The sequence below is a fragment of the Microcoleus sp. B9-D4 genome (assembly GCF_036705105.1).
Lineage (GTDB): Bacteria > Cyanobacteriota > Cyanobacteriia > Cyanobacteriales > Microcoleaceae > Microcoleus.
In genome coordinates this window covers 57,672-236,384 of the sequence record NZ_JAUBTS010000003.1, presented here as the reverse complement: position 1 = coordinate 236,384, position 178,713 = coordinate 57,672, and the positions used below count along the sequence as shown (strand labels likewise).

Genomic DNA, 178,713 nt, shown 5'->3' with positions numbered 1-178,713 from the left:
GCCGGATGTGCCCAAAGGTACAAGTCCGGTTTTGAGGGGAGGGGGTTACAGCGATGTAATCCCTTTACCCGACTAATTCTGAAACCTAAAGATGATGCGAAGGCAATACTTGATAAAGTCAGCGAATTTCTGGCAGAACGAGGCATGAAGGTTAGTGAAAAGAAAACTAAGCTAACAGCTACGACAGATGGATTTGACTTCCTCGGTTGGCATTTCAAAGTGCAAAACAACGGAAAGTTTAGATGCGTCCCATCAACGGACAATTTTAAAGCGTTTCGTCAAAAGGTAAAACACATCGTTAACAACTCGAATTATGGTGCTACGGTCAAAGCTGAGAAATTAGCCCCTGTAGTTAGAGGCTGGAGAAATTACCATCGCTACTGTAAGTTGGAAGGGTCACGGTTATCACTGTGGTTTACCCAAAATAGAGCCTTCAAGGTATTCAATAAGGAATCGAAACAATCTCGCTACACCAGCAAGAAACTGCTTGATAAAGCATTCCCGACGGTTCCTTACTCCGAAAACAAATTTGTCAATGTCAAAGGGGAGAAGTCACCCTACGACGGAGATATAGCCTACTGGAGTGAACGTAACAGCAAGCTCTATAACGGCGAAACCTCTAAAGCTTTAAAACGGCAAAACCATAAATGTGGGAAATGTGGTCTAAAAATGCTAGGCGATGAAAAGGTACATCTACACCATGTAGACGGAAACCATAGTAACTCGAAAATTAACAACCTTCTAGCGGTTCACGAAAGCTGCCACGATTATCTACACATGAGCAAAAGCGAAAGCTAAGAACATCGGGAGCTGGGTGCGGGGAAACTCGCACGCCCAGATCTAACTGAGAGGTGCGGGGAGTAGTATCCCCCATCGACTCAACCATTGTTTGCTGAGAATTAGAGTCATATTTGCGGAGTTTGCACTCAGAAGAAGAGAGAAGTAAAAAACTCAATATTTTTACTTCTGCCAAGCGAGCCTTTTTTGCAAAAGACATCAGTCTTTGAAAATCGGCATTAACAAGTATTTGGCATCCATTAGGATGTTGGGCTTGGAGCGGTTGCCAGCAGGAACTAAAATGGCGGGGCCGTCGCGCTGAGTGAGGTGCATTTGGAGTTGGGAACTAGCGATCGCTTTTGCACCTTCCAACAGGTATTTTATGTTGAATGAAATTGACAAATTGCTGTCTGAGTTAACGTGCGCTGCCATCTGTTCCAAACCGTTTCCAAATTCTCTGAAAAGCGACAGTGACACTTGCTGTGCTTCGCTATTAATGCGGATGCTGAGCGTTTTTTCTTTCTTGTCTGCCAGCACAGCAATTCTCTCTATAGCTTTGATGAAAGGTGCTTTTTCCAGCGTTACCTGATGTTGGAAATCCTGCTGCAATAAATCGGGATAAGCTGGGTATGTGCCTTCTAAACAGCGCGTTACTAAGCGCTGCGCTCCCCACCGGAATTCTACCAGAGCGCTCTCAGTGCTGTAAGAAAGCTCTACTGGGTCAGCGGATGTCCTGCTCGATAAAATTCGCTCCAGTTCGGCGAGCGATTTAGCTGGGACTGTAAGCTCTAGAGGCTGTGCAATTTCCGCTTGTTTCTTCTTAGAAAAACCTTGAATTGAAGTATTGAGGACAACCAAACGGTGGCCGTCTGTGGCAGCAAATTCGAGGCTATCTTGGCAGATTTTGAAGTAAACACCTGTCAGGATGTGCTTGCCTTCATCGGTAGCGGTGGCAAATAGTGACCCTTTCAGCCCTTCTTTCAACGTTTCAGCGGGGATGCAAATTGTTTGCGCTGTTTTTACTTCAGGAATGGCAGGGAATTCTTCACTCGAAATCCCTCGAACTTGATAGCGACCGCAAGCAGCAATTAAGGTAGCAACTGGACTGTTGCTAGCCTCTGGCAAGGTGATGTTATTCCCGCTATCTTCGCTATCTTCGCTATCTTCACCTTCGCGATTCAAGGCTTCGCGACTGACCAAAGTGATATCTCCGGGCGAGAATTTCCCGACAATATCACTGAGAAGTCCGACTGGAATAGTCATGTCGCCGGGAGATTGAACGTTGGCCTCAAAGGAGGTTTGAATAGCCAATCTCATGTCGAAGACGGTAAGTTGGACTCGCTGCGTTTTTTTGCAAGCAACTAAGAGGACATTTCCTAACACGGGGTGGGTGGGTTTTGCTGGGACAGCTTTGCTAACAAGTTCGAGATGGTTGGCTAAATTGTCTTGGGTGCAAACTAGCTTAATTTCTGGTGATAAAAGCTGGGGAGAATCGCTATCGGGGGATTGGTGTTGGGATTTTTCTTCAACTTTTTGCTCATCTTTGACCAAAGGTTTGGTTCGTTCTAAGGTAACACTTGCCTTGGGTTTTATTTTGGATGAACCGTTTTCTTTATTTCGTCTTTTAGCTGTATCGGTGGGGGTTTTGGTCTGCATCTTTGTGCGTTAAAATAGCTGCTAAGCGGGGGCAGCGTTAGCTGCCTAGAGAATAGCTTGTATTAGCAGCTTGTCACTCAACTTTAGATATAGAATTACTCAAAAAAAGCTAATTCAGATAAATCAGCATTCATAGTAGGAATTAACAAAGTGCGATCGAGATATTTATTGCCCCGTTCGCAGGATGTTTCAGGACTAAACAAACAAGCATGACAAGCCGCCCAATGCAAAGAAGTTGTATTTTGTAAAGGGCTATGTTCTGCACATAAAGGGTCAGAAGCACATAAACCAATTTGTTCTAAAGCTTGGTCAATATGACGACCAAAAGTACCTGGTTCACCTAAACTGACTAATCCCCCTAGCGTACCTTCGCTGTCTGGTGCGGCTGTATAAATCAATACACCCGCCATTGGGCCATTATCTTCATTAGGATCTTTTGAGTAAATGCGTTCCCGCAAACTAGCAGCATTGTAACCACATTCTATTACTAATTGTCGCATCAAAGCATGAGCGAAGGAATGAAGTAAAATATAACGAATACCGGGGAAATTAGTATCAGGATCTAAGGAACGCGCCCTGCGCCAACGACGATGCGCTTCTAAGCTTTGTTGTTCGTAAGTTTTTAATCCAGGTGTACTGGATAACCATTTTTGTAATTTTTCTTCTTGAAACTGCATAAAAATACCTTCGCCGCGCACTTCTGAAGCTGGAACCCATGTAGGTTCAGAACGACTCAAAGGAGCCCAGTATTCTTCGGGTAATTCTCCAGTTTCAGCATAGTCACCAGGAGATTCGATGCGGGAAAAACCAACTAAAGCACGAACTTCTCGCAAGCGTTCTACTAAGACAACTTTTTCAAAATAAGCTTCGTAACCATCAGGAGGGGCGACAGATGTTAACCGAAAATCAGCGCTATTTAAACTGGTGTCTACGTGAGAAAAAACTTGCCATTCTGGGGTTTTGATATCTTTCACATCCAGAAGGGGGGCTTCCCCAGCCCCTTGACGTTTTTGTGCGATTTCTTGCCAGATTTCACCATCTGAATATTTAGCAAATTCTTTGAGTTGACCGATTTGGCGGAAAGCAGCTAAAATATCAATTGTAGTAGCTTTTTCTAACACCGTCCAATGTTTATCAATTAGTTGCCCCAGTTGATTAATAGTAGTGGGAATCGAGAGTACAGAAAGGGTGATGGGAAACCAGCTATTTGATGCACCGAGTAAGATAGTTTTCATTTGCTTGGTACATCCGTCTTCTGCAAAGTTGCGTAAATGGGGATGGCGGCCGCGACACTGAGGCATATTCATTTTACCAAGTTCGCCAAAGGCATCGGACATTCGGCGAGATTTACCGCAACTATCGCATTTTACTTCAATATCGGTGGCAGACCCAGAGATGCCATATTCATAGAGACGCAGAGAACCTTTGCAATTACTGTTACCTCTATGAACGAAGTAGCGCCAGGGAAAATCATCTAAGTGTCCGTGTTGACAAGCTACTAAAAATCTGGCCGGGATGGCTGTTGGAGAAAAATTGCGACAATTACTATGAATGTAGCGATTTTGGTCGGGTCGATGGCGGTCGGTTTTTAACGCAAATAGCCCCGCTCTTAAAGGTGCGAGTAATCGACATTGGGGACAAACTACCCAGGTGGGGAAAGGTGAGACTGGAATTCCTACTTTGGCGCTTTCATCAAATAAGTTAGGGATAAGGTTGTTTGATTGAGATATAGGTGGCGTTAGCAGTTTTTTGACTTGATTACCGATTTCTTTTTGCACTGCTGCTAGTAATCGGGCTTCTCCTAATTCTGAGGCGTGAGTGAGTTCCCAATCATCTAATCCCATTACCATTGTTGATAAATTGGGTAAATCTACAATAGAACCAATGCCTGAAGAAAATAAAATTTGGCTGGGTCGGAGTTCGCCGACTTTGTTTTTAGAAGAGGATTGATTTGTTGTCATTGTATTAACTAATATATGGCGAACCTAAATGATTTGTGCAAATATCTAGCGGTGGTGCCGACGGCGCGCCCGTTGGCTGACAAGGGAATCGTGGGGAATTGCTTCTAAAAGTTTAAATCAATTGGGGTAGTTTCACTCCTTGATTGTATTGGACGATCGTCATCATCGGGGATACGATCGTCTAAAATTAATCCAATATTCGGTTCAACATTTCGCAAGGAATTTAAACAAGTAAATGATTGCCAATTGCTTTGTCCGGGTTGTTCTAATAATCCTATTGTGAGCCCGTCTTTTTTAGTCTGATATCCTAAGATTTTTCCTCCCGTTGTATCCGCTGCTTCTGCTAACCAATAGTCTAATTTAGCTTCTAATTCCTGTTTTACTAAATCGCGGGTCTTAGTATCTCCTACTGCCAAAGCCCGATCGCAAATCGCATTCATAGCAGCTTCTACATAAGGATGATGGCGAGAAATCCTACCAGCTTTATCATTCGCGTTTAATTCGCTACCTGCCAAACGCACTAAGGAAACGAATAAAGCAGCTAATCCTCGGTCAAGGGCGCGGGGGGCAAAAGGAGTAATTGAGAGGGCTTCAACGTGCTGATAGAAGGTAGCATGATAATGTTCAAATTGCTCGTAATGAGATAAATCTCTCGGTCGTGCCCAGTTATAAACAGTAAATACTAAACCGGGGAAACTTCGCCCTACCCGCGAGGTTGCTTGGATGTATTCAGCAGTATTTTTGGGTTGACCAGTGACTACCATTACGCCTAAACGTTTTACGTCTACGCCCACAGAAATCATGTTAGTAGCTAGTAAAACATCTAAGGGTTTGCGCTTGTTACTTTTGTTGGACTTCTCTGAGGAAAAAGGAGTTTCTAACCAATTTAATACAATGGGAATATCGGTAGAATTTTTGCGCGAGGTCAATTCTTCTACTTCCAGCCTCAGACGTTTTGCTAACCCTCGGCGGTCGGTTTTTCCTAAGCGAGATTGAATGTCATCATCCACTAAACGCCTGGTTCCTCCTAATTCCCGCATGGAGTTAAAATAACCCACTAAGGTCATCCAAGGGTCAACAGAATCGCCATATTTTTCAAACAAATATTGAGAGGCTGCCAATACTGCTGTATAAACGCGAATTAATGCTGCTTTTAATCGCCTTCCTGTGGCACAAATCCCCAAATATCGCCGACCTGGATAATCCTCAGAAGGCGGACGCTGACAGGAAAAAAAGTTATCTTCAATATCTAATCCTTGGGGAGGGAAAACTTGCACTTGGCGCAAAAATAGGTTATGTACTTGGTCACGCGCCTGTCTAATTGTCGCAGTGGAAGCGATTACTTTTGGGCGGACTATTTTACCGTTCACTTCCCACGATGCCAGTTTATCTACGGCGGTTTCATAGAGTCCGACTAGGGTTCCTAAAGGGCCACTAATTAAGTGTAATTCATCTTGAATAATTAAATCTGGCGGCCGCAAGGGATTGGTAGGAATTGTTTTAGCAGTGGGGAGTCCGTATTTACTGGGGTGAGAGTTTGTATCTTCGATTTCAGGAGAACGAAAACCGTGACGGGTGCAATATCCGTCTACTTGTCCGAATAGCATTTGTACAGCGCCATTCCAGGGCATTTGGGCAAATTTATCAACAGTTGCTATCACTAATGTTGGCAAACGACGATAGATTTCTTCATCTACAACTACGATGGGTAAACCTTCGGTGGGAGATTGTTTTTGGGTAAATAAACATTTGCCTAAAGCATCACCACAATAAATTAAAGTGCGTCCTTGTCCTTTGGCAAATGATTCTACTTTAATATGTTGTTTGCCGGGGTCAATTTGAGAACCACACCAAGGACAGTTAGTTAATTGATGCGGGGAACCGCTGCTAGTGGGTTGGTATTGTCCGAGTTTTTGTTTGAGAAATTCATTGCTTTGTTCGGTTCGGTTGGGTGTGGTTTTCATCCCTACCCATAACCCAATTCTAAACGGTTCTTTTCCCCATTTATTTTCATCTTGGCGGCGGATTTCTTCGCAGGCACAAATTAAGGTTGTGGCGCGTTGAAATTGTTGTAATGTTAAGAGGCGGAGGGTGTAGCGCATGAGGACAGCAACGCCTGCTGCGCCGGAACGTCCGGCAATATCTCCTTGCAATCTTCTCAGTCCAATGGTGTAAGCTGTTAATCCTAGATAGGCTTCGGTTTTACCGCCGCCGGTGGGGAACCAAAGTAAATCTGCGATCGCATCTGTGGGATGACATCGATCTGGGTGGTCTAATTCGGTGATACTGGGAAGATTTAGCAGGATAAAAGCTAACTGAAACGGTCGCCAGGTGCGATTCTTGGGAATATCAATATTATCCCATTCGCTGGCTTCGCCGCGCCGTTTATTTTCTGCATAAATTGAGTGAATCCGCTGCTTCCACATGGCGAGATTCATAAATTGGAACGCTTCAGCAGCCTGAGAATCTGTTTGTAATAATGTGATTCCTGCTTGAATTCTATCGCAAGTTATTTGACAATTTGCCAAGGCTGATTTTGCCGCCTCCTGATAATCCTCTAAATCGGCGGTGGAGTCGGCAATTTTCGCATTTTGTTGGGTAATCCATTCACTATAAGCAATAGTTAAAGAACTTAAAGCAGTTGATAAATCTGGAATTTCTGCAAGTTCTTTCATATCTAAAATTAATCCCGCCAGTCCCGGTATTTCCTCAATAGTTGGCGGCGTAGTTTGGGGTATTTCGTAAGCGGGGACGACTTTAGTCGCAAGGCGGATAGCCCGATGTTTTTGGCTGGCTTCCCCATCGCACTTTCCGGCTAAAATTTCCGCGTGTACGCCCGTCCCGTGTCCAACGGCAAATTCTATGCAGTCGCGGTACTGCATCGCCATTGCTTGTTCTTCGGCAAATAAGACGGGATTGAGTTTACCGAGTTGGCGTTTCAGTCGCCGTTTAATGAAAATATCGGGATAATTGGAGTCGGCAGACTCAACGCTTAATTCTGGTTGAAATAACCAAGCGCTATCGCGTCTAATTTCCGGTTCTTTTTGTCCATTAACTAAAAAGAGAGTCACAATCCAATCTTGATGCTGTTGGCGAATTTGACCTTGAACAAATACTGCTTTTTCTGGATCGATTTGCCAAGGATTAATCGTACCTACTTTTAAGACAATATCCGGTGATGTTCCTCGAATGGGGTAGCGTCGCCACAAGGTTTTTGCTTCGCCAGTGGAAGTTTGGACGCTTTCGCTTTTCTCTCTTTCGTATTGTCCCCACCCTGCTTTTACTTTTATTGCTTTGGCATTTCCATCAACACAAAAAGTCATGCCAATTGCGGAGGGAAACATTTTCTCGGCGGGGAGAATGTTACTTTCGGTTGTGCCTTCTTCTAAAGTACCGCTACCGGAAATGGCTAATTCATCCATTTGTTCGGGCGTTTCTTCGAGTTCTTCGGGTACAATATGCCGATCGCTAGGTGCGATTAATCCGACGAGATAGCGATCGCTAACTCGCATTTCGTCTATCTCTTCATAGTCTCCTCCCGCTGGGCCGAGTAAATCATCTAATATTGCTTGTTCTAATTCTGCCCGAATTTGATAATAACTTGGGGTTTCTAAAATAGAAGGATGCTTGTTTTCACTATTTTGATGGTTATTGTTTTCACTATTTTGATGGGTATTGAAATAATGTACAACTTTTTGAGCAATGTTATCGGACATTGTAGGATTTTCTAAGTCGATGACATCGCTATCATCTAAACTAAGACCATTTAATAAGACTGCTAAATGTTGTTCGTTGGCAGAAATGACGCTACTCCAATCTAGTTGGGCGGCGCGATTTTTTAACTGTTCGTTAATCGCTGCGAGGTCTAAGTTGCCCGGTAGTATAGCAGGGAGTTGGATAATATTCATAACATTGCAATATTTCGTAATATTCATAAATTAGCAATTTAGCATTTTAGCATAATACCACATTTAAATACATAGGGTGCGTCACGGCTACGCTTAACGCACCATCTTTCACTAAATGTGATAGTTTTAAATTGCACCTTTATATCAAATCGTCTATTGTGGCTAAGGATCGTTTTCATCAAGTTGTTAAAACTGCTCTTACTAAGGATGGGTGGAATGTTACTCACGATCCACTTAAAATTAAAGTGGGCGGTGTAGATATGGAAATTGACTTGGGGGCAGAACGATTACTGGCAGCAGAGCGAGGAAATGAGAAAATTGCGGTAGAAGTCAAAAGTTTTTTAGCTAGTGCATCGGCAATTTCTGAGTTTCATACAGCACTGGGGCAGTTTATTAACTATCGGGCTGCATTGCGTCGTGAAGAACCAGATCGCATTCTCTATTTAGCCATACCCGATTTAATCTATAACAGCTTCTTTCAACGTGATTTTCCAGCATCAATGCTGCAAGAAAATTCCGTAAAATTGATTATTTACGACATTGAACTGGAGCAAATTTCACAATGGAAAAACTAACGGATCAATTAACCAACTATCAGCAAATTGTACAGCAATTATTGATGGATTACGCAGAAATTAAGCCAGCTTATGGTGATATTGAAGTTGAAACTATCTTTGATACACAGCGAAATCACTATCAAATTGTGCATCTGGGTTGGCAGCATAAACGCTGGGTACATGATTGTATAATACATCTTGATATTCGCAATGAGAAAATCTGGATTTTTTACAATTCAACAGAACATGATATTGCAGCAGATTTAGTCAATTTGGGTGTACCAAAACAAAATATTGTGTTAGGTTTTTATCCTCCTTTCATGCGGGAAATGAGTGATTATGCAGTGGGCTAAAAGTAGAATAAATTTTGTAGTAAGCACTTTAGTGCGAGAAGGACTGAAGTCCCTACTACGAACGTTGGTTTCATCTGCTAATCAAAATAAGCTTAACTGTCCCTCAGATGATACCTGTTTTTTAGCAGTTTTTCCCCCACTTTTCCCCTTTTTCTTCCCTTTATCGTGCAACCCTTGGGCGACTTCTTCGGCGTAGCGTTGGTGATTCAGCAGCAAGAGTCTATCTAGCACTTCCCGCCGTGCGGTTTCGCTGATGGTGTAGCGCAATCCTTGTTTGGTTTCGTGGAAATCATGTCCTAAGTCTATGTCTTGCCAACCGTAGGCGGCGGCGACGGCGTTATCCATTTCTATGTGCAATTCTCGCAGTTGTTGAATATCGGCGGCGGTTTCGTCGGGGTTGTGGAAGCGGTTGTAGGTTTTGGTTAATCCTTCTTGGCGAGTTTGCATGATGCTTTGGCGGTGGGTGTAATATTTTTCGCCAGTATCTTCTAGGTTTGTAGGAAACACTTTAGTGCTTGAAGGACTGAAGTTTTTACTACAAATGTGTGAGGGGAAGGGGAAGGTTTCAAAACAGTCTGAGGGAGTGTATCGAGTTCCTGCACCAAGAGTTGAAGAATGGTAAATAAACCATTCAGTATGTGCCATTGATTGCAAAATCGCTAATGAAGTATAATCTTCAAAATCAAATACTACTATCATCTCTGACATAACTAAATTTGTTGTCACAAATGTGATAGAGTTAGTATTGCTAACACGGGCACGGACTAAAACTCGCTTCTTATTTGCGATCGCATCATAGAGTGCTGGACGTTTGTCTGCATAAATCCACCACTTTTGCGGTAGCGGTGTCCTAAGCACAAATTCCCCGTTTTCTTTCTGCCGTGTTCTCTCAGGCTTAACCTTCTCTTCTACAATTGCCAAACAATCAGGATAATCAACTGCATAAGGTCTACCCTTCGGCTTCTTCGGATCGTCATGTTCAGCATCCAACGCCCAATCGTGGAAATTAATCACCCAGCGACTCGGTGATTGGTCGGCGTTAGTATTCAAATCCTGACCGTTTAGATAAGGAAATAAAACATCTTTGTTGCAAGGGTCTTTTTCAATTAATGCTTGGGCTTCTTCTGGAGTCAGGACAAAACCCATACCTAACACATATGAACCTATGAAAGATTTATCCTGGTTCGTTGCTAAACGATAAGGGTTTCCTACCACTTTTGCTGATGTTGTCAGAAATGGTGTAATTCCATAAACAGGCTTTTCATCTAAGATAAATTCACCTTGCCAGCGCCCCTGATGAAGCCAAACATGAGCGACTTCTAAACTAGCAGTTCCATCCCATTTGCGACTGGGTACAGCACGAGGAATCACACAGCCATTGGCAATTAGTTGGTCTAAGCCTACCTCGCGCGTATCTCCTTGGGCAATCGTGTTTGTCGCAACTAAACCAAATCCACCATTAGAACTAAGTAGCTGTTGCGCCTTTAAGAAAAAGTAAGCACATAAATCAGCATTTCCTCTTTTTCCACTTGCAATTCTTTCTACCAGAAAATCCCGATAATCCGTACCGAGTACACCAGTAATCTTTTTGCCTCCCTGAAATGGTGGATTTCCAACTAAAGCAGCAAACCCCTTGGGTGCTGAATCATGCAAAAACACTTCTGGAAACTCCAACTCCCAGTGAAACGGGCGCAACTTCTCTAAATCAGGCAACATCTGACGCACCTCGTCAGAAACACTCGCCCCATCCCGAAACGCCGTTAACAGCGTTTGCCTTAACCCTTCTCGTTCCACCTCAGACAAATCGTTAAAATAACTAGCAACCAGCAAATCGCAGCCATCGCGCAAATCATTAGCAACAGCATTTGCCTTCGCCAACAAATAAGCCTTCTCCGTTTGGTCTTGCGCCGTCATCCCAGGTTTCGCTGCAATTTGCCGCCGCAACTCAATTACCTGTTCAACCTCCCGGCGAATCTTATCCGCAAACAAAGCAGGCGTACCCGTCGTGTCCAAATTCCAGTAGCGCAACTGTTCCAAATTCACCCCAACCAGCGAATCCCCCCACTTGAAGGCATGATCTAAAAACGTAAACGGACGCGCTTTTGCTAAGGTAATCAACCACAGCGATAACTTCGCCATCTCCACCGCCAGAGGATTTTTATCTACTCCATAAAGACAGCGTTCCGCCACAATCCGCCGCGCCACCGTCAACCGTTCGTCGCTATCTTTCGGAATCGGACATTCATCAGGACGAAACTTAGATAAAGTCCCCTCCGGCGCAATCACCACCTTCCCCGGATTTTCCCGTTCCAACCCTTCCCACGCCTCCACCAAACGTTCCGCCAAATAGCGACAAGTCTGCACCAAAAACGCCCCACTCCCCATCGCCATATCGCAGACTTTGAGTTGCAGTAACTCCTTCGCTGACTTGAGCCGCCACTCTTCCTTCGGCTTCCCCTCAGCCACCCCTTCATAAACCAACGGTTCCAGGGTATATTGCACGATCGGCTCAGTTAAACTGCGCGGTGTATAATGCGTCCCCGTTTCCCGACGATTTGAACCTTGGGTGACATAGACACTGCCCTCTGGAATCACCATTGGGTACTCCAGCGTGTCCAGGCGAATCAATCCAGCAAACGGCAAAACGCGCTGATACAAATCCCCATCATTATTGCAAGCCGCCCGCAACCGCTCCTGCACCCTTGGCAAAATCACCACTGAGAGAGCCTTACGCAGCGCAGCAGGGGACTTATTCGACTGCTCTTTGACAAATTTGACCAAATCCTCCTCGCCCTTGGCTTGCAGCCGCTCCAAATCCAAAAGCGCCACCTCTGGTTCCCGTTCCCGCGTCCCAATCAATCCTAAAACCGGAGACGTTGCCCGAACTGCCGTATGGTCGAGCAAGCCTTCATAGACATGACCGATTTGCTCAATATCCAGCGCCCGAAACGAAAGTCGGCGCGGTTCCAGCGTCCCACCCACTCTGATTTGCAAAATTTGCAACGCTTCCAACAAATGCAACACAATCCGATTGTTCACAGGGATAGGTTCAGCAGAAATCTCCTGCCAGCGAGTTCCCCGCACTCGCCCCTCCAAAAACGGGAATCTGTCCGGGTCGAACAAACTGCCGCCATAGGCCGGAATATCCAGCAAATCGTGGCGAATTCCCCCATGCACAGCGCGAAACGTCGCCAACAACCGACACCACGCATCGCTGCGGCGTTCCAACACCTCCTCACCAAACTTATCCGCATCGCTGCGTAACTTAGCGGAAATGGTAGAAACCGCATAATATTCGTGATAAAGCGCTTCTCCCCCCGCCGAAGGAATCAACTTCCGTTCCTCCGCTGAAAACAGAAACACCAGACGCATCATCACCGTCAGCGCCGCTTCGTAAAGCTGAGGTTCCGAAATATCTTGCAAAAGAGTGCGATTTCTATCTTGGTCAATGCGGTCTAATGCCTGTACCAGCACCTCCACGGCCCGCCGTACCTGATAACCCAATTGGTCTGTAACTTCTTGCTGGTCGCTAATACTTTGAGTTAGCAAAGTTTCCAGTATTTCCGAGTCATCCACCCCAAAAAACCGCCTCACCCCCAACAAACTGCGAAACGCCCGCAACGTCAAATGTTCTTCCAACCACAGCGTCCCATACCAAGAAATAAAACCCGTGGTTTCACCTCTAGGCGCATTAACTAACATCCAATGTTCGCCATTAGTTACTAACCCCAACCGCACATTAGCAGCGTGCAATAATTCCATCATCCGAGTTGCGGGACTTGCTTTCCAGCGTTGTCCTGCCAAAGGTTTCTCCAAATCCTGTTGGGCAGGTACAATCTGAACTAATAGCCGGGGCGTCCCTGCATTAGATGTTTCTTGAGGATTAACAATTACCCAATCTGGCCGGAGAGTTTCGCCCTGTTGTGCAACACTGGTTTGCAACCCAGGCGGAATGCGCTGCCCTTCTAACAATACCTCCTCCGGCAATTCCAAAGTCTGCCGCAAAACAAATTCCACCCAAGCGCGATGAATCGCTTTTTCAGGACGCGCCCCCAGTTGATTATCCTGCCATTCTTCATAGGCTAACCGTAACAGCTTAAAATGTTCCGAGTCATGGGCATCTAACCCGCTGGGAAACACTTTCAGCAATACCGGTAAACTTAAAAAAGGCCCGGAAGCTTCAACCAGAGATAACCATTCAGCGTGGTGACGTGCGGTAGACATGATGGGTAATGGGGAGTGGGTTTTTATGGCTGTTGAATGGCGCTGACTAAGATATAGCCTTTCTCAGTAACATGAGGTGCTCATAGGGCATAGGGCATAGGGCATAGGGCATAGGGCATAGGACTCGCCCCCATACCTCACCACGCTTGAGAACCGCTATACCTAAAATTTTCTTGATATCCTTAATATAATATTCGCTTAGAGCGATCGAAATTACTTTATCCTGTAACTTTAAAAATTGCCAAATCGTGCCGATAGTGATTACTCCATAAATACTTTTAATTTCATTTTTTTGTTTTTCATTAAATAACTGTGCTGCTACCATTTCCGCAATACACTGCGCCAACCCCGATTTTAACTTTTCATTCTTCGTCTCCATAAATTTATTGGACGGGCAAGATGCCCATCCCACAAGAAAAAATAACTCTTGTGGGATGGGCATCTTGCCCGTCCTAGTTATTTTTGCAAGATGTCTAATAATAAAATCACAAATGCCATTTAAACCTTGGTGGACATCAACCGTAAAGTCCACCGCCGAAAATAAGCTAATTTGACCCTTAAATTTGCGCCTAATCTCTAACAAAACTGGACTAATAATCATTTCCGAGCGGGCTTTTTCCGTATTAATCGCCACCGCCAAATCAACATTTTCACCTAGAATAGTCACCAGTAAATCGCTACATTCTGCTTCCGGTACATCCGCAAACATTCCCGACGCTTCATTCACCGTCAAACCAAACCGTTGACTTACTTCATTTAACTTAAAATCGCTGTACGCCATTTGTTTTATCTCCATTTGCACTAAAGTGCTTACTACGAACTTGTTTGTAGTAGGCACTTCAGTGCCTTTATTGATATTAATTTACCTCACAAGTTTCTGCGGAACTAAATATGTCACCGCCAAAGGAAACAATCGCGGCGTTGGATTAGCAAATCTCGCCCTAATCAGATCCGTTTCCTGTTCAATCTCGCGAGGAATTTGCTCAATCCTCAACTTTAAACTATTGACATTTCGCTCAAATTGTGCCTTTTCCTCCGTATTAAATAACTCCAATTGCTTAAACTCCGGTTCAACAAACTCTTTTTCAATACTAAGCTTTAACTCAGTTAAAATAGCCGTAATATCCGCCACCTCTTTATCAGCCCGGTTCTGCAAATCCCGTTGCAAACTAGCAGTGCGATCGCTCATCCGCGCCTGCAAAGTTTTCAGCAATTCATCGGCATAATTCGGCCAAAAATTTGCTAATTTTTGTTGAACGCTATCTGGCGCTGCGTCTGGTAAAACTGCATTTAACGCCCCTTGCAATTGCATCACTTTCAACCGGGTAAATTTCCCATCCTTCAACATTCCCCCCGCCGTAATCACCTCTTCATGTAACCGTTGTTGGTCGGTTCCTAAAATCACCAATCTACCATAAGCAACCACCGCCGGAGTTTCCAACCCCGAACTAGCAGAAACTAACCTCGCCGTCACGCGATGCAAGCATTTTCTTTCCTCCCCAGACCACACCTCAGCCCGCAACAAGCGCAAACACATTTGTACTAACCGATGATTCAAATGTGCTAACACCACATTATCTTTACCCTGGGCTAATTCCGGGTCAAAAACAATCGGACGAATCTCTTTTGTATGGGGATGGGCTAACCCTTCGCTACACATCGCCCAACTGCTTTTTAGGGCTGGTAAATAAAAAGCTTTTCCCTTTACACCTGCTACCTGAGTTTCTATCAGTGGCGGTTGTTCTGCTAACTCTAGCCCAATTTTTACTACTGATTCTATATTATCAGGAGTCAACCGTAAATTTTGGCGAGTTTCGTTTAATTGTTCCCGCAATTTATCAATCTGTTCTCTCACTTTGCGCTCAAACTTTAACATCCGTCGCACAGGTTCCGATTCCCGTTCAGATTTGCTAGTATCTAAAGTAGTCCGATATCCTAACATTGCTTCTTCTACTTGCTGGGCAATCACCATACCCACTTTACCCAAATCTTCTCGGATATTATTAACTTTTAATGCCGCCCGCATTAAAAATTCTAAATCCCCTTCTAAATCACCCGGTTTAGTTCCCGTTACCGAATTTTGTTTATAATCTTTGCCGACAAAATGATAAACTAAAACCTCCTGAGCTTTTTGTCCGTGACGGTCAATTCTGCCATTCCGCTGTTCCATCCGATTCGGATTCCAAGGAATTTCATAATGAATCAACTTAGAACAATAATTCTGTAAATCTAACCCTTCCGAAGCTGCATCAGTTGCCAGTAAAATCCGCACAGGGGAAATATCAGGGTCGGTTTGAAAAGCTGCTTTGACTTTTTCCCTATCTTCCGAAACCATGCCGCCATAAAGAGTCATCAATCTGTCTCCTTCGATTAATCTTTCGGCTGCTAATAAATTATACAACCATTTTTGAGTAGCGCGATATTCGGTGAAAATAATAACCCGTTGTTTCGACCATTTCCCATTAGGTTTAATCTGAGTATGAATCCAATTCAATAACTCTTGAGCTTTGGCATCCGGTCGTTTGGCGGCATCTTCAGCCCATTCTCGCATTTCTTGTAATAATTGTTGTTCTGCTGCCGAAAGTGGGCGAAACAATCTGCTAGTATTAGTAATTGCTTCATCGGTTGCTTCTTCGTAAACCGCATCATCGGCAAATTCTTCTTCAACTTGCTCTAATTGACGGCGTAAAATTCCCTCTGTTGGTCGTGATAAAGTGGTAGCAGTCCGGCGACGGGCTGAAGTTAGAGATTTTTCGTGCTGGGCTAAGGTAATCGCAAAAGCTTCGGGTGAAGAAAACAAGCGTTTCTTTAACAGTTTTAAAACAAATTCAGTAGCATACTTTTCTGTATTATCGGCCACACCTTTACCGCGTAATTCGGTGTAATGTTTTAAAGCTGCGTGCGCCCTCCGTTCTGCGGCGGGATAATCTACTAAAATAGGGGCTAAATTCCTTACTGGAAATAAAGGCGAACCATCCCAGTTTTTCATCTCCTGTTTCAGTCGCCGCACCATGACAACTTGCAGTTGGTTTTTGTCAGGAGAAACACCCCTAGCAAATCTTTGGGAGTCTAACAATTCTAATAAAGCGGTGAAACTTTCGGGATAACCGTTATGGGGAGTTGCGGTTAAAAATAATTTGTGTTCAAAATGAGGAACTAATAATCTAATGGTCGTCGTTCGGAGGGAGTCAACTGCATATTTTCCGCCGCCGGATGGTGCGACGTTGTGGGCTTCATCGACAATCAGCAAGTCAAAACGGCGGGGATAGAGGGGTTCGCCTTCGGCGGGGAGGAGTTCGCGAAAAAGACGCAGGGGGCGATCGCGCTTGATAAAATCGATCGAGGTAATCAATCTGGGAAAATGCTGCCAAGGATTAACATGAATCCCGCGAGAACGCCGTAACTCCTTCATTAAGTTACTATCCACAATCCGAAAATCTAAACCAAATTTATCCCGCATTTGGTCACGCCATTGAATTTGTAGTGCTGAAGGGCAGATAATCAAAATGCGACGGCAACGATGGCGAATTGTCAACTCCTGCGCGACTAATCCCGCCTCAATGGTTTTCCCTAATCCTACATCATCAGCAATTAGTAAGTTAACACGGGGCATTTGAATGGCACGCACAACGGGGTCAAGTTGATAATCTTCAATATCAATACCGCTGCGAAACGGAGATTGTATAGTACGAATATCAGCAGTTGAAGCGCCCCCCCAGCGTACCGCATCCAAAAAAGCGTCTAATTTAGCGGGTTCATCAAAACCTGTAGGTGGCGGTAGTTCCATCCGTTCGCGAATAAAAGCCCCCGGTTCTAATTCCCAGATTACCTGTAATTCTTCTCCCAAAGCATCATCTTCCACAGAGGAAAGCATCACTAGGTTTTGCAACTGCTGTAACCCTGGTAGCATGGGATTAACAGGTATGGCAGTTGGACGTATTTCGGTGACGACGTATTGGCGCGATCGCACTTTGACTAACTGACCCAGTTCTGGAATTGCTCTAGTTAAACTCATTACCATCCTCTGGAAAACTTTGACACTACTTCCGTCTGTGTGGCACTGTTTTAAGTTGGTGCAACTTTTTTGGTGAGATAAAGAGTGCGATCGCAACCTAACAATTTTCTCAGCTTTTAGTCCCGTATTGTTATTGTACCCGATGCTATCTTTATATAAACATTACTGTAATCGCCCTTGAGTACGATTAAAAAAGTAGCACATTTCAAGGGCGATCGTCTGGTCAGACTGCAAGCAAGTAGGAGTAGCTAGCGTTCGACGGTTTGCGCTCAGCCGGAACCGTCGAAGTCCGCAGGCATCGCCCTTAAACTCTAAAAGTGCCATTCAGCCAATATAAACTAGGCTTACTTAGTAACAAAAACCCGCTGCTTCGCACGACTACAACTCACGTACATAAGCTGATTGTGCGCTCGAATACTGTCGCGGTATTCTTTAACAAATTGATGTTTTTTACAAGGGAAAACTTGAGCAAGATACAGCAATTTAGTAGCAACTTTCCTGCCGATATCACTGCTGTCAATTCCCACCTCCGTGAAGGTAGATCCTTGAGAATTATGCACAGTAATTGCCCAACAATTTCTCATGTCTGCAAAGATTTCACAATGGTTATACCATGCTTTCCATAAGCTTGGATTGCTTTTAGCATTTTGCAGTAACCTAGCATTGTCCTGTTGGAATCGGCAAGCGTCACTTTCGTGGAGGATGTAAATTTGGCGTTGGTCGCCTGCATCGGTTTTAACCTGGAGATTCCAGGCTTTATAGCCAGAGTACCTATCCTCTTGAAATTCGGCAATTTCCACTTCTGCTGATGTGGGCAGGATGACGGTTTTGCCGTCGGGAGCAATAACGGGAGCTTTAGCAATCAACCTCTCTCCAATAATAAATCTGGGAGCATTTTTTCCGTAGATTTTGGCTCTGATTTTGCTATTCCAGTAGGCGACGCGCTCGTTAGTGTAGCAGAGGATGCGAAAGCAATCAGGGTCTTGAGGGAAAGTAGAAGAGAACTTTTTTAAGGCGTATTTCAGCAGCGTTTTTTCTCGGACTAAGAAGGCTCCGTTTTTTTTATCAAGGCTGAATTTGGAGAAGGGTTTGAACGCCTCTTTGCTCTTGACAGCCGTGCGGCAAGCTGTTACGAATTCTAGCAGGGGGCTGCCCGCACCTTGCCTGACGACCTCTGTTAAAACGGCTTTTTCAGGCACGCTGAAGGATTGAGATTTTTTCTCTTCTATTTCGCCCTTATTAACAGGAGGCAATTGTGCGGGGTCGCCCATAACAATAAGCTGCCGATTGCTGCCGATGAGTAAAGCGCTAGCAATTCTTTCTTGAATAATATTCCACAGTTCTGCTGTAACCATACTGCACTCATCGAGAAAAATGGTGTCGTACAGGTGAAGGAAAGAAGGAGAAACTTGTTTGAGGATTTTATTTTGCCCCTGTTTGACTGGAGCTAATCCCAGTAGCTGGTGGATGGTCATAAAGTCTACTCCTCTCAGTCCTTTTTCAGCAGCCATCCGTCGCAATACGCCTACAGCTTTATTGGTGGGAGCGGTGAAAGCGACTCTCTTTCCGGCGCTGACTAATTGTTCTGCTACCAGGTTGACAAGGGTTGATTTTCCCGTACCTGCATATCCAAATAGCCCGAATACCCGTTTAGAACTTGCTACAAATTGTTCGAGGAGTTGGAGGGCGTTGTTTTGTTGAGAAGTTAATTGAAAATTCGGTTTTACCAGTGTTTGAATCATAGGGTTGGTTTCTTCTACTATCTTTCAAACACTAATCAGCGGTAGCTGAAATTTACACAATAATTAATTCAGGACTTACGCAAGAACAACGTATTTCTGTCATTACGAGGGTCGCGAAGTAATCGCAAAGCCTTGTTACACCGTTACAATGCGTAAGTCCTATAATTGATGGAGACGATAATAATAACTCTAACAGGACTTACGCATAACCTCTATATGTAGGGTGAGCCATAAGCACCTTACCGCTACCAATAGTGTATTTAAACACTTGGGGCGTAAGTCTTGTATAATTTGTTTTGTTGATTTGACTGCTACTCAAATTTTACATAGTTAGGACTTATGCACCCATCAAAAACTCTCCCAGTTATCAGTTGGATTGATAACTAGGAGAAATTGTGGAGAAGCGGAGTTATTAATCTAATGCAGGTACTTTGACTAATTCGACTTCAAAATAAGCTTGACCCATCAATCTTGAGGCAAAACTGGCTGTTCTTGACTATCAAAAATAATCACAAATGTGCGATGTTTAACCAACCGTTGCAAAACCCGCAGATGCTCATCTGCATCGTTTCTCTTGCGAAATCGCGCCACAACAATACGCTGGCAATTAGGAAGTAAGCGAATTAAGCACCACGGGTGCAACTTCTCAAAATAGGTCATTTTAACCTCCTGATAACAGTAACAAATTGTGTTTGTGTTTGATTACCTGCCATTACCTTAATTGAAACAATATTGTCAAAGACAGGTCACGGTGATATTGACAATTGACTATATTTGTGCTGAAACCAGCTCAAATTATTTTTTGATGCTGAAAAGGCTTGATGTATATAAAATCAAAAACAATAGTGGCGCGTCTATTTGGAAATGAGGCATTAGAAATCTCCTCAGAAACTCGCAGGGGAGAAGGGAGAAGGGGAGAGGGGGAGAGGGGGAGAAGGGGAGAAGGGGAGAAAGAGTTTCTTTGATCCATAACGGGTGCTGGGCCTCCGTGAAACGCTTTGAAGTTTATCAATTTGAGAAAACACGGGCAATTGTTCAATGCACTAATTTCAAGCAGACGCGCCACTACTAATGCACGCTATTATCTTCAGAAAGCCGACATAGCAAGGTTGCCAGTGCCTCTGGAATTTCCTCAAAATGTTCCAGCAGAAAGTCCATTACTGCCAGATGACGCAAATCGACAGGAGTAGGAAATCTTCGATTTTTTCCTTTTTTAAACCAACCCCGCACTGTAGAATTAGAACGGGAACAAATAAAAGCGATTTCCTCGTAACTCACCGCCCACTTGCCATAAAACTGCTTCGGCGTCATTCCCAATTGGCATTGGCTGTAAGCTGCAATTAAATTGCGCTCTCTATCTGTCAAAGTCTGCGGCTTTTTCATCCTCAAACCCCTCCAAATCTTCCTCCCACGCCGTATCAAATTGACACCAAGCTGCACTCTTGGAATCAGGAGCCAACCAAATTATGTAGCACCACATCCAACAGCAACGGCGCTGTTCGTAGTTGTAAAATTTGCCAATAACTATCCCCCAGTCACCTTCATCGCCAACACCCACCCAGCGCACTATCTCGCCGTAATCAAAGCGCGGGGGATGAATTTCGGCAAAATTAGCAGGCAATTCGATTGAAGGTGGCATCCCCTTCAAATCTCTTAGCGGCAGCGCCGAAATCAAATCTCGACTTCCTTTTAAGATTGACATAAGTTCATAGCTGTGAATCGATTGCACCTGACTTTTTTTGACAGGTTTTCAGGCAAATTTCTTGATAAAGAAATTGCAGCGCGATATTCCCCTAAATCAATCAACTGAAATCAAGCTGTGTAAATTCCTTTCTCCGGCATAATTGCCCTGTTTTGAAGTTAAATGCTAAGCCGTGACCCGGGCAGGTTCCTAAATTAGGGTGCTTGGTATTTGGCAAAAGTTTATAACCTTTGTGGGGGCAAATATTACCAGGCAGCAAGGAGCAATTCGAGTAAGCTTCCTCCAAGCGTGGCAAGAAGTTGTAGTCGGCTGAAAGGATTGGTATATTGCGGTAGCACAAGCGCACCACTTGTTTTATTTCGATAACTTCACAAGCTAATTGAACTCGTGCTTGCCAATCTTCAGCAGTTTCCCCATCTGTGAAGAATAAGTTGATAAGTCGGTCATGCCAAAAGCGAAAGTCAAAGTGATAGTGGAGCGGTTCAAACTTGAGAATTTCTGCATCAGAGTGCGGTCGCTCAGGAAGTATAGGAATCCAGAAAGGGATGATTCCCCCTGGAAATCTTGATTCAAAACTGGGAGGACACCAGCTTTTAACGCATTGTACAAGCGCTCTTTCTCCAATGGCTACTACTTGATTCTGTGTTTTATTTGTGTTACGGAAATAGGCAGAGTTTTTGGCCATTAATTAGTGTTGCTAGGAATTGGCACTAATACCAATCTCTCTCATAGTTACAAGGAAAGATTGCGTTCGCTTAATGGTAATGATTCTGTTGTCAAAAATTTTTAGGGATGCGTTGCAAAAATCTTGGCAGTACAGAAATCGCTGTCCAATTACCTTTATTAGCAGCTTCGAGATATCGCCGGATCGAATCTTCAGTTAGTTGTTGGTCAAGCCAATGCGTTAATTCCACTAGCTCCTGCTAAAATGGGTTAGAAACCCCGTGCTTCTAGCACGGCTTTACATTAGAACTTACGCATCTCACAGGATAATTGCTATAATGTGAGACATGACGCAAAAAGCCTTTAAGTACCGCTTCTATCCCACGCCTGAACAAGAAACCTTGTTGAGACGCACGATGGGCTGTACTCGTTTGGTCTACAATCGCGCCCTTGCTGTGAGAACACAGGCTTGGTACGAGCAGAAGAAGCGAGTCGGTTACAGCGATACTTCGGCAATGTTGACCGAATGGAAAAAGCAGGAATATCTGCAATTCCTCAACGAGGTTAGCTGTGTCCCATTGCAGCAAGGATTGAGACACCTTCAGAAAGCATTCTCGAACTTCTTCGACGGGCGGGCGAAATACCCCACCTTCAAGAAGAAACGCAACGGCGGCAGCGCAGAGTTTACCAAGTCTGCCTTCAAGTTCAGAGACGGGCAAGTCTTTCTTGCCAAGTGTTCTGAACCCCTGTCGATTCGCTGGAGTCGAGAATTGCCACCAGGTGCAACTCCATCGACCATTACGGTGAAGCTCTCGCCTGCTGGACGCTGGACAGTTTCCTTGCTGGTGGATGTCGAGATTGAGCCATTGCCAAAATGCTCCAGTGAAATTGGGGTAGATTTGGGTGTGACCAGCCTGGTTGCCTTGAGCGATGGCGAGAAGATTGCCAACCCCAAAGGCTTCAATGCGAAACGCCGCAAGCTCAGGAAAGCTCAGAAGGCGTTGAGTCGCAAGCTTCATGGATCGAACAATCGCCACAAGGCACGACTCAAAGTGGCAAAGGTGCATCAGTCCATCGCTGACGCGAGAAAGGATTTTCTTCACAAGCTGACCACTCGATTGGTGCGCGAAAACCAAACGATCGCCGTCGAGGATTTGGCCGTGAAGAATATGGTGAAGAACCCCAAACTTGCCCTCTCCATCAGTGATGCGAGTTGGGGCGAGTTGGTAAGACAGCTTGAATACAAGTGTGACTGGTACGGTCGTACTTTAATCAAGATTGACCGATGGTTTCCGAGTTCTAAGCGGTGTGGCAATTGCGGTCACATCATGGAAAAAATGCCATTGAATGTTCGGGAATGGGATTGCCCAATCTGCGGGGCGCACCACGACCGAGATATCAACGCCGCACAAAACATTCTTGCCGCAGGGCTTGCGGTGAAAGTCTGTGGAGCTAACGTAAGACCGGATAGGCATAAGTCTGATGGCAGTTGCGATGAAGCAGAAAGGTCTAAGAAGTGATTCTTGGAATCACCGTGGCTCAATTCCCGGTGAGGATGTCAAGGCGAGATAGCATCCCTCTTTGAATTTTGTGTGGTTAATTGAAAGGGAGCCAGTTAACTGAAATAGAAGTCAATCATAATTCTTAACAGCTAACTGGCTTTTTTGAGGGCGATCGCCCGTGATGAAGGCTTTCCTATGAATGTGAGAGTCCCTGCAAGTTGCTTCTGCAAGATAGGTTCTTTTAAAGTGCGGGCGATCGCATAAGCTAATTGCAGTAAAGCTGAATATTGCTTTCGCGGTTCCGCTGCAAGCTGCTGCCTGGTTGGACAATTAGCCGTTGTAGAAGTTTCGTTAGCCCTTTCAAACGTTTGCTGGCGAAAGAGTGAGAATTGTTTGTGCTGCTGAGAAATGCAGCGAAGGTTGCCATCTGTTCTTGTGCCTCATCCATGAAGGCAATAGCTGGATTTTGGGCAGAAGTGTCCATCATCAACCGCTTTTAAGAAAATGAATGCGTTCGTTATTGTTAAGAATGGACTCAACTTAAATGAGCAGGTCACTCCCAATAGCGGCGATAGCCGCTCTTTGACAAGGCCAAACCTGTCTTGTACTGACAAATTTGTCAGTTCAATCTTCTGACTATCAATGAATATCCCTAAATTTTCACAAGGGCTTTTCGCCCGAAAATAGCTTAATTATTTGAGCTTTTTTTTAGTGATATAGTAGTCGCTACCAACCAAAATTACCCCAAATATCTAACTTTTAAGGGGTAAATATTGGCGGTTTGTGGGTGTAATGACAATCAGGATTCCGGTGTATTTACTGCTGGTGTCGCACTGATAAGTACCTTCGGGTTGTTGATTGGTGGAGTCATTTTTAATGATTTGGGCATTTCCTAGCATTTGCAGCAGTAAGTATATATCTGCCCTTTGACTGGTTCCGTAAGATAGTTTTTATGGAGTTATGGGGATTACGTCAATTACAACTCAAGAGTCAGGAAAGCTTATTCACACTTCACTCTTGAGCAGGCGGCTCAAACCACTCAGGATTGTCGCGGATAGCAGTTGCCTTTGTTTTAGCTCAAATACATCCGGGAAGAAATGGGTAGCCATCGCGAGCCTTGCGTCCAAATATCGCCTGAATTCAAAGAAGACTTACGGGAGAGGCCTTCAACTGTTGAAACAATCTGGCGAACCAAAGTCGCGATAGCTTCACTTCAGAATCCCGAGTGCCTTGACAAGCTGTTCCGGCTGCACTTCTAAATAGCGCTGGAGGCTCGACAAATTTTTGTGACCTGATATCTCCATAATTACCCGCAGTGGCACCCCAGCATTGCTCAAGTTCGTGAGTGCTGTCCGCCTCATCGAATGTGTGGAAGCTCCCTTAATTCTTACCCGCTTGCAAGCTTCTTTAAAAATCAAGTCTGCCTGAGAGCGTGTCAAAGGCTTCGTACCCTCTCGCCCCGGAAACAAAAAACCCGCATCTGGATTGTAAGCCAATAAAAACTTAGCCAACATGGGATGTAGCGGCAGCGTTCGCGTTGCTGACTTGCCCTTAGTTGTCGCTTTCCGCAGCGTCACCACACCGCCAACAATGTCCTGAGTTGTTAAAGCTAACGCCTCTGAAATACGACAGGCACAATAAAAAGTCACAGCAAACAAAAGCCTATCCCTTGCTGTAACAAAACCCCGGTCGAACAGCCTAGATATTTCGGCGGGCGTCAAAATCTTAGCACGCCCGTTGCCTTGAACCTTCACGGCGCAGCCCTCCCAAATGAAAGCTCCCTTATTATTGGACGAAAGGGTACTTTCGTCAAGTCTGCCGAAAAGCTTTTATCGCTTGATGGGCCACTTGCGGGGCGCTGCGCCGAGGATGCCTCCGCCCGCGTCCTTTATTGCAGTTAGATTGGCTTTTATTGCTACTCAACTGACTTAAATTCTCAGGCAAATTGATAATTGGCAAGGTGGCGATCGCGTCTATGAGGTCTAGGAAGGTAACAGGTTTAATTGCCGCCATAACAGTACGCTCAAATAGAAGTGGCGCTTGTAATAATTTGATTATACTATTTTTTGATTCACTTTGCAAGTTGTTTTGCTAGTTTTGTTCCCCTTTAATAAAAAATTAGGATTTTATTGGAAAATCGCTTATTCTGGTCAAAAGAACTGCCCAAGCCTTCGTAAGGCTTGGGCATTGTTATAAGTTTCGGAGGGTAAACGAGTACGCTGGTTGGTTGAGAAACTTTTCGTTCGCTGTTAGGACACTGAACGCGCACTTTCACCTAGTTCGGAAGTAGCAGATGCTAGAGTATTTGCAATCACCGCTTTGGGAGCAAGCTTGAGGATGATAGGCATCACAATTAGGGGAGAATTTTCCAGCCGATTTTTGATTTGAGCCTGCAACCATTCAATAGAGGAATCAGAGCCGTTAACTTTTTGCTTGAACCCCAGTTCTGGCGCAGCAGCTTTGATGGCGCTAGCAATTTTGCGAGCTTGCCTAAGTGAAATTATTGAAGTATTAACGGCAGGAACTGAGGTTGTGCTTGCGCCTGAATGTGCGGCAAAATCAATTGGTTTTGCTGGTTTGTTTGGTGTTTTTTTGCCTGTGGTCTGATGGCGAGTGTGATGGGATCTGGCTGGTTTCTCAATTTCAATTGTTGCTCCATTTACGGCACTGCCAATACCATCGGATGGTGTTGCGACTGTTGACACATTTACTTGGGTTCGATTGTCTGTGAGTTCTTCTTGGGCTGCTTCAGGTTTGTGCAGGAATACTGAGGCTAAGCAAAAGAGAGTGGTAAAAAGGAAAGGGGGAAATAGTACATCGTTGATAGTTTGGATAGTCATATTAACAGAAAACTCCAAATCAAAATTTTCGCGGTAAGCATTGCTAACCTTTTTTAGATTGCAACAGTTGACAACATGGTGCAGCATGGCTACACGGGCTGAAAAAACGGATAATTAACTTCAGCCTTTTGGATGATTAACTGAGGAGAAATACACCTCCTATGATAATTAATTCAAAGGCTCCGACCTGCTGTACGAGGATCTAAGCGGTTTCAGGAAAGCGAAAAGTTGTGTTTTTTTTCTTTGCGATCGCCTGGCGCGTGACGGGCGCCAATGCGAGGGGACAGTGGCGAGTGAGCGTTCAGTCGCCACAATTAGCACTCTCTGCGGAAAGTGGTTTCAGTAGCTCGCTTTGTTTGTAGGCCGGGTGCGGGAATTGTTAGTTCAGCTGTCTTCCACTCCGCGACGGTAGGCGCGGAGATAAAAGTTAATCAAAAATTAATCGGACATTACTGTCATTTCACCCCTAACTTGGCACGCTAGATGGAACCATAAAATTGCACTAATAATGCCTGCAATGCTTAGAACTTCGTACCGCTGCTATAGAGGGAGCAAGCGCATAACTTACGTATACAAAAGCAGTAGCTTGCTGGAAGGATAAAGTGGCTACTGCTTTCGTTATGGGTGAAGTGACAATTACCGAATGAGCAACTTAAAAAGTATGTTGAGCAGCAGGCAACTCCTGAATAAATACTGAGCATCAATCGCGATCGCCATAAATAACTCATCCTGTCCCCCCTTCTGCAAGCTCTAAGCGGTGTGCGTAAGTGTTGACGAATTGCCCCGAAAACAGGGATTTCACCATTACCTGAGCCCCAGAAACAGCTCTAACGACATATTTCTGAACCTCACCGCAGAACCTCACCACCGAGCCAACTTTCAGCTCAGACGGTGCTATTTGGGGTACTTTTACCTCATAAGTGGGAATAGCATGAGTTTCGGGCTCTATCGCCTGATATGAAGCTGCAACTCCCATCTCTTCAGTTGTTAATGTCTCCCCAGGTGCAGCTTCCACTCCGAACACTTGAGTAGTGTGAGCCCATTCCTCATCCAGAGGCGACACACCCTCAGATATCTCTATATTATTATCCGACCCTGTGCCAGCAGTTCCCACCTCATTATTTTGTTGAGGCAAATCCTGAGAAAACACACCCTCTGACATCCCTATATTATTATCCGACCCTGTGCCGACAGTTCCCACCTCATTATTTTGTTGAGGAAAACCAAGAGGCGGCACAACCTCAGATATCTCTATATTATTATCCGACCCTGTGCCAGCAGTTCCCACCTCATTAATCTGTTGAGATAAACCAAGGGGAGGCACACCCCCTGACATCTCTATACTATTATCCGACCCTGTGCCACTAGAAACCCCTTCTAAACACTCTCGTGCACCTTCCGCCGACACTGCCTCTTTATCCCGCTGCTGCCAAACCTCAAAAATCGCCTCCCTGCCATCCTGGGGAAACTCAAACTGGTAAACCCTAATGCGTTTGGGCCGACCTTTAGCATCTCGTTCCTCCGACCTTTCTTGGCGAACCCGCCGCAAAGTAAAGCCTAGCTTACCCCTTAAAATATACTGCACCACCTCCATTGGTGTCATCTGAGGACTGACACTAATACCCAGAAAATCCTTAATATCAACACTGCACTGCTTCACTTGTTCCGCAAAAGCTATCACATCCGCGTCAGTCCCCCGGTACTCCCGGTTAACATTAAACAACGACTTTATTCCCAACGCCTTCAAAGCTTCCACACTTGCCGTCAGCAAACGCAAATCTTGAGGACACACCTTTCCTTGCCCCCTTTCCAGATGCCCCGCCAAGTGATTTTTATCTCGAAATCTGACCAACTCCGGGTCATAAATTAAATAGTAATGTAAGCGAATTTGAGGCAGCCAGCCAGCATCATCCTTCAACTTAAGTTCAGGCGTGATGGGCACTCCATAAGTCTCTTGTAATTGATACTTGCGCTGCTGGTTTAGTTCATCACGAGTCTTAGCCCGTTTGTCCTTCAATTCTAAGTATTTAGAAAAAGTAATGTCAGAAGCACTATTAACAGCCTGCGCTTCTAACAATTTATTCTCTTCCTTAATAGATGTCGCTTCTGCACGGATGCAAGCTGCTACCGTTTCCCGGCTATCTAACTCCGACTTTAATTTGCGGTCTTGCGACTCTAGTTCTTCCAACAAATCCCAATTTTGAGCATTGTTTGCTGCAAGCTGTCGTAACAGCAAAACTTTGAGTTCTTGTTGTAATTGATTCTCTCGACATAGCGAAACTGAATGCCCTTCAGCTTTTAAAGCTTCCCAAATTGCCTCCCTGTAGTTCCACATCCCAGCATTAATTCTCGCCCCCATTTTAGCCCAAGTCCGCAAGTGAATTGGGTCGTAAGCTTCATTAATGTCAAAATCCACGCCTTGCAACAATTTGAGATTGGTTGTGATGACTTTTTTCTGAGATTTGAGAATTGCTTGGTAACTCGAACTGCCATTACCAATTTTGCCCACACCAAAGGGCGCAGTCCAGACAAACCAAGGCACAGTTTCATCTCGAACTCGCGCTAGTGCTTGCAAAGCGTCATTGACAGCAATTGCTCCTTTAAAAATGCCGAAAACCGCTGTAAAATGATGGCGAAGGTCAATGCTAACTCCTGTGCCAATTGTGGGACTAGCGATGATGATGTCATAGTTTTGTATGAGTGTATTTAGTTGGTCAATGCAACCGTAAGCGGGATGATTTGGATCTGATACTGATTCGCTATCAATTCTGAGAATTCGCTGATGAGGAAAGCGTTTTTGCAGTTGGGTTTCAAGGTTGCGGCAAGACCAATTCCCTGTAACTTTTTGTGAGTCTTCTACAACCATAATGCGCGGTCGATATCGCTCTATAGGGTGAGATTCAGTAGGTTTTTTAAAGTTACATTCAGTAAAGTTTATTGGGCTACATTGTGCGGTTGTTTCACAATCACACTTAGCAGGGTTTTTACAGTCATATTCACTAGGGTTTTCCGAAACATATTTAGCAAAGCATTGAGAGTCACATTCAGTGAATTTTACAATAGGACATTCACCAGAGGTTTTCTGATAATATTCAGGATGGCTTTTACAGTCACATTCAGGATGGCTTTTACAGTCACATTCAGCGCCTTTTACAATAGGACATTCACCAGAGGTTATCTGATCATATTCAGGATGGCTTTTACAGTCACATTTAGCAGGTTTTACAGGACATTCCCCAGAGGTTTTTTGACCATATTTAGCACAGATTTCACTGTCATATTTAGCGCATTTTACAGGATATTGCTCAGAGGTTTTTTGACAATATTTAGCACAGATTTCACTGTCATATTTAGCGCATTTTACAGGATATTGCTCAGAGGTTTTCTGACAATATTCAGTAGGGCTTTTAGAGCCATATTTAGTACAGGTTATAGGAGAGCATTTGGCACGAGTGTTAAAGCCATATTCAGCACAGGTTATAGGACAAAATTTGGCACGGCTTTTTAACCCATATTCACCCCGGATTACAGGACAACATTTGACAGGGCTTTCAGAACTACATTCAGCAGGATTTTTACCACCAAATTCGGCACAGTTTAAGCTTATAGGACAGCATTCGGCACGGCTTTCAATGTCACAACAAGTGACTTGTTGAGACAGAATTTGCTCCATCTGCACATACAGCGAAGCTGGGTTAGAAGTGGCAAAGAACGTCACATCTCGCCCTCGTTTTGGCTGCCACTCATTGATAACAACCCAAGGAGAAATAGGAATACCTGCTATGGCTATTAGGTAGTCAATGCTGTAATCCGATAAATCTGCATCTTGGGCAACAACTAAGCCACCACTTGTCAAGACGTTGTGGATGAGTTCTTGCAGAGTTTGCAAGATGGCGACTCGGTTTTCGCGGCAAGTTGAACTGTTTAAGGCGTGCCAGATGACTTGTTCGCACTCATCAATGATGACGATCGCACCGAACCAGTCTTCTGGATTGAATTTAGCTTGAGATAGGGGGTGGAGGCTGTCTATGCACAAGCCATATCCGAACAGTTTACCCTCGGCTGAGTCTCTGGTTTCGTCGATGTAGTTGATTCCTAAGCTGGCACAGATAGCCCTGCCCAGTTGAATCCTATGGGTAATTATCAGCACGCGGCGATCGCCTGTGGAAAGGGATTGTGAGACTAAGTTGGTGAGGGCTTGGGTTTTGCCGGTGCCTTTGGGGGCTTTGATGCAGGCTAAACCGGACTCTGGATAGGGGAGTTTTCCCAGATAGCGAGAATTTAGCTTTAAAGAGGCGGGATAGGTTAAAAGCCATGATTCCCTATCAAGCCAGAATTGGAAGCCTTGCGCTTCATTTTTGAGGGCGCTGAAGGCATCGGAGCCCTTCGATACCACGAAATCGTCAACGCCTTTTTCTGGCCCTGGCAGGTTGATGACTTTGACGGGGCATTTGGCGGCAGTGAAAAGGCGGCCGAGTTTGCCAATTTCCCGGTTGACGTTCTGGACGGTTTGGCGTTTGCTGTCGCGGTCAAAGCAGATGTAGATGGAGCGTTCCTCTGTGGCAAAGTGTTGCAGTTCGGGGATGAGGTAGGGGTCGCATTTTTCCCCTTGAGGGGTTTTGGTTCTGACACCGCCGGTGACACCGGGGAGGGCGATGGCGGCGTAGCCCAGTGTGAGTAAGCATCCGGCTTTTTTTGCGCCTTCGACGATGATGACGGGGATGTTGTTGTCCCACACCCATTGCCAGAACTGAGGCTGGTTTGGGGATGAGGTAGGGGTCGCAGAGGGGCTGCACGGGCTAGAGGCAGAGGAGAGATTTTCGTCTTTCCTCTCCCCGTCTCCCCGTCTCCCCCGCTCCCTTGCTCCCCGTCTCCCCTGCTCCCCCTCTCCCTTGCTCCCCCGCTCCCCATCTCCCAAATCCTCTGGGTCGATGGGGACACCGTAGCGGGCTGCGACTTTTGCCCAGATGTGGTCTGGGACTTGCAGGAAGAAGGCTCTGGTGGGGGTTTTGGGGGGGTGTTCGTATTTGACGGGTTTGATTTTGCCTTTGGGGTCAAAGGTATTTCGGGGCTGGTGAGGTTTGAAGCAGCCCCAATACATGGGTTGCCAGTTGTTGAGGGGGTCAAGACCATTGCACCACCAGCCACCGTGTTCGATGTGGCTGTAGTGCTTTCTGGCCCACCGCCATTGTGCGTCGGGGTGGACTCTGCCGGAGGCGGCGTTGATTTCGTACAGGAGGTATTGGTACGGGGTGTCGCCTGAGAGGGTTTGGATGTTGAGGGCGATGAGGTCGGGGTCTACGCCTGAAGCCAGCCATTCGGACAGTGGGGAGATGAACGATGTCATTGGACACCCCCGGTGTTGGTGGAAGGTCGGGGCAGCCGGAAGCGGTTAGGCGGGGTTGAGGGGGCTTTTCGTAGGGGTAGGGGTGTTTCTCTGGTGTCAGCAAGGCTGCGGGCAATTCCCGTGCGTTTGGTTTGACGGCAATGCTTCCAGCACCTCAGATAAATTTCTCTCGTCACGTTTTATATTGGGCAGAATTTGAAATCAATCCTTAGCCTGTCTGACTCGGCTGCTGTGGTTAGTGACACTCCGTTAAACTACTCAAACTACTCAGGAGATTTTTAGGCGCTGAAAGCTATACAGGACAAAGGTTTCAAATTTACAACTTTTCCGAATACCCCCAAAACTTTTCCGAATACCCCCAAAACTTTTCCGAATACCCCCAAAGTGTTTAGGCGCTGAAACCATTGTCAGATAAGAGATTCAAGCAAATTTGCCAATTTTTTAGGTGTTTAGCGGTTTAAACACTCTGCTGCTCAAAAAGCTAAAAAGACCCCCTGAATTGGGAGTCTTTCCGCTGGATGCAAGATGCCTTTTGGTTGGCTAGTTACTCATTTAAGCCAAGGTGACGAATTATCTTGGTTTTCAGGCTGGGCTTGATGGTATGTGGATAGCAGCCGTTTTCAATCTGAGATAGCTGGGATGCTGAAATCCCCAGCTCTTTTGCCATTGTTCTCAGGCTTTCTCCCAGAGCTTTCCGAGCTTCTCTCACCCACTGACCAAAAGCTATGGGTTCGGTTAGGTTGGCTGCTGGCTGAGGTGACTTCCGCTTGCGGGCGGGTCTTTTTGGCGGTTGCGGTTGCTCTGGTTTTGGCTCTGGTTGTGGTGGGTGTTTGGGTAGCGCTTCTGGCTGGCGTAAAGTCCCGTTAAGCTGTAGCCAGGTTTCAAACCAGTGATTAGGCTTTTTGACTTTGCTGTTTGGATGCGCCCAGTCAGGGACATCGGGTTCGTAGTCAAAGAGGTAGGGGTATTCAAAATTTCCCAGTGTTTTCAGCCCTCGATCGAAGCTGCGCTTTAAATTCGAGGCAGTAACTCCGTTTCTCTTGGCTGTCTCTATGTCGTTCTTATACCCGATTCGCGTCAGCAGTGTTTCTATTTGATACCGACCGCTTTTGTGCTGTTGCAGGGCAAATAGGGCAAAATAAGCCAGTCTGAGAGCCATTTTTTCCTGGTAATAATCTAGTTTTAGCGCCTCGCTGGTAAGGTAGCCAAATTCCCGCAAGTATTCGTGACCTGCAAATTTGTCAAACCATTTGCCAGGGCGATAAGTGATTTCAATATCGATCAAGGTGTTTTTTTCTTGATGAAACACCTCGGTAATTTGAAAAATCTCCCAGAGATTGGAGTGTTCAATAGTAAATATTTTATTGCGTATCCGCCAAGCTTTAACGGAAACTTCTAATCGTTTTAGCAGATATCCATGATAGGCTAAGGCTCTTAGTTTTTCTTCTTTAGAAAGGTATCGGGCTGGCTGGCTATTGGCGTCTCGTTCGGCTTTTGGGATGTAGTGTTTCTTTTTGTTATTCTCACCAAAGTCAGCTAGGAGTTTAGATGCTGATACTGTAATTTGCTCTCTCCCGACTTCGGGCTTGCGGAAGGCAATCATTGCCAGTGCATAGTGCAGTTTGAGGGTTTCTTCTCCGAAGTTCTGGGCGATAATTTCCTTGGCTTGATAGGCAATTTCAGCAAAGTCTGTTAGGTCGAAACGATCGCGGATTTGCAATTCAACTCGACCTTTGGAAAAATCTTTGCGACCATTCAAACTGGTTTCGCTTATTTCCCAGAAATCCATACCAGTGACTCCAGCCGTATAGATTGTATCTGTGATTGCACTACTGGGGCATTCTTCGTAGAATTTTCTTTGGCAGAGGCGGGGTTCTGTAGATGACTTATGTGACCGTTGCGATTGCTTTGGCTCCGCGTAGGAGCTGTTGCTAAGGTTATTAGAGTCTATATTAACCTCAAGGTTTTGATTATCGCAGATTTTCTTGCCAGACATGGGGGTGATCTGTCTCCACCTGTTATGGTCGGTCCATCGTGCTTGTCAGGTTGATGGGTTTGCTAATTACAAAGTTTTCTCGCATTACGAAGTAAATCGCTCTTCTGTGGGGCCGTTGCGATCACTCACCCAGTAGCGGCGGTGGCAGGGCTGGGGGTAAATGTCAGCGATCGCTATCAACTCTCCTCCGTCTTCGCGGTTTCTGAGTTCTTTTGCTTTTGCCAGTCTTTGATTGCCCTAATGACTACGTAAGCAGCGCCGTTGGCGGCAATTGGCGTACCGGTGATCAGTCCGTAGCCTTTGGGGTAGCAGCGGTATTGAGTGCCATCGGCTTTGTCTACCGTCCAGCCGTTGGTTACGGCTTCTTTCATTTGGGCGGGAGTCAGTGGCTTTTGCTGCCAGCCCGTGCCTTGAGGGACTTTCTTGCCGTCGAGCAAGCAGAGTTGCCAGTCTTGAGGAATCCGCGACAAGCCCTGGTACAGGCGGGTGCTTAGGTCGTTGTAGTGCATTTTGGCTCCTATTCCAAAGGGTAGAGGAAGCCGAATGTTGGAGCAGCAAATGTCTTAAATACTAGAAATTCTAAGACATACCTATTGATTCAGTGCTTCTAATGGTTTAATATGGAAAAACCATCAAGGCAGCTTTAACAAGTCGGCCAGAGATGTACCATCATCAAAAGCTGGCTCTAACAAGTCGGCCAGAGATGTACCATCATCAAGAGTCGGCTCCAACAATTCGGCCGATAGATGTGATGTACCGCCATCAAGAGTCGGTTAAGTCCGGTCGATGGAAGTACAGTCAAGAGTCTGCCCGATCTGGCAGTTAACTCTCTCGTCAGATGACAACTTCAGTAGGTCCGGTGGCTATCGCTGTCAAACAGCCGTCGGTGTTTAATGTCTGGGAAGAGTCTAGTTCAGAAAAAAATCAGAATGGGGATTCTAAGGTTGTTTTTCTGTACAACTGTATCTCTTCCACTGGTAGAATAGCCTCACTTGCGATTCCGACTAGGATTAGGGTGAGGCAAAATTTTTTGAGGGTCTGATAAAAGTATTTATCATTTAACTAGCATATAGCCGAGTATAACTTTGATCAAGTAAAGAATTGTTACGTTTTGGGTCAAAGTATTAGTGGCTATCATTATCCCGTCTAAGGCTAGCGATTGGAGCTTAGATTAAGTTAGGCGAATCATACTATTGACTGTAAAACGAGTTATTCTGGTATAATACAGGCGATACAATTATGCCTGCGGCAACTCCTTAGCTATTAGAAAACAGGAATGTCAACGAAAGTAGAGGAAAATTTAGCGCTCGATAGTGGAATCCAGAAACGTCTCGGTCAGTTAATAGAGGCGTTGGTGGAGGATGAGCGCGTTGGTAGTTCTAGGGAACTAGGAAGGATTACAGGAGTTTCATTCAACACCCTGGTGAACTGGAGCGAGGGCAAAGCCGATCCCAGATTGCAAAAGTTAGTCCAGTTTGCCTATGCGATCGGTTGGTCTATGACAGAGTTGATGCAATATGCGGAAGGGGATGAAGATCCCTATGAGGCGATCACTCGTAAAAAAAAAGCACGACAGCAGAAATATCGGAAAGCATCTTAACAAGAGAAAAAGATCCATTTATTCAATATTTCAATGGCACGCTAACTGCCGAACAAATTCAGAAGCGCAACTTATTTTTACAGCGTATTAAAGCTGATTTATTACCGGATATAACATCCCGCAAAAGGCTTTATGTCTTGTTAATAGACAGTATGGCAGTTAAGGGTATTTCAGAATTAGATATCTTTGAAAAAATTTCCATTTCAGAGAAATTACTGTCGAAGATTCGGAATCTCGACATGGAATTTCAGTTCAGTCGTTCGTACTTAGAACAGTTAGCGCCCTATCTTTTTCAAGTGGAGGATTGGGAAGAGTTAAGACCTGTTTTTAAGGTGCCATACATCTCTTATCAAGGGTGGGTTGATAATCTGATTGAAGACTTACAAGTGGCTGAACCCCTATCTATAGCTATAGCTTCAATGAAATAGTTCCTAAAAAATGACCGATAAATTTGAGATGGGAAAGTAAGAACTGAGGTCAAACTTAGAGTAAAATAACCAAGTTTCTACTCTAGCAAGGCAGAAATAACCTACCAGTTCTTCAAAATCATGCAACAGTAGCAACAGTAGGTTGATTGTAGGAGCTCAACCCAACGATGTAGATTATTGGAAATATTTAGGTCAAGTCCTACAACTCCTGAAGTGACAAAATTAGCAGGTTTTTGATAAGGAAACCCTTTATTGATGAGTTGAGCATACCAGCAAGGATTTCAGGCTGTGAGCTAAAAACTGTCCGGACTGTTGCTTGATACGAAGTTGAAATTTCTGGTTGAGCAAACGGATTTAATTTCCTGGAGTTCGAGTTAAAGGAGGGAGCGAAGGAGATGGCGTTTTTGGAATTTCATACAAAGGTTCGCGACTCAACCCTAGCTGCCCTAGTGAAATAACAACAGACATTGATAGATTACTTTTCTCAGCAGCTTTAGCAATAGCTGTGCCATTTCGAGCTAGAGCGATGAACTCTCGAACTTTAAAGACAACGGAGTCATTGGGAGGCGTGTAACCTCTTCGGATGGCAATGTCTAATCCCCGTTCGATGTCGCTGAGCGCCGCCGTTCGATTGTCTGCTAAAGTTACGCTTGGCTCTTGCCCAGGCACTACCGTAGAGATGGCAATGCCATTATTAGTAGGTTGCCCGTCCCGGTGAACGACATTAAAGGTATAAAGGCGTTCAATTCCTTCAGGAGAGCGAGTTTTAACGAACAGGTTAGTAATGTTTGCTGTTGTAGCGCCAGGAAATTGTAAGGGTTGAATCGGTTGGACAAATATGGTTCTAGCTTGGTTAGTTTTTAATTCAGCATCAGTGTTAAAGACAGCCCTGGACGGATCTGCCAACCGGATGTACATAATGACTTCACCAGTCTGGCTAAAGTCAATAACGCTGGAACGGCCAGACCATACTTGAAGGTTGGTAGTTGTATTTGTTGCTGCATCTCTTCCTACAATTTTTAGCGCCGATGTTTGAGCTTGCCCAATATTGACATTGCTGAATGCAGTGGCAATTATTAAGGCAGGAGAAAGTAAAGCCAGACGAATTTTTCGAGTTAGTTTTTTCACGGTTATATTACCTCCAAGATTTTTGTATAAAGCCCCATCTGAGTAAGCCGAGTCGTGGAAAGAGGAAGCCCAAGAAGTGATTTTTGGAATCTCCGTTCCTTTAGGGCGGGGAGGATGTCAACTCCGTTATCTCTGCACTGTGACAAACGCATTGACAAATACCGAAACTTGAGTTCCTTCTGGTACGATCGCCACATTGCCTCGCTTCAAAAGTTCTTGCGCGTCGCGATCCGATCTTTCTCGCAGCCGTTGGGCAGTAGGTGTAAAGAATCCCTCTAAAGCGGCGGCTAGGATGTTAGGTTTAGGTGAGGTTGTGGTTTTAACAGCCGTACTGCCAAAAAAGCCGCTTTGCTGGCTGAAAGTTTCTTGGGCTGGCCGATTGATTATTTCTCCTACCCGCCCCAAGCTGCCGAGAATTCCCACTAAAATATCAGCCTTGGCTATTTCAGAACCTCTGTCAAATAAACTGTCGGCAATGAGAGGTTGGTTATCGATTCCGCGAACGATTAAGTATCCGGGAGGAATGGGTACTTGTTGGATGCGGCCAGCAGAATCGGGGTAAACAAGCGCCACCACGCTTTGAGAAACCAGTCGATTTCCGCGCGTGACATTTTCTACTTGAGTGATTAAGACGGTGCCAGATGGTAAGGCGATCGCCCCGTCAGTTCCTATCACGTCCTCGGTCAATTGGACGGCAAACCTTCCGGCTGTCGGGCTTTGACCTGCTTCGTCCCAAATCATCGGCACAATTACCTTGGCTTGAGCAGATGAGCCGATGGCTATCTCTTTCATTGTTGTGCTGTTTTCGGCCGTCGTGCGGTTGAGGATTCCAGCTTCTCCAGGGGTCATTCTATTGGCGTTTGCAGCAGAGTCAGTAACTCCAATGGCGATCGCTGGTATCTCTTGCATTGGTGCAGCCGATTGTGGGCTTTTTGGCGAACTGACTAGCATTGGCTGCGGGTTTTGAGAAATCGGCGGCACTGATTGCTGTTGGGGCAATGGGACTGGTGCAATTGCCACTGTGCTGGGAATTGTTGCCTGTGCTGCTGTTGGTGCAATTGCTACTGTGCTGGGAAGCGTTGCCTGTGCTGCTGTTGGCGCAATTGCTACTGTGCTAGGGGGCGGTGTCGTTACTGGCATTACTGACCGCACGGCAGGGTAACTTGTCGCTGTTATCCCCGGTGCGATCGGAAAAGTTGCCGAACTGGCAGCAATACCTTGACCATTTAGCTCTTTAATTTCTTGACCTCTGCTTTGCCCCAGAGAAGCTAATTGGGCCCAGCGCTCGTAAGGGTCTACTTTTTCTGGTGGTGGCACAGGTCGAAGTGCCAACGGTGCGGGCGGCGGGACAGGGCGCGGTAATGGCGTAGGATAAGGGCGCGGTGCAGGCGGTTGTGGCTGAGGAATGGTCTGTACTATCCTTGGCGGTGGCGGATTAAAGTTTTGAACCGGCCTCGGGGTTTGAGACCTTCTAGGGGCTGGTGCTGGTTTTGGTGCAGGTGTCGGTTTGGGAGCAGGGGTCGGTCGATTTTTAGGTTCAGGTGGCTGAACTTCTAACGTCCGCTGCTGATCTTGAAATGCCAGTCGGCTTTTTAGTTCTCCTGACTCGTCTTCAAAAACTTGCGCCGGTTTAGGGTTCGTCGTTTTTGCCTGTTGGCGGACGGGTTTAGGAGCAAAGAAGACAAACCAAAAGAATCCCAAGATGCCGAGAACTGCGCCAGTACCCATTAATACTGAAAACGTCCGAACTTCGGGCTTCTCAGAAACAGGATGAGTTTCTGCTCCTTCGTTGTCCTGTTTAATTCTGTATTCAGAGGTCAATAATTCATCGTTTTCTCCGTCATGCCCGGCTAATTCTCTTTCCTCCTCACGGCTCAACTTTTTGCCATTGCAGCTAGCGCCATTAGGAGCGTTAGCTGCCTGAAAACCGTTAGAACTGTTGGAAAAGTTATTGGCTCCATTAGAGGAGTTGTTGCCATTAAAACTGTTGGAAAAGTTATTGGCTCCATTAGAGGAGTTGTTGCCATTAAAAGGGTGGCTAGTTGTGCTGCTAGGCGGCGTACTGTAGGAACTTTCTTCAATTTCATCGGGTTCGCCATCAAATTCGCGCCCATTATGAAGTTCTTTTTCGTTCATGTTTTTACCTGCTATTACTTGGGTTTAAATTCGGTAATTTTGGTGATTTCTAAGCCCGCCGAGCGAAGCTCATAAACTTTCTGTTCAAAAGCTGAGGCTTGGCTACCTAGCGGCGGGGTTTGGATTTCTACTGCTTTGATTCGGAAAGTGCGATTGAAAGGAATTCTTTGATCGATTCCTGACGTGCGATCGACAAGCAACCGAGTGGCAATCATGTCAATCTCCCATTCGCCGGGACGGACTTCTCTGGGTTCGGATAAAAAAGAAATGATGACAGTTGCTCGCAATTGACCCGTAAAAACTTTATTGGGGACGAGTTCAGCGATGTCAGGGAGAGAAGCTTTGCCAAAATTGGGTTCTAGGAGTAACGAAGCAAAATAAGTGCTGGTAGGAACTCGTTTGGAATTGACTTTAATCCCTGAATCTGTATCGTTAGTTCCTGGTATTTTATTGTCCCAGTTGAAGGTTAACTCGGCCCAATTTTTGACAAAATTTTGGATGACTGAGGGATACCGAAAAAACCGATCTCGTTCTGCTACGTAGTAAGTTTGACCGTTGATTAGCTGGACTTGCGTTGTCTTCATAGCAGCTACCGAGTTGATTCGGTACGCGACGAAGAGGTGCAGAATTAGGGCGAGGATATTTACTCCAGTTAGGATGAGGAAGCACAATGCCAGCAGATTTTTAGCTTCTGGCAACAATGCAGACTGTGAAAATCTTTGTAGCTTCATAAAATCTTTCGGCAAGTGTGACATTACTTAAATCCTTTGTTCATCGCCAAATTAGCGGCTGCTCCTATGGCGTTGCTCAAAACATCGACGAGTTGTTTAGCATTGCTAGCAATGCCGTTGTATAGGGCAATTCCGCCGCCGCCGGCGATTAATAGGGCTAAGCCGGGTGCGAAAATGCTGATGAAAAAGAGGAAGGCGACATCGCTGGCTAATTCGGCTCCAGAATTGACTAGCACGGTGGCTGCTAGCCCGACAACGATGTTGTATCCAAGTTGGACACCAAATAAGCTCAGAAATCCAGTTGCCCAAGCCCAAATAGGTCTACCCTGCAAGGGAAGTAGCGACAGTCCCATGGCGATTGGGGAAAAGAGTGCTGTTAGTAAAAGGGCTGCTTCAAGGATGTTGACAAACGCCCACTGGATGCTATAAAGAATGAATCGGACGAGCGGTATTGCTTTTTCTCGAAACACTGAACCGGGGTCAGTTATGAAAGTCGTGGCATCTTGAGCAGCACCGAGCAAGCTATTATTCCACAGTGTTTCACCAAAAGCCCGCAGCGCTTGGAGAGGGGCAGAACCGGCGGCTTGCCTTTCAGCTTCGCTAACGATTTTCTGAGCAGCTTCTTGCTTGGAATTCCAGCAGGTTACCAGTTCTTGTCCGACTTTATTTCGGCATTCACCGTAGAGATTTTCTAGTTGTTGGCGGCCGATATTGCTGATAGTGACATTGGCGATCGCGTCCCTAAATGTCATTTCTCCTAGTTGCGCTTCGAGGACACTCTGGACTTGTCTGTAGGCAAAACTTCTAGTAAAAATGACGGTATTGGCTAGCAATTTGCCGTTAGCGCCGAGGAACAGCATGATGACGAGCGGCCAGACGAACAGTGCTGCCAGTTCTGACCATGACTGCTTTTCGATAATGTCTTTCCCGCTGCTTAGAGTTAAGAACAGGATGCTGATGGCTGCTAGGGTGATGCCGAGGGATACTAGACCGACCCATAGCCCAGAAGCGATCGGGTCAATCGTGCTAATCCAAACTTTGTCCCAAGATTCTGAGGTAGTCTTAGCCAGGTTAATTGACTCGCTAACGATGTCCAAGGATGATCCTTCTGCACCACTCGTCGGTGGTGTAATTTGTGCTAAAAACTCTTTCATTTTCACCTCGGAAAAAACTTCAATTTTGTATTTGATAAGGCGGTTATTCAGTACACAAACTAGGCAGATTATCGCGGATTTAAGTTAACTGCTTGAAGCATTAATTGGGAGCGACAAATCTGTTAGTTGAAATCGGGGTTGTGCTGCTGTCATTCGGTTTTCCCAAATAGCCACCGCCGGGGAGCATCAGCATTCCCGCCTGATAGCTGGCTTGGTTTCCAGACGCAGTGCTGCCTCGGCGCTCTCCCGTATTGAGCGCGGATATTTCCTTAGCAGCTTGCGATAGCAGCACGTTATTAATGGCTCGATCTGTGCGAGCTTGCTGAGCTTCCTGTAAATTTCGCATCTGGACTTGTGCGCTCAATGCGGTCTGTTGGGATAGGTTTTGGAGAATTTGTTGAGTAACGTCGAGGCTCTGGGATTCTTCGCCCAATTGGACGTTTTGTTCGGTATCTTGGCGAGTGGCTTCTAATACTTGGAAGCTGTTGTTTTGAGCTTCTTTGCTGAGGGTTGCTCCATCAGCTATGCCGATAGCGGCACTGCGCTGAGCTTGAGCGTCTAAGTCAGACATGATGTTATATGAACCTTTGCCGTCTAATTTGCTCGATTTAGTTTCGAGTAAATCTGATAGTTTTGTTCCTTCTGTCTGGGATGTTGGAGCTTTAATAATTTGGCTGCTGACTTGGCTCAGATCGGGAATTTGGATGGCTCCGAGAGAGGAGGAAAGGAGTTCGTTTAAGGAGCCAAATAGCTCGTTTTGCACGAAACCTTGGATGTCGCCGATAAAATCGTTGACTTGTTTGAAAACATCTTGAATGGGTGCTAAGAAACTTCCCGCAGTTGGGGTTGGAGGTTTCACGGTCATTTCTTGTGTACTTGGCAGGAAAATGTTTTGGGCTGGAGATTTCACAGTCGCTTCTTGTGTACCGGGTACGAAAACGCTTGGGGCTGGAGTTTTTACAGTCGCTTCTTGTGTACCGGGTACGAAAGGAGGAGTTGTTTGAGCTAAACTTGGCCTGACTTGAACGATTAATTCCCAACTGGCTAACAGGGAAACTGCTGCTAGTTTTGTAGCAGGTTGCTGCATTAATTGAAGTTGATATTTCATGGCAGTTATTTGGGGATTTTTGCAAAAACTTGAGACTTGTTACTGCGAACGTCGGATGCTACTTTTGGCTGAGCATTGCCAGCTATGGTGGCAATTTCTAAATTTTGACCAATGCGGTCGAAGCCTTTTCCTTCTTTCACCGCTGCAATGTATTCTTGGGTGAAATGCTTTAGCCCTTGAAGCTGCCCTTTGAGAGTAGGAGGATATTGAGCCATGATGCGATCGCGGGCTTCTTTTTCATTTTGGTTGTTAGCAATTGATGCCAACATCATCTCTCCGGGGTAGAATCGCGATCGCCAAAATCTTCCTCCTTTCTCAATTAGCCAGCAGGAGTAAAGGTCAGCAGCTCTGGGCAGAAAAGATTCTGTGGCATTGGAACTGATAATTTGCGGGTCGTACCCTAAATATTTGTGAGCGGCTGCTACCCCAGAATTGGTGATTCTGCCGGTAATTCGGTAGACCATATTTTGTAGAATTTGTGCTCCTGCGGAACATTCGCAGATAGCATCAAAATCTTGGCTTAATAGCAAGACAGCTATGCCATCTTTTCTGCCAGTGGCGCAAAGTTCGCCGACAACTGATGCAAAACCATCTTTTTTAAGCAGCACGCTCAATTCATCTCCAATAAATAAGCTTTTGGGGTGAGAAAGAGCGTTGCGGATGCAAGCAGCATGGGCGTTAATTGCCATTAAATAGGCATCTTGTTCGTTAGACAGTCCCGATAGGGCAAAGAACTTAACAGCAGGTTCCGGCGAAAACGTGCTGGGCTGACCGATGGCTTTTCCCAAGCGGGATGTTAGCAAAGCATTTCCTTGGCTGAGGATTTGATTGATGGCTAGTCTATCCAGTTCTTCAAAGGACTTAAGATTGAGCCTTTCTTTGCTGCAAAACCTCAGTAAGTCTTGGAGAGTTGGTATTTGCTGCCATTCGGGCGATCGCCAACCTTTTTCAAATGCTTTGTTGTACCGAGCGATGATTTCTGGATCTCTGAGGTACATATCGAGCATTCGTAGGATAATTGAATCTACTCGCTGGGCTAGGTGGGGGTTGTGAATTTTGCCCATGGCGATCGCCACCACAGCTTTGCGGATAAATTCTTTCCAAGATTCCATCCGCCGTTCTCTTTCAGCTTTGTCGAACTTGCGAAGGTCTGGCGGTTCTACTAAATTGCTAGACCCTTGGCTGATGTCGTAATATGCGCCTTGGTCGCCCAAAAGTTCGATCGCGGTTTTGAAGGTACTGTTACCCCCGCTGCTGATGTCCATCCCGACAACAGGGATGTTATTCGCCAGAGCTTCAATGGCAAAACGCCACCCCAAAACGCTCTTGCCTGAACCAGATTCGCCAGTAATTAAAGCGCGACTAATTTGGCTGTAAAACAAGTCGATAAAAATTGGCTTTCCGCCTCGATGGGTGATAAATTCAACTCCTTTTTTATCCAAGTCGCGGGGAACTGTTAGTGGCAGAATTCCAGCGGCAGTTTCAGTGTCGAGGGTGAGGCGGCGTTCGCTCAAAAATGAACCGCTATGTAGCAACCATTTCCAAGTAATCGGTAGGCATTGCAACCAAATATCCCAGGCAACGTTCCGCTCGCGGATGACTTTCGCAGTTCCAAAACTATTAGAGAGTACGTTGCAGGCTTGGCTCAATTCTTCGGCAGTATTTCTGTACACTAAAAAGGCAACGGCTGCATTTAGGGGTACGGCTCCTTGGTAAAGCCTTCGCTGGGCATCGAAAGATTCCTCCTGTTTAATTTCAGCGCCAATATCGCGCCCTTGCCCTTTAGTTATAGCTCTGCTACTAGCGGCTTTTGCTCCTTTAGCTTGTCGGGCTAAGTTATCATTAATTACAAGGGAATTTCCGGCGCTAATTTCTATCCAAGCTTCTGTATCGCGGACGTAGCTTGAGGACATCACCTCCCAAATCCATTTCAATTGCTGGCGGGTATTAATCCAGCCTGCGGGCGCGTCATACATTGTCAGGACAGCGCATTCTTTTCCCTTTCCGGTGAGATAGACGCGATTGTTGGTCTTGCGGTGTTCGGGGCAGGAGGATATGCCATTCGTTCCTTCAATTAAAACTGTACAAATGTGTTTTTCAGTTGTCTTAATTTCGATGAGTTGATAGCCAGAATGGGTTTCTTCAAGTTTAACAATTTGTGGAATTTGCGGTGGTTTACTGCTGTTAAATCGTAGCCACAGCCACTCCCAGAGTTCTGATGAATTCATGGGACTAATTTCTAGCCCCATTTTGGTATTCAGGAGAATTTCCCAGCGGAGGAATCCTTGTTCAAAAGAGTTGAGAAGCAGCTTGGTGTAAAATTGCTCTCTGTAAATTCTGGTGTTGCCTGCAATGGTTTCCACAATGGAATCGCACAATTTTTTGACTCCATCAATGGCTTTGCCAATGAAATCCCGGGAGATGGTTTCGCCTTCGTTATCGGCTGTCCAAGTACAGAAAGCAATTTGCTCCCATACTTGTCTAGTACCTTGATTAGTTTGTTGTTGGAGGCGGCGCTGTTCATTTCTGAGCAGTACAGATACGGGTTGGAGTTCAGCGGTGTCAGCTAGTTGCTCTAATTCTTTTTGCCGATCAGCATCGCTACTGTAACAACCGGTGCAGAAAGTGATTTTTTCACTGGGTGGGATGTCTTTCATTCCTTCTTCAAGAGAAGCTGCAAATGCCGATACTTCGCTCCTAAACAGTAGGTTGTGAAGTCCTCGGAGGCGGAATCCAAATACCAGTTGGTAGCTAGTCCCGTTATTGAGAAGCATCCCAGACACTTGTCTGCCATCTTTTTCAATTTCCACCAAACAACAGAGGTTAATTTCATTTTGGAAAGGCATAAATTTGCTCCTTCCCCCATATTGATTGGGTACAATTTTGGGTTTCAATTTGATGCGGATTTGTGAATCGTAAGGTTTGCCTTGGATGCTAGGAGGGCGCAGGGAAGAGATGGGAGAAATATAGAAGCTGTCGCCGCTGCACCACTCATCTCCGGGGGGCTTGCGGAATTTGTCAGTAAAGAGGTGGGGTTGATTTCCTGTGAGGAGCCACCAGCTTACAATCAGCCAAAGCGAGACAGTGAAGAACCAACCCAATCCCAGGCTAAATAGACCCATTGTTAAGGTGTAGGCAATGGCGGTTAAGAAGCACCAAGGTAGAATTTGATTGGCAGGGATGAACCCGATACTTGCTTGTTTGCCCAGGATTTTATTGACTCTGATAAAGTCTTTTTCTGGATCTCGTAAAGCCATTGGTGACTCCTTTTTTTTAGTTCTAAAAGGTCAAAGTTGTAATTACTCCCAGCGGTGGCAGGTTGGGAACCAAGCCGGCTGTAGTACCGCTGCCGTCGCCGACGAATAAGAACGTTACTACGTCTATGGCAATCACAATGCCGAAGGCGAGGGCAATTTGGGTGACAATTGGACGCCAATCATTGCCTTGCTGCGCTTGGTTGTAAGCGAATAAAGCTGCGGCGGCTACTAGCAAGAGAAATACGCCTCGAATGGCATTGAAAATTAAAACGATCGTTGATTCGTCAATGGCTGTTCCTCCTCCTGCTGCTCCAGCTTCGGTTGCTAGATTGGTCATAAACGCTTGGAGACCGCTTAGAAAAACGGCTTGGGCTGGGGTCTGAAAGTTATTCAGGAACATTGTTACTGTGATGACAGCAACGGCTAAGTGCCAGAAGCGAATTTTGCTACCCAGCAGTTTTTCGAGGATGGGAATGCTGCGGGTAATTTGCCATAGTCCGAAGAACACCAGAGATGCACAGCTAAATACGCTGACAAATAAGGGCTGGACAAGAGTTAGATAAATGGCTGCAATTAGGCAAATTGCAATGAAGGCTAAATCGGCGTTATTGAGTTTGAATTTACGCATGAATTTGCTAAAATGGCTGCGGCGTTTGTGGATAATGCTTTGGTTAGCAACGCTGGTGCGATCGCCATGAGAGCGGTAGTTGTTGTGTAAGTAATCGTTTTGCATGGGATTTGTCCTCAAAGTGGTTTAAGCTTGCAATTCGTTGCTGTCTTCTCGCGATCGTTCTTTGCGTTCTGGCGAGGTATAGTTGTAGTCTTTAGATGCTTGAGAATCTCTAGATTGGGTTTTTTGCGGCTCTGGGGAGCCGACTACAGCCTCCATTTCTTCAACAGCAATGTGGCACTGCCGAACGTCTGGCGGCTTTCCTTTGACCAGAACGGCATCGAACACTTGTGCGTCACCTTGGCGGGGGTTAGTTCCGATCAGTTGTTTTGACCCGTCAGGCAGATCCAGGATTTCAAATTCGTATTTGACTGCCCCGGTCGTGCCGTCTTCGCGACGCGATTCTTTCCAAGGAAACACTGGATCTTTTTCCCCGCTAAAGCGTTTGGGGAAGGTGTCCTGAAACTTTTCAACTAAAGCCTGGGCAGTTGCTAGTTTGTTGTACTCTTCTTCCGACTGAGGCAATTTGAAAATGGCTTCTCTTTCTTCTGGAGTTAGCTTGTCCCGATCCGGCTCAAATTTCCAGCGTTCGCCATTCTTGGTTCCGGCAAAAATTTCGGTATTATCGCTGCCTTTGACGGCAACTTTAACTTCGTTATTTTCACCAGTTACATACAAGCTGCCGCCACCATCAAAAGCAATTCCCGATTGGGGAGACTGCCCCGTAGCGAAAGCATAATTGACCAAGCAATCTGCTACAGCTTCTCGCTGCTGCTGTACTTTTGTTTGAGTTACCATTTTGCTAAGAAGATCCTCTGGTTCGCCTTCCTCCTTGTCGATACTGTTAGGTGCAGTAACTGCGGGCTGAACTTTTTGACGGGTTTCTGGCCCTTGTGAATTAGGATTAAATTCTGATTCAACCGGCATTTGAACGGTCATTTTATGTTCCAGTTTGTCAACGATGCTTTCAAGGCGATCCAATCTCTTTGAGAGGTTGCCTAAATAGTCTTGGATTTGGTCTAACTGTTCGCTGATGCTGGTATTTTTATCGAGCTGTAGAGGTCTAGATTTCTGGTAGTTTGGGTTGAGCTTGCTCTCTAGCTCGCCAATCTTTTCGCCAATTTGAGCAGCCTTGGTTTCGGGATTGTTGGTTTTAACTTTCTCAGTGAGCTTGGCTTCAATGTCGCGATCGCTTCTCTGAGGCTGGCTCGTTTCCAATTCCTCTGGTTCAGTTGCAGCAGGCGGTTCTAATACCTGCTTAGCCCGTTCAGCAAGTTTTTCAGTGCGTGTATCTATCGCCTCTATGCCGGAAATGACATCAGCGTGTTTAGCACGAGTCGCAACTCGGTCGGCGCGATCGTTTAATGAGTCAATTTGTTCGAGAATTTTTTCGAGTTTTTCTGCCTGTTCCTTTTCCCTCGCTCGTTCAATGTAATCAATTAGCTCCCCAATACTCTTTGCTCCAAGTAGACCCATTAAAGAGGCAGTTTGGACGGTTAAGCCACTTACGGTTAATCCGTTAATTTCGCTTCCCATAGAAGCGACACTTGCTCCTTGGCGATCGGTTTCTTTTAGAACAGTTTCAAGGGTGTCGAGTAAAGGATATTTTGCTTCGGGCTGTTCAGCCACTTTTTGCTTGATTTGTCCGTTATCATTCTGATTTTGAACGCTGCGATTTTTAGCTATTTTGCCCAATACACCATTGGGGATAGGAGCATTATCATCATCAGAAAGTAGTTCTTCAATATTATCTTCTTCCTCCTTTCTTTGCGTTCTGCTGGTAGCATTTTTAGAAGCTACTGACTTTCCTAGCTGCCGTTTAGACTGCGATGATTTGCGAGTTTGCGTATTTTGGCTGGGAATGTCTGCATCTTCTTCTAGATCGCTTAAATCATCCTCCAATTCATCATCTAGTTCTTCATCAAATTCTTCGGAAATGCTGTCCTCCTCTAATTCATCACTGGCATCCAGCCCGATTAAGTCCATAATTTGGGAGGGAGTATAGTAATTGTTATTGTCTTTGGTTTCAACGTCAGCTTGTTTCAAATTTTTAACTAAATAGACACCGCTGGTTCTCTGGCTGGGGTCTTTAGTTAAATAGAAAACAAAGCCAGACACCTCACCTCCTTTTCCTTCAGTAACTAAATCCATGCTGACACTAGCTTTGTGATTGCCAGATTCATTGATTCTGTCGGGTCGTTTGTTGAAGGATTCAACGAAGTTTTTGAAATCTTCCCAGTCCTCAATGCCACCTTCTTCTTGGATTGTTTCTATGGCAGCATCAAGGGTTTCCTGAATGTGTTCCAGTTTTTTGACGTGTTTTGGATCTGTGGCTGTTAGGACAGACCAAGTACGCTTTGGGGCAGAAAATTGTCTTTTGGAGTTGGGCTTAGTTGAGAGTTTGGCAGCCATTTTTTCTCACCTCCTACGAGGAAATTAGATGCGACCGTTAGGTTCGATATTGAACTTTCAGCAGTGCTTTAGATTGTCAAACAGGACTATTGGCTAGTTGCGCGATTGTTTGATTGGGTATTTGTTCGCGGGTTTCGCTCAAAAGTTCTGTTCTGATTTTCCCTCTTAGTTCTTGGTGATACTCGCCTAGCATTCTGCTGAATTCTTGCAGAACTTCTAGGTTTTGTTTGGGTAACTGTCCTGCTTTTACTGCTGTCTCTACACCCTTGGTCATTTGGCAAATGTGCGTGCTCATTATTCGCAGTTGGGCACAAGTTCCTTCATTGATAGCGGGGACTGTGCGGTCAAGGCTAAAAGCGCGTTTACGCAAGTAGTCAGACAGGCTTTTTTCACCTGCTTCTGCGGCACGTTTCACTAAATCTGCCTTTTCAAAGGTGGTTAGACGCACTCGGACGACTTCAGTTTTTCCAGTCGGTTTGGAAAGTTGGTTTTTGGGGAGAGTTGCAGTTGTAAGCACATCAATTCTCTAGGGCTAACTAATGGTTTATTAAGGCTAAGTTGAACAGCAAGGGATTAGGTCAGAGCAGTTGTTGGCATTAAGTTAATTTAATGCTCAGCAACCGAGGTTCCCTAGAATTTCCTGAACCTTGATGGCAAGGTTTGAGCGGTGATTTATCCATTGCTTTCATTGATTCAATTGTCAGCAATTCTGTTGGAGATGAGCCTGTTTCTTTCGGTTTATGTTTTGTTCGGTCACAGGTCGCATTAGTGAGAAGCTACTAGAGCAGTTTTTATCATCCAGATGGCTGATTCGAGGTGGATAATGCTGTCTGGATTGCTTGTAGCTTTTGACTGTGATGTTTTAAGCCTGTAAATTGCATCATTGTTGAGCATGGTTTACAGCCAAGCGTGCTTTGTTGTTGAGGACGGTTTTTAGTTTGCGATCGCCGTCGCTCAACAAAGTCTTAATATTTCGTGCTGGGAGTTTAAGCAAGTCTGAGTTGATATTCCCAGAAGAATCGCTCTGTATTGTTCGGGGTGCGACACAAGTATTTCCAAATGTCCAAGTGTGTGTCCATTGCCAAACCTATGACGATATAAGATTCTTCATTGTCTGTCACTGCATCCCCAAAGTTAAAATCCGGTTGCACCCAATTGTCAGGCAGGGCGATCGCATTCGGTTCAGGGGCAGTAGTATTGGTTGGATGCGCCATTTCAGGGGGCGCGTAGTGTTTTTGTGGCATTTAGTCGATTTTAAGGGTAAGCGATCGCTCTGCTGACTGGCGGTAGCCAGAGAAGAGGTATTCGTCAGCTACTTATGCTGAAGCGAAGATAGGTCGTTGCCTTTTGCACAAATTCTGACAAGTGGGCGATTTGGGCGATTTACTCATTTTTACCCCCCTCTTACGTCTATTTGACATGGCTTGCTATGCGACTAGCGCACTAATTAGGAGGATTTAAGAGGTGTCGGAGTACAAAAAATCGATTAAAAAGCAGCGACAGTTTATTTAACTTAATTAAATTTTGTAAAAATTGGAGGAAAATTTAGGATTTTTGAGGGACAAACAGGAGATATTAGGAAATAAGAGAAAATAAGAGGAAATAGAAGGGTAAAAATATAAAGCTTTTTGTGGCTTTCACTAACTATCGTGGTGCGTTCCTTCTCACAAAAAGTTGCACCCTGTGTGAAGGATGCAATTTACGCTTATTGCTGGCAGATATTACTTCTTAGAAGAACCTGGCCTTTGTCGTAACATCAGTGGGGTTAGTACCTGAATCAGCAACGCGACGGTAAAAACCCTCCGACTGTCTGGGCAGGCAGAGGGTCGCAACTATCTAGTCTTAAAAGAGGTCGTGTTTGCCTGTATCCGCACCTAGCTCAATTCGTGCTGCACAATAGGCTGCTGGAACGTTGCAATAGCGACATTCCCAGTGGCTTGGTGCTTGAGGTGGGGGAGTTGATCCACTAATTATGGCAACAGTTTGGAGGAAGAAATCCTTGAATTTCCTGTCAACATCTAATGGAGGAATTTCTACTATTTCATCGGGATACACGAGCCGCCCTGCGGGAGTCTGACCTTGGCAGAGAAGTTTGCCTTTAGGTGAGAGAGGAAACAGCAGCATATAAATTAGCACTTGATACTTGTGTGCAATTTTCTGCTTGCCGGATTTACAATCTTCTATGATGATCTGACCAAAATCATTCACTACAATGTCCGGCTTGCCACCGATGTCGCAAGTCTTCCCGTGAATTGTGAAGGAATTGTCATCCTCAACATAGACAGCAGACTTTTGGGCTTGATGTTGCATTTTCTGCTGGATTACCATCTTGTCATGGGCAGAGGAGTCAAAATTACTGGGTATTTTGGGGAACTGGTAGTTAGCCAACGACCATGCTGTGAACTGGCACTGCTTTTCTTGAGCCATTAAGCCAGAAAGCCAAGTCACCCAGATATAAGGTTTTGAACGTTTTTTAGCAGCGGGTTGAGTCGTTTTGGTTTCCTTGGGGAATTTGGTAGACGTTGATTTGCGAGTCGTCTTAGGTTTTTGATTGGAAGAAATTGAGAAAGCTTGTCCTGATTCTTCGGGAAAAAGGGAAAGTTGTACGTTCATATTTTTTTAAGTGAAATCTACTTTTTTGGTAGATGATTGACTGCTGAATCTAGATTAATCAATAAAGCCTGTCAATAAAATGAGTTTAAAATAGAGAACAAATAGAATTTAATAGAGTTTTTTATCAAAACCGAATTCCCGTCGAAATTAGAAGAATGAATTGCTATGCTAAAATGGCTGGCACGAACTTAATATACTCTCTCTATTGCCGGTGTGATATGGACTCCCAGGATGACTCACAACAATTAAAGCTTATGTTTCTAGGGGAACTGGCTAACCGCTACGGTTTTTTTGGGAAGCACCGAGATGTTTTCTTAAGTCGTTTTGATGAAAACAATGCGAATAAGAAGCGTAAGCCACTTGCAGAATATCTGTGGAAAAACGAGGAGATTGCCAATCAGGAACAGACTTTCCAAGATCACTTGACTGATGTATGCGATGTGCTGTCTATAAATGGCTGTCCTATTGTAAAACCAACTGGTCGAGGTAAACCCCGCAAAGGTGAAAGCCCTTGGGAGCAAGCATTCAAGTGGTTGTGGGAAAAACAGTTTCCTGAGTGGCTTCAAAAAAAAAGGTCTAATGATTCAAGCGTTGGTACAATCGCTCTTATCGCGGCAGCAATGGACTGGCACAGACAGTTTCGATCGCTGATTGACATTAAGACAGAAGGTTTCGTAGGTCGTAAATACGTTTTCGATAAGATTGAAGATTTCCTGAGCAACAAGCCCAATGGTTATTTCACCATCGAAGGCGACCCCGGCTTGGGTAAAAGTACAATACTCGCCGAGTACGTCCGGCGACATGAATGCGTAGCCCATTTCAACGATCGCCTGGGAAGTATCAATCGCAGTAGCCAATTCCTAGAGAGTGTTTGCACGCAACTGATTGCCAAATACCGCTTGCCCTATTCGGAGTTGCCGCCCGATGCCAATCAAAACAAGGCTTTCTTGGAAAAATTACTGTCTGAAGTCAGCGAACAACTCAAGCCTGGAGAACGACTGGTAATTGTTGTCGATGCGCTGGATGAGGTTGACTTGGAGAGCCAGGACAAAAGTGCCAACATCCTATACCTACCCCGCTACTTACCCCAGAATGTTTACTTCGTGATTTCACGGCGGCGGGGGGTCGATCTTCTCTTTTTGGTGGACACGCCGAAGCACCTGTTTGACCTGATGGCAAAGGAATATGCTGACCGTAGCTTACAAGATGTTACAACCTATATTCGGCAGCACATTAATGAGCATGAGCGACTGCGCCAGTGGATTGAGGCTAACAGCTTGACAGTCGAAGATTTCATTACCCAACTAGCCGACAAGAGCGAAAACAACTTTATGTATTTGCGCTGCGTGCTGGTGGACATCGAGGATGGAATTTACCAAGACTCAACTATCGAAAGCTTGCCCCAAGGTCTAGAAAATTATTACAAAGATCATTGGCGACTCATGGGCATGACCACCGACCCGCCACCGCTCACCAAGTTCAGAATTGTCTACGTCTTATCAGAAAATCCCGAACCTATCCCTTATAGGGACATTGTTCAAATGATCAAGTATACGGGAGAACAAGAGGCCGAATTTAAGGTGCAATACGTACTTAAGGGATGGAAACAGTTTTTACACAACCCAATCATGTACGGGCAAACCTTCTACAGGTTTTATCATGATAGCTACCGTCGGTTTCTCGAAAACCGCGAGGATGTAAAGGCAGCAGGAATAACAATTGAAGACATAAAAACCCTAATGCCAGATAGTGAATGGCAGGAGTTGTACGGCGATGGGTAGGTTAGCAGAACGCTTAAAGCAACTACCGCAAGGCAGCAGAATTTATAAATTGAAGGCTCTACCAAAGCTGCTGGCACAGGCTTCCCAAGTAGATCGGCTGTACATCCTGCTAACAGATTTTGATTTCATTGAAGCTAAGATTTCTGAATTAGGGCCACAACCACTGATTGAGGATTATGACTTGGCTTTCACTCCTGACATCTTAAATTCTGGAGAGTGGGTTAAGAGCAAGGGTGACAATCTGAGAATAATTCAAAGTGCGCTGCGGTTGTCGGCTCACATCCTGGAGCAAGATAAAACGCAACTAGCAGAACAACTGCTAGGTCGCTTGCTTTCATACAAAGCACCAGAGATCCAGGTGATACTGGAGCAAGCTAAACAGTGGAAAGCTGCCCCCTGGTTCCGTCCGCTAACGCCCAGCCTAGCGCAACCGAGTGAGCCATTGCTGCGTACCCTGGTAGGACATACTGGCGGGGTCAACGCAGTGGCAGTGTTTCCAGACGGGCTGCAAGCAGTTTCAGCGTCAGATGATGGCACTCTGAAAGTCTGGGATTTACAGCGTGGTATAGAATTGCACACGCTTCAAGGTCACACTGACGGAGTTAGTGGAGTAGTGATAACACCAGATGGACAATGCGCTGTTTCAAGCTCATGGGATGGCACTCTGAAAGTCTGGGACTTAAAGCGTGGAAAAGAACTATCTACCTTGCACGGTCACACTCAGGGAGTTAGTGGAGTGACGGTGACACCTGACGGGCGACTGGCTATTTCTACCTCACAAGACTATACTCGCAAAGTATGGAATCTTGAAACTGGAAAAGTTCTTAAAACCTTTTGCATTCCAGATAGTCCACCCAGTGAATTCCCAGCAATAATGCCTGACGGAAAAAAAGTTATCTTTCCTATTCGTAAGTACCCGGTCACTGAAAAAATAACAGTAACGCTGGACGGGAAACAGCTTTTCACTGCATCGAATCACTCGGCTCCAAATGCTACCAGCCTTCAAGTTTGGAATCTAGAGGATGGGGAAGAGGTACTCACTCTTTGCGAACACACAAGCGTGGTAAGTGAAGTGGCGGTGCTGTCTGACGGGCAACGTGCTATCTCAGCTTCAAATGACCTAAAAGTCTGGGATTTGAAGAGGGGGGTACAGCTATTTACCTTACCTAACTCTGGGGGTTGTATTGAATCAGTTGCAGTAGTGCCTAAAGGGCAAGGTGTTCTCTTCACTTCAGGCGACCAGCTCAAAATCTGGGATCTCCAAAGCAGGACGGAAGCACTGACTCTAGGCAACCATACTCAAGCCCGGGCAATTGCGATAACGCCGGATGGACAAGGTGCTATCTCCGGTTCATCGGATGGTACTCTTAGGGTGTGGAACCTCAAGAGCAGTTTCGAGCAACTTCCTCAACAAAGCTACACCGCAAGTGTAAACGCAGTGGTGGTGATACCGAAGAAGCAACAGGCTATCTCCGGATCGCAAGATGGCACGCTTAAAGTCTGGGATTTAGAAACTGGGACAGAGTTACTTACATTGAAGCATCGCAGCCGTGTCCAAGCCGTCGCAGCAATGGCCAGTGGAAGCAGGTTTATCTCTGGTTTCTACGATGGTACTCTCAAAATCTGCGATTTAGAAACTGGGGCAGAGTTGCTCACCATAGCAGGCAGTTTTGCGCCTCCTATCCAACTTACTACCCCAACGGGGGATACGGTATTACTACCAGCATTAGCAGCCGTGCCAGTTGAGGCGGTAGCAGTGACACCAGATGGACAGCGGGCTGTTTGTGGCTTGGGCGATGGTGCGCTTGAAGTGTGGCATCTCCACAACACAACCAAACTGCTCACCCTGATCGGCCATACTCAACAAGTGAGTGGAGTAACTGTGACTCAAGATGGCTTGCGAGCTATCTCCAGTTCTTTTGACGGCACCTTGAGATTATGGGATTTGCAACAAGGAACGCAACTGCTCTCGCTGCACAGCCATGATAGTGCTATCAATGCAGTTGCATTGATGGCAAAGGAGCAGTATGCGATCTGTGCTTCCCACGATAGCACCCTCAAAGTTTGGGATCTTCAAAGCCGAACACAACTGCTCACTCTACACGGTCATACTGATATTGTTTGGGCTGTGGCAGTAACACCAGACGGAAAACGTGCCATCTCAGCGTCGAACGACTGCACTGTGAAAGTTTGGGATCTGGTTCAGGGAAAGAACATAGCCAGTTTCCGTGGGGAGAGTCCATTAAAGTCTTGTGCTGTGGCATCAGATGGAGTGACGATTGTTGCGGGTGAAGAATCAGGAAGAGTGCATTTTCTATGTTTGGACGGGATGTAATGCAGTCAACCCGATGCGATCCTCAGTTATCACATCCACTCTGGCGATTGCCTTATCCTTCTTTTTCAACCCGTTTTTTCAGTCTCGTGTCGGTACAAGCAGCCAGGGGGGACTAAATGTAGGCTAATGTGTAGCAAGGGAGTGACAAAAGGCAATGAAAAATTTTCCATTGGACTTTGTGCGATCGCGCCCAGTTCCCCAACCCCCTGCACTCGACTAAACCATTTCCAACTCCCTCGGTTTCGATTCAGTCGCGGGCGTGAGAGTAGTTCGGGACTGAGACAAAGCTTTTTCCCGTTCTACAATCATCTCTTGGAAACGCGCCGCTGCTTGCTCTGTCAGAGGAATTTGAACCTCCCCGGTGTTAACGTTAGCTTTAAACACGGTGCGCTTGGACTCGTTTCTGACAAAGCAATCCCCGTTAGGCTGTACGTAAGCTGTCCATTGGTTGTCGCCAAACTTAAAGTGCTGAGTGCTATCGGAAGGAAGGTGCGATCGCGTAGCCGCCGTCTGTGGGCACCGCCGTTGCTTGTAGGTTTCCGAAACGACGCTAAAGAGGGTGTCTTGCAGAGAAAGCCGCCAGTTGTCAGCTTTAGCGTTGGTGGTGTCACGCTTTCCGTTCAGTGCTGTTTCTGGTTTTGAAGCCGGTTCTTGTGGGAGTTTTGGGGGTTGGGGCGTGCTATCATTTTGTGCGATCGCGCTACGCCCAGTTTTCGCCAACTCAGAACGTTGAGATACTTCAGGTGAATCGATCGGTGGCAATTGAATTTCAGGCAACCGAATCGATTCCCGGTTAACTTTCAGCATAACCGACCTACCGCCTTTGTCCGGGGAAAGCGTCGCCTCAAAAGTAGTTCCAGGGGGAAACTTAGGACTTTCGGGGGAAAATGTACCCAAGTTTTTATCGTCAAGCTGGATAATGGGAGTGCCTTGAAATCGGTAATACTTCTCGTGAGTGGGAGGTAAATCGATCATTCCCACTTGCAGAGTTACTTTCCGATCCTTCCATTTTGACTTGGAGAAATCTTCCTCTGAGTAATCGTTATCGGGATGTTTGACATTGACTACTTCTATTTGATTTACCCGATAATTTGACAAAGCATTGGAGATTTCATCCATGAACAGTTTGTAGACCAGTGCGCCTCTACCTGCTTTATCTTGAGACTCGATCCACCGACAATCGACGGGAGGTACGATGAGGAGTCTGGTTTCATTACCGGAGTAGTTTGTTACCTTCAAAGAGTCGGTGTCGATGCGATCGTTAGAATTGTCTCCGTATTTGGTATCCAGTTTCGCCACCATGCTTTGGGGTAAGTTTTTGAAGGCGAATTCAACTAGCGGCAATTCGGGATGAGCAGTGGCTTCGTATGCAATTCCTTTGCTATCGAGTGCGTCTTTCCATTGGTTAGGAAGGTCAATGGTTCTGCCATCTTTAGTTTTAACTTTTTGGAAAGGAACTTGCAGCACGTAGACATCTCGCGGTAAGGCTTCGTGCAGCAATTCGTAGTCTTCTTGGAGGGAAAAGGTAATTTCCAAATCCTCTGCCACCTTCTGGCAAATTGTCCGGTGTTTGCTCAGATTATCGGAAGTGTGGGTAGCTTGGAATAAGGCATGAGCCGCCCTAGTTTTTCTGTCTGGAGTATCCCAAATTTCGTCAATCTCCGCTCGATAACTGTCATAAAGTTTGCCCATTTCCTCTTTTCGAGTTTTGATATCGCTGCCAGTGCGATCGTAGATAATACTTTTGTCCTCTTGAAAGCGCTGCACCAGGTCTTTCGCCCATTGCAATTCGTTTTCTTCCCAAGGCAGGTCATTTTCTTTGCTGTGTCGGTACTCGATTCCTCTCTCTACTAAGGCATTTTTGTACTCATAGAAAACGTGCAATTCCTTCCCTTCTTTTTCGTACTCAATGCCCGCTGCATCTAGTTCCTTACGATTGTCTTTTGACACGATTAAATGAGCCGGAATCGGGGGTAGAATGTGCTGAAATTCATCTCGGTTACGGTGGATGAGTCGCGTTTGTTCCCAATAAGGGTTAACGGCTTCTTTGGCTAGGACGTAAACAGCATTGGGAAAATCGGCGGGCATGGGAAATTGTTTGTACAGTCGATCGTCTCCTTTGTACTGGAAAAAGTAAGTGCAGCTTTTATGTTTCTCGCACCATTCATCTACTTTTTCTAGTAAAGTGTCGGGATTTAGACCTGTTTTCTCTTTCACTTCTTTGGCATCTTTACCCCGCAGCGAGTTTTTCTGGTAGTCAACTTCGTACTGTTCCATGATGCTGAGAGCGGCGATGAATCGCTTTTGCTGCTTGAGAAATAGCTTTTCATCTTCGCCGGAGTTGGGGATAGCGGCTGCTACTTTGCCAATGGCTAAAGCGACGATTCCGACTTCATTTTGAGAACTGGCAACTCCGATTTTTTCTAGGGTGGTAAACTTGCGATCGCCTGCTTTAACTTTACCTTGTCTGACTTCAGAATCGTCTTCTCGATACCGAACTTTCGTATAGGGAACTTTCTCAGCTTGTACCACTTCCCCGAAGTCAAATAACCCGTCTTGTGCTGGTAAGATTTGTTGGGCAATGTGAGGAAGTTTTCTAGATTCAATGCCAAATGGTTCGTCACCGTCAAAGTCTCCTTGATGGAACTTTTCTAAGTCTTTGGGATTGAACCAAATTACCCCTTTGATTTTCGCCATGACAGCGCGGGTTTCCTCTGGAATATTTTCCAGGTTTTTTGCGTGTACATTTTGATATATCCTCAGACCATCTTTGTTAAGAATTGGGAATCGACCTTGAACGCATTCTCCTTCTTCTAAATGGTTAGCGCAAACCGTGCCTTTGGGTAAATCTTCGCAGGGTAGAGCCATTGCCGAAGTCATTGATAAAGCTCCCCTGGTTGCCAGATTTCGCCATTTGGATGCCAGCCACCTTTCTGCCATATTGGTGAATTCGGGACTGCCTATCATCAGTCCGAATTTATCGGCTTTGAGCATCTGGATGTCCTGTCTTTCCCGCTTTTTATCCTCGGTATTTTCCTCGCTGTCACCGTTAATTTCGTCGTCACTTGTAGTTGATAGTTTTTCCTGCTGTTCTTTAAGTTTTCTTTCGTTCAAACGCGCTAAAAATGCTTCGCGCTTGTCATAATCTTCAATCATCGCTTGGCGCAATTTCATGGGGTCGCGTTGCAGTGCTGCCAGTCTTTGGGCTTCGGCTTTAGTTGTTGGTACTAAATCTTGCCTTTGGGCTTCTTCGTCGAACCAAACTCCAGTAGACTGCCAGCTTGTTTGGGTGATGCCGATTTGACTGTTTTTGCGGTTTCCAAGGATGGCTTTGGGTAATTCGTAATCCCCACAAGGAATGAGTTCTTTGAGTTGTTTTTTATTGATGCCTTTGATGCTGGAACGGTCTAAAATAAGTTGAGGTTTGTTGCCTTCAGAGTTGGCTAATGAGTCGAGTAAATTGTCATCGGGACGGAGGGTTCCTTTAGCCAAAAAGCTGACTTGGGGTGAGGATTCTGTATTTTCTGAATTCCAACTGCGTAGCCAAGCGAAACGGAATTGGCTGGCTCGATCTTTCTCGCCGCCGATGCTTTTGAGTAATTCGGAACTGATTGCACCGTGACAGTCTCCGGTTCGATATTTAGCATATTGCGGGTCGGTGAAATCAACAATTTTTACTCGCAGGTTGTCGCATTCTGATACGCCGGACATACAAGTGCTGACGAGAAGGGAACCGTAGCGACAAGCAGTGTCTTTTTCGGTTACGAATAAGTCTCCTATCTTTTTGGCTAGGGTTTCGTCACCAAAGTAATAGCTATTTCCAGATTGAAATATCATGCGTCGCTTGATGCCATCTTCTGGGTCGTGGATGCTGGCGCGTAATTGGCGAGAATCTGGATTGGATTTGTCAAGTTTGACAATCATTAATGACTTCAGTTCCTCTGGTTGAAACATTGCTTGCAGAATAGAGTGGCGCAGGATTTCTGGATTGTTGAAAAATTTGCCTGCATTTCGACCTTTGGTATCAGTGTAAGCGGCATCGAAAACGGGAATCTTGAGTCCTTGTTCGGTAACAACTGTGGCGACCATGAGTTGATTTCTCCCTAGAAACGAGGTGTTAGAATAAGAATTGTTGAAACAGTTGGTAAGGCAGGTAAGAAAAGTCTATCTAAGCCTTAACAGGTTGAAACTTGGTCAAGTGTTGACCGTTGGAAGTGTTTTTGAGGTGATTGAAATGGAACTAAAGGTTGATACAATTGTTAATCCGGCTCTGTTTGAAGATGAAGATACTGAGCTGGTGGAATTGGCGATCGCTCCTGAAGATGAGGATAAATACCCATTCGTGCGTCCCAGCAGTGCTCCTGCGGATTTGATGGACAGACCGGGGAGAGTTATTACAGAATGGGAGAATATGGACTTTGATGAGCGAGTTCAGGCTGACCCTACATATATAGATAGGGTTTAGGCGTAGGGGGACACATAGCAGAGGCATGGGGTGTTTGGTTCGATGGGGCGGCGGTAGCCGCCCTTTAAACGTTTAATATCTTTTAGTTTTGACCTATCCTTAATGGAAAACCCTTTATAATACAAAATATAATACAAGTACCATACAGTAAAGAATGAGCCCCTATCCCCTTAACAATCAACAGCAAGAGCAAATATACCACTGGCTAAACTCCCTTGTAGGGCCTGGTTCTGCTGCCTTCTACCGCGATGCCTGTCGCCTCATGGAAATGGAGTCGCCGTTAGAGTCCACAACACATTATGTAGCTCACTCATTGCGAGAAATTGAGAGTGCGTTACGCGATGTGTTAGAGCCATTAGCAAAACCTGTGGTAAGCAACCCCAATTTGTCTAAGTGTCCAAGCTGCGGGGATAAATTTTCACAATCTAATCAGGCTCCTTCTCATAAAGATGAAATTAGTGCTATTTTGCAAGCACTGGGCATTCCTGAAACAGAGACAGTAGCTCAAACTTGGCTGAAGTTAGCAGGTAGACAAAATGAATATGGTTTGCATGGTCGCGCACATCGTAACGATCTTGGCCCGCCACGTCCACTTGATGAAAGATTCAAACAATTTTGGAGGGAAATTCAGAAAGTATTGTATATTATCCTTGACAAATTTGAAACTCGCTATTCGAGAGTCTATATTCTTCTAAATGAGCTTTTATCCAAGCCTGAACCTACAAAAGATGATTTAAAAAACCTTCGCCTTAATGTTCCTAATAGCTTTGTAGCTATCAGCTACTTTTTTGAACGGTTGTCTTTCCCAGGATGGATCGACAAACTTCGGGACAAAGATTTTTTCAAAAGTCCACCTGAGCCAGAAGTTGATACAGATACAGGAAGGATTCTTTTTAGGCAATGGCCTCAGTCCCGCTACTTAGCACGGATGGCTTCTCAAGAACCAGCAAAAGTTCTAGATATTGCACTAGAGATTTTAGAAACAGGAACAAAAAATGCTTTCGTACACGAAGATTTGGCTGAAGCAGCCCTTGCAATGCCACCTGCTCTGGCAGCTCGTTGGGTAGAGCAAGAAATAGAATGGCTCAAAGAGCAGGATTATCTGTACTTTCGATTACCAGAAAAATTTGGTAAATTGATTGTTTATCTTGGAAACAATCACCAGCTTGATGCGGCAATCCGATTGGTTCGCGAACTTCTAAATGTACAGCCAAATCCTCAAAGCAATGGTCTGCTTCTAGGAATACGCAAGCGCTGCGATGACTACCCTTATAAAAAAATTCTTACAGAATACATACCAAAGTTAGTAACAGTAGCCGCCAATGAAACATTCCAACTTCTCTGCAATTTACTAAATGATACTATTGTCTTCTCGCAGATACCTCGCCAGGCTGGAACTTTTGAAGATTACTCATATAATTGGTATCCCAGTTTTGAAAGTAATCAGCCAAATGTTCCCTATGACGTAAGGAACTTTTTAGCAACTGCGGTATGGGAGACTATAGAACAAACTGCTAGAAATCCTCCCGAGCAATTGTCGCCACTGCTGCAAGTTATTGATGGCTATCATTGGCGAATTTTTCATCGTATCAGACTTAACCTACTTCGCCGCTTTCCTAACCAGTTTCCCGACATGATAGCACAAGCTTTAGCTGACAAACCGCGCTTGAATGAGTCGATACTTTACTGCCATGAATATGCACTTTTGCTCAGAGAGCGTTTTGCTGACATTGGTTCTGAAGTACAGGAGACAATTCTAAGTTGGATTGCAGAAGGGCCAACCAATCAATTAGAGGTTTGTGAAGAGGACAGAACTGGTTACGTAAAACAATGGCAGCGAGACAGGCTAGGAATTTTAAGTGGTAGTCTTTCAAGCGAGTGGCGATTGCAATATGAGCAGTTGGTTACAGAACTTGGTTCTCCTGCGCCTTTAGAGGCTGTTAGAGGTACTGGGGTATGGCAAGGGCCTACCAGCCCAAAGTCTGCTGAAGAACTATCTTTCATGACTATTTCAGAGCTATTCGATTTTTTGAGGGAATGGGAACCTTCTGGAAGATTATTCACACCATCCCGTGCGGGTCTGTCGATGGAGCTTTCTAAAACTATTGCTCAAAATCCAGAATTTTTTGTAAGCGAAATCGAACAGTTCAAAGAAGTGGACTTGCAATATAGGGGCGGATTCTTAAATGGTCTGACTCATTCGTTGTCAACTCACGGACAACGGCAGGCATTCTCTTGGTTACAACCGCTTGAATTTTGCGCTTGGATACTAACACAAAAGTCAGAAATACTTGGAAGTCGAGACCAGGTTACAGATTGGCATCAGGGCTGGAATTACATCTGCGACGAAGTAGTGACGCTTATCAAAAGTGGTCTGCAACCAATAGGGGTAAATGAAATTCCTATTGAATTCTGCAATCTGGTTTGGACAATACTAGAGCAGCTGACTGACGATCATTCCGTTACACCTGGTTTTGAGGCACACTATCGTTACTCAAATGCCACAAATGCTGAGGCTGCTGTTAATACTGTTAGGGGCAAAGCAATGCACGCAGTTTTCCAATATGCTCTATGGATAAATCGGCATACAAAGGCAGATAAAAACCTAGAGGAGCAGGCAGAATTAAGCTTTGACAAAATTCCTGAAGTACGGGAAGTTTTTGAGCGCCATCTGAATCCAGCACACGATCCTTCCGTCACAATCCGCTCTGTTTACGGCGCATGGTTTCCGCAGCTAATAAATCTCGATTCAAACTGGACTACTCGCAACTTGAATAGGATTTTTCCTAGAGACGAGGTTTTCCAAGATTTGTGGGATGCGGCTTGGGAAGGTTACATTACTTTCTGGTATGATCCTAACTCTATAATCTTTGTAATTCTCAGAAAAGAGTACAACCATGCCATTGAGCAAATTGGTGCTGCTACTCCCGAATCGCAAAATCCCTCAAGAATGGATGAAGCTTTAGCTGCACACCTACCATATCTCTACTGGAATGGGGATTTAGAGCTTGGTGATTCTGATATGTTGCTAGAAAAATTCTTTGCAAAAGCTTCAGGCCAACATCATGAACAGTTCATGAGGCAGATTGGAGAGCAGCTACGTTATGGAAATTCTGAGGTAGAAGTTGATTTGCTCCAACGATTGAAAAGACTTTGGGAATGGCGTGTTAGCCAAGTCAAAAATGCAACAGCAAGTAACTTACAAGCATTAGATTTGAGATATTTTAGCTGGTGGTTCGCTTCAGGAAAGTTTGATAGCAATTGGGCTATCGCTCAACTAAAAGACGTTATCAGATTGGTTAAAGATATAGACTACGATGACCAGCTGCTACCTCATTTGGTTGCACTTGCTCCCTTAATGCCGCTCTCTGTAGTTGAGTGCTTGAGTTTGATGGCTGATGAACTCCGAAGCGAGGACTGGTCTTTTTCCTATTATCAGGAGGACAGCGGCACTATTCTATTGACCGCTCTTCAAAGCGGAGATGAGGCCAGTCATAGGTTAGCAGAGGATTTGATCAACCGTTTATTAGCTCGGGGAATAGCAGACTTTAGAGATTTGCTGACAAACATGGACAACTGAAATTATTTGATCGACAGACGATAAAGTTTTGAATCGTGATAGGGCTCATAGTAGATTCAATTGCTAAAGCTACATTTTTTTAAAGCTTAATATCAGGTTAGCATGGTGTTATTGGTTCACTTGCGATCGCTTTTACCACCGCGCACACAGACTGCTGGGTAATGTAAACCGATCGCGCCGTCCCACTCTCCAAATCAAAATAGGTCGCAAACCGCTTGAGATTGCCCGCAGCCATCCGATACAGGTAATCCGCCGCCTCAGCCGCCACCCGGACATTCACGCTCTCGCTCTGCAAATTCAGCACTGCCATCTCAGCACAAGATAAGTTATTTGTCAACTCTTCAGGTTTCGGTTTCAAAAGGTCAGGAGCTTGCAACATCGGAGATGGCAACCTAGCACATCCCAGCCCCCCAAAATTATAGAACTGCGGGTCAGTTTCCAAAGAACTGCCCAGCAAGATTTGTCCGGCTGCTGCATGATTTCCGCAATCCAGATACCACACGCGGGGAATTTCAGAACGGCTGTAAAATTGGTTTAACTCCAGAGCCTGATTAATTGCCGCTCTCCCGGCTGCCCTGTCCAGGCACCCCACCAGGATGGTCAGCTTGTCGTAGGCGTAGCGGATTAGCTTGGGGTCAAATTCCTGCACGAAAGCCGTCGTGTCAACTCCCCAAGCTATAGAGTATCTCAACGCTAGAGCCAGCGCCTTGGGCAGTCCGATTTCCTTATCGCAGAAAGCCTGCCTGCTGATGTTGGCCTCTTCAACTATATCGGGATCTGCGATCGCAAATTGCACCTTTTTCCCCGACTTACCCAAACTCCGTGCCAACCGTGCAATATGGTAAGACAGCCAAGAACCCGTTCCTCCCGCCCCAATTAGCCAAAAATCAATCGAATCAGCTTGTCTGACAATCAAAGGCGAAGCTTCCAAATAATCATAATTAAACATGGGTAAATCTCCAAATCTTGTTTACAATTCGATGGGGTCATCTAACAAAGATGGCGCAATAGAACTAGAGTAGACTTTAGAAATCAAATCGTTTTTTTGTCCGCCAACTGTGACATCTACAATGAAACTAGGCAATTCAAATATCCAGTCAGCAGGAATGTGCCAGAATTGCCGATAAACTCCCACGCGGCAAATAATTTCAGCACTCGATTCAGTTACTTTCCCCAAAACTGCAAAAATGCGGAAACCCCCTTCATCTGCATCATCAGCACCAGAGAATAAAGCCGCCATCCGATTGTGCGAATGTACCTCTACAGTGGCGTTAATGTACGAAGAATCTAAACCGTATTCAATCGCTTTGCATTTAGCAGAACTTTGCGTTTGCTCTGGAATTACCATCCGCCATTGTCCTTGTTCCTGATGAATATGAAAAGTGATTTCTAACGGCGGTTCTGCAAGCGCGGCGATACAACTTTCCTTCCACATCTGGATGAGTATCTGCTGAGGGATTCGTCCGGGAGTTAATCGGACTAAAGGCTCAATCGGTTCTAATCCTCTGAGTGACGCGGTAAAAAGTTGAACCGGAATTATCACTTCTAAACCCGGTCTAACTGCTCTAGCAAAAATACCATTGCTGCCAATCAGGTACTCGAACATACTGCTAGAGTGAGGCGGCAGATTTTCTCCGAGTTTGACAATCTTATAATCAACCAGTTCGAGCTGGTAGGGATTAGGGTTTGGTGGTTCAATCATCAGTTATTGCTGCAACTAATTTGACAATTGTTTGCTTGGTAGCAATTAAATCTTTAACAGGGTAAGATGAACGTTTAACCGCTTTTTCGAGTTGTCCGCGTACATCACTGGGTTGTGCCCTAGATTTGCCATCGCTCAAATGTCCGTTGAAAGGACTAGAGATAAACAATTCCCAAGCTTTTGTAATATTATTGGGCGAAGCAACAGGCGGTTTATTATCTCCCCAGCAGATTCGTCCGCAAGATTGATAGGAATGCAAATAAACATTGGGCAGCGGAACGTGAAAAGCTTCTGCTTCTGGGTCAAATTTCGAGCCTTTAATTGCCCAAACCCAGTAATCAGATTTCAACCCCAAAAACACCATTGCTGGTAAAGGAATCAAGTGCTTTGATTCCAACAGATTTATTTCGTGTTTCTGAGGTGGTACAAATTTAATTGTCCATTCCCCGGCGCTGCCAGTTCCCCAACGTACTATCCCCGATTCAGGGTTTATCCAACCCGAATCAATGGGTGTATTTGCAAAAGCTGCTCGCAGAGTTGCTGGAGACAGACATTTGTACTTGGAAATATCCCCCGATTGATAGTGAAAAATGTAAGTACCGCCCTCAATAAAGAGAAGTTCGGCTTGAATAGCGGACAACTTTCGCGGGGCAACATCTAGTACCTCTCGAATTATTTCAGATGCAATGTCAGATTCCATAATGCTAAGATGTGCGAAAAATTGGTGTTAGGGTCAGATTCAATCCAGTCAATCAATTCACAGGCTTTATCTAATAGCTGAGGGGCTTTTTTCCATTCACTAGCTAGGAATTTAATGTCTTCAATTGTCCAGGGTCTTGATTCAAAATTGCGATTCCAGTAACTTTCACAGCAAACACTTTGGTCTAGCCAAATATTTCCTGTTTCCAAGTCAAGGAGTGCTAATGCTGTCGGCAAATCGCTGATAGGAGGTGCAACACGACGGGCTAATCTTTTAAGAAGTTTGAAGTTAGTTTTTTCGGGATGTGCAATGTCTTTCAAGCTGTATCCAAACGTGCATTCGTACCACGATTCCCCTTCCTCACCTGCTACCGATTCCAACCACCATCGACCTGACTGCGAAAGCGGGAGTAATCTCTGCCATCCGCTTCGCAATGCGTCAATTCCTTCTTCATGGTCTTGCCAATCTATTCCTTTAGGCGAGACAGGAATTTGATAGAGGCGCTCTTCATAAGCACCCTCTATAATTATGTCGTCAATGGGAAACAGATGTTCGCTAACTAGCGAAATAAACTCCAACTCCTTCGGACTGTGACTTTCATCTTCAGAGTAGAGTTCGGATTGGCTTTTTTCCCATTCCAAAGGAAACAATTCCTGGTAAAGAGTGAGTAGCTGATAAGTGTTCAGCTTAGTCCACAAATAATCGGTTGCTGATTTAAAGTCGGTGATTGGTTGGCACCGCTGTAATATTTGCAAAGCGGATTTAGCATTCCAAATTGCAGCCATATCAAAACCCCATTGGAACTGCACCAGCTACAGAGCGACTATTTAACAGTCGTTCCTTGGTTTGCTCAACTGCTCTCACGTCGTCTGTCCCTTTTGAAATAGCTAACTCAATAGCTTTTACCATTTCTTTCATAGTCGCGCTATCGAGTTCGCCAGAAAGCTCTAACCGTTGTAGTTTCCGGCACATAGATAGTGCTGGATTGACTTCCTCTGGTGCATTGATGAGGAATTCTAAAGGAGTCATTTTCATGGTTATTTTACTCCTTTAGAGCCGTTGCGTTTGGCTACTGTAATCAATTCTCCAGGTTTTCTAATGATGTCGGCGTTAGCGCAATCGGGGTAATAAGTTGTGAGCAATTTGCGGAGTTCGTTATCATCATTTGCTATTTCCTCATCAACAGGATGCTGTTGTCCCTCGAAGGAAATTAGCACTTTCTTTTTTGAAGTCATTTTTTTCTCCCAAAAGTAGGTATGTTGTTCAAATCCCAAATAAGGTCAGTTGCGTTCCAGTAGTTTTAGACTCTGTAGAAGTTGTAGACGTAGTGGTGCTACTTGCTTCGCCTCTGGGTTTATTTGGGCTAGTGGTTCTTTTCTTTTGGTTGTGACCATTAGCAATCTGTCGCCGCACTTGGCGATTGGGAAAATCTGCTACAAGTTCCTTCAGCAGTTCTTTTAGAGGAGGCGGTAATTCTCCCAAGGATGACTCCCTTATCGTTTGGCTAACAGGAAAATCGCCGTGACTGCTTGCTGAAATGATTACAATCCGTCCCTCTGAATGACCATCATCTGGTTTAAATGTTAGGTGCAGTTCGACGATACATTTATCGAAGATATAAGGTTCTTCTTGAGGTTCGGATTGTAAATTGCTGGATTCTTCGGTTTCAGAGAGAGCATTTTCTTCCTCTTCCTCTACCCAATTTTCATCATCTATGGAGTCTAAATCGTTCGTAAAGGTTGATGATTCAGTAGCAACTGTTTTTTTAACTTTAGCTGGCGAGAGTAGAGCTAGATAAGGTTTTTGAGCTTGCCAGCGAGTTCGGTCAAATAGCAGCCCAATTTTTTGGAATCTCTCCTCTATGGTTTCTTCATCCTCTGACTGAAGAGTATACTCAATTAGCTCCTCGCTCGTTACCGATAAACTCGCCGTAGCGACTGCATTTTTTGGTGTTAACCATTTCATTTGAGCGGTGTTATTTAATAGCTTATCATAGTGTATCTGGGCGATAGCCCCCCTAACTGGTGTTAATTAAAATCATTCTTATTCAAAGCTCCACTTATTAGTAGAAGCGGCTCATCGGCGTAGGCTTCTATTTCCAAGTAATCGGTCATTGCTTCAGCGACAGCGGCTCTCATCGAACCAAGGATTACGAATAATCGCCCATCTTTAATCGGAAAAGATATATCTAGGTGATTGTCTCCCTCCTCAATCAAGATGACAAGTTTCCCTCGATAAATTCTGTAAGTAATTCTGTCAAATGTTGAAATATCAAACGAGTGGTTATTGTGTCTTTTCATGGAAAGAGTTATACTAGATTAATTCAAAAAAGGTTAGCAGATAGCATATAATAGCTATCTGCGGTTAGTGAAATCTCCCCAATCTTTTGTCTGAAAACCTTCTGCTAGCCGACTCTTGCTTTCACCTTCTTATTAGAAGTATCAGTGTTTTTAGGAAGCGCTTTTTCTTTACGCCCAGTCTTCTGTGTGGTAGAATGAGTTTCCTGAGAGTTTAATGCACGATTAGAAATTACTTCAGTGGCAGCGGTCAGATTTGATGGCACGATTCCGTATTCAACTCTGAGTTTACGCTCAATTCGAGTGCCATCAACGGGAATGCCTTGTTTCCAGTCAGCTAGGATTTTGCGTTTGTTGGGTGTAACAACTAGCTTTTCTGTGCGGTACTCTGTTGGCAAATCACAAGGATTTATTAACACTTCGCAACTCGGCGGATTTTCCTTGAGTCGGATGTGACGCGAGCGCCCCACAATCTCTGTAGGAATTACTCCCATTGAGTGAAATTGTAGCAGGGTTTTATCTAGACTGTTGCGCCACCGTTCCAGTCGTTCAATTGCCTTATTATGCAGTTCTACTAAGTGTTTTAAGCGTGCTTTTACGGCACAAATTTCAGCATCTAGTTGGTCTGCTAGTTCGGCTTGCGTGTCAGCAGCAATTTCGTGGTCTGTCTGAATTTCCCAAATTTCTTTGAGGATAGCCTCTTCTTCTTCGGGAGTTTCAGCAGTTTCCAATTGATTCCAGAGTTCTACTGCTTGTATTGAATATCTGGCTAACGAATCTTTAGCTAAATACATTAGTTACCACCTTCCACAACAATGAAAATATTCATCAAAAGTTTCAATTCGAGCGAGTATGGCTAGGGTTCCTGGCGTGAGTTCATTTGGTTCAATTTCTTCATCGCCTACTTCCTTATTTGGTAGTGCTTTTATGTAAAGGATGGAGAAATTTGAGGCGGTTGAACTTTCAGCATTCCTAATCGGATTTGGTGATTGTAGTCATGAATGAAGTTCCAAATAGCACCCTTGTGATTCTCCAACTTTTTAGAAAACGATAACGTCTTCCTGACTAATCGCGAAATTCGTTGCCTGAGAGTATTGTTCAATCGTTCAATGTAACTGGTTAATCCACTTTCCTTGCCGACAGACTTATGCCTTTTACTTGGTAAAACTACGGCATAGGCTTCCCAGTGATCGGTATAAATCTTGGCACATTGGCGATAGACACTCGGTAGTGAATCCCATAATGCTTGAGCCGACTTCGAGGAGCGGTCTCCAATATGACATCCGATCACTTCCCGAGTCTTGGTATCCATTGCTAACCAGACCCATTGTTTATTCCCTTTGTCATCTACAAAAGACCAGAGTTCATCCATTTGGACTGTGTGTTTTCCAACTTCTTTCGGGATGACCGTGGCTTTGAGTTCTATTGCACCGTACAAGTGGTTCACATAATTTTGGAGCCAGCTCTCAGAAACGCCCATGACTCGGGCAATACCAGCGAGGGAAATCCGCTCCAGCAGAAGTAACTCAATTTTTGCCAAAGTGTCGGTGTCTTTGGCTGTCCACTGAGGATTTTCGACAAATTGCCGACCACAGTCGCGACATTTGTGGTTTTGTTTGCCCCGACGAGTCATCCCATTTTTCATTACATCGTCAGAACCACAAGTGGGACAAATCAGATAGGGTTTCATGATGAGACTCCTCAAAAGACTGGACATAGAGGTATTATCCTCCATCCTTTACATAAAAGCACTACCCCTTATTTTGCATCTCTGGTATTACTTCTAGGGAGTCAGGTTTGAAATCCACTACTCCAACTAAATGAGCATTAGTGTAGGAAATGAGGATATCAGCTTCACATTTTGGCAGGGACATATTTGTGTAAAACCTAGTCTCAAGTTTAGGGGTTTAAGAATGCCTGCCATTTCGGTTAGAACCCCTTAAAGTTTCAACCTTTTTCAAGGCAGGAACTCGCTGCTTGCGAGAGGGAATTTTTTCTTCAAATATGTCGGGTAATTCTTCTGAAAGGTCATCTTCATCGTCTTCAATATCGTCATTAGTGAAATTAGCATCGTTATCCTCATCCGCGTCATCCACTTCGCTTTCATCTGTCTGGACTTCTGGTTCTGGCGATGCAGCAGGTAAGGTAGTGGAGGTAGCGATGATGTCATAGCCTAGTTCTAGGATTAGCGACTTTACTACGCTTTCCATCTGTTGTTCCGATAACCCAGGAGTCGTTCTCTTGAGTTCCTGCTGTTTCATTAGCATCCACACTTCCAGAGTTTCTTCTGGTGTTGCAGTCTTCAATGCCAATTTGATTTTTCTAGTCAGTTTTTCCCGCGTGGATTTGAGACGGTCTGTGGCAATTCTTTGTGTATTATTGGGCTGATTTGTAGGCATAAGTAGTGGCGTACCAAATTATTATTTTCACCCAAAAAGGTGGGCGTTAGCCCATTTATAAGTCGATGACATCGGAAATTAGGTAGAGGTGTGTGTAATTCCTTGGCATGATGTGATAGGACGCGCATATTTAGTAATCTAAAGGTTGAAAATATACATAATTTGAGCTTGTACATCGCCTACAAAAAGCATAACCATGAGCCAAATAAGAGGCTTTTACCCAGTTATTCTTATCCCCGATTCAATTCGTCAGTTCTGCGCGGATAACCCGATACCTATTTTGGAAGAAAGTGCTTCTTCTACAAAAAAAATGCCTTTTCCGCCGCGACCGCCAGTTTCCAATAATTCTCGTTATTCTCTGGTAATTCAACTTTGGATAGCCAGTGTTGTGGTGGTAATGTTGGTTAACTGGCTGTTTGGCATGAGTGTTATGGCTTTCTGGTCATCGCTGACGTGTTCGTCAGTGAGTGTAGTGGCGACTTTTTCCTATCTGCGGTTTGTTGATTTTCAAGTGCGCGATCGCTACAAACAACGACTGGCTGAGTATCAACAACAGTTATCTGAATACGAGAGTTATCAATTGCGTCGCTTGCAGTCAAAAGACAAGGAAATGGAGCAATATAATTCTATGCTACAGGAGCGATATAAGTGGCTTTTGAGGTTATTGAAAAAGATTGTTCAACCGCCAGCAGGTCAGGGTAAGGGAGGAGTACAGCAAGGGGTCAGTGAAAAGCAGTTTTTTGTTTACTTATGCCGTTATTTTTCTGGGTTTTATGATTTCTGTATGGGGGGTGAGTTTCCTATACCTGGTACATCTTTGCGTTACACTGCTGACTTTATTATGGTTCATCAACTGACGGGTTTAGCGATAGATATTGAGATTGATGAACCTTATGAGGGGCGAACGGGAAAGCCTCATCATTGTGTGGATAGGGGTAAAGATAGTCAGCGCAATCAGTTTTTCTTAGAAAGAAATTGGGTAGTGATTCGGTTTTCTGAGTTGCAAGTTGTCAAATATCCTGATGCTTGTTGTAAAGTTATTGCTAGAGTCATTTTTCAAATCACAGGTGATTATAGAGGATTAGTTCAGTTGGGAAATGTTGTTGATTTGCTTTCGCATAAGCAATGGACAGTTAAGGAAGCTACTTATATGGCTAAAAATAAATTTCGTAACTCTTACTTAAGAAGAAGCTTACCAAATTGAATATCTTGTCCGTGAGTTGGAGTCGCCCAGAAAAGAGCATTAGTAATTACCTGGAGGACTTCTTAATGCGATCGCCCGTTCGTTCTTGTAGGTCGTTGTTTAGAAATTGATGTTCGGTTAATTTGAGTACGTCAACCTATATGACCTATTTTGCGATCGTGCCGATCCTCAATGCAGATTTCGCATTAAGCTTTGCCCGCAGTTGGATCGACGGCTGGAATCAACATGACATCGATGCTGTCCTGAGTCACTACGCGGATGACTTCGAGTTGGCTTCTCCTTTGATCCCATCGATTGCTGGAGAACCTAGCTGCACCGGAATGTTCCGCGATCGCATTGTATCCTTCAACGATCAGGCGATCGCCCAATTGAATCATGTTTGGTTTCACGTTACCTACTGATTCACAAGCAAAGACTTGACAGACTCAACCCAACTTACAGCGAGAGGCGCTCGCACTCATAAAAAATACCAGAAGCAAGAAACTCAGTGGCTTTAGCCCTGAGAGGAAAGCGAGACGCGGTTTTAACCGTCGGGAATCTTTCTTAATTCTTAACAATTTACGGGCGGGTAAATAGGGTGACAGTGTTAAGATTACTGTTTTGAGTCCATAATGGGGGGTAATAAGTGCTTTCAAGTGATGTTTGAGGTACTGTTGTCAATGTCGGAAACTTCAGAGGTTTGAACTCTACCGCTATGGAAATCAAACGAGTCATCTTAAATAACATTGGGCTATTTGAAAACCTGACAATTCCCTTAGCGCCCACGGAGCAAAACCCCAGCAACATTACCGTCTTTGTGGGTAATAACGGGGCTGGTAAAACCTCTGTGTTGAAAGCCTTAGCTATTTCCATTAGTTGGTTTATTGCCCGTTTACGTACAGAAAAAGGGAGTGGAAACCCTATCCCCGAAGATCACATACTCAATGCCGCCAACGCTGCCAGTATTGAAATAGAAATTTGTGATTCTTTTGGGGTATCAGACAATTCTAACCAAAACGAGAGCGAGCATCACTTCAAGTGGACTTTAGCAAAAAGCAGACAAGGACGTAAATCCCAATACACCAGCAACCTCTACGACTGCACTCGCTTAGCCGACCGTTATCGTGATGCCCTCACCCATGATTACAAAACTAGCCTTCCCCTAGTAGCGTTTTACCCTGTCGAGCGTGTCGTACTCGATATTCCACTAAAAATTAGGACTAAGCACGTCTTTTTGCAATTAGACGGTTACGATAATTCCTTAAGTCAGGGTGTTGACTTTCGCCGCTTTTTTGAGTGGTTTCGGGAACGGGAAGATACCGAAAATGAATCAGGAATTCCTAGAGATGTTCTGAACCAACTAAGCTCACTAGCTGAAACTAATCAAGACGTATGGCGATGGTTAAACGAACGCAATGCCGCGGCTAAAGATCGGCAATTAACCACAGTTCGTACCGCCATTGGCCAATTTATGCCTCATATAGATAACCTTAGAGTCCATCGTCAACCTCGACTTTACATGGCAATTGACAAAAACGGTGAAACCCTAAACGTAGCTCAGCTTTCGCAAGGCGAAAAATCTCTTATGACTCTTGTTGGTGATATTGCCCGCCGTCTAGCTATGCTGAACCCTGCTCTAGAAAATCCTCTAGCAGGTCACGGTATCGTCTTGATTGATGAAGTTGATTTGCACCTGCATCCCTCTTGGCAACGCAGCCTGTGCGATCGCCTAATCGAAACTTTCCCAAATTGTCAGTTTGTGCTGACTACTCATTCACCTCTAGTGATCAGCGACTGTAAAAATGTTTTGGTTTACGCTTTAACCAATGGTGAATTGCGACAATTGCCGTCTCAGTATGGGCAAGATGCTAATACTGTCTTATTAGATGTCATGGATACCAGCATCCGTAATGAGAAAATTAATGCTGAATTGAACGATCTGCTGGATGCTATACAAGATTCAAAGCTAAGCAAGGCTCAAGAACTACTTGCAGAATTAACTGAGGAATTACCTGCCAATCATCTAGAATTGGTCAAAGCTAAACTACTTCTCCGTAAACAAGAATTGCGTCATGCGAACCATTAGTAAAGGGGCAGAACCGCCTAGTTTGGCAGCCTGGAAACGAACAAACCCTCATGGACGCTACAACCAGTTAACTGAAGATATTCGACGAATTATTCGACAACATATCCTAGAAGAACAATTTTATCTTTGTGCTTATTGCTGTCAGCAAATCCAAAACATTGATGCTTGCCATAATGAGCATATAGAAGCTCAAAATCTGAATCCTGGACGCACGCTCGACTTTTCAAATATTGTCGCTAGTTGTAATACCCCCAATCAATGCGGGAAGGCTCATAAATCTCAGCACCTACCCCTAACTCCTCTGATGACAGAATGTGAAACAGAACTTCGATTCAAAATTAGTGGTCGGGTTGAAGGGATGAGCGAGCCAGCAAGAGTAACCATTCAAGTCTTAAACCTGGGCGACGATGAGAAAAATAACCGTTCCTTGATCGAAAAACGTAAGCAATTATCTAATGCCTTGTTATGGACAAACGATATAAATCCCAATGAAGGCTTAGAGGATGAAGAACTGTTAGAGATGTTAATCAGCGACCTATCACAACCCCAACAGGGTAAGATGGAACCTTTTACCCCAGTGGTAATTAATATCTTGAAAAGTTGGCTTCAATCTTGAAAGCAACTCTTTAAATGGTTATGAATTCAGTGCTGAATCGCAAACAAAAGCCGACACATAACAAGATCGTCCATGAGTCTGATCCCCAAAAGGTTCTCTGTTGTGACTTTGAGGTTGTCTGCGGCGGGTGATCGGCATCGTTAGACCGCTATGGATGCGACATAAGCTACAGGTTGTAATCAATAAACCTTATTTATCAGAGTTTCTAATTGAAACTGCTAGAGATTGCAGGTACGACCAATATTTGGAGAGTAAAGTGCAATCACTATATTCACAGTTTGAAATCTAATTGTGCGATCACATTCCATAGTATCGCTGCACTCAGCCAAAACTTTGCGGTAGCTTTTGACAATGTTTTGATAGACATTAATTAAGAGCACAATTCCAACTCGTCAGCCCCAGTCTTTTGAGTTCTGCAACCATCAACGGATACGCTTCTAAATTCGGGTCACTCTTAACAATTGCTACTGCCATCTCACTAGCTAAGTTCAGCAAATCCTCATCATCTAGTATATTCGCCAAAGCAAATTCTGAGATTCCCGACTGGCGATAGCCCATCACAACTCCCGGCCCTCGCAACCGCAAATCCATCTCGGAGATAAAGAACCCATCGGTGGATTTTTCTAACACCTCAAGACGTGCCTTGGCTTCTGCTGTTTTACTGGTATTTAGCAGCAGACAATAGGAACGGTGCGAACCCCGACCGACGCGACCTCTTAACTGGTGCAGTTGAGCCAAGCCAAAGCGATCGGCATGGTCAATCAGCATGACAGTAGCGTTTGGAACATCCACGCCCACTTCCACAACAGTCGTGGAAACCAGTATTTGGGTTTTGTTATCACGGAATGAGTTGAGGGCTTCATTTTTTTCTGCTGATGTCATCCGACCATGCAGCAAAGCAACTCTAAATTCGGGAAAGATTTCAGTTGATAGTCGATCGTATTCTGCTACCGCTGCTCTCAAATCTAGCTTTTCCGATTCTTCCACCAAGGGAAGGATGATGTACGCCTGACGACCTCGAAGTACCTCAAGGCGGATTAAATCGTATGCTGAAGCGCTTTTATTAAGCACTTTCGTGTGAATCTTCTGACGACCGGGCGGTAACTCGTCAATCTGACTGACATCCAAATCCCCGTGCAAGGTCAGTGCTAAAGTACGCGGAATAGGAGTCGCAGTCATCGTCAGTACATGAGGTCTATTTCCCTTGTTCAGTAAATCCTGCCGCTGTTGCACCCCGAATCTGTGCTGTTCGTCGATGACTACCAGACCGAGTTTGTTGAAGTTGACCTTCTCTTGCAGAAGCGCGTGAGTTCCTACCAATAGTGAAAGTTCACCCGTCTCTAATTGGGCGTGGATTTCTCTGCGCTTGGCGGTTTTGGTAGAACCCGTTAGCAATTGAACAGAAACGCCAAGGCGTTCAAACCACGTAGCAATCTTTCTGTGATGCTGTTGGGCCAACACTTCTGTAGGTGCCATAAGTGCCGCTTGATAGCCGGACTGGATGGCAGCGAGGATAGCAACGACAGCAACAACTGTTTTACCAGAACCGACATCCCCCTGTACCAGTCGGTTCATCGGCGTTTTGGAAGTCATGTCGTTGAGAATGTCGTTAATGACCCTACGTTGAGCTGAGGTAAGCGAGAAGGGAAGTTGAGAGTAAAACTCTTGGATTAGAGGGCCAGCAGGAGTTATTTTTGTAAGAGCCGATCGCGCCAAAAGCCGATGGCGACGCACGAGAAACGATAGCTGGAGATAGAAAAACTCATCAAATACAAGGCGACGGCGGGCAGCTTCTAGTTGGGTTTCGTCTGGGGGCTGGTGGATGTTTGCGATCGCTACCTGCAATTCCATCAAACCATGTTGTAGTCTGAGCTCCTGCGGCAGGGGGTCATTTAGCAGCTTGGCAGATTCCAAAACAGAGGTTACTGCATCTTGGACAATTTCGTTGCTAACTCCCTTTGTCAAAGGATAAATTGGGATAATTGAATTTTTCGTATCCTTGGCTTCGTCTAGACCGATTAATCGGATTTCAGGGGAAGTTAATGTCATTCCGCAATAGCGATCGGCTTTGACTATCCCAGATATAGCAACAATGCCTCCAGCAACATAGGTGGCGGCTTGCTCGTTCCTCCACTTTTTTGATTGGTAGTACGGGTGGTTGAAGAAACGCTTGCAGGCTATCTTACCGGTTCTGTCCTTGACAATAATAGTCTGAATTGTTAGCCTAGAATTTTTAGGCGGGCTGACTACTTCCTGATGTTGAATTTTACCTACAACCGTGACTGAATCGCCTACTTTCAACTGAGAAATTTTTACTCGCCGATACTTAATGTAATCACGGGGAAAGTAGAGCAGTAAGTCTCGTACATTTGTAAGGCCCAGCCTTTCTAGCATTTTGTAATTGCTTCGGCTTAACCCTGGCAGATCGCAAATGGGTGAATGCAGTTTCATGATGATAGTTGGGAATTTCTCAGATTCAAACTTTTGTTAGCAAGCCATTCATAATGCTGCGCTAGCAGCCACTTCACCAATGGCAAATCGCTGAATTTAATTTGGAGATACACTGCTTTTAGTCCTTCCATTACTTCTAACAAAGCAGAGTTCCCTTCTCGCTGGTTGCACGAAGATTTAGGGCGCAGTCGAGACAAGTAAGTGACGTAGATTCATAATTTTAAGGTGGCGCTTCCACTCTTTCACACTACTGATAATTGTTTGGTTTTTAGGTGGGTTGCAGCGACGGGTTTACTGCTCAAACAAGTCGAAAAGGGCTGGAAATAAGCAATTTGTTTATCGCTTAACTTCAGTCATCGTTTCCTGGCCCCATGAAAGCTGCGTAAAATAGTAATATTGAGCTTTTATTAATCCAAAATTATGCTAAAATTGCGATCGATTGCTTCATCACGATCGTTAAAACCATTTTCGTTTTCTTGCTCTTGAGATGCTAAGATTGCGTTCCAGCCGGCAAAGCCTGGATTGATTCGCTTTGATTGAGGGAATGTTTCAATAATTTCTTTTGACAGTCGATCGCCGTCTCGATCTCCTTTGAAGCCGGCTACTATAGTTTTTACTCCCTTAAGAAAGTCGGTTGGCAGCGAAGAAACCGCATCAATGCTTAAGTATAAAGTCGGCCTCTTATTGAAATCTGGATCTAAGGCAATTACAGACAGGAGTTCTACCGGGTTGCTGGCAATAATGGCTCTTTCAATATTGTTTTGAACCGCTATCCAGAAAACTCCCTTTTCACTGTTGTCGCCTGCTTGATGTGAGCCTTCCCCATGACTGTCAATGGAAAATTTTCCATTGGCGTCTAAGGTGCAGGTTCCTCTGTGCTCTCCTGCAAGGGTGCGGAGTTGGAAGACAGGGCGGTTCAGGCTGTCTGCGTCTATCCATCCCCTGTCGTGTAGCAGGTCAATTAATTCAACTGGCAGACAAGCATTTTCTATCAAATTGCTTCGTACATACTCCCAGTTAAGTGAGTCGAACCCCGATGTTTCGCGATCGTTGGGCGAGCCGGGTTTGCCTACATTTTCTGACTCAGAGATTAGAGAATCTTTGTCGGTTTCTGAGGAAGTCCCTGTGCTGCTTCCTTCTCGCTCTGGCCTGTCAATGTTAGAGTTGCTCTGCCAGTATATTGGTGAAAAATTGCTCTCGATGCTGCTGTTCCTCATTTCGCCGCAGTCATCAGCATCACTATCAGTGTTCGCGTCGCTATTTGGTTTAGAGTTTTCTGTTTCCAAATTTTCGTTCAATTCTCGCTCTTGCAATGGGGGAATGGCTTCCACATTTCTGTCAGTATTAGCAGAGTAAGTGACTCCTCTGTATTTTTGCAGCCCCTTGAAGGTGTAAGCTTTGCCTAAATGAGTGCCGCTAAAAGCAATATTGCCTAATTTGTAGCTAATGCCTAATTCGCCTGCGGGGGTGGGTTCTATTTTTACACTAATGCCTTGTTCGACGAGTCGGTCAATCAAAAGAGCGATCGCAGGACTGTCAGTGGTCGATCGATCTAGTGCTGTTTGCAGTTGTTCCCGTACACTAATCTCTCCGGTTCGCGCTAACCGTCGGCGTTCGCCAGTTGTGGGAGAACGGCGTTCTTTATCAAAACTGCGTGCAGCGGGTGTCAAATTGTACTTGTTTTCTAATTCTTGAATTAACTTTTCGCTGCGTAGGTAGTTCCAGCTATCGGATACGCAAGTTCCTTTTTCATCTAATTTGATACGGCTGGCTGCAATGTGAATGTGGTCGTGGTCGCGGTCGGTATGGCGGATGATAGCAAATAGGTTTTTATCCAGTCCCATTCCTTCTAGGTAATCTAGAGCGATCGCCCGCCATTTGGCATCAGGGATATACTCGCCAGAAGGCACGCTTAAGGTCGCATGGTAAACTGGTTTTTGAACTCTAGGGTTGAGTTGTTTGGAAAAGAGAAACTCCGCAGCTAATTCCTGGGCATTTTCTCCTACCATATTTCCTCCAATTAGTGAAGATCCTTCTTTGGAGAAGAGGTAATTGAGCAATGAAGTAAAAGTTTTACCGATTTTCTGCTTGCCAATCATTATTTACTAAACTTAAAAGTTGTGTAGTAAAAAAGTGATGATTTGTGGATGTTTTTTTTAAAACTTTTCGCTAGGAGCTTCTAAAGTTTCCTCAATATCGCTTAAATTCATTAGTACTTGGACGTTCATTTGCTGTTGCTGTACTTGCTTGAGCAGTGCCAAAGTTTGCTCAATCAGATCCTCAAAGTTGGCTGGTTGTGTAATCTTTTCCCCCATCCATAATGCTTGTTCTGTAGCAAGGGCAATGGGTTTGAGGCGGAGGTTAAGTTCGGCTAATTTTTGGCACAAAGCTGGTTGATGTTGTTGTTTAAAAGTGTGGTATCGGAACAGACTGCTGACGCTCACCTGGAGATTTTTAGCCATTGTCTCAGCAAGTTGAAGTTCTTCTGGCGTTAGGTGTATGGCTATTCTTTTGATTCGTTTGGATCTCGACATGGCTAGTTTGCTCGCGATTCGATGTTGGGGTAACGAACTTTATCCTTCGACTGCGATCGGGTAGAGTGCGCTTCCGGGCGATCGCGCCTCAGCCACCTGCCGATCGCTTGTTGCCAGGAGTGGCTTTAACGCATGGAAACTTGATGTCAGCCTTTCCAATGGAAAATTTTCCATTGCCACAGGGGCTCAGACTCTGGTTTGGTTGGGTTCGACTCGCGTAGGAATTTCTAATGGAAAATTTTCCATTGTCACGCAGGCCGAGATCCAGGTTTGGCTGGGTTCGACTCGCGTGGGAATTTCCCATTGACATCTCCGAAAATCATCGATCCGTCCTCTTCCACTTTTGCTTGCATACGCGATCGCCCTTGTCTCTACATCTTTTTTCGAGATGTCTGTCTAATGGAAAATTTTCCATTGAACAGCGACAGGCTGGCAGCAGCGCTCTCCTCATAGGGGTGCTACCCCGTTATAGAAAGCAGTTTGCACGCACCTCTGACACAGCTTGCTACCAAAAGCTGTGTCAAAGCCTAAGCCGTGAGTCCGATTTTTGCGGGTGCTGGGATTCAGACAACTGGCTGAGGGAGGCGAGGTTTTAGGAGGGTTAATAAGTAGTAAGTGCGTTTTAATCCTTGAATAGCTGTTGTTTTACAGCCTTCTTTTGAGGTGCACTTGGCTGAAGCGTAAGGGTTATTTCTGCACGCCCAAGCGTACAGGGCTGTTTTTTTACCACTCTTAAAACTTCAATTAGGAAGACCTGCGATATGAGCGAAACTACTATCGAAACCATCTGGCCTCAAGCGATCGCGGCCTGCGATTACGGGGGGTCAGCTACCAAAATTCTCTACGCAGGGGCAAAGAATCAAATTCGATTGCTCTGCATGGAACCGGAGGTCGTATCTGTACCGCAGGAATCTATTTTGGCTTACGGCAGAGACCAATTGGGGTCAGCCGAGCCTGAGAATACGGCTTGGGTTGCCTTTAGAAACGATTACAGGGCAGTGGGGTATTTGGCAAAAGAGAGGTTTCACGCCAATGCCGGCCTTTCGGAGCTCAAATACGAGAGGGCGCTGCACAAAACTCTGGCTGGGATGTGGGCGATTAAGGAAAAGCTGAATTTGCCTGCGAAATTTACGGCGGCGATCGCCGTGTTGTTGCCACCGGGGGAATATGAAGACCGGGGGAGGTTCGAGCGGGTGCTGCGGGAAGCTTTAGCAGATTACCAAACTCCCACAGGTCAGATGAGCGTGGAATTGTTGGCGTTTAACTGCAAGCCAGAGGGGGGTGGCATTTACCTGATGCACAACAAGAAAGTCGGCTCTGTTTTGAAAGAGCGGGTGTGCGCGATCGCCATGATTGGCTACCGCAATGCTAGCCTGCTGGTGGCTCAGCGGGGAGATGTTAGGCCGGGAAAAACAAGCGATTTGGGCTTCATCCGCATGGTGGAGAGGGTGGTAGCTAGGACTTCAGGGCAGACTGCTGAGCGATTGACTCCGGCGATCGCAGCAGCGGGATCTGAGTTCAAGGCAGCTCCTTTAATGCGGTTGGCTCGCAGCACGACTAAGCAAGGGCGGGCGGAAGAAGTGCAGCAGATGATAGCAGCAATCAAAGAGGCGCGGCCTGAATATGTGCGGAGTCTTACCAGTTGGTTGGATGAGAATTTGCCACCGGATTGCGATGAGTTGGTATTCTGCGGTGGGACGGCTGATTATCTCCGTAAGGAGTTAAATGAACATTACGATCGCTTCCCGGTTATTTGGAATGCCGAAATTGCTATGCCACCTATTTTGTCAAAGAAAGGGTTTGAAAATCGGCTCAATGATGTCTATGGGATGTTTTCGTATTTCAAGGGTACTTTGAAAAAGCAGTTCAATTCTCAGGTAACGGAAGACGCTGTTTGTGGGTCAAAATATTCCGCTTTAAAGGAGATAGTGACTCATGGCTAAGGAAAAAGAAAGGGTTGATTTTCTTTGGCGCTATCAGCCTTTAAAATCTACCCCTGATGGAGTTTTGATGTCCTATATTAAAGGCAATTTATTGCTGCCTTCGAGAGAAATGATTCTCCAAGCTTTGCGACCTTACTGGCTGCCGCTAGCGTATCTGGAAAAAGGGAATATCGATCCAGTTATTTTAGAGCGGCTATTTAGAAATGCCGTCTATGCTCTGGAAAAGCACGCTCTCTATTTGCGCGATCGAGGCGGGATTGAATATCCTCCTACTAATATAGGGGGAATGCCTATTTCCTCAATACCATCGTCGCCAGAAGTACCTGCTGGCATTGAGGAGGCAGACCGCTCTATGCTTTACGGTGTGGACAGCTTGACGCCTCCTAACCATTCCACCCGCAGCGGATTGACTGCGGATGACTTGTTTGATTTAGAGGGTGGCGAGGATTTCGATGATTCAGGATTCGCGTGAATGAGATTCAATTAGTGATAGGAATTTGACCACAATAAGCTGTGCAACTACAGGCAGGCTAGTCAATAGTATGAGATGTGCGAATTTAGATGTCAGGCAAATTCCTTTTGCTAGTTGTGCAGCTATAAAAAGAAAGCAAAAGTAACTGGATTTGTGTTAAAAATAAACCTGAAATAGGAAAGTGGGACATGGCAAGTAGAAGTAGAAACTCGAAGTATCAAGTGCAACTAACAGATTCTCTGGTTAAACAGGTTGATGAAGGAGGAGATTCAGGTATGGATACAGCGATAGAAAACTCGAATGGTTTCAAAGAGTGCGGGTTAGAGAAGGTTGAGAAGTCGGCCACTAAAATTCATCTGATTGATGGAGAGAAAGGCGGAGTTGGTAAGAGCTTATTTGCTAGGGTATTGATTCAGTATTTCTTGGACAAGAATTTTCCTTTTTTTGCCGTAGATACCGATCGCTCTAATCCTGATGTATCTCGAATCTATGAGAGCGTATGCCGTGAAGCTCTGTTTAGCGAGGACGAGAAGAAGTTTTACGAAGCGGATCGGATTTTTGAATTGGCGTTTGAGAAGAGCGTAATTGTCAATTTACCGGCTCAGGTTTATCCTTTGGTGACTAAGTGGATGGGTAGGAATAATTTAATTGAGTTGGGGAAGCAATCTCGTATTAGTTTTTGCAAATGGTTTATTTGCACGGGGGGTTATGATAGCGTGCAGCTATTTTTGAAGTCAGTTAAGCATTTTGACAATAAAATTGCTCACGTCCTCGTCCGCAATTTAGGATTGGAGGATGATTGGAGTTCTGTGGAAGAGATGGAGGAGGTGCAGAATGCGATTAAAAAGTATGAGGTGAAGGTGATTGATTTTCCTAAGTTTTATTCGCGGGAAAGGAATGCGATCGATGCTCAGGGAATAACTTTTGATTTGGCAAGAAATAGCCAGGAACTCGGCGTGCTGGGCCGGCAGCGGATTAAGTCGTTTATGTTGTCGGCTTATGAGGCGTTTGAAACTACGGGGATGTTGCCGTGAGTTATGGTGCTGTTGATACTAAATCGTTGCTAGATATTGCTTTAGAGGGGCAATCTGAAGAGTATCGGCGCAAGGTTTTGGAGTTGGCTTTTAAGGGGAAAATTGAGCCAACTGACCCGATTTTTCTGATTTTGTTGGCTACAGGCCGATTGGAAGTGCTGATTCAAGAGAGTCCGAAACCGGAGGATTTTGAGTTAGCGTTCGATCGGTGGGTGGGGCGGATTAACAAGACTTTGGCGAGTTACGAACGGGTGGCGGTTGAGAAGCAAGAGGGGCAAATCGCTGAGGCTGTGAATTCTCTGCTGCGTCAGACGGAATTGAGGAGGGTGGCGACTTCTGCGCGTTCTTTGGTAGTGGCGGCGGGTATACTGTTGACGACTTTGGGTATTGGTGCTTTGATGGGATGGATGGGTGTGCTTTGGTCGCAAGGAGGGTTTGCGCCGGGGGAAGCGGTTCATCTGACTCAGGAGCAGGCGGAGGCTTTGCGGTGGGCGAATAGCGCTGAAGGGAAGTTTGCTCGGAATTTGATGAGGTGGAATTCGGATAGTCTTGCTAATTTAGAGTGTAAGAAGGATGTCAAACGTTTGGGTGTGACTCTAGAAGTTGCGGGGCGTGCATCTACGTCCGGATTTTGCACTATTTGGGTGGAACCTGTAGAAAAGCGTAGGTTTAGAAATTAAATGCTTGCATTTTATTGGCTGCAATAGCTTGTTAGAGCGCAATTGTGATGTAATCATGAGCTATGCTATGCCGCTTCAATTTTGAGTTGGGGAAGCACTTGTGGTTCACCTGCTAGGGTTCGGAACTAAGCTCTATAAGGCTACTGTTATGTAGTGGTTTGAGCTTCGTGTGAAGGTTTGAATTGTCAAAATCCAACAATGAAAGGAGTTCATGATGACTATTTTTTCTGACAATAGTGAAACTGCATGGTCTATCTATCACAAAATCATCAAGGATGTTACTGGGGGAGATGAGTCTCCTGTGGTTGTTCTTCCAACAGCAATTGCAACACGGGCTGAATGGGACTCCACATCTGCTGAATATAATGCTTTCCTTCAGCAGGATTTTGCAAATGCGATGCCTGAGTGGAGATCTCTATACACAAGATCCCCAGGGCGTAATATAGGTGATGAGTATGAGGCGTTTCTCGACAGACTTTCTAAAAAAAATATAGAGGAAACTGAGAGACCAAATCAAGAAAGATTGAAGGAATTAGATGAAGTCCGAAGAGATGCTCGCATAAATTTGAGGAAGTTGGATAAAGAAATTATAGAAGAGTGGAGAGTATATGTTAAAGAAACACCCGAAGGTGAGCAGCTGCCAAGAAATCGATGGGAACAAGAACTCGGATATTCAGCAGATCGAGCTGGATATCAGCAAGAACTCCAAATAGCAGAGGGAGCATATTTTTTAGAGGTCACGAGTGCAGGTGGTAGGCTTGCTGAGATTGGTCGTGCAATTGCTGCAAAGGGCGCGACAGAAGCCAAAATCGCATTGCCATCCTCAAAAGAACCATTTATCCTCAACAAAACTAATACATGGGAGTCTTATTACACAACTCAGATTCTCGGCGACATCAATCAGTTTAAGTCCGAACGAGTTGAACAGACTTTCACAGTCAACGAAAGTCAGGAAACCTCAACAACTTATACAAGTAGATGGAGTGGAGGAGCGAGTTTCCAGTGGTTTTCTTTCTTTGGCGCAGGTGGCAGCGTTGACAACGTGAGTAAGCAAGAATCTTGGGAAAAAGATACTCTTGAGGTGCAAATCACTTTTGGAAACCTAGCCAAAATTCCAATCAGGCGAGGTCAATGGTTTAAGGGAGGATTGGTTCGAGAGTTCCTCACAGACATTGATAAAGAGTTTTGGGGTTCACGTGGTCGCCTTAATCTGATCCCAACTGAGCTTCTGTTGGCTCACTCTATCAGTCTCGATATTAAGACTAGTGAAGAAGCACGTGACTATGCATATGAACATCACAGAAGAAGTGGAAATGCTGGTTTCCGAGTTGGACCCTTTAGATTTGGGGGAAGTGGTGGTTCAACTTCAACATCTGAAACAACCACCGTTGAAAAAACAACTACTGGACTTCAGGTGAAGGACACATCAGGAAGAGCCGCAGTGCTTGCAGTCATTTGTGAAAGACCTGCTGATTTACTACCTGGGGGCGTACCTCCTGCACCATTCTTCATGACTCGGAATCGACTGACTACTGAAGCTGCTGCATTCGCCTTAGAGGCTGGAGAAGAAGAGAAATATATTGAGTTTTGGCATCAAATGATGAAAGAAGCTAGCCAAGAACTAGCACTTGATGCAGTGGAGCTATAAGAAATGGTTGCTCGGCACTGGCGTTAACCAAACAGTGCCGATTGCTCTCAAATACATTCTCTTGATTAGATTAGGATGTCAAAAAATGGCGCGTCGGTTAGCAGGAACAATTATTATTGATGGGACAGATGATGAGTTTTGGCCTCAACGGGATGAACATACTCATCGTGTATTTAATGTAGAAACAATTCTCAATACAGAGCAACCTGCGTCAACAATTAATGTTCCAGATGTCCGTTGGGGAGATGAATGCCGAGTAGAGCTAAAGCTTCTTGCCAAGCTGCTTGATAGCAACGCTGTACAGATTGAAGGTAATGCAAAACTATTTGAAGGTACATCTGAAAACAATGATGATCTTCAGGATGAACAGGATTTTACTTTTATTGTTCCCACGGCTGGTACGCCTGCTTTTTACCGCCTCCAACTCAAGAACACTGAGGCTTTTGGAGGAGATCATGCAGAAATTGGATTAAGTCTCACAAATTCTCGACTTGAAGAATGAATATACTTTCGGTAAAACTTCACATATTTTGTCAGCTAGAGCATTACCCAATTCCCTCGGTTCCAGCTTATGCAACCCACCCCCATACACGCGCCCCTCACCCATCAACGCTTCATCAGAAATGCGATCAAGCGCCTGCCACACCTCTTTGAGCAATTCTGGCTTATCCAAAAGCACTTTGGCAAGAGCGGGTTTAGGATACAGCATTAAATAAACATTGGTAGCCGTCGCCCTTGAATGATTCAAGATAAATCGAAAAGGTCTACCTCTACCAGTATCCTTACGACCCATATAGGTGCAGAGGAACGGCGAAGGAGGACGCTTTTCCTGTGAGTACCAGGGAGTACGATGGTTACACAGGTAGCGATCGCAAATTCCCTCCCTCACCCCCACCTGCAAATATTCCCAAAGCGACGGATACTTAGCTTTCACCTCCAAAGGGGGCAAATCGCACGATAGCAGAAAAAGCTGGCGATCGAGAATCGGATTTCCCAAGCAATCGCCCTCAATCTCATCAACTGATAACAACCGGGGACTAGGCAAAACTGGCTTGAGAAATTCAAAGGGCAATTGGTAAGCAGAAACTTGCTCTGGTGTCAACACAAAAAAATTGTTCGCTCCCGTCGCCAGCCCCCGTTTGATAGTGAATAAGTCCTTAAGTTTCAACGGCTGCTCTTGAGAATTCACACTACCAGACATCAGCCCAAACTTAGTCCACTTAGTGGCACTGCGTAGGGACTCCACCGACACGATCAGGGACATTTTAGATGCTGTCAAACTCCCTCCATAGGTAAACTCAACAGCATGATTAGCAGGTGGCAAAGCTTTCTTAAACCAAACCACTGCTGACGTACAGAGTGCATCTTCAAACTGCGCGTCAGCAGCATCGAAACAGTGAATTCGCAGCAGAGTAACGTGATTTAGCAAGTAATCCTTAATTTGCTTTCCGTAATTCACATCCATAAATCCACTGGGAATCAGCCACCCCGCCAAGCCGCCAACAGCCATACTCGCATCCGCAATGCACAAGAAATGGCAGTAAAGACTAGCCAACTGACTGAGTTTGACTCCCGCTATTTGCTGTGCTAGCTGTTGCAGCCGCAGCTTTTCAACTCGGTTCAAATGATGGTGCCGGACATAGGGGGGATTGCAAATTACTAAGTTAGCTTTTGCGTCGTCAGAGTCAGGGGGTGTTGCCTGGGTAAAGTCAGCGATATTTAAATGTAGCGAAGTCTCACTCCAAAGCTTAATCGCTTCGTTCCCGTAATGGGGGTCAATTTCATAGCCGACTGCTTTAACAATTTGCGATCGCCCAAATTGCTGCAATAATGCCGAATAAAAAGAACCTGTGCCAAAAGCTGGGTCGAGAAAACGAATTTTAATGTCTGACGGCAACAGCATTGAAGCATATTTGAGAATATCTGCTGCCAGTGTTGGAGGTGTAGCAAACTGACCTAGCTTATTTCGCTGAGCTTGAGTTCTAGCTCCATCCAGTTGCGATTGCCGCAACATTCGTGTCAATTCAATTGTTGCAGTTACATTCATATTTCAAATAGCGCTAAATCATCAATCCGATGTTCCCAAACCCAGTCAATTCCTTCGGCCGCTTCGTAACCCAAATAGCCACTGTCAAAGTAACCGCAAAGAAACAAAATAAAACGCACGTTATTGCCGTAGTTACTCTTCAATTGAGTCATTTTAATAGCTTCTTCCTTGCGTCGCTTATTGGGATTGGTATAGTCGCCGGCAGATTTCGCTTCAATCAGTAACGGGAATTCACCAGGGCTAGAATTAATTGGCGCGAGCGCAACGTCAATAGGGATATTAATTTGTTTGCTGCCGGACTGTAAAAGTACCGGGATATTGAGCCGAAACGAGAAAGTCCCCGGTTGCATTGTCTCAAAACTTAATCCGGCTCCTCCTCTAACATAGGAATAACCACGCTGTTCCAGCCATTGCCTGATCATAGCAAGCTGCCTTCGTTCTTGAGCGTTGCGAACGATCGGGTCAGAAATAGCACCGCAAAGGCGATCGGCTACAATTGTTGCTGCTTTTTGAACTTCACTATCAGTTGGCTGCTGTCGGCTTTCTAGCCAAGGAAAAATATCTTTGTCGAGCAGCCGTGCAATAATTTGACTGATTTTTGTTAGTTCAGCATCCAGAGTTGCAATGTCTGCCCGGGGCGGAATTCGCTGTTTTTCTTCCATATTTTTGACCAGGTTGGGCGATACTCCTGCTAAACCGATCAGGCGATCTCGCGCAATTGGCGGCGCTGCCGCCATGCGTAAAATAGGCAAAACCTCTGGATGCTGTCGCAGCAGGGCGGACGTGATGTTGGTCAGATTGGCTGTCTCTGCTAAGGCGGATTCAACTTGTTGAGTTGTAGCAATGCGAGTGTCGCGGTAGGCTTTTGGAGCGAACTGCATGAACCAATTGTTATAGAAGTCTACCGACAGGGCAATATCGGGTTTCCACAAGTGTGGTTTGTCGGCATTAACTGGCACTGCATCTCCTCTAATCGCGACCCTCGCCTAAATAGCTTAGATTGCTGGAACGTCTCTGTTGTATTATCCACCAAGCGGTTGCTCTTGAAGCGGATTTAGTCAACTAAACCCGCGCGAAGGGCTCTGACAGCCGCTTGAGTGCGATCGTCGCAAGACAGCTTATTGAGGATGTTACGCACATGAGTTTTCACAGTACCGAGGGAAATGTATAGCTGCTTGCAAATTTCCTCATTGCTACACCCTTCGACAATCAACTCTATAACCTCTTTTTCTCGTTCTGTTAAAGGGTTCGCCATTAACAACTGACTGTACTCTGGCTCGACTCCATTGATTGACACAGTGGAAATGGTTGCTGAGTTAACAGCTTCCTTGAAAGGGTTATTCATGCGAGCCAAAACGATTCTGGCAATTGAAGAATCGATCCAGTTTTCGCCAGCGTTTGTCTCAACAACGGCTTCCACTAACTTTTCAAAACTGACATCTTTCATGCAGTAAGAGTCGGCTCCCGCTGCAAAAGCTGCCAGCACCGATTCTTCGTTATCCTGCATAGTCAAAATCAACACTTTCGGTTGGTTATCCACGCTGGGGGTTTTTGGAGTTTGTATGTATTCTTTGAACCTTTTGGTCAGTTCAATTCCGTCTACCAACCCCGGTAGTCCGATATCAACGATCGCTACATCAGGCCGGGTTTTCTCCAGTAAAGTTATCCCTTGCAGGCCGTTAGCTGCCTCTCCGATAAATTCAAGTTCTTCGCAGTCTTCTAAAGCTGCTTTGATTCCAGCCCTTGTCAGGTGGTGGTCTTCAATTAAGGCAACAGTAATTTTATTCATGGTTGATTTGTTTAAAAAAAGGACAATTGTACTTAATCTGTATCCAAACAAGACTTTTAGAGCGATATGGGAAGCCGTACAGTAAATGTGCTTCCTTGACCCACCGTTGATGCCACGTCAATACTGCCAGAGTGGGCTTCTACAATCCGGCGAGACAGGTGCAGCCCCAGGCCACTACCTGCTCTGGCATGGTTTCCGGTGCGAAATCGTTCAAACAGCGAAGCTTGTTCTGAGGCTCTGATACCGGGGCCGGTGTCTTCTACGCTAATGCTTACCGACTTGACATCTGGACGGACAAAGATTTTCACGCAACCAAAATCGGTGAATTTAATGGCATTTCCGACTAAGTTGGTGATGACTCGGCGGAGTTCGAGGCGATCGCCTTCAATCCTTAGTGGTTGCGGGTCAGAGTCGTCGAAAGTTAGGACAAGTCCTTTATCAATAGCCACAGCCTCCTGTTCCTTAACGACTTCTTTGACCAGTTTTTTGAGGTCAAAGGGGGCGATCGCCAGAGTTTTGCAACCAGATTCAAATCGGTGAACCTCTAGTAAAGTATTGACTAAGGAAAGCAAATTTTGGTTGCTGCAGCCGATGGTGGCGATCGCTTCTACCGCTTGAACGGGCAGTTCACCAAATTTCCCTCGTTTGAGTAGGGTCAGCATTCTATCAGCGGCAACTAGGGGAATCCGCAAGTCGTGGGTAAGACGAGCCACAAAATCCTCTCGTGCCTTTGTCATTTCCAGCATCGCATCTATGCTGTGTTTGAGCCGGAGGAGGCTGCGGACACGAGCCAGCAAATCATTTACCTGGATGGGCTTGCAAACAAAATCGTCAGCGCCCAAGTCGAGTCCATCTGCTATGGTCATTGAGTTGTCAGTCGCAATTAACAGGATGGGGATAAAGGGAAGTTGAGGATTGGAGCGAATTCTGTAAGTCACTTCGTAACCGTCTACTTCTGGCATCATTACATCCAACAGGAGTAAATCTGGTGGCGACTCCTCAACCTTAGCTAAAGCATCAAGTCCGCTGGAGCTCGTGCTGACGCAGTAGCCTTCTTCTGAGAGAATAGCCTGCATAATAAATAAGTTGTCAGTTGTATCGTCAACCGCCAAGATTTTACTGGGTTTATCTCTCATTACCCTAACTTCCTTTCACCTCTCCATCCAAAACTGACAAATGAGTCCATATCTTCTGAGTCAGCCTTTTGGCGAAGAAAAGTTAAAAATTGTCGATAATCTTGAACCTGCTTGGATTCTTCCAATTTTCGCTGCTTTCTGATTCGCACCAAGTAGTCTTTGAGGCGAACGTACCGCCATCCTACTTGAATCCCCAACTCGTAGATTTGAGTGGCTTTGGGATTCGCGCTCGCTTTGAGTAAGGTTTGTGCGACTCTTGGCGAGTCGGAGTCAGAAAGGGTTCTTCTGCTTTCTTTTCCATCCATGCAACCTTTCCAAAACTCTTGGCTGCTGGTTGAAGGGTGGATGGAAATCTTGTACTCTTGCAGTGTTGATTCCAGCCAATATAAGTCTTGTTTTCTGTCGTTTGAGAGCGAATCATTTGGCTGATACTTGTTCCAGGCACGGGCAAAAGCGTTGAGCGACTTTTGAAAATTGGTCAAAAAATAGCCGGACAGGGTTTGAGAGTTTGCCGGCAGTGAAAGTTGGCTGCGGTTTGAGAGAGTGTTAGTTTGTACCATATTTATCAACCTTCGCAAAACTTGGTTTGAGTTGGTATTTTTCTGGTTCTGTTCTAAGTGTTAATCTATCAACAGGTAAGCTTGAGCTAGCTCTACCTAAAAGCTGATTTTTCCTTCACTGCTGCCAAGCTAATTTCTGATTTAAGGCAGAAGCTAGAATGCGGAGCTTTAATTCAGAATAAGTGTCAAGCGCTTCTGCCTTTGAATGGAATTATCAGTTTTTTGGGCTGAACTTTTGCTCTCAACTCGGGTTGTAGCGATTAGCTAGAATGCGGCATCGGTAAATTTTTCCTAATCTACTAAGAGAGATTCTAGCTCTGTGAGAATTTTTTGGAGGCGCTTCTGCTTCTTTGGATCGCTCCAAACTTTTGACTTGTTCGCTTTTGTTAAAGCTCCCTTAATTTGGCTTTTCAGATTTTCTTCGGGTTTTTCTGCTGAAGTCTCTGTCTTTAAATCTGCGATCCGTTCTTTAATCTGAGTTAAAGATAGACCTTCCGCGATCGCAGATTCCAGAAGCAACTTTCTGGCTGGCTCGTCTTTAACTTTGGCGATCGCTCGTGCCTTGGTGTATTCGATCTGACCCCGCCGCAGAGCTTCTTGAATGTCTGCCGGCAGCTTCAGCAATCCCAGTCTGTTACTGACAAAAGACTCCCATGACATCCGCCCCAATTCGCTAAAAACCTTGGCAACTATTTGCATTTCAGGATGAATGATAACGTTATCATTCATCCTCTGCACGTCATTTTGCATCCGGTAGAGCAGGTGTATCACCTCTTCTCGATCGTATTCAAGGTGATGGGAGAGCAGTTGCAAAATCCCCTCTGTTTCTTCGACTGGGTTGAGGTCTTCCCGCTGCAGGTTCTCAACTAATGCGACGCGCAGAGCTTGCTGTTGGGTCAAGTCCCGAACGATCGCAGGGACTTCTGTCAATCCTAATTCTCTAGCAGCTCTATACCGCCTTTCGCCAGCTACTAGCTCGTATTTATCCTCTCCCAAAGGACGAACTAATAAAGGTTGGAGAATTCCATCAGTTTTTACTGACTCAACCAAAGCCTGCATTGCTTGGGAGTCGAAGTATCGGCGAGGTTGAGAGGATGGAAGCTTTATAGACTCAATCGGGAGCAGTTTTTCTGCCGTTGGTTCTGCTACTTCATCATCTCCAAACAAAACGCTCAAATTTGCCTTACCTTTATAGGGCTGGTCATTCTTACTTGACATTGAGTTTCTCCATCTTGGCTGCTAGCTGGTCTAATATTTTGACAACGGGATTTTTAGGTTCGTAAACAGCAAGCGGGACTTGTTTCTCGGAAGCATCCGCAAAAGCAGTTATGCGCGGGATGGGAGTGTAAACGGGGCCGAAGGTCGTAAACTGTTCGCTCATAGCCTTGAGAGTCCGCTTGTCCTGAGAGTTGGCAGCAGCATAGCGGGAGGGAACAAAACCAGCTATCTGCAAAGAGCGGTTTCCTTTCTTTCTGATTCTCGCTACTGTTTGCAACAGGAGGTTGGTGCCCTCAAAGGCTTTGTAGTGAGTCTCAACGGGGACTAAGACGTGAGTAGCGGCTACCAGGCTGATGTAGCTGAGCAACCCTAAACTGGGAGGGCAATCTATGAGGATGAAGTCGTAGTTGTTTTGAATTGGGGCGATCGCATCTTTGAGGCGAACTTCCCGAAAATCCATGTTAACCAGTTGAATTTCCGCCGCGCTGAGGTTGATGTTGGTAGGAGCCAAATCCATACCGTGAATGCCAGTGTGGATGGACATAGGCTCCTCATTGACAATGGCATCAAACACAGTTTTATCCAAATTCTGAGAGTCAACCCCCATGAAGAGCGTCAGAGAACCTTGAGGATCGATATCGATGAGAAGAACCTTGCGGCCTCGCTTAGAGAGGTGATAGCCGAGATTGAGCGCGATCGTGGTTTTCCCCACACCACCGGCTTGGTTGAACAGCGAGATTATCTTTGTCATGACTTGCCCTCCGGTAGCGTGCCACCATAGTTCCAATCCTGCGTGCAAAAGGAGGCGGCGGTTAAAACTGTAAGCATATTTGCACTCTTGTTGAAGTTTGGGAATGTCTGCGCTTTAGGCATGAACCGTCACTATCCCCAGACCGTTTTGTAGAAAAACTATAGTTATACTCTCATATAAAAGTGATATCTCTGAAGGCGCATTAGGAATTTTTTTATTTTTCCCCACTCGGAAAGGCAATTGGCAACAGTGACCATGCCGTTGCTGTAAAAGACAACGGCAATGCGGTCGGGTATAAATGTTGGCAGGTGACGCTAAATACTTCTAAGCTCGCTCTTTCATTGACTTGTAGGGATAAGGATAGTTGATTGTTAGTTTGAGCGAGCCAGGAAGTACCTCTGGTTGATTAACAATGCAGTAAATGAGATATCCAGCCCGTTCTACTTCTGTCCAAGCCAAAGGCGAGAACTGGGCTGACTCACAAATGGCGCGTTTAACCAGTCCCGGTCTGCTGCGGTTCTCAAACAGAGCTTGCACGAACTGGGTGGGATTGGCTATGGCAGGAGATAAAAGCTGGCAGAATTTTCTAGGATGAACAGTCCGAAGATAATTGATAGCAGCTTGTCCATTGAGTGCTTCAATTAAAGATGGGGAAATTTGCAAGTGCTGGAGCAGCAAGTTAATATCTTCCTCAGTATTGCTTACTGCCCATAAATTATCCTCGAGCCACCCCCAAACTATCTGCTCAGCCTCTTTGTGAGTTGCTACCAAAAAGCGATTTCCTTTGTAGGTAAACCCTGATACGTGGGGCAGTTGGGGGAGAGACCAGTCGGCAAGAGCGCGATCGCTGTCCAGTAGCAATAGGACAGATGCTAGTATGTGCCTCCTGTGGTGCCGAAGTGGATCGGCGACGGGTGCAGGCTGTCGAGAGCTGTGTTGATGGTAAAACTGCATGGGAACGCCGTTCTCCTATTAACAGTAAAAGTTACTGCTTTAAGCTAAAAGCTAAAGGCTGTAAACTCAATCCGCCTTCCTTCCTAATTTTCCACCTCAAAAGTCATCGGCAAAATTCATCTTGCGGACTATTAAAACGCGATCCAGAGGCAAAAACTATCGTCTGAATGGCTGTTGTTTCTTGTAATTCCAGTTAGTAATAGCAATAGGGAAAAGGCATTTGTTCAATGGCTTATTTCCGAACAATACTTTTTGATAAAACAATTACTGGTTCAATGTTCTCTGCCTTGAGAACTAAAGTGAATTACGACTAAAAGCGTACCAAGAGCGACAAAAGCGCATGATAGGTTGATTGCTAAAAGATCGATGCGCTTTTAGATGGCGGAATACTTATGTTTTTAGACACCATACAGAGATTTTCCCCTGAGTATATTTTGAGGCTAAAACAAATAGGGCTGGCTTTTTTTGAGAAGATAGCAACTGATCGAGCAATAGCTGGAGAAACCCAAGATTTTTACCAGGGATTACTTGCAGGATTGGATCTGGGAGTTAAATTAATAGACGAAGAAAGCGGAGTACAAACGCTTAGCCTTTTAGAAGCTAAAATAGCAACTTTTATCAATGATGGAGAAGATAACTTACCCCATCAACCTCTAAGTTCGAGTTCAGTAGAAGGCGATTGTAAGCTATCCATTTGTAGGTTGCCGGCTAGCTCCATTTCTCAACTCAGACAAATTGGAAGAGAAAGCGATTGCGAACTTGTTATAAAAGATTGCATCTGCATCGGCGAGACTCAAGATTTCTATCACGGCTGCCTCGCTGCTATTGATTTTGCCCTCTCCTTGGCAGGTGAGAAATATGCCTATGCTCAAATCAGTCTGGTAAAAACTAATGCCGCCAATTTCATCGAATTAAACAAAGATTGGGAACGCCGAGTTCTTGAGCTTAAAGGATTATCCTCTTCAAAGAGGCAAGATGGGCAACCAAAACAAAATTTGCAGGTTGGGCTGTCGCAAGTGGATGGTGACAATCAAGTTGGGATGTTGGTTAGTGAAGGAGAGGGCGATGAAGCGGATTCGCTTTCGACAGAAGCGGGGACTTTAGCGGAAATACAGGAGCAAGATTTAAAGAGCGATCGCTCTGATTCTAGCGAACTAATCGTACCTCTGGGTTTAAGCAATTTGGCTATTTTGAAAGACCAGAATGAAAGTGAAAAGGGAGCCCGAGAACAGTTTACAGAAGAGGTAGTAAAGCTGGAAGAAGAAGAGCGCTTAGAGCTAGAGAATTTGCTATCTAGGGCTTTATTAGATGGCTATCAACAGTTGAAGCTGGGGAAATGCAAGGTTATAGAAGATTGGACAGCATTTTTAGAGTCAGGTGAAGCAATTAGGGTGATTTCAGATCGAGACAGCCACATTGTGATGCGGATTACTTTAGAGGGTGAAGTGCAAAGCGCTTTATCTTATGGCGATGCAGAGGTGTTGAGTGCAACTGTTAAAGAAAACTCAGAGGATTTGGCTATATTCTCTAACTGGTTAGAGCCGATAATTCCGAACCCGTCAGGCGGCGAGTTGAATGCTGATTCAGTACCGCCAGCAGCCACAATGGATATTCAGCAGGTAAAAATGGCTGAGTCTATTCTGCCAACGGCTCAAAGAGCTTTTGAGTATTTCCTCAATTATGCACGCGATCGCGTGGAAGAGACTGATGAGTACACTCGCGTTCGGGTAGGAGATTTGTACGATCTGATCGTGGAAGAGTCGGAGGGGGTTTCGGTGTCTTCTCTGACTGTTGTTGCGCGAGGGGAGTTAATCAAGGTTCGTGGAGAAGATTTGGTTTTAGCTCAGGGTATTTCCTCTGAAGATATTGATTTTTGGGCAGTTGTGGCAGAGCAGCTAGATCGGATAGAGGCGAGGAATAGGGATTGGGAGCGATCGGAACCAGATAGTCAAAGTGGTTTAGGGGGCTGAATCCCTGGAAATACCCCTTATTTGAATTAGCTCCTCTCTGCAAGATGTTAATTTATCCCAAAAAGTATCAAAGACTTTTTTTACATTTTCTCTCATTTCTTGGACAACTTCGGGAGGAAAACATTGGGAGTTGAAATTCTGGGAAAGAGTTTCTGTGGTTTGGTCTAATAACTTCTTAGCCGTAGTAAAATTGGACTCTGCTTGTTTTATCCTGTTAATTCTATTTTCATGATATTCAAGTGCAATTTGATGAGGAATCCACAAACGATCTTTTATAGCGTCTAAAACTTTAAAATTTATAGCGTCTAAAACTTTAAAAAAATCTTCGTGTGTTTCATTACGATGTTCATAAAAATCTAAAATAACATTAGTATCAAAAATAAAGATGCACTTTTGCCAAAGCTCCAAAAAATCTTCGTCAGATGGGGAATAATAGCCGGGGAATAAGTCTTTCATTTTTGTCAATTACTTGGTAAATATCTTGCGCGCTCCACTCATATTGAGGCGCATGGTGATGACTTGCTCGCTAACCAGATAAACCCTACTTGCTTCCACCACGCTCATCTTAGTTTTAGCGATGTGAAAGGCTGCTTCTTTTGAAATAAGCAGCGCTGGCCCTAACCAATTCGCTTCATCCTCCTGTTCCACGTCGAAGTGGCGGCAGCCGTGCTTATCGAGTACAGGACGCGCGATATGACCGAGAATGCTGTGACCGAGTTCGTGAGCGATATTTGAAGCCTGTCGGAGGAGATCGTGCGAATCGTTGTGGATGATACGCCGTCGGTCGCCGTCAATGATGGTGACAGCCGAAAAGCTTTACCGAGCCTGTTCCATAAAATGGGCAACCGCTTCTTGTATTTTGGTGTAAGCCGATAGGGGATCTACGGGGATTTCTAAGTGTTGGGCCAATCTCCAGGGACAAAGGGGGTCATGAGGTCTGAGACTCAGTTCCTTTCTATATTTCCGAGCATAAGCATCCGCTTCAGATTTGAACCCGCGGCGTAACTGCTGTTTCATCAATCTATTCGATCCTTGCGTAGACGCTCGTAACCTGCTTTGAGAATAGCTTCGAGAGCTGCTGCTCCTTCTGGCGTGAGATTGCGATCGGCCCGCAAGTACGCAGTAATTTGAGTAAGCGGGTCTGATTCAGTCCGAACATCCCGAGCTCCTTTGACAAAGGACTCAGCCTGCAATCCCGACCATTTTAACAGTGCTGCGAGACTATCCACATCAGGCCTCCTTCCTTGAGCCATGCGGGTCAAAGTGGACGCGCTTACCTCAGACTGTGCCGCTACCTGCTTCCACGTTAGGCGCTGCGACTGTCGCTGACTGTCTAACGCTGCGTAAAAGGACTCTACATCGAACTCTACCTTAGCCATCCTCCCTCTCCGATTGCTACCTTGCAATTTTAAGTCAGTTGTGTAACATGAAGGTAATTGCATTTACGCAATCAGTGGTCACTATCGCAATTGAGGAGTTTAGCGTGATTATGTCAAAAAGTTATCGGATTCAAATTGATGAGACTTCTTATGAAGTGGACGATCCAGTTATTGCCGGTGTTCAGCTTCTTGACACGGCAGGGAAGAGGCCATCTGATGAATACCTCATCTTTCAGCGGTTGCAGAACGGGCAGCTTGAGGAAATCAGGCCTGATGAAACGGTCGATCTGCGGAAACCGGGTATAGAGGCGTTTATCACTTGGCGAAGCGATCGCTCTTTCCGTTTTGTAATTGACGGCCGGAAATTTGAATGGGGGATACCGCTAATTACCGGACTGAAGCTCAAACAACTTGCGGGAGTTGACCCCAAATCTTATGGAGTTTGGCTGGAGGTACGGGACGGAGAAGACCGCCCGGTGGGAAATGAGGAGTCGGTGGATCTCCAAGCTCCCGGAGTCGAGCGCTTCTTCACCGGTAAGAAGACTACGACGGAGGGTTAATCCGTGAGTTTCTTACCGTCGCGAGAGCGGGAATATCTTGAAAGCAAAGGTATTGTTTTTCAGGAAGTTATAGACGGGAGCCAGAAAGGGGTCATTCTCCCTGGCTTTAGGTTGCCGTCTAACAAGTACGATGTCCACCAGGCAGAGGTATTGATCGTGCTTCCGCCAGGCTACCCAGATGTCCCGCCAGATATGTTTTACTTGCAACCCTGGGTGAAGCTTGCCACTCACAACCGTTACCCCACAGCAGCAAACCAGGCTTTTATGTTCAATGGAGTCTCCTGGCAACGGTGGTCGCGCCACAACAACGAGTGGCGTCCCGGTACTGACGGTATTTGGACGATGCTCAAGCGCGTGGAACACGCTCTGGAGGTAGCTGTATGAGCTTTACTGCCAGTATGGTGTTGCAGGAGGAACACCTTAAATACCTCCAAGAAACCCTGAGCCGCGCCGATGGACGAGAACGAGCGGCTTACGTGATCTGCGGTGAGGTAGTCATTGAATCGGACCCTTGGGATGTTCAGCAGCGGAGGAAATATCTTTCCTATGAAATCCTCGCGGTACCTGAAGATGAAATAGTTTCGAGTTCAGATCGGCATATTACCTGGAAAACTGATTCTTTTGTTCGAGCATTGAAGCTCGCTCACACGAGGGGGATGACAGTGGCTCTCGTTCACAGCCATCCGAGAGGTAGCACTGCGTTTTCCGAACAGGATGATAGAAACGAGCCTGACCTTGTAGAGCTTGCCCAGCACAGAAATGGGCCCCAGACAAAACTCCTGAGCCTAATTCTCACAGACTCAGGAGAGCTTGTCGGTCGCCTGTGGACGAGCCAGCAGGAATCGATTCCTCTGCAACTGATTTGTGTTGTAGGAAAAGCAATCCAGCTCCACTACACGGGACGGAGGCAGGGCATACCTTCGTCAGTCTTTCACCGACAATCGCTCGCATTTGGGGAAGCACTTACTCAGGATTTATCAACGCTCAGGGTTGGAGTGGTAGGCTGCGGCGGTACGGGCAGCGCAGTCGCCATGCTGCTTCCAAAAATGGGAGTGCGGCTGATTGCGCTCTTCGATCCAGATGTAGTTGAAGAGAGTAACTTAAACCGACTTCACGGCGCGACTCGGGAAGACGCTGAAGCAAAGCACCCGAAGGTTCTTGCTGTAGCGCGATCGCTCTCGGAGCTAGGGCTTGGAGTGCAAGTAAAGTCCTATCAATCGTGGATAGGTGATCGGGATTGCCGAGATGCCCTGAAATCCTGCGATATAGTCTTCGGTTGCACGGATGACCATGCCGGACGGTTGTTGCTTAACCGCTTTGCCTACTATTACCTGACTCCTGTTTTCGATGGAGGACTTGCCATTGAGGTATCTCCAACTGAACCGCCAGAAATCAAAGCGCTAGATGGTCGAGTAACGGTACTTGCGCCCAGTCACACTTGCCTGTTGTGCCGAGAGGTTATTAATCCTGTTGTGGCGCGGGATGAGGCTTTGAAGCGGAATGCTCCGGTAGAGTACGAGCGGCGGAAAGCAGAGGCTTACGTTTTAGGCGAAGGAAATCCCAGTCCTGCAGTGGTACTCTTCACCACAGATGTTGCGATTATGGCGATTGAAGAGTTGGTACACCGCCTTCAAGGATTTCGAGGTGAGAACGGTGCGACAGCCCAAAGAGTAAGAAAATTTCACCTAATGACCGATCGAAAGCAAGCTGCTGATTCCAAGTCGCATTGCCCTATTTGCGGTACTGCTGATTGTTGGGGCAAAGGCGATATTGTTCCATTTCTCGATTTGGTGGAGTGAGCTATGTTTCTTCGCAATATAATTCGATGGATTCTAATCAAGCTGAAAGTAATTGAAAGACCCGACTTGTCAGCACGGATAGTTAAACTTCATCCCGCACCTGAAGAAATTATACCGAAACAGGTATTGGTCGTTGGTGATGCTCGCTATCGAAAGTGGGCTTGTTTTCGATGTCCCGGTGAATGCGGAGAGGCGATTTTGTTGTCGTTAAAGCAGACGCAGCATCCTTCGTGGAAGGTTACTATAGACTGGTTGGGACGACCGACGATTCATCCCTCGGTCAGGCAGCTTAATGAGTGTAGATGCCATTTCTGGGTTCGTCATGGCTGTGTTGAATGGTGTTCCGATACAGTCGCTATAGCCCAAAGGAAATCCTAGTTGTTCGGAACAGCAATTTGGATTGTTTTGAAATTGCATTACTGTACCGAGCGAAATTCCACCAAGTATAGCGCCTCAGTTTTTGGGTACGGAAATTGAATTCATTGTAGCCATACCCTTCCTAATCCGTTCTATTGTCTTACTAATTCAGGTACTAACCCTACCAATGTTACGACAAAGGTCAGGTTCTTCTAAGAAGTAGTATCCGCCAGGCTGCAAAAAGCTACACGCTTAGTCCAAAGGGTGCAGCTTTTTTTTGAACCCACATTCCGCAACTCAGCAGGCACAGAAAGCTAGACACTCTCATGATATATGACGACAATTGGGGGCGCCACCAACAAGATGTTACCGAAATGCTTGATTATGTTTTGAATTTTCTTACTGGCTTGGATCAGTAATTCGTTGATTAGAGCTTGTTTTTGCCTGCCATCAAGTCGAGGAGTTGGCGGCGTTTGACCTTTGTCTGTCTGTAGGGTTGAGTTTTGAGGTAGCGACGATGACGTGATAACGGCTGAAGGGGAAGGAACCGGAATTTACAAATTTGGTTGCGCTAAGACGGTTTATGTTGTGCTGGGATTCAAAAAAGTGATCGCTTAAACTGGTAGAGTTTGATTAGGAGAGTGCGATCGCATCCTTGAAATCTGGTGAGCCTGTAATTCCTGTCTGGTTAGATCAGATTCATCAAGGGGTAGCTAGTAAGCTGGTGAGTTAGGTGCGATCGCATTTATCAGGAATATTTTTTTCTTAATATTAAGTATTTTTTCATGGGTAAGCTAACTCTGCCACAACTGGAACGACATCTGTTTGCCGCCGCCGATATCCTGCGGGGCAATATGGATGCTTCGGAGTTCAAAGAGTATATTTTTGGGATGCTATTCCTCAAACGCGCTTCGGATGTGTTTGAGCAACGTTATGACCAAATTCTACAAGACAATCTGGTACGGGGACGCACGCCAGAAGATGCGAAAATGAGGGCGGAAAATCCCATCAGTTATCAAGAGGCTTTTTTTGTACCGGAAAAAACGCGATGGGCTTATATTCGCGATGAAGTACATGAAAAAGTAGCAGATGGATTGAATAAAGCTTTAGCAGATTTGGAAGATAAGAACCAAGCTTTAGCAGGAGTATTAGGTCACATTAATTTTAATCGTCAGGTGGGAAAGAGTCGGATTTCTGATTCTAAATTACGCGAATTAATTCAACATTTTAGTAAGTATCGATTGCGAAATGAAGATTTAGTGTTTCCCGATTTATTGGGTGCTGCTTATGAGTATTTGATAAAAGATTTTGCTGATTCTGCGGGGAAGAAAGGGGGCGAATTTTATACGCCGCGTGAAGTGGTGCAGTTGATGGTGAGGCTGATGAAACCACAAGCAGGGATGTCTGTTTATGACCCTTGTTGTGGTTCTGGAGGTATATTAATACTGGCAAAGCAATATGTTGAAGAGTGTGGTGGCGATGCCAGAAATTTAGCGCTTTACGGGCAGGATAATAACGGCGGTGTGTGGGCAATTTGTAAGATTAATATGCTGCTGCATGGGATTCGGGATGCGGATATTCACAATGATGATACGCTATTTAATCCCTTACATATTGAAGGCGGGGAACTCATGCGGTTTGACCGAGTAATTAGCAATCCGCCTTTTTCCCAAAACTACAGCCGTGAAGGGATGGCATTTCAGGGAAGGTTTACGCATGGGTTTTGTCCAGCAGACGGGAAAAAAGCAGATTTAATGTTTGCTCAACACATGATGGCGGTGCTAAAAGATAATGGGATGATGGCGACGGTAATGCCTCATGGGGTGCTGTTTCGGGGGGGTGAAGAAAAGAAAATTCGCGAGAGTTTGATTGACCAAGATCATTTAGAAGCGGTGATTGGTTTGCCGCCAAATTTATTTTATGGAACGGGGATTCCTGCTTGTATTTTAGTGATGCGTGGCAGTAAAGATGCGAAACCTGCGGCACGTAAAAATCAGGTATTATTTATTAATGCCGATGCGGAATATTATGCAGGTCGCGCTCAGAATTATTTGCGCCCCGAACATATTGAAAAGATTACCTGGGTGTTTGAAAATTTTAAGGCTTTACCGGGTTATTCGGCTGTGGTGACAAAGCAGGAATTAGCAGACAATGATTATAACTGCAATATTCGCCGCTATGCGGACAATGCGCCACCGCCAGAACCGCAGGATGTGAAAGCACATTTATTGGGAGGAATTCCTAAAGTTGAGGTAGAGGCAAAGCGTCCATTGTTAGAGGCGCATGGATTCGATCCAACTAGAATTTTAGTGGAGCATTGTTAATGGATTATTTAGATTTTATTGCCTCAATTACGGAAAGAGGGCAGATTAAAAATTTTATTGAATCTGATGCTGGCGTTGAACAACAAGAAGGTAAGCTTTATAGAACCCATTTGACATCTTTTCGCGATCGCCTCACAGCACTCGATCGCCCCAAAAGCTCTTTTTTGAGGTCGTTCGGTTTAAACGAGCGCCTGGGAAGGTTTTCAAGTTGGCTGTCCCCCCTAACCTAATGGTAGTAATGTAAAATTACCAGAAAAATACACGCTTTGCCGTCATGCCCTATTCTAGTAACCTCACGGATTGTGAATGGGAAATTCTTGAACCCCTACTGCATCAAATATTGCCCATTAAAAAGCAAACTCGGCCGCCAAACTGGACTAAAAGACAAATCTTGGATGGCATCTTCTATCAACTTAAAAATGGTTGCAATTGGGAAGATTTACCTAAAGACTTACCCCCTTACTCAACCGTATATTGGTATTATAAACAGTGGCGAGCGCAAGGAGTGCTTGAAGAACTGATGAGAGTCTTACATTCTCAAGTCCGCGAGCAGGTCAAAAAAAACCGAAATGGACTACGTTGATGATTATTGACTCACAAGCGGTAAAAAACACCTGTAATGCCAGTATTACATCAAAAGGATATTGTTTTTACAAATCTACAAATGGTATTAAAAGACATCTAGCCGTTGATACGCTTGGGTTTCCCTTCTTTACTCACTGTACAAAAGCCAATTTATCAGATGATGCGGGTTTGATTGAAATGTTGAGTAAAAACCTGGATTATTTCAAGTCTAAACCCGTTAATATCCCAAAAATAACGATTTTGCTCTGGGGGGGTGACAACCAGCCTGAAACCCAGAGGTGGTGAGGATTGAGCCAATGTGTGCTAAAAAAAGATAGGCAGCATAATTGTTACACGCTTGCCTATCCAAAAAATAATGATACCAACATTTTACCAGACTCATTTAAAAAAACAACTGACATCAGCTCAGTTTCTTGTAATGACAACTTTGCTATCTGTGATGCAATCAGAAAAACAAGTGAGATTAGAACGACTGGCACGGGTATTTCCTTACCCAATTACAACGGAAAGTCGGCGTAGAAAACTACAAAGATTTCTGGATTTACCAAACTTAACTATCTCATTAATTTGGTTCCCCTTAATTACTTATTGGTTGACCACTTATTGCCCTGTTGGTACTCGCTTATCAATCGCAATCGACCGCAGTCAATGGGGGTGTATTAATCTGTTTATGGTCAGCTTAATCTGGGAGCGAAGAGCAATTCCATTATACTGGTCATTGTTGCCAAAATTGGGAAGCAGCAACTTCGACGAACAAACTACAAATATACAGCAAGTTTTACCATTGTTTTCCCAATATAAAGTCATCGTTTTAGGAGACCGTGAATTTTGTTCGATCGACTTGGGAAACTGGCTGAAAGAAAAGGGTGTGTCTTTTTGTTTGAGACTGAAGAGGAATCTTTGTATCGAAACAGAACATTTAGTTTGGCAACGATTAGATGAATTAGGAATAGTCCCAGGAACCTCTTTATATTTTCAAGGTAAAAGAGTGAGGAAAACTCAGCCTACCACTGGATTTGATGTGGCTTGTAAGTGGAAAAGAAACTATGGGGCATGGAAGGTTGAGGAAGCGTGGTTTATTCTCACGGACTTAGGCTCATTGCGAGCAGCGCTCAATGCTTATAAGCAGCGGATGGGCATTGAAGAAATGTTCCGAGACTGTAAAACAGGAGGCTACGATATTGAAGGAACAAGCCTCAAAGGGAACCGACTTATTAACATGATTCTGCTCATGACACTGGCGTACACTTGGGCAATATTTCAAGGTAATGAACTGAAGAAAAAGCAGGTACAAGAATATGTATCTCGTCGCACAGAACCCAAGAAAAAATATCGCAGACGGAGTACATTTGGTGTTGGATTAGATGGAGAAAAGTGGGTTAATTATCTAGAAGAATATTCTTTGGAGGTGGAACAGTTAATGAAGTTAACTCCTTCTAAACGCCGCTTTTATCAACAAGGTATGCGGGCTGCAACCCTTATTCGGTCTATCTCCTAGGCCTCTTTGTCACCCCCCCAGCGATTTTGCTAGACCACGGATATCATCCCGAACATCTGACTATTGAATTGAAGAAAATTTATCCACAAATTATGACTAAAATCAAGTTTGAACTCTCAAAAAAACCCTCAAAACAAGAAAAGAAAACCCAGGGCAAATCGGGATTTGTTCCGGTTGTGGCAAGGTGGTGCGAATCGTTGGCTAGAAACTAAAGCCTGAAAGGGTTTGGAGGATTAGCCGCAAGGATTAGAACCTTGACAACTGAATGACCATGTAGGTGAGAAATAGTATCCTAGAACCCTCAAATCCTACCCCGCAGGTGCAGCGGTGAAAGCATCACCCCTACGGTAGCGAATAGTCATCAATCCGTAAAGCGGGGTGAAAAGGTGTGATTACTGACAGCCTAAGTTGGTAAAGCATTGAGCAAAGTACCCATGAGTAAAGCCCTGGCTTGAAGATGCAACTGAATCGTCGTCACACAAAACCAGCGAAATAAGGCTTAATGCGCTGGAGCCAAAAGGCAAAGGATAAGGAGTTGGCAAGTTGTCTATTGACCAACAAGCACTTCCAATAAACCCGGCGAACAGTATCACTCTAACGGTACACAGTATGGTCATTCGGAACGAGATAACCTCTCGTCTGCTCTCAGGTGGTCGAATACCTGAGTAGGTGCTAACCGTATGCAGCGAGCAGGAGAGATTAAGTCAGAAGCGAACGTCTAGGGTAATGCCCAGAATATGCAAACAGACTTACGATGATTTGGATGATAAAGTCCCAAGTAGTGAGTATATATGTCTAATACACAGTCTCAACAACTGATGGTGGAATGGCATTCTATTAACTGGCGTAAGCTAGAGCGTAGCGTGTATAAGCTCCAAAAGAGAATTTATCAAGCCTCTGCCCGTGGTGATGTGAAAGCATATCGCAGACTCCAAAAGACGCTGATGAAGTCATGGTCAGCAAGAGCTTTAGCGGTTCGTAGAGTTACCCAGGATAACCAAGGGAGTGCGGCTCGTTGACGCGCCTTGCGAGAAATCCGAAAGCGTCACACCTGCTGAAAGCAGGTCAATAGGGAAGGGTGGCAACACTCGAAACCGAGATAACTTAGTTTCCGTGGAGGTGAAAGTCCTCCTTCTGTAAGTGTCCAGATAACAGCATCACCCCCAGCTATGGAGAGGGTAGCACCGCCAGAACTGAAGCGGGGTGAAAACCGGATAAGCTACCAGCCTGAAATGTAGTGAAACCGGGAGCATCTGGGGCAGAACAGCGAAAGCGAACTCTCGTACAAACCGTCGTCATTGTCAACTTGCGGAATAAGGCTAATACGCAGGGAGCGAAATAGGCTCACGGGAACGGTAGATCCCACATTCCGCAGGTGGGATCGCGGGAGCGAGTATTTTTAAAAGATGAGCAAAATTGAAGCGTCTGATATTAGAGTACAGGATCTTGACCACTGCGGTCTAATTGCTGGCATCTGTGATTCCATGGGATTAGTTGAACAACTCGATCGACTGCTGGGTACTCACCCACAAGAAATCGTCACTCCCGGTCAAGCCATCAAAGCAATGATTTTGAATGGGTTGGGATTTGTCAGCGCCCCCCTGTACCTGTTGGAAAATTTTTTTGTCGGTAAGGCCACAGAACACTTGTTGGGAGAGGGTATCAGACCAGAACACTTAAATGATGACAGACTCGGGCGTGTTCTGGACAAAATGTACGCTTTTGGTCTGACAGAACTCTTCGTGACAGTGGCACTGTCAGCAGCACGTCATTTTGGCGTAGATATGCACAGCCTGCATCTAGATTCGAGTTCCCTCCACGTTGATGGCGATTACCTCAGCAATGAAGATGACACCGCAGAACCAGGTACAATTCACATCACCCACGGCTATTCCAGAGATCACCGCCCAGATTTAAAGCAATTCATGGTAGACCTCATGTGCAGTGGGGACGGAGATATCCCTTTGTACTTGAGAGTGGGAGACGGAAATGAAACCGACTCCGCCATATTTGCCCGACTGATTCTGGAATTCAAGCAGCAATGGGATGTCGATGCACTGTTTGTCGCTGACGCCGCCCTCTACACTGCGGATAACCTGCAACAAATGGCACAGTTGAGATGGGTATCCAGAGTACCAGCAACCTTAAAGTGTGCCAAGGACTTGTTGCAAAACATCCATCCCGATGCCTTCGTCCCCAGTTCCCTGGCAGGGTATCAGATAGCAGCTTGCTGCAATTGTTATGCCTCCATTCCACAACGATGGCTGGTGGTGAAGAGTCAGGCGCGGTTAGAATCAGACCTCAAACAATTGGAGAAACGCCTTGCAAAACATGAAGCAAAAGCCCGTGCCGCCCTCCAGCAATTGCAGAGTCAAAAGTTTGCTTGCCAGCCAGATGCCCTAACTGCTGCTGCTTTATTTTCGCAACAATTACCCTACCATCAATTGCAAGACTTACAAACGATCGAAATCATAGAACACAAAAAACGCGGCAGACCCAGCAAAAATGCCGTCGGCGAGAAATCTTATCAAATTAGAGCGGTACTTGCCCCGAAAGATAGCGTCATTGACACCGAAAGGCAACGTGCTGGATTGTTTCTGTTGGCGACCAATGTGTTAGACGAGCAAGTATTGAGTAACGACCAAATTCTCCAAGAATACAAAGCACAACAATCAACGGAGAGAGGTTTTCGATTTCTTAAAGACCCCTTATTTTTTACTTCGAGCGTTTTTCTGAAAACTCCCGAGCGAGTAGCTGCGCTAGCTGCGGTTATGGGTTTGTGCTTGTTAGTATATAGTTTAGGTCAACGCGCGCTACGTTTGGCTCTCGAACGCGCCAAACAAACCATTGATAACCAAGTCGGCAAACCGACAGCCAAACCCACGCTGCGATGGGTGTTTCAATGTTTCATGTCAATTCATTTGTTGACGGTTAATGGCGTCAGACAAATTACCAACCTGACTCAAGAACGCTTGTGGATTCTCCAATTCTTTGGCGCTCCTTGTCGCAAATATTACCTGCTTTCTTGAGATCGCTCGCGCGCTGGAATTGGGACGAACTCCCCAACGGTTGGCGCTAAGCGTATCGCGAGGAAAAATCTAGTAAAATGAGATAGTTTGCGACGCATCCTAGCTAAGGCAAGAGCCAACGATTGTGTTGCCCATCAGGTGCGATAGTTAGACTTTTATCTAATACGATCTCTCCCAATATCTGGTCAGTCACAAGTGCTGTAAATGTCAGAATTTTCCACCATTTTCCTATACCTCAACCGGACACTAGAAATGCTCAATATTGCCTCTTATTTTTGCGGGTTCGGTGGCCCAATCTTTGAAAAATACTCGCTCGCGCGATCGCACCTGCGGAATGTGGGTCTTATTTTTGCGGGTTCGGTGGCCCAATCTTTGAAAAATACTCGCTCGCGCGATCGCACCTGCGGAATGTGGGGTCAAAGTTGGAAGGTGGGGTTGGGGTTGGGTCAACTTTTCGGTACATGAACGAAAGTGCTGCTGTGCATGGCTTTTGACTAATTTTAGCTCATAGTCTTACACGTTGTCTACGCCGAACGCGAGTCAAAGTCTTTTGAGGTAAGGGTTTTAGGCTTATTCAGCAAGCCCTACTTACCGAGGATGTGACCGGACTAGTATTAGTCTTTTACGCAGGGGTAGAGGGTATGAATCCTCTAGGGAAGTAGGCTTCCCATACTAAACGACCATTCCAGGTCGCCCTCACTCACAACGAATCGCACAGGTGGATTTAGTGGATGCAATTATTGAGGGACTTGAGAACAGAGGGAAGAAAGGAGGTTACGCTGTAGAGCATTTTAGGTTTAATCAGGTTAAGCTACTTAGAGGCGTAATGGCGTAATAAGCAGCAGCAAATTGAACAATTTGTTCAATGTATGAGGTCATATCGGGTAGATACTTTCGGATCGCCTCTTCTATGGCATCACGAAAAGTAGCGAAGTCACTGCGAATATAGGGGTAAATGTAAGGCTCCAGTCGTTGGATTAAATCGTAGTTACTCGCGATTTCTAGACTAGTCAAGTCATTCTCTAACTCGGCGATCGGGAGCAGGTCGTTCACTGCCTCAGAAGATAAAACTCGGCTAACGAAGGTGACGCGGTGCATGACTCGCCAACAGGGAGGCTTTTTACTGTTTCCCACAGCCTGTTTCAAGGCTACAGCATTGGGATCTTTGCTATTAAGCCATGTGTGGTCTACTACTTTGCCAAAGAGATCTTCATAGTGGTCGTTACTGGGTTGGAGGTAGAAGGTCATGAAGCGGTAAGCATCAACCTTACCAACTTGCTGTATCGGTTTTCCAGCGTCGTTATACAGCGGAATTGGCTTGCTACCATCGCTGCCCGCTTCATAGGCCTCCAGATCGAGCGGGATAGATAAACCCAGCCTTAACTCGAAGCTCTGTTTCGCTTCTGAAGTTTTACTTTTAGTCAGACTTAACCCACTACCAGTTAGTCCGCCTACCGCTCCTTTCATAAGGATGGGAAGAAAATTCATTTCTATATCAAATGCGCCACCTTGCATAGTATTAGAACTGAATGAGCCACCATAGGTTTCAGAGATCGTCCCACTGACCTGATTGGTTTCCTGGTACAAACCACCACTAGCCGTCCAGACGTAGGTGTTAACAATATCCCTACGAGAGTATTTATCAACTAGATCGGTGTCTTTGAACGACTCCTGCGCTTCTTTTTCAGCTTTTTTGATGTTGGACAAAGGCATAAATGAACCCGCCATTCCACCCGCCGCCGCTATAAGAGGAATTGCTGGGAGAACTATAGTAGAGGCTAGAGTAGAGGCACTCAAGCTAGGTGCCGATCCTACACCTCCTAAAATCTGGGCAAGCTTGGTGATAGCAATAGCAGCTAAGCTAGGCCCTCCACCTACTATACCCGCTATACCCCCTACTCCAGCAGCAGCCCCCATTGATCCTCCCAAAGCAGCCGCTACATGTTGTTCTGTTTTCGTTGTAAACGTGTACCGGAACTGTTGATAGTAGGTTTTAAGCTCTGCCTCCTGCCGCTCAATGCGTTTTTTCAGCGCATAAGCTTCTTTGGGTTTGTAATAGCTATACTCACCGTTACTAAGGGTTTGAGGGTAACATGCATCAGTCACTATATTGCCATTCTCATCCGCGCCCACTTTGCCATCAAGGGTTCCCTGCTTCGTGTAAAGAGGATTGATCTGAAACGTAATCAAATTCACATCTTCAGGAATGTTGGGATTAGGGATCATTTGATAGCTAACTAGAGCGTGGTTATGGGCCAAACGTAGGGCATACAGATCAGCAACCTTGGATTTGACAACCGCTAAACCATTGTTTTCGGGAATAAACCGAAGATTCGGGTCAGCAGGATCATGGTTCTCCCATGCACCTTTCAAACCGAGACGAGTTGACTTGTTAGTAATTAGAGCACTACTGAGTCCAGCCTTTAATGAGAAGGCATCACTGCTATCTAATTTGGTCTTGTAGGCACCCCCCATCTTTACTTTAATCTTAGAGGCTATACCTATGCCAAAAAGTGCCAAAACCGCCTGCATTTCGCCATCTACTCCAGCCTTAGCTTCGGATTCAAAGGAATTTTTAGTTGCTTTGTCGGCGGATGTTGAGTAGGAATAGGTTTGAGAATCAGCTTCAATCAGATTGATCGAAGCGGAGTTGAAATAACTGAAGGTGATTGCTTTGGCTCCCAAAGTCAGATTTTCGGATGGTACCGGGGGTGCTCCCTCAATGTAGCCCACCACGGTTGGTTCGTACTGAACTTGAGAGACCCATTCCTGAATCAAGTTACCCACCTTGTAACCCGCCAAAAAGTTCCACTGTCCCCGTGCGTCAATGAAGCTATAGAAGCGTTTCATCACGCCTTGCAGGTTGCCATCATTATCGACTTCCAGTTCGCCGTATTCCTCGACTGCTGGAGTGCTGCTGATCTTTTCGCGATAATTCTTTTCGCGATAATCTGCTGCAGCGGGGTCGGGAATTGGGGTCACTAGTGGAAGATCGTCGCCGATAGGGGCAGTTGATAATCTGAAGATGGGATGGGATGGATTGCTCGAACTGTAAGGGAGATGGTTGCCGTTAAATGAGGCATCCGAAATTCTCTGGTTGGTCTCATCCTGTAACTGAACTTGGTAATAGGCAATCAGGTGTTCTTTCTCGCCTTTTAAGCGATCAAACAAATTATCTAGAATTTGCTCGTGAGTCCGAACCGTTTGCCAAACTCGGACTTCATCCATTTTCCCTGAGAAATAATTCTGAGGCAAACCTCCCGTTATGACAGCCCCCAAAGTTGCTTGTGGATCAGCAGTTGAGGAGATAGGCTCTAGATCTCTCCATGCTGGAAAAGAAGTACCATTGATGTAGAAAGAACAGACCGGCGTATCAGGATTAGGGTCTTTCACCCAACTAACTTGACCATCAAACCGGGCATGGTTATCTCCCCTCGCATCCAGAGCAACCCGTCCTTCACGCTCATTCATTGCCCACCAAGCCATGATTCCGCTAGAAGGGGCTACTTGACCCAAGTGTTCGGGTTTTAGACATTCCTCATAGAGACGGATTTCGCTCAACACCCCCTTGAAGTCCTGACCAATGATTACGGGTTTGTTATTCGTTAAGAGCCTTTTGCTTAACGGCAAGTCTTTTGCTTGTCCTACCTGTTCTCCATTGAGGTAGAGAGTGATAGTACATAGCTGGTTTGAGTCCTCGCCTTTCAGTCCTGATAATTGATTCTGTAACTGATTGAGTTGTTCTCGTAATGCGTGCCAATCTGGTTGATCTCCTTGATCAGGTTGATCAGGTTTTGCGCTTGCGAGACTATCAACGGTGCTTTCTTGACTGGGTTTTAGTTCGCGCACCACTGCCAGCTTAGAAAAGGCTGTAGCGGTAATCGCTTTGTTCGAGGTGCAAGAGAATTTGTTGCCATCCACATCGAAAAATGTAAAAGTGAACCCACCATCCTTGTCTAGGGAAAGTTTGTAGGGGCTGTGTATACCCTGAGCGTTAAGCAATCCTTCTTCCTTATGCTTCACGATTAAGGTTGAGTCTTGCAAACTATCTAGCTGCAAAAATACCTCAATGGTTAACTTATCAATTAGATCAAGAGCACTGGTTTCATTGGTTCGTAGCTTGCCACCACTAAATCTCAAGCCGTAGGTCTGACGGTAAGAAGCAGCTAAATGAGTCCAATCATCTATTGGTATGCTAGAAGATCCGGTGTAGCGATTCTCGCCAAAGATTGCTGCTATGTAGACATGTTCAGTGTCTTTGCATACGACTGATTCTGGGTTTGTAATACTCCCATCATTTTTCCTAGGCGACAGATCTTTTATAGTGCCAGTTGTCAAATCACTAGGGCTAAAAATCCATGATCCTCTCAAGTTTGCCAAGGACGGGTCAGTGTTTTTATCTTCTAAGAAGCAGTACATATTGTCACGGATCTGCTTTGGAGTCAGGATACAATTCCAAATACGAACATTTTGTAGACCTCCTCGGAACTCATACCCTCCTTGTGCTTTCGCACCGAGCACATGAACGAAAAATGGGCCAGTGATGAGCACCGGATTAACGGAAATTATGGCAAATGGGGCTGTCGGTACCAAATTAATACTAGAAACCTTCTGTCCGTCTATGTAGACATCCGCACGATAGCGTTTCAAACTATTACCGATTGTGGGATCAGGTCCAACAAAACTAATAGCGATGTGATGCCATTTAGAAGTTAATTGCTTCTCTGCAGGAATAGCAGCAGTATATTTTATTTCTGGAGCGCCAACGGATTCAGCAGCTACGAGTACAGATATCGTCCATCTTTGAGGATTAGTATCAGGAATAGGCTCTAGAGCAATCCCCAAGTTTGCGTAATTTCCTATAGAGGGAACAGGGTCAGACAATAAATAATTGTCAATTGATGAGTTTGGTAAATCATGTATGTGCTTCCTCGCTCCTCCCAATACATGCTCGACTGAACCGCTTTGAGAGATTGGGTAAACCCAAGCTTCAACTCCGAAGGGTCTAAAATCCCCACCACCCAGAATAACTGGCTTATCTAGCTGGACATACGCCTTGGCTTTTTTTTCGTCTTTGTTGAATTGCAGATAGAAGTCATTCAACCTGTCTTTCAATCCTAGTTGGTACTGAGTTAAGTCTAAGGAGTTCTTTGTTGACTCATTTGTTAGCTCAGTATTTGCACAAATAATGGATGCATCTTTACGTTTGTCGAGGGATACCCAAGCCTCCAGAGTGATACAACCTGTTGGACTAGCAAACCGAGGGATTTTGAATTTAGTTTCCTCACTGGGCTGTAGGGAGACGTATTGCTTTACTCCATCAAATGTCAACATAGAATCAGGCGAGGGTATTGCCCACTTCGCAGGTACACCTAACTGAGCCGACTCAGGACGGAAAGTACCGTTTTGCACCTTCTTGTCGCCAATGGCGTTTCCTAGCATCATTACTTCGACGAGTAATGATGCGGTTGAGGTAACTGGTATAACCACTCCGTTTTGGTAAATCTTTCGTAAGTCTACAAAATGATCGGGATTCATCCCGTTTAGTGTTTTACAGAAATCGTCTATCTGGCGCGGGACAGATGACCATACTTCCATGATCCAAGGCGACGAAACCGTCACCTTACACACATCTTGGCGATCATCCTCAATCTTGATTTGGATTTCATTCAATCCTTTGCTACTAGAGCGGGATAATGCTTGAGCGTTACTACCGCTACTAAGGGGGAGAGAGATTTGAGCACGGCTTGTCTCCAAAGAGTAGCGGAGAGAGTAGAAGTTACCATCTTTGCCACGGTAGTAAAGTACAACATGACCAGAAGCACTCTCCATGAGGCAAGGACGACTGCAGGAGTCGATCTGTTGATTAGCTAATACCGCCCCTTGCAAGCTCAGTCCGTTAGAATCCACATGTACTATAGAAAGCGGTATACCAGAGTATGTGGAGAGATTTCGATAATCTCTCTCTAATTGTTCAAGTAAGTGCTTAGCTAGGTCAATATCCTGATCTTGCTGACTTTCAATCTCATTAATCTTTTTAGCAAGGTCACGTAACTTTTGGATCTGTTCACCGCCGCTCCAGATGTCAAATCCTATCCCAGAGAAATTAGTTCCTAAATGGAAATTTAGATTGGATAGCACTTGATTGAGTTGGTCAGTTATCTGTTGGTCATTACCCGAAAAGCCAAGGGTGAGGAGTTCTTGCTGAATTTCGATCGGTAGATGATGTTCATATAGGAAGTCGGGATTGTGAGTGAGTTCACCCAAAATATTGATCAAACTTTCAAAATCAGTTGAACTGACTTTTGAAGAGGTGCCATCTGACGATCCTCTTCTCCCTGACGATAATGCACTCTGTAAGCGTTGAATCTCCTCCTCCATTTTGCCGATGAAGTCTTTAACAGCTTGAAGGTAGGAACTTGACGATTGCACAGAGTTGTTCAACCGCATCAAAAAACTCTGCAATGTTTCATCTTGAATATTGTCTACACTCGGTAACTTAGCGATACCCTCTTTGATTTGAGCGTCTAATTTCGCCAAATCTTGAGCAACTTGAGCAATATTAATATTCCCCAAGCTAATGTCTGGGATATTTACATAGGTAGGAAACTGAACCAGCTTACCATCACGGCCAATCCCGAAATCGAGTATTGCAATTTCTTTGATTTCTTCGTTGATATTAGACTGTATTCCCAATGCCAACATGACCCGAGCATCTTGCTTGAAGCTTTGATTTCGGCTATTGGCACCTGAACTAGTCGTCACCTGCTCGTGGTAGAGAGTTGCGGTATAAAATGGACTGATAATACCTCTATGAGAATCAGGGTGTTCTTGGATCTTAGCTCCATCCTCAACCCACTTAATAATCTTATCAAGTAAATTATCAAGTAAATCTTTGCCAAACCTACTACCATAGTATGCAGCAAAATCAATAGGTGGCTCTTTACCAGTAAAGTCGTTAAGTCTTGTACCTTTGCCTTCGTTGAATTTCCAGTAGCCAACCAACCCTTCCTCGTTACCCACCAGTTGGTAACGAAAATCATTTTGAATGGACTGAGAGGGGCGAGGATAATTCCAAAATCTGAGTTCGTTTACAACAATTCTGCGAGATAATTTATTATTGTAAACTTCAGTGTCGACAAAGTTACTAGGATCACTTGTAAAATGCGAAGTTTCCCCGATTCCTGTATATCCAAACAATACACTTTTAACAATTAAGTCTTGAAGCGTCGTTCCACCGAGATCAATCTCGCAATCCGGCAGAAGCGAATAGCCATCCAGATAAACTTGGATCTTCAGTTTTTGCCTATCGCTAGCAGAGGTTGGATGTGGCTCACAGGAAAAAGCAAGATGATGGAATTTTTGAGCAACGCAGGGTAAACCTACCACTACCACTGAATCGCTTAGTCTCTCGATATATGCTTCATCTGAGGACACAAACACGAGAGACAGCCCAATCCTTTCTTCATCCTGGGTGTATCCGACTACCACGTTTAACCAAGCAGCAGGCCATAGTTGTTGGTCGTTAACGAAGGGAGGTTTTACCCAAACTTCGAGAGTAAATCCTGGAAGGAGCTTGAGATCGTTGGGAGCGACAACTGGAAGACTCAACTTTTCATATTTGTTAAAGAGAAGTGATAGCGCCGATTCCCTGCGCCCTGTAGAAAGCCGCGGATCAATAGCAAACCTACTGCGGTCAACTCCAGAGTGTTTACGAATCTCAACGCCGTTCCTAACCCACCTAGCTTTACTGCCAAGGGAGTCTATATCAGTAAACAGCTTATTATGCGTAAAGTCGTTAAGTCTTGTACCTTCTCCTTCATTGAATCTCCAATACCCGACCAACCTTTCTTCGTTACCCACCAGTTGGTAACGAAAATCATTTTCAATGGCATGGGAGGGGCGAGGATAATCCCAAAGTCTGAGTTCGTTTACGAAAATTCCTCTAATAGAATTTTCATCTTCTTCCACAGTGTTAAAAGGATTAAAACTTACCTCCTTAATGCTTGTTATTTGATAAGAAATATCAAGGATTTTCTCTAATTCTAAAATGCCATTTAGATAGACTAGGCAGCGTAGACTATGAGAGGATGCTATTGATTCTACAGAAAGAGTGACATGGTGGAATCTAGGATCAACAGATAAGTAAATATTAAAGCTAAGGCTATCGCCATCATTCGCTCCTTCCAAGCGCGTAGAGTCAGCGTAGACGAAGGAAAACCGCAAATCACCTCTTGCATTTCCTGGTTCGCCGACTAAAACGTTTAACCAACGGAAAATATCTGATTTGAGATCAGCGTTGGGAAATTTTACCCATAGTTCGAGAGTAAACCCTTGAGACAAATTAAGAGCTTGGGGAATGGGGAGAGCCAAATGAGTTTGATCATCAAGCATTAGTAATAGTGCCGATTGTATCTGCCCCCGCTCGTCTAGAGGGATCAACGGTTGCTTTGTAAAGGGGCAAAGACCGGGTTTTCTCTCTACTACCGATTCCCGATACTTTGGGTCGGGACTGGTGTATAGAATCGTCCCCTCAGTGTTGAACAGTCCTTCATCCGATCGTTCCACGCTGTAGCTGTTCAAGAAGCTCATGATTTGAGGTTGCTCTTTCTCTCGGATGAAGAACTGCCAACGTTTGAGATCAGCAATTTCCGTCGGTAGCAACATGGCAAAGAAGGAGCCTTCCTCAACCTTACCTAGAAACTTGAGCACTTGGGTTGGCTCGTAGAAAAGACTGTTGTTCATATCCTTACTAGCAAGCACATCATGACCATTAAGAGGGATGAACTTGTTCCGGCTGCGTTGATAGCGCACTTCAGGCTTGGCAACGAGAAGTTTAGTTTTCGTGTTTCCGTTTTCTCCTTCCGCGCCTGTGAGGATGAAGCGATCGACCAAGAGATTGCTATCTACGATCGGAACCTTGTTTTGGTTTCGATCCAGTTCGAGGTCGGCACTATTTGGATTGGCGGTAGCTTGTTTCCCCTTCCGGGTCACGAAAATTGCCCCCTTGTCATTTTGAGCGATCGATTGACGGAATAAATAAATGTAGCTCCCGTCTGAGAAGACTTGGAAAGGTATATCATCCGCAGTTAATGAAGCAGTACTTGAACGGTAGGTGTCGATCCGCTCTTCCTCAATCCATTCATCAGTAGATTCTTGGTCTTCATTCGTCTTGAACCGAGGCATCGAGATGGCACCACTAATGCCGTACCCTACCCAAGTGACTTCTGAACCGAAACTCAATTCCGCTGGGGATGACGATAAGCAGTTAATATCGAATACCGGAGCCTCATTAGTCGAGGAGGTGTCGTGTCGGTCGGTGTCTAAAATAGCATAATAAATCCGCCCTGACTGCAATGTCCCGCCTTCGCCTTTGGTGTACCCCATAGCAAACGCGATAACTGTACCATCGTGTTTGATGGTGGTGGGATACTTGTAGGTTCGATTGACATCATCGGTATGTTTTCGCAGGTTGAAATAGTAGTTAACTGCCATATTGGTTCCTTAAGCGTACATTCACCAAACAATTTCACTATTTATTATTCAATTGTTTAGCTCAACGAGAAATAGATAAAGTTGGTATGTTTGTGTAAAGTTATATTGCTGCTATCCTCTCAATGCACAATTAGTTACTTTTGTCAATATACTAAATTGGCTAATTAATGTGCCAACTAGAGCAGGACTTACGCAACTGTCACAAGTGCTCAAGGCATCATGCACCAAAAAATTAGACGAGCAACATTTCAGGACTTACGCAACTGGCACACGGTGATGAGTACGATCGCCCGCTCAAACAGGCCGCTAGTTGAGTGCGATCGGCACGGGCGTGAGTCCTCCCAGGCTTTTGGCAATCGATCGTGCAACAAGATTTATCCCACATTTCGCACCCCCAAGGGGCAGCGTACGCGGATTGAGGGGGTAAAAGTGAATTATCCGAGATAATAGTGAGTAAAAACACCCAAAATATCTGTGCCACGATCGCATCACCCAGTTAGGAATCCCTAAAAATTGATGTGAGGCGTGAATTAAATCTTCTTAACCCATAAAAAGTCAAAAATCAGACTATTACTAACTATTAATTCCCAGCATATATTTTCAGCAATGTGACTATTAGACATCACTGATGAATCAACAATTAATTAAATTTAAGTCAGCTTTACGCATCAAGTGATTGACTTCATTTCACAGCAAGAAATAATAAGACAGACAGGTGACTGTCATTTGTGACAAGTTAAGAAAAAGTGCAAATTGTCAAGGGGGTCAACCAAACAAGGTAAAATAGGATGAAACCTTTACCGGGCAAGCAGTTGAGCCATAGTTGAACCAGTTATGATTCGCAAAAAAAGAATTAACCGAGATCATGCAAAGAAAAAAAATAGTCCCCAAATAGAAAATGAAGCGATTGCGAATCACCTGGAAGATTTATTAATTCCAGCAATGGCTGCCCAAAAAAGTTTTTATCGCCAACTAAATTTAAGAGATAGGATTCTGACACTACCATTAATGATGGCAGCAATATTAAGTCTTTTATGGCGAGACGTAGCAGGAGTAACAGAATTAACCAGATTATTAAATAGAGAGGGATTTTTATGGTGTGAGCCGCAAGAGATTAGTCAACAAGCATTATCGCTGAGATTTTTAACTTTTCCCGCAATTTTATTTGAAAAAGTATTTAAAGAGTTATTACCTCATTTTCGCCGAAAATGGTTAACAAGAAAATCAAGACCACTACCAGATAGCGTACAATTTGCCTTAAAAAACTTTGAAAATATCTGGATAGCTGATGGCTCAACATTAGAAGCATTATTTAAGAAACTACAAAGTTTATCAGATGTGCCAACTGGTCAATTAGCCGGAAAAATGGGAGTAATTATCGACCTAGTAACTCATCTTCCCGAAGAAATTTGGTTTTGGACAAATCCCAAACAAGCAGATACTCATTGGGAAGAAGATTTACTAAAAATAGTAAAGCCAAAAACCTTGCTGTTATTGGATCGAGGCTTCTATCACTTCGCTTTTTGGCAACAACTCATCGACCAAGAAATTGGATTTATCACTCGAATAAAGAAAGGTGCATCCTATCAAGTGGAGCGGGTATTAACCAATACTTATGATGTCAAAGACCAGATAATTAAAATAGGTGCAGGCACAAAAAAGACACCAGCTTTGACTATAAGATTAGTACAGATTCGCTCCAAAAATTCCTGGCGTTCTTATCTGACAAGTGTCCGAGAACCCGAAATATTGCCCCCCTATGTAGTAGCAGATTTATATCAAAGACGCTGGCGAATTGAAGACGCATTTTGTACAGTAAAAAGATTATTAAATCTCAGCTATTTATGGACAGGTTCATTAAACGGAATCAAGCTCCAAATCTGGGCTACTTGGCTATTTTATGCGGTTTTAGTAGATTTAGGAGATGCGGTTGCAGATGAATTAGGAGTACCACTTGAACGTATTTCTTTAGAAATGATTTATCGGGGGATGTATCATTTTTCCGTAGCATATCAAAAAGGATTAGCTTCGGATCTGGTTAAGTATTTTGCCGCCGAGAGAAATCAAGATTTAGGGATTGTTAAGCGACGACGAAAACCTCATGTCAGGCTAATTATTTCTCCTTTCCCTGGAACTCAAAGAAGTCCAGAACAATTTTTTTTCAATAATAAAGGAACAAATGGAGTCATATTTTAATTGGGTCAACAGGTAAAAACTGAGTAAAATTACTCATTGACAATAGTGCTTTTAGCTTAACTTGTGAGTAATGGGTGACTGTCAACAAATTTAATATGGACAACCGTTCGGATGTCAAATTAGAAACTTGCTGAATTCCTTGAATACAAACGGCATGAATCGATTGAAAACTTTGTCAGATCCAGCGTAAAGTAGGTCGATTTGTTCCTTGGCCCAACTGATTTTTTACGGTCGAATTTGTGAGTTGCAAGTTGTGACGGAGTAACCTTTGACCTAAAGTATAAACCAACAAACACAAACCCATTACCAAAGTTAAAGCCTCTATTCTTTCTGGGGACTTCAGAAACACGCTATCCGTAAAAAATAGCGGGTCTTTCAGGAACCCAAACCCTCTCTCTGCCGCCTGCTGTTCCTTGTATTTCACAATCATTTCATCAGGATTTAATTGCTCTGCATCCAGCACATTTGTAGCTAAGATAAATCTGCCACTAGCTTTGGTTATGCAGGCGATCGCACGCTTCATCTAATTCCTGTTTTGCTTCAACTTTAAATATCAAGCTAGAGCTAGATTTGTCGTGATAAATTGTCGAATTAGTAGCTGGTTTGGCTGTCGCTTCTCTGCTGCTAATTTGGGTTAAATTATGATATTTTAGTTGTTTGGATAAACGATTAGCTGCTGAATAGGCATCCGCTGAACAAGCGAATTCAATATTTGATAACTCTCGCAATTTCTTCTGGGATTCAACTTCAGCTTTTTTGAGGTTTTTTGCTAATTTACGTTGGTCAGCATCACGACGCAAACTGCTCTCTACTACTAACCATCTTTGTGTAATTCCACCATAATTACTTTTGTGTTCCGACCAACTATATCCCGTCACTAAACTTTCATGAAATTCTGATTCATCTAATTGAGATACCAGTTGCTGCGATTGTTTTAGGCTGAGGGGGACACGAGTTAACCATCTTAAATTGGTTAACATTTCGCTCATTTGGAGCGGTATATAATGCACCCGAAGCTACCATTAAACTGTCGAGATTTAATTGTTTTTTAAACTCTTGACAAATTGAGGCGAATACTGCATGATCTGATTCGTTTCCCGAAGCTACTCGTAAAAATAGTGGCACATCTCCATCTCCACTACAAATCAGATGCTTTCTGCATGGGCTGCTGAATCCTGATTTGAGCGTTCATCGCGATCGCCAGTTTACACTATTTTTGGTGATGATTGGTTACACAAGAGCGAGCGCAATTAACGCATTTTGGTCAGGCGATCGGGTTACGGATACGTAATAAACTTGGTTTTTTACCGTTAGCGCAGCCCTCGCAGAGGATCGCAATTTTAACTGGTATCAGATTTAACTCACGCCCTCACTTCTGTTGTCAGGAATTTTTAATTAGGTGATGCGAGCGCGACCAAAATTATTGAGTATTTTTACTCACGCTTGGTCTCGGATAATTCACTTTTACCCCCTCAATCCGCGTACGCTGCCCCTTGAGGGTGCGAAATGTGGGTTAAATCTGATGCTCTCACGTCAATTTTTAGCAATGGACAACTCAATGCTCTTACAGAGATATTAGAGTATGTATACTCACTATTTTCTTTCCTGATTCACTTTTATCCGCTCAATTCCTGTGTGTGCCAGTTCAAACTATTTTCCTTGGATTCAACGGCGGCAGGTGCTGCTGCGGGTGTTTCTGGCTCGGGGGCTGATGGCACGGGCACTGCAACTGTTGGTGTTGGCGCTGCTGGTGGAGCTGCGGTTTCCGGTGTTGGCAGTGGCGGTGGCGGTGCGGTTTCGGGTACGGGCGGTGTTGGTGCAGCGGACAGTGTTGTTGCTGTTACTGCGGTAATGAGTAATGAGTAATGGGTAATGGGTAATGAGTAATGAGCAATGAGCAAGTCCAAACATTCAAATATTTAACCATCTAGACATTCAGATGTTTAAACTGTAAAATCTAATTGATCAACTCAGGACTAAACCCATAACTGCACCGCCAACTCAAATCCGCAGCAGCGCAGTCAGGTCAGGAAATGAGCTCCCTGGTGGAAAAGTCCGTAGCTCAATACCTCCAGCAGTTCGATCCCGATGGAGACATCTAAATGTTTGGATGTTTGAATGTTTAAGCATTTGACTTGACTCCCCCCTGTAAAAAACTCAAAACTTTCTTGTTGTGCGATTCCCAATCCTTTTTGAGCTGCCCCCGCACGAATGGTCTACCTGTTAGGGATTATTGCCCGTTGAGCGTGACAACCGGAGCGAGTCAGACCCCATCTCTGTTTTCAATCGAGCTCGCGAGGGAAAAGAAAACTCGACCCCCTAACTGGACTAAAAGAGAAATCTTGAACGGCATCTTCGCTTCAACTCAAAAATGGTGGCAATTGGGCTTCCTTACCTAAAGATTTACCCCCCTACTCAACCGTATATTGGCATTACAAGCATTGGCGAGAACTCCGAGTGCGCCGAAGTTATGATGAGAGTCTTACATTCTCAAGTACGATCGCCTGCGTCAAAAAAACCCCAAATGGACTACGTTGATGATGATCGACTCACTATTGGGTAAAAAACACCTGTAATGCTAGTATTGCATCGCTCATGATATTGTTTCTACAAGTCAACAAATGGTATTAAAAGGCATTTAGCTGTTGTTCCGCTTGGGTTTCCCGAATTTACCCACTGCACTCCTAGCAAATTTATCTTCTGGATGCTGGTTTGCCAATCGATGTTGAGTAAAAACATCGATTACTTCAAGTCTAAACCCGTAAATATTCCCTATCAAAGCCGATCGCCACATCAAAGCCGATCGCCACATCAAAGCCGATCGCCACATCAAAGCCGATCGTGTCCTTGGCATCCTGACTCATTTTACCTACGAAAATTCATGCTAAAATCAATAATTAACCATTGAAACCCCTGAGTAAATATGTCCTGCAAACTATGTGGATTATTGCCAGTATTTACGCTCGCACTCAAACCAACTACACCTTAACAAATTTAGCGGAGCATCTGCCCAAAAACTAATGGCAATGATTGATAATTTGGGGAAAATTTATTATTTCCCTTTAAAAAAGAATCGGTTGGTGGATGATACACAGTGATACGCTTGACACTTGTTTAACAGAAAAGTCAATATTTTTTGAGCAATAAAGTTTTTAATTGCACGGACGATCGCTCTTCATGAGAGCCAACGCGAGATCCCTTTTTCGGCACACTATATGTATTGGAGTTTAGACTAAGCACAAATTGACTCAGCATGAGCTGAGTGGAAAAAATGGTTAATCACCGAGAGGTTCTCAAGGTTAACTTACGAATTTTGTGGATTTTTGGAACCGACCTTTACCCTTTTTGACCACAGGATAGCGGCATCTTCGGGTGCGAGGTTTTCCCGTTTGCCATCCATCCGAGTTTCCTCGACGTTTGGGAGCAACAGTGGGAGTCCCAATCTTGATTAAAAGTGGAAGCATTGATTGTGCAACCCTTCCAGGGGTTAATTCAGGCAGAGACTTTTGCCAGGGCAAACGAATTTCTCTGACGACATCTTTAGCTAACCATAATTGCCAGGTTAGTAAAGGCATCAAATCACTCCATCGTTCGCACTGTTCTGGGGTACTCAACTTCGGCACAGTCCAATGTAAGGTTTGTTTAACTAACCGATACCAATGCTCGATGGAAAAACGACGCAGATATAGTTGCCAAATTTCAGCCAGAGATGGCATTTGGATACCAACCCACACTAACCATAAAGGTTGACTATTTAATCGACCCGTTACAGTTTCTAAACGTTCGACTAAAATTAGAGTCATTGGATGTTTGGGACTGCCTCGAAAGTGCAAGTCATCCCATTTTCTTAACCGAATTTTTCCGAGTTTTGGCTCAACAGATTCCAGAGTTTGTTCGGGTTCCCACCAGCTTTGAGTGTCGTTAAGCTTAAACTGGTTCCCATGAATTCTTGGTCTTCCTTTACCACTATAAGATAGAGGTGCTGACCACAAACAACGATTAGAACGAATACGCATCACTTTATCGGCGGCGATGGCTGCGGTTGCTTTAACCAGAGGCGCACACCCATACTCACTGTCAAATAAAACAATCGGTCTATTCTGAAGATATTGGCACACTTGCGCCAATTGTTGAGCGCCTTTACCGATTGGGTTGTCCCAACTGGTAATACGTTCGTGTCTCAAGGGCAGCGCCCAACTGCCACTACTTTCAGGTATCCAGGCAATCGTACTATATCCTTGACCGATGCCGACAGGTATGCCGTGAGGTAAGGCCGTGGGTTGATGTTCATAGGTGCGTTCTTTGAGGGTACGTGCATGGGTCTTAACCACGCTGTATGATCGATCGCCAATACTGGACGTTCTACTTGTGACATCTGTTGGATGTACAGTTGCATCAACTTTTCTCGGTCTGGGCTACAATCTTGCAGGGCTTCGTATACGCTTGACTATTCACGTCGAAATAAAGGACTGAGGGCAAAATCTCCTAAACAGGAGACGTGGCGGGTCGTCATCGCTGCATCTACCAGCTCAAAGGTGGCATCTTTTGCCTGGCCGAGGCATTCATAAGCTAGTTGACGAAATTCCTGTAATTGTTCTAACTTCATGGCAGGTAGATTTGAGATTTTTAGCTGAATACTCAATCTTCTACCCGCTCTGCTGTCTGTTGAAACTATCGCAGGCAGTTTTTTTTTCAAATTGCCAGTCTCCGAAAACGTCAACGGTCGCTGGCATCTATCTTATTGTTGAACCTGATAGCTGCTCGCCAGCAACCGTTGTCGTTCTTGAGAACTGTTCGCTAGTCTCAGTGCGATCGTACTTTTTGACCTGCTTAGTCTAAACTCCAATTCTTGACATTCGCAGATATAACTCATAACATTAGTGGTACCTCCTACTTTTTTATAGTAAGAGGTACTAAAAAGAATACTTGGCTAAGGAAAACGCTATGCACATTACCTATCATGCCGGTCAAAGAATGAATCACCGTGGTATCACAAAAGAGATGATCGAACTCACGATTCAATATGGAGAAGTTCAGGACGAGGTGACAACTTTGAGCCGAGATGCCGCAACGCGCTTAGTGGCTGAACTTCAGCGCCAGGTGAAGATCGCCAAGAAACTTGAGGAAACAAGGTTGGGCCGAGATGCAGCAACACGCTTAGTGGCCGAACTTCAGCGCCAGATGAAAATCGCCAAGAAAGTTCTCGACAAAGGCGGTCTTACCGTTGTGACCGCTTTTTCCGCTCAGAGTGTAATTCTTGAGGAAACCATCATTCTTGATGAAACTATCCTCATTACTACATACAACTGCGCCCATCCGAAGAAGAGTAGAAAGTGGCAAGGAAAGAAAAATAAATTCCGCCTATGTAACCAGACCGAACGGGTGTTTAGATTTCATAACTTAGATATTTTAAAGCCCCTTTAGGGGCTGCAAACCTCTTGTTCGCAAGGGAAAGAACCTAATGATCTAATAAAAAGGTTTGAAATTCTTGAAATACTAGATTTAGGCTCCTTCAAGCTAAAACTCTTTGTCTATCTACATTTTAAGCCAGTTAAACGTTAATTTTTGTCTACATCCCAATATAAGGAAATACCATGAAAAGTGAATATATACTTGGGCAAATGCTCGACATCTTTCGAGGCAACCATCATTTTACGACAGACGAGAACACTCAAGTGGTTCTGCAGATATTGGCGTGGGCAAAACTTTCGCTAAACGAAAGTCTTCCCTCCGATCTACAACTGACTAAAAATTCAAGACTCACCACTTCTACAGAACTCTTCAATAGCTTTAAGAGGCTCAGTGAATGCCCAGAGCTTGGTGAGAACAAAGCAGCGTTCGAGAATATCGCTTATTTGCATAGGGATATTTCTCCGGGCGTATTTGTAGAGGCGCTCGATTTCGCGCTCGATTCCGCACACAAAAATCTGTTAAACTCTTTCGACTTTCCTGAAGACTTTTACCTTTCGTTTCTATCTCATGGATCGCCCATCCCGATAGAAGTAATCAAAGTTATGTCCGCTCTGGCGGGAGACCTGAAAGGAAAGAGGGTTTACTGCCCCTACGACTCCCTTTGCCTTATTGCTCGTCAGGTTAGTAAACAAGATGGAATTCCATCAATAGAAACACCCTGGGTGTCTCCTATCCCTTGGCTCATAAGCATCCTTACGGATGCAAATATCCGCACTATAGTCACTAGCGATCCCCTTCAAAGACCAGCCTTTCTGAAGGAAGGCAATCTTCAAAAGTTTGATTTCACTATTGCATTTCCACTTTTTGGACAAAAAATTGATATCGAAGTCTATAAAAGAGACTTATTCAATAGGTTTAAAGAACCAACCTCATCAGGTTCTGTTCTTACCCTGTACCACATAATCGCTCAAACAGAAGGAAAAGCCATTGTCGCAATACCAGGTAGCATCCTCTTTAGTCGTGGAGCTGAACACTTGTTGCGAAAAGATCTACTTCAGCAAGAAATGATTGAGGCGGTTCTCAGTATGCCAGCAGCCCTACTGCCTTTCACCCCAATTCCATTTTCAATTCTCATACTCAATACTCGGGGTAAAGCCTCCACAGTGCGCTTTGTTGATGGAGCAGCAGAGCAATTTTCAACTAGAGATGGGAGAAACCGCTCTAAGCTTGTGAACTGGGAATTATTGCTCGAGATTTTCCATAATAGCAACGATGAGGCTATCGTAGCTAACATTCCAACTATAGATATCATTCTTAAAAACGATGCAAACCTTGAAGTTTCTCGCTATCTCTTACCTCCAGCGCAAAAGGTAATTCGGCATCTTTTGAGCAAAAACGAGACTCGGAAACTCTCTGATCTGGTTACGTTTCTTCGTCCATCAAAACCTCTACCAAAAAATGAAACAGAAGGAATTCCAGCGCTTGAGGTGGGTGTTTCGGATTTTCCCAACTATGGCTACCTCACAACTCCTGAGAGGCGGGTATTGCTGTCACCAAAAGTCTTTAATTCACAAGAGGGAAAAAGCTTTTTGTGTCCCCGTGACATTATTATTTCGATAAAAGGAAGCGCAGGGAAACTCGCTATTATTCCCGATAATGTACCTCCAGTTGGCCCTAATGCTTGGGTAGTAAATCAGTCTTCGTTAATTATGCGTCCACAGGGTAGCATAGATCCACGGGTTTTATTTATGTACCTCTGCTCTGATGTTGGAGAAACACTGCTTAAGGCGATTATTTCAGGGGCAACTGTCCCTCTCATACAGCTACAGCACTTAAAAGATGTAGAGATTATCGTTCCCGATGCGGCAAAAGCGGAAAGCATTATTAACACATTTAAGGAACAGGTTCAGATACAGGATCAAATCAACAAACTTCAGGAAGAGCTACAACATTTGAGTAAATCCCACTGGAATATCTCCTCATCTACTAGAGGTTAGTAGTAGCCAAAATTTTAAGCTGATAAAGCTTTTGATGTTTGCATCACAATCTACTTTATATTCTTTTCCTCCCCATTTTTAGCTAAATCATTTGAATGAATCAGAACGGGTTTCCAGCATTGGTTAGATCGCAGTGGTGCGATCGGATTGATAGGGTCAATGAGGAGCTTGCCTCAAAAAGGCTTGCACGCTTATTCGGGTATTCGAGAGCCTGTAAGGGTTTGGGGGCGTTTTTTGCCCTCTAAAATTGAGGAGTGTCACTTCAACAACTGTGGTAACGAAAGTATTAATGGTAAGATCGATCGACTACATATAAAAACTGTAGCTGATCTGTGGCTCATCATCAGCAGCACCTAAATATTTCATAACCTGACCGACTTTTCGAGCACAAGCCAGCGTAATTGGATACTTTCCATCAAATTGAGTGTTGTTCCAATTCATTTTGGTTAAACCTAAAATTTCCTGGCAAATTACGCCAGGTGATTCATCCGACTTGACAACTCGAATCTCCAAAGGTTGTGGAATATACTTTCCTGTATAGGTTCTGTAATGTTCAACCGAACCCCGGGTGTACAGCAAATGATTTTCCTCATTCAATTCAATATGAATACCTCGGTATGACGGATATTCATTTCCACGTAAGAGGCGTAAATCACTATCAAGAATAGTGACAAAATCAACCTTGCGAACTCGCATTTCTTTTGCTGCTGACTCAAAGCCATCAAGTTCTTCATCACTGTATTTTGAGGATTTATGCAACACAAGGCGCGCTGGAGAGGTATCTAATGCAGTTTCATATTCAGCTAGAGCACGCTTTAAGAGTTGATAGGCTTGTGCTGCTTTCAAATGAGGTATTCGATCACTTTTATCGATATTAACCGGGGTTCCTCGCAAAATTACATTATTGCCTAATTCATCAAAAATTTGGGCTAAACTCGTGTTCAACACCTTGCGGTCGCGACTTCGATAGAAGCCAATCCCAACAAAACATACTGAGGGGCGATTGATATTGGTAACCAGCTTCCAAGGAACCGTTCGGTTAGTTTTATAATAAATAGCAGTACAAAAGTTCCAGGCTTTTGTAGCATCATCCTGCTGACTTTTTACATTCGACTCTAACGAAGCTTCTCTAATAATTTGTAATGGTTTTCCAAGAGACATTGCTTTAGCTTTTAGCGCCCGCCTAAAGTTGACTTCTAAAACATCGTCTTCTCCATCTTCTTCCTTTCCTAAATTTTCTACGACGGGGATTATTTCTGGCTTATAAATTTTGTCATATAGTCGAGTGGGAATAACACAGGTTATAACATCAATCACGCGATTTTGAGCCAAAAATTTAGCTTGGCGATAGTATAATTCAACTGCTGCATAAACTCGTTCATTCCAATCTTTAATCTGAATGATTGCATTAATATCTGAGTTATTCAGTACCCTAGTAATTTCTTCATCAATTACTAGGAGTGCTTTAAATCCAAAGTCTGATTTGAAGCCACAAAAGGGAACAAACAGGTTAGGTTGACGACTGTCTGGTTTAGCAGGAATAAATTGAGAACACTTCTCTAACCAAGTATATAATTTGGATAGCGTATCACTGGTTCCCACAGCGCCAACTATAACTCGTTCACGTCTGATTTTAAGTTTCGTATCATAAACGTCATAGTTAGTAATACCTGTTCTTGGACAAAGGTGAGAGCCTTGACCAAATTCTAATAAAGGTTCTTTAATGTAGTGTAATTTCATAAGTCTAAGGATAATGCTGTTTGCTCCCAATCATTAGTCTTAACGTAAGGATTCAGGTCTGAAGAATGGGAATGAGCTCAGGCATAGCCAAGTCACAAGAATGGGCAGAAATAGCCTCACGGAAAAAAGTCATTACTGAACGAGCTTGAAAACGACAGGTTTGAATCACACTAAGTAGATCAGCCGTTTCCTCAAATCGTTTCATCGAACGAGAGCCGCCAGAAACTTTCCGCTTAGTTACAGCTAACCGTAGAGAACGTTCTGCTAAATTATTATCTGGAGGAACCGAGGGGTCAGAGAGAAAATACCACCATTGTTCTGCCTTATCCCGTAAGGATTTGAGTAACAAACCTGCGGTATAACCAACTTTGTTCAACCAAGTCTCCAAAGCAAGATTCAATCGTATTTTGAAATCAGTTGCCCATGAGTAGTATGTGAGTTGCTCCTTCGTCTTGCGCCACGACTCATGGGCGATAAAAGCTTCATCTATTAATGACAGAAATATTTGAGCGACTGCTGCATTATCATTGCCAGGAAGTACCAGCACTTTCTTAAAATGCCGTCGTAAATGGGCCAGACACTTCTGTTGAGCTGCGACTTTAACACCATTATAAACACTGAAATCATCTGAGCTTAAGACTCCCGCAAATTCTTTGCCCAGCATGGTTTCTAGTTCCACGCGCCCCCTGGTATCTGCGGCATGAAATAAACAAAATCCTTCTCCACTAGCCGTCCATAGCCATTCTTTAACCCCCATCACACACCACGGCGTTTCATCTACATGAACGTTTGATTGTAGAGGGGCCCATTCCCACAGTGCTTTGATAGCTGGCTCTACTGCTGCTGCTACTCGTTGATTGGTTTTTTGGAGTGTTCCTACGGACACTTCTATCCTGCCGAGTTCCCACAACAATTCAGTCAGCTTGTCGTAGGAAAGATGTCCATAATTCCCCAGCCAGACTAAGAGTGCTTGAAGATTAACGCTCAAGTCTTGTCCTGGAATTATTCCGCTTGGTGGTTCTCCTCTGACTACTGCACCACATTCGAGGCATTTACACGATTGTGTTTGATATTCAACAACTTCGATTGGTTTTGCTACTAGACTTGCTACTTGCTGTCTATGAATGTTAATTACTTCACTTAATTCTTTACTGCCACAATTGAGACAGATGTCGGGTGAGCTAATTTCGGTTCTGTCTACTCGTCCAAACCCTTTTCGGGTTTTCCCGGGATGACCTGGTTGTCCACCTGGTTTCTTTTTTTGGTCTGCTTCTGGTTGGACTGTTGGTTTCTCTGATTTTTGGATCAGATCCGTTGATGGGGGCTTTGATGAAGTCTGACTGGTGGTTCGACTTTTCCCCGTAGCAATGGCTAGTTTTTCTTGTAATTCTTCAATAATTTTTTGCAGCCCCAGTACCATTTCCACCAGTTCAGCTTGGCTCAACTGCTGGATTTCGGTTTTTTTCTGCTCTCTGGTGGCTGCGGGCTTTTTCATTCGTTTATTTTACCAGCTTTTGACACTGAAGTTTTTTTGACCTGAATCCTTACGTCTTAACGCTGCCGTTCCTTGGTGATTTTGGATTCCACTCATCATCATTAAGTAGCGGAGCATTTTCAAAGGTGATGAGTTCACCAAACCCTAAAAAAGGGTAAGGATATCTCGTAACAAAGAGATCGGAAGATTTCTCTGTTTTTAAGAAAGCTACAATAAACCGCAAATGATTATAAACGTTTTTATTATTCTCCTCTCGCTTCAACCAATCGAGCTTATCTTTAGCATAGAAGGAACGTCGATATCCGTCGAAACTGAAAAACCAGTCTGGAATAATAGTAAGATACCAACTTTGACCAAATCTCCGATATTGTGTATGAAATGCTTGGTGCTTACAGTAGGAAATTTCATCGGGCTTATTATTCTTCATTACCCGTTCGTAAACAGTTCGACTACTCTTTCTTTCGCCATACCATTCCTCTTTCCGTATTGGGTTCCCGTCAAATTCTACAAAAATGAATTGTTGCTCTTGATGCTGCCAAATAACATTTTGACGATATAACTTTTGTTGTAAGCATCGTCTTAACAAGGATTTGAAGACATTTTCAAAGTTTCGATCGATTTCGTAAAACTCCTGGGAATCAAGCGAGATTGTTGTTCCACGATCGACGATTGCCGAAATCGGTATGTTATCATCCTTTAAATCATGGAAAGTTACGATTTTTCCTTCATGACAGATCCAATCTACCCCAAAAGCTAACCCTGCTTGCTCAAGAGCAGCACGCGCAACATCTCGTGTTGAGGCATCTTTCTTGAGTTTGTTTTTATAATCTTTGGACTTTTCAATAACTTTTTCCCGCTCAACAACTAAATCTGAAATGTATAGCTCTTTAGGGAAGAATAGTTCTAACAGATTGAGGTAAACCGTCTCTGTACCTTGAGCATAGTGTGAGCTAGAAGTTGTAACTGGAACTTGACTTTTATTCGATCCAGTAAATTCGCTATTCCATTGTTGAGAATCTAGACTGCCTATTTCTGCAACGATAACGCTGAGTTTTTGTTTAGTCTCCAAACCGCTAAACTCACTATCAGCCATGTTATTAAGAAATCTTAAAAGTTGTGTTTTTCCTTCATCTAATATAAGTTCTATTAATTCTGAAACGAAAACAAAGCTGCTTTTCTCCAGAGAACTCATGCGGGGAATCAGATAATCAAACCCTGTGAAATTCAAGAGAGCTTTGCGCTCTCCAAAGCTTTGAGTAGCTGGCATTTTTACTAGAATCTGTAGCAATTTATCTGAGAAATTTATAGTCATTGAAATCTAAATAATTGTAGAATCTCTCCGAAACTAGGTAGTCGATGCTGCGACCTTAAGCATATCTGCAAACTCTGAAGGTAAGTCAGCTAAGATACTTGTTACCAGAATACCCTCATTTCTAAAGTAACGCTGCTGGGTGGCCGGTTCAGGAATATTACCTCCAGCGTGGTGGAGGGCAAGAACCTCCCAGCCATCACTAAAAACTGGTGAACCAGAAGAGCCATTCAAGGTAGAGGTTATATATTGTATTATATTGCCACCTACATATTGAACAAAATTGTTTTGCAGTGAAATTTGCTTGGGTTGTCCCAATGGGTGTTGAATAATATTGACTCTGATACCCCTACTAATCGCCCTAGGTAGTAGTGGTAACCACCCCCATTTTCTTCCAGGTTCTCCTTCGATTTGAACTAAAGTGTAATCCAAGGAGCCATTAGTATGAAATACCCCATTTGGTTTGGCGCGATACTCATCTATCTGTTGAGCTTCTCCTTGGAAGGTCTCTTCATAATTAAAACGAAAAATTGAATTTGTAAGTAAATTTGAGATGGGCAATACATGATTGTTGGTTAACAACAAATCTGGAGCCACGAGAAACCCTGTACCTGACCAACGTTTTTGGCTCGTCTGTACCCCAACATAGGCAATTGACCGAGATACCTGAAGCCCTTGGCGCAAGAATGAGATTGGACGTAGCGTATTTTCACCAATTATTTTCTCTAATACATCTGTAGTGGTTTCTGTCCCTCGCCAATCGTGGATGTTAGGTAATGTTGCGATTGGAGTCATCATGTCATACTTGATCAGCAACCTATCTAAAGAAGCTTGCTGCTGCACTCCTACCACACTCTTCAGGGTATTCAAGAAAAGCCCCAGGACCTCGTGCTCGAAATTTAAACGCCCGTACTTTGACAGATAGCTAACGATCTCACTAACTGCAACAAATGAAGCACCTGAAAAATCGATCATTGGTGTCAACTGTTTCAAACCAGCTAGCTCCAAAAGTCGCTGGCGCGCTCTCTCCGTGGCTAGTTCTGGTATATCTTTTAGTAGAGTTATTAATTGTTTACAGTCTTCAGCTTCTAAATTGACCATATTTTTATTAGTCTTTCAACAAAGAAGCCTCTTTGCTGAGAGGGGTAAAGGATAACGGTGCAAGCCCTCACCCTTAACTAAACCCAACAAAATACAGAAGGCTTCCTCTTCCAGAATAGCAAAGCAAATGCCAATAGTATGGTCGCAACTAACTATTAATCCTCTTCAGCCATCTTCAGCAATGTTCCTGTCATACATAACTGCTGAATCAACTATCTTAATTCGTAAACACGTTAGTCAGTTTACGCTCATAGTATCAAGCTGTCTTACAAGCGGGGTTAGCCAGCACACCCCATTAACACATCCAGGACTAAACCCCCAGTCACATAGCAGCGATGAGTGCAATCGCCCGAACAATATCTCCCGCTCCGTAACCCCAGCCGAGGGAGCAAATTTTTGGAGCCACATCTCGCTCATTCGCTATTCGCGAATGTAGAATAAAGCAAACCGCAAGCGATCATCGCCAGTTATGCTCAAACCCCAGGATATTGTTGCCGTACTCAAAGTCCACAGTTGGTCTGGATCGAACTAGACTTACAGCTCCCTCGCTCAAAGCTTGGGTGTGAGCGCATCCGAAGTTCACGGCACTCTCTTGAGATGCGAAGCTGCAGGTCTGTATGATCACTCGGATCGGAGGATAGGGAAGCAAGCACTCCTAACAAAACCTTATTTACTATTTTTAAATAAAAATAATGCACCTCATGAATGCGGTAATCCTAAGTGCAAGGCGCTCGCGCTCTTGCTGGCTATCGGACGAACGATTCCCTCGCGATCATCGACATCAGCCGGCTGCTTCGCTTGCAAACAGGAGGGCAAGGCGCGATCGCGTCAGGCATCCGCCGCCGATACTCAACTGCACCAACTCGAATGTGTCGTGCGATGCTCGGCTCCATCGTAAAGGCGGCTGCCCTGTACACCAATTGGCTCGCTCTTGGCTTCAATATCGACTCACGCGAGCGAGTGTACAGCGAGCGTCAAAGTCCAAACTGCCCCCGCCCGACTTTCGAGCCTTGGCTGTCGAAAGTGAACGATCACTAACTTCAACTCCCAAGAATTCCTATGGCACTCTTGCAAAAACCATAAAAACCATAAATTGATCATTTTTACCCCCCTATAACGTCTATTTGACATGGCTTGCTATGCGACTACCGTACTTATTACGAGGATTTAGGAGGATTCAAGAGGTGTCGGAGTACAGAAAATCACGGCAAAAAAAACAATTCTTTACAAAAAGTAATAAGCATTTATACTTAAAATGAGGCTAAAAGTAGGAAATAGGAGGTGTAATGAGTAAAAAATGTGCTGTTTTTTCCTCTTTTTTCCTCCTTTTTTAGCCCTCTAAAATCCGCATCCAGGTCAAATACGGTTTTTACAAAGTAAAATAGCTCTCAATCAAAGGGTGGGTGGGTGGCATTGACACTCTCAGGGCTGAAGCCGCTGAGATTCTTAAGAAATTGCGTTCTTAATATCCCTATTGCTAGGGTTCCCAAACTCAGCACGTTTGCTCGATTTGAGCGTACTGATATCTTTTGGGCGTTTAGGCGACGATGCGCCAAGTTTCGCGGAGTCCCCGCGTACTATTGACAAAGCTCTATCCCTGATGGTTTTTGCCGCACCGATATCGGCGTGTTCGTGATAGCCGCACTGATTACAAATGAATTTTTCATTTTCTCTGTTGGCTTTTTCAGTGTGTCCACAGTTCCGGCATTCTTGGCTGGAATATTTAGGATTAACTTTAACTACTGTCTTGCCCTGCTTCGCAGCTAGATACACGACTTTCAACCCCAAATTACCCCAACTCGCATCAGAGATGGCTCTATTTAAACCTTTCTTTCTGGATTGACCATTTTTCAGAAATCTTCCATTTTTCTCATCGCTTTTCGCTTTACAGCGACGCATTATCCCAGAAATATTCAAGTCTTCAATAGCTATGATATCCACTTTGCGAGATGCAATTTTGTGGGCAACCTTCCATTGATAGGCTTCGCGCTTGTCGCTAATCTTTTGGTGGAACTTACCGACTCTAATGGCTGCTTTCTTGCGGTTCTTACCGCCTTTAACTTTACGGATAACCCGTCTCTGTCTAATCTTCAGAGTACGTTTAGCTTTCTTATTGGTTGAAAACTTAGGGTTGTCTATTTGGTAGCCATCGGAGAGATGAACCAGTTTAGTAAGCCCTAAATCAATACCTAAAACTTTGGGTTTGTCCCCGATAGTTTTGGGTGTGTGCTCAGGAATAGTTGAGTCTTCGATTCTGACAGAAATATACCAACCATTCTGACGCTTTTTTACCGTACAAGCTTTGATGGTAAAACCGTTGGGAATGGAACGCGAATTATGAAAGCGCATCCATCCCAGCTTAGGTAAGTAAATTTTATTGCCTTGGATTTTCACACCCATTGTGTAAGTAAAGGACTTAAAATTACTGCGGTTTTTGAAACTGGGAAAGCCTCGACCGTCAAAGAAATTCTTATAGGCTGTGTCGAGGCGTTTAACGTTCTGTTGCAGAACCGTCGAATCTATACCCGCGTACCAAGGGCGAGAAACCTTCAATTCAGGTAACGCAGTTATCTGAATATCTCCGGCACTTTTACGCGGGTTTCTTATCTTACCTTCCTTATCTACTTTTGAGTCTTTCCATGGGTTGCCTGTTGCACCATTTTTGCTCACAAAGCAGGTTAAGGGACAAGCTTTGGAGTGAGTTCTAAGATCGCAGTAATCCCCTTGAATAAACTGCTGATTGTACTGATTTATTCGGTCATTTAAGCTCCAGTTGTACTGACTTCGCAGCATATCAAGCCAAGCGGACATTTTTATGTCTTGGGTTTGATTTGAGCGTAGTTTATAGACGTAGTTTGTTAGCACTCGGTTTCCTTACCTCCTGGCTAATACTATAGCATCCATCTCAGGGAATATACATTAAGAACTAAGAAAGATTCACGGCGGTTAAAACCGCGTCCCGCTTTCATCTCAGTTCTAAAGACTCTGAGTTTTCCGCTTGGGCTGTGTTATAAGCTTCCCCACTCCTCATTCTAGGAGTGGGGAAGCGGCCCTTAACAGGCTATTTTTGACATTCTTAGTTGCTCAAGTGGCTCAATCCAAATCATCAATGTCGTCGTCAGCAACATCCACTTCTTCATGCACGCTTTGCGAGCTTGAAGCGACTCCGCTGCTCTGACGGGCGAGCCGTTGATTGCGAATGCCCCGATGCTTGGCGCGGCGATCGCGGATTGCATCCATGTCGGTCAATCCGTATAGGATGCGACCAGCACGCATCAATTCCTTTAAAGGTGTTTCACTGTAGTCAGCGCGAAATTGGGCATTATGTGTTTCCCAATCAAATTCGCCACCGTTAAAGCGAGCAACACTTGCCAGTTCCCGACCTGATTCTTCTCTCAAAACTTCTAGTACCATTAGGCGAAGTTTATCGTTGTAACTAATGCACTTGTCGAGGGCTTTTATCTGAGTCTTATGAGCTTTAGCGGTATGGGTTGCATTAGTCTTTTGAACTTTTTCAGTGACTCTCATTTCTCAATCTTCCTGAATTCAAATTTGTTCATATACACAGCAGCAATCGCTGCCTCTTTAAGTTTAATTATTGGGCTTAACTTTCAAATAAAATATTAATAACTGTATTCAAAACTAATTAAGTTGAAAGTAATTAATACTTTAAATATTTCCCTGAAAGCTGAAATTTGATTAAAATACTCATAATATGAATAAAATAAAAAACTCTACTCTACCGTTTTTAGGTAGAGCAGAGTTTTACATATTCAACAAGAGCGACGGTGAAGGAAGCTGTAAAATTTGAGCGAGGGTGAAAGATTATTCTAAATCTTCGTCCTCATCTTCATCAGCATCATCTTCCTCATCTTCTTCCTCGGTATCGAAATCATCTTCGCTGTCTTCGTCCAAGTCTTCTTCGGATTCATCTGTTTCCTCATCTTCATCAGCATCAAGTTCATCTTCTAAGTCATCCACATCATCGGATTCATCCTGCTTGTTATAGCTGTTGCGCTTAGCAAGCGATTCTTGATTGAATTTGACGAGACCTTTAATTGCTTCTTGCGGGTCAATCTCGAAAACGTCGTACAGTTTGGCCATTACAAGAGCAATGACTTCAATATCGTGGCGCAGTGCATCAGGTTGACCGAATAAAGCTGGAAACACTTCGTTATTCCAACGCTGCCAGTTCATCGTTTTGCCGCGTTTTTTCAACTGTGCAGCAATATCCAAACCTAGTTTTTCCTTGGTAGCGTGACCTACCTTAGTTTGGAGGCGTTTTTCGCGCAGTTGAATTTTGACTCCAAATTTTTTCAGGATCGTAGTTCGCACGCGGTCTAGAAGTGCGTCTGCTTGCTCTTCTACAGTGAGTGTCGAACGGCGACTGACCTGCGATTGGGTAGCTGTCGCTGGGCTCTTTGACTTAGCAGCACCATTGCTTTTGCCATTCAAAGTCACCGCTCCATTGGATGGGCGAGGAGAGTTATGGTTTTTAGCTGTTGTTGTAGCCATAAAGTTTGATTTAATTAAACTACTTCACGGCTAACAGCGCCGTTAGGCGCTCTCAAATTTCATCAAATTTATAATTAGTTTTTTTTATTATCATTAATAATAATAAATAGTTTTTCCTGTGAAATAAATTTCTGTAATATTTCGGTGTATCTTTTTTTGAGTAGCAGAAATACATAATTATGTATATTGAGGAAATTAGGTAAATAATTCCTAAGAATTAAGAGGAGGTTTGGCTGCTGTAGAACTATTGGCTGATGGCAACGCTCGACCGTAGCCTATCAATGAGAAAAGTACCTTTGAATATTTCTTACCGTGGAATTTATGCGTACCATTAATGACTGGCTCGCTTTGGCCCAAAGAGGCATTAAGATTGTCGGGCTGGAGTATTACACGCCTGACCGAATCAGAGTGTTAGCACAGTTCCACAATTGGGGGCAGGAGCTGCATTTGCCTGTTTTCTTTTGGAACTCAGGGTACAGTTGCTTGCAGGAAATTGTGAGTGGAGAGGGTGAGTGTATATTACAAAATAGTGACTTGCGCCCAGATTCTGACGTGCTTGAGTTTCTATTAGAGAATAAGAGAGAGGGAATTTACATTCTTGAGGGAGTGTTAGATTTTGACGAATCCGGTCAGGTGAGTTCGCGTCTGGGGTTTCAATTGGCAAATGCTTACTATCACTCATCTTGGTCTGCGGCTCCTCAGTTTTGGGTGATGCTGGAAAACTACATACAACTGCCGGTGAACTTGCAGCCTTTGATTCCCGTACTGACGACTCCATTACCGTCCCGAGTTGCAGCGCAAAAGGTGGTGGAGTTGTTTTGCGATCGCCATCCTGGGCTTGATGACAAAAGTGACGAGGTATTGCAAGCTGGTTTGGTTCGAGCTTGCCAGGGGTTGCCCCAAGGTGAGATCGAGTTAATTTTAGAGCGATCACTAGCTTTTGCTTATAGCTACGAGGAAATGGCGCAGTTGGTGCTCGACCACAAGGTTAACAAGTTGCGGGGGCGAGGTCTAGAGTTTATTGCTGAGGCAGATGTGCCGGATGCAGGTGGTTTAGACTTGCTAGATGAGTCGCTGTCAAAGGTGGCTTCGTTGTTGAGTCCAGAAGCTGAGAAATACGGACTCAAATTTCCGAAGGGAATGATTCTCTGGGGGCCGCCGGGGACTGGCAAAAGTCTCAGTGCTAAACTTGCGGCTAAGAAGATGGGAGTGCCACTGTTGGCTGCTGACTGGGGTTCGATTGTCGGTTCTTCCAGACCTGACTTAGCTTTACGCGAACTGTTGGAACTGACTCAGGCTTTAAGCCCTACAATTCTGTATTGGGATGATTTTGATAAAGGCTTTGCAGGGTGGGATTCCAATGCAGATGGCGGAGTTTCTAGGCGCTTATCGGGGAAGCTTTTAACGTGGATGCAAGAGCATCAATACCCAATTTATATCGTGGCGACAGTTAACCGTTTGGGGATGTTACCACCGGAATTAATTCGTCGCTTTGATGATATTTTCTTTGTGGATTTGCCTCACGAAGGGGCGATGTATGAGATTTTCAATCTTCATCTGAAAAAATATTTTCCTGAGTTTCGTAATGCTTCTAAGTCGCCTTGGACAGATGATGAGTGGCGAATTCTGTTGAGGGATTACAGGCTTTGTACGCCAGCAGAAGTCGGCAATGCTGTGAGAAAATGTGCTGAGGAAATTTACTATCGCGATCGGGTACAAGGGAAACAGCCCGATGAATTGAAGGTGACTTTGCAGGACTTGCGACATCAGCGCTATCAGTTTACGCCATCGATGCTTCGCGATGAGGAGCAGATTCTAGCGATTCGCAATCAAGCGAGTTATGCTAGATCGGCTAGTGGGCCGGATCGATCGCGATTTTCTATTCCGTTACAGGAATTGTTTGGTTAGCCAACTTGTAAGGGTTATTCTGGAGAAGGCTGGCTGCTTCTGATATCCACATAGAGGGAGAGCATTTACCCATCTAAGTACAGCATATTCTAGGTATATAGAGTACACTAAAGCCAGTATATGAACAGGGAAATGAAACCTTACTGTACTTCATAAACCTGGAATCCGCTGTATATTTAACTATGTCTGCTTTCACTCCACAGCCTAACAGAGACGCATCGGACACCATTCGAGGATATGTCTATCAGGTTGATCTGACCATTGAGCGTTGGCTTTCTTTGCAACCCGGAGAATTCCTAGAACTAGAGTGTGGGGAGGATATAGATTTAATTTCCCGTTCACTTTCTGGAGAAGAGGAAAGACGACTCGAACAGGTCAAAAACTACAACTCTTCTGTTACGCTTTGGAGTGCTGTCACAGCCATTGCTAATTTTGTTGAGCATCGTAAGAATAATTTGCAGCAGAAATTAAAATTTCTTTACACAACTACTGCCTTAGTTAGTAAAGAGAGACCTTCTCCAGAAATGCTTAAGAAAAAAGAAGGCATTTTTGTATGGGAACATATCCGCCAAGGGACTCTAACAGGAATCTCTCAAAATGAAGCTTTAGAGGGCATCCGTATAATTCTAAATAAGGACTCTAAACCAGAAAAGTTTTCTGCTACAACTTGGGCAGTATTTCGGAATTTTATCACAACCGTTAGCAATGAAAAACTACTCGAGCTAATTTGTAGCTTTGAGTGGAGTACAAATACATCAGCTCCTCAATCATTAAGAACTTGTATTCTAGAAACGCTCATTCAACAAGAGTATCCTACAAATGAAATTCAAGCAAACGATCAGTATCAAAGGCTTTTCCTCTATGTCTTTAAGCTACTTTCTCAGCCTGATATCAAACAACTCACAGTAGAAGAGCGAACGCATCAGCTTTCACTGCCCACACTAAGTGAGAAAGACCATAACCTGTTGCAAAATCTTATATTTAGTGTCTTGAATCTTGAATCGCGTGTGGGGATTCTGGAGCAAAGTTTTACACAGTTTCCCCATGCAATCGCTTCACAAGTTAATGACCAAGTGCAGCGCTTGATTAAACAGCAGGGTGTTGATGTAGCAATTAATTACTCTCCAACTCCACCAAATATTAGTATTCCCCTGCTTGCAGAGAATGCAAGTCATAGGGAGCAAACTGTCCAATCAATAATAAGCATTTTCAACGATTATAGTTGGATAGCCATTGACGGTATGGCTGGAGCGGGTAAAACCCACCTCGCTATAAGTACATGGACAGAAATATTTACACAGATATAATTTTGCAAGGCTCACAGGAAGAGAATTTCAGATTCTATTTTGTGTAATTAATTCTGTCCAACTACTTATTAGTGGCTCAAGCTATTGGCACTTGTCGTGCTTGGGTGCGGTTGCGGGACTTAACCCGTAGAGCAGCCTGTCAGCAATTAGATGCGGTCTGTAGAGAACTAACGGGCACAACATCGCAAAGCAATCAATACGAGTGGTACTGCCAGCTATGTAAAAGACTTGGTGAAGGTGCAATGCTAGTGCTGGACGATCTGCCAGAACTTTCAGGTAGTGATGAACTTTCAGAAAAACTGATTCAGCTAACGATAGCGTGCAGATTACATGATGTTCGGATCTTGTCAACCAGCCCCTATCAGCTTCCATTCAGTCTTGAGGAATTTATAGGAAATACAATTCTTCATTCAATGAAAGTTCCACTTTTTACTGATGATGAAGCTGCTGAAATCCTTCAATCTTACGGTGCACCAAGTTCTTTGATTAGTGCAAATTTGCTCAGAGGCATAAACGCAATCGCACAGAAACACCCAGTATTACTCACTACTATTGCACGAGATTTAAGCAAGCACAGTTGGCAACTTAATGAAGAAGTATATGAGAGGCTACTCAAAGGTGAGTATCAAGCTGCACTCAACAGCCAGATAACTAGGCGTGTATTGGATTCTGTTGAGGATGAGAATACCAGAGAGTTGTTATACCGTCTCTGTTTGCCCGTTGGTAGCTTTTCGCTGATTGAGGTGCAAGCTGTCGCATCTGTTAACCGAGTTTTGGAAAGACCTAGCGAGCGCCTACATACTCTAGTTGGACTTTGGGTGCAACGCGATGTTGATGAAGGTTTGCTCATTTCTCCCCTGGTTAAGCAACTAGGGGAAAATAATTTGTTGGTTGAGACGAAAAAATCATGCCATTTAGCGTTAGGAAACCTGATTGTATCTAGACACCAACTTGGCCCGCAAGATGTTATCAATGCAATTATTCACTTCCTTGGTGCAGAAGTTTTTGACCGAGCTGGCTTGATGCTGATTCCGGCTCTTGGAGAACTAAATTCTATGGAGATTTTAGTGGATGACAGAGGATTGCTATCTTTATGGGGTAGTCTGCCACTTCCTGAGCAAATGGATCTGGGCATTCGTATTTTTCTGCGTGGCTTGCAAATTGCTGCGCGACACAAATATGGTAAATCTATATCTTATTTAGTTGAAGACTTAGATACACTCCTTGAGCAGGCAAGCGATAAAAATGCTATAGGCGTTCTTGCAGCCATGATGGCTACTAACTCTGTCTTTGACAATGACCCTATACGTGCCAATAGATATTTAAGAACTGCACTCCACTTTCTACCATATGCACAAATACCGGGTAGCAATGAGCCAGCATTTTCTGATGAAGGATTACTTGGATTCATGATTTGGACAAATAGCCAAGGAATCACTTCTCCGGAGCACCTTCGCGATTGGATTACCACAATAGAGCAGCTTACTCTTGAACAGAGGCAGTTTGCCTTTACTCATGAGGTAGCTGAACAAGGTTGCTTGGTAGTTTCAGAAAAGCTATGGCTTAAAGAGGCTGAAAAGCCTCAAGAAAAACAGGATTGGTCTGCAATACTTGCTGCCTATGAAGACTTGGCAGAACGTGCTAACAAACTTGCTTTGGAACTGCTGTGGGCGTGGGCTGTACGTTCTAAAATTATTGTTTTAGGGGATTATTTGCGAGATGCAAATGCCGCAGTAGCTGTTGCACAAGCAGCAATTCGACAAGCATCTGACGAACCGCGAGTTCGGTTTTTGCTCCAAGAGATCGTAGGCCGAAAATATGTACTCATTAACCAAAATAATCAGGCTATTATCTGGCTTAGCAAAGCATTAGGTGAGGAAACCAATGCTTATCCCTATCTACGCCTAAAAGTTCTCATATATATGAGTATTGCAACTGGAAAGCAAGATGCTCAGTTAGCAATTGAATTTGCTAGACAGGCCGTGAGTTTAGCAGAAACTAATAGTCTTATTGATAAGAGCGAACTGGTAAAAGCACTTGGTGAACTTGCTATTGCCCAATGGCTAGGTAGCAATTTATTACCAGATGTGTTTGAATCTTTAGATCGGGCTGGTAAGCAGCTTTTGGCTTGTAGATCGGATGCAGAAGACTGGAAAAAGCTCTTTCTTGTGTATCGTCATATATCGGGTTATTTCTCTTATCTTGCCCGCACTGGTAGTCCTCCCAATGAAACACTGGGTGGCGAAGCTTACGCCGCACCGCAGCGAGGTATTCTTTTTTCTCAAAATTCAATATTAGTAGATGATTATGACAGAAATCGAGAAAGTATAGTTTTGACAAATTTAGCATTTTTTGCAGCTTCCGTTGGCAATGATGAGCGAGCAGCCTTTTGGGCTTTGAAAGGAATGGATGATGCAAGAAATACAAACCAGTGTACTGTTTTCGCTTGTCTCAGTCTGGAGGCTCTTCCGTATCTACTGTTAAATGCTCGTTATGCTGAAGTCCTCGATTTTGCGATGGATGCAGGAGCTTCTTTTGTCGCTAGTATGCAACTGCTTCAGCTTGGTCAAGTTCCACAAGGATTGGATCTTGATGTCGAAACCATTTTAGGTAATAAGCCTAGTGAACTATGGCGGAATGCTGAACATCATGCAGCCTTAGTTGGACTACTCCCCGTAGTTTTCCAGATTGGTACAGTGGCTCTACGCTCTTTTGAACTCGCAGGCTCACAGGCGACAGAAGTAGCAGCAATATGTCACCAAATTAGTGCAACAGCAGTGAAGCCGCAACTTTGGTTACAAGCAGCAGAGCTACTCGAACAAATTTACTTACCAGAAGTTTCATATAGCGAAATACTAGATCTTAGTAACAGGTTCGATCCTCAAACCGAAGAAGTGTTTCTAGCAATTGGGTACTTAGTTGCCACGCTACAAAATGATACTCCGCTTGAAACAGATATTCTCCTGCATATGGCGATCGCACCTTTCATATACCAACATCGTGAACCCTTATCTGCGACATATCGCCGACTGATTTTACCTTTTTTTATAGATTATTGGAAGATTAAATTTGAAAGGGTGTCACTTCGGTTTCGTTCAACATCATTGGTTGGTCGAATCTTGAATACAGCAGAAAATTTCCCTGAAGCTGAAAGACTGCAATTTGTCTTAGTCACAATGGCATTTGCTCTTAATGTCAGGTTGCCACGGGATTTTGCCAATTTTACTAGGGCTTCTGCTCCTGAAGTTGTTAGTTTTTTATCTGCGTTGTAGAACTTCTATTTACTATGCTACTCCTGTTGGCGATCGCAGCAATGTACTATTTTTCATTGCTGCAATCTTGAATAATTGACAACTAGGCACAGAAGCCAATACAGGAGGTGTCTGATAAATAATACTTCCTGTTAGAAAAATAGAGAAATTAATCGGACTATTTATGGTTAAAATAGCAACTTTTTTTCAAGCCCAAGACGAAGTAATTCTTACTTCTAGTTCAATCGGAACTTGCTGTAGATATAGCTCTCCAGCTTCCACCATCACTTTTTTTAGAAGGCGGGTGGTTCTTTTTAGAGTTGTTTGCGGACACTCTAACAGAATCTCGTCATGTACCACACCAATCAACTTCGCTCCAGTCTTGGGTAGGAGTTTGAACAGACGAGCGATCGCCACTTTCAACATATCAGCCGAAGTTCCTTGAACCGGGTGATTAAGCAACTCAGAAAGCCGGGGTTTCTTTGCCCACCGTCTTCTACGTCCGCCAATTGTACGAATTTGCTTGATATCTTTGACGTACACCCTTCTCCTGATGCTGTCATGCCATCTTTTGATTCCAGCATAAGCTTGAAAGAATCGTCTTCTGAACTCTTTAGCTTCCTCCAAGGTTAAAAAAACATCGTACTTTTCTTCAGCATAAGCTTGGAGTTTGGCAGCACCCATGCCGTAAATTAATCCGAAATTAACTGATTTAGCTATCCGTCTATCCTCTGCCGTTACCTCCTCTAACGGCTTTCCCGTAATCAAAGAAGCCGTTAAAGTATGCAAATCTTCACCTTTAGCGTAGGCATCTAACATTCGGCGATCGCCAGATATTTCAGCGACAATCCTTAGCTCGATTTGGCTGTAATCCGCTTTAATAATTTGATATCCTGGAGCGGCAATGAAGCACGCACGCATCCCCTTGGCAGTACAATTTCTGGGAACGTTTTGCAAATTTGGCTTATTGCAACTAAAACGTCCAGAACGCGCACCGCATTGCCGATAGCTGGGGTGAATTCTCCCCGTTATCGGGTGAATGTGTTTGGGCAATGCCTCAGCAAAATTTGAACACAAAGATGCTAATTTCCGATAATTAAGTAGCAACTGGATAATCGGGTATTGACCAGCTAGAGGAATAAGTTCGCTCTTGGTTGTTGACTTGATTGGAATGTTGAGAACCTGAAGAGCACTTAAAACTTGTACAGACGAGCGGGGATTTATAATTTCTACCATCTCTGGAAACAGGGAAAGTTGTGCGCTACGGGGTGGTTTGAGACCGGCTTTCACTAATTCCACCAGCGTAGTCTGCTTTTGAGCTTTCAGTTCCTCCCCCACCAAATGCCAGTGTTTTACATCCAGTAACATTCCATTTAGTTCCATTTGGGCTACAGCAGGCATCGCTTCAAATTCAATTTGGGCGGTTTCTAGTAACCCAGCACTCCGAAGTTTTGAGATGAGTCGCGCTCTAAGTTTCAGCAGGACAGCAGCATCTAAAGCGGCGTATTCTAACTGAGAAGCTGATAGCTTACCTCCGAAATTGCTCGACTGTAGGCTCTTGTCAAGTTTGATTCCTAAAAATTCAAGAGCGAGGGATTGTAGATCGTGATCTTTCTTGAGTCCAGAGCGCAACACCTGACTCGCTAGCATGACATCAAAAAATGGGCCAGACGGTCTAAGTCCAGCTATTTCTAGTACCTGCCAGTCGAACTTACCATTTTGAAATACTTTGAGCGCACTGCTGTTTAGAAGTGCTTTTAAAGGCGATAATTCGCGATCGGCAAGAGCAGCTAGATCGACAATTATCACTGGGCGGTGGGGGACAGCTATTTGGATAAGTCGGATGCGTTCTGTAAGTGGATCTAGCCCGGTGGTTTCTGTGTCTATGGCTATAACACGAGCTTTTATTAAAGGCGAGAGAACATCATTTAGTCTGGAAAAGTTTGTAATCAGCTCGTATTCCACAATAGGATTTGGGGCAAAGTGTGGGGAATTATTCATGGGAGTAGAGGGGTTTTAAGGTAATAGTTTTAGTCGTAAAATTGATAGAACTAGCAGAGATATTGGGGCAGATATTCGGTATTAAAGTGTAAATTACATTCTTAAATATAATTAAAAAAACTAATAGTAATTATTTGTTGAAAGGTAAGTTGTGCTGTCCCCACTAATAAAACGGTATAGTGGGGAAGCAATCGTCTACTTTTTGTCTATTACGACTAGGTAGCTCTCAACAGTCACCGGGCGATCGCTCCCCCAAAAGATTTCTAAGGGAAGTTCGATTAACTTGGCTGACGTGCGCTTAAGAAAGGCTCGAAATGCTTGTGATCGTGGCTCGCCTCCGACATTCATGGAATTGCTAACAACACTTACCAGGCGTCCCGAATTGGCTAGAAAAAGGTTATAGGCACGTTGTATGATATCTAAATCAACTCCTTTGATCTGGGGCGTTGAAAATGGCGGATTTGCCAAAATTTTGCTATATTGCCTCTCTGGTTCAGTTGTTAAAAAGTCACTTCCGACTAGATTGAACCCTTTTTGGAACAGGAGTTGTTGTAGCAGGGGGTCGATCTCAATTACATCAACGATTGCACCCGCTCTAACCATAGCCTGCGCCAATAAGCCGTCTCCTGCTGTTGGTTCTAAGGCGTAGATTCCTGAAACTAATTGAGCTTCTTCAATCATAAGCTCAATTAACTCTGGGGGAGACGGAAACCAGGAATAAGGTGGAGCTTCTCGGATTCGCTCATATAGTATTTCTGCAAGCGATGAAGTTTCTTTCATTGTAATTTTGCTGCGATTATGGCTATAATTGGCGAAGATTGCGAGTTTTTTTATTGCTCAAATAAAGTCAATTGCCATTCAAATTTTGACTTATCTTTTGGTGACTTAGCTGTTACCATTTCTGTCGGTAAATCTGCATCAGCGCTTTTATCTTGGGACAATTTACGTTTGCCCCAGCCTTGGGATGCTGCATGGCGGACAACGCTTTTCCTAATTGCTCTAGCTAGATGGTAATAATCATTTTGGATGCTGTCAAAGTTCACGGCTGAAAATTCAGCTAATTCGGACAAGTTGTAACCATTTGGTAGCCGATTATGTCTTGTCAAGGTGTCTTGTGCTGCCCACATATAGACGTTGTAATAACTGTGGTGCAGAGGAGCTTCAAATGTGGCTCCCATCATATAAGCCACGACTTCTGTGGAAGTGCAGTAATTCCCTACACTTCTGTTGCTGTACTCCTCTACAATCAAATCGAGCCTATCGGATAAGCAAGCCGTTTTCAACCAGTCAGGTATGCTTTCTGACCAGGGGGTTTTGTGTAAAACTAATGGGCCTGCATAGTAACGTAAAAGGGGAAGGGGAATTCCGGTCAATTCCAGTAGCACGGCTATTAAGTCGCGGTGCATACCCATCTGGGCGAATAGCTTCAGCTTTTCCAAAATGCCGGACTGAGGTTTTACAGGGTGAGTGGTAATTTGTTCAAGTAATTCGGGCGTTAACAGATTTAGCTGAGTCATCTCTTTTTGAAGAATAATTGTGTGACGAATGAAGATCAGAAAAATCGCGTAGCGAATTCAGTTACAGGGATTTGCGCCGTCTGTTGGGCAAACAATTCGGCCGAGATACGCGCCTCTATATTTCTGAGTAATTTTTACCCACCTTGCTGGATGGAAGGCAGGCGAAATTAAGAGCGATGCCAGCGCTATATTTTATTTCGTGCAATAGCAGTAGGTCTTGGTTGTTTGCGGATAGGCTACGTCGATCGCCGTAGCCTATCCGCCGATAGGCGGTAGTTTAATTACGACTATCGGATGAAACGGCTGCTCGTTCTCCCTAGCTACGCTGAATTGTTGATTCTTACTACTTTGTAGCTACAGGATTTATGAACGAGCCAAACAATATCTATGGCAATGAACCCGGTTACAGCGCTGATGGCTATGCTGTTAGCGGCTATGAAAGTAACCCGTGCGAGTCCTCCCTTAACGGATATCGAAGCAACGGTTATAGCAGTCAGCAAACTGAGGGTTACGGGGTTCCAGACTACTTTGCTGATGGCTATCGAGAAAACGTTTTTGAAGGCGATTTGAATTTAGCAGATACTCCGTGGACGGAGACGGCTGCTAACCCTAACCCCTATTTTGAGGGAGGGGCAAATGACGCTAATTCCTATCAAAATCAAACAGCTACTTCTCATTTCGACGGCGGTGACTTAGAGCTGTAGTGCTTCAGATTGCAGGCTACAAATCGCCTGTATGAAACTTCTCTTTTCGGCGACGATGACTTACAGATGCAGTGCTTTACGCCGAGGCTGCTCCATGTAAAGCCTCGGTTGACTGCTTTATTTATTTTAAGAAGCGCAATTGCAGCCTCATCAAGTTCGGTGGGTTCCTTTCTCCCACTTAATTGCTTAACTTTTGTACAGTATCCTCAACCAATAACCAAAGTTTTTTGCACAAACATGAGAAGAATATTATCAACAAGATTCTGGCAATTATCAGTATCGTTATTCTCTCTAGTCTTAATAGTTTCCATTTTGTTTGAGCAACCAATATTTGCTATGGCACGAACCCCTGCTGATACAACTGAAATGCCAACCAAAATTTTAGAAATACCAGGGATAGACAGGCAAGGAAATCCTACTTCAGTTAACGCCCTCTTGCCAGATTGGACACAAATTTCTTTTTCTCAAATGCCACCCATCAGTCAATCTGGAAGCCTTTCAGCGGGAGAGTACAAGCAGGCAGTTGGCTATGATTTGAGCCGAAGTTGGACAGCAGGGCAAACTCCTGACCAGTACATCATGTTGGGCGATATCAGCCAAGCTTTGCAACCAGAACTGCTATCGTTTGGTTTTGTCGCGCAGCAAGCTGGTCTGAATTTAGATAGCGTAGCTTTAAGCGCATTTACTTTAGTTGCCAAGCAGTCGTTAAATCAGTTAGTTCAGGCTATCCCTCTTCTCGGTCAATTTAAAGTCGCAGAGATTGCGCCGGTGGCGGGACTTCTAGCAACAAAAGCTGCTGGCATTAATGTAGCCGATCGCACTCTAGAGCTGGTTCTCAGTTCCAATCCACAATTAGGTCAGTTGAAACTGGGAGAAATTGACCTGTCTCAGTACTCAATATCTTCGATTCCGAACTTAAGCAGCGCTCAACTTGGCGCGTTTTCAGATTGGCAAACAACCTTAATTAAAGACGTACCTGGGCTGAATGCTTTACCTCTGTCTAGTTTTCCCAATCCAATAGCAGAATTAGGCAATTTAGTAATGAGAATTGATGCGGTTTATGGTCCCGCCGAGCGACGGCGAACTAAGACGATATCAGGCTCAGACGTTCAGGGATTCTCAGTTAACTGCCAAGAAAATGATTGCGCTTACATCGAACTAGACGATCTGGAGAATTCGGGTCGGAACGCTCGCGGTTCGCTCGAAGGCAAGCAATGGATTAGCGGTAAGTACCAGGAAGTGGAGGGCGGATCGGGCTGTTTTAAAGGTGTCAACGGCGGCAAGGAACCGACGGGAAGATTGCCTTTTGGCAGCGCTTTTAAGGTAGTGGTCATGGAACCGGACGAGCAAACCGATACCGTTGATACGGCTCTATTCTTCCGATTTTGTTCGCCTTGCGGCTGCTCTCCTTATTTCATTGGCCCAGTACCTTTCTTCACCTATCGGGTTAATTCTCCCATTTTCGTTGGGGCGCTGGGATCGTCCTCTGGCGGCTCTTCCTCTGTACGAACTGCGGCAGTTCGCGACGGAGTATCTTCTCCTGTTACAAAAGGCGTAACTACAGCAGCTAATATTAATGTTCCTTGCCCTCCGGGTAGCACCGCACCAGCGCCCGTGTCAGTTGGCAATGTTCAAGGAGTCAATGTTCCCGCTTTGTCGGAAGCGATCGCCAGTATTGAAAGTAGCGGTTCTTACGAGAATGCCGGCGCTAATGCTTGCGCTGATGGTGGCAATAATTGTGTGGTTCCGTTGGGCAAGTACCAGTTTATAAACTACGACGAGTACGCTGCTAGTTCAATTTCATCTAAACCAGGGGGCACGCAATTTTTAGCCAAACTGCGAGGCGGTTATCAACCCACTCAAGCAGAACTTTTTCAATTTTTTCCGCCTGCCGATCGAGAAGCTGTTTTTGCTCAAAGTCTCGCTTCTAAGCTGAATGCCACCTCTCAAGAAAAAGACCCTACTACTGGGAGTCTTTTTAGTGGCGATCGCCTGATTGAGCGAGTAGCTCAAAAGCATTTCGGGGGAGACTACTCCAAAGTTGACGGCTCTTCAACCGATACATTCGGTCGTTTAACTCTCTCAAGTTACGGACAGGATGTTTTGAGGCGCTATCGAGAGGGAGGTAGGGCGATCGCGGAGTCGAATGCTGCTGCTTGCGTTCCGACTTCCAGTGCGGCGCAATCCTCTAATTCTGCGAGTGCTGCCCCCGGCGGCGGTTCATCCACGAGTCAGTATATCAAGCCTGCGAATGGGCCAGTAACCAGCCGCTTTGGGATGCGAACTCGTCCGGTTTCCGGGGTGCGGAAAATCTATAACGGCATTGGAATTGCCGGCCCAATGGGAAGTCCGGTAAAAGCTGTTGGCGGCGGCGTTGTCAAGACAGCGGTGTCTAACTGCCAGGAAGGGTTACAGAACTGTGGCGGTGGCTACGGCAACTGGATCGAAATTGAACACGGCAACGGTCGCACAACTCGGTACGCTTACCTGCGCGAGGGTTCAGTGAAACTCAAAGTGGGCGATCGCGTTTCTCAAGGTCAGGTCATAGGCGGACTAGGCAGCACTGGAACAACGGCAGACCCTAGCTTGCACTTTGAAACCCGCATTAATGGAACGGCTGTTAACCCATCTCAAGAAGGAATTTGAATTAAACGGAGATGTTCTGCACCATGATTTTCTTGAAAAAACGGACAATTATGTTGAAATTTACCTGGGGCTTGCTAACAGCTTTTTTGGTTTATTTGTCGAGCAGTTTATTCACCCATCCCCCAGCTTTTAGCCAGCCGACTCGGAACGCTGATTTCCCTTCAGCTTGCCTTCCTGTTGGTCTAGGGACTCTCAGGACAGAGTTTGTAACTGAAGTAACAGATGGCCGCACTCAATATCGCTTGTTCGATGCCTATTTGCAGGGAGATGCCGTGCCATTTTCTGTATTGGTTTCTCTCCAAGAGACGCAGTGTAGCTTGCTTTATTCCAACCCGACGAACGATTTTTATCCTTACAGCCGCACTGTCAAGCTGCCGATAGCAAGGCAAATCGCTCTGGGGGAATTGCGTTACTCCATCAACAAGGCAGGGAGTATTGATAAGTTCCGCTCTACCTTGCAGCCGAATTTTGGAGAACCCACTTGGCGATTTTCGGAAGAAGAGCTTTGGGCATTTAAGCAGGTTGGCATTACTGTTCCTCCACTTAGTAAAACCAGCCCAAAGAACTGATACCGATACCAAATCAGATGAAGGTAAGAGTCCTACAAGCAACAATAAAACGTTTGCTCAAAGCAGATTTAGTAAATCTGCAAGGTGTCTGTCATAACCGGATTTAGTAAATCTGCAAGGTGTCTGTCATAACCGGATTTGGTATGACATCTACATAGAAAATAGTTCGCGGAGGTCAAATCAATGTTTAGCAAAAATCAACAACTAACTTCTGGTTCAGAACACATAGGGAAGCCACCAATCATAGCTGGAAAGAAAAATTTATTACTGTTTTCTCAACCTTCTCAGAAGAAACTCCCAAACCCCGCTCCTAATTCCCTAAATAATTCGGGGTCCAGAGTATCATCGTTTTTATTTATTGGGCGGTGGTTCCGCTTTGGAGTGGTCTTGTTCTTGCTGCTATCAGTGTTGTTAGGAACTACTGGTTGTACCGCGAGTGCTACAACGATTTCATGGACACCTGCTACTAGACTCATCCCTGTTGAAAATGTTCAAGGCATAGTTGCCGAAAATTCTGAGCTTAACCCCCAGGATTCAGCATCAAATGTGTTGGCTTGGGCTGTAAACAAACCAGCAGGCAGGTTAGTTATTTTTAATTTTAACAGCCCTGGAGTTTGTGGAGCAGGAGGTTGCTTATATGCTGGATATTTATTCAGAAAAAACGTTTCTACTACTCGTGTATTTGCTAGTTATTTAAACGACAACTTGCCACCGAAGAGACCGCTAATTCAAGTAGTAAGTGACCCCTCAAAAACCTCTGATTTGCCTTGCTTGCAAGTACAGCAGCACTCACAAAATGGTATTCGGCAGTTGTTTTTTTGCTTCAACGGTCGCCAGTACCAGTTAGCTAACAGTTCCTTGATTGAGCTTCCCCATAAAATGCAATAGGCGAGTTTAAAGTATAGCAGTTCTCAATAAAGTGAGGTAGGCGGGAATGGAGGCAAGCCCGTCAGCCCGTCAGCCCTATCTGCGAGCGTAACTCATGTTACTGAGAAAAGTTATATTTGAGCTTGACTATCTGTTAGCGAGATCCTGTTTTGCATAAGAAAAAAATGCCTCGCTCCCTAACTGGATATGAGGCACTTCTTCAAAAGTAACTAACCGAGACTGTTAGTCATCTGCTTCCGCATCAAAATCATCGTCGAATTCCTCTTCTTCATCTAAATCGTCGAAATCATCCTCTTCTTCTATTACTTCAGCGGCAATTTTCCGAGGGTATTTATGATTGGCGGTCTGCTTTTTTCCATTTTCTCTTTTACGAGCAGCGGGTGGCAGCACTTGAATTTGCGGTTCGGCTGTACCTGGTAATGCAGGAGTTTCAGTGAATCCGGCAATGATATCGTGCAGCCCCCAAATCGCATTTTTATGCTGCGGGCGTCCCAGATATAGAAAGGGGAAATTATCAGCAGTTGGCTTGGTATAGCTGACAGTTTTGCAGCAGTAGCTCTTATTAGAGCCTTCACCTTCTTTAACTCCTTTGAACTCCACCTCTAGGATGCCGAGGCTCCGCCATTTATCGGTTTTCCCGCTGAAAGGAATTTGGAAATAGTCGGCGAATGCTTTTTCCAACAAACGGTAGAATTCGTCTCTGGCTGCTTTAAAGCTCCAAAGCGCAACATTCTTAAATCTGACGACAATAGGCGTGCTGTGTCTGGGACGATTGTTTTCATCCAAGAAGACAATGGCGTGTTCGCTAACAACATCCATTATCTTTTTATCGAGTTGAGCTTTATACTCTTCGTACAGCCCGACAACACTACCGCCTAGATCGGGAACGTCATTTTTGTAACGAATGTATTCAGGGATGAATCCCAACACGCATAAGTGGCATTTAGAGAACAGCAGACCTGTAACATCTTCTGTTAGTCCAATTGTAGTCATTTCCTCTTCTGTTGGCATGACAAACCAATTGGCTTTTTCTAGCTGATCCTCTGGAATTAATATTCCCGCCACTTGTTCGTTGATGACGATGCCATAGGGCAGAATTGGTCGCCTTACTTGATTGTGACCGGGTTCTAGGAGTTCGGGGTCAATTTCAAAATCAAAGTCTTCTGAGTCAAATTGAGTTGTGTCTTCTGTTATTTCTGGTTTGACTGGGGTTTTAGTTTTAGCTTTGCTATTAGTTTTAACCATTATAAAAGTTGCTGAAAAGAGCAACTCAGAAAGGCGGTAGCCTTAACTCCAAGTTAAGCCAGTAAATAATCATTGCTGCGTTACCTTGATAAAGCACATCAACTACGTTGCGATTGTTAGTATGAGATATTGAGGATTAAACAGTTGACGCTTAGAGGCATTGAGAAATTCGATGCTAACGGGTTCGTCAGTTTCGTTATAACTAACAATCACGCCCCCAGGTTCAGAGATAGCATTGGCTGGAAACGCATCACGGAAGATAAAAATCAGAATGTCTGCTTCTGCATCGTATTTAACTTTCATTTGTATTCTCCTGCCAATATCGCTTGACTTGATTTGTCCAGTACAAAGTATGGCAGCGTATGCCAACTTTTGCCAAAACTTAGACAAGGGTGTGGCTTTTGGGGTTTACCGCTCTCGCTCGCAATAATGGCAGTCCTTCTACCAAGTTGATAGCTGCTTTCAAACCCGCGATCGCGTACAAAGAAGCTGCATCTGCTTGTTCAGATGTGCTAGCATTGGCTTCGTCTAATAACTTTATCAGATATTCAGGAACCTGTACGAGAGTGCCATCAGTACAGGCTAGAGGGACAAATTTAGTATCTGGAGCTAGGACTTTTGGCTTCATAAATGGCAGTTCGCGCTGGAAAGGTTTTGGAGTGCGGCGACTGTTTGTTACAGGCAATTGTTCTGATTTACGCTTATACCACCGCTTGGCTCGGTAAAAACTTCCTTTTAGTAATGGGGGCTGGTTTACCACAAGTACAGCTTCGTGAAAAGGAAAATTCATCTGTTCTCCTTCCTGAATTTTTGTCCTTTCTAAGTTAGATTTTGTCAACGAGTCAGGCGTAAGCGGACAGTGAGGATAAGACATGACTTTACAGTTATAAGTTAAGTCAGAAAGTAATTTCCCATTGCGTGACAGTTTCCCTTTAAGATAATGCCACTTTAATCCTGGGATATATGCTCCTGAATATTTTATTTCAACTGCTCCCATGTAGATCCATTCTGTACGTTCTAATGTCAGCAAAATGTCACCTTTTCCTAGTTGAATCGTGTTGCGTTTTAAAAAGTTATAATCTGGATGTCTCTTCAAAAGCTCTGACAGCCACTCTTTTTGTTTCTTATTCACGGTAAAAATATCTCTCAAGAATTTTGCTTTTTATCCAGTTGGCTGCGTTAGCAGAGATAATATAGCAACTGCTAAGGCTGTTAGGATTAGGGGCTAGGGACTAGGGAAAGAGAAGCTGCGCTAGTAATCAGGACTTACGTAGTGCTTTCTACCAAAAGTTAGAACTGTTGGCTGTAATTATTCGTTCTTAAGACTGAGCTAATACTGATTAGTTTTGATTTAAGCTAACTTGTTTGCTAATAATAATTTGTAACTACAAGTCAGATGAATTTTGAGATTAAATTTTTGATAGCACAGGCTAACTCTACTCCAGTTATCGCTCAAACTCAAAGGAGAACACAGCAACCCTCACCTCTATCGTCAATCGACTTAGGCGGGCTTTTCCAACAATATAATAACCCGGATGGGTATCTAACAATAGGGGCGCTGATTTTCCTCCTCTTACTGTCTCGGTTTCTAGGGAACGGCAAGGGCAAAATTACCACTGGCAAAGTATGCGGAACTTCCGAAAAAATGGCAGCCACTCAGCTTGCCTTGAAACAAATTAAAGAACGAAAACATAATAAAGTCACGCTATGGTGTGGCAGTCCTCGCTATTGGTGGAAGGGGAAAAAACTTAGAGGTTTTGTTACCACTATTCAGACAGCTTTGGGTTCTTCTCCCACTGTTTGGCTCCCTCATGCAGAACGGTCAACTTTAGTAATTGGAGCACCTGGATCGGGGAAAACTTTTTCGACAATTGATCGGGCGCTAGAAAGTGCAATGGTGCAAGGATTTCCGATTATTCTCTACGATAAGAAAGGAGATCAGCTCAAACTCCACGCACCTCTGGCAGCGCGGTATGGCTACCAAGTGTCGGTATTTGCACCGGGAGAACCCTATTCAGGTATTATTAATCCTCTCGACTTTATGAAATCGCCTCAAGATTCGGTCATGGCGGGGGAAATTGGTCAGGTTATTAATAGAAATGCGAGTGCAGGCAATGGAAAAGGTGATGAATTTTTCTCAAAAGCTGGAGACTTATTGGCTAAAGCACTCCTTCAATTAGTCAAGGGTTCTAAATATCCAGATATGGCAATGCTCTATGCAATTTTGAGGTTGCCAAATTTGGTAAAGCGGATTGACTATGCGGTTCAATCCCGTCGAATCGATGAGTGGGTCGCTACCAGCTTCAACCAATTTTTGAGCGCTAAGGAAGCAGAAAAAACTATTTCAGGAATTCTGACGACAGCGGCCGGAACGTTCAGCAGTTTTATCCAAGCTGACCTATTGCGAGCATTTTTGGGAAAGTCGGACATCCCAACGAAAATAGAAGGCCGACAGATGATTATTTTCAAATTAGATGACGAGCGGCGCTCCGTCGTGGGGCCTCTGCTAGCAGCCGCGATTCACCTCCTCGTCGTGTCCAACTTAAGTCGCCCTCGGAAAGATCCACTGGTTATTTCACTCGATGAATTTCCCTCCATTCGATTGGATCGGATGCCGCAGTGGATTAACGAATATCGCTCGAATGGAGCTTGTTTCATTCTAGGAATTCAGAGTTTGGAACAACTGTACGAAGGGTACGGAGAGAAAATGGGGGCGGCGATCGCCTCTGCTTGCAGCACTCATATTTTATTCAATCCGGGTAACACTGATACTGCAAAAAAATACTCCGATCGCTACGGAGAAAAAGAAGTTTTGCTGAAAAGCAAGTCCACCAGCCGTTCAATGGGCGGCCAATCTCAAAGCAATCAATCTATTAGTTGGAACGAGTCGCTTCAAAAAATGCCGTTGTTTTCGGTGGACGAAATTTTGCGGTTCCCCCAGGGACGGTGTGTAATTACGAACCCCGGCTACAGTTCCGGCGGCGAGGGGTCAATTCCTTACGCGCTGACCATACCCATTCCCAAAGCCGATTTGCAGCGGCAAAGCGAGAGTGAGGCTCTCTGGGATACAGAGGTCAGGTTCCGGCTGGAGAGTCGGGTGCAACTTGCAAGTCTTGACCAGCTTACAGCCGCTTTGTACGATCGCATTGAGGAAGCAGAACGGATGTTACCGCTGCCAGATGCCGGGGGTAACGTTCCATCCCCATCACCGATTCCACCAGGTTCAGGCAATAAATTTGCCTCTGACCCGCTAGACTCAGTTGTCAGTAAAACTGGGCGTTCCAGGCGGGTTTTTGCCACTGGCGGTATTGGCAAGCGCTAGCGGGAGTGTGCGAGCCAATGGAAAATTTTCCATCTTAAATGTGGCAAGGGGACTCCCGTTATACCCGCTCTTGGTTAACGGGAGGGGAATTGCCACCAGCAAACAAATTGCCCGATAGGGCATCCTTATTTTCAGGATTGATATTCATAGCCGTCAGCCTTGTGAATGGTTTTTAGATATTTGGGATGCACGTCAATTTTTTGCGTTGATAGTTGCAAGACAAAACTAGGGCGATACCTGATGGCAATTCGACCAACATATTGACCTGCAAACTTCCCTGAAGGGATATCAGCTTTAACGATGTCTCCCGTTTGAAAATGTTGAAAGTACTTAGATGACGGAGCATGAGCTTTTGGAAATCCGTACTTATCAGGACGGCATCGCTGTCGAGTCCCGTATCCTCTTGCTTTCACTAGGAGAGGTTTTACGTCTTTGAGAAGTAGACGTTCTGGAGTAGATGCTCCTACACAAGCTGCATCAGTCCAGTGATGTTTTTCAATTCCTCTGGTCTTACGGTTGAACTTTGTTCTACCGCCTGTTCCCACTTCGAGGGGTAAGCCAGTTGATTGTAGTCTTCTGTACAGTTCCCATCGGGTAGCATTAACAGCAGTTGCATCCTTCAAGGGGGATTTGGCTTGACTCAAAATCTTTTTGAGCAAGTCAGGCTTACGAGAGAGGAACTGTTCAATCGGCTTATTTCCTTTAGCTTCGTTACACTTCCTACAAGCTAACGTTAAGTTACTAACACGGTTGCTTCCTCCTTTTGATTTTGCCAGAATATGCTCAATCTCTAACGGAACATTTTCAGTGTGGCAGTAGACACATTTTCTTCCCCATTTGGTGAGCAAATACTCCTTAACTTCAAAGCCGAAAAGCTCTCCTCTTTGATACTCGACACCGCTAACTTCCGGGTTTTGTATCTGTTGTAAATCAAACCTAACAAGCTCTTGAGAGATTGCTGCGATCGGACACAGTTTCTTAATTCGTCTCACCCAGGTTTCAATATTTGCAATTCGACTTTCAAGGGAAGGTGGCAACCATCCTTGTTTACGAGTGCGGTTAAGAAAACGGGGCTTACGGTAACGAAGTTTACGGTTACGTCTTCCTCGTCTTAATGACCTCCGGGATTCGAGCGCGTCTTTAATTTGCTGTCCTCTGTGGGAAATTTCTAAGGCATTCGTGACACGTCCAGTCTTCTCTTGGATAACAGCAATCCCAGTAACCTTGCTACCGGGGTCGATCTTGATTCGGTGTGAGTGTGTTGTAGATTCATCAACTGTTCTCTCCTGCATCACAATAATAAACGGGTAACGTTTGAAAACCTTAGCCCTCCCTTTTTTGAGGATTTCTCTCGCCCGTGCTGGATGACACGGGTCAAGAGGTTTGAGATTTTTGTCTAGTACGAAAACTCGCATTACTTTGAGTCTCTCCTTTCGGGTATAGTTTGCCTCGACAATGTTATTCATCCTTGTTAGGTACAGCTCACTGGTTTAACTCGTTTAAGCCTGTTTAAAACTGTACGAAAGAGCTACAAACTGGCACGTATTTGTAGGTTTCATGAGCTGAATAACGTAGGTTTTGAGAACCTTAGTCTGGTCACGGAGCGAGCTTTTAACAAGCTCCCGTCATAGTCCGTAGGACTTGACGGCGAGTTCGTGACTGGCCTTGACCTGGAAGTTGGGATCGATTCGGATTCTGAGCGTCGCGATCGCATTCTGAGCGACTGCGACAATAGTCTAAATCTCTACCTCTGGAATTCCCTCAATGTCGAAATGAGTTAGGGGTGCGATCGCAGGCGGTGATGTTCTTCGAGCAGCAACAGGCCATCTCGCCTGTCCTGCCAGCGCGGACGCGAGCCAGTCTTTCGCCTGCGCGTGTTGCCGGCTGTCCCAACTGATTTCATGCCTCGTCCCCGGATGGGCGGGGTGCAGTGCTAACACGGTTAGCTTGATATTTTCTGGCGACAGCGAGAGAGATTCGGCTGCTGTCCACAATTTTACTCGGTCAGACCAATTTAATGCAGGATGGCGGATTGCCCATTCAATTAAATGGACGGATTGACGTTCAAGAAAAGCTGCATTGGCGTTGATTTGTACGCATACATCTTTATTAAGCTTAGCGCTAAACTGAGTATCGACTAAGAATGTAGGAGGTTCCCATTCAAATACCTCTGGAAATAGCAAACTAACTTCCATAATCCACTTATCCACTTTGGGATTCGCAAGTAGCAGAGGTTCAGTGGGGAGTTTCAATAAAGTTTGTTTCATTATTAGTTGAAATTTCTCTTGTTTCAATTCAATGGGAACTGTTAGTTGTGTCGGATTGGCTAGAAAACTTAAATCAGTGAGGGTGATTAATTGCATCGGTGGTAAGACAGTTACAGCTTACCCAGAGGGCGCGACGCTAGTCGCCTGCACGCTGTTGATTAATAATGAGCATTTTGGTTATAAAATATTTGTAAATAACGGGACTTAAACAAATTTAAAGCCCAAACAAAGCCGAAACTAGCTTTATAAGCAGAGAATACGTTCCAATTTTTGTTCAGCCATTTCACAAACCGAAAAGATATGGCTGTCCGAAACGCTGAGAGCGCATCAGTCAAGGTGTTTAAAGGTTTATTTGTCCAACTGCGTCCTAATCCTCCAGTTAAGGTATGCCAGAAAATGAAAGTGTAGGCACAAAATACCAAAATTAAATGTCTCAATCGCATCCCTATTTGAAAACTGTCCGGAGTATTACTGTATCATACGCTTCCCTTTTAATTAAAACGTAAAAGTAGTTCGGAATAAGCCAATCCAAATACTATCATTAGCAGCCTTATGCTCAGGATTAGTAATCAACAAAACTCCCGTAGTAAGAAATATGTTGTTAGTAAGTGGATAACGATAAGACAACTCAAAATGCAGCGAACTATCGCGGTCTAAGCGAGAAGAAACATCATTACTTGTAACCTTCGGAGGCATACCAAAAACAAAATTTAACTGACTCCCCAACTTACCCAAATCAGGCACTACCGCAGTAACTGCCCAACTCCAGATGTCCGCACTAGATCCCTGTGAACCATCTAAACCATTCACACGAGGCGAAGACTCAGCCCTAGCATTAAAATAGCTAACCCAAGCGCCTAAAATCAACTTATTGCTCAACTTATAAGTAGATTGTAAGCCAAAAGCATTAGAAGAAGTCGCCGTACTTTCTCCAAAAGGCAACTGAGCAAATCTACTGCCCTTACCCCCAGTTACATTAACACTTGAACCCAAAGCGTAGTAACGACCGTAGGTAAAAGCGATCGCTAACCTATTAGATGGAGTATAAGTTAACTGAGTTAAAGCAGTATATTGACCGCCAAACAGTCCCTCAACTGGATTGCTACCACTCGTAGTTAAATAACTGACACCAGCGGCAATTTTATCGGTGAAGTTATAGTAGACTACAGCACCAGTACCAAAAGCAAACGAATAGATAGGACTTTCAGCACCAAAATTGGAAATAGAAGAAACAGGATTAAGGGCCGGAAAAATACGAGTCGGAAAATCTGCAAGAGGTGCGATCGCTACTTTACCGCGTTTACCTATCGGAAACTCATAAAACAACGAGCCTAGCCTAACATTATTGGTAGTGTCAACGGCACCAATCAGGCGAGTCATATCTGTTCCAGTAATACTACTACCAAAATTGCTGACATTTCCAGCCCGAATGCTAGTGCGTAATCTGTCTCGACCTGTAAAACTGGTATCAAAGTTGAGATTTATGCGGGATGATAAGGTGAGATTTTCATTCAAATCGTCCCTGGGATTTTCCCCAGAAGGAACAGCTTTCTCGTCTCCAAAAGCACTAATTAAATTAAAATCTACTGTCCCCCGGAGCACTGTAGTAGTGCTAAATTGATTGTCGTTAAGAGAGTCTACTCGCTGTTCTAAATTATCTATTTTAGTTGTGAGGGTTTTCAATTCAGTAGCAAAATCTGCTTGTAGCCTTTGTACAACTGCCAACTCTTCTCGATCGGGGAATGTATTGCTCAAACTATAAATTATACGTCCAACCTTAATTAAGCAAGTATTAAAAGCAGCAGCAAATTCATAACGGGTTATAGCACGATTACCCTCGAAAGTAGCTTTGCCAGAACCAGCAATGCAACGATATTTTTCTACCAAGCTTCGCAGCGCTTCATAAGCCCAATCGCCCGGACTAACATCTCGCAAATCTGTGACACTGGTAACTTCATCCATAGCATCGGGTGGTTGGCTAAATAGTTGGGGCGGTTGTAATTGGTTAGTAGGAATTTTGGGGACTTGAGGTTCATCATCCGCGTTGACTGAGGGCAACCTATTAGCAGAAGATACTTGATTTTCCAATGTGCTAGAAATCGCATTTGAATTACTCAATAATTCTTCCCAATACTTCTCGGATAAGACTCGATCGCCCCTAACCTCTTCACCTTCGTTCCCGCTTAAAAAGGGTGGAACATAGCTCTCCTCCTTTCTAATAGGAGTTGGAGGAATATTCGACGATTCAATATTACTAACCGACAAGTCTTGGGATTCTTCCCCAAAATCATTTGAGTTAAAAGTTGTTACAGATGATGGACGCAGAGATTCGTTAGTCGTGTTAATTTCATCAGTTGTAACCATAACACCTGAAGTGTCTGCCAATCTAATAACTTGCTCAGTAGCCTCATTCTTATCGGGCAAATTTGCATTTATAGTTGTTTGAGATTCAGGTTCTGGAGTATCGGCAAGATTTGCTTGCGCCCAGACAGGAGGTAATATTAACAAGTTACAACCCAGTATTAATGAGGTTAGCGGCAACGGCAGACTCAATTTGCTCATAATTTCTCTTTCCGATCGTACATACAATGGATAACAAACCTTTTTATCTCCGAACGCAGGAGGAAAAGTGCCCTGTGTCTCCTGCTGCGACCTTCATGGAGCAAGGGTTTAAGACAGAAGGCAGGAGGGGTCGAATCCCCTACTGAGAAAGCTCCTCCTGCCTTCTGCCTCCTGCCTCCTGCCTTCTTCATTAAGGACGAACTCTCAATTCATTATTGGCAGTTTTAATCACTTTATTAGCTACATCTTCGGGAATTTTCGTATACCCTAACTCTCGATTAAATGCTTGACCCTTAGTTAAAATCCATGTCAACAAGTTCTTATTAGCTTGGACAAGAGTTTCGTTGGGATACTTTTCATAAAATAGTAGCCAACTCAAACTAACCAAGGGGTAGCCATCTTCTGGGTCATCAATATCTTCCGTCGTAAAATCATCGTTAAACTTGATATTAGCTAGGGCTTTTTCAGTCTCTGCTAAAGTCGGTTCCACGTAACGACCAGCCCGATTTTCAATCCTAGCTGTAGCCAGATTGTTCTGACGAGCAAAGCTTGTTTGCACATAGCCGATCGCACCATCAATCCTTCGTACTTCTCCAGCCACTGCACTATCTTGAGGAAGGGCCGCGAAAACCTGAAATCCCCAATTAGGTTCGCGCGCCGCTTCTATCTTTCCACCCGTAATTTTTCGCAAGTATTTAGTGAGAGTCAAGGTAGTACCGCTACTATCGGATTGAACTACAACTTGAATCTTTTTGTTAGGAAAACGGGAATCAACTTGGTTCCAATTGGCAATTTTACCTGTGAATATTTGTGCCAGTTGCTCGCGAGATAACTTGACATCGGAGGTCACATCTTCAAGGTTGTAAACAATAGCTATTGCCCCTCCCCCTGTGGGTACCATTAGCAACCCATCTTCCATCTGATTTTTCTCAATTGGGGTAGGAATTAAAGTAGTACCTCCGAAGTCCAGTGTTTTATTGATGAACAGCCGAATGCCACCTCCACTGCCAATGGAACTATAGTTGAACTTGACGCCTGTTTCCCGTTCGTATTCGGCGCTATAACGTTGATAAAGAGGTTCGGAAAAAGAAGCACCAGCACCCTTAAGTAATTGAGCAAAAGCAGCATTAGTAGTGAAAGCAAGTGTTGTTGCAGTTAGTGTGGCAGCGACAATTCTCTGCCAATTACCCGTAAATATCTTCATGGATTCTGTGCCGCCAAATTGCATATTTTGACTGTTGATGTGTTAAATATTGATTTTTTTGCGGTAAATGACGACTTTATTACCATCAGCAGCAATTTCTAACCAAAAATCCCGAATGACAAATTGATAGAAAAATTCGCCAAGACGGGTACTCCGCCAAGTGCTGATAAGTGGGTCATTTGGTGCCCATTTTTTGAAAGCTTTTAGAGCAATTTCAGGGACTCCACTGGACTCTATTTGCTCGTCAACTTGAATAAGAGTGCCAGTGGGAGTAACTTGTACTTCAACTTCAAAGCCTTGTTGGTTTTTACCTCTGAGTATGTATATTAACGAACCATCTGACTTCAGTTCAATTCTGGCTTGGCTAAATGCAGCATTTGTCGCTGTCTTTGCTGAAGACATTGCTGGAAGTGCTACTTCTTCCAGGGGTATTTTTCGGACTATGCCTCCTAGATTTTGGGCTATTAATGAACTTCCACTGGGAGTGAAAGACTGAGCTTGAGTCTCACTCAAATAAACAGAGGAGGCGAGGACAGCTATTCCTGCAATTCTTAAAATTTTCCACGAAGCAGTTGTGCAGAGAGTCATAATTTTTTTAGTTTTTTTTCTGGTTCATTATTTTTCAGAGTGCAAAAATACTCGGCAACTCAGTTCCTTCTCTCCAGCATTAACCCAGTCAAGTCAGGAGGGAAGAGGCAGGAGGCAGAAGTAATAATAGAAAGGGTTTCAGCAATCGATCGTGTCCGGCGCAGCCTTCGCAGTTGCTAGAGTTCGATGAGAAGCATGGGGATACAATTCTGCTTTGAAACAGGGATTTATGCCTAGAACTCAAATTTTTATTCATACTTCTTTCCTGCTGCCTCCTGCCTCCTTTTGTAATCTCTGTTTCGTTACTTTGACGAGATGTTTATATAATGTATTTGCTAAATACCTTAATCTTTATTTTCCAATAAGTAAAGTCGGAAAAGTAGGAACATTCTTCAGGAAAACTCTACACAGCAACTCGATCTGAGCTATCAGTTGCCAAAACTGCTCTCGATACCAACCCCTCTCTCCCTGTCATTGCTACACCCAGGAAGTAAGGTAGGAAAAGTAGGAATATTAGGAGAAATATGTCTACTTTTTCTGCGATCTAAGTTTTGCAAGATCGAAGGAAATTTTGTTAACTTCATACCGATTGCATTTATTATTCATTTCTTCCAAAGTACAACTGTCTGGTGTATTCGTTTAGTTGAAAATTGGGATGGCGATTGAAGGACATGGTAGCGCTGATGCGAGGGATAGTGCCTTCTACAGGAGTCACGCGATGCATGGAAAGCTTTCCTGAGTGCAATACAAAGACACCAGGAATGGTGGGAAGGTCTTTAGTGAGAGAATGTCTGTCTCCTCTGATAATCTTTGCCAGTGCTTCTGTATCTTTTTCTACTTCCGAACGAGAGCAAGGTACATACTCTAGCACTCCTCCAATCTGTGGAGCCAAGATGTGGAGGACGATAGTATATTCTGACACATCGAAGTGCCAGTCTTGCTCGTCATTGTTGTGGTGAATATGCACTGTCATTGCTCCAAGTTTGTCTGCGGATCTGTAGACTTCATGACCAACTACAGATGAGACAAAAGCCACAAGAGGATTCCACTGAAACAATACCTTGAGCGGAGAATCTGAAGATATTCGATCGTATGCTAGGGTACGTTTAGTATATATCTTTTGAAGATAACTTGGGTGGTCAGGAGGAAAATTCTGTACATTTTGAGTACCTAAAAACACGTTATTAGACCCCGTAAAACAGAAGCTCTTGGTGACATCATCTGACTGTGTTTCAGATGCGATCTGGTTGACAATTTCTGGACGCAAGAAGTTGTTGAGGACAGTTAAACTATTACTATTGAATTCCTGACGCGCTTTTTCGAGCAATATCTTTCCCGCTTTACTCTCTAAGTCGTGGATAGGATATTTATCAAGATTGATAATTTTTGAAATTTTTGATAACACTTTACTTGGCTCCATTTGTCGAGTGTGGTCTGAAAAGCTTCTAATATGATACCACACAATTAACCAATTATTCCTAATCTATTTCTCAGCATTTCCATATCTTCAAGCCACATATTTTCCCATCTTAAACCTAATATTTTTTCAGCATTCTGTCCCATTTGAAAACCTTTTGTTAGGTTTTGTAAATATAGTTGACAGTCAAAGATTTTATCGTCAAACAGAATATGAGACATTCTCGCTATCAGCAGATAATATATATTGGTGATCGTCGCTTGACCGAGATAAAACCCTTCTATGCCGATTTCTCCCAAGTTATCCGTTTCAAATCCCGTAACAACATGAATAATATCGTGAGTTTGTCTGATTCTTCCGAAAAAAAAATGATATCGATCGTACTCTTGCTGAGAAATAAAAGGAAAATTTTCTAAGTTATTACGAGCCATATGTTCTGCGTAAATATAGCCGAGAGTGTTGGTTGGCATCTTAATTAATTCTTCAAGAGGATGCACGGGATTATAATTCTCTTGAAATAGCTCTTCTAAACCAGGGATATTATCGTATATGAGTTGTTCCGCTTTCTCTTTATTTCTTTCAATGATAGTATCTCGGACTGACTCAGATATTCCAAGAATATTGTTTAGTGAGCAGGGATTGACTGCTAAACCAATCATCTTGACTAAAATATCGGTAAATTCTGAACCAGTATAACCATTATGCATCTGCCTTTTCCTCAATCGTTAACTATTGATTACCCTTCACTTGTAAAAACTTAGCTTTTGATTCATCCAATACCGTTGGTTTAACTGGGAAGTAGCCCAAACTAGAAATTTCTTCGTTCACATAAGTCAAGTAATAGTTAACAAAACCTGCTACTTCCGATCGCTGCCGAATCGCTTTGGCATCCGCATAAATATACAGCGGACGAGTTATCGGATATGTTGACAGAAAAGGGTCTACTCTATCAATAGCGATAGCCCTCAACTTGTCTCGGTTTTGTTGATAGGAGGCATACTCTAAAAAGCCAACCATGTAAGGATTAATTAAAGCTTCTGAGTGCAACTGCTCTACAAAGTCATAAAATACCGTATTGGGAGCATTAGTAAGTTGGCTGACGTTCCCTTGGAAAATAGCTTGGGAAAGCAGGTCAACAGAGCCTCCAGTACCAGACCCCGCTGGGACAATGCGTTTAATCAGCTCTTTTGGCCATTTGGGATTGACATCTGACCAATGTTGAACAGTAAATACCTTTGCTAGTTCGTCGCGCGTCAGACTGTGTGGGAGGAAACTATTCTGAGAACTGACTACAATGGTCACAGCATCGGTGGCTATTTGAAAGTTGATCGGCTCAACACCTGATTTGGCACAGGCTGCTAACTCCTGACTGGTAATCGGGCGAACTGCATTGACAATATCTACCTTTTTATCCTCGCAAAATAGCTTGAAGCCAACCTGAGTATCAATACCAGCGAGATTAATCTTGCTGGGATACCCGTCTTGGATAAAGCGTTGAGCAATAGCCTGACTAATCGGCAAAACTACCTGACTTCCTGATATAGCTAATGTTCCCTCTAGCTCCAGGGGATTGACTTCGGGTAATACAATCCCCTGTTTAGCTGAGTCTTGATTTGAGGGTGATTTAACTAATTTTCCCTCGACTTTCTGAATACCCAAGTTTTCTTTGGAAGCTTGATCCGCACTAGCTTGATTGCCAATATTTGCTTGTGAGGTTTTGGATTGACCAGCGCAGGCTGTTAATACTAAAACTAGGTTGAGCAAAAATAAGTAATTTATGTAAATTTTTGCTCTACTTATTCTCATCCTGATTGATGACATATATGGGAACCACCCAGGTAGTTAGGAGGGAAATTGAAAAAAATAGGAAGTTTGTTAGTGTATTTTTAGTCTCCTTTTTGGAAAAATGTAGTGTTTACTTGACCTGAATGTAGCGTATTTATTTGAGGCAAAATTTAAACTTTACCACTAAACAAAATCTACACTATTTAACCGGAAAAGTCAACCCTAAAATTACCAAACAAATAACTATTTTAGCGCTAATTTCAGGATAGCAAGAGGCAGGATGCAGAAGGTAGGAGGCCGGAAACAGAAGTAATAAAAGCTACCTATTTGTGCGATCGCTCGTGTCCGGCATCCCCTTAGCGGTTGCTATAATTCTATAAAAATTCAGGGTTAAAAACTCCGCTTTCAGGGCGGAATGTTTTTGTAAATCCCATCCGAAAAACCTCACGCTTCATCTGTTAACAGTCCACAGTCAAAAGTCCACAGTCAACAGTTTAACTATCTTCTCACTGGTATTCGGCTACCATTGTTATTGCTCGGTGGCTTCACATCCTCCTTAATTCCTTTGGCAACTAGAACCATTTTTTTGCGTTCTTCGATATATTGGAGAAATTCTGAGGCAAATTTGTGGTTAGATTCAATTGCTTCGACAATCTTTTCGGCGGGAATGACTACAACCTCAACATCTGCCTTGGCGATCGCTGTAACTGGACTTACCTCTCCTGGAAAGATAGCCATTTCACCAAAGGCTTCGTTAAGTTCAAGCTCGTCCACTATCTTGCGATCGCCTTTTTCATCTTTTAGGTAAGCCTCTCCCGTACCCTTGAACATAATATAAAGTCCCTCGTCTTCTTTGCCTTCCTGAATAATTAGCTCACCTTGGCCGTAGCTTTTAAATCTAGCTCGTTGGGCCAATTTTTCAATTTGATTGTCATTGAGCGTTAGGAAATATGGGAGCGATCGCAAATAAGTTATCAATTCCGGTTGGCGGTTCTCTACTACTTGGGGAATTCGGCTTGGTATCCCTTGTTGAGCATCGACGCTGTACTGAACGGCGATCGGATAAGGAGCGGTAAAACCATAACGTTTAGTTAGATAATAAAGTCGGACTTTGAGTTCAGGAGCAACGATACCAGCTTTTTCGGGCAGCACTTTATACCAAAGGTCGTAGGTGATACTGGAGTCTCCATAGGAACTAACCTCCGCAAAACCTTTGCCTTCGATCGGATCTATACCCTCGAACAAGCTATTTAGTGCTGGAATCACTTCATTAGGAGAGTCGTCGTAAGAAAAGCTGGCAGAAATATTTTTCCACATTGCTCCCTGGCCGTAATTGATAATCTTTGCCTTCGACAACACTCCATTGGGAACGTTTAATTTCCAGGCAGGAGTTCCTATGGTGACCGACCACCAGTTTTGCTCTAGTACCCGCCCCTGCTTTCCGTCTACCTCAATCCAATCACCGGTTCTGAATGGTTTGGCAAATAGCAGCAGCAATCCTGATACCAAGTTGCTGAGGGTATCTTGCAGCGCTAGGGCAATTACTGCTGAAGCTATCCCCACACTGGAGCCCAAGCCAGTAAAACTTATATCCCAAACTCCATTGAGAATGTAATAGCCAATGGCTAAGATCACTACACCCCTAGCTACCTGAAAAAACAGGTTAGGTACATGAATTTGCCATTTAATAGTTTCTTTTTTTGTCGTCAGTAGGGCATTGACTAAAGAAAGTCCCGCTACAATAACGGCAACCCAAGTTAACGTTTCCACAAAACGTGCCCAGGAATCTTTGCCAGCGACGTTCAAAAGCTGCCGCATTACCAATAGCACGGCTAACGGCGGTAAGAGATACTCGCGCACCTGACGCAGACCCACTGCTAAGGGGTGTTGCTCGCGTTCCAATCTTGCAGCGGCTTCACCAAGCAATATGCCAAACAAGGGAAATCCCAGCCCTAAAAGCAATAGCCATCCCAGAAGTGATTTATCCATGACTTTTTTTTAACGAATGATAAACAATGAGTAGTAAGTATTTTTCAGCAGCTTTCGATTAGTTAGAATTTGGCTTTACTGAACATGAATGGTTATTAGTCAAGCCCTCTCATCGGCGGATTGTTTTTAGAACTGGGCGGAGGGTTAAATTTCCGTATTAAACATCTCGCTCTCAACAGTCAAGTGTCTACTGTTTAAACGCTTATTTTTCCAAACTCAACTTCTGCTACTTATTTCCTAATTTTGCTCAGGAATATGTAAACTTCTTTCCATACTTTTCGCCCTGGCGTAGTAAACTATTCAGCCAGACCTTGCTGGATTTATATTGGTTACTTATCTATATCAGGTTAAGTTGTTTAAGTCAAGCTATTTTCAAGTTTTTTGCAGGTAAATTATTCTGTGAGGCCAAGTAGGAAAAGTAGGAAAAGTAGGAAAAGTAGGAACCTAGTATATTTGTTAGACGATCGGGATTAATAGCCTTGACAAAGGCTTGCAAAAAAACGTAATATTGATCGACATGTTGTTTAAAGAAACTAGAAATGTTACGCAGAATAAAAATGGCAAAAAACAAATGACTTTACAGGACAACGGCACCAGTCACTTCTGATTCGATGCTGTGGTTGTTGGCGGTGGGATTATTGGTAAATCGATCGCCTTTGAACTAGCCCGTTCCGGTTTGAAGGTGGTGCTGATCTATCTCCAACAGCAGAATAGTGATGGAGCTTCGCTGGCTAGTGGTGCTATGTTGGGCGCATACGGCGAGATTACTGCCGACCAAGAGACTCTCGAAGAACAGCTTGAACTGGAGTTTCGGATCAAAGCCCAGAAGATTTACCCTGATTGGCTCGATAGCGTGAGGGAGGCATCGGCGCAAGAGATATTTACCACAGAAAGGACATTTATTATCGGTAACAGTGCAGGCGATCGCGATCGCGCCAATCTCAAGCGCATGAAAGCCCAACTAGAAACCTATAATGAACCCCATGAGTGGGTCGATCCAGACGACGTTCCCGGTTTAGATGCCAACAATTCCTACCCAGCGTACCAAGCTTTGTTTATCCCCGGTGAAGGGTCAGTTGATTTTCACAACTTACTGTCAGCCCTTGAGGTGGCGATCGCACAACATCCCAAAGGGGAAGTCTTAGACGAGAGAGTTGAATCATTGCTTTGAGCTAGATAATTGGCAGGGGTTGATGCAACTTGTTGAGGATTGGGTGATTATCGCTCTCGCGGTGTTTACTTCTAGGTGGACATGGCAGCACTTGCTGTCAAACTGTACTAGCAACTTGAGTTAATTATTTTATGAATTCTGTAAGATACTGGGTTAATTGGGCTGGTAATGTTTCTTCTCAACCGAGTTCTTATCATGAGCCAACGACTGAAGATGAAATAGTCTCTTTGGTTAAGTCTATAGCTAATGTTGGTGAGCGCATTAAGGTAGTTGGCTCTGGTCATTCATGTTCTAGAATTGCTGCTTCTAATGGAGTTCATTTAGTTTCATTAGTCAAATATAACAAGGTACTAGAAATCAAAAGTGAAGCTTGTACAGTTACCGTTCAAGCGGGTATTTCCCTAAAACAAATTAATAATTTTATTGAACATCACGGATTAGTTCTTTCAAATATTGGTACTATCTCAGAACAGACAATTGCAGGGGCTATTAGTACAGGCACTCATGGAACGGGTATCAACTTTGGTGGTATTTCACAACAGATAACGGCTCTAACTATGGTATGTGCTAATGGGGAAGTAATTTCTTTGTCAAAAGAACAAGAACCGGAATTTTTTGCAGCGGCTCTGGTGAGTTTGGGGTGTCTAGGAATTATTTCTACAGTAACTATTTCTTGTGAATCTGCTTTTAATTTACGTTGGCTGGGGAGTCCAGCTACTTTAGACTACGCACTAGAACATCTCGAAGAGTTAAATCAATCGGAACACTTTGCATTTTGGTGGTTCCCTCATACGAATTATGTTTATTTGATGAGTAGTAATCGGACAGCTCAACCGATCGATCCTCCAAAAAATGCTATTGTTATTTGGTTTAAAGACGTAATATTGGGAAATTACCTTCATGAAGTTGCTCTCTGGTTATCAGTTCATGTTCCTGGGATCGTCCCAACAATTAATCAGTGCTTTCGTTACTTGTTTTTCAGCAGTCAACGAGAGCGGATTGCTCTGAGTTACCAAATTTTTAACCTAACTATTCTAATCCGTCAGTATGTAATGGAATATGCTATTCCAATCGAAAATACTGCTACAGCTATTCGTAAGCTGCGTGATTTGATTGATGAGGCAAAATTTAAAGTTCATTTCCCTATCGAAGTTCGTTTTTCAGCCAAAGATGATGCTTGGCTGAGTCTTTCTTATGGAAGAGAAACTTGTTTCATAGGGGTTATCATCTATCGCCCTTTTGGGCAGGAGATTCCTTATGAAAATTACTTTCAGCAGGTGGATGCGCTAATGATTTCTTTGGAAGGTCGTCCTCATTGGGGAAAAATCCATTATCAGAGTACAAATCATTTCCGTAAACTGTATCCAAAGTGGGACGAATTCCTAACTATACGTAACAGTCTTGATCCAAAATATATGTTTATCAATGACTATCTTGAAAGGATATTTTTTGATGAGGCATAGATAATAGTATAGAAGGGAAATAAGTATGAAAGCGTTAGTATTATGCAATATCAATCAGCTAGAATTGCGTGAAATATCTCGTCCTGAAGCAAAACAACATGATGTTTTGGTACGTGTTTCAGCAGTAGGACTATGCGGCACCGATTTTCACATTTTTTCTGGGCAAGCCAATTATAATATAGATCGGCGAGGAAAGGTTATTCCACTGATAGAACAGCCGCAGATTTTAGGCCACGAAATTGTTGGTGTTATTGAAACACTAGGGAGCGAAGTTAAAGATTTACAGGTAGGCGATCATGTAATTATTGATCAGGGGTTAAACTGCATTAGCAGACGGCGAAAGCCGAATTGTGAATACTGTACCAGTGGCGATTCCCATCAATGTCAGTTTTACAAGGAACATGGCATCACTGGGTTACCAGGAGGACTAGCCGAATACATAGCGATTCCTGCTGTAAATACCATCCCTATTCCTTTTGATTTGGAAGATATTGCAGCAGCCCTGACAGAACCCCTTGGTTGTATCATTCACGCCTCAGATAGGGTTGCACGCTGTTACAAACGTTATGAAATCAACGCTGAAGATAGTAATAAACGTGTGCGGTCAATCCTAATTTTTGGTGCAGGACCAGCAGGGCTATTATTCATTCAATATCTTTACAAAGTTCTGAGATATGATGGCTTGATTTTAGTCAGCGAACCGAATCAGCGAAAGCAGGAGTTAGCTAAAAGTTTCGGTGCGGAAGTTATTGACCCCAAAACTGTTGATTTAGTTGAAGTTGTGCAAGAAAAGACTGGTGGACGGCGAGTGGAGTATTTAATTGATGCTTGTGGCGCTGGTTCCGTCTTCAACTCTATTCCTGCCTTAATCCGCAAACAGGCTACCGTTTTACTCTACGGCTACGGTCATGCAGGTGTAGATTTGAGAGTGCTCAATAACTTGCAGTTTATGGAACCAACGCTGGTTGCTGCTACCGGGGCGTCAGGAGGGTTCCGTAGTGACGGACGCCCATTAATTTACGAAAGGGCACTTAGCTTCCTTGCAACAAACCACATCGATGTGACTTCCTGGATTACCCATTGTTACCAGTCCTTTGAAGCTATTCCTCAAGCCTTTACTAAGGATCACCTAGAACCGGACTATATTAAAGGAGTAGTAGCGCTGACTGGGTAAAGCTACTTCAAACTGTTCCTCGCCTCATTGAAACAGTATTGGACACTAATTGGACAGCTTTGTGTACGCTATATTAGCGTTTACCAGCTAGATTGATTGTGTAGCAAGTAATTCAGGGAAATTTTAGTACATTTGCACGGGAAAACTTCTTTCTTAATGAAAAAACAACAGCACATTCTCTTTTCATACGGTTGTCCTCCAAAACAAGGTTTTGGTAGCCCAATCATTGTTAATCGACATCTAAGGCGGCTTTCAAGCAACTGGGAAATATCTATTGTTGCACCACAACAGTCTTTTACTGGCATAAATTTTCCAGACTTTTGGCAGCCTATCCCCTTACCAATGCGTAGATGGTGGTGGCTTCCTTATTGTCCTCAAATATCCAAATTACTTGAAATTCGCTTTTGGTATTGGCAACTTGAATGTGAGAGAGTTCTATTACAAAAGCGACCAACAGCAATTGTCACCGTCCTTTACGATATTTATTCTATATTTGCTGCTTACCTTGCAAAAACGTGGCAGGTTCCTCTGTCTGTCATTATTCACGATCAAGAAGAAGTTAGGGCCAAATCTGAGGTGGAACACCATTTAATTAGAAAAAACTGGAAAAGTGTTTTGAACCAAGCTACTAAAATTTGGTCAGTATCACAAGAACTCGGTGATTTGTACAAAGTGAACAACCCTGATAAAATCAGTACTCTGATTCCAATTCCTGAGGGGAGTAATCAAAGCTTTGCCAGATGGAAAGATAAATTTACAGCTTCTCCTGTCGTTGCCTACGCTGGAAATATCTATCCAAGTCAAATTTCTTATATTCATAGCATTGCCTCTACTTTACAAAAAATCAACGGCACTTTTTTACTAGTTACCCCCAAAAATAGACCTGGTGTAGTAGAGTTGCTCAATGCTTTTCCAAACATTGAGTATCAAGAACCATTTCCAAGAAATGCAGATGTCATCAGTTTTTTGGAAAATAAAGCAAGTTGCATACTAGTGCTTTATCCCTTTAATCTCTCTGAGTTCCCTTGGGGAGCTACTTCTTTTCCGAGTAAGTTAGTTGAGTTTTCTCATTTAGGTCTGCCAGTTCTTATCTTGGCACCCCCAGATACAGCTTTGGGAAGTTGGGCAACAAAGCATAACTGGTACAGCTATCTAAGTAGAATGGATGAAGAAAAACTCTTCCAAATTATCAATCAGCTTACAGAGAAAGAAAAATGGATTCAGATGGCACATCAGTCTCAAATTGTTGCTCAGAGTGAGTTCAATCCTAACCTGATTCAAGCTCAGTTTGAATCTGAGATAGCAACAGCAAGATGATCGGTATTTGGGAAAAAAGAGTTGTTTGCGACTACCTAACATACAAGAATGATGCTCCCGTACTTGATATAACCTGAGGATAGCCATGATAGTTTCTAAAATCAATCAATCTACCAGCAATCCTTCATTCGCTTGGGTCACGCTTTGCACAACTCGATCTTACCTCCCTGGTATCCTTGTGTTAGCCCGCTCATTGCGTCAATGTCAATCGCGATACCCATTGGTTGTAATGGTGACCCACGACCTCCTGATAGACGAAGCAGCCAGTGCGCTGACGCAAGAACCTAACATTCGCCAACGTCTTGTGTCTCCGATTCAGCCAAGTCCACAGGCACATACTGAGTATGCTTATGCAACGTTCAGCGAGGTGTGGACGAAACTTCGCTGTTGGGAACTCGTTGAATTCGCAAAACTGGTTTTCTTAGATGCAGATATGTTGGTGCTGCGTAACATGGATCATCTGTTTGAAATCGAACTAGCAGTTCCTTCAGATGAATTAGTGTTTTCTAACTCGACATTACCAACGGAAATAAAATCAAACTTACCCTTCTTGGCTGCGGTGGATGCTTGCGTGTGTAATCCCCTTGGTCGTCCCAACTACCCATCCTGGTGGGTGCCAGAAAATTGTCGTCACAGCCATGTCACATCAGGCATAACACCACTTGCCAACCCAGGGTACTTCAACAGTGGTCTATTTGTTTTTCACCCCAATGTTGCTATGGCAAATGACATGGTTAATAAGATACAGACCGCATCAGAAAACTTATCCCGTTATCTATTTCCAGACCAGGATTTTCTGAATGATTACTTCAAAAGCCAATGGCTCAGACTCCCTTATGTGTATAACGCTATGAAAACAATGAAAGTGGCTCATCCAGATTTATGGAATTTACAGAATATTCATAATCTTCACTATATCATTAACAAGCCCTGGAATATCGATATAAAGAGTAGTTCGATCAACGAGGAGCAATTCTACGATCTCTACGAGATATGGTGGGATTTTTCTGAGGGAGCGACACGCGCCCCGTAATTTAAGTGATGTAAAGGTTGAACCGAATTATGGTAAAAAAAAAGAGAGATTAGCTATTATCAACAATCTCTAGAGCAATCCTAAATGATTTTCTATATCTAGAGCAATCATCAATGATTTTCTGTGTGTAAGTATATTGACGTATTTTGGGGAAATCAAATTTATGTTCGTTAGTAAAAAACTCTCTCCAAAAATTTGACAATCTTAAAAGACCTACATAAATACCAATACTTTCTTAAAAAGTTTTTAGCTTGTAACCAAATATCTTCAACGGGATTCTGTTGGGGAACATTGGGAGCAAATAAAATACAAGTAATTGACCAATTATCAGGTTATTTGTCACCATTTAGTTCTAATAAAAATTCTCTAAATTCTCCATATTTATGATAACTAACTCCATCCCAAACCAAGATAATCTTGCGATTTTTATATTTATTTTGTAAGTATTTTATGAATTTAAATGTTGGTTTTTTATCACCAGATGGATGGCTCTAAATATCGATATCGCTTTTAATTAAAGATTCTCTCATAAGCTAAAGAAGCTATTTCTTTTTCCCTATTTTTTTGTTGCAGTTGTAAGTTATTCATTTTTTTAGGATCACAATCAAGTATTGCATATAATTGCATCATAGTCTTGATAATGATTTAGGATTGCTATAAACGAAGATAGGGATAGTTTGTATGATATCGAGCGGAAAGTACCACGAGATACAAATGAGCCACTCACGTAGGCGGGTTTCCTGACTTGAGTGAAGTGGCATCCTCCTTGCTTGAATCCCACGTTTTTCAAAGTGGGTTCCTCCTGCCTCCTGCCCCCTGCCTCCTTCAAACTCCTATCTTCTCCAACTCCAGTTCTGCTGCTGCCTCTTTCATAATTTCGCTCAGGAATGTGTAAGCTTCTTCCCATGCCTTTCGCACTGGCGTAGTAAACTCTTCACCCAGTCCTTGCGCTAACGCCCACAGCAAAGCTTCGCCGACGGTATCGTAATATTCAGCCTTGACACCGAAACCCGCATGGCTGCGACCCAGCTTCTGGACGGGACCGATAATTTTATCGGGGTGACGCAAACCTTCGACTGCGATAGCAAGCGTAGCCATTAACTTACGTTCCTGTTCTTTCATATCCCCCTTAAACAGAGGACGAAAAGAAGGTTCTAATTCAAACAGCCGATTGTAGAAAAGTTCGGCAGCCTTCTCAGAAATAGGCTTGATTTTGGCGAAGGATGACTGAACCAAGTCCACCTGACTTGTAACCAACTTTTGGGCCGTTACTAACGTCCAAGTTTCTACATTTCCTAGGTTTTCAATATTCACCGATGGGTTCTGCACGAATGTGTAGCTATCTGCTACCCGTTCATACACACTCTGAGTTAGCAAAAGATAGTTCAACTCAGTTTGGCTATGTAAGTGGCTTGCCAAATACACTGTTTCGCCCCAGATGCTGTACGCAAATTTCTGGGTTCCGACTACTCCTGCTGTGATTGGACCCGCATGAATGCTGATGCGTAAACCCAAAGCAAAATTACGACGACCATTTTCTCGGCGTTGAATAATGTCTAACATGGCTAGAGCAAAATCAACCGTTCGTTTGCTGTGGTCAAATCTGACTTGGGTGAGTCCACACACTGCTACATAATCTGTACCAAGAGTGTTTTGCCGTTCTACGCCAAAATGTTCGGCCGCTTGGTCAAATTCATCAAACAGTCTGGTAAGCAGTTCTGTTACCTCTACCGGTGACATTTGCTTGCTCAACTCAGCAATACCTGCTACATGGGCATTGAGAATGGTTACTTGCTTGAGGCTATCGGCAATTACTAACTCTCCTTCGTTTCGGCGTTGGACGATCGCACTGGGTAGGATATTATGCAAGAGAATCTCATTTTCTTGCTTCTTGGTTTCCAGTTGCTCCTGTGTTTGGCGTAATTTGTTCGCAACCTCTTTGAACTCTGTTGCCAATTCCCCAAACTCGTCTTGGGATTTCACATCAACGTCCACATCCAGTTCACCGGCACTTAGTCTCCGGGCGCTATCAGTCAAACGACGCAGGGGAGATGTGAAAATCTTTGCAGCAATTGCCGCTAAAAACGCCGTTCCCAGTAGAAAAAGCACCGCCGCAATCAACAAAATTACCTGTAAAGTGTAAAGCGGACGATAAGCTTCGCCCACCTCCATTTCTGCCAGAATCGCCCAATTTAAGCCGTTCAACTTCAAAGGAGCGTAGGAACTCAATACCTCTGCCCCCCGATAGTTGCGGTCTACCATCATGCCTTGTTTTCCTGCTAAGGCAGCTTGAGCGGCTGGACTGTTGATTTTCTGTAAGCCAATGGTAGTGTTGAAGTTCTCCATCAGTTGCAGAGTTGTCTGGTCAGTCCCCGTGTAACGAACAGTGTTTTGATATTTTTTGGGGTCTTCAACCCAAAAACGGGATGTCGAACGCATTAAGGAATCCGGTCCGACTAAATAAGCTTCCCCCGTTTTCTGCAAACCGCTGCCTTCCCAATTATTACTCCTGCTAATAGCCTGGTCGATTTTTTCAATGGGAATTTGCACCGCCAAAATGCCAATCATGTTAGAACCGCTATAAATGGGCGTAGCTACGAAAGCGGCTGGAGCGTTATAAGAGGGGCGGTAAGGTTTGAAATCAGCAACCTGAATGCTACCTTGTGTAGGATTTGACTGGACTTTCTGCAGCAAATCAGTTAGTGAACTCTGAGCGTAAAAACCCTGTAGTCGATTAGTGGCAAAATCTGTTTCTTTAAAATAGGAATAGATGATATCCCCAGTTTTATGATTAATCAAAAATAAATCGTAATAACCGAATTTTTGGATAATTCCTGCAAATATTTTTTGATATTTGGCATGAGCTTTGCTGTAATTGCTGCCATCACCAGCATCTAGTAGCTTGTCTTTTTTGCCGACTGGATTGGGATTAGAAGCAATGTAGTGATACTGGAGATAGCGAGCTGCTTGTCCGGTGGGACGATAGACACTGGGGTTCAGTTCTTGTGGGGATAGATTACTTTTCAGCCTAGGGAAAAATTGCTCGGTGTAGTAAGTATCCAACGCTGTATCCCATTCGGCGGGAACAAAGTTGCGCTCCAGGTTGCGGAAACTCCCATTCAAATCCACCATCGCTTTAACAACGTTGCTGTCTGCTGCCAGCATTCCTACTTGGTTGTTCAAATTTTCAAAGTACGATTCAAACTGCTCGGCTTTGGTGCTGCTGATACCTGCAAGTTGCTCGGCGATTTTGCTTCTGAGGGTCGCTTGTGTTTGATACCAACCAATCCCACTAACTACCACTACAGAACCGAGGCTAACTCCTAGGAGCAACGCTTGCATCTTGGATTGAATTGTCCAGTCGCCGAGTAGTTTGAGATTACCCAGTTTGAGATTACCTAGGGAGCTATTACGGAATTCACGCAATCGATTTAGGGAATTTAACATCTTTTTTACTAACTAGAAATAGTGCTGTAGATACCAATAAACCAAGAATTTTGATGGGAGCCTCTCACTTTTACATCCCAGCTACAAATTGGATTTTTGAGGCAGGATGCAGGATGCAGGAGCCATAAGAAATATTTTTACAAATAGGAGATGCTCCCAGTTTGATATTTTTTCGAGGCTTGTTTAAGCTGGCTTGTTTAAGCTTTTTATTGTGGAACTTATATTTCTTACTTATCTATATCAGGTTAATTTGTTTAAGTCAAGCCATCTTTCAAAGATTTTATAGGTAAATTATTCTTGGTGTTAAAGTAGGAAAAGTAGGAAAGGTAGGAAAGGTAGGAAAGGTAGGAACTTATTATAATCACGATTAAAAAATTAAAAAATAGCTTAGGATGGGTTTAGTTTTCACAATACAGGTCAACCCATGCTAACTGAACTTCAAAAAAAGAAATTGACCTATTATTTTCATACATTTGACGCTGATAAAAATGGGACATTGGAAAAGTCCGATTTTGATAAAATTGTCAGTGGTGTTGCAGAAGCTTACAACATCACACAGGATTCAGAAACCTACTCATATATTTCCTCAACCTATGGTAAGCGCTGGGAGGCTCTTGCCAAAGAGGCAGACACAAATGGCGACAATAAGGTGAGTTTAGATGAGTGGCTTTCCTATCAAGACAAGTTAGTAAACGATCCCAAAAGCGATTTTCTGTGGCTGAAAATAGCAAGTATGTTTTTCGACATTCAGGATGTAGACAAGGACGGTTCAGTAAGTCTTGAAGAATATAAAGTTATGTACAAAATTCACGGAATTGGTGATGATAGTTTAGCCGCAGAAATTTTTACCAAGCTGGATTTCGATGGGGATGGCAAAATCAGGAAAAATGACTACCTGAATCTAGTTGCTGATTTCTACTTGAGTGACAATCCACAAGCGCCCGGTAACTTGTTCTTTGGTGCTTACGAGTAAGCTGACACTTAAAGATTCAGAGCGCAGATAGATGTTGCCTGAGAATCTGAAGTCATCGGATTCTCAGGCAAATTTTATCTGCAATCCCAGCAATGTGTATCTAAAAAATAAACAAGGAAGATTCGATAGTTACCCTAATACATATTGGGAGCATCTCAATTTGTTTGTGGACGAGATCAAGCTGGTGAATCGAGACAGAGCGATCGCTAAATTCAGCCCAGTTGAGCGAAAAGTTATGAAAATCTTAAATCTAGCCTTAGTCTTGGGAACAAGCGACAACAAAGTATTAGTATAGATGAAAAAGGTATGAATATAAAGCCTCAGAAGCCAGCTTCTTTAAAAATAATTTTTAAGCCGAGCAATGCCTCGTTAATGCTCATGAACGTAATTAATTCAAGTGAGATTCTTAAGCGCTATGCCGAGCATGAACGAAATTTTCAAAATCTTAACCTTAATCGAGTTGACCTGAAGGGCTCTAACCTACAGGGAATTGATTTTAGTTATGCCAATCTTAATAGTGCCGATTTGAGTTCCACCAACTTAAGCGATACAAATCTGATTTGGACTGATTTGAATCGAGCCAGCTTAAAACAGGCAAACTTAAGTCAAGCCAGTCTGCTCCACAGCAGCCTTTTTTGGGCGGATTTAAAGGAAGCCACATTAGTTAACGCCAACCTAAGTCATGCTCTCCTAAATCATGCAAATCTAACTTCTGCCTGTTTAAAGGGTGCTAATTTAAGTGAAGCGTCTTTACAAGGCGCTTGTTTGGTTCAAGCAATTCTGAGTCAAGCCAATTTATTGAAAGCAAACTTGAAAGGGGCGGATTTTACGGCAGCCAATCTTGATGAAGCAAATCTGCGTCAGACAAATTGGGAAGGTGCTATCTTAAGCCAAGCCTCGTTACAGCGAGTTGATCTGGAGGAGAGCCAGCTTAATGAGGCAATTTTAAAGAGAGCTGATTTGACAGAGGCTGATTTGGTGAGGGCTGATTTGAGATATGCTGATTTGACAGAAGCAATTTTGTGCCGAGCTGCTCTAGAGTTAGCCAAGTTAGTGGGCGCTGACTTAAGCCGTGCTAATCTAAAACGAGCCTCTCTATTTCAAGCCGATCTAGAGGGGGCAGTCTTACGAGATACCAATCTGGTTAAGGTCGATCTCAGACACGCCAATTTTAAAGATACTCAGCTAATGGGTGCTGATTTCTCTGGTTGTCGCGTCAAAGGAGCCTGTTTTACAGAGGCTCAAGGGTTAACTTGCCAACAGAAGCAGTGGCTCAGAGCCAATGGAGCCTTGAATATCCCAACCTAGTGCAAGAAGGCAGGAGGCAGGAGGCAGAAGATAGGAGGCAGGAGGCAGGAGGTAA

At 44.3% G+C, this 178,713-nt stretch carries 136 protein-coding genes and 3 pseudogenes; 53 read left to right on the top strand and 86 right to left on the bottom strand.

Annotation, left to right across the window (positions count from 1 at the left end; genetic code table 11):
- A partial coding sequence (locus tag QUB24_RS03300; RefSeq protein ID WP_333150601.1) for a group II intron maturase-specific domain-containing protein occupies positions 1-798 on the top strand: 798 nt, incomplete at its 5' end.
- Positions 799-996: 198 nt separating this feature from the next.
- Here the strand turns inward: QUB24_RS03300 and dnaN are convergent.
- The 3 genes from dnaN to drmA all read right to left on the bottom strand — a co-directional run bounded on the left by dnaN (position 997) and on the right by drmA (position 8,302).
- Positions 997-2,433 carry a DNA polymerase III subunit beta gene (gene dnaN / locus QUB24_RS03295; RefSeq protein WP_333150599.1) on the bottom strand — a complete coding sequence of 479 codons (1,437 nt, stop codon included), beginning with the start codon at positions 2,431-2,433 and terminating at the stop codon, positions 997-999.
- A 95-nt stretch (positions 2,434-2,528) separates the two neighbouring features.
- Entirely contained in the window at positions 2,529-4,394 is a 1,866-nt protein-coding gene (locus QUB24_RS03290; RefSeq protein ID WP_333150597.1) for a DUF1998 domain-containing protein, read from the bottom strand.
- Positions 4,395-4,498: 104 nt separating this feature from the next.
- Entirely contained in the window at positions 4,499-8,302 is a 3,804-nt protein-coding gene (gene drmA, locus QUB24_RS03285; RefSeq protein WP_333150595.1) for a DISARM system helicase DrmA, read from the bottom strand.
- Positions 8,303-8,460: 158 nt separating this feature from the next.
- On the opposite strand from drmA, the gene QUB24_RS03280 reads away from it, so the two are divergent.
- Complete coding sequence (locus QUB24_RS03280; protein ID WP_332968503.1) at positions 8,461-8,877, top strand: element excision factor XisH family protein; 417 nt, start codon at positions 8,461-8,463, stop codon at positions 8,875-8,877.
- Entirely contained in the window at positions 8,865-9,212 is a 348-nt protein-coding gene (locus tag QUB24_RS03275; RefSeq protein ID WP_333150593.1) for a XisI protein, read from the top strand. Before QUB24_RS03280 ends, QUB24_RS03275 begins: the two co-directional genes overlap by 13 nt.
- Positions 9,213-9,293: 81 nt before the next feature.
- On the opposite strand, the gene QUB24_RS03270 is transcribed toward QUB24_RS03275, so the two are convergent.
- The 8 genes from QUB24_RS03270 to QUB24_RS03235 all read right to left on the bottom strand — a co-directional run bounded on the left by QUB24_RS03270 (position 9,294) and on the right by QUB24_RS03235 (position 21,580).
- Entirely contained in the window at positions 9,294-13,436 is a 4,143-nt protein-coding gene (locus tag QUB24_RS03270) for an Eco57I restriction-modification methylase domain-containing protein (RefSeq protein ID WP_333150591.1), read from the bottom strand.
- A gap of 46 nt (positions 13,437-13,482) precedes the next feature.
- Positions 13,483-14,217, bottom strand: a complete 735-nt coding sequence (locus QUB24_RS03265; RefSeq protein ID WP_445300378.1) for a hypothetical protein — start codon at positions 14,215-14,217, stop codon at positions 13,483-13,485.
- A gap of 81 nt (positions 14,218-14,298) precedes the next feature.
- A complete protein-coding gene (drmD, locus tag QUB24_RS03260) occupies positions 14,299-17,451 on the bottom strand; it encodes a DISARM system SNF2-like helicase DrmD (RefSeq protein WP_333150587.1) in 3,153 nt (1,050 codons plus the stop codon).
- A gap of 344 nt (positions 17,452-17,795) precedes the next feature.
- Entirely contained in the window at positions 17,796-19,193 is a 1,398-nt protein-coding gene (locus tag QUB24_RS03255) for an AAA family ATPase (protein ID WP_333150585.1), read from the bottom strand.
- Positions 19,194-19,658: 465 nt separating this feature from the next.
- A complete protein-coding gene (locus QUB24_RS03250; protein WP_015211718.1) occupies positions 19,659-19,853 on the bottom strand; it encodes a hypothetical protein in 195 nt (64 codons plus the stop codon).
- A gap of 408 nt (positions 19,854-20,261) precedes the next feature.
- The gene (locus QUB24_RS03245; protein WP_015211720.1) at positions 20,262-20,576 is read right to left on the bottom strand and encodes a hypothetical protein; all 315 of its coding nucleotides are present in this window, start codon (positions 20,574-20,576) and stop codon (positions 20,262-20,264) included.
- A complete protein-coding gene (locus tag QUB24_RS03240; protein ID WP_333150583.1) occupies positions 20,548-20,895 on the bottom strand; it encodes a hypothetical protein in 348 nt (115 codons plus the stop codon). The genes QUB24_RS03245 and QUB24_RS03240 overlap by 29 nt, the downstream gene beginning before the upstream one ends.
- Before the next feature lie 100 nt (positions 20,896-20,995).
- Entirely contained in the window at positions 20,996-21,580 is a 585-nt protein-coding gene (locus QUB24_RS03235; RefSeq protein ID WP_333150581.1) for a hypothetical protein, read from the bottom strand.
- A 325-nt stretch (positions 21,581-21,905) separates the two neighbouring features.
- On the opposite strand from QUB24_RS03235, the gene QUB24_RS03230 reads away from it, so the two are divergent.
- Positions 21,906-23,078 (top strand): RNA-guided endonuclease TnpB family protein, encoded by a 1,173-nt coding sequence (locus QUB24_RS03230; RefSeq protein ID WP_333150579.1) that lies wholly within the window; start codon positions 21,906-21,908, stop codon positions 23,076-23,078.
- 247 nt (positions 23,079-23,325) lie between these two features.
- On the opposite strand, the gene QUB24_RS03225 is transcribed toward QUB24_RS03230, so the two are convergent.
- The 7 genes from QUB24_RS03225 to QUB24_RS03195 form a co-directional block, all read right to left on the bottom strand.
- Positions 23,326-23,547: a hypothetical protein gene (locus QUB24_RS03225; RefSeq protein WP_333150578.1), complete on the bottom strand. Its 222-nt coding sequence runs from the start codon at positions 23,545-23,547 to the stop codon at positions 23,326-23,328.
- A gap of 721 nt (positions 23,548-24,268) precedes the next feature.
- Positions 24,269-24,814 carry a tyrosine-type recombinase/integrase gene (locus QUB24_RS03220; RefSeq protein WP_015211723.1) on the bottom strand — a complete coding sequence of 182 codons (546 nt, stop codon included), beginning with the start codon at positions 24,812-24,814 and terminating at the stop codon, positions 24,269-24,271.
- A 55-nt stretch (positions 24,815-24,869) separates the two neighbouring features.
- Positions 24,870-25,073: a hypothetical protein gene (locus QUB24_RS03215; protein ID WP_333150576.1), complete on the bottom strand. Its 204-nt coding sequence runs from the start codon at positions 25,071-25,073 to the stop codon at positions 24,870-24,872.
- 236 nt (positions 25,074-25,309) lie between these two features.
- Positions 25,310-25,900, bottom strand: a complete 591-nt coding sequence (locus QUB24_RS03210) for a hypothetical protein (protein ID WP_333150574.1) — start codon at positions 25,898-25,900, stop codon at positions 25,310-25,312.
- A 724-nt stretch (positions 25,901-26,624) separates the two neighbouring features.
- Positions 26,625-31,247, bottom strand: a complete 4,623-nt coding sequence (locus tag QUB24_RS03205; RefSeq protein ID WP_333150572.1) for a plasmid replication protein, CyRepA1 family — start codon at positions 31,245-31,247, stop codon at positions 26,625-26,627.
- 544 nt (positions 31,248-31,791) lie between these two features.
- Positions 31,792-33,036 (bottom strand): helix-turn-helix transcriptional regulator, encoded by a 1,245-nt coding sequence (locus QUB24_RS03200; RefSeq protein WP_333150570.1) that lies wholly within the window; start codon positions 33,034-33,036, stop codon positions 31,792-31,794.
- Between the two features lie 383 nt (positions 33,037-33,419).
- Positions 33,420-33,752 carry a DNA primase gene (locus tag QUB24_RS03195; RefSeq protein WP_333150568.1) on the bottom strand — a complete coding sequence of 111 codons (333 nt, stop codon included), beginning with the start codon at positions 33,750-33,752 and terminating at the stop codon, positions 33,420-33,422.
- Between the two features lie 767 nt (positions 33,753-34,519).
- Between QUB24_RS03195 and QUB24_RS03190 the strand changes: the two genes are divergently transcribed.
- Together QUB24_RS03190 and QUB24_RS03185 are read left to right on the top strand one after the other, a co-directional pair.
- On the top strand, positions 34,520-34,843 hold the full coding sequence (locus tag QUB24_RS03190) for a transcriptional regulator (protein WP_333150566.1): 324 nt from the start codon (positions 34,520-34,522) through the stop codon (positions 34,841-34,843).
- 152 nt (positions 34,844-34,995) lie between these two features.
- Positions 34,996-35,271, top strand: coding sequence for a lipase (locus QUB24_RS03185; RefSeq protein WP_333150563.1), 276 nt, complete (start codon positions 34,996-34,998; stop codon positions 35,269-35,271).
- 354 nt (positions 35,272-35,625) lie between these two features.
- Here the strand turns inward: QUB24_RS03185 and QUB24_RS03180 are convergent, their stop codons facing one another.
- From QUB24_RS03180 to QUB24_RS03130, 11 genes are all read right to left on the bottom strand, one after another.
- Positions 35,626-36,399 (bottom strand): hypothetical protein, encoded by a 774-nt coding sequence (locus QUB24_RS03180; protein WP_333150561.1) that lies wholly within the window; start codon positions 36,397-36,399, stop codon positions 35,626-35,628.
- Positions 36,400-36,525: 126 nt separating this feature from the next.
- Complete coding sequence (locus tag QUB24_RS03175; protein ID WP_333150559.1) at positions 36,526-38,535, bottom strand: hypothetical protein; 2,010 nt, start codon at positions 38,533-38,535, stop codon at positions 36,526-36,528.
- A 14-nt stretch (positions 38,536-38,549) separates the two neighbouring features.
- Positions 38,550-39,290, bottom strand: a complete 741-nt coding sequence (locus tag QUB24_RS03170) for a hypothetical protein (RefSeq protein ID WP_333150557.1) — start codon at positions 39,288-39,290, stop codon at positions 38,550-38,552.
- On the bottom strand, positions 39,290-40,420 hold the full coding sequence (locus QUB24_RS03165) for a hypothetical protein (protein ID WP_333150556.1): 1,131 nt from the start codon (positions 40,418-40,420) through the stop codon (positions 39,290-39,292). The genes QUB24_RS03170 and QUB24_RS03165 overlap by 1 nt, the downstream gene beginning before the upstream one ends.
- Before the next feature lie 100 nt (positions 40,421-40,520).
- The gene (locus tag QUB24_RS03160) at positions 40,521-41,528 is read right to left on the bottom strand and encodes a hypothetical protein (protein ID WP_333150554.1); all 1,008 of its coding nucleotides are present in this window, start codon (positions 41,526-41,528) and stop codon (positions 40,521-40,523) included.
- A 5-nt stretch (positions 41,529-41,533) separates the two neighbouring features.
- Positions 41,534-44,785, bottom strand: coding sequence for a hypothetical protein (locus tag QUB24_RS03155; RefSeq protein ID WP_333150552.1), 3,252 nt, complete (start codon positions 44,783-44,785; stop codon positions 41,534-41,536).
- Positions 44,786-44,807: 22 nt separating this feature from the next.
- Positions 44,808-45,518, bottom strand: a complete 711-nt coding sequence (locus QUB24_RS03150; protein WP_333150550.1) for a hypothetical protein — start codon at positions 45,516-45,518, stop codon at positions 44,808-44,810.
- A gap of 21 nt (positions 45,519-45,539) precedes the next feature.
- Positions 45,540-47,867 carry a hypothetical protein gene (locus QUB24_RS03145; protein ID WP_333150549.1) on the bottom strand — a complete coding sequence of 776 codons (2,328 nt, stop codon included), beginning with the start codon at positions 47,865-47,867 and terminating at the stop codon, positions 45,540-45,542.
- Positions 47,868-47,943: 76 nt separating this feature from the next.
- Positions 47,944-48,384, bottom strand: a complete 441-nt coding sequence (locus tag QUB24_RS03140; protein ID WP_333150545.1) for a plasmid mobilization protein — start codon at positions 48,382-48,384, stop codon at positions 47,944-47,946.
- 469 nt (positions 48,385-48,853) lie between these two features.
- Entirely contained in the window at positions 48,854-49,111 is a 258-nt protein-coding gene (locus tag QUB24_RS03135) for a hypothetical protein (RefSeq protein ID WP_333150544.1), read from the bottom strand.
- A gap of 598 nt (positions 49,112-49,709) precedes the next feature.
- Positions 49,710-50,480, bottom strand: a complete 771-nt coding sequence (locus tag QUB24_RS03130; RefSeq protein WP_333150542.1) for a PD-(D/E)XK nuclease family protein — start codon at positions 50,478-50,480, stop codon at positions 49,710-49,712.
- A 254-nt stretch (positions 50,481-50,734) separates the two neighbouring features.
- On the opposite strand from QUB24_RS03130, the gene QUB24_RS03125 reads away from it, so the two are divergent.
- Both QUB24_RS03125 and QUB24_RS03120 read left to right on the top strand, forming a co-directional pair.
- Entirely contained in the window at positions 50,735-52,261 is a 1,527-nt protein-coding gene (locus QUB24_RS03125) for an ATP-binding protein (protein WP_333150540.1), read from the top strand.
- Positions 52,254-54,596 (top strand): hypothetical protein, encoded by a 2,343-nt coding sequence (locus QUB24_RS03120; protein ID WP_333150538.1) that lies wholly within the window; start codon positions 52,254-52,256, stop codon positions 54,594-54,596. Before QUB24_RS03125 ends, QUB24_RS03120 begins: the two co-directional genes overlap by 8 nt.
- A gap of 216 nt (positions 54,597-54,812) precedes the next feature.
- On the opposite strand, the gene QUB24_RS03115 is transcribed toward QUB24_RS03120, so the two are convergent.
- Positions 54,813-58,685, bottom strand: a complete 3,873-nt coding sequence (locus QUB24_RS03115; RefSeq protein ID WP_333150536.1) for a hypothetical protein — start codon at positions 58,683-58,685, stop codon at positions 54,813-54,815.
- Positions 58,686-58,830: 145 nt separating this feature from the next.
- Between QUB24_RS03115 and QUB24_RS03110 the strand changes: the two genes are divergently transcribed.
- Both QUB24_RS03110 and QUB24_RS03105 read left to right on the top strand, forming a co-directional pair.
- Positions 58,831-59,061, top strand: coding sequence for a hypothetical protein (locus QUB24_RS03110; protein WP_333075433.1), 231 nt, complete (start codon positions 58,831-58,833; stop codon positions 59,059-59,061).
- A gap of 313 nt (positions 59,062-59,374) precedes the next feature.
- Positions 59,375-62,641, top strand: a complete 3,267-nt coding sequence (locus QUB24_RS03105) for a hypothetical protein (protein ID WP_333150534.1) — start codon at positions 59,375-59,377, stop codon at positions 62,639-62,641.
- A gap of 97 nt (positions 62,642-62,738) precedes the next feature.
- On the opposite strand, the gene QUB24_RS03100 is transcribed toward QUB24_RS03105, so the two are convergent.
- The 11 genes from QUB24_RS03100 to QUB24_RS03050 all read right to left on the bottom strand — a co-directional run bounded on the left by QUB24_RS03100 (position 62,739) and on the right by QUB24_RS03050 (position 69,739).
- Entirely contained in the window at positions 62,739-63,590 is an 852-nt protein-coding gene (locus tag QUB24_RS03100) for a ThiF family adenylyltransferase (RefSeq protein WP_333150532.1), read from the bottom strand.
- 21 nt (positions 63,591-63,611) lie between these two features.
- Positions 63,612-64,343, bottom strand: coding sequence for a hypothetical protein (locus tag QUB24_RS03095; RefSeq protein WP_333150530.1), 732 nt, complete (start codon positions 64,341-64,343; stop codon positions 63,612-63,614).
- Complete coding sequence (locus QUB24_RS03090) at positions 64,336-65,043, bottom strand: hypothetical protein (protein ID WP_333150528.1); 708 nt, start codon at positions 65,041-65,043, stop codon at positions 64,336-64,338. The genes QUB24_RS03095 and QUB24_RS03090 overlap by 8 nt, the downstream gene beginning before the upstream one ends.
- Positions 65,016-65,828 carry a hypothetical protein gene (locus QUB24_RS03085; protein ID WP_333150526.1) on the bottom strand — a complete coding sequence of 271 codons (813 nt, stop codon included), beginning with the start codon at positions 65,826-65,828 and terminating at the stop codon, positions 65,016-65,018. The genes QUB24_RS03090 and QUB24_RS03085 overlap by 28 nt, the downstream gene beginning before the upstream one ends.
- A gap of 1 nt (position 65,829) precedes the next feature.
- Positions 65,830-66,078 carry a hypothetical protein gene (locus QUB24_RS03080; RefSeq protein ID WP_015211754.1) on the bottom strand — a complete coding sequence of 83 codons (249 nt, stop codon included), beginning with the start codon at positions 66,076-66,078 and terminating at the stop codon, positions 65,830-65,832.
- A 2-nt stretch (positions 66,079-66,080) separates the two neighbouring features.
- The gene (locus QUB24_RS03075) at positions 66,081-66,278 is read right to left on the bottom strand and encodes a hypothetical protein (RefSeq protein WP_015211755.1); all 198 of its coding nucleotides are present in this window, start codon (positions 66,276-66,278) and stop codon (positions 66,081-66,083) included.
- A 28-nt stretch (positions 66,279-66,306) separates the two neighbouring features.
- Positions 66,307-67,008, bottom strand: a complete 702-nt coding sequence (locus QUB24_RS03070; protein WP_333150524.1) for a hypothetical protein — start codon at positions 67,006-67,008, stop codon at positions 66,307-66,309.
- A gap of 62 nt (positions 67,009-67,070) precedes the next feature.
- Positions 67,071-67,343 (bottom strand): hypothetical protein, encoded by a 273-nt coding sequence (locus QUB24_RS03065; protein ID WP_333150522.1) that lies wholly within the window; start codon positions 67,341-67,343, stop codon positions 67,071-67,073.
- Between the two features lie 104 nt (positions 67,344-67,447).
- A complete protein-coding gene (locus QUB24_RS03060; RefSeq protein WP_333150520.1) occupies positions 67,448-68,134 on the bottom strand; it encodes a siphovirus Gp157 family protein in 687 nt (228 codons plus the stop codon).
- Positions 68,135-68,265: 131 nt separating this feature from the next.
- Positions 68,266-69,018, bottom strand: coding sequence for an IS1 family transposase (locus QUB24_RS03055; RefSeq protein WP_333150605.1), 753 nt, complete (start codon positions 69,016-69,018; stop codon positions 68,266-68,268).
- 229 nt (positions 69,019-69,247) lie between these two features.
- Entirely contained in the window at positions 69,248-69,739 is a 492-nt protein-coding gene (locus tag QUB24_RS03050; RefSeq protein ID WP_333150518.1) for a hypothetical protein, read from the bottom strand.
- Positions 69,740-70,019: 280 nt separating this feature from the next.
- On the opposite strand from QUB24_RS03050, the gene QUB24_RS03045 reads away from it, so the two are divergent.
- From QUB24_RS03045 to QUB24_RS03030, 4 genes are all read left to right on the top strand, one after another.
- Positions 70,020-70,943: a hypothetical protein gene (locus QUB24_RS03045; protein WP_333150516.1), complete on the top strand. Its 924-nt coding sequence runs from the start codon at positions 70,020-70,022 to the stop codon at positions 70,941-70,943.
- Positions 70,944-71,083: 140 nt separating this feature from the next.
- A complete protein-coding gene (locus tag QUB24_RS03040) occupies positions 71,084-71,344 on the top strand; it encodes a hypothetical protein (protein WP_333150514.1) in 261 nt (86 codons plus the stop codon).
- A 293-nt stretch (positions 71,345-71,637) separates the two neighbouring features.
- Positions 71,638-73,008 (top strand): AAA family ATPase, encoded by a 1,371-nt coding sequence (locus tag QUB24_RS03035; protein ID WP_333150512.1) that lies wholly within the window; start codon positions 71,638-71,640, stop codon positions 73,006-73,008.
- Complete coding sequence (locus QUB24_RS03030; RefSeq protein WP_333150510.1) at positions 72,995-73,624, top strand: TIGR02646 family protein; 630 nt, start codon at positions 72,995-72,997, stop codon at positions 73,622-73,624. Before QUB24_RS03035 ends, QUB24_RS03030 begins: the two co-directional genes overlap by 14 nt.
- Positions 73,625-73,990: 366 nt before the next feature.
- Here the strand turns inward: QUB24_RS03030 and recG are convergent, their stop codons facing one another.
- The 5 genes from recG to QUB24_RS03005 all read right to left on the bottom strand — a co-directional run bounded on the left by recG (position 73,991) and on the right by QUB24_RS03005 (position 78,783).
- Positions 73,991-76,075 carry an ATP-dependent DNA helicase RecG gene (gene recG, locus QUB24_RS03025; protein ID WP_333150508.1) on the bottom strand — a complete coding sequence of 695 codons (2,085 nt, stop codon included), beginning with the start codon at positions 76,073-76,075 and terminating at the stop codon, positions 73,991-73,993.
- A complete protein-coding gene (locus tag QUB24_RS03020; RefSeq protein ID WP_333150506.1) occupies positions 76,072-76,206 on the bottom strand; it encodes a hypothetical protein in 135 nt (44 codons plus the stop codon). The genes recG and QUB24_RS03020 overlap by 4 nt, the downstream gene beginning before the upstream one ends.
- Before the next feature lie 276 nt (positions 76,207-76,482).
- Positions 76,483-78,174, bottom strand: a complete 1,692-nt coding sequence (locus QUB24_RS03015) for a relaxase/mobilization nuclease domain-containing protein (RefSeq protein ID WP_333150504.1) — start codon at positions 78,172-78,174, stop codon at positions 76,483-76,485.
- Between the two features lie 57 nt (positions 78,175-78,231).
- Positions 78,232-78,609, bottom strand: coding sequence for a hypothetical protein (locus QUB24_RS03010; RefSeq protein ID WP_333048819.1), 378 nt, complete (start codon positions 78,607-78,609; stop codon positions 78,232-78,234).
- A 39-nt stretch (positions 78,610-78,648) separates the two neighbouring features.
- Positions 78,649-78,783: a hypothetical protein gene (locus tag QUB24_RS03005; protein WP_333150501.1), complete on the bottom strand. Its 135-nt coding sequence runs from the start codon at positions 78,781-78,783 to the stop codon at positions 78,649-78,651.
- 587 nt (positions 78,784-79,370) lie between these two features.
- Between QUB24_RS03005 and QUB24_RS03000 the strand changes: the two genes are divergently transcribed.
- From QUB24_RS03000 to QUB24_RS02975, 6 genes are all read left to right on the top strand, one after another.
- The gene (locus tag QUB24_RS03000; protein ID WP_333150499.1) at positions 79,371-80,552 is read left to right on the top strand and encodes a ParM/StbA family protein; all 1,182 of its coding nucleotides are present in this window, start codon (positions 79,371-79,373) and stop codon (positions 80,550-80,552) included.
- Complete coding sequence (locus QUB24_RS02995) at positions 80,545-81,024, top strand: hypothetical protein (RefSeq protein ID WP_333150497.1); 480 nt, start codon at positions 80,545-80,547, stop codon at positions 81,022-81,024. Before QUB24_RS03000 ends, QUB24_RS02995 begins: the two co-directional genes overlap by 8 nt.
- Positions 81,025-81,212: 188 nt before the next feature.
- Complete coding sequence (locus tag QUB24_RS02990; protein ID WP_333150495.1) at positions 81,213-82,058, top strand: mobilization protein; 846 nt, start codon at positions 81,213-81,215, stop codon at positions 82,056-82,058.
- Positions 82,055-82,738: a DUF6753 family protein gene (locus QUB24_RS02985; RefSeq protein WP_333150494.1), complete on the top strand. Its 684-nt coding sequence runs from the start codon at positions 82,055-82,057 to the stop codon at positions 82,736-82,738. Before QUB24_RS02990 ends, QUB24_RS02985 begins: the two co-directional genes overlap by 4 nt.
- A gap of 211 nt (positions 82,739-82,949) precedes the next feature.
- Positions 82,950-84,386, top strand: a complete 1,437-nt coding sequence (locus QUB24_RS02980; protein WP_333150491.1) for a hypothetical protein — start codon at positions 82,950-82,952, stop codon at positions 84,384-84,386.
- On the top strand, positions 84,370-84,888 hold the full coding sequence (locus QUB24_RS02975) for a hypothetical protein (protein WP_333150490.1): 519 nt from the start codon (positions 84,370-84,372) through the stop codon (positions 84,886-84,888). The genes QUB24_RS02980 and QUB24_RS02975 overlap by 17 nt, the downstream gene beginning before the upstream one ends.
- On the opposite strand, the gene QUB24_RS02970 is transcribed toward QUB24_RS02975, so the two are convergent.
- The 8 genes from QUB24_RS02970 to QUB24_RS02935 all read right to left on the bottom strand — a co-directional run bounded on the left by QUB24_RS02970 (position 84,856) and on the right by QUB24_RS02935 (position 92,841).
- Positions 84,856-86,433 (bottom strand): Eco57I restriction-modification methylase domain-containing protein, encoded by a 1,578-nt coding sequence (locus QUB24_RS02970; RefSeq protein ID WP_333150488.1) that lies wholly within the window; start codon positions 86,431-86,433, stop codon positions 84,856-84,858. The two genes, QUB24_RS02975 and QUB24_RS02970, sit on opposite strands and share 33 nt — an antisense overlap.
- Positions 86,430-87,392 (bottom strand): XamI family restriction endonuclease, encoded by a 963-nt coding sequence (locus tag QUB24_RS02965; protein WP_333150486.1) that lies wholly within the window; start codon positions 87,390-87,392, stop codon positions 86,430-86,432. The genes QUB24_RS02970 and QUB24_RS02965 overlap by 4 nt, the downstream gene beginning before the upstream one ends.
- 95 nt (positions 87,393-87,487) lie before the next feature.
- A complete protein-coding gene (locus QUB24_RS02960; RefSeq protein WP_333150484.1) occupies positions 87,488-88,222 on the bottom strand; it encodes a response regulator transcription factor in 735 nt (244 codons plus the stop codon).
- Between the two features lie 56 nt (positions 88,223-88,278).
- On the bottom strand, positions 88,279-89,358 hold the full coding sequence (locus QUB24_RS02955; protein ID WP_333150482.1) for a hybrid sensor histidine kinase/response regulator: 1,080 nt from the start codon (positions 89,356-89,358) through the stop codon (positions 88,279-88,281).
- Positions 89,358-89,918: a hypothetical protein gene (locus tag QUB24_RS02950; protein ID WP_333150480.1), complete on the bottom strand. Its 561-nt coding sequence runs from the start codon at positions 89,916-89,918 to the stop codon at positions 89,358-89,360. Before QUB24_RS02950 ends, QUB24_RS02955 begins: the two co-directional genes overlap by 1 nt.
- A gap of 291 nt (positions 89,919-90,209) precedes the next feature.
- Positions 90,210-91,136 carry a ParB/RepB/Spo0J family partition protein gene (locus QUB24_RS02945; RefSeq protein WP_333150478.1) on the bottom strand — a complete coding sequence of 309 codons (927 nt, stop codon included), beginning with the start codon at positions 91,134-91,136 and terminating at the stop codon, positions 90,210-90,212.
- Positions 91,126-91,887 (bottom strand): ParA family protein, encoded by a 762-nt coding sequence (locus QUB24_RS02940; protein ID WP_333150476.1) that lies wholly within the window; start codon positions 91,885-91,887, stop codon positions 91,126-91,128. Before QUB24_RS02940 ends, QUB24_RS02945 begins: the two co-directional genes overlap by 11 nt.
- 324 nt (positions 91,888-92,211) lie before the next feature.
- Entirely contained in the window at positions 92,212-92,841 is a 630-nt protein-coding gene (locus QUB24_RS02935; protein WP_333150473.1) for a hypothetical protein, read from the bottom strand.
- A 392-nt stretch (positions 92,842-93,233) separates the two neighbouring features.
- On the opposite strand from QUB24_RS02935, the gene QUB24_RS02930 reads away from it, so the two are divergent.
- On the top strand, positions 93,234-94,811 hold the full coding sequence (locus tag QUB24_RS02930; RefSeq protein ID WP_333150471.1) for a hypothetical protein: 1,578 nt from the start codon (positions 93,234-93,236) through the stop codon (positions 94,809-94,811).
- Here QUB24_RS02930 and QUB24_RS02925 read toward each other — a convergent pair.
- Genes QUB24_RS02925 through QUB24_RS02910 form a run of 4 tightly spaced genes read right to left on the bottom strand, consistent with a single transcriptional unit; the run spans position 94,800 to position 96,190 of the window.
- Complete coding sequence (locus QUB24_RS02925; RefSeq protein WP_333150469.1) at positions 94,800-95,267, bottom strand: PIN-like domain-containing protein; 468 nt, start codon at positions 95,265-95,267, stop codon at positions 94,800-94,802. The genes QUB24_RS02930 and QUB24_RS02925 overlap by 12 nt on opposite strands.
- Positions 95,268-95,276: 9 nt before the next feature.
- A complete protein-coding gene (locus QUB24_RS02920; RefSeq protein WP_333150603.1) occupies positions 95,277-95,585 on the bottom strand; it encodes an ImmA/IrrE family metallo-endopeptidase in 309 nt (102 codons plus the stop codon).
- A gap of 42 nt (positions 95,586-95,627) precedes the next feature.
- Positions 95,628-95,828, bottom strand: a complete 201-nt coding sequence (locus QUB24_RS02915; protein ID WP_333150467.1) for a hypothetical protein — start codon at positions 95,826-95,828, stop codon at positions 95,628-95,630.
- Positions 95,828-96,190: a helix-turn-helix domain-containing protein gene (locus QUB24_RS02910; RefSeq protein WP_333048851.1), complete on the bottom strand. Its 363-nt coding sequence runs from the start codon at positions 96,188-96,190 to the stop codon at positions 95,828-95,830. Before QUB24_RS02910 ends, QUB24_RS02915 begins: the two co-directional genes overlap by 1 nt.
- A 110-nt stretch (positions 96,191-96,300) precedes the next feature.
- On the opposite strand from QUB24_RS02910, the gene QUB24_RS02905 reads away from it, so the two are divergent.
- The 12 genes and pseudogenes from QUB24_RS02905 (at position 96,301) to QUB24_RS02855 (ending at position 106,807) form a co-directional block, all read left to right on the top strand.
- The gene (locus QUB24_RS02905) at positions 96,301-96,750 is read left to right on the top strand and encodes a multiubiquitin domain-containing protein (RefSeq protein WP_333150465.1); all 450 of its coding nucleotides are present in this window, start codon (positions 96,301-96,303) and stop codon (positions 96,748-96,750) included.
- Between the two features lie 3 nt (positions 96,751-96,753).
- The gene (locus QUB24_RS02900; protein WP_333150463.1) at positions 96,754-97,134 is read left to right on the top strand and encodes an E2/UBC family protein; all 381 of its coding nucleotides are present in this window, start codon (positions 96,754-96,756) and stop codon (positions 97,132-97,134) included.
- On the top strand, positions 97,131-98,549 hold the full coding sequence (locus tag QUB24_RS02895) for a ThiF family adenylyltransferase (RefSeq protein ID WP_333150461.1): 1,419 nt from the start codon (positions 97,131-97,133) through the stop codon (positions 98,547-98,549). Before QUB24_RS02900 ends, QUB24_RS02895 begins: the two co-directional genes overlap by 4 nt.
- A 3-nt stretch (positions 98,550-98,552) precedes the next feature.
- Positions 98,553-98,927, top strand: a complete 375-nt coding sequence (locus QUB24_RS02890; protein WP_333150459.1) for a DUF6527 family protein — start codon at positions 98,553-98,555, stop codon at positions 98,925-98,927.
- Positions 98,928-99,691: 764 nt separating this feature from the next.
- Positions 99,692-101,230: a class I SAM-dependent DNA methyltransferase gene (locus QUB24_RS02885; protein ID WP_333150457.1), complete on the top strand. Its 1,539-nt coding sequence runs from the start codon at positions 99,692-99,694 to the stop codon at positions 101,228-101,230.
- Entirely contained in the window at positions 101,230-101,460 is a 231-nt protein-coding gene (locus QUB24_RS02880) for a hypothetical protein (RefSeq protein ID WP_333150455.1), read from the top strand. The genes QUB24_RS02885 and QUB24_RS02880 overlap by 1 nt, the downstream gene beginning before the upstream one ends.
- A gap of 44 nt (positions 101,461-101,504) precedes the next feature.
- Positions 101,505-101,813, top strand: coding sequence for a transposase (locus tag QUB24_RS33520; protein WP_371122846.1), 309 nt, complete (start codon positions 101,505-101,507; stop codon positions 101,811-101,813).
- A complete protein-coding gene (locus QUB24_RS02875) occupies positions 101,813-102,100 on the top strand; it encodes a transposase (protein WP_333150453.1) in 288 nt (95 codons plus the stop codon). Before QUB24_RS33520 ends, QUB24_RS02875 begins: the two co-directional genes overlap by 1 nt.
- Before the next feature lie 70 nt (positions 102,101-102,170).
- Positions 102,171-103,313 carry an IS4 family transposase gene (locus QUB24_RS02870; protein ID WP_333150450.1) on the top strand — a complete coding sequence of 381 codons (1,143 nt, stop codon included), beginning with the start codon at positions 102,171-102,173 and terminating at the stop codon, positions 103,311-103,313.
- A 791-nt stretch (positions 103,314-104,104) separates the two neighbouring features.
- Positions 104,105-104,317, top strand: a pseudogene (locus QUB24_RS02865) (reverse transcriptase N-terminal domain-containing protein); the annotation flags it as partial.
- A 402-nt stretch (positions 104,318-104,719) separates the two neighbouring features.
- Complete coding sequence (locus QUB24_RS02860; RefSeq protein WP_333150448.1) at positions 104,720-106,342, top strand: IS1634 family transposase; 1,623 nt, start codon at positions 104,720-104,722, stop codon at positions 106,340-106,342.
- Positions 106,343-106,546: 204 nt separating this feature from the next.
- A complete protein-coding gene (locus QUB24_RS02855) occupies positions 106,547-106,807 on the top strand; it encodes a hypothetical protein (protein WP_333150446.1) in 261 nt (86 codons plus the stop codon).
- A gap of 336 nt (positions 106,808-107,143) precedes the next feature.
- Here the strand turns inward: QUB24_RS02855 and QUB24_RS02850 are convergent, their stop codons facing one another.
- Positions 107,144-115,837, bottom strand: coding sequence for a LamG-like jellyroll fold domain-containing protein (locus tag QUB24_RS02850; protein WP_333150444.1), 8,694 nt, complete (start codon positions 115,835-115,837; stop codon positions 107,144-107,146).
- 219 nt (positions 115,838-116,056) lie between these two features.
- Here QUB24_RS02850 and QUB24_RS02845 point away from each other — a divergent pair, with 219 nt between their 5' ends.
- Positions 116,057-116,284 carry a hypothetical protein gene (locus QUB24_RS02845; protein ID WP_333150442.1) on the top strand — a complete coding sequence of 76 codons (228 nt, stop codon included), beginning with the start codon at positions 116,057-116,059 and terminating at the stop codon, positions 116,282-116,284.
- A gap of 387 nt (positions 116,285-116,671) precedes the next feature.
- A complete protein-coding gene (locus QUB24_RS02840; protein ID WP_333150440.1) occupies positions 116,672-118,033 on the top strand; it encodes an IS4 family transposase in 1,362 nt (453 codons plus the stop codon).
- Between the two features lie 73 nt (positions 118,034-118,106).
- Here the strand turns inward: QUB24_RS02840 and QUB24_RS33515 are convergent.
- Positions 118,107-119,182 (bottom strand): annotated as a pseudogene (locus tag QUB24_RS33515) (IS1634 family transposase); the annotation flags it as partial.
- Positions 119,183-119,539: 357 nt separating this feature from the next.
- On the opposite strand from QUB24_RS33515, the gene QUB24_RS02825 reads away from it, so the two are divergent.
- A complete protein-coding gene (locus tag QUB24_RS02825; protein ID WP_333150434.1) occupies positions 119,540-119,899 on the top strand; it encodes a hypothetical protein in 360 nt (119 codons plus the stop codon).
- 1,433 nt (positions 119,900-121,332) lie between these two features.
- Here QUB24_RS02825 and QUB24_RS02820 read toward each other — a convergent pair.
- Positions 121,333-122,364 (bottom strand): transposase, encoded by a 1,032-nt coding sequence (locus QUB24_RS02820; RefSeq protein WP_333150432.1) that lies wholly within the window; start codon positions 122,362-122,364, stop codon positions 121,333-121,335.
- Positions 122,365-122,480: 116 nt separating this feature from the next.
- Entirely contained in the window at positions 122,481-122,639 is a 159-nt protein-coding gene (locus QUB24_RS02815) for a hypothetical protein (protein WP_333150430.1), read from the bottom strand.
- Between the two features lie 338 nt (positions 122,640-122,977).
- Here QUB24_RS02815 and QUB24_RS02810 point away from each other — a divergent pair, with 338 nt between their 5' ends.
- Both QUB24_RS02810 and QUB24_RS02805 read left to right on the top strand, forming a co-directional pair.
- Entirely contained in the window at positions 122,978-123,457 is a 480-nt protein-coding gene (locus QUB24_RS02810; RefSeq protein ID WP_333150428.1) for a DUF4258 domain-containing protein, read from the top strand.
- 170 nt (positions 123,458-123,627) lie between these two features.
- Positions 123,628-125,442 (top strand): N-6 DNA methylase, encoded by a 1,815-nt coding sequence (locus tag QUB24_RS02805; protein ID WP_333150426.1) that lies wholly within the window; start codon positions 123,628-123,630, stop codon positions 125,440-125,442.
- A 306-nt stretch (positions 125,443-125,748) separates the two neighbouring features.
- Here the strand turns inward: QUB24_RS02805 and QUB24_RS02800 are convergent, their stop codons facing one another.
- The 7 genes from QUB24_RS02800 to QUB24_RS02770 form a co-directional block, all read right to left on the bottom strand.
- Positions 125,749-127,182, bottom strand: coding sequence for a hypothetical protein (locus QUB24_RS02800; protein ID WP_333150424.1), 1,434 nt, complete (start codon positions 127,180-127,182; stop codon positions 125,749-125,751).
- A gap of 52 nt (positions 127,183-127,234) precedes the next feature.
- Entirely contained in the window at positions 127,235-128,677 is a 1,443-nt protein-coding gene (gene tnpC, locus QUB24_RS02795; RefSeq protein ID WP_333150422.1) for an IS66 family transposase, read from the bottom strand.
- A 49-nt stretch (positions 128,678-128,726) separates the two neighbouring features.
- Complete coding sequence (locus QUB24_RS02790; protein WP_333150420.1) at positions 128,727-129,944, bottom strand: hypothetical protein; 1,218 nt, start codon at positions 129,942-129,944, stop codon at positions 128,727-128,729.
- Positions 129,945-130,022: 78 nt separating this feature from the next.
- Positions 130,023-131,087, bottom strand: a complete 1,065-nt coding sequence (locus QUB24_RS02785) for a trypsin-like peptidase domain-containing protein (RefSeq protein WP_333048790.1) — start codon at positions 131,085-131,087, stop codon at positions 130,023-130,025.
- Positions 131,088-132,533: 1,446 nt separating this feature from the next.
- Positions 132,534-133,952: a transposase gene (locus tag QUB24_RS02780; protein WP_333150417.1), complete on the bottom strand. Its 1,419-nt coding sequence runs from the start codon at positions 133,950-133,952 to the stop codon at positions 132,534-132,536.
- 228 nt (positions 133,953-134,180) lie between these two features.
- Positions 134,181-134,615 (bottom strand): aminoacyl-histidine dipeptidase, encoded by a 435-nt coding sequence (locus QUB24_RS02775; RefSeq protein WP_333048787.1) that lies wholly within the window; start codon positions 134,613-134,615, stop codon positions 134,181-134,183.
- A 297-nt stretch (positions 134,616-134,912) separates the two neighbouring features.
- Positions 134,913-135,602 (bottom strand): hypothetical protein, encoded by a 690-nt coding sequence (locus QUB24_RS02770; RefSeq protein WP_333150415.1) that lies wholly within the window; start codon positions 135,600-135,602, stop codon positions 134,913-134,915.
- Between the two features lie 321 nt (positions 135,603-135,923).
- On the opposite strand from QUB24_RS02770, the gene QUB24_RS02765 reads away from it, so the two are divergent.
- From QUB24_RS02765 to QUB24_RS02755, 3 genes are all read left to right on the top strand, one after another.
- A complete protein-coding gene (locus QUB24_RS02765) occupies positions 135,924-137,510 on the top strand; it encodes an AAA family ATPase (protein ID WP_333150413.1) in 1,587 nt (528 codons plus the stop codon).
- 182 nt (positions 137,511-137,692) lie between these two features.
- Positions 137,693-138,817 carry a hypothetical protein gene (locus tag QUB24_RS02760; RefSeq protein ID WP_333150411.1) on the top strand — a complete coding sequence of 375 codons (1,125 nt, stop codon included), beginning with the start codon at positions 137,693-137,695 and terminating at the stop codon, positions 138,815-138,817.
- A 71-nt stretch (positions 138,818-138,888) separates the two neighbouring features.
- Positions 138,889-142,089: a hypothetical protein gene (locus QUB24_RS02755; RefSeq protein ID WP_333150408.1), complete on the top strand. Its 3,201-nt coding sequence runs from the start codon at positions 138,889-138,891 to the stop codon at positions 142,087-142,089.
- Positions 142,090-142,275: 186 nt separating this feature from the next.
- Here the strand turns inward: QUB24_RS02755 and QUB24_RS02750 are convergent, their stop codons facing one another.
- The 3 genes from QUB24_RS02750 to QUB24_RS02740 all read right to left on the bottom strand — a co-directional run bounded on the left by QUB24_RS02750 (position 142,276) and on the right by QUB24_RS02740 (position 145,586).
- On the bottom strand, positions 142,276-144,069 hold the full coding sequence (locus QUB24_RS02750) for a bifunctional 3'-5' exonuclease/DNA polymerase (RefSeq protein WP_333150406.1): 1,794 nt from the start codon (positions 144,067-144,069) through the stop codon (positions 142,276-142,278).
- A 195-nt stretch (positions 144,070-144,264) separates the two neighbouring features.
- Positions 144,265-144,849, bottom strand: coding sequence for a class I SAM-dependent methyltransferase (locus QUB24_RS02745; protein ID WP_333150404.1), 585 nt, complete (start codon positions 144,847-144,849; stop codon positions 144,265-144,267).
- A 50-nt stretch (positions 144,850-144,899) separates the two neighbouring features.
- On the bottom strand, positions 144,900-145,586 hold the full coding sequence (locus QUB24_RS02740) for a hypothetical protein (protein WP_333150402.1): 687 nt from the start codon (positions 145,584-145,586) through the stop codon (positions 144,900-144,902).
- 365 nt (positions 145,587-145,951) lie between these two features.
- Here QUB24_RS02740 and QUB24_RS02735 point away from each other — a divergent pair, with 365 nt between their 5' ends.
- The 4 genes from QUB24_RS02735 (at position 145,952) to QUB24_RS02720 (ending at position 150,393) form a co-directional block, all read left to right on the top strand.
- A complete protein-coding gene (locus tag QUB24_RS02735; protein WP_333048779.1) occupies positions 145,952-146,290 on the top strand; it encodes a hypothetical protein in 339 nt (112 codons plus the stop codon).
- A 336-nt stretch (positions 146,291-146,626) separates the two neighbouring features.
- Positions 146,627-148,936 (top strand): M23 family metallopeptidase, encoded by a 2,310-nt coding sequence (locus QUB24_RS02730; RefSeq protein ID WP_333150400.1) that lies wholly within the window; start codon positions 146,627-146,629, stop codon positions 148,934-148,936.
- Between the two features lie 50 nt (positions 148,937-148,986).
- Positions 148,987-149,505: a hypothetical protein gene (locus QUB24_RS02725; RefSeq protein WP_333150398.1), complete on the top strand. Its 519-nt coding sequence runs from the start codon at positions 148,987-148,989 to the stop codon at positions 149,503-149,505.
- Positions 149,506-149,688: 183 nt separating this feature from the next.
- Positions 149,689-150,393, top strand: a complete 705-nt coding sequence (locus QUB24_RS02720; RefSeq protein ID WP_333150396.1) for a hypothetical protein — start codon at positions 149,689-149,691, stop codon at positions 150,391-150,393.
- 222 nt (positions 150,394-150,615) lie between these two features.
- Here the strand turns inward: QUB24_RS02720 and QUB24_RS02715 are convergent, their stop codons facing one another.
- From QUB24_RS02715 to QUB24_RS02705, 3 genes are all read right to left on the bottom strand, one after another.
- Positions 150,616-151,638, bottom strand: coding sequence for a DUF5895 domain-containing protein (locus tag QUB24_RS02715; RefSeq protein WP_333150394.1), 1,023 nt, complete (start codon positions 151,636-151,638; stop codon positions 150,616-150,618).
- 102 nt (positions 151,639-151,740) lie between these two features.
- Positions 151,741-151,941, bottom strand: a complete 201-nt coding sequence (locus QUB24_RS02710) for a DUF2283 domain-containing protein (RefSeq protein ID WP_333150392.1) — start codon at positions 151,939-151,941, stop codon at positions 151,741-151,743.
- 79 nt (positions 151,942-152,020) lie between these two features.
- Positions 152,021-152,770 carry a hypothetical protein gene (locus QUB24_RS02705; protein WP_333150390.1) on the bottom strand — a complete coding sequence of 250 codons (750 nt, stop codon included), beginning with the start codon at positions 152,768-152,770 and terminating at the stop codon, positions 152,021-152,023.
- A 264-nt stretch (positions 152,771-153,034) separates the two neighbouring features.
- Here QUB24_RS02705 and QUB24_RS02700 point away from each other — a divergent pair, with 264 nt between their 5' ends.
- Positions 153,035-154,960: a type IV secretion system DNA-binding domain-containing protein gene (locus QUB24_RS02700; RefSeq protein ID WP_333150388.1), complete on the top strand. Its 1,926-nt coding sequence runs from the start codon at positions 153,035-153,037 to the stop codon at positions 154,958-154,960.
- A gap of 131 nt (positions 154,961-155,091) precedes the next feature.
- On the opposite strand, the gene iscB is transcribed toward QUB24_RS02700, so the two are convergent.
- From iscB to QUB24_RS02650, 10 genes and pseudogenes are all read right to left on the bottom strand, one after another.
- Positions 155,092-156,375, bottom strand: a complete 1,284-nt coding sequence (iscB, locus tag QUB24_RS02695; protein WP_333150386.1) for an RNA-guided endonuclease IscB — start codon at positions 156,373-156,375, stop codon at positions 155,092-155,094.
- A gap of 321 nt (positions 156,376-156,696) precedes the next feature.
- On the bottom strand, positions 156,697-157,323 hold the full coding sequence (locus QUB24_RS02690; RefSeq protein ID WP_333150384.1) for a hypothetical protein: 627 nt from the start codon (positions 157,321-157,323) through the stop codon (positions 156,697-156,699).
- Positions 157,324-157,445: 122 nt separating this feature from the next.
- Positions 157,446-157,664: pseudogene (locus tag QUB24_RS02685) on the bottom strand (IS701 family transposase); the annotation flags it as partial.
- A 58-nt stretch (positions 157,665-157,722) separates the two neighbouring features.
- Positions 157,723-159,789 (bottom strand): iron uptake porin, encoded by a 2,067-nt coding sequence (locus QUB24_RS02680; protein ID WP_333150382.1) that lies wholly within the window; start codon positions 159,787-159,789, stop codon positions 157,723-157,725.
- 190 nt (positions 159,790-159,979) lie between these two features.
- Positions 159,980-161,017, bottom strand: coding sequence for a phosphate ABC transporter substrate-binding protein PstS (gene pstS, locus QUB24_RS02675; RefSeq protein WP_333150380.1), 1,038 nt, complete (start codon positions 161,015-161,017; stop codon positions 159,980-159,982).
- An 18-nt stretch (positions 161,018-161,035) separates the two neighbouring features.
- Complete coding sequence (locus QUB24_RS02670; RefSeq protein ID WP_333150377.1) at positions 161,036-161,581, bottom strand: hypothetical protein; 546 nt, start codon at positions 161,579-161,581, stop codon at positions 161,036-161,038.
- A gap of 598 nt (positions 161,582-162,179) precedes the next feature.
- Positions 162,180-163,001, bottom strand: a complete 822-nt coding sequence (locus tag QUB24_RS02665; RefSeq protein WP_333150375.1) for a HalD/BesD family halogenase — start codon at positions 162,999-163,001, stop codon at positions 162,180-162,182.
- Between the two features lie 44 nt (positions 163,002-163,045).
- Positions 163,046-163,705, bottom strand: a complete 660-nt coding sequence (locus QUB24_RS02660; RefSeq protein WP_333150373.1) for a Coq4 family protein — start codon at positions 163,703-163,705, stop codon at positions 163,046-163,048.
- Positions 163,706-163,727: 22 nt separating this feature from the next.
- Positions 163,728-164,762, bottom strand: a complete 1,035-nt coding sequence (locus QUB24_RS02655) for a substrate-binding domain-containing protein (protein WP_333150371.1) — start codon at positions 164,760-164,762, stop codon at positions 163,728-163,730.
- A gap of 519 nt (positions 164,763-165,281) precedes the next feature.
- Entirely contained in the window at positions 165,282-166,772 is a 1,491-nt protein-coding gene (locus QUB24_RS02650; RefSeq protein ID WP_333150369.1) for a cyclic nucleotide-binding domain-containing protein, read from the bottom strand.
- A gap of 616 nt (positions 166,773-167,388) precedes the next feature.
- Between QUB24_RS02650 and QUB24_RS02645 the strand changes: the two genes are divergently transcribed.
- The 5 genes from QUB24_RS02645 to QUB24_RS02625 all read left to right on the top strand — a co-directional run bounded on the left by QUB24_RS02645 (position 167,389) and on the right by QUB24_RS02625 (position 172,930).
- Positions 167,389-167,943, top strand: a complete 555-nt coding sequence (locus QUB24_RS02645) for an FAD-dependent oxidoreductase (RefSeq protein WP_333150366.1) — start codon at positions 167,389-167,391, stop codon at positions 167,941-167,943.
- 131 nt (positions 167,944-168,074) lie between these two features.
- Positions 168,075-169,406, top strand: coding sequence for a D-arabinono-1,4-lactone oxidase (locus QUB24_RS02640; RefSeq protein WP_333150363.1), 1,332 nt, complete (start codon positions 168,075-168,077; stop codon positions 169,404-169,406).
- A gap of 25 nt (positions 169,407-169,431) precedes the next feature.
- Positions 169,432-170,580, top strand: a complete 1,149-nt coding sequence (locus QUB24_RS02635) for an alcohol dehydrogenase catalytic domain-containing protein (RefSeq protein ID WP_333150361.1) — start codon at positions 169,432-169,434, stop codon at positions 170,578-170,580.
- Positions 170,581-170,736: 156 nt separating this feature from the next.
- A complete protein-coding gene (locus tag QUB24_RS02630) occupies positions 170,737-171,897 on the top strand; it encodes a hypothetical protein (protein ID WP_333150359.1) in 1,161 nt (386 codons plus the stop codon).
- An 85-nt stretch (positions 171,898-171,982) separates the two neighbouring features.
- Positions 171,983-172,930 carry a glycosyltransferase family 8 protein gene (locus tag QUB24_RS02625; RefSeq protein WP_333150357.1) on the top strand — a complete coding sequence of 316 codons (948 nt, stop codon included), beginning with the start codon at positions 171,983-171,985 and terminating at the stop codon, positions 172,928-172,930.
- Positions 172,931-173,755: 825 nt separating this feature from the next.
- Here QUB24_RS02625 and QUB24_RS02620 read toward each other — a convergent pair.
- Positions 173,756-176,377, bottom strand: coding sequence for an adenylate/guanylate cyclase domain-containing protein (locus tag QUB24_RS02620; RefSeq protein ID WP_333150355.1), 2,622 nt, complete (start codon positions 176,375-176,377; stop codon positions 173,756-173,758).
- Positions 176,378-176,801: 424 nt separating this feature from the next.
- Between QUB24_RS02620 and QUB24_RS02615 the strand changes: the two genes are divergently transcribed.
- A complete protein-coding gene (locus tag QUB24_RS02615) occupies positions 176,802-177,350 on the top strand; it encodes an EF-hand domain-containing protein (protein ID WP_333150353.1) in 549 nt (182 codons plus the stop codon).
- Between the two features lie 306 nt (positions 177,351-177,656).
- Positions 177,657-178,658, top strand: a complete 1,002-nt coding sequence (locus tag QUB24_RS02610) for a pentapeptide repeat-containing protein (RefSeq protein WP_333150350.1) — start codon at positions 177,657-177,659, stop codon at positions 178,656-178,658.
- Positions 178,659-178,713: the final 55 nt, after the last annotated feature.

Bases quoted from the DNA above. Each gene is read 5' to 3' on its own strand.
- dnaN (WP_333150599.1), bottom strand. From the start codon at position 2,433: ATGCAGACCAAAACCCCCACCGATACAGCTAAAAGACGAAATAAAGAA.
- QUB24_RS03290 (WP_333150597.1), bottom strand. From the start codon at position 4,394: ATGACAACAAATCAATCCTCTTCTAAAAACAAAGTCGGCGAACTCCGA.
- drmA (WP_333150595.1), bottom strand. From the start codon at position 8,302: ATGAATATTATCCAACTCCCTGCTATACTACCGGGCAACTTAGACCTC.
- QUB24_RS03275 (WP_333150593.1), top strand. From the start codon at position 8,865: ATGGAAAAACTAACGGATCAATTAACCAACTATCAGCAAATTGTACAG.
- QUB24_RS03270 (WP_333150591.1), bottom strand. From the start codon at position 13,436: ATGTCTACCGCACGTCACCACGCTGAATGGTTATCTCTGGTTGAAGCT.
- QUB24_RS03265 (WP_445300378.1), bottom strand. From the start codon at position 14,217: ATGGCGTACAGCGATTTTAAGTTAAATGAAGTAAGTCAACGGTTTGGT.
- drmD (WP_333150587.1), bottom strand. From the start codon at position 17,451: ATGAGTTTAACTAGAGCAATTCCAGAACTGGGTCAGTTAGTCAAAGTG.
- QUB24_RS03255 (WP_333150585.1), bottom strand. From the start codon at position 19,193: ATGATTCAAACACTGGTAAAACCGAATTTTCAATTAACTTCTCAACAA.
- QUB24_RS03250 (WP_015211718.1), bottom strand. From the start codon at position 19,853: ATGACCTATTTTGAGAAGTTGCACCCGTGGTGCTTAATTCGCTTACTT.
- QUB24_RS03245 (WP_015211720.1), bottom strand. From the start codon at position 20,576: ATGAAAAAGCCGCAGACTTTGACAGATAGAGAGCGCAATTTAATTGCA.
- QUB24_RS03240 (WP_333150583.1), bottom strand. From the start codon at position 20,895: ATGTCAATCTTAAAAGGAAGTCGAGATTTGATTTCGGCGCTGCCGCTA.
- QUB24_RS03235 (WP_333150581.1), bottom strand. From the start codon at position 21,580: ATGGCCAAAAACTCTGCCTATTTCCGTAACACAAATAAAACACAGAAT.
- QUB24_RS03230 (WP_333150579.1), top strand. From the start codon at position 21,906: ATGACGCAAAAAGCCTTTAAGTACCGCTTCTATCCCACGCCTGAACAA.
- QUB24_RS03225 (WP_333150578.1), bottom strand. From the start codon at position 23,547: ATGATGGACACTTCTGCCCAAAATCCAGCTATTGCCTTCATGGATGAG.
- QUB24_RS03215 (WP_333150576.1), bottom strand. From the start codon at position 25,073: ATGGCGGCAATTAAACCTGTTACCTTCCTAGACCTCATAGACGCGATC.
- QUB24_RS03210 (WP_333150574.1), bottom strand. From the start codon at position 25,900: ATGACTATCCAAACTATCAACGATGTACTATTTCCCCCTTTCCTTTTT.
- QUB24_RS03205 (WP_333150572.1), bottom strand. From the start codon at position 31,247: ATGACATCGTTCATCTCCCCACTGTCCGAATGGCTGGCTTCAGGCGTA.
- QUB24_RS03200 (WP_333150570.1), bottom strand. From the start codon at position 33,036: ATGGATTTCTGGGAAATAAGCGAAACCAGTTTGAATGGTCGCAAAGAT.
- QUB24_RS03195 (WP_333150568.1), bottom strand. From the start codon at position 33,752: ATGCACTACAACGACCTAAGCACCCGCCTGTACCAGGGCTTGTCGCGG.
- QUB24_RS03190 (WP_333150566.1), top strand. From the start codon at position 34,520: ATGTCAACGAAAGTAGAGGAAAATTTAGCGCTCGATAGTGGAATCCAG.
- QUB24_RS03185 (WP_333150563.1), top strand. From the start codon at position 34,996: ATGGCAGTTAAGGGTATTTCAGAATTAGATATCTTTGAAAAAATTTCC.
- QUB24_RS03175 (WP_333150559.1), bottom strand. From the start codon at position 38,535: ATGAACGAAAAAGAACTTCATAATGGGCGCGAATTTGATGGCGAACCC.
- QUB24_RS03170 (WP_333150557.1), bottom strand. From the start codon at position 39,290: ATGTCACACTTGCCGAAAGATTTTATGAAGCTACAAAGATTTTCACAG.
- QUB24_RS03165 (WP_333150556.1), bottom strand. From the start codon at position 40,420: ATGAAAGAGTTTTTAGCACAAATTACACCACCGACGAGTGGTGCAGAA.
- QUB24_RS03160 (WP_333150554.1), bottom strand. From the start codon at position 41,528: ATGAAATATCAACTTCAATTAATGCAGCAACCTGCTACAAAACTAGCA.
- QUB24_RS03155 (WP_333150552.1), bottom strand. From the start codon at position 44,785: ATGGCTTTACGAGATCCAGAAAAAGACTTTATCAGAGTCAATAAAATC.
- QUB24_RS03150 (WP_333150550.1), bottom strand. From the start codon at position 45,518: ATGCAAAACGATTACTTACACAACAACTACCGCTCTCATGGCGATCGC.
- QUB24_RS03145 (WP_333150549.1), bottom strand. From the start codon at position 47,867: ATGGCTGCCAAACTCTCAACTAAGCCCAACTCCAAAAGACAATTTTCT.
- QUB24_RS03135 (WP_333150544.1), bottom strand. From the start codon at position 49,111: ATGCCACAAAAACACTACGCGCCCCCTGAAATGGCGCATCCAACCAAT.
- QUB24_RS03130 (WP_333150542.1), bottom strand. From the start codon at position 50,480: ATGAACGTACAACTTTCCCTTTTTCCCGAAGAATCAGGACAAGCTTTC.
- QUB24_RS03125 (WP_333150540.1), top strand. From the start codon at position 50,735: ATGTTTCTAGGGGAACTGGCTAACCGCTACGGTTTTTTTGGGAAGCAC.
- QUB24_RS03120 (WP_333150538.1), top strand. From the start codon at position 52,254: ATGGGTAGGTTAGCAGAACGCTTAAAGCAACTACCGCAAGGCAGCAGA.
- QUB24_RS03115 (WP_333150536.1), bottom strand. From the start codon at position 58,685: ATGGTCGCCACAGTTGTTACCGAACAAGGACTCAAGATTCCCGTTTTC.
- QUB24_RS03110 (WP_333075433.1), top strand. From the start codon at position 58,831: ATGGAACTAAAGGTTGATACAATTGTTAATCCGGCTCTGTTTGAAGAT.
- QUB24_RS03100 (WP_333150532.1), bottom strand. From the start codon at position 63,590: ATGTTTAATTATGATTATTTGGAAGCTTCGCCTTTGATTGTCAGACAA.
- QUB24_RS03095 (WP_333150530.1), bottom strand. From the start codon at position 64,343: ATGATTGAACCACCAAACCCTAATCCCTACCAGCTCGAACTGGTTGAT.
- QUB24_RS03090 (WP_333150528.1), bottom strand. From the start codon at position 65,043: ATGGAATCTGACATTGCATCTGAAATAATTCGAGAGGTACTAGATGTT.
- QUB24_RS03085 (WP_333150526.1), bottom strand. From the start codon at position 65,828: ATGGCTGCAATTTGGAATGCTAAATCCGCTTTGCAAATATTACAGCGG.
- QUB24_RS03080 (WP_015211754.1), bottom strand. From the start codon at position 66,078: ATGAAAATGACTCCTTTAGAATTCCTCATCAATGCACCAGAGGAAGTC.
- QUB24_RS03075 (WP_015211755.1), bottom strand. From the start codon at position 66,278: ATGACTTCAAAAAAGAAAGTGCTAATTTCCTTCGAGGGACAACAGCAT.
- QUB24_RS03070 (WP_333150524.1), bottom strand. From the start codon at position 67,008: ATGAAATGGTTAACACCAAAAAATGCAGTCGCTACGGCGAGTTTATCG.
- QUB24_RS03065 (WP_333150522.1), bottom strand. From the start codon at position 67,343: ATGAAAAGACACAATAACCACTCGTTTGATATTTCAACATTTGACAGA.
- QUB24_RS03060 (WP_333150520.1), bottom strand. From the start codon at position 68,134: ATGTATTTAGCTAAAGATTCGTTAGCCAGATATTCAATACAAGCAGTA.
- QUB24_RS03050 (WP_333150518.1), bottom strand. From the start codon at position 69,739: ATGCCTACAAATCAGCCCAATAATACACAAAGAATTGCCACAGACCGT.
- QUB24_RS03040 (WP_333150514.1), top strand. From the start codon at position 71,084: ATGACCTATTTTGCGATCGTGCCGATCCTCAATGCAGATTTCGCATTA.
- QUB24_RS03035 (WP_333150512.1), top strand. From the start codon at position 71,638: ATGGAAATCAAACGAGTCATCTTAAATAACATTGGGCTATTTGAAAAC.
- QUB24_RS03030 (WP_333150510.1), top strand. From the start codon at position 72,995: ATGCGAACCATTAGTAAAGGGGCAGAACCGCCTAGTTTGGCAGCCTGG.
- recG (WP_333150508.1), bottom strand. From the start codon at position 76,075: ATGAAACTGCATTCACCCATTTGCGATCTGCCAGGGTTAAGCCGAAGC.
- QUB24_RS03020 (WP_333150506.1), bottom strand. From the start codon at position 76,206: ATGGAAGGACTAAAAGCAGTGTATCTCCAAATTAAATTCAGCGATTTG.
- QUB24_RS03015 (WP_333150504.1), bottom strand. From the start codon at position 78,174: ATGATTGGCAAGCAGAAAATCGGTAAAACTTTTACTTCATTGCTCAAT.
- QUB24_RS03010 (WP_333048819.1), bottom strand. From the start codon at position 78,609: ATGTCGAGATCCAAACGAATCAAAAGAATAGCCATACACCTAACGCCA.
- QUB24_RS03005 (WP_333150501.1), bottom strand. From the start codon at position 78,783: ATGGAAAATTTTCCATTGGAAAGGCTGACATCAAGTTTCCATGCGTTA.
- QUB24_RS03000 (WP_333150499.1), top strand. From the start codon at position 79,371: ATGAGCGAAACTACTATCGAAACCATCTGGCCTCAAGCGATCGCGGCC.
- QUB24_RS02995 (WP_333150497.1), top strand. From the start codon at position 80,545: ATGGCTAAGGAAAAAGAAAGGGTTGATTTTCTTTGGCGCTATCAGCCT.
- QUB24_RS02990 (WP_333150495.1), top strand. From the start codon at position 81,213: ATGGCAAGTAGAAGTAGAAACTCGAAGTATCAAGTGCAACTAACAGAT.
- QUB24_RS02980 (WP_333150491.1), top strand. From the start codon at position 82,950: ATGATGACTATTTTTTCTGACAATAGTGAAACTGCATGGTCTATCTAT.
- QUB24_RS02975 (WP_333150490.1), top strand. From the start codon at position 84,370: ATGCAGTGGAGCTATAAGAAATGGTTGCTCGGCACTGGCGTTAACCAA.
- QUB24_RS02970 (WP_333150488.1), bottom strand. From the start codon at position 86,433: ATGAATGTAACTGCAACAATTGAATTGACACGAATGTTGCGGCAATCG.
- QUB24_RS02960 (WP_333150484.1), bottom strand. From the start codon at position 88,222: ATGAATAAAATTACTGTTGCCTTAATTGAAGACCACCACCTGACAAGG.
- QUB24_RS02955 (WP_333150482.1), bottom strand. From the start codon at position 89,358: ATGAGAGATAAACCCAGTAAAATCTTGGCGGTTGACGATACAACTGAC.
- QUB24_RS02950 (WP_333150480.1), bottom strand. From the start codon at position 89,918: ATGGTACAAACTAACACTCTCTCAAACCGCAGCCAACTTTCACTGCCG.
- QUB24_RS02945 (WP_333150478.1), bottom strand. From the start codon at position 91,136: ATGTCAAGTAAGAATGACCAGCCCTATAAAGGTAAGGCAAATTTGAGC.
- QUB24_RS02940 (WP_333150476.1), bottom strand. From the start codon at position 91,887: ATGACAAAGATAATCTCGCTGTTCAACCAAGCCGGTGGTGTGGGGAAA.
- QUB24_RS02935 (WP_333150473.1), bottom strand. From the start codon at position 92,841: ATGCAGTTTTACCATCAACACAGCTCTCGACAGCCTGCACCCGTCGCC.
- QUB24_RS02930 (WP_333150471.1), top strand. From the start codon at position 93,234: ATGTTTTTAGACACCATACAGAGATTTTCCCCTGAGTATATTTTGAGG.
- QUB24_RS02925 (WP_333150469.1), bottom strand. From the start codon at position 95,267: ATGAAAGACTTATTCCCCGGCTATTATTCCCCATCTGACGAAGATTTT.
- QUB24_RS02915 (WP_333150467.1), bottom strand. From the start codon at position 95,828: ATGAAACAGCAGTTACGCCGCGGGTTCAAATCTGAAGCGGATGCTTAT.
- QUB24_RS02910 (WP_333048851.1), bottom strand. From the start codon at position 96,190: ATGGCTAAGGTAGAGTTCGATGTAGAGTCCTTTTACGCAGCGTTAGAC.
- QUB24_RS02905 (WP_333150465.1), top strand. From the start codon at position 96,301: ATGTCAAAAAGTTATCGGATTCAAATTGATGAGACTTCTTATGAAGTG.
- QUB24_RS02895 (WP_333150461.1), top strand. From the start codon at position 97,131: ATGAGCTTTACTGCCAGTATGGTGTTGCAGGAGGAACACCTTAAATAC.
- QUB24_RS02890 (WP_333150459.1), top strand. From the start codon at position 98,553: ATGTTTCTTCGCAATATAATTCGATGGATTCTAATCAAGCTGAAAGTA.
- QUB24_RS02885 (WP_333150457.1), top strand. From the start codon at position 99,692: ATGGGTAAGCTAACTCTGCCACAACTGGAACGACATCTGTTTGCCGCC.
- QUB24_RS02880 (WP_333150455.1), top strand. From the start codon at position 101,230: ATGGATTATTTAGATTTTATTGCCTCAATTACGGAAAGAGGGCAGATT.
- QUB24_RS33520 (WP_371122846.1), top strand. From the start codon at position 101,505: ATGCCCTATTCTAGTAACCTCACGGATTGTGAATGGGAAATTCTTGAA.
- QUB24_RS02875 (WP_333150453.1), top strand. From the start codon at position 101,813: ATGATTATTGACTCACAAGCGGTAAAAAACACCTGTAATGCCAGTATT.
- QUB24_RS02870 (WP_333150450.1), top strand. From the start codon at position 102,171: ATGATACCAACATTTTACCAGACTCATTTAAAAAAACAACTGACATCA.
- QUB24_RS02860 (WP_333150448.1), top strand. From the start codon at position 104,720: ATGAGCAAAATTGAAGCGTCTGATATTAGAGTACAGGATCTTGACCAC.
- QUB24_RS02855 (WP_333150446.1), top strand. From the start codon at position 106,547: ATGTCAGAATTTTCCACCATTTTCCTATACCTCAACCGGACACTAGAA.
- QUB24_RS02850 (WP_333150444.1), bottom strand. From the start codon at position 115,837: ATGGCAGTTAACTACTATTTCAACCTGCGAAAACATACCGATGATGTC.
- QUB24_RS02845 (WP_333150442.1), top strand. From the start codon at position 116,057: ATGCACCAAAAAATTAGACGAGCAACATTTCAGGACTTACGCAACTGG.
- QUB24_RS02840 (WP_333150440.1), top strand. From the start codon at position 116,672: ATGATTCGCAAAAAAAGAATTAACCGAGATCATGCAAAGAAAAAAAAT.
- QUB24_RS02825 (WP_333150434.1), top strand. From the start codon at position 119,540: ATGTGGGTTAAATCTGATGCTCTCACGTCAATTTTTAGCAATGGACAA.
- QUB24_RS02815 (WP_333150430.1), bottom strand. From the start codon at position 122,639: ATGAAGTTAGAACAATTACAGGAATTTCGTCAACTAGCTTATGAATGC.
- QUB24_RS02810 (WP_333150428.1), top strand. From the start codon at position 122,978: ATGCACATTACCTATCATGCCGGTCAAAGAATGAATCACCGTGGTATC.
- QUB24_RS02805 (WP_333150426.1), top strand. From the start codon at position 123,628: ATGAAAAGTGAATATATACTTGGGCAAATGCTCGACATCTTTCGAGGC.
- QUB24_RS02800 (WP_333150424.1), bottom strand. From the start codon at position 127,182: ATGAAATTACACTACATTAAAGAACCTTTATTAGAATTTGGTCAAGGC.
- tnpC (WP_333150422.1), bottom strand. From the start codon at position 128,677: ATGAAAAAGCCCGCAGCCACCAGAGAGCAGAAAAAAACCGAAATCCAG.
- QUB24_RS02790 (WP_333150420.1), bottom strand. From the start codon at position 129,944: ATGCCAGCTACTCAAAGCTTTGGAGAGCGCAAAGCTCTCTTGAATTTC.
- QUB24_RS02785 (WP_333048790.1), bottom strand. From the start codon at position 131,087: ATGGTCAATTTAGAAGCTGAAGACTGTAAACAATTAATAACTCTACTA.
- QUB24_RS02775 (WP_333048787.1), bottom strand. From the start codon at position 134,615: ATGAGAGTCACTGAAAAAGTTCAAAAGACTAATGCAACCCATACCGCT.
- QUB24_RS02770 (WP_333150415.1), bottom strand. From the start codon at position 135,602: ATGGCTACAACAACAGCTAAAAACCATAACTCTCCTCGCCCATCCAAT.
- QUB24_RS02765 (WP_333150413.1), top strand. From the start codon at position 135,924: ATGCGTACCATTAATGACTGGCTCGCTTTGGCCCAAAGAGGCATTAAG.
- QUB24_RS02760 (WP_333150411.1), top strand. From the start codon at position 137,693: ATGTCTGCTTTCACTCCACAGCCTAACAGAGACGCATCGGACACCATT.
- QUB24_RS02750 (WP_333150406.1), bottom strand. From the start codon at position 144,069: ATGAATAATTCCCCACACTTTGCCCCAAATCCTATTGTGGAATACGAG.
- QUB24_RS02745 (WP_333150404.1), bottom strand. From the start codon at position 144,849: ATGAAAGAAACTTCATCGCTTGCAGAAATACTATATGAGCGAATCCGA.
- QUB24_RS02740 (WP_333150402.1), bottom strand. From the start codon at position 145,586: ATGACTCAGCTAAATCTGTTAACGCCCGAATTACTTGAACAAATTACC.
- QUB24_RS02735 (WP_333048779.1), top strand. From the start codon at position 145,952: ATGAACGAGCCAAACAATATCTATGGCAATGAACCCGGTTACAGCGCT.
- QUB24_RS02730 (WP_333150400.1), top strand. From the start codon at position 146,627: ATGGCACGAACCCCTGCTGATACAACTGAAATGCCAACCAAAATTTTA.
- QUB24_RS02725 (WP_333150398.1), top strand. From the start codon at position 148,987: ATGTTGAAATTTACCTGGGGCTTGCTAACAGCTTTTTTGGTTTATTTG.
- QUB24_RS02720 (WP_333150396.1), top strand. From the start codon at position 149,689: ATGTTTAGCAAAAATCAACAACTAACTTCTGGTTCAGAACACATAGGG.
- QUB24_RS02715 (WP_333150394.1), bottom strand. From the start codon at position 151,638: ATGGTTAAAACTAATAGCAAAGCTAAAACTAAAACCCCAGTCAAACCA.
- QUB24_RS02710 (WP_333150392.1), bottom strand. From the start codon at position 151,941: ATGAAAGTTAAATACGATGCAGAAGCAGACATTCTGATTTTTATCTTC.
- QUB24_RS02700 (WP_333150388.1), top strand. From the start codon at position 153,035: ATGAATTTTGAGATTAAATTTTTGATAGCACAGGCTAACTCTACTCCA.
- iscB (WP_333150386.1), bottom strand. From the start codon at position 156,375: ATGCGAGTTTTCGTACTAGACAAAAATCTCAAACCTCTTGACCCGTGT.
- QUB24_RS02690 (WP_333150384.1), bottom strand. From the start codon at position 157,323: ATGCAATTAATCACCCTCACTGATTTAAGTTTTCTAGCCAATCCGACA.
- QUB24_RS02680 (WP_333150382.1), bottom strand. From the start codon at position 159,789: ATGAGCAAATTGAGTCTGCCGTTGCCGCTAACCTCATTAATACTGGGT.
- pstS (WP_333150380.1), bottom strand. From the start codon at position 161,017: ATGCAATTTGGCGGCACAGAATCCATGAAGATATTTACGGGTAATTGG.
- QUB24_RS02670 (WP_333150377.1), bottom strand. From the start codon at position 161,581: ATGACTCTCTGCACAACTGCTTCGTGGAAAATTTTAAGAATTGCAGGA.
- QUB24_RS02665 (WP_333150375.1), bottom strand. From the start codon at position 163,001: ATGGAGCCAAGTAAAGTGTTATCAAAAATTTCAAAAATTATCAATCTT.
- QUB24_RS02660 (WP_333150373.1), bottom strand. From the start codon at position 163,705: ATGCATAATGGTTATACTGGTTCAGAATTTACCGATATTTTAGTCAAG.
- QUB24_RS02650 (WP_333150369.1), bottom strand. From the start codon at position 166,772: ATGGATAAATCACTTCTGGGATGGCTATTGCTTTTAGGGCTGGGATTT.
- QUB24_RS02640 (WP_333150363.1), top strand. From the start codon at position 168,075: ATGAATTCTGTAAGATACTGGGTTAATTGGGCTGGTAATGTTTCTTCT.
- QUB24_RS02635 (WP_333150361.1), top strand. From the start codon at position 169,432: ATGAAAGCGTTAGTATTATGCAATATCAATCAGCTAGAATTGCGTGAA.
- QUB24_RS02630 (WP_333150359.1), top strand. From the start codon at position 170,737: ATGAAAAAACAACAGCACATTCTCTTTTCATACGGTTGTCCTCCAAAA.
- QUB24_RS02625 (WP_333150357.1), top strand. From the start codon at position 171,983: ATGATAGTTTCTAAAATCAATCAATCTACCAGCAATCCTTCATTCGCT.
- QUB24_RS02620 (WP_333150355.1), bottom strand. From the start codon at position 176,377: ATGTTAAATTCCCTAAATCGATTGCGTGAATTCCGTAATAGCTCCCTA.
- QUB24_RS02615 (WP_333150353.1), top strand. From the start codon at position 176,802: ATGCTAACTGAACTTCAAAAAAAGAAATTGACCTATTATTTTCATACA.
- QUB24_RS02610 (WP_333150350.1), top strand. From the start codon at position 177,657: ATGAATATAAAGCCTCAGAAGCCAGCTTCTTTAAAAATAATTTTTAAG.